195 protein-coding genes, 1 tRNA gene and 11 pseudogenes (2 of these 207 running past the window's edge) are annotated in these 228,758 nt (G+C 70.2%); 99 read left to right on the top strand and 108 right to left on the bottom strand.

What is annotated here, in order from left to right:
* Positions 1 to 181 (bottom strand): annotated as a pseudogene (locus tag OG456_RS36055) (RNA-guided endonuclease TnpB family protein); its annotated part reaches 476 nt to the left of the window's first position; the annotation flags it as partial.
* A 47-nt stretch (positions 182 to 228) separates the two neighbouring features.
* Between OG456_RS36055 and tnpA (OG456_RS36050) the strand changes: the two are divergent.
* Together tnpA (OG456_RS36050) and OG456_RS36045 are read left to right on the top strand one after the other, a co-directional pair.
* Positions 229 to 658 (top strand): annotated as a pseudogene (tnpA, locus tag OG456_RS36050) (IS200/IS605 family transposase).
* Positions 659 to 977: 319 nt separating this feature from the next.
* Positions 978 to 1,856 (top strand): glycoside hydrolase family 16 protein, encoded by an 879-nt coding sequence (locus OG456_RS36045; RefSeq protein ID WP_266568490.1) that lies wholly within the window; start codon positions 978 to 980, stop codon positions 1,854 to 1,856.
* 68 nt (positions 1,857 to 1,924) lie between these two features.
* On the opposite strand, the gene OG456_RS36040 is transcribed toward OG456_RS36045, so the two are convergent.
* The 3 genes from OG456_RS36040 to def all read right to left on the bottom strand — a co-directional run bounded on the left by OG456_RS36040 (position 1,925) and on the right by def (position 4,343).
* Positions 1,925 to 2,755, bottom strand: coding sequence for an SDR family NAD(P)-dependent oxidoreductase (locus tag OG456_RS36040; protein ID WP_266568488.1), 831 nt, complete (start codon positions 2,753 to 2,755; stop codon positions 1,925 to 1,927).
* A gap of 69 nt (positions 2,756 to 2,824) precedes the next feature.
* Entirely contained in the window at positions 2,825 to 3,637 is an 813-nt protein-coding gene (locus tag OG456_RS36035; protein ID WP_266568486.1) for a HEAT repeat domain-containing protein, read from the bottom strand.
* A 43-nt stretch (positions 3,638 to 3,680) separates the two neighbouring features.
* The gene (gene def, locus OG456_RS36030; protein ID WP_266568484.1) at positions 3,681 to 4,343 is read right to left on the bottom strand and encodes a peptide deformylase; all 663 of its coding nucleotides are present in this window, start codon (positions 4,341 to 4,343) and stop codon (positions 3,681 to 3,683) included.
* Between the two features lie 115 nt (positions 4,344 to 4,458).
* Here def and OG456_RS36025 point away from each other — a divergent pair, with 115 nt between their 5' ends.
* Positions 4,459 to 5,100, top strand: a complete 642-nt coding sequence (locus tag OG456_RS36025) for a winged helix-turn-helix domain-containing protein (protein WP_266568482.1) — start codon at positions 4,459 to 4,461, stop codon at positions 5,098 to 5,100.
* On the opposite strand, the gene OG456_RS36020 is transcribed toward OG456_RS36025, so the two are convergent.
* Entirely contained in the window at positions 5,087 to 7,921 is a 2,835-nt protein-coding gene (locus tag OG456_RS36020) for a right-handed parallel beta-helix repeat-containing protein (RefSeq protein WP_266568480.1), read from the bottom strand. The genes OG456_RS36025 and OG456_RS36020 overlap by 14 nt on opposite strands.
* 290 nt (positions 7,922 to 8,211) lie before the next feature.
* Here OG456_RS36020 and OG456_RS36015 point away from each other — a divergent pair, with 290 nt between their 5' ends.
* Complete coding sequence (locus OG456_RS36015) at positions 8,212 to 8,991, top strand: MBL fold metallo-hydrolase (RefSeq protein WP_266568478.1); 780 nt, start codon at positions 8,212 to 8,214, stop codon at positions 8,989 to 8,991.
* A 49-nt stretch (positions 8,992 to 9,040) separates the two neighbouring features.
* Here OG456_RS36015 and OG456_RS36010 read toward each other — a convergent pair whose 3' ends face one another.
* Together OG456_RS36010 and OG456_RS36005 are read right to left on the bottom strand one after the other, a co-directional pair.
* The gene (locus OG456_RS36010) at positions 9,041 to 9,448 is read right to left on the bottom strand and encodes a hypothetical protein (RefSeq protein WP_266568476.1); all 408 of its coding nucleotides are present in this window, start codon (positions 9,446 to 9,448) and stop codon (positions 9,041 to 9,043) included.
* A 744-nt stretch (positions 9,449 to 10,192) separates the two neighbouring features.
* A complete protein-coding gene (locus tag OG456_RS36005) occupies positions 10,193 to 11,467 on the bottom strand; it encodes a D-arabinono-1,4-lactone oxidase (protein ID WP_266568474.1) in 1,275 nt (424 codons plus the stop codon).
* A gap of 231 nt (positions 11,468 to 11,698) precedes the next feature.
* Between OG456_RS36005 and OG456_RS36000 the strand changes: the two genes are divergently transcribed.
* From OG456_RS36000 to OG456_RS35980, 5 genes are all read left to right on the top strand, one after another.
* Positions 11,699 to 12,745, top strand: coding sequence for a LacI family DNA-binding transcriptional regulator (locus tag OG456_RS36000; protein WP_266569539.1), 1,047 nt, complete (start codon positions 11,699 to 11,701; stop codon positions 12,743 to 12,745).
* A gap of 271 nt (positions 12,746 to 13,016) precedes the next feature.
* Positions 13,017 to 14,327 carry an ABC transporter substrate-binding protein gene (locus tag OG456_RS35995; protein WP_266568472.1) on the top strand — a complete coding sequence of 437 codons (1,311 nt, stop codon included), beginning with the start codon at positions 13,017 to 13,019 and terminating at the stop codon, positions 14,325 to 14,327.
* A 14-nt stretch (positions 14,328 to 14,341) separates the two neighbouring features.
* Complete coding sequence (locus OG456_RS35990) at positions 14,342 to 15,277, top strand: carbohydrate ABC transporter permease (RefSeq protein WP_266568470.1); 936 nt, start codon at positions 14,342 to 14,344, stop codon at positions 15,275 to 15,277.
* Positions 15,274 to 16,095: a carbohydrate ABC transporter permease gene (locus OG456_RS35985; protein ID WP_266568468.1), complete on the top strand. Its 822-nt coding sequence runs from the start codon at positions 15,274 to 15,276 to the stop codon at positions 16,093 to 16,095. Before OG456_RS35990 ends, OG456_RS35985 begins: the two co-directional genes overlap by 4 nt.
* A gap of 38 nt (positions 16,096 to 16,133) precedes the next feature.
* Positions 16,134 to 18,464, top strand: coding sequence for a glycoside hydrolase family 3 N-terminal domain-containing protein (locus tag OG456_RS35980; RefSeq protein ID WP_266569538.1), 2,331 nt, complete (start codon positions 16,134 to 16,136; stop codon positions 18,462 to 18,464).
* A gap of 54 nt (positions 18,465 to 18,518) precedes the next feature.
* Here the strand turns inward: OG456_RS35980 and OG456_RS35975 are convergent, their stop codons facing one another.
* Entirely contained in the window at positions 18,519 to 20,483 is a 1,965-nt protein-coding gene (locus OG456_RS35975; RefSeq protein ID WP_266568466.1) for a M13 family metallopeptidase, read from the bottom strand.
* Positions 20,484 to 20,655: 172 nt separating this feature from the next.
* On the opposite strand from OG456_RS35975, the gene OG456_RS35970 reads away from it, so the two are divergent.
* Both OG456_RS35970 and OG456_RS35965 read left to right on the top strand, forming a co-directional pair.
* Positions 20,656 to 21,831, top strand: a complete 1,176-nt coding sequence (locus OG456_RS35970; RefSeq protein WP_266568464.1) for an NAD(P)/FAD-dependent oxidoreductase — start codon at positions 20,656 to 20,658, stop codon at positions 21,829 to 21,831.
* Positions 21,832 to 21,872: 41 nt separating this feature from the next.
* The gene (locus tag OG456_RS35965) at positions 21,873 to 22,577 is read left to right on the top strand and encodes a TetR/AcrR family transcriptional regulator (RefSeq protein ID WP_266568462.1); all 705 of its coding nucleotides are present in this window, start codon (positions 21,873 to 21,875) and stop codon (positions 22,575 to 22,577) included.
* 24 nt (positions 22,578 to 22,601) lie between these two features.
* On the opposite strand, the gene OG456_RS35960 is transcribed toward OG456_RS35965, so the two are convergent.
* Positions 22,602 to 23,111 (bottom strand): YceI family protein, encoded by a 510-nt coding sequence (locus OG456_RS35960; RefSeq protein WP_266568460.1) that lies wholly within the window; start codon positions 23,109 to 23,111, stop codon positions 22,602 to 22,604.
* A gap of 362 nt (positions 23,112 to 23,473) precedes the next feature.
* On the opposite strand from OG456_RS35960, the gene OG456_RS35955 reads away from it, so the two are divergent.
* Both OG456_RS35955 and OG456_RS35950 read left to right on the top strand, forming a co-directional pair.
* On the top strand, positions 23,474 to 24,103 hold the full coding sequence (locus OG456_RS35955) for a hypothetical protein (RefSeq protein WP_266568458.1): 630 nt from the start codon (positions 23,474 to 23,476) through the stop codon (positions 24,101 to 24,103).
* A 46-nt stretch (positions 24,104 to 24,149) separates the two neighbouring features.
* Positions 24,150 to 24,749, top strand: coding sequence for a uridine kinase (locus OG456_RS35950; RefSeq protein WP_266568456.1), 600 nt, complete (start codon positions 24,150 to 24,152; stop codon positions 24,747 to 24,749).
* A 22-nt stretch (positions 24,750 to 24,771) separates the two neighbouring features.
* Here the strand turns inward: OG456_RS35950 and OG456_RS35945 are convergent, their stop codons facing one another.
* Complete coding sequence (locus tag OG456_RS35945; RefSeq protein WP_266568454.1) at positions 24,772 to 25,341, bottom strand: PadR family transcriptional regulator; 570 nt, start codon at positions 25,339 to 25,341, stop codon at positions 24,772 to 24,774.
* Between the two features lie 71 nt (positions 25,342 to 25,412).
* Between OG456_RS35945 and OG456_RS35940 the strand changes: the two genes are divergently transcribed.
* Positions 25,413 to 25,805 carry a nuclear transport factor 2 family protein gene (locus OG456_RS35940; RefSeq protein ID WP_266568452.1) on the top strand — a complete coding sequence of 131 codons (393 nt, stop codon included), beginning with the start codon at positions 25,413 to 25,415 and terminating at the stop codon, positions 25,803 to 25,805.
* Positions 25,806 to 25,835: 30 nt separating this feature from the next.
* Here the strand turns inward: OG456_RS35940 and OG456_RS35935 are convergent, their stop codons facing one another.
* Positions 25,836 to 26,795, bottom strand: a complete 960-nt coding sequence (locus tag OG456_RS35935; RefSeq protein ID WP_266568450.1) for a LysR family transcriptional regulator — start codon at positions 26,793 to 26,795, stop codon at positions 25,836 to 25,838.
* Positions 26,796 to 26,944: 149 nt separating this feature from the next.
* On the opposite strand from OG456_RS35935, the gene OG456_RS35930 reads away from it, so the two are divergent.
* The 7 genes from OG456_RS35930 to OG456_RS35900 all read left to right on the top strand — a co-directional run bounded on the left by OG456_RS35930 (position 26,945) and on the right by OG456_RS35900 (position 34,245).
* Entirely contained in the window at positions 26,945 to 27,640 is a 696-nt protein-coding gene (locus OG456_RS35930) for a type 1 glutamine amidotransferase domain-containing protein (RefSeq protein WP_266568448.1), read from the top strand.
* A gap of 2 nt (positions 27,641 to 27,642) precedes the next feature.
* On the top strand, positions 27,643 to 27,774 hold the full coding sequence (locus OG456_RS35925; RefSeq protein ID WP_266568446.1) for a TetR/AcrR family transcriptional regulator: 132 nt from the start codon (positions 27,643 to 27,645) through the stop codon (positions 27,772 to 27,774).
* A 150-nt stretch (positions 27,775 to 27,924) separates the two neighbouring features.
* Positions 27,925 to 29,244: a transposase gene (locus OG456_RS35920; protein ID WP_266568444.1), complete on the top strand. Its 1,320-nt coding sequence runs from the start codon at positions 27,925 to 27,927 to the stop codon at positions 29,242 to 29,244.
* 173 nt (positions 29,245 to 29,417) lie between these two features.
* Positions 29,418 to 29,807 (top strand): hypothetical protein, encoded by a 390-nt coding sequence (locus OG456_RS35915; RefSeq protein ID WP_266568442.1) that lies wholly within the window; start codon positions 29,418 to 29,420, stop codon positions 29,805 to 29,807.
* A 98-nt stretch (positions 29,808 to 29,905) separates the two neighbouring features.
* Positions 29,906 to 31,219, top strand: coding sequence for an aldehyde dehydrogenase family protein (locus OG456_RS35910; RefSeq protein WP_266568440.1), 1,314 nt, complete (start codon positions 29,906 to 29,908; stop codon positions 31,217 to 31,219).
* Between the two features lie 189 nt (positions 31,220 to 31,408).
* Positions 31,409 to 33,757 carry a molybdopterin cofactor-binding domain-containing protein gene (locus OG456_RS35905; RefSeq protein ID WP_266568438.1) on the top strand — a complete coding sequence of 783 codons (2,349 nt, stop codon included), beginning with the start codon at positions 31,409 to 31,411 and terminating at the stop codon, positions 33,755 to 33,757.
* Positions 33,758 to 33,768: 11 nt separating this feature from the next.
* A complete protein-coding gene (locus OG456_RS35900; protein ID WP_266568436.1) occupies positions 33,769 to 34,245 on the top strand; it encodes a (2Fe-2S)-binding protein in 477 nt (158 codons plus the stop codon).
* Positions 34,246 to 34,268: 23 nt separating this feature from the next.
* On the opposite strand, the gene OG456_RS35895 is transcribed toward OG456_RS35900, so the two are convergent.
* Complete coding sequence (locus OG456_RS35895; RefSeq protein WP_266568434.1) at positions 34,269 to 35,057, bottom strand: hypothetical protein; 789 nt, start codon at positions 35,055 to 35,057, stop codon at positions 34,269 to 34,271.
* 137 nt (positions 35,058 to 35,194) lie between these two features.
* The gene (locus OG456_RS35890; RefSeq protein WP_266568432.1) at positions 35,195 to 36,394 is read right to left on the bottom strand and encodes an MFS transporter; all 1,200 of its coding nucleotides are present in this window, start codon (positions 36,392 to 36,394) and stop codon (positions 35,195 to 35,197) included.
* Between the two features lie 108 nt (positions 36,395 to 36,502).
* Between OG456_RS35890 and OG456_RS35885 the strand changes: the two genes are divergently transcribed.
* On the top strand, positions 36,503 to 37,654 hold the full coding sequence (locus OG456_RS35885; protein ID WP_266568430.1) for a serine hydrolase: 1,152 nt from the start codon (positions 36,503 to 36,505) through the stop codon (positions 37,652 to 37,654).
* A 132-nt stretch (positions 37,655 to 37,786) separates the two neighbouring features.
* Here OG456_RS35885 and hemC read toward each other — a convergent pair whose 3' ends face one another.
* Together hemC and OG456_RS35875 are read right to left on the bottom strand one after the other, a co-directional pair.
* A complete protein-coding gene (gene hemC / locus OG456_RS35880; RefSeq protein WP_266568428.1) occupies positions 37,787 to 38,722 on the bottom strand; it encodes a hydroxymethylbilane synthase in 936 nt (311 codons plus the stop codon).
* 45 nt (positions 38,723 to 38,767) lie between these two features.
* Positions 38,768 to 39,523, bottom strand: a complete 756-nt coding sequence (locus tag OG456_RS35875; protein ID WP_266568426.1) for a hypothetical protein — start codon at positions 39,521 to 39,523, stop codon at positions 38,768 to 38,770.
* A 188-nt stretch (positions 39,524 to 39,711) separates the two neighbouring features.
* On the opposite strand from OG456_RS35875, the gene OG456_RS35870 reads away from it, so the two are divergent.
* On the top strand, positions 39,712 to 40,245 hold the full coding sequence (locus tag OG456_RS35870) for a GNAT family N-acetyltransferase (RefSeq protein WP_266568424.1): 534 nt from the start codon (positions 39,712 to 39,714) through the stop codon (positions 40,243 to 40,245).
* A 4-nt stretch (positions 40,246 to 40,249) separates the two neighbouring features.
* Here the strand turns inward: OG456_RS35870 and OG456_RS35865 are convergent, their stop codons facing one another.
* Positions 40,250 to 40,843, bottom strand: a complete 594-nt coding sequence (locus OG456_RS35865; RefSeq protein WP_266568422.1) for a helix-turn-helix domain-containing protein — start codon at positions 40,841 to 40,843, stop codon at positions 40,250 to 40,252.
* 144 nt (positions 40,844 to 40,987) lie between these two features.
* Between OG456_RS35865 and OG456_RS35860 the strand changes: the two genes are divergently transcribed.
* A complete protein-coding gene (locus OG456_RS35860) occupies positions 40,988 to 42,061 on the top strand; it encodes an NAD(P)/FAD-dependent oxidoreductase (RefSeq protein ID WP_266568420.1) in 1,074 nt (357 codons plus the stop codon).
* A 243-nt stretch (positions 42,062 to 42,304) separates the two neighbouring features.
* Here the strand turns inward: OG456_RS35860 and OG456_RS35855 are convergent, their stop codons facing one another.
* The 5 genes from OG456_RS35855 to OG456_RS35835 all read right to left on the bottom strand — a co-directional run bounded on the left by OG456_RS35855 (position 42,305) and on the right by OG456_RS35835 (position 47,266).
* Positions 42,305 to 42,949, bottom strand: coding sequence for a GPP34 family phosphoprotein (locus tag OG456_RS35855; protein WP_266568418.1), 645 nt, complete (start codon positions 42,947 to 42,949; stop codon positions 42,305 to 42,307).
* A gap of 130 nt (positions 42,950 to 43,079) precedes the next feature.
* Positions 43,080 to 43,769, bottom strand: coding sequence for an alpha/beta fold hydrolase (locus OG456_RS35850; RefSeq protein WP_266568416.1), 690 nt, complete (start codon positions 43,767 to 43,769; stop codon positions 43,080 to 43,082).
* Between the two features lie 89 nt (positions 43,770 to 43,858).
* On the bottom strand, positions 43,859 to 44,761 hold the full coding sequence (locus tag OG456_RS35845; RefSeq protein ID WP_266568414.1) for a polysaccharide deacetylase: 903 nt from the start codon (positions 44,759 to 44,761) through the stop codon (positions 43,859 to 43,861).
* A 16-nt stretch (positions 44,762 to 44,777) separates the two neighbouring features.
* Positions 44,778 to 45,932: a GAF domain-containing protein gene (locus tag OG456_RS35840; protein WP_266568412.1), complete on the bottom strand. Its 1,155-nt coding sequence runs from the start codon at positions 45,930 to 45,932 to the stop codon at positions 44,778 to 44,780.
* On the bottom strand, positions 45,929 to 47,266 hold the full coding sequence (locus OG456_RS35835) for an MFS transporter (RefSeq protein WP_266568410.1): 1,338 nt from the start codon (positions 47,264 to 47,266) through the stop codon (positions 45,929 to 45,931). Before OG456_RS35835 ends, OG456_RS35840 begins: the two co-directional genes overlap by 4 nt.
* A gap of 139 nt (positions 47,267 to 47,405) precedes the next feature.
* Between OG456_RS35835 and OG456_RS35830 the strand changes: the two genes are divergently transcribed.
* Entirely contained in the window at positions 47,406 to 48,086 is a 681-nt protein-coding gene (locus OG456_RS35830; protein WP_266568408.1) for a GntR family transcriptional regulator, read from the top strand.
* 114 nt (positions 48,087 to 48,200) lie between these two features.
* Here the strand turns inward: OG456_RS35830 and OG456_RS35825 are convergent, their stop codons facing one another.
* Entirely contained in the window at positions 48,201 to 48,629 is a 429-nt protein-coding gene (locus OG456_RS35825; protein WP_323136418.1) for a hypothetical protein, read from the bottom strand.
* A 50-nt stretch (positions 48,630 to 48,679) separates the two neighbouring features.
* Complete coding sequence (locus OG456_RS35820; RefSeq protein WP_266568404.1) at positions 48,680 to 49,948, bottom strand: transposase; 1,269 nt, start codon at positions 49,946 to 49,948, stop codon at positions 48,680 to 48,682.
* 73 nt (positions 49,949 to 50,021) lie between these two features.
* Here OG456_RS35820 and tnpA (OG456_RS35815) point away from each other — a divergent pair.
* Positions 50,022 to 50,374: pseudogene (gene tnpA / locus OG456_RS35815) on the top strand (IS200/IS605 family transposase).
* 252 nt (positions 50,375 to 50,626) lie between these two features.
* Here the strand turns inward: tnpA (OG456_RS35815) and OG456_RS35810 are convergent.
* The 10 genes from OG456_RS35810 to OG456_RS35765 all read right to left on the bottom strand — a co-directional run bounded on the left by OG456_RS35810 (position 50,627) and on the right by OG456_RS35765 (position 60,818).
* On the bottom strand, positions 50,627 to 51,415 hold the full coding sequence (locus OG456_RS35810) for an SAM-dependent methyltransferase (protein ID WP_266568402.1): 789 nt from the start codon (positions 51,413 to 51,415) through the stop codon (positions 50,627 to 50,629).
* Positions 51,416 to 51,481: 66 nt separating this feature from the next.
* Entirely contained in the window at positions 51,482 to 52,918 is a 1,437-nt protein-coding gene (locus OG456_RS35805; RefSeq protein ID WP_266568400.1) for a hydrolase, read from the bottom strand.
* A 176-nt stretch (positions 52,919 to 53,094) separates the two neighbouring features.
* Complete coding sequence (locus OG456_RS35800) at positions 53,095 to 53,967, bottom strand: MurR/RpiR family transcriptional regulator (RefSeq protein ID WP_266568398.1); 873 nt, start codon at positions 53,965 to 53,967, stop codon at positions 53,095 to 53,097.
* Positions 53,968 to 54,132: 165 nt separating this feature from the next.
* Entirely contained in the window at positions 54,133 to 55,347 is a 1,215-nt protein-coding gene (locus tag OG456_RS35795) for a M20 family metallopeptidase (protein WP_266568396.1), read from the bottom strand.
* Positions 55,344 to 56,096 carry an amino acid ABC transporter ATP-binding protein gene (locus tag OG456_RS35790; protein WP_266569537.1) on the bottom strand — a complete coding sequence of 251 codons (753 nt, stop codon included), beginning with the start codon at positions 56,094 to 56,096 and terminating at the stop codon, positions 55,344 to 55,346. Before OG456_RS35790 ends, OG456_RS35795 begins: the two co-directional genes overlap by 4 nt.
* A gap of 8 nt (positions 56,097 to 56,104) precedes the next feature.
* Positions 56,105 to 57,070: an amino acid ABC transporter permease gene (locus tag OG456_RS35785; protein WP_266568394.1), complete on the bottom strand. Its 966-nt coding sequence runs from the start codon at positions 57,068 to 57,070 to the stop codon at positions 56,105 to 56,107.
* A gap of 2 nt (positions 57,071 to 57,072) precedes the next feature.
* Positions 57,073 to 58,020 (bottom strand): ABC transporter substrate-binding protein, encoded by a 948-nt coding sequence (locus OG456_RS35780; protein ID WP_266568392.1) that lies wholly within the window; start codon positions 58,018 to 58,020, stop codon positions 57,073 to 57,075.
* Between the two features lie 238 nt (positions 58,021 to 58,258).
* Positions 58,259 to 59,152, bottom strand: coding sequence for a hypothetical protein (locus OG456_RS35775; RefSeq protein ID WP_266568390.1), 894 nt, complete (start codon positions 59,150 to 59,152; stop codon positions 58,259 to 58,261).
* Positions 59,149 to 60,564, bottom strand: a complete 1,416-nt coding sequence (locus OG456_RS35770; protein WP_266568388.1) for a phenylacetate--CoA ligase family protein — start codon at positions 60,562 to 60,564, stop codon at positions 59,149 to 59,151. The genes OG456_RS35775 and OG456_RS35770 overlap by 4 nt, the downstream gene beginning before the upstream one ends.
* A 104-nt stretch (positions 60,565 to 60,668) precedes the next feature.
* The gene (locus OG456_RS35765; RefSeq protein ID WP_165914302.1) at positions 60,669 to 60,818 is read right to left on the bottom strand and encodes a hypothetical protein; all 150 of its coding nucleotides are present in this window, start codon (positions 60,816 to 60,818) and stop codon (positions 60,669 to 60,671) included.
* A gap of 272 nt (positions 60,819 to 61,090) precedes the next feature.
* On the opposite strand from OG456_RS35765, the gene OG456_RS35760 reads away from it, so the two are divergent.
* On the top strand, positions 61,091 to 61,399 hold the full coding sequence (locus OG456_RS35760; RefSeq protein ID WP_266568386.1) for a zinc-ribbon domain-containing protein: 309 nt from the start codon (positions 61,091 to 61,093) through the stop codon (positions 61,397 to 61,399).
* Between the two features lie 4 nt (positions 61,400 to 61,403).
* Here OG456_RS35760 and OG456_RS35755 read toward each other — a convergent pair whose 3' ends face one another.
* The 6 genes from OG456_RS35755 to OG456_RS35730 all read right to left on the bottom strand — a co-directional run bounded on the left by OG456_RS35755 (position 61,404) and on the right by OG456_RS35730 (position 67,311).
* Positions 61,404 to 61,943, bottom strand: coding sequence for a 2'-5' RNA ligase family protein (locus OG456_RS35755; protein ID WP_266568384.1), 540 nt, complete (start codon positions 61,941 to 61,943; stop codon positions 61,404 to 61,406).
* Between the two features lie 71 nt (positions 61,944 to 62,014).
* Positions 62,015 to 62,650, bottom strand: coding sequence for an LAETG motif-containing sortase-dependent surface protein (locus OG456_RS35750; RefSeq protein ID WP_266568382.1), 636 nt, complete (start codon positions 62,648 to 62,650; stop codon positions 62,015 to 62,017).
* A gap of 104 nt (positions 62,651 to 62,754) precedes the next feature.
* Positions 62,755 to 63,960, bottom strand: coding sequence for a Gfo/Idh/MocA family protein (locus OG456_RS35745; protein WP_266568380.1), 1,206 nt, complete (start codon positions 63,958 to 63,960; stop codon positions 62,755 to 62,757).
* A gap of 74 nt (positions 63,961 to 64,034) precedes the next feature.
* The gene (locus OG456_RS35740; protein WP_266568378.1) at positions 64,035 to 65,378 is read right to left on the bottom strand and encodes a sugar ABC transporter substrate-binding protein; all 1,344 of its coding nucleotides are present in this window, start codon (positions 65,376 to 65,378) and stop codon (positions 64,035 to 64,037) included.
* A gap of 15 nt (positions 65,379 to 65,393) precedes the next feature.
* A complete protein-coding gene (locus tag OG456_RS35735; protein WP_266568376.1) occupies positions 65,394 to 66,311 on the bottom strand; it encodes a carbohydrate ABC transporter permease in 918 nt (305 codons plus the stop codon).
* Positions 66,312 to 66,339: 28 nt separating this feature from the next.
* Positions 66,340 to 67,311, bottom strand: coding sequence for a carbohydrate ABC transporter permease (locus OG456_RS35730; protein ID WP_266568374.1), 972 nt, complete (start codon positions 67,309 to 67,311; stop codon positions 66,340 to 66,342).
* Positions 67,312 to 67,522: 211 nt separating this feature from the next.
* Between OG456_RS35730 and OG456_RS35725 the strand changes: the two genes are divergently transcribed.
* The gene (locus OG456_RS35725; RefSeq protein ID WP_266568372.1) at positions 67,523 to 68,689 is read left to right on the top strand and encodes an ROK family transcriptional regulator; all 1,167 of its coding nucleotides are present in this window, start codon (positions 67,523 to 67,525) and stop codon (positions 68,687 to 68,689) included.
* Here the strand turns inward: OG456_RS35725 and OG456_RS35720 are convergent.
* A complete protein-coding gene (locus OG456_RS35720) occupies positions 68,686 to 69,138 on the bottom strand; it encodes an NUDIX hydrolase (protein ID WP_266569536.1) in 453 nt (150 codons plus the stop codon). The two genes, OG456_RS35725 and OG456_RS35720, sit on opposite strands and share 4 nt — an antisense overlap.
* A 254-nt stretch (positions 69,139 to 69,392) precedes the next feature.
* On the opposite strand from OG456_RS35720, the gene htpX reads away from it, so the two are divergent.
* Entirely contained in the window at positions 69,393 to 70,319 is a 927-nt protein-coding gene (gene htpX / locus OG456_RS35715) for a zinc metalloprotease HtpX (RefSeq protein ID WP_266569535.1), read from the top strand.
* An 18-nt stretch (positions 70,320 to 70,337) separates the two neighbouring features.
* Positions 70,338 to 70,925 carry a hypothetical protein gene (locus OG456_RS35710; RefSeq protein WP_266568370.1) on the top strand — a complete coding sequence of 196 codons (588 nt, stop codon included), beginning with the start codon at positions 70,338 to 70,340 and terminating at the stop codon, positions 70,923 to 70,925.
* Positions 70,926 to 70,988: 63 nt separating this feature from the next.
* Here OG456_RS35710 and OG456_RS35705 read toward each other — a convergent pair whose 3' ends face one another.
* From OG456_RS35705 to OG456_RS35690, 4 genes are all read right to left on the bottom strand, one after another.
* Entirely contained in the window at positions 70,989 to 71,786 is a 798-nt protein-coding gene (locus OG456_RS35705) for a family 1 encapsulin nanocompartment shell protein (protein WP_266568368.1), read from the bottom strand.
* Positions 71,783 to 72,823, bottom strand: a complete 1,041-nt coding sequence (locus OG456_RS35700) for a Dyp-type peroxidase (protein WP_266568366.1) — start codon at positions 72,821 to 72,823, stop codon at positions 71,783 to 71,785. The genes OG456_RS35705 and OG456_RS35700 overlap by 4 nt, the downstream gene beginning before the upstream one ends.
* A 74-nt stretch (positions 72,824 to 72,897) precedes the next feature.
* Positions 72,898 to 73,392 carry a DUF5709 domain-containing protein gene (locus OG456_RS35695; RefSeq protein ID WP_266568364.1) on the bottom strand — a complete coding sequence of 165 codons (495 nt, stop codon included), beginning with the start codon at positions 73,390 to 73,392 and terminating at the stop codon, positions 72,898 to 72,900.
* A 672-nt stretch (positions 73,393 to 74,064) separates the two neighbouring features.
* Positions 74,065 to 75,240 carry a hypothetical protein gene (locus OG456_RS35690; RefSeq protein ID WP_266568362.1) on the bottom strand — a complete coding sequence of 392 codons (1,176 nt, stop codon included), beginning with the start codon at positions 75,238 to 75,240 and terminating at the stop codon, positions 74,065 to 74,067.
* Between the two features lie 253 nt (positions 75,241 to 75,493).
* Here OG456_RS35690 and OG456_RS35685 point away from each other — a divergent pair, with 253 nt between their 5' ends.
* Positions 75,494 to 75,712 (top strand): hypothetical protein, encoded by a 219-nt coding sequence (locus tag OG456_RS35685; protein ID WP_266568360.1) that lies wholly within the window; start codon positions 75,494 to 75,496, stop codon positions 75,710 to 75,712.
* 35 nt (positions 75,713 to 75,747) lie between these two features.
* On the opposite strand, the gene OG456_RS35680 is transcribed toward OG456_RS35685, so the two are convergent.
* Positions 75,748 to 76,683: an SDR family oxidoreductase gene (locus OG456_RS35680; RefSeq protein ID WP_266568358.1), complete on the bottom strand. Its 936-nt coding sequence runs from the start codon at positions 76,681 to 76,683 to the stop codon at positions 75,748 to 75,750.
* 188 nt (positions 76,684 to 76,871) lie between these two features.
* On the opposite strand from OG456_RS35680, the gene OG456_RS35675 reads away from it, so the two are divergent.
* On the top strand, positions 76,872 to 77,327 hold the full coding sequence (locus tag OG456_RS35675) for a pyridoxamine 5'-phosphate oxidase family protein (RefSeq protein ID WP_266568356.1): 456 nt from the start codon (positions 76,872 to 76,874) through the stop codon (positions 77,325 to 77,327).
* Positions 77,328 to 77,503: 176 nt separating this feature from the next.
* Here OG456_RS35675 and OG456_RS35670 read toward each other — a convergent pair whose 3' ends face one another.
* Both OG456_RS35670 and OG456_RS35665 read right to left on the bottom strand, forming a co-directional pair.
* Positions 77,504 to 79,114 (bottom strand): MDR family MFS transporter, encoded by a 1,611-nt coding sequence (locus tag OG456_RS35670; protein ID WP_266568354.1) that lies wholly within the window; start codon positions 79,112 to 79,114, stop codon positions 77,504 to 77,506.
* A gap of 174 nt (positions 79,115 to 79,288) precedes the next feature.
* Positions 79,289 to 79,963, bottom strand: coding sequence for a TetR/AcrR family transcriptional regulator (locus OG456_RS35665; protein WP_266568352.1), 675 nt, complete (start codon positions 79,961 to 79,963; stop codon positions 79,289 to 79,291).
* 215 nt (positions 79,964 to 80,178) lie between these two features.
* Between OG456_RS35665 and OG456_RS35660 the strand changes: the two genes are divergently transcribed.
* Positions 80,179 to 80,745: a DUF4232 domain-containing protein gene (locus OG456_RS35660; RefSeq protein WP_266568350.1), complete on the top strand. Its 567-nt coding sequence runs from the start codon at positions 80,179 to 80,181 to the stop codon at positions 80,743 to 80,745.
* An 18-nt stretch (positions 80,746 to 80,763) separates the two neighbouring features.
* Here OG456_RS35660 and OG456_RS35655 read toward each other — a convergent pair whose 3' ends face one another.
* The 4 genes from OG456_RS35655 to OG456_RS35640 all read right to left on the bottom strand — a co-directional run bounded on the left by OG456_RS35655 (position 80,764) and on the right by OG456_RS35640 (position 85,123).
* Positions 80,764 to 81,486: a PP2C family protein-serine/threonine phosphatase gene (locus OG456_RS35655; RefSeq protein ID WP_266568348.1), complete on the bottom strand. Its 723-nt coding sequence runs from the start codon at positions 81,484 to 81,486 to the stop codon at positions 80,764 to 80,766.
* Between the two features lie 181 nt (positions 81,487 to 81,667).
* On the bottom strand, positions 81,668 to 82,063 hold the full coding sequence (locus OG456_RS35650) for a nitroreductase/quinone reductase family protein (RefSeq protein ID WP_266568346.1): 396 nt from the start codon (positions 82,061 to 82,063) through the stop codon (positions 81,668 to 81,670).
* Between the two features lie 132 nt (positions 82,064 to 82,195).
* On the bottom strand, positions 82,196 to 83,416 hold the full coding sequence (locus OG456_RS35645; RefSeq protein WP_266568344.1) for a transposase: 1,221 nt from the start codon (positions 83,414 to 83,416) through the stop codon (positions 82,196 to 82,198).
* A gap of 198 nt (positions 83,417 to 83,614) precedes the next feature.
* On the bottom strand, positions 83,615 to 85,123 hold the full coding sequence (locus OG456_RS35640) for an MFS transporter (protein ID WP_266568342.1): 1,509 nt from the start codon (positions 85,121 to 85,123) through the stop codon (positions 83,615 to 83,617).
* Positions 85,124 to 85,290: 167 nt separating this feature from the next.
* Between OG456_RS35640 and OG456_RS35635 the strand changes: the two genes are divergently transcribed.
* The 8 genes from OG456_RS35635 (at position 85,291) to OG456_RS35600 (ending at position 94,659) form a co-directional block, all read left to right on the top strand.
* Positions 85,291 to 85,620 carry a hypothetical protein gene (locus tag OG456_RS35635; RefSeq protein ID WP_266568340.1) on the top strand — a complete coding sequence of 110 codons (330 nt, stop codon included), beginning with the start codon at positions 85,291 to 85,293 and terminating at the stop codon, positions 85,618 to 85,620.
* A gap of 265 nt (positions 85,621 to 85,885) precedes the next feature.
* Positions 85,886 to 86,794 (top strand): TIGR03619 family F420-dependent LLM class oxidoreductase, encoded by a 909-nt coding sequence (locus OG456_RS35630; RefSeq protein ID WP_266568338.1) that lies wholly within the window; start codon positions 85,886 to 85,888, stop codon positions 86,792 to 86,794.
* Between the two features lie 134 nt (positions 86,795 to 86,928).
* Positions 86,929 to 87,951: a LacI family DNA-binding transcriptional regulator gene (locus tag OG456_RS35625; RefSeq protein ID WP_266568336.1), complete on the top strand. Its 1,023-nt coding sequence runs from the start codon at positions 86,929 to 86,931 to the stop codon at positions 87,949 to 87,951.
* A 150-nt stretch (positions 87,952 to 88,101) separates the two neighbouring features.
* The gene (locus OG456_RS35620) at positions 88,102 to 89,511 is read left to right on the top strand and encodes an extracellular solute-binding protein (protein WP_266568334.1); all 1,410 of its coding nucleotides are present in this window, start codon (positions 88,102 to 88,104) and stop codon (positions 89,509 to 89,511) included.
* A gap of 30 nt (positions 89,512 to 89,541) precedes the next feature.
* Complete coding sequence (locus OG456_RS35615) at positions 89,542 to 90,489, top strand: carbohydrate ABC transporter permease (protein WP_266568332.1); 948 nt, start codon at positions 89,542 to 89,544, stop codon at positions 90,487 to 90,489.
* Between the two features lie 32 nt (positions 90,490 to 90,521).
* Positions 90,522 to 91,397: a carbohydrate ABC transporter permease gene (locus OG456_RS35610; RefSeq protein ID WP_266569534.1), complete on the top strand. Its 876-nt coding sequence runs from the start codon at positions 90,522 to 90,524 to the stop codon at positions 91,395 to 91,397.
* A 79-nt stretch (positions 91,398 to 91,476) separates the two neighbouring features.
* On the top strand, positions 91,477 to 93,078 hold the full coding sequence (locus OG456_RS35605) for a glycoside hydrolase family 13 protein (protein ID WP_266568330.1): 1,602 nt from the start codon (positions 91,477 to 91,479) through the stop codon (positions 93,076 to 93,078).
* Positions 93,079 to 93,228: 150 nt separating this feature from the next.
* Positions 93,229 to 94,659: a PP2C family protein-serine/threonine phosphatase gene (locus tag OG456_RS35600; protein ID WP_266568328.1), complete on the top strand. Its 1,431-nt coding sequence runs from the start codon at positions 93,229 to 93,231 to the stop codon at positions 94,657 to 94,659.
* A 61-nt stretch (positions 94,660 to 94,720) separates the two neighbouring features.
* Here the strand turns inward: OG456_RS35600 and OG456_RS35595 are convergent, their stop codons facing one another.
* Positions 94,721 to 96,220, bottom strand: a complete 1,500-nt coding sequence (locus OG456_RS35595) for a hypothetical protein (protein WP_266568326.1) — start codon at positions 96,218 to 96,220, stop codon at positions 94,721 to 94,723.
* A gap of 232 nt (positions 96,221 to 96,452) precedes the next feature.
* Between OG456_RS35595 and OG456_RS35590 the strand changes: the two genes are divergently transcribed.
* Entirely contained in the window at positions 96,453 to 97,631 is a 1,179-nt protein-coding gene (locus tag OG456_RS35590; RefSeq protein WP_266568324.1) for an aminoglycoside phosphotransferase family protein, read from the top strand.
* A 71-nt stretch (positions 97,632 to 97,702) separates the two neighbouring features.
* On the opposite strand, the gene OG456_RS35585 is transcribed toward OG456_RS35590, so the two are convergent.
* The 6 genes from OG456_RS35585 to OG456_RS35560 all read right to left on the bottom strand — a co-directional run bounded on the left by OG456_RS35585 (position 97,703) and on the right by OG456_RS35560 (position 106,494).
* Positions 97,703 to 100,801, bottom strand: a complete 3,099-nt coding sequence (locus OG456_RS35585; protein ID WP_266568322.1) for a ThuA domain-containing protein — start codon at positions 100,799 to 100,801, stop codon at positions 97,703 to 97,705.
* A gap of 90 nt (positions 100,802 to 100,891) precedes the next feature.
* The gene (locus tag OG456_RS35580; RefSeq protein ID WP_266568320.1) at positions 100,892 to 101,767 is read right to left on the bottom strand and encodes a sugar phosphate isomerase/epimerase; all 876 of its coding nucleotides are present in this window, start codon (positions 101,765 to 101,767) and stop codon (positions 100,892 to 100,894) included.
* A complete protein-coding gene (locus tag OG456_RS35575; RefSeq protein ID WP_266568318.1) occupies positions 101,764 to 102,972 on the bottom strand; it encodes a substrate-binding domain-containing protein in 1,209 nt (402 codons plus the stop codon). The genes OG456_RS35580 and OG456_RS35575 overlap by 4 nt, the downstream gene beginning before the upstream one ends.
* Positions 102,969 to 103,979 carry an ABC transporter permease gene (locus tag OG456_RS35570; protein WP_266568316.1) on the bottom strand — a complete coding sequence of 337 codons (1,011 nt, stop codon included), beginning with the start codon at positions 103,977 to 103,979 and terminating at the stop codon, positions 102,969 to 102,971. Before OG456_RS35570 ends, OG456_RS35575 begins: the two co-directional genes overlap by 4 nt.
* On the bottom strand, positions 103,976 to 104,977 hold the full coding sequence (locus tag OG456_RS35565) for an ABC transporter permease (protein ID WP_266568314.1): 1,002 nt from the start codon (positions 104,975 to 104,977) through the stop codon (positions 103,976 to 103,978). Before OG456_RS35565 ends, OG456_RS35570 begins: the two co-directional genes overlap by 4 nt.
* On the bottom strand, positions 104,974 to 106,494 hold the full coding sequence (locus OG456_RS35560; protein ID WP_266569533.1) for a sugar ABC transporter ATP-binding protein: 1,521 nt from the start codon (positions 106,492 to 106,494) through the stop codon (positions 104,974 to 104,976). The genes OG456_RS35565 and OG456_RS35560 overlap by 4 nt, the downstream gene beginning before the upstream one ends.
* A gap of 202 nt (positions 106,495 to 106,696) precedes the next feature.
* Between OG456_RS35560 and OG456_RS35555 the strand changes: the two genes are divergently transcribed.
* Positions 106,697 to 107,914: an ROK family transcriptional regulator gene (locus OG456_RS35555; protein ID WP_266568312.1), complete on the top strand. Its 1,218-nt coding sequence runs from the start codon at positions 106,697 to 106,699 to the stop codon at positions 107,912 to 107,914.
* Positions 107,915 to 108,323: 409 nt separating this feature from the next.
* Positions 108,324 to 110,219, top strand: a complete 1,896-nt coding sequence (locus tag OG456_RS35550; protein ID WP_266569532.1) for an N-acetylmuramoyl-L-alanine amidase — start codon at positions 108,324 to 108,326, stop codon at positions 110,217 to 110,219.
* 68 nt (positions 110,220 to 110,287) lie between these two features.
* Here the strand turns inward: OG456_RS35550 and OG456_RS35545 are convergent, their stop codons facing one another.
* Together OG456_RS35545 and OG456_RS35540 are read right to left on the bottom strand one after the other, a co-directional pair.
* Entirely contained in the window at positions 110,288 to 110,785 is a 498-nt protein-coding gene (locus OG456_RS35545) for a hypothetical protein (protein WP_266568310.1), read from the bottom strand.
* A gap of 207 nt (positions 110,786 to 110,992) precedes the next feature.
* Entirely contained in the window at positions 110,993 to 111,616 is a 624-nt protein-coding gene (locus tag OG456_RS35540; RefSeq protein ID WP_266568308.1) for a CGNR zinc finger domain-containing protein, read from the bottom strand.
* Positions 111,617 to 111,690: 74 nt separating this feature from the next.
* Here OG456_RS35540 and OG456_RS35535 point away from each other — a divergent pair, with 74 nt between their 5' ends.
* Positions 111,691 to 112,401, top strand: coding sequence for a leucine-rich repeat domain-containing protein (locus OG456_RS35535; RefSeq protein WP_266568306.1), 711 nt, complete (start codon positions 111,691 to 111,693; stop codon positions 112,399 to 112,401).
* A 15-nt stretch (positions 112,402 to 112,416) separates the two neighbouring features.
* On the opposite strand, the gene OG456_RS35530 is transcribed toward OG456_RS35535, so the two are convergent.
* From OG456_RS35530 to OG456_RS35505, 6 genes are all read right to left on the bottom strand, one after another.
* Entirely contained in the window at positions 112,417 to 113,331 is a 915-nt protein-coding gene (locus tag OG456_RS35530; RefSeq protein WP_266568304.1) for a universal stress protein, read from the bottom strand.
* A gap of 237 nt (positions 113,332 to 113,568) precedes the next feature.
* Complete coding sequence (locus OG456_RS35525; protein WP_116500600.1) at positions 113,569 to 113,811, bottom strand: DUF397 domain-containing protein; 243 nt, start codon at positions 113,809 to 113,811, stop codon at positions 113,569 to 113,571.
* 81 nt (positions 113,812 to 113,892) lie between these two features.
* Positions 113,893 to 115,080, bottom strand: coding sequence for a thiolase domain-containing protein (locus OG456_RS35520; RefSeq protein WP_266568301.1), 1,188 nt, complete (start codon positions 115,078 to 115,080; stop codon positions 113,893 to 113,895).
* Complete coding sequence (locus tag OG456_RS35515; RefSeq protein ID WP_266568299.1) at positions 115,077 to 116,123, bottom strand: thiolase domain-containing protein; 1,047 nt, start codon at positions 116,121 to 116,123, stop codon at positions 115,077 to 115,079. The genes OG456_RS35520 and OG456_RS35515 overlap by 4 nt, the downstream gene beginning before the upstream one ends.
* Positions 116,124 to 117,071: a Zn-ribbon domain-containing OB-fold protein gene (locus OG456_RS35510; protein ID WP_266568297.1), complete on the bottom strand. Its 948-nt coding sequence runs from the start codon at positions 117,069 to 117,071 to the stop codon at positions 116,124 to 116,126.
* Between the two features lie 28 nt (positions 117,072 to 117,099).
* Positions 117,100 to 117,936: a crotonase/enoyl-CoA hydratase family protein gene (locus OG456_RS35505; protein WP_266568295.1), complete on the bottom strand. Its 837-nt coding sequence runs from the start codon at positions 117,934 to 117,936 to the stop codon at positions 117,100 to 117,102.
* Positions 117,937 to 118,132: 196 nt separating this feature from the next.
* Here OG456_RS35505 and OG456_RS35500 point away from each other — a divergent pair, with 196 nt between their 5' ends.
* The 3 genes from OG456_RS35500 to paaK all read left to right on the top strand — a co-directional run bounded on the left by OG456_RS35500 (position 118,133) and on the right by paaK (position 122,128).
* On the top strand, positions 118,133 to 119,749 hold the full coding sequence (locus OG456_RS35500; protein WP_266568293.1) for an acyl-CoA synthetase: 1,617 nt from the start codon (positions 118,133 to 118,135) through the stop codon (positions 119,747 to 119,749).
* 128 nt (positions 119,750 to 119,877) lie between these two features.
* Positions 119,878 to 120,669: a GNAT family N-acetyltransferase gene (locus tag OG456_RS35495; protein WP_266568291.1), complete on the top strand. Its 792-nt coding sequence runs from the start codon at positions 119,878 to 119,880 to the stop codon at positions 120,667 to 120,669.
* Between the two features lie 163 nt (positions 120,670 to 120,832).
* On the top strand, positions 120,833 to 122,128 hold the full coding sequence (gene paaK, locus OG456_RS35490) for a phenylacetate--CoA ligase PaaK (RefSeq protein ID WP_266568289.1): 1,296 nt from the start codon (positions 120,833 to 120,835) through the stop codon (positions 122,126 to 122,128).
* A 47-nt stretch (positions 122,129 to 122,175) separates the two neighbouring features.
* Here paaK and thrS read toward each other — a convergent pair whose 3' ends face one another.
* Positions 122,176 to 123,516, bottom strand: coding sequence for a threonine--tRNA ligase (thrS, locus tag OG456_RS35485; RefSeq protein WP_266568287.1), 1,341 nt, complete (start codon positions 123,514 to 123,516; stop codon positions 122,176 to 122,178).
* A gap of 196 nt (positions 123,517 to 123,712) precedes the next feature.
* Positions 123,713 to 125,233, bottom strand: coding sequence for an acyl-CoA synthetase (locus OG456_RS35480; protein ID WP_266568285.1), 1,521 nt, complete (start codon positions 125,231 to 125,233; stop codon positions 123,713 to 123,715).
* A 140-nt stretch (positions 125,234 to 125,373) separates the two neighbouring features.
* On the opposite strand from OG456_RS35480, the gene OG456_RS35475 reads away from it, so the two are divergent.
* Positions 125,374 to 127,791, top strand: coding sequence for a penicillin acylase family protein (locus OG456_RS35475; protein WP_266568283.1), 2,418 nt, complete (start codon positions 125,374 to 125,376; stop codon positions 127,789 to 127,791).
* 61 nt (positions 127,792 to 127,852) lie between these two features.
* On the opposite strand, the gene OG456_RS35470 is transcribed toward OG456_RS35475, so the two are convergent.
* Entirely contained in the window at positions 127,853 to 129,424 is a 1,572-nt protein-coding gene (locus tag OG456_RS35470; protein WP_266568281.1) for an acyl-CoA synthetase, read from the bottom strand.
* Positions 129,421 to 130,548, bottom strand: a complete 1,128-nt coding sequence (locus OG456_RS35465) for a nitronate monooxygenase family protein (protein WP_266568279.1) — start codon at positions 130,546 to 130,548, stop codon at positions 129,421 to 129,423. The genes OG456_RS35470 and OG456_RS35465 overlap by 4 nt, the downstream gene beginning before the upstream one ends.
* A gap of 161 nt (positions 130,549 to 130,709) precedes the next feature.
* Between OG456_RS35465 and OG456_RS35460 the strand changes: the two genes are divergently transcribed.
* Positions 130,710 to 132,530: a serine hydrolase gene (locus OG456_RS35460; protein WP_266568277.1), complete on the top strand. Its 1,821-nt coding sequence runs from the start codon at positions 130,710 to 130,712 to the stop codon at positions 132,528 to 132,530.
* Between the two features lie 143 nt (positions 132,531 to 132,673).
* Here OG456_RS35460 and OG456_RS35455 read toward each other — a convergent pair whose 3' ends face one another.
* The 3 genes from OG456_RS35455 to OG456_RS35445 all read right to left on the bottom strand — a co-directional run bounded on the left by OG456_RS35455 (position 132,674) and on the right by OG456_RS35445 (position 135,481).
* Positions 132,674 to 133,894: a transposase gene (locus tag OG456_RS35455; protein ID WP_266568274.1), complete on the bottom strand. Its 1,221-nt coding sequence runs from the start codon at positions 133,892 to 133,894 to the stop codon at positions 132,674 to 132,676.
* A 59-nt stretch (positions 133,895 to 133,953) separates the two neighbouring features.
* Positions 133,954 to 134,301, bottom strand: a complete 348-nt coding sequence (locus OG456_RS35450; RefSeq protein ID WP_266568268.1) for a TetR/AcrR family transcriptional regulator — start codon at positions 134,299 to 134,301, stop codon at positions 133,954 to 133,956.
* A gap of 115 nt (positions 134,302 to 134,416) precedes the next feature.
* Positions 134,417 to 135,481, bottom strand: a complete 1,065-nt coding sequence (locus tag OG456_RS35445) for a LacI family DNA-binding transcriptional regulator (protein ID WP_266568266.1) — start codon at positions 135,479 to 135,481, stop codon at positions 134,417 to 134,419.
* Positions 135,482 to 135,747: 266 nt separating this feature from the next.
* On the opposite strand from OG456_RS35445, the gene OG456_RS35440 reads away from it, so the two are divergent.
* The 10 genes from OG456_RS35440 (at position 135,748) to OG456_RS35395 (ending at position 148,556) form a co-directional block, all read left to right on the top strand.
* Positions 135,748 to 137,019, top strand: a complete 1,272-nt coding sequence (locus tag OG456_RS35440) for an ABC transporter substrate-binding protein (RefSeq protein WP_266568264.1) — start codon at positions 135,748 to 135,750, stop codon at positions 137,017 to 137,019.
* Positions 137,020 to 137,031: 12 nt separating this feature from the next.
* Positions 137,032 to 138,003 carry a carbohydrate ABC transporter permease gene (locus OG456_RS35435; RefSeq protein ID WP_266568262.1) on the top strand — a complete coding sequence of 324 codons (972 nt, stop codon included), beginning with the start codon at positions 137,032 to 137,034 and terminating at the stop codon, positions 138,001 to 138,003.
* Positions 137,996 to 138,871 carry a carbohydrate ABC transporter permease gene (locus OG456_RS35430; RefSeq protein ID WP_266568260.1) on the top strand — a complete coding sequence of 292 codons (876 nt, stop codon included), beginning with the start codon at positions 137,996 to 137,998 and terminating at the stop codon, positions 138,869 to 138,871. Before OG456_RS35435 ends, OG456_RS35430 begins: the two co-directional genes overlap by 8 nt.
* 90 nt (positions 138,872 to 138,961) lie before the next feature.
* Positions 138,962 to 139,693: an SDR family NAD(P)-dependent oxidoreductase gene (locus tag OG456_RS35425; protein WP_266568258.1), complete on the top strand. Its 732-nt coding sequence runs from the start codon at positions 138,962 to 138,964 to the stop codon at positions 139,691 to 139,693.
* Positions 139,681 to 141,471, top strand: a complete 1,791-nt coding sequence (locus OG456_RS35420; protein WP_266568256.1) for a heparinase II/III family protein — start codon at positions 139,681 to 139,683, stop codon at positions 141,469 to 141,471. The genes OG456_RS35425 and OG456_RS35420 overlap by 13 nt, the downstream gene beginning before the upstream one ends.
* Before the next feature lie 58 nt (positions 141,472 to 141,529).
* Complete coding sequence (locus tag OG456_RS35415; protein WP_266568254.1) at positions 141,530 to 143,458, top strand: DUF4962 domain-containing protein; 1,929 nt, start codon at positions 141,530 to 141,532, stop codon at positions 143,456 to 143,458.
* A gap of 1 nt (position 143,459) precedes the next feature.
* Entirely contained in the window at positions 143,460 to 144,080 is a 621-nt protein-coding gene (locus tag OG456_RS35410) for a DUF624 domain-containing protein (RefSeq protein ID WP_266568252.1), read from the top strand.
* The gene (locus tag OG456_RS35405; protein WP_266568250.1) at positions 144,077 to 145,150 is read left to right on the top strand and encodes a right-handed parallel beta-helix repeat-containing protein; all 1,074 of its coding nucleotides are present in this window, start codon (positions 144,077 to 144,079) and stop codon (positions 145,148 to 145,150) included. The genes OG456_RS35410 and OG456_RS35405 overlap by 4 nt, the downstream gene beginning before the upstream one ends.
* Positions 145,151 to 145,209: 59 nt before the next feature.
* Positions 145,210 to 147,579, top strand: coding sequence for a polysaccharide lyase 8 family protein (locus tag OG456_RS35400; protein ID WP_266568248.1), 2,370 nt, complete (start codon positions 145,210 to 145,212; stop codon positions 147,577 to 147,579).
* 2 nt (positions 147,580 to 147,581) lie between these two features.
* Positions 147,582 to 148,556 (top strand): acetylxylan esterase, encoded by a 975-nt coding sequence (locus OG456_RS35395; protein ID WP_323136379.1) that lies wholly within the window; start codon positions 147,582 to 147,584, stop codon positions 148,554 to 148,556.
* A gap of 5 nt (positions 148,557 to 148,561) precedes the next feature.
* Here the strand turns inward: OG456_RS35395 and OG456_RS35390 are convergent, their stop codons facing one another.
* The 4 genes from OG456_RS35390 to OG456_RS35375 form a co-directional block, all read right to left on the bottom strand.
* Entirely contained in the window at positions 148,562 to 150,112 is a 1,551-nt protein-coding gene (locus OG456_RS35390) for an NAD(P)/FAD-dependent oxidoreductase (protein ID WP_266568246.1), read from the bottom strand.
* Positions 150,113 to 150,231: 119 nt separating this feature from the next.
* Positions 150,232 to 152,490, bottom strand: a complete 2,259-nt coding sequence (locus tag OG456_RS35385; RefSeq protein WP_266568244.1) for a serine/threonine-protein kinase — start codon at positions 152,488 to 152,490, stop codon at positions 150,232 to 150,234.
* Positions 152,463 to 153,440, bottom strand: a complete 978-nt coding sequence (locus tag OG456_RS35380) for an oxygenase MpaB family protein (RefSeq protein ID WP_266568242.1) — start codon at positions 153,438 to 153,440, stop codon at positions 152,463 to 152,465. Before OG456_RS35380 ends, OG456_RS35385 begins: the two co-directional genes overlap by 28 nt.
* Positions 153,441 to 153,523: 83 nt before the next feature.
* Positions 153,524 to 155,008: an MFS transporter gene (locus tag OG456_RS35375; RefSeq protein ID WP_266568240.1), complete on the bottom strand. Its 1,485-nt coding sequence runs from the start codon at positions 155,006 to 155,008 to the stop codon at positions 153,524 to 153,526.
* A gap of 231 nt (positions 155,009 to 155,239) precedes the next feature.
* On the opposite strand from OG456_RS35375, the gene mptB reads away from it, so the two are divergent.
* A complete protein-coding gene (gene mptB, locus OG456_RS35370) occupies positions 155,240 to 156,703 on the top strand; it encodes a polyprenol phosphomannose-dependent alpha 1,6 mannosyltransferase MptB (protein WP_323136378.1) in 1,464 nt (487 codons plus the stop codon).
* Positions 156,704 to 156,769: 66 nt separating this feature from the next.
* A complete protein-coding gene (locus OG456_RS35365) occupies positions 156,770 to 157,468 on the top strand; it encodes an SDR family oxidoreductase (protein WP_266568238.1) in 699 nt (232 codons plus the stop codon).
* Between the two features lie 240 nt (positions 157,469 to 157,708).
* On the opposite strand, the pseudogene OG456_RS35360 reads toward OG456_RS35365, so the two are convergent.
* A pseudogene (locus OG456_RS35360) lies at positions 157,709 to 157,915 on the bottom strand (integrase core domain-containing protein); the annotation flags it as partial.
* A gap of 380 nt (positions 157,916 to 158,295) precedes the next feature.
* Between OG456_RS35360 and OG456_RS35355 the strand changes: the two are divergent.
* The 3 genes and pseudogenes from OG456_RS35355 (at position 158,296) to OG456_RS35345 (ending at position 160,640) form a co-directional block, all read left to right on the top strand.
* On the top strand, positions 158,296 to 158,430 hold the full coding sequence (locus tag OG456_RS35355) for a hypothetical protein (RefSeq protein ID WP_266568236.1): 135 nt from the start codon (positions 158,296 to 158,298) through the stop codon (positions 158,428 to 158,430).
* 58 nt (positions 158,431 to 158,488) lie between these two features.
* Positions 158,489 to 160,312: a glycoside hydrolase family 15 protein gene (locus OG456_RS35350; RefSeq protein ID WP_266568234.1), complete on the top strand. Its 1,824-nt coding sequence runs from the start codon at positions 158,489 to 158,491 to the stop codon at positions 160,310 to 160,312.
* A 122-nt stretch (positions 160,313 to 160,434) separates the two neighbouring features.
* Positions 160,435 to 160,640 (top strand): annotated as a pseudogene (locus OG456_RS35345) (ferredoxin).
* Positions 160,641 to 160,802: 162 nt separating this feature from the next.
* On the opposite strand, the gene OG456_RS35340 reads toward OG456_RS35345, so the two are convergent.
* The 5 genes from OG456_RS35340 to OG456_RS35320 all read right to left on the bottom strand — a co-directional run bounded on the left by OG456_RS35340 (position 160,803) and on the right by OG456_RS35320 (position 168,133).
* Entirely contained in the window at positions 160,803 to 162,053 is a 1,251-nt protein-coding gene (locus OG456_RS35340) for a cytochrome P450 (protein WP_266568232.1), read from the bottom strand.
* Positions 162,054 to 162,111: 58 nt separating this feature from the next.
* Positions 162,112 to 163,512 (bottom strand): NAD(P)/FAD-dependent oxidoreductase, encoded by a 1,401-nt coding sequence (locus tag OG456_RS35335; RefSeq protein ID WP_266568230.1) that lies wholly within the window; start codon positions 163,510 to 163,512, stop codon positions 162,112 to 162,114.
* Entirely contained in the window at positions 163,509 to 163,727 is a 219-nt protein-coding gene (locus tag OG456_RS35330; RefSeq protein WP_266568229.1) for a ferredoxin, read from the bottom strand. The genes OG456_RS35335 and OG456_RS35330 overlap by 4 nt, the downstream gene beginning before the upstream one ends.
* A gap of 1,188 nt (positions 163,728 to 164,915) precedes the next feature.
* Positions 164,916 to 167,069: a SpoIIE family protein phosphatase gene (locus tag OG456_RS35325; protein ID WP_266568227.1), complete on the bottom strand. Its 2,154-nt coding sequence runs from the start codon at positions 167,067 to 167,069 to the stop codon at positions 164,916 to 164,918.
* A 428-nt stretch (positions 167,070 to 167,497) separates the two neighbouring features.
* Complete coding sequence (locus tag OG456_RS35320; RefSeq protein WP_266568225.1) at positions 167,498 to 168,133, bottom strand: TetR/AcrR family transcriptional regulator; 636 nt, start codon at positions 168,131 to 168,133, stop codon at positions 167,498 to 167,500.
* Between the two features lie 450 nt (positions 168,134 to 168,583).
* On the opposite strand from OG456_RS35320, the gene OG456_RS35315 reads away from it, so the two are divergent.
* Positions 168,584 to 171,082, top strand: coding sequence for a SpoIIE family protein phosphatase (locus tag OG456_RS35315; RefSeq protein WP_266568223.1), 2,499 nt, complete (start codon positions 168,584 to 168,586; stop codon positions 171,080 to 171,082).
* A gap of 127 nt (positions 171,083 to 171,209) precedes the next feature.
* A complete protein-coding gene (locus OG456_RS35310; protein ID WP_266568221.1) occupies positions 171,210 to 173,582 on the top strand; it encodes a SpoIIE family protein phosphatase in 2,373 nt (790 codons plus the stop codon).
* A 283-nt stretch (positions 173,583 to 173,865) separates the two neighbouring features.
* Here the strand turns inward: OG456_RS35310 and OG456_RS35305 are convergent, their stop codons facing one another.
* Positions 173,866 to 174,033, bottom strand: a complete 168-nt coding sequence (locus OG456_RS35305; protein WP_266568220.1) for a hypothetical protein — start codon at positions 174,031 to 174,033, stop codon at positions 173,866 to 173,868.
* Between the two features lie 136 nt (positions 174,034 to 174,169).
* Between OG456_RS35305 and OG456_RS35300 the strand changes: the two are divergent.
* The 3 genes and pseudogenes from OG456_RS35300 to OG456_RS35290 all read left to right on the top strand — a co-directional run.
* Positions 174,170 to 175,051 (top strand): annotated as a pseudogene (locus tag OG456_RS35300) (reverse transcriptase N-terminal domain-containing protein); the annotation flags it as partial.
* 600 nt (positions 175,052 to 175,651) lie between these two features.
* Positions 175,652 to 177,070 carry a group II intron reverse transcriptase/maturase gene (ltrA, locus tag OG456_RS35295; protein WP_266568218.1) on the top strand — a complete coding sequence of 473 codons (1,419 nt, stop codon included), beginning with the start codon at positions 175,652 to 175,654 and terminating at the stop codon, positions 177,068 to 177,070.
* A gap of 132 nt (positions 177,071 to 177,202) precedes the next feature.
* Positions 177,203 to 178,078, top strand: a complete 876-nt coding sequence (locus OG456_RS35290) for a group II intron maturase-specific domain-containing protein (protein ID WP_323136377.1) — start codon at positions 177,203 to 177,205, stop codon at positions 178,076 to 178,078.
* Positions 178,079 to 178,198: 120 nt separating this feature from the next.
* Here the strand turns inward: OG456_RS35290 and OG456_RS35285 are convergent, their stop codons facing one another.
* The gene (locus OG456_RS35285) at positions 178,199 to 179,389 is read right to left on the bottom strand and encodes an acyl-CoA dehydrogenase family protein (RefSeq protein ID WP_266568216.1); all 1,191 of its coding nucleotides are present in this window, start codon (positions 179,387 to 179,389) and stop codon (positions 178,199 to 178,201) included.
* Between the two features lie 231 nt (positions 179,390 to 179,620).
* Here OG456_RS35285 and OG456_RS35280 point away from each other — a divergent pair, with 231 nt between their 5' ends.
* From OG456_RS35280 to OG456_RS35270, 3 genes are all read left to right on the top strand, one after another.
* On the top strand, positions 179,621 to 180,511 hold the full coding sequence (locus OG456_RS35280; RefSeq protein WP_266568214.1) for a GNAT family N-acetyltransferase: 891 nt from the start codon (positions 179,621 to 179,623) through the stop codon (positions 180,509 to 180,511).
* Between the two features lie 136 nt (positions 180,512 to 180,647).
* The gene (locus OG456_RS35275; protein ID WP_266568212.1) at positions 180,648 to 181,781 is read left to right on the top strand and encodes a hypothetical protein; all 1,134 of its coding nucleotides are present in this window, start codon (positions 180,648 to 180,650) and stop codon (positions 181,779 to 181,781) included.
* A gap of 266 nt (positions 181,782 to 182,047) precedes the next feature.
* Positions 182,048 to 183,250: a transposase gene (locus OG456_RS35270; protein WP_266568210.1), complete on the top strand. Its 1,203-nt coding sequence runs from the start codon at positions 182,048 to 182,050 to the stop codon at positions 183,248 to 183,250.
* A gap of 54 nt (positions 183,251 to 183,304) precedes the next feature.
* On the opposite strand, the gene OG456_RS35265 is transcribed toward OG456_RS35270, so the two are convergent.
* A complete protein-coding gene (locus OG456_RS35265; protein ID WP_266568208.1) occupies positions 183,305 to 183,937 on the bottom strand; it encodes an HdeD family acid-resistance protein in 633 nt (210 codons plus the stop codon).
* 139 nt (positions 183,938 to 184,076) lie between these two features.
* Here OG456_RS35265 and OG456_RS35260 point away from each other — a divergent pair, with 139 nt between their 5' ends.
* The 5 genes and pseudogenes from OG456_RS35260 (at position 184,077) to OG456_RS35240 (ending at position 189,969) form a co-directional block, all read left to right on the top strand.
* Entirely contained in the window at positions 184,077 to 184,460 is a 384-nt protein-coding gene (locus OG456_RS35260) for a DUF488 domain-containing protein (protein ID WP_266568206.1), read from the top strand.
* Positions 184,461 to 184,653: 193 nt separating this feature from the next.
* Positions 184,654 to 184,920, top strand: a pseudogene (locus tag OG456_RS35255) (amino acid:proton antiporter); the annotation flags it as partial.
* A gap of 453 nt (positions 184,921 to 185,373) precedes the next feature.
* Complete coding sequence (locus tag OG456_RS35250; protein ID WP_266568204.1) at positions 185,374 to 186,738, top strand: dipeptidase; 1,365 nt, start codon at positions 185,374 to 185,376, stop codon at positions 186,736 to 186,738.
* 22 nt (positions 186,739 to 186,760) lie between these two features.
* The gene (locus tag OG456_RS35245; RefSeq protein ID WP_266568202.1) at positions 186,761 to 188,584 is read left to right on the top strand and encodes an alkyl/aryl-sulfatase; all 1,824 of its coding nucleotides are present in this window, start codon (positions 186,761 to 186,763) and stop codon (positions 188,582 to 188,584) included.
* Positions 188,585 to 188,664: 80 nt separating this feature from the next.
* Positions 188,665 to 189,969 carry a hypothetical protein gene (locus OG456_RS35240; protein ID WP_266568200.1) on the top strand — a complete coding sequence of 435 codons (1,305 nt, stop codon included), beginning with the start codon at positions 188,665 to 188,667 and terminating at the stop codon, positions 189,967 to 189,969.
* An 18-nt stretch (positions 189,970 to 189,987) separates the two neighbouring features.
* Here OG456_RS35240 and OG456_RS35235 read toward each other — a convergent pair whose 3' ends face one another.
* Positions 189,988 to 190,599, bottom strand: a complete 612-nt coding sequence (locus OG456_RS35235) for a TetR/AcrR family transcriptional regulator (protein WP_266568198.1) — start codon at positions 190,597 to 190,599, stop codon at positions 189,988 to 189,990.
* 228 nt (positions 190,600 to 190,827) lie between these two features.
* Between OG456_RS35235 and OG456_RS35230 the strand changes: the two genes are divergently transcribed.
* The 6 genes from OG456_RS35230 to OG456_RS35205 all read left to right on the top strand — a co-directional run bounded on the left by OG456_RS35230 (position 190,828) and on the right by OG456_RS35205 (position 196,292).
* A complete protein-coding gene (locus OG456_RS35230) occupies positions 190,828 to 191,754 on the top strand; it encodes an acyl-CoA thioesterase II (protein ID WP_266568196.1) in 927 nt (308 codons plus the stop codon).
* Positions 191,755 to 191,797: 43 nt separating this feature from the next.
* The gene (locus tag OG456_RS35225) at positions 191,798 to 192,286 is read left to right on the top strand and encodes a PaaI family thioesterase (protein WP_266568194.1); all 489 of its coding nucleotides are present in this window, start codon (positions 191,798 to 191,800) and stop codon (positions 192,284 to 192,286) included.
* 51 nt (positions 192,287 to 192,337) lie between these two features.
* On the top strand, positions 192,338 to 194,020 hold the full coding sequence (locus OG456_RS35220) for a class I adenylate-forming enzyme family protein (protein ID WP_266568192.1): 1,683 nt from the start codon (positions 192,338 to 192,340) through the stop codon (positions 194,018 to 194,020).
* A gap of 289 nt (positions 194,021 to 194,309) precedes the next feature.
* A complete protein-coding gene (locus tag OG456_RS35215; RefSeq protein WP_266568190.1) occupies positions 194,310 to 195,011 on the top strand; it encodes an SRPBCC family protein in 702 nt (233 codons plus the stop codon).
* Positions 195,012 to 195,080: 69 nt separating this feature from the next.
* Positions 195,081 to 195,596 carry a DinB family protein gene (locus OG456_RS35210; protein WP_266568188.1) on the top strand — a complete coding sequence of 172 codons (516 nt, stop codon included), beginning with the start codon at positions 195,081 to 195,083 and terminating at the stop codon, positions 195,594 to 195,596.
* 66 nt (positions 195,597 to 195,662) lie between these two features.
* On the top strand, positions 195,663 to 196,292 hold the full coding sequence (locus tag OG456_RS35205) for a TetR family transcriptional regulator (protein ID WP_266568186.1): 630 nt from the start codon (positions 195,663 to 195,665) through the stop codon (positions 196,290 to 196,292).
* Positions 196,293 to 196,307: 15 nt separating this feature from the next.
* Here OG456_RS35205 and OG456_RS35200 read toward each other — a convergent pair whose 3' ends face one another.
* The gene (locus OG456_RS35200; protein WP_266568184.1) at positions 196,308 to 196,604 is read right to left on the bottom strand and encodes a hypothetical protein; all 297 of its coding nucleotides are present in this window, start codon (positions 196,602 to 196,604) and stop codon (positions 196,308 to 196,310) included.
* A gap of 189 nt (positions 196,605 to 196,793) precedes the next feature.
* Here OG456_RS35200 and OG456_RS35195 point away from each other — a divergent pair, with 189 nt between their 5' ends.
* Entirely contained in the window at positions 196,794 to 198,014 is a 1,221-nt protein-coding gene (locus tag OG456_RS35195) for a transposase (protein ID WP_266569529.1), read from the top strand.
* A gap of 198 nt (positions 198,015 to 198,212) precedes the next feature.
* On the opposite strand, the pseudogene OG456_RS35190 reads toward OG456_RS35195, so the two are convergent.
* Both OG456_RS35190 and OG456_RS35185 read right to left on the bottom strand, forming a co-directional pair.
* Positions 198,213 to 199,472, bottom strand: a pseudogene (locus tag OG456_RS35190) (AMP-binding protein); the annotation flags it as partial.
* Positions 199,473 to 199,528: 56 nt separating this feature from the next.
* The gene (locus OG456_RS35185; RefSeq protein WP_266568182.1) at positions 199,529 to 202,759 is read right to left on the bottom strand and encodes a carboxyl transferase domain-containing protein; all 3,231 of its coding nucleotides are present in this window, start codon (positions 202,757 to 202,759) and stop codon (positions 199,529 to 199,531) included.
* A 179-nt stretch (positions 202,760 to 202,938) separates the two neighbouring features.
* Between OG456_RS35185 and OG456_RS35180 the strand changes: the two genes are divergently transcribed.
* Complete coding sequence (locus tag OG456_RS35180) at positions 202,939 to 203,589, top strand: TetR/AcrR family transcriptional regulator (protein WP_266568180.1); 651 nt, start codon at positions 202,939 to 202,941, stop codon at positions 203,587 to 203,589.
* A 309-nt stretch (positions 203,590 to 203,898) separates the two neighbouring features.
* Positions 203,899 to 204,126, top strand: a complete 228-nt coding sequence (locus OG456_RS35175) for a hypothetical protein (RefSeq protein ID WP_266568178.1) — start codon at positions 203,899 to 203,901, stop codon at positions 204,124 to 204,126.
* 12 nt (positions 204,127 to 204,138) lie between these two features.
* Here the strand turns inward: OG456_RS35175 and OG456_RS35170 are convergent.
* Positions 204,139 to 204,348 (bottom strand): annotated as a pseudogene (locus OG456_RS35170) (zinc ribbon domain-containing protein); the annotation flags it as partial.
* Positions 204,349 to 204,933: 585 nt separating this feature from the next.
* Here OG456_RS35170 and OG456_RS35165 point away from each other — a divergent pair.
* The gene (locus OG456_RS35165) at positions 204,934 to 206,160 is read left to right on the top strand and encodes an IS110 family transposase (RefSeq protein ID WP_266568176.1); all 1,227 of its coding nucleotides are present in this window, start codon (positions 204,934 to 204,936) and stop codon (positions 206,158 to 206,160) included.
* A 21-nt stretch (positions 206,161 to 206,181) separates the two neighbouring features.
* On the opposite strand, the pseudogene OG456_RS35160 reads toward OG456_RS35165, so the two are convergent.
* A pseudogene (locus OG456_RS35160) lies at positions 206,182 to 207,186 on the bottom strand (RNA-guided endonuclease InsQ/TnpB family protein); the annotation flags it as partial.
* Between the two features lie 159 nt (positions 207,187 to 207,345).
* On the opposite strand from OG456_RS35160, the gene OG456_RS35155 reads away from it, so the two are divergent.
* The 3 genes from OG456_RS35155 (at position 207,346) to OG456_RS35145 (ending at position 209,231) form a co-directional block, all read left to right on the top strand.
* Positions 207,346 to 207,477, top strand: a complete 132-nt coding sequence (locus tag OG456_RS35155) for a hypothetical protein (protein ID WP_266568174.1) — start codon at positions 207,346 to 207,348, stop codon at positions 207,475 to 207,477.
* A gap of 58 nt (positions 207,478 to 207,535) precedes the next feature.
* A complete protein-coding gene (locus OG456_RS35150; RefSeq protein WP_266568172.1) occupies positions 207,536 to 208,120 on the top strand; it encodes a nucleosidase in 585 nt (194 codons plus the stop codon).
* A 238-nt stretch (positions 208,121 to 208,358) separates the two neighbouring features.
* Entirely contained in the window at positions 208,359 to 209,231 is an 873-nt protein-coding gene (locus OG456_RS35145) for a YihY/virulence factor BrkB family protein (RefSeq protein ID WP_266569528.1), read from the top strand.
* Here the strand turns inward: OG456_RS35145 and OG456_RS35140 are convergent.
* The 5 genes from OG456_RS35140 to OG456_RS35120 form a co-directional block, all read right to left on the bottom strand.
* Positions 209,200 to 210,366: an alpha-hydroxy-acid oxidizing protein gene (locus OG456_RS35140; RefSeq protein ID WP_266568170.1), complete on the bottom strand. Its 1,167-nt coding sequence runs from the start codon at positions 210,364 to 210,366 to the stop codon at positions 209,200 to 209,202. The two genes, OG456_RS35145 and OG456_RS35140, sit on opposite strands and share 32 nt — an antisense overlap.
* Positions 210,367 to 210,533: 167 nt before the next feature.
* Entirely contained in the window at positions 210,534 to 211,076 is a 543-nt protein-coding gene (locus OG456_RS35135) for a TetR/AcrR family transcriptional regulator (protein WP_266568168.1), read from the bottom strand.
* An 11-nt stretch (positions 211,077 to 211,087) separates the two neighbouring features.
* Complete coding sequence (locus OG456_RS35130; RefSeq protein WP_266568166.1) at positions 211,088 to 211,672, bottom strand: sugar O-acetyltransferase; 585 nt, start codon at positions 211,670 to 211,672, stop codon at positions 211,088 to 211,090.
* An 88-nt stretch (positions 211,673 to 211,760) separates the two neighbouring features.
* On the bottom strand, positions 211,761 to 212,687 hold the full coding sequence (locus OG456_RS35125; protein WP_266568164.1) for a hypothetical protein: 927 nt from the start codon (positions 212,685 to 212,687) through the stop codon (positions 211,761 to 211,763).
* Between the two features lie 109 nt (positions 212,688 to 212,796).
* A complete protein-coding gene (locus OG456_RS35120) occupies positions 212,797 to 213,405 on the bottom strand; it encodes a dihydrofolate reductase family protein (RefSeq protein WP_266568162.1) in 609 nt (202 codons plus the stop codon).
* 127 nt (positions 213,406 to 213,532) lie between these two features.
* Between OG456_RS35120 and OG456_RS35115 the strand changes: the two are divergent.
* Positions 213,533 to 213,706: pseudogene (locus tag OG456_RS35115) on the top strand (IS5/IS1182 family transposase); the annotation flags it as partial.
* A gap of 457 nt (positions 213,707 to 214,163) precedes the next feature.
* On the opposite strand, the gene OG456_RS35110 reads toward OG456_RS35115, so the two are convergent.
* The 4 genes from OG456_RS35110 to OG456_RS35095 form a co-directional block, all read right to left on the bottom strand.
* Positions 214,164 to 214,237 (bottom strand) — tRNA-Met (locus OG456_RS35110).
* Positions 214,238 to 214,604: 367 nt separating this feature from the next.
* Positions 214,605 to 214,874, bottom strand: coding sequence for a hypothetical protein (locus OG456_RS35105; RefSeq protein WP_266568160.1), 270 nt, complete (start codon positions 214,872 to 214,874; stop codon positions 214,605 to 214,607).
* 167 nt (positions 214,875 to 215,041) lie between these two features.
* Positions 215,042 to 215,401 carry an ATP-binding protein gene (locus OG456_RS35100; RefSeq protein WP_266568158.1) on the bottom strand — a complete coding sequence of 120 codons (360 nt, stop codon included), beginning with the start codon at positions 215,399 to 215,401 and terminating at the stop codon, positions 215,042 to 215,044.
* Positions 215,402 to 216,337: 936 nt separating this feature from the next.
* Entirely contained in the window at positions 216,338 to 216,601 is a 264-nt protein-coding gene (locus OG456_RS35095) for a hypothetical protein (protein WP_266568156.1), read from the bottom strand.
* A 132-nt stretch (positions 216,602 to 216,733) separates the two neighbouring features.
* Between OG456_RS35095 and OG456_RS35090 the strand changes: the two genes are divergently transcribed.
* Both OG456_RS35090 and OG456_RS35085 read left to right on the top strand, forming a co-directional pair.
* Positions 216,734 to 217,498 carry a GntR family transcriptional regulator gene (locus tag OG456_RS35090; RefSeq protein WP_266568155.1) on the top strand — a complete coding sequence of 255 codons (765 nt, stop codon included), beginning with the start codon at positions 216,734 to 216,736 and terminating at the stop codon, positions 217,496 to 217,498.
* Positions 217,499 to 217,575: 77 nt separating this feature from the next.
* The gene (locus OG456_RS35085; RefSeq protein WP_266568154.1) at positions 217,576 to 217,800 is read left to right on the top strand and encodes a DUF397 domain-containing protein; all 225 of its coding nucleotides are present in this window, start codon (positions 217,576 to 217,578) and stop codon (positions 217,798 to 217,800) included.
* Between the two features lie 254 nt (positions 217,801 to 218,054).
* Here the strand turns inward: OG456_RS35085 and OG456_RS35080 are convergent, their stop codons facing one another.
* The 4 genes from OG456_RS35080 to OG456_RS35065 all read right to left on the bottom strand — a co-directional run bounded on the left by OG456_RS35080 (position 218,055) and on the right by OG456_RS35065 (position 222,714).
* On the bottom strand, positions 218,055 to 218,336 hold the full coding sequence (locus OG456_RS35080) for a hypothetical protein (protein ID WP_266568152.1): 282 nt from the start codon (positions 218,334 to 218,336) through the stop codon (positions 218,055 to 218,057).
* 2,203 nt (positions 218,337 to 220,539) lie between these two features.
* Complete coding sequence (locus OG456_RS35075) at positions 220,540 to 221,853, bottom strand: replication-associated recombination protein A (RefSeq protein ID WP_266568145.1); 1,314 nt, start codon at positions 221,851 to 221,853, stop codon at positions 220,540 to 220,542.
* Between the two features lie 100 nt (positions 221,854 to 221,953).
* Complete coding sequence (locus OG456_RS35070; RefSeq protein ID WP_266568141.1) at positions 221,954 to 222,322, bottom strand: MmcQ/YjbR family DNA-binding protein; 369 nt, start codon at positions 222,320 to 222,322, stop codon at positions 221,954 to 221,956.
* Positions 222,319 to 222,714, bottom strand: a complete 396-nt coding sequence (locus OG456_RS35065; protein ID WP_266568139.1) for an MmcQ/YjbR family DNA-binding protein — start codon at positions 222,712 to 222,714, stop codon at positions 222,319 to 222,321. The genes OG456_RS35070 and OG456_RS35065 overlap by 4 nt, the downstream gene beginning before the upstream one ends.
* A gap of 193 nt (positions 222,715 to 222,907) precedes the next feature.
* Here OG456_RS35065 and OG456_RS35060 point away from each other — a divergent pair, with 193 nt between their 5' ends.
* Entirely contained in the window at positions 222,908 to 223,738 is an 831-nt protein-coding gene (locus tag OG456_RS35060) for an AraC family transcriptional regulator (RefSeq protein ID WP_266568137.1), read from the top strand.
* Between the two features lie 69 nt (positions 223,739 to 223,807).
* Here the strand turns inward: OG456_RS35060 and OG456_RS35055 are convergent, their stop codons facing one another.
* Positions 223,808 to 224,791 carry an aldo/keto reductase gene (locus tag OG456_RS35055; RefSeq protein ID WP_266568135.1) on the bottom strand — a complete coding sequence of 328 codons (984 nt, stop codon included), beginning with the start codon at positions 224,789 to 224,791 and terminating at the stop codon, positions 223,808 to 223,810.
* A 98-nt stretch (positions 224,792 to 224,889) separates the two neighbouring features.
* Here OG456_RS35055 and OG456_RS35050 point away from each other — a divergent pair, with 98 nt between their 5' ends.
* Complete coding sequence (locus OG456_RS35050) at positions 224,890 to 225,480, top strand: TetR family transcriptional regulator (RefSeq protein ID WP_266568133.1); 591 nt, start codon at positions 224,890 to 224,892, stop codon at positions 225,478 to 225,480.
* Between the two features lie 295 nt (positions 225,481 to 225,775).
* On the opposite strand, the gene OG456_RS35045 is transcribed toward OG456_RS35050, so the two are convergent.
* Entirely contained in the window at positions 225,776 to 226,132 is a 357-nt protein-coding gene (locus OG456_RS35045; protein WP_266568131.1) for a hypothetical protein, read from the bottom strand.
* 148 nt (positions 226,133 to 226,280) lie between these two features.
* Positions 226,281 to 226,979 carry a TMEM175 family protein gene (locus tag OG456_RS35040; RefSeq protein WP_266568129.1) on the bottom strand — a complete coding sequence of 233 codons (699 nt, stop codon included), beginning with the start codon at positions 226,977 to 226,979 and terminating at the stop codon, positions 226,281 to 226,283.
* A gap of 580 nt (positions 226,980 to 227,559) precedes the next feature.
* Here OG456_RS35040 and OG456_RS35035 point away from each other — a divergent pair.
* From OG456_RS35035 to OG456_RS35025, 3 genes are all read left to right on the top strand, one after another.
* Positions 227,560 to 227,973, top strand: coding sequence for an alpha/beta fold hydrolase (locus OG456_RS35035; RefSeq protein ID WP_266568127.1), 414 nt, complete (start codon positions 227,560 to 227,562; stop codon positions 227,971 to 227,973).
* A 169-nt stretch (positions 227,974 to 228,142) separates the two neighbouring features.
* Positions 228,143 to 228,277, top strand: a complete 135-nt coding sequence (locus OG456_RS35030; protein WP_266568125.1) for a hypothetical protein — start codon at positions 228,143 to 228,145, stop codon at positions 228,275 to 228,277.
* 290 nt (positions 228,278 to 228,567) lie between these two features.
* Positions 228,568 to 228,758: the 5' end (the start) of a pirin family protein gene (locus tag OG456_RS35025; RefSeq protein WP_266568123.1), read on the top strand. Its footprint extends 784 nt past the window's final position; the window shows 191 of its 975 coding nt (coding positions 1–191); its start codon is at positions 228,568 to 228,570; the stop codon falls past the right edge of the window.

Below are 228,758 nucleotides of genomic sequence, written 5' to 3'. Positions count from 1 at the left end.
TGACGTGCTGCGCGGCCTGCGCCCCCAGCCCACGCGCTTTGAGTTCGGTATAGGTGTGCCTGCGCAGCTCATACTCACGCGGCACGCCGTGCTCGAACGCCACCTTGGACACCCAGTTCGCGGCCTCGTTGACCGTGCGCAGGGTGCGCTCAAGCGCGGATACCTGCACGGCATCCGGCATGAGTTTGACCTGCGTCACGAGCTTCACCCGAGCGATCGTAACGATCTATGCCACCACGCTGGGAGCCAAACCCCAATATTCGTAGGGGTCGCACCGTCGTCCACACCCTCCACGCCCACTTGGTCTTCACACCCAAATATCGGCGCGGACCGTTCACCGACGAGATCCTTCGACGCTGCGAGGACGTCATGCGCGCCGTCTGCGCGGACTTCGAAACAGAGTTGGTCGAGTTCAACGGCGAGATGGATCACGTGCACCTTCTGGTGCACTACCCGGCCGAAGGTCTCCCTGTCCCGGCTGGTCGGCTCCCTCAAGGGCGTCTCCTCCCGCAGGCTCCGTCAGGAGTTTCCCGGACATATCCACAAGTACCTGTGGGGTGACCACTTCTGGTCGCCCTCGTACTTTGCCGCCTCGTGCGGGGGCGCCCCGCTGTCGATCATCAACGAGTACATCGAGAACCAGAGGCGTCCCGGCTGAGGCCAACCCTGCGGACCCCCGTGGGAACCCGCGGGTCAGAACAGTCCAGACAAGCGCTCCCTCCCGAGCGTGAACGCCCGGGGTTCCGCGCTAGATCCTGCTGAACCGGGCCGTCAGCCTGCCCAGTGGCCCCACAGGCCACGGCGCCAGCCGGGTCGCTCCCTGCACTTGGTACACGCCAATGCCTTGACGCCACGAGAGGCACTCCTTTAAATCAAGAAGTGAAGGAAGTGCCTCAAGTGGCCGCCGTCGGCGTTCACTTCCGGATACTTCGTTCACTGCCTTGTCATGCACGCGACCCCCCACGTGAAGCGATGTGATGACCGTGCGCTCATCCTGGCGCCGCCGCGCCTCCCTGTACGCCGCCTCTCTGGCCTGCTGTGCCGCGAGCCTGGCGGCGGTGCCCACCGGCGCGTCCGCCGCCCCGGCACCCATGGACAGTCCCGCGAACGCCGCCGCCGCGGCCACGTTCACCGACGATTTCAACGGCGCCGCGGGCTCGGCCGTCGACGGCGGCAAGTGGCAGATCGAGACCGGCGACAACGTCAACAACCATGAACGGCAGTACTACACCGCGGGCAACAGCAACGCCGCGCTCGACGGCCAGGGCAACCTGGTCATCACGGCCCGCAAGGAGAACCCGAACAACTACCAGTGCTGGTACGGGCGTTGCGAGTACACCTCGGCCCGGCTCAACACCTCGGGCAAGTTCACCCAGGCCTACGGTCATGTCGAGGCCCGGATGAAGGTGCCCCGCGGGCAGGGCATGTGGCCCGCGTTCTGGATGCTCGGGGACGACATCGGCAGCGTCGGCTGGCCGGCGAGCGGCGAGATCGACGTCATGGAGAACGTCGGCTTCGAACCCGGAACGGTCCACGGCACGCTGCACGGCCCCGGATACTCGGGCTCGGGCGGCATCGGGGCGGCCTACACGCTGCCCGGCGGACAGGCCTTCGCGGACGGATTCCACACCTTCGCCGTGGACTGGGCCCCGAACTCCGTCAAGTGGTCGGTCGACGGGAACGTCTACCAGACCCGCACGCCCGCCGACGTCGGCGGCAACCAATGGGCGTTCAACAAGCCCTTCTTCCTGATCCTCAACCTCGCGGTCGGCGGCTACTGGCCGGGCGACCCCGACGGCAGCACGAGCTTCCCCCAGCAGCTCGTCGTCGACTACGTCCACGTCACCACCCAGTAAGCGGGGGGTGATGTCCCGGGGCGGCCGGTGTCCTACGGACCCGCCGCCCCGGGACACCGGCGTCTGGTTCACGGTGCCGCGGGGCCGTACCCCGTCAGCTCGTCCGTCAGGGCCATCAGGCGCCGACGCGCCTCCTTGTCGTAGGCCTGCTCGTGGGCGCGCGCGTCCGTGAAGCGGTCGAAGTACCGGCCTGTGGTGGACCCGAGCTCCGGGTCCGTGATCAGCCGCACCGTCGGCCGTACCCCCTCGTCGATTCCCGTCACCGGGGCGAGGCCGTACGCGCGCACTCCTTCCGTGTCCATGAGATGCGCCGGATGCAGGGCGTTGACCGTGACACCCGTGCCTTCGAGTTCCGCGCCCAGCTCGAACGTCGCCATGATCAGGGCGAGCTTGCTGCGGCAGTACGCCCGGAGACCTTCGTAGTCCCGCTCCAGCATGACCTCGTCGAAGTCGATGCGCTCCTGCCCCATGGATGCGACGTTGACGACGTGCGCGGGGGCGGAGGCCTTGAGCAGGGGCAGGAGGCCGCGGATCAGGGCGTACGGGGCCAAGTGGTTGACGGCGAAACGCAGTTCGTGGCCCTGCGCGCTCACCTCCCGCCGCAGCGGCTCCGCGCCGCCGCCGGCGACCGCGTTGTTGACCAGCGCGTCGAGACGGGGTTCGGCGTCGCGGATCCGGTCCGCCATGGCCCGCACCTGGTCGAGGTCCGAGAGGTCGGCGAGGTACGTGCGGACCGTGGCGTCCGGTGCGGCCGCCCGCACATCGGCGGCGACCGCTTCGAGCCGCCCCGCGTCGCGGCCGTGCAGCAGGAGGGTGTCGCCGCGCGTGGCGAGGTCGAGCGCGATGCCACGGCCCAGGCCCTGGGTCGCTCCGGTGATCAAGGTGATGCGTGGGTTCATGACGCCCATCCTGGACGGCGCGATGCCACAGATGGGAGAGGTTGCCACGTCTGGTGTTCCCACCACCACTCATCGATGCGCAGGTCTCTCCTCCCGCCGTTCGACGACGGCCGCCGCCAGCTCCCGTACGTCGGGGTCCGGGTCGGACACCAGGCGGTCGAGGAGGGCGTCGACCCCGGGCGTCGACCAGCCGGCGACCGCGTCGGCGAGAGCCTCGCGCACCGCCGGCTCCGGGTGGTCGGCGAGCCTGGAGAGCCGTTCCACCGGGCCCCGCCGACGCAGGCCGAACCAGCGCAGCGCCTCGCACAGCGCCGTGGCGTCGCCCGGATCTCCGGCCGCCTCTACGCGTCGCAGCAGGACCGGCGCCGGGGGCGGCGGGCCGTCGTGCGGGTGCGACCTGCGTTCACGCAGCCGCCGGGACCCGTATTCGCCTCGCACCCGGCAGCCCGCGCACGTGCACGGCACGACGCCGTGCGCGTCGGGGAAGTAGCGCCAGCCGGCCACCTGCCGAACGGCGCGGACGCGCTGCACCTCGCGTTTGGCGACCGCCCGGGGGACGAACACCTCCCACCCGCGCGGGTCGTCCATCGCGGCCACGCGGCGCACCGCGTCACTTGCCGTCGTCACCAGCGCGTCGCGGTTGTACCGGCCCACCGTGACCGGCTCTTCGTCGGGCAGCCGCACCTGGACGGCGACCAGCCCGCGCGGCCCGCCGTGCCGTGCCAGCTCCCGCAGCCACTGGTGCGTGAGCGTGTACGACGCGAGCACGGGGAAGCAGAACACCCCGCGCCCGCCGTCGTGGTGCCGACTGGCGGCCCGGATACCTGCCCGCCTGATGCGCGCCGCGTTGGCCTGGGGCGTCAGGTGTACGAACATTGCCATGGCCGCGATCCTAGGCGCCGCCATCCGCGGACCGGCCGGTGTGTCACTTGCCCAGTTCGGCGGCGCGGGCCGCTCGGCGGGCGAACACGCCGGCCTTCGTGTCCTCCATCTCGCGTAGCGCCGCCTTGCGTTCGCGTCGGGCGAGCCGGTCCAGATAGGTGCGGCCGTGGAGGTGGTCCGTCTCATGCTGCAGGCAGCGCGCGAAGTAGCCCCGGCCCTCGATCACCAGCGGATTGCCGTCCTTGTCGCGACCCCGGACGACTGCGTGGTCCGGCCGGGGTACGAGCTTGTAGGGGCCTGGGACCGACAGGCAACCCTCCGACTCCTCGGCCAGGACGCGTTGCGCGGTGGGTAGTTCGTCGAGGACGGGGTTGGCGATGTGCCCGACATGACGCACGCCCCAGTCGTCCGTGATGTCCCACACGAACAGCTGTTGGTCCACATCGACCTGGTTGGCGGCGATGGCCGCGCCGTCCGCGACAGCGTTCGTGGCGAACATGTCGTCGATCAGGCACGACAGTTCGGGGGTTCCGAACTGTGTCACCTCGCGGCAGCGGCGGTGCAGGATCTCCTCCCCCACGACGGTGACGCGGCGCACCGTTCCGCGCGCGACCTCCGGCGGAAGGGCCGGGTAGAAGTCCACCGGAACACCCTGCACCCGCACCCTGAGATCTTGTGACGTTCCGTCACTCGGCCGAAAAGACATGGGTGTTGACGCCTCCTGAGCAGGCCGATGGAGGGCCGGGAGCGCATCCCCCGGCCCGACTCGGCAAACCTGACCGACTTGACCAACTGCTTTGCAAAGTAGCACTCTTTGCAAAATGAGCGACAAGGAACGACCCACAGCGCCTGCCGACTCCGGCCCTGGCTCCGGCCCGTGGATTCCGCCCCATGGAGCGCGCCGCCCCCTGCCCGACCACCCGGTCCGGATCGCGCTCCTCGACCTGCTCGCCGAGGTCGGCACGGTCACGTCCACCGAGGCCGCCGCCCGCCTCGGCCACAGCTCCGGCCTCTGCTCGTTCCATCTGCGCCAGCTCGCGCGCTACGGCCTCATCGAGGAGGCGCCACCCACGGACGGACGGGCCCGTCCGTGGCAGTTGCGCTGGGAGTCCGACCACCTGACGGACCAGGCCGGCGCAGTGGAGTTCACCCCGCTGGCCCACGGCCTGGAGGACGAGAGCTCCTGGCATCACCTCGCCCACCTGGAACAGGTGCCGGCAGCGTGGCGTCACGACGAGTCGTTCAGCGCCGTACTGCGCCTCAGCCCCGGCGAGGTGTCCCAACTGGCTGCGTCCATACGCCAGTTGATGACCGATTTCCAGGTGCGTCACGACGCGGCCGCGACGCGCCCGGCGGACACCGTGGCGGTCGCGGCCGTCGCGCGACTGTTCCCTCTGCTCGACGAGGACGCGGCTCCCGCCCAGCGGCAGACCGAACCCCCGACAGCGTCTAGCGGATCTTGAAGCTGTCCACGATCAGATAGCTGCCCGTCTTCATCACGCCCTTGATCGTGTGTTCGCCCGGCGTCAGGCCCGACTTGCTGAACACGGTCTGCTGATGCTGCCGAGTGGGGCTCGAGTTGTCGATCGTGCCCGCCGGCTGCCCGTCCACGTAGAGGTCGACCTGACCCTCGTCGCTGTTGATCTGGGTGATGACGTCGATCGCCGTGCCGTTGAAGGTGAGCTCGAAGGAGTCGCCCTTGTTCTGTGTGGCGTGCACGTCGTCGGCCCAGCCGCCCGCGCCGCCGCGCGAGGCGTTCTTCCAGTCCCATCCCGAGCCGGCGTACACGACCCCGGACGTGTTGTTGATCTGTTCGCCCGACTCGGTTTTATGGACGGTGAGTTGGGTGGAGGCCTGGTTACGCCAGATCGTCAGCGGGACGTCGGCGCCCGGGGCCGAGCGGTTGTAGACGCTCCAGAAGCTGTCGCGGCCGGTGACCTTCTTGCCGTCGATCTCCCGGATGACGTCGTTCGTGCGCAGGCCCTGCCGGTACGCCTCCGACGTGGTGGGGACGGTGGGCAGATGCAGACCGTCGTAGTCGGTCAGACCCGTCGCCGACTTGACCGCGTCGGAGTAGATGCGTGTCGCCGACGCCCCGAGCAGCGGCTCCTGGAACGCGTCGAGCGTGTCGGTGGGGGTGTCGTCGACCCATTCGAGCGGGGGCGGCGTGGGACTGCCGGCCTTTCCGAAGCCGTCCATCGCGAAGGGACGGAAGCCGAGGGCGCGGGCCGGGGAGTCCGCCTGGAGCGTGTAGTCGAGCTTCTTCGGATCGGTGAAGGGCGAGGCTCCGGTGAACTTGGGATCGGCCGTCACCGAGTGCGTGTCGAGGCCGAGTGCGCGCCACGCGTCGGTGACACCGGTGACCGGCCTGCCGTTGTTCCAGAACAGGTTGTTGTCGACGGTCGGCTCGCTCTTCGCCATGTCGGCCTGGATCAGGCTGTACGGGGTGCCGGTGACGAAGATGTTCTTCTCCACCGTGTCGCCGCTGTCCGCGTACCAGACGTGGAAGTGGGCGCCGCCGTTGACGAAGATGTTGTTGCGCACGGTCCGGTGGAAGCCCTCGCGGAGCTTCACCCCGCCGTTGAGGAGGAGGTTGTCCTCGATGAGGTAGTTCGAGCTGCCGTCGTCGAGGTCGATGTCCCAGTGCGAGGAGTGGCGGATCCGGTTGTGCCGGATGACGGTGGCGTCCATCGCGTCGAGCTTCGCGTACGACTTCTTCGTCGCGTCGTCGGCGGTCAGCGGCCAGAACCGGTCGCGGCCCCAGGAGTTGATCGGCCCGTGGTCGGAGGTCTCCTTGACGCAGTTGAAGATGTCGTTGTTCTCGATGATGTGTCCGCCCCAGGTGCCGTCGTTGATGTCGACGCAGGCGCGGGGTCCGTCGTGGATCGTGTTGCCGTCGACGGTGACGCGCCGGCTCATCGAGATCTGCACGCCGGAGGTCTGCTTCTCGAACTGCCCGTTGTCGTGCATGTAGTTGTCGCTGATGCGGATGTCGCGCGGGTAGTTGTCGGACTTCGGGCCGGGTGTGGTGTCCGTGATGGTCTTGCGCATGCTGTCCCAGGTGGACGGCTCGCGTACCGCGTCGCGGTTGCCCACCACGGCGACGTCGGAGGCGCCGGAGTGGCTGAACTCGTTCTCGGAGACGGTGTCTTCGCGGTTGTAGCCGTCGACGAAGAGGGCGTTGCCGCCGACCTGGTCGAAGAGCGAGTCGCGCACGGCGACGTTCTCGGTGTTCTTGAGGTGGACCGCCGCGGCGCGCGCGATCGCCCAGTCGCCGAGCTGGAGCTTCTCGTACGGCTGGTCGAAGAGAGTGCGGTGGGTGCGGGCGAACGTGAAGCCGGAGAAGCTCAGATCGTGCACGGCGTCGTCCGGTCCGCCGCCCTGCACCCTGATGAGTTCATCGAGTTCGGCGGTCTCGATGTGCGCCGAGGCGAGATCGGCGCCCTTCGGAGGGTAGAAATAGAGCTTGCCGGCCGCTTTGTCGTAGAACCACTCGCCGGGGGCGTCGAGTTCCTCGAAGACGTTCTCCACCATGCGGTACGTGGTGTGCAGGCCGCTGCCGCGGTTGTTGTCACCCACCCAGTCGAGTTGCGGGGTGCCGTCGGCCTTCAGCCCGGTCACTCGGTAGGAGTTGCCGCCCCACTCCCCCTGGTGCAGGCCTCGTACGAGCGCGGTGGTGGGGTTCTTCCAGCGGGTGGCTCGCTGCGCCGAGATGGCGTCGGCCGCGTAGCCGCCCAGGATGGCGGTCTTCGGGTCGTAGTTGGGGTAGCGGGCGAGGACCTGGCGTTCCCCGTCCAGGAAGAGACCGTCGAAGTCGAGACCCGCGCCTATGTCGGCGACCTTGACGGTGTCGTTGTACGAGTTCCACTCGGGCCGCAGCGACCGGCCGCCGCTGATGACGACGCGTTCACCGGGTGCCGCGAGGTAGCGGACCGGGGCGCGGTCCGTGCCGGAGTCTTCCGGGCCGAACGTCAGGGTGTGGTCCAGGCGGTAGGTGCCCGCGTGCACCACGACGTCGACGGGTCGTGGCCGGTGTTTGCGCACCTCTTTGCGGGCGGCTTCCCGGGCGCGCTCCACTGTGCGGAACGGCCTGGCCGCCGAGCCGTTGGCGCGATCGTTGCCGGTGGGCGCCACGTGGAGGGTGACGGTCTTGCCGCCACTCGCGGCCGCCGACGCGGTGGGCGCGGCGGCGGCGCCGAAGCCCAGCGTGACACCCACCGCCGCGGCGAGCAGACCGGGGAGCGGGGATCTTCGGCTCTTGCGGAAACCTGGGACGGTGCGCACGGGGACTCCTGAGGCCGGGCAGGTCGGGATTGACCATCGATCTACGGACCGAACATCCAACGTTTGATGGACAGTTCGCTCAATTGAGGAGCGTCTGGTCACGGAAGCTATAAATTCATCGGATGACTGTCAAGGGATGCTGCACGCATCGGCTGCCCCACGTCACGTCGAGGACATCCGGGCGGGAGAGGTGATCAACTACCCTGCCTGCGACCGCTGCAGCAGACCGGTCACCGCGGTACCCCCAGCTCCCCCATGCTTCCCCGGCCCCCAGTGGCATACCTCAAGAGATGCGGTCCGTCATGCGCGAAGGCACCCTCGTTCACGCCGCCACCGGCGTTCATCTGGTCCATGGCAGCAACACGAACTGGGTCATCCTGAGCGAGGGCGACGCCGTCACGCTCATCGACTGCGGCTACCCCGGCGACCGGCAGCAGGTCCTGGACTCACTGGCCGCGGCGGGCCACTCCCCCGAGGCGCTCACGGCGATCCTGCTCACCCACGCACACAACGACCACCTCGGGTCCGCCGAGTACCTCAGCCGCACCTTCGACGCCCCGGTGTACGCACACGCGGCCGAAGTCCCGCACGCCCGGCGCGAGTTCCTGCACCAGGTATCGCTCGGCCGGGTCCTGCGCAACAGCTGGCGCCCGGGCGTCCTGCCCTGGGCCGTGCACGCCCTGCGTTCCGGCGGGACGACGGACGCCCGCGTCAGTCAACCCCGGCCCTTCCCCGCTGAGGGTGCCCTCGACCTGCCGGGCCGCCCGGTCCCGGTCCACACCCCCGGACACACCGCGGGCCACTGCGCCTACCATCTCCCCGGCGCGGGCATCGTCATCTCCGGCGACGGCCTGGTCACCGGCCACCCGACCTCGCGCACGCCGGGGCCGCAGCTCCTGCCCACCATGTTCGACAGGGACCGCGAGCGCACCCGCGACTCCCTGGACGTGTTCGAGAGGCTCTCGGGCGACATGCTGCTGCCCGGACACGGCTCGTTGCACCACGGTTCGGTGGGCGAGGCCGCCAGGACGGCACGCGAACGTGCGACTCCGGCGCGCCTGAGGTCGTAAGCGGCGCAGCAGTGGCCGTAAGCGGCCCGCCTGGTCCGTACGGCCCGTCTCAGCCCTGCGAGCCGGAGCGGCGCCTGGCGGCGTACACGCCCGCCGCGCCCACGGCGCCCGCCACCAGTGCGGTGCCCGCCAGGAGCTGCGTGGCGTCGAGCTTGGAGAGGCTGCCGCCGTCGCCGGCCTCCACGCCTCCCGGCACGGTCGGCGTGGTGGGACCGGTGGGACGGGCGCCGCCTCCGGAGATCTTCAGTTTGGCGGTGCCCTTCTCCCCTTTGCAGTCGAACGTCACGTCGTACTCGGCGCCCGGCTTCGCGCCGGGGAAGACCTTGGCCTTCGCCGAACGGCCCCCATTGAGCGTGACGCCGTCGAAGACCGGCGCCGTGACGCGCACGACCGGCGTCTGGCACTTGGTGGCATTGATGGTGACCGTCCCGCCGGGGGACACGGTCGTCGGGGACACCGTGTATCCGAACGAGGTGACGTTGGGGCCGCCGCCGGCCGTGCGGCCGTCACCGCCGGAGTCGGTATCGCCAGAGTCGGTACGGCCGGAATCGGTACCACCGGAGTCGGTACGACCGGAATCGGTACCGCTGGCCGTGCGGCCGTCACCACCGGAATTGGTACCGCCGGAGTCGGTACCGCTGGCCGTGCGGCCGTCACCACCGGAGTCGGTAACACCGGCGCCGGTACCACCAGAGTCAGTACCAACGGAGTTAGTGCCACCAGGGTCAGTACCACCGGAGTTAGTGCCACCAGAGTCAGTACCAACAGAGTCAGTACCCCCAGAGTCGGTACCACCGGCGTCGGTACCAACGGAGAGAGTTGCACCGGCGTCGGTACCAACGGAGGGAGTTGCACCGGCGTCGGTACCAACGGAGGGAGTTGCACCGGCGTCGGTACCAACGGAGGGAGTTGCACCGGCGTCGGTACCAACGGAGGAGGTACCGCCGTCGGAGCGGCTGCCACTGCCGGATTCGTAAGCAGTGGCGGCATTACCACCGTCGTCCGCCACGGACGCCGATGCTGTCACTGACAGAAGCGCGGCGGCGCCGAACAGTGCTGCGGAAGCGAAACCCATGGAACGCACAGTGGACCCTCCAGGCAGAAATACCCTGACTGTGGGAACGCTAGGTTCGGCGCAGGACCGCAGCGACCCGGGCGCCGCCGAACGGACCAGCCTGCGGCGCTCGGCATGGGTTCACGTTCAGTGAGCGGCGAAAAGTTCCGTCACGAAGGCGTTGCCGAACTTCCCGGCCGGGTCCAGCTCCTGCCGTAGCCGCCGGAAGTCGGGGGCTCGTTCGTAGAGCGCGGCGACGGTACGGGGAGCCGCCGTCGTCAGCTTCCCCCAGTGGGGGCGCGCCCCGAGTGGCAGCAGCCGCTCCTCGATGGCGCCGATGACCGGGAGTACGTCGTCGGGGCGGCGCACCCACGTGAAGTGGAGGGCGAGGGATGCGCGGCCGTGGCTCGGGCTGAGCCACAGGTCGTCCGCGGCGACCGTCCGGATCTCGGAGACAAGGAGCACCGGGGCGATCCGGTCTCCGAGGTCACGCAGGGCCGCCATCGCGTCGGCCGCGGCCTCGCGCGGCAGGAGCAGCTCGGACTGGAGCTCCTCGCCGTTGCTCGGGGTGAAGTCGGGCCGGAAGTGGGGAAGCCGCTCGTGCCACGGTCCGGGGACGCCCAGCTGCTCGGTGCAGAAGGCCGGTGGCATGCCGGGGACCGGGTGGCGCGGGCCGTCCGCGAGGAGCCCGCCCATCCAGCGGTCTCCCGGAGTGCCGGTCGGCAGCCGGTCGGTGCGGCGCTTCAGCCACACCGTGGCGGTGTCCGCGCGCCAGTCGGTGAACGCGCTGACGCTGTACGCGGCGCCGAACACGGCGTCGAAGTCCTCGGCGATCCCGTCGAGCGGCACTTCGTCGTACACCCACTGGGCGACGTCGAACGCGGGCTCCACGGCGAGGGTCATGGCGACGACGACACCGAGTGCGCCGAGGTTGACGACGGCACCGGGGAAGCGGTCGGGGTCGGAGGCGCGGTTCAGCGTCGTCCGCGTGCCGTCGGGGCCGATCAGCTCGATCCCGGTCACGGCGGCGGCCAGCCCGAGCAGCGCGTCTCCTGAACCGTGCGTGCCGGTGGCGCACGATCCCGCGACCGAGATGTGCGGCAGCGAGGCCAGGTTGGCGAGGGCGAGACCTTGCGCCTGGAGCGCCGAGGCCACCTCCGCGTACCGCATGCCCGCCGAGACGCTCACGGTGGCGCGGTCCTCGGACACCCGCACCCGGCGCGCGAGGCCGTCCAGGAGGATCAGGTCGCCGTCCGTGTCCGCGATGCGGTTGAACGAGTGTCCGCTGCCGAGGACCCGTACCTTCTCGGCGGAGGCGACGGTCCGGCACAGGTCGGCCTCCGACTCCGGACGGTGGACCCGTGCCGGGCCGAAGGTGACGTTTCCCGCCCAGTTCCGCAGCGGTGTACCGGTCGCCGGCATACGCATGTCCGTTCTCAAGAGGTTCGCGTCTCAGGTCCCGAGGGTTTCACGTCCCCAGCCTCAAGGAGTTCGCGTCTCATGGAGTTCGCGTTCAACTATTTCGACGTCGATGACGCATGTTGCGAAAACCTAGAAGGATCTTGCCGGTGCGTCAAGGCGCGGCGGTCCGCGGATCCCCTTGCCCCGTCTCACCGTCTAGTGGTTACGATCCGTACTGTGAACTCCTCAGCGGTGCAGAAGAAGCAGAGGCCGGCGTCCCAGGAGGCCCGCGAGGCCGGCACGGCGACACTTGCCGAGATCGCCCGCGAAGCGGGAGTCTCCGCTCCGACAGTTTCGAAGGTCCTCAACGGCCGGGCCGATGTCGCTCCGGCCACCCGCGAGCGGGTCGAGGAACTGCTCCGCCGCCACGGCTACCAGCGCCGCAGGGCCAACACCACGGCCATCCCTCTCCTCGAACTGGTCTTCCACGAGCTGGAGAGCTCCTGGTCGATGGAGGTGATCCGCGGCGTCGAGAACGTCGCCCGCGAGGAAGGGCTCAGCCTGGTCCTGTCCGAGCACGCCGGGCAGCTCAGCATCGGCCAGTCCTGGGTCGACGGCGTTCTCGCCCGTCGTCCCACCGGTGTGATCCTCGTCCTGTCCGGGCTCGACGCCGCCCAGCGGGCGCAGCTCACCAGCCGCGACATCCCGTTCGTGGTGATGGACCCTGCGGGCGACCCCGGGGAGGACGTGCCCGCGATCGGTGCCACGAACTGGCAGGGCGGGCTCGCCGCCACACGGCACCTGCTTGAGCTGGGCCATCGCCGGATCGGGGTGATCGCGGGACCGACGGGGATGATGTGCAGCCGTGCCCGGATCGACGGCTACCGGGCGGCCCTGGAGACGGCCGGGGTCGCCTTCGACCCGGCGCTGATCCGCGAGGGGACCTTCCATCACGAGTCCGGCCACGCGGCCGGTCTCGAACTGCTCGGCCTGCCGGACCGGCCGACCGCGGTGTTCGCGGGCAACGACCTCCAGGCGCTCGGTCTCTACGAGGCGGCCCGCGAGCTGGGCCTGCGGATCCCGGACGACCTCAGCGTCGTCGGCTTCGACGATCTGCCCCTCGCCCGCTGGGTGGGTCCGCCACTGACCACCGTCCGCCAGCCCCTGGTCGAGATGGCCGAGGCCGCCGCACGGCTGACCCTTGACCTGGCACGGGGCAAGCAGCCTGCGACGCTGCGCATGGACCTGGCGACCCGTCTCGTCGTACGGAGCAGCACGGCGGCGCCCGCCGAGCGGTAGCCCACGCCCCCCACCCTTCCTCGGCCATCTCACCGAGGGGTGATGTTCGAAACTGTCGGCGCGCATGGCCCGCGCTCCCTTCGGCGGCCGGAACCGGTCCGCCTTCTCGTCATGCCCTTTCGCCCCTGGGCCCTGGCCTGCGGATGACGCCCCGTCGATAACGCTTCGGAAACCCGTCCGCCGAGGGTTGACCGCCCGTTCGGCGCGGCTTAGCGTCACACCGCCCAACACATTTCGCTCTCATGGCCGACACTTTCGAGAGGCTTCAAAGATGAAGACACCCGCACGGATCTCCCGCGCCGTCGCCGCAGGTGTGGCGCTCGCCCTGGGTCTGACCCTGTCTGCCTGTGGCGGCGGCTCCTCCGACTCGGCCGGCGGCGGAGGCTCCGACAAGATCCACGTGCTGGTGTACGGGGACGCGGCCAACAAGGTCGAGAAGCAGCTCGTAGCCACCTTCAACAAGACGTCGAAGGTCAAGGCGGTCCTCGACACCATCCCGGGCGCCGACTACCAGCAGAAGCTGCAGACCATCATCAGCACCCCGCAGGCCCCCGACATCTTCTTCAACTGGGGCGGCGGCAGCATCAAGCCCTTCGTCGACGCCGACCTGCTGCTGCCGCTCGACGACTTCATCAAGAAGGACCCGGCCCTCAAGTCCAGCTTCCTGCCGTCGGTCTTCGACAGCGCGACGGTGAACGGGAAGCCGTACGGCGTCCCGATGCGCGGCACGCAGCCGGTGCTGCTCTTCAACAACAAGAAGGTTCTGGCAGACGCCGGTGTCACGCCGCCCAAGACCTGGGACGACCTGCTCGGCGCGGTGAAGGCGCTGAAGGCCAAGGGCGTCACCCCGATCGCGCTCGGCGGCGGCGACCAGTGGCCGACGCTGATGTGGTTCGAGTACCTCTACGACCGTGTCGCCGGCCCGGACGTCTTCCAGAAGGCGCTCGGCGGCGACAAGAGCGCCTGGGAGAGCGCGGGCAGCAAGAAGGCGCTGGGCATGATCAGGAAGCTCGTCGACGCGGGCGCCTTCGGCACCAACTACGACTCGGTCAAGTTCACCGACCAGGGCTCACCCACGCTGCTCGCCACCGGCAAAGCCGGCTTCGAGCTCATGGGTTCGTGGGAGTACTCGACCCAGCAGGACTCCCACCCCGCGTTCGCCAAGAAGGACCTCGGCTACTCCTCGTTCCCGACCGTCGCGGGCGGCACGGGTGACGCCGGCAACCTCGTCGGCAACACCAACAACTTCTACTCCGTGATGAAGAAGACGAAGCATCCCGAGGCCGTCGCCGCGTTCCTGAAGCTCCAGTACTCCGACGAGTTCGTGAAGGCGCAGCTGGGCATCGGCAACCTGCCGACCACGACCAACACGGAGAAGTTCCTCGGCACCTCCGCGAGCCCGGCGTACTCGAAGTACCAGTTCGACCTCGTGAAGAAGGCCCCGTCGTTCCAGCTCTCGTGGGACCAGGCCTACCCCCAGTCCGCCTCGACGCCCATGCACCAGGCGGTCCAGCAGTTCTTCAACGGCGGGCTCGACACCGACGGCTTCATCAAGGCCATGCAGGCCTTGCCCACCGCGTGAGACCTGGTGCCGAGATGACCACTACCGTCACCAAGGCCGCTGTCGTCGCCGAACGGCGGCCCGCGCAGCGGCGCTCAGCCGGCGTGGGGCGCCCGGGCTTCGCCTGGGCGCTGCCCGCCACCGCGTTCTTCGTCCTGTTCGCTGTCGTCCCGCTCGTCCTGGTCGCCGTGCTGTCGTTCACGAGCTGGAACGGCCTGGGCTCGCCCCGGTTCGCCGGGCTCGACAACTGGACCAAGCTCTTCGACGACCCGGTGATGCTCAACAGCCTCTGGCTGAGCGTGCTGATCACCGTCCTCGGCGTGCTCGTCCAGACGCCGCTGAGCATCCTGCTCGGCGTCTGGGCGGCGGGCCGCCAGCGCAACCGCGCGATCCTGTCCGCGATCTACTTCGTCCCGCTGCTGCTGTCCGCCACCGCGGTCTCCGTCCTGTGGCGCACCCTGCTGGACCCCAACTTCGGTGTGCCGTCGCAGGCCAAGTGGCTGTTCGGCGACGGCAATCTGCTCGGTATGCAGAGCGGGGCCATCGGGGTGCTCGTCTTCGTGGGCGCCTGGCAGTTCACCCCGTTCCACACCCTGATCTACCAGGGCGCGGCGCGGGCCATCCCCCAAGTCCTTTATCAGGCGGCGCAGATCGACGGGGCGGGCACGGTGCGCCAGTTCTTCCACATCACGCTGCCGCAACTGCGCAACACCATGATCACGTCGATGATCCTGATGGTCGTCGGCGGGCTCACCACGTTCGACACCGTCCTGATCCTGACCCAGGGCGGCCCCGGGACGGACACCACCATCAGCGCCTACTACATGTACCAAAAGGCCTTCAAGAGCTTCGACTTCGGCGCGGGATCGGCCATCGCGCTGCTCCTGGTGGTGGTCGCGACGGTCATCTCCCTCGTCGTCGTACGGGTCTCGGGCTACGACAAGATGCGCAGCTCGGTGGAGGGCCTGTGAGCAAGCAACGCCCCAACTACCTGGCCGGCCTGGGCTCCGTGGTCTGGCTGCTCGTCGTCGGCGCACCGCTCTACGTCCTGGTCGCGGCGTCCGTGCAATCACGCGCGGACTACGGCGCGAGCGGTCCGCTGAGCCTGCCGCGGCACTTCACGCTGCGGAACTACGTCGACGACTTCTCCACCGGCTTCGGCCGGTACTTCCTCAACACGGTGATCGTGACCGTGTGCGTGGTCGCCATCGTCCTCGTGGTGGTGCCGCCGCTGTCGTACACCATCGTCCGCAGCCGCGGCCGCGTCACGACCGCCGTCTTCCGCCTCTTCCTGCTCGGTCTCGCCATCCCCGCGCAGGCGGTGATCGTGCCGATGTTCTACGTCATCAGCAAGGCGGGGCTCTACGACAACCTCATCGGCGTCATCCTGCCGACCGCCGCCTTCTCGCTCCCCATGTGCGCCCTGGTCCTGACCGGGGTGATGCGCGACATCACCCCGGATCTGTACGAGGCCATGGCCATCGACGGCGCCTCGTCCTGGCGGGTGTTCCGTCAGCTCGTGCTCCCTCTGTCGCGGGGCGGGCTCTCGACGATCGCGGTCTTCTCCGCCCTTCAGGCGTGGAACGGCTTCCTGTTCCCCCTGGTGCTCACCCAGTCCGACTCCACCAAGGTGATCACCCTGGGGCTCTACAACTTCCGCACCCAGTACGGCATCAACATCCCGGGGCTGCTGGCCGCCGTGGTCCTGTCCATGGTGCCCGTCCTGCTCGTCTACCTGTTCGCCCGGCGCACCCTGGTCCAGGGGCTCATGGGCGTGGGAGGAAAGTGACCCACAACGTGGCCGTAACGACAGATTCCACCAAGCCCCTGTGGCGCGACACGACCCTCGACCACGAGACGCGCGCCGACGCCCTCATCGCCGAGATGACCCTCCAGGAGAAGGTCGCCCAGCTGTTCGGCGTGTGGGTCGGGGCGTCCGACGAGGGCGGCGAAGTCGCCCCGTACCAGCACGAGATGGAGGAGGTGGTCGACCTCGAGGCGCTGCTGCCGCACGGGCTCGGGCAGCTCACCAGGCCCTTCGGCACCGCCCCCGTCGACCCCGCCCTCGGCGCGCTGTCCCTGCTGCGCACCCAGCGCCGCATCGCCGCGGGAAACCGCTTCGGCATCCCGGCCGTGGCCCACGAGGAGTGCCTCGCGGGCTTCGCCGCCTGGGGCGCGACCGCCTACCCCGTCCCCCTCTCGTGGGGCGCGACGTTCGATCCGGCGCTGGTACGACGCATGGCCGGGGCCATCGGGCAGGACATGCGCTCGGTGGGTGTGCACCAGGGTCTCGCCCCGGTGCTCGACGTCGTGCGCGACGCCCGGTGGGGCCGCGTCGAGGAGACCATCGGCGAGGACCCGTACCTCGTCGGAACCCTCGGCACCGCCTACGTCCAGGGCCTGGAGTCCGCCGGAATCGTCGCCACCCTGAAGCACTTCGTGGGCTACTCCGCCTCCCGCGCGGGACGGAACCTCGCGCCCGTCGGCATGGGGCCCAGGGAGCGCGCCGATGTGATGCTGCTGCCGTTCGAGATGGCGCTGCGGGAGGGCGGTGCCCGCTCGGTGATGCACGCCTACACCGACACGGACGGCGTCCCGTCGGCAGCCGACGAACAGCTGCTCACCGGGCTGTTGCGGGACACCTGGGGCTTCACGGGGACGGTGGTGGCGGACTACTTCGGTGTCGGGTTCCTCAAGACCCTGCACGGTGTCGCCGCCACGTGGGGCGAGGCCGCCGGAGCCGCGCTGAGCGCCGGGGTGGACGTGGAACTGCCCACCGTCAAGGCGTTCGGGCAGCCGCTCCTCGACGCGGTCGCGGACGGTCGGGTGTCCGAGGCCGTCGTGGACCGCGCGCTGCGCCGCGTGCTCGTACAGAAGGCGCAGCTTGGCCTCCTCGACGCCGGATGGGACGCGGTGCCGCCGGCGCTGACCGGTGCCGATCTCGGGGACCCCGGGGCGCTGCGCGCAACCGTGGCCCTCGACACCGCGGACCGCCGCGCCCTCGCCCGGGAGGTCGCCGAACAGGCCGTCGTACTGCTCCGCAACGACGGCACACTCCCCCTGGCCAGGCCCGCGAGAATCGCGGTGGTCGGCCCGACTGCCGACACCGCGACGGCCGTCCTCGGCTGCTACGCGTTCCCGGTGCACGTGGGCGCCCGGCACCCCGAGGTACCGGCCGGGATCGAACTGCCGACCCTGGTCGAGTCGTTGAGGGCCGAGTTCCCGGACAGCGAGGTCGTCACCGCGCCCGGGTGCGGCATCGACGACACCGGCACCGACGGTTTCGCCGAGGCCGTGGAGCTGGCCCGTGGCGCCGACGTCGTCGTCCTCGCGCTCGGCGACCGCGCCGGCCTCTTCGGCCGGGGCACCAGCGGCGAGGGCTGCGACGCCGAGACGCTCGCGCTGCCGGGCGTGCAGGAGCAACTCCTCGGCTCGCTCCTGGACACCGGCACACCGGTCGTGGTGACGCTCCTGGCGGGGCGCCCGTACGCGCTCGGCCGTGCGGTACGGGAGTCGGCCGCCGTCGTCCAGTCGTTCTTCCCCGGCGAGGAGGGCACGCCCGCCATCGCCGGTGTGCTCAGCGGGCGGGTCGCCCCGTCGGGACGGCTGCCCGTCAGCATCCCGAACGGCCCGGGGGCCCAGCCGTCCACGTATCTGGCGGCGCGGCTCGGGCAGGTCAACGAAGTGTCGAACATCGACCCGACTCCGGCGTTCGGCTTCGGGCACGGACTGACGTACACGTCGTTCGACTGGTCCGATCTCGCCGTGGAGCGCGCGGCGTTCGGGACGGACGGCGAGGCCGAACTCGCCTTCACCGTACGGAACTCGGGTGACCGGGACGGCACCGAGGTCGTGCAGCTCTATCTGCACGACCCGGTCGCCTCGGTCGTGCAGCCCGTCCAGCGGCTGGTGGGGTTCGTGCGCCTGGCACTCGCGCCGGGGCAGGCCGCGCGGGTCGGGGTGACGGTGCCCGCGGACCTCGCGTCGTTCACCGGGCGGGACGGTCGGCGGATCGTCGAACCGGGCGAACTGGAGCTGCGGCTCGGCGCGTCCAGCACCGACCTCCGGCTGACCGCGAGCGTGACGCTCACCGGTCAGGTGCGGGTGGTGGACCACACCCGCAGGCTGCACGCCGGCTTCGGCGTCACCGCGCTCTGAACCGGCCGTGGCCCGTACCTTCCTGGAAGGTACGGGCCACGCGTCACGGGCGCGTCACCAGATGCGCACGCGGTCCGCCGGGTCGAGCCACAGGCCGTCGCTGTCCGACGTGCCGAACGCGTCGTGGAACTCGTCGAGGTTGCGCACGATGTTCGCGCGGAACTCCGGCGGCGAGTGCGGGTCGATCGTCAGGTACTGCTGCTCCTGCTCCTTGCGCCGCTTGGTGCGCCAGCAGTAGGCCCAGTTGAGGAACAGGCGCTGGGAACCGGTGGTGGCCCCGTGCTCCGGCGACGGGGTGTCGCCGAGCGAGATGACGTACGCCTTGTGGCCGATGGTCAGGCCGCCGAGGTCGCCGATGTTCTCGCCGACGGTGAGCGCGCCGTTGACGGTCTCGCCGGGCAGGTTGCGCGGCGAGAAGCCGTCGTACTGCTCGATGAGGGCCTTCGACTTGGCCTCGAAGGCCGTCTTGTCGGAGGCGGTCCACCAGTCGTTGAGGTTGCCGGCGCCGTCGTACTGGGCGCCCTGGTCGTCGAAGCCGTGGCCGATCTCGTGGCCGATCACGGAGCCGATGCCCCCGTAGTTCTCCGCCGCCTCGGCGTCGGGCGCGAAGAACGGCTTCTGCAGGATGCCCGCGGGGAAGCAGATCTCGTTGGTGCCCGGGTTGTAGTACGCGTTCACCGTCTGCGGCAGCATGAACCACTCGTCGCGGTCGACCGGCGAGCCGATCTTGGCGAGCTCGCGGTCCGTCTCGAACGCCGCGGCCGCCTGCGCGTTGGCGAGCAGGTCGTCCACGGTGACCTGGAGCTTGGAGTAGTCGCGGAACTTGTCCGGGTAGCCGATCTTGGGGCGGAACGTGGCGAGCTTCTCGTACGCCCGCTCCTTCGTCTCGTCGGTCATCCAGTCGAGCTGGGCGATCGACTGACGGTAGGCCTCCAGGAGGTTGGCGACGAGCTCGTCCATCATCGCCTTGGACGCCGGCGGGAAGTGCCGGGCCACGTACTCCTTGCCGACGGCCTCGCCCATCGCGCCCTCGACGAGCGCGACGGCGCGCTTCCAGCGGGCGCGCAGCTCAGGGGTGCCGTTGAGCGTGCGTCCGTAGAAGTCGAAGTTGTTCTGGACGAACGCGTCCGAGAGGTACGGCGCCGAGGCGCGCAGCACGCGCACCAGCACCCAGTCGCGCCACTGCTCGATCGGGAACTCGGTCAGGACCTGGGACAGGTGGGCGAAGTACGAGGGCTGGCGGACGCAGGTCTCGGCGATGGTCGCGTCGGTGCCGCCGATCGCGGCGGCGTAGCCGTGCCAGTCGAACTCCGGTGCCAGGGCCTTGAGTTCGTCCAGGGCGGTGAGGTTGTACGTCTTCTGCACGTCACGGGTCTCGGCCCGCTCCCAGTGGCCCGCGGCCAGCTTGGTCTCGATGGCGAGGACCGTCCGCGCGGCGGCCGCGGGATCGGCGTGCTCGGCGAGCGTCAGAAGATCGGTGAGGTAGGTGACGTACTTGTCGCGGATCGCGGCGAACTTGTCGTCCCGGTAGTACGACTCGTCGGGCAGGCCGAGGCCGCCCTGCACGACGTTGACGAGGTACCGGTCGGAGTTGCGGTCGTCGGTGTCGACGTACGACCCGAAGAGGCCGGAGCCGCCGACGCGCTCGAAGCGGCCGAGGAACGTCGCGAGGCCCCGGAGGTCGGCGATGGCCGCGACCTCGTCGAGCAGCGGGCGCGCCGGCGCGAGACCGAGCGCCTCGATGGCCTGCTCGTCCATGAAGGAGGCGTAGAGCGCGGCGATCTTGCGCGCCTCGCCGGAGTCGGCCGAGGTCGACTCGGCCCCGGCCGCGAGTTCCTCGATGATCGCCTTGACCTGCTCCTCGGCGGTGTCGGCGAGCTGCACGAAGGGGCCCCAGCTCGAGCGGTCCTCGGGGATCGGCTCGGTGTCCAGCCAGTGGCCGTTGACGTGGCCGAACAGGTCGTCCTGCGGCCGGATCTCGGGGTTCATACCCGGGCGGGCGTCATCAAGAATGCTCATCGAGGCAGCTTATGCGAGGCGCGGCCGGGACGTTTCGCAATCCCCCGGGCCGCGTCCCTCATGATACGAAGCGAACATGTTCGTTAGAAACTTGTTCGTGACGAACATGTTCGTTACCTTGATGAGGAGGCGCCCGGAACGGCGGGCGCCACCCCAACCGAAGGAGCCCGCCATGACCACCACCCACCACCCCATCGCGATCGTCGGCGCAGGCCTCGGCGGCCTCGTCCTGGCGCGCGTCCTGCACCTCGGCGGCGTCGAAGCGGCCGTCTACGACCTGGAGGTCTCCCCCGCCACCCGCCCCCAGGGCGGCATGCTCGACATGCATGTCGAGTCCGGCCAGGCCGCCCTGCGCGCCGCGGGTCTCCACGAGGAGTTCCTCGCCGCCATCCACGCGGGCGGCGAGGCCATGCGGATCCTGGACAAGCACGGCACCGTGCGCATGGAGGAGAGCGACGACGGCGGCACCGACGGCCGGCCGGAGGTCAGCCGGCACGATCTGCGCGACATGCTGCTCGCCTCGCTGCCGGAGGGCACCATCCGCTGGGGCGCCAAGGTCACCGGCGCCCGCCCGCTGACCGGGGGCCGCCACGAGGTGACCCTCGCGTCCGGCGAGACCTTCACGACCGACCTGCTCGTCGGCGCCGACGGCGCCTGGTCCAAGGTCCGCCCGCTGCTCTCCGACGCCCGCCCCGCCTACTCCGGCGTCTCGTTCGTCGAGGCGCACCTGGAGGACGCGGACACCCTTCACCCGCAGAGCGCCGAAGTCGTCGGCGGCGGATCGCTGTTCGCGCTCGGGGACGAGAAGGGCTTCCTCGCCCACCGCGAGGGCGACGGCCGCCTGCACGTCTACTGCGCGCTGAGGGTTCCCGCCGACTGGTTCACCACCGGCGGCATCGACTTCACCGACACCGCGGCGGCCAAGGCCCGTATCCTCACCTCCTTCGACGGCTGGGACGAGGCGCTGCGCGGACTCGTCGCCGACGCCGACGGCGCGCTCGTCCCGCGACCCATCCACGCCCTGCCCGTCGGACACCGGTGGGACCGGGTCCCTGGTGTGACCCTGCTCGGCGACGCCGCCCACCTGATGTCGCCGTTCGCCGGCGAGGGCGCCAACCTGGCGATGCTCGACGGCGCCGAGCTGGCCGCCGCGATCCTGGCGCACCCCGGCGAGACCGAGAAGGCCCTCACCGTCTACGAGGAGGCGCTCTTCCCCCGCGGCGAGCACGCCGCGGCCGGTTCCGCCGACAACCTCGACGTCATCTTCCACCCCGACGCCCCGCAGGGCCTGCTCGACATGTTCGCGTCCTTCCGCGAGGAGGCGGAAGCCGCGGGAACGGGTTCGTGACGAACTTGTTCGTCACGAACCCCGCTCGTTACGGTGAGCCCGTGTCCCCCCAGCCCGCAGCACCCCGCAGCCGCCGAGAGCGTCCGGCCAAGCCCGCCCTGACCCGGGACGGCATCGTCGCGACCGCGGTCGCGATCATGCGCGACGAAGGCCTCAAGCGCGTCACCATGCGCCGCCTGGCGCAGGAACTCGACACGGGCCCGGCCTCGCTCTACGTGTACGTGCGCAACACCGCCGAGCTGCACGCGGCCATCCTGGACGAGCTGCTCGGCGCGGTCGACCTCTCCCCCGCCACCACTCCGGGTGACTGGCAGGACCGTCTCGTGCGGATCCTGTCCTCGTACACCGCGGTGTTGTTCGAGCATCCGAGCCTCGCCCGGTCGGCGCTGGTGGCGATGCCTTCCGGCGAGCACTACCTCGACCTGCTCGAAGCCCTCCTCGCGCTGCTCTCCGAGGGCGGCATCCCGGACGCGCAGGCCGCGTGGGGCGTGGACGCCCTTCTGCAGTACGCCACTTCGACCGCGGCCGAGCAGTCCACCCGTGACCGGGACGAGGACACCCAGGGCGACTGGGACGCGCTGAACACCGTGCTGCGCGACGTGTCCGCGACGACCCACCCGCGCCTCGCGGCGCTGGGTGACGACCTGCTGTCCGGGCCGGGAGAGGCCCGCCTCGGCTGGGGCCTGCGGGTACTGATCAACGGGATGCCGCACACACCGAGGCCGTCCACCACCGACGCTCCGTGACCCCTCACCAGCTGTCGCGGCAGGTCAACGCGTCGCCCTGATGTCCAGGCGCACGGTCAGCCGACGGCCGGTCATGCCCTTCGCGGCGGTCACACCGAACGCGTAGCGGTCCACGACGGTCGACGCCACGACCGTCAGACCACGGCCCTCGACCGTCACGCTCTCGACGGTGACGTCGACCGGCCGGCTGACACCGAGGACGGTCAACTCCCCCGTCAGGACCGTCCCGTCGGAACCGACCACGACGCCGTCACCACGGAACGCGAACTCGGGATGGGTGGCCACGTCGAGGTAGTCGGCCGACCGGACGTGTTCGTCGCGGCGCGCCACACCCGACTCGAACGTGTCCGCTCCGATCCTCACGTCCACCGTGGACTTCTCGACAGGTCCGGCCACGTCGATCCGTCCCCGCGTGATCCGGAAGCTCCCCCGCACCGGGAACAGCCCGAAGACCGTGCGCATACGGAAGCTCACGCTCGATGCCACCGGATCGATCTCGTACGTGCCGCTCTCCGGCACAGGCTGTTCTCCCACTCGCGATGCCACCATGACCTCCGCCGGTCTCGACGCCGCCTCCGCGGCGGCGGACCTCAGCATGTCAGGTGGCGGATGGGACCCGGCAGAGCGAGATGTCGTCGCCCGGCCGGTACAAATGTCACCGCCGACGTCGTCGACACGGCCGTCACGTCCACCCGACGCACCCAACCGGCACCCCACGTAAGGGTGTTCCACACGCCGTTCCCATGGTGCCCACAGCGCCCCGCACGGCCCTGCATGGTGCCACCCCACCGACACTGCGCAGGGGCAATGCGCCGAAGGACCGTGCACAAGTGTGTGTGGTGTGAGTACCCTTCGGCACCAACACACAGCCCCACAGCCATAGGAAGCGGGCAGTCATGTCGGACAGCAACACGCTCAAGTCCCAGTACTCCGCCCAGGTGGAGGCCGACCTCGAGCGCAACGCCAAGGAACAGGAACGCGTCACCGCCGAGTTGGCCGCACTTCAGGAGCAGCTCCAGACGCTGGACCACGACCGCACCCTCCTGGCGGGGATGCGCGACGCACTCACAGGACCGGGCGCGGCCCCGGTGGCCGAGGAGGCGCCGGTCGCACCGAAGGCGGAGTCTCCCGTCGAACTCCCCAAGGCACGCAAGCCGAAGGGCGAGAGCGCGGCACCCAAGCAGCGCGCGAAGAAGGAGGCCGGCAAGAAGCCCGCCGCGAAGAAGGCACCCACCGCCGCACAGCCCCGCACCCCCGGCTCCCCCACTCTGCGGGAACTGGTCCTGAACCTCATCACCACGAGCACCGAGCCGCGTTCGGCAGCCGAGGTCACGACGACGCTCGCCGAGTCCCACCCGGAGCGCAATGCCGGTGGCACGGTCGTACGCAACACCCTCGAGTCCCTCGTCGCCCGGGGCCAGGCCGAGCGCACCAAGCAGAACAAGTCCGTGTTCTACACCGCTCTTCCGGCCGCGGCGGCCACCACTGAGGGCACCGACAAGAAGGACGCTCCTGCGAACGCCTGAGATATCCGGACCCGGCACCGCACAACCACCGCTATTGTGCGCCCTCATGGAACCCGCCCCTGAGACATACACCGCACTGGCGTCCCGCATCAGGGCGGCGGCGCCGCGGTGCGGACCGGTCAGGCTCGTCGCCGTGGACGGCCCGTCGGGGGCGGGCAAGAGCACGTTCGCCGAGCGCCTGGCCGGGGCACTCGGCAGCGCGCGGATCGTGCACACGGACGACTTCGCCTCGTGGGACGACCCGTTGGGCTGGTGGCCCCGCCTCGAGGAGCAGGTTCTCCAGCCGCTGGGAAGTGGGGTGGCCGGCCGGTTCCAGCGCTACGACTGGGTTCGGCGCGAACTCGCCGAGTGGCATGACGTTCCCGTCGGCCACACCCTCGTCCTCGAAGGTGTGTCGACGGCACGCCGGGCCGTCGCCGACCGTCTCGCCTGCGCCGTGTGGGTCGAGACGGGACGCGCGGTGCGGCTGCGCAGAGGCCTTACCCGCGACGGTGAGGACGCGCTGCCGCTGTGGCGTACGTGGATGGCCGCGGAGGACGAGCACTTCGCCCAGGACGGGACACGGGAGCGGGCCGACGTGGTGGTCGACGGCGACCCGCACACCGCGCCCGACGATCCGGCGCACACCTACATGCGCCTGCGGTAGCCACCTACGTCCGTACGGGAGTTCAGGACCGGCCGGCGTGTGAGGTGCGCCGCGCCAGGATGTCCAGGACGCGCTCGCCCCACCGGATGTTCTCCTCCTCGAAGGAGCGGCCGCGCATCAACGTCAGGTACGGGCCGATGCGTTCGGCGTCGCGCAGGTAAGTGTCCTCGTCGCGCCCGTCGAGGAGCCGCTCCCGAAGGCGTTCGTAGCGGGCCAGTTTGCCGCGCGCCCACCCCATGCGCTCCTCGACCAGCGCGCGCACGGCGTCGGGGTCCGCGCCGTCCGAGGCCTGGATCTTGACCATGAGTTCGTCGCGGATGGCGGTGGGCCTCGGCGGGGCGAGGGCGAAGTCGTCCAGGGCGGCGCGTCCCGCGTCGGTGAGCGTGAACATCCGCTTGTTCGGCCTGCGTTCCTGCGGCACGACCCGCGCCTCGACCAGGCCGTCCCCGGCGAGGCGCTCCAGTTCACGGTAGAGCTGCTGCGGGGTCGCGGACCAGAAGTTGGCCACCGCCACGTCGAACACCTTGGCCAGGTCGTACCCCGACGCCTCGCCCTCCAGGAGAGCCGCGAGGACCGCGTGCTTCAGAGACATCTGGACACGCTAACACCGGCACGATTAATCTCGGCCGCACCTATTCAACAAATTGACTATGGAGCGCGCGCATGCAGGCATTCCGCAAGGCCGTGGGAGCGAACGACCCCGACGCCGTCGAGGCGCTCCTCGCCGAGAACGTCGTGTTCACCAGCCCGGTCGCCTTCCACCCGTACCCGGGCAAGGCGATCACCGCCGCGATCCTGCGGGGCGTCATGCGGGTCTTCGAGGACTTCCGCTACGTACGGGAGATCAACAGCGCCGACGGCCGCGACCACGCCCTGGTCTTCGTCGCCCGCGTCGGCGACCGCGAGGTCAACGGCTGCGACTTCATCCACCTCGACGAGGACGGGCTCATCGACGACTTCACGGTCATGGTCCGCCCGCTGTCCGGCGCCGAGGCACTCTCCGAGGCCATGGGGGCGCAGTTCGAGCGCATCCGGCAGGAGGCCGCGGGCGCGTAGCCGCCGCCACGGCGTGGAGGCCGGCCAGGGCTACCAGCCCCGGCCGGCCTCCAGGAGCTGGTCACGGACGAGGGCGATGTGCGGGTTGTCAGGCGTTCCGGGGCGCTGGACGACGTAACCGGTGTTGATCGGCGGGTCCTCCGGGTCGTGGAGGAGGATGAGCGCACCCGCCGCGAGCAGCTCGCGGCACAGATAGCGGGGCAGCACGCTGAATCCGGCCCCGGCCGCCACGGCGGACACGACACCGCGCAGGTCGGGCACGGTGACGGCGGCCTTGCAGGTCAGGCGCCTGCCGAAGACGTGATGCCAGTACCGGCGGACGATCGGGAGTTCCTCCGCGTACGTGATGAGCGGGACGGTGTGCAGCATCCCCGGTCCGTCGGCGGCGATCCGATTCGGGCCGCCGATACGGTCCGCCCAGGTCGGGGCGGCGACCAGGACGAACTCCTCGTCCGCGAGAGGCACCGACGTCAGGTTGCGGCCGCGGGGCCGGGCGGTGGCGATGACGAGGTCGTGCCGGCCGGTGCGCAGCTCCTCCAGGAGCGGGTCGGTCAGTCCGGTGGTGACGCGCAGCCGCACCCCCTTCTCGATCAGGGGCGCCAGCGCCGGCAGGACGCAGTGGCACAGCATCTCGGCCGGTCCCGCCAGATGGACAGGCTCGGCCGCGGCGTCCGTGCCGGGGCCGCCCTGTCCGGCGACGGCCGAGAGTGCGTCGAGCGGGTCGACCACGCGGGACGCGAGCTCGTCCGCGAAGGGGGCGGGAGCGACGCCGCGCGGCAGCCGCTCGAAGAGTTCGCGGTCCAGCTGCCGCTCCAGCGCGCGGATCTGTGTGGTGACGGTCGGCTGCGACAGGCCGAGCAGTCGCGCGGCCGCGGTGAAGGAACCCGACCGGTACACCGCCAGGAAGGTGCGCAGCAGATTCAGGTCCAGCGGGCCCGGGTGCGCCGTCCGGCCTATTCCCGGAGACCCATTCGAATCCCTATTTCTCATATTGGCCACCCTATTGGATTCCTATGGGAGACCCGCCCTACGGTCGGTGCCATCGCCACACACTGACGATCTGGGCACAGAGCATCAGAGGTTCCGCGATCCGAACCCGTCCTCCGGGCCCGCGGGCCCGCACCCTCGGAGCACTCACCATGTCGAAGATCCTTTTCGTAGTCACCGGCGCCACCCACTGGACGCTGGCCGACGGCACCCTGCACCCCACCGGCTTCTGGGCCGAGGAGGCCGTCGCCCCGTACGAGGCCCTCAAGGCCGCGGGCCACGACATCGTCGTGGCCACGCCCGGCGGCGTCGTCCCGACCGTGGACAAGGGCTCCCTCGCACCCGAGTTCAACGGCGGCCAGGCGGGCGCGGACCAGGTGGCGGCGGCCCTCGCCTCCTTCGCCGAACTCCAGCACCCGGTCAAGCTGGAGGACGTGAACCTCGACGACTACGCGGCGGTCTTCTACCCCGGCGGCCACGGCCCCATGGAGGACCTCTCCGCCGACGCCGACTCGGGCAGGCTCCTCACCCTCGCCCTGGAGACGGGCAAGCCGCTTGGCATCGTCTGCCACGCCCCGGCCGCCATGCTCGCCGCGATCAAGAGTGACGGCACCAACGCCTTCGCCGGGTACAAGGTGACCGGCTTCACCAACACCGAGGAGACCCAGGCCGGCTTCGCCGACAAGGCGAAGTGGCTGCTCCAGGACCGCCTCGTCAACGCGGGCGTGGACTTCCAGGAGGGCGAGCCGTGGGCCCCGAAGACCGTCGTCGACCGCAACCTGGTCACCGGCCAGAACCCGTCCTCCTCCGCCCCGCTGGCGGCCGAGCTCCTCAAGAAGCTGGCCTGACGATGGGCGCCGACCGGCTCGACGAGGTCCTCGACGCCGCCTACGACTGCCTGACCAGGTACGGCGTTCGGCGCACCACGATGGACGACATCGCTTCCACGATGGGCGTGTCCCGGTCCGCGGGCCACCTCTGATCTTGGCCAGTGCTCTGCCCTTCAGGGCGGGGGCGGAGGCCATCTCAGAACTGCGGACGTGCAGGTTGTAAACGACGTGGCACCCGGTGCGCATATCAGGATTAGGGTTCCATCGGGGTGGGATAGGCCAACCGCAGTAGAGTGATCGTGATGAACGAACTTGTCTGGGAGAAGCGGCAGTTCGGGCATCGTGCCCGGCTGGCGCTGACGCCTGCACAGGCCCGGCTCATCGACGACCAGGCGCACGCGGCCCGCACCATGTGGAACTGCCTGCACGACTGGTGGACGATGCTCCCCAAGGACAAGCGTTCCCTGGCCGCCGCCGATGCGGCGATCCGCCAGGCCCGCAGGGAGATCGACTGGCTCGCCGTGCTCCCCGCCCAGGCCGGGCAGGCGGTGCTGAAAACATACGTCCAGGCGTGGAAGAACTGCTGGGACCGGCGGGCGGACGAGCCGAACTTCAAGGCCCGTTTGCGCACCGTCATGTCCGTCGACATCCCGCAGGGCCGCGATCTCCAGATCACCCGTGTGCACCGCCGTTGGGGCATGGTCAACATCCCCAAGGTCGGACGTGTCCGGTTCCGCTGGACCAAGGATCTCCCGGTCGGCAAGCTCGCCAACAGGGAGAACCGGATCACCGGGGCGCGGTTGGTCAAAGATGGACTCGGATGGCATATCGCCTTCCGCGTCCTGACTCTGGAATCTAAGCCTGAGCCGCACACGGGCCCTGAGATCGGCATCGACGCCGGGGTCAACCTTCCCCTTGCCCTGTCCGATGGCAACCATCAGGATCACGGACGGCTCGCCCGGCTCCCGGATGGCACCGCCGACCGGGACAAGTGGCTGAACCCGGATGAAAAGGCCAAGCTGCTCCGCCTCGAACAACGGGCCGCGCACCGCAAGTCCTTCCGCAAGCCGAAGGAGCGCATCTCCAACCGGCTGAACCACACCTACGACCAGATCAAGCAGCTCCGCGCAAAAGCCACGCGCCGAGTCATTGACTGGCAGCACAAGACCACAACGAACCTCGCCCGCACCTACGGCACGGTCGTGGTCGAACAACTCACCATCACGAACATGGTCAAGTCGGCCAAGGGCACTTGCGAGAACCCCGGAGTCAACGTCGCGCAGAAGTCCGGCCTGAACCGGTCCATCAGCCAGGAGGCATGGGGCCGCACCGTGACCATGCTGACGTACAAGACCGGCCGCCACGGCGGCACCCTCGTCAAGGTCCCCGCCCCTGGCACCTCCCTGCGTTGTTCAGCCTGTGGGTTGACCACAGCGGGCAGCCGGGAGGGCCAGGCCACGTTCGTGTGCAAGAACCCAGACTGCGGCTGGTCCGGCAACGCCGACTGGAACGCAGCACGGAACATCTTGCACCTGTACAGGATCGGCCTCGTGGCGATCCCGGCTGCCGGAAGGGCAGTCGTCAGGCGCACCCGTGGCGCCAAGCCCGCCACCGCAAGGTAGGTGGGAATCTCCTTCCTGAGCTTGCGAAGGGAGGAGAGCACTTCAACAGTACGTACGCAACAAGGACGTGGACGTCAAGGACGCAGGACGACGCCTTCCGCCGGCTCGCGGGGCGTCTGCACACGCAGGCGCTGGAGCGGGCCCGGCGGGCGGCCGCCGCCGAGGACACCCCCGTGGCCGAGCGCGTCCGGGGTGTCCTGGCCGCCAAGCTCGACCTGGTGCTTCGCCTCGCTGGGGACTCGCCGCACTCCGCCGAGCTGCTCGATGCCAAGGCCCGGTTGTTCGGCGACACCTTCCACACGTTCACCGCGGATCTGCGCCGGCTGCTGACCGACCTGTTCACGGAGGCGGGCACCCCCGCCGCCGTGGAACCCGCCGAGGCCGCGGACATCTGCATCGCCCTGGTGGTCGGCCTGGAGTCGGTGTCCGACGCGCCGCAGTTGTTCACCCCGGCCACGGACGCGCTGCTCGCAGGGCTCCTCACCAGACCCGTATCTGAGTGCACCTCGCGGGTGACAACGCGCGGCGGGGCGACGTCCGGATCCGCGACGCACCCCGCCTGACTGGCCACACTGTGCCGACCGCAGGCCACCGCCGCGCTCTCCCCGCCCCTGACCTCCCGCTCGACACCCGCCGGGCACCCCCTCGCAGGAGCCCCCTCGTGACCGACATCGAAGACCTCGTCGCCCGCCTCCACGCCACCTTCGCCAGTGGCCGCACCAAGCCGCTCGCCTGGCGCAAGGAGCAGCTCACCCGCCTGCGCGCCATGTTCACCGAGCACCGCGGTGACATCGCGGACGCCCTGTACGCCGATCTGCACAAGCCGCGCGCCGACGCCTTCGCCACCGAAATCGACTTCCCCGTAAGGGAGATCGACCACACCCTGAACCATCTCGACGAGTGGCTTCGCCCCCGGCCCGTGGCGTCCGGCGCCCTCGCGGGACTGCCCGACGGTTCGGCCGCCGGAACGCAGTACGACCCGCTCGGCACCGTCCTCATCATCGCGCCCTGGAACTACCCGGTGCAGTTGCTGCTCGTGCCGCTCGTGGGCGCGCTCGCGGCCGGCAACACCGTCGTCCTCAAGCCGAGCGAGGTCACCCCGGCGACGTCCGCGCTGATCGCCCGACTGGTGCCCGAGTACCTCGACAAGGAGGCCGTCGCCGTCGTCGAGGGCGGCATCCCGGAGACCACCGAGCTGCTCGCCCAGCGCTGGGACCACATCTTCTACACCGGCAACGGCATGGTCGGCCGCATCGTCATGCGGGCCGCCGCCGAGTACCTCACCCCGGTCACCCTCGAACTGGGCGGAAAGTCACCGACGTTCGTGGACCGCGACGTCAATCTGAACCGTGTCGCCGAGCGCCTCGCGGGTGCCAAGTTCCGTAACGCCGGGCAGACATGTGTCGCCCCCGACTATGTGCTGACCGACCCGGAGACCGCCCCCGCGCTCGCCGCCGCGCTCGCCAAGGCGGTCGAGGGGATGTTCGGCACCGACCCGCAGACCTCGGACGCGTACGGCCGCATCGTCAACGAGCGGCACTTCGACCGGGTGTTGGCACTGCTCGACTCCGGGACGACGGCCTTCGGCGGGCAGACCGACCGCGACGACACCTACATCGCGCCGACCGTCCTCACCGGCGTGAAGCCCGACGAGCCGGTCATGCGCGAGGAGATCTTCGGTCCCGTCCTGCCCATCGTCGAGGTCGCCGGGCTCGACGAGGCCATCGAGTTCATCAACGACCGCGACAAGCCGCTCGCCCTCTACGGCTTCACCGAGAGCGAGGACACCCGGCGCCGTCTCGCCGACGAGACGTCCTCCGGCGGCATCGGATTCGGGATGCCGATGGCCCACCTCCGCGTCCCCGAGCTGCCGTTCGGCGGAGTCGGCGAGAGCGGTCTCGGCAACTACCACGGCCCGCACTCCATCGCGACGTTCAGCCACCGCAAGGCCCGGCTCGACGTACCGCTGGGCTGAGTCCTGCCGGGCGGGGGCGGGTCCCGGCGGCCCACCCTCTCGCAGCCGCGAGCCGTGAGTCTCAACTGCCTCGCATACGCCAGTGTGTGGCAGTCATGTGGAGTTTGCCCGCACCGTGTGCCCCGCCCGCCTCCCGCGCCCTAGGCTCCCCGGTTGATCAACTCAATCCGTGCGCCGGGAGGCACCCCCATGGCAGAACAGAGCCGTTCGCCACGCGAGCCCGTAGAAGAAGCCGCACAACCTGGAAGTCCCGGCGGTCCCGGACGGCGCAGGGTCCTCGCGTACCTGCTCGCCGCTCCCACGCTCGCCGTCGGCGCGCGCCTCGGCCTGGACGCCGTGGGCGGCGAGTCCGCCGAGGCCGCGGTGCCTTCGCTGCCGCAGCCGGAGGAGCTCTTCGACCTCGGTGACATGCAGACCCTGGCGGCGGCGCCCACGTCCGGTCTCATCTCCGTCCAGGTGCACGCGGACGGGACGGCGTCGTTCGCGGTCCCGCGCGCCGAGGTGGGCCAGGGCATGACGACGGCGGTCGCCATGATGATCGCCGAGGAGATGGATCTCCCGCTGGCGAAGGTACGGGTGTCCCTGGCCGACGCCCGCCCGGAACTCCTGATGAACCAGCTGACCGGCGGCTCCAACTCGATGCGCAGCATCTACCTCCCGGTGCGCTCGGCCGCGGCCGTCGCCAGACAGCGGCTCGTCGCCACGGCCGCGCAGCAGTGGGGCGTACCGGAGTCCGAACTGACCACGCGGGACGGCGTGATCACGCACGGAGCCGCGAAGAGCGCGACGTACGGCTCGCTCGCCGAGGCCGCCGCCAGCGCGCGGACCGTCACCGCCTCCGCCCACCTCAAGTCCGCGTCCGACTTCACGATCCTGGGCACACCGCAGAACCGTATCGACGCACGGGACATCGTGACCGGACGCAAGAAGTTCGGCATGGACCTTCACGTGTCCGACGCCAAGCCGACGATGGTGCGCAGGCCGCCCACGGTCAACGGCACGGTGGTCTCGGTCGCGAACGCCGACGCCGTCAGGAACATGCCGGGCATCACCGATGTCGCCACCGTCGAGCACGGTGTCGCGGTACGCGGCGAGACGTTCGGCCAGTGCATCGACGCACTGCGCGCGCTCGAAGTGACCTGGGGCCCCGGCACCGTGGACAAGGAGTCGGACGACACCGTCCTCGCCAAGCTCAGAGCCGCGGCGCTGCCCATGGTCGTGCCGCCGCTCCTCACGAAGAAGATCGACGCCGAGTTCAGCTTCGCGTTCGCCAGCAACAGCCCGCTGGAGCCGGACAACGCGATAGCCGACGTGCGCTCGGACCGCGCCGAGATCTGGGCGAGCCTCAAGGTCCCCATCGTGGCGCAGCGCGACATCGCCGACCGGCTCGGGCTGCCGCAGACGGCCGTCACGGTCCATGTGGTGGAGGGCGGCGGCTCGTTCGGGCGGCACCTCTTCCACGACGTGGCCGCCGAGGCCGCCGAGATCTCGCAGAAGATGGGCAAGCCGGTCAAGCTGTCGTGGTCGCGGACCGACAACTTCCGGCAGGGCAGGACCCATCCGATGTGCGTCTCGCGGGTGCGCGCCACCTACGCGCTCGGCAACGTCGTCAGCTACGAGCAGCGCCACACCAGTTCGCAGACCGACTTCGGGCACGGGCTCGGAGAGATGATCACGTCGACGGCGGCGAAGCTGCCCGTGGCCGGCAACCTCACGTTCGCCGAGACCATCTTCCAGCTGACCCAGTCCACGCCGTACAACTTCGGTGTCACCACGCAGCTCCTCAACGAGGTGCCGCTGAAGTTCAACACCGGCAGCATGCGCAACATCTACTCGCCCAATGTGGCGTGTGCGCGCGAACTCGTCGTCGACCAACTGGCCGCGAAGATGCGCAAGGACCCCGTCGCGTTCCGCCGCGAGTTCCTCAAGGAGGAGCGCCTGCGCGCCGTCCTGGACAAGGCGGCTGAGGCCGGGGAGTGGGGCAGGGCGCTGCCCGCCGGTGTCGCGCAGGGGATCGCGCTGCACACGGAGTACCGCGGCGCGGTCGCCTCACTCGTCGAGATCGACTGCCGGCCCGAGACGGTGAACCGCAAGGTCAGGGACGGTGTCACCGGCCCGCGCGTGACCCGCGCCCTGATGGTCGTTGACGCCGGGTTCGCCATCAACCCCCGCGGTCTTGAAGCCCAGATGATGGGCGGGATGAACGACGCGCTCGCCATGGCGCTCACCTCCAGCCTGCACATCAAGGACGGCATCCCGCTGGAGGGCAGCTGGGACGAGTACTTCTACACGCGGCAGTGGAACACTCCGCCCCACCTTCGGGTCATCGTCATGCCGTCCACCGGTGACAAGCCGTCAGGGGCCGGCGAGCTGGGTGTCGCGCCCGCGTTCGCGGCCATCGCCTGCGCCTACGCCCGTGCCACGGGCACGCTGCCGACGAGCTTCCCGATCAACCACGCCACCCTCTCCTTCGACCCGCTGCCGCTCGAACCGTCCACACCCCAGTCCCCCACCGACGGTCTCGACCGCGCTTTCTGAGGAGCCCCGCCATGCCCAGTCACACCTTCAAGCTCAACGGCGAGCAGATTACGGTCGAGGCCGAGGACGACGTACGGCTGCTGTGGGTTCTGCGCGACCTGCTCGGCGTCACGGGACCCAAGTACGGCTGCGGCCTCGGCGTGTGCCAGGCCTGTACGTCGCACATCAACGGCAAGGCGTTCAACCCGTGTTCGGTGCCGGTGTCGAAGATCGCCCCCGACGACGAGGTCACCACCATCGAAGGGCTGCCCGCCACCGTGGGCAAGGACCTCCACCCGATGCAGGAGGCCTGGCTCGACCTCGACGTCGCGCAGTGCGGGTACTGCCAGCCGGGCCAGATCATGACAGCGGTCGCCAAGGTCCGGCGTGCTGCCGAGGACGGCCGCGACATCACCGACGCGGACCTCGACGAGATCCGCAACATCTGCCGCTGCGGCACGTACACCCGCATCCGCGAGGCGATCAGGGCGGGCGCCAAGAACATGTGAGGAACCGCAACGCCGGCGGCCGGCTACTTCAGCGGCCGCGGCGGCGCGGGTCCCCTGCCGACGTCGCGTACGAGGTCCAGGCCGAGTACCCGGTCCACGTACGCGAAGGTCTCGAAGAGCGCTCCGGCCGGGGCGTCCCCCGAGTGCTCCAGGCGGTGCAGCGTGCGCAGCACCCCGGGCAGGTCGAGGTCGTCCTCCAGGCAGTCGCGAATGCTGTCGCGGGCAGGTCCCGGCATGGGCCGCGAAGGGCTGTCCGCCCAGGTGGCCACTGCGTGGCGCCAGCGCAGCAGCGTGTGATGGGCGACGGACACCGACGCGGGATCCAGGCTCAGCGTCTCGGTGCGCGGCTCGGTCATCAGGGTGAGGCGCAGGGCCAGGGGGTCGTCGGCCCTGTCCGCGACACCGTCAGCGGCGTGGGCGTCGGCGACACCGAGCCGGATGACGTCCCCGTCCGCCTCGTCCGGTGCTTCCTCGCTCCGGCTCAGACGGACGGCGAACGGCCCGCCCAGCTCACCCACCACGCCCCGCTCGTCGCCGTGGGCGGCGGCCGGGTGCATGCCGAGTTCGGCGGCCCGCACCTGGAGCGCCGCGCGTCGCTCGTCGGTCCCGTCCGGGCAGATCAGCCCCGTGTACGCGATGGTTCCCGACAGTTCCAGTACGCGGGTCAGGACGTCGGCGACGAGCATCGCCCGCACGTCGGAAAGCCCCTCGCCGCCCTCGGGAAGGGCCACCGGCACGCCGATGCGCACCACGCTCCGGTGCATCACCGGAGCGACGGGAAGGCCCGAACAGGCATCGACGAGGCGCAGCATGGCGCGAAGCCTATGCGCAACTCCCTCCGCCCGCCGAGACGTGCGGCCGAATCGGGACCTCGCGCGTCGCGGATCGGAGGTCCACGACCGGCGTTCAGACTCAACTGACGTACATCACAGGCGTGTTGTCCGGCCTGTCACCTGTGGCGGACCCTGTGACTTCGGAAGCCGGTGACGGCCAGCAGGAGTACGGCCGCGGCCTGGATCGCGGCCACCACCGCGATCAGCACAGGGATCGAGATGTCGTAGAGCACCCCGGTCAGCGCTCCTCCGGCGAACGCGGCCACACCCACGACCGCGGCGAAGACACCGTACGCCGTCGCCCTGCGGCCCGGCGCGACAAGAGCGGCCACGACCGCACGCAGGGTGGACTCCTGCACACCGGTCGCCGCGCCCCACACCAGGGCGCCGAGCACGACCGGCGCGAGGGAGTCGGTGAACGCGAGCGCGGGCACGGCCGCCGAGAGGACCGGCAGGACGATCAGCACGCGTGCCCCGACCCGGTCGTACAGCCACCCGGTCGCCAGTGCCGCCAGCGCGTCGACGGCCATCGCGGCCGCGTAGAGCAGGGGGACGGCGGCGGTCGGGACGAGCCCGCGCGCGACGAGATGGAAGGAGAGCACACCGAACGTCGCGAAGCCGGTCATCGTCGCGGCGGTGAAGGACGCGTACACCCAGAAGTCGCGCGGCAGTCGGGCGCCGGGATGCAACTTCTCGCTCTTGGGTGCGACCGCGCGTTCGTAGGCCGCCGGGTCGGGAACCTGGCGCCGCAGCCATACGAGCAGGGCGAGTACGGCGACGCCGGGCACCGCGAGGACCGCGAGCGTGGGCCCGTAGTCGTCGCCCGTCAGAGCCAGCATCCCCGCCACCGTCAGCGGGCCGAGCAACGCGCCCACCTGGTCCAGTGCCTCGTGCACCGCGAACCCCTTGCCGAGCCCGGTGGCCGCCGCCGCGTGCGAGAGCAGCGTGTCCTTGGCGGGTGAGCGCACCGCCTTGCCGACCCGCTCGGCGATGACGAGCGCGCAGGCCGCCCACAGCACTCCGGTCGAGCCGAGCGGAGGGACGCTGGCGACGGTCAGCGCGTAACCGGCGATCGCCCACCCCCAGAACCGGCCGCTGCGGTCGGCCAGCGGTCCCGAGCCGAGGCGCAGCAGGAGCGCCGCCGCCTCGCCCGCTCCCGTCACCGCGCCGACGACGGCCGCGGATGCGCCGAGCGAGGCGAGGAGCGGGCCGGTCACCGAGCGGGCGCCCTCGTAGACGAAGTCGGCGAGGAGGCTGACCACGCCGAACCAGACCACGAACCGCCAGGGCCTCATCGCTGTCGCCTCTTGGGTCATCCGGCCTCCTCCCCGCCGTCTTTCGGGTGCGTCGGCGGCGCCCCGGCCGATGATTCCGCGCCGCGTGGGGAGTCTCCCCTTCGACACCACACTCAAGAAGGTGGACCGATGACCAGCTTGCAGGACATTTTCGCGCCGCACGTCCGTGACGGCTCGCTGCCGGGGGCGGTGGCGCTGGTGGCCCGTGATGACCGGGTCGAGGTGGAGACCGCCGGCTCGACCGCCCTCGATGGCGGCTCCCCGATGACCCGGGACTCGATCTTCCGGATCGCCTCGATCACCAAGCCCATCACGGCCGCCGCGGTGATGATGCTGGTCGACGAGGGACGGATCGCGCTGGACGACCCGGTCGACCGGTGGCTTCCCGAGATCGCGAAACCGGTCGTGGTCCGCACACCGGACGCTCCCGTCGACGACGTGGTCCCCGCGGCCCGGCCGATCACGGTGGCCGATCTGCTGACGTTCCGCGCGGGATGGGGCTTCCCGTCCGACTTCTCGCTGCCGGCGGTCCAGTCCCTTTTCGGCCTCCAGAAACACGGCCTCTCCCCCCAGCACGTCCCGGCGCCCGACGAGTGGATGGCGCGTCTCGCCCGTATCCCGCTGCTCAACCAGCCGGGTGAGGCGTGGCTGTACAACACGTGTTCCGACATCCAGGGGGTGCTGATCTCCCGTGTGTCGGGGAGCGCGCTGCCGGACTTCCTCGCCGAGCGCGTCTTCGAACCGCTCGGGATGACCGACACCGGATTCGAGGTACCGGCCGGCAAGCTGGACCGGTTCACCACGTCCTACCGCCCGCGCGCGGAGGGCGGCCTCGAACCGGCGGACACGCCGGACGGACAGTGGAGCAGCCTGCCCGAGTTCCCGTCCGCCGCGGGCGGGCTCGTCTCGACCGCCGACGACTGGTACGCCTTCGCCAGGATGCTGCTCGCGGAGGGGGTCGCGGGCGGCCGGCGGCTCCTGTCGTCCGACGCGGTACGGCAGATGACGACGGATCACCTGACGGCCGCCCAGCGCGAAGCCAGCGGCCTGTTCACGGAGGGCCAGGGCTGGGGCTTCGGCGGCTCGGTCGACGTGGCACCCAACGATTCCTGGAACGTCAGGGGCCGCTACGGCTGGGTCGGCGGCACCGGGACCGCGGCGCACCTCGTCCCGTCCACGGGCGCGGTCGGCATCCTGCTCACGCAGGTGGAAATGACCGGTCCGACCCCGCCTGCGCTGATGCGCGACTTCTGGCGGTACACGGCCGCCGAGACCGCCTGACCGTCGGACGCCCGCCTACGAGACGACCTTCGACACGCGCACCCCACACCGCTCGGCGAGACCTTGGACCCTGGATACCGCCCCCTCGCGTGGTACGGCGAGTGGCTCGCCTCGCGGTGACGGGCCGGGTGTTCAATGCCCGATCGAGTCGATCAGCTCACGCGCTCCCTGGCGCAGCAGGGCCACGGCGACCGAGGTGCCGAGGGTGGCGGGGTCGAGAGGGCCGGCCCACTCGTGCGCGTTGAGCACGGTCTTCCCGTCGGGGGTGAACACACAGGCCCGCAGCGACAGATCACCGCTGCGCTCCGCCCTGGCGAACCCTGCGATGGGGCTGTTGCAGTGCCCCTGGAGCACGTGGAGGAACATGCGCTCCGCACTCGCCTCGCGATGGGCGTCGGGGTCACCGAGCCCCGAGATCGTGTCGATCAGATCGGTGTCGCCCTCACGGCACTGCAGAGCCAGGATCCCGGCGCCGATCGGCGGGCACATGACCTCGGCCGACAGGATCTCCGTGATCACATCCGTACGACCGATGCGTTCGAGGCCGGCGGCGGCAAGGAGGAGCGCGTCGGCGTCGCCCGCCGCGAGCTTCTCCAGGCGCCGGTTCGCGTTGCCGCGCATCGGCACGCACTCGAGGTGCGGGTACGCGGCGGCGATCTGGGCGATGCGGCGCACGGAGGAGGTGCCGATCCGTGTGCCGGAGGGGAGTTGATCAAGCGTCAGGCCGTCCGGGTGGATGAGGGCGTCCCTGATGTCGTCCCGCTTGAGGAACGCGGCGAACACCGTTCCCGCGGGCAGGGGCCGGTCGGCGGGCACGTCCTTGACGCAGTGCACCGCGAGGTCGGCCTCACCGGCGAGCAGCGCGGCGTCGACCTCCTTGGTGAACGCCCCCTTCCCCTCGACCAGGGACAGGTCGCCCATCCACTTGTCACCGGTCGTCTTGACGGGGACGACCGTCGTGCGGATCTCCGGGTGCAGGGCGGCCAGTTCGGCGCGTACGCGCTCCACCTGGGCCAGCGCCATGGGCGAGTCGCGGGAGACGATACGGATCAGTTCAGGGGCGGACATGGCCCCAGGATAGGGGGTCATGTCCGCCCCGCCCGCGTGACGTGTTCAGCCGGCGGGCGTGAACTTGTCACCCGTCACCGTGACCTGGCGCCCGGCCGCTGTGTCGGTCGACGTGCTGCTCAGGCAGCTCCCGGACGCGGGGTCGGTGACGGTCGGGAGGCTTCCCGTGTACGTGTTGCCCCCCTCCTTCCCTACGGGCTTGCCGTAGGTGACGGTGACCTGCTGCGAGCAGCCCGCCGTCAGATACGGCTCGATGAACCCCTGGTCGGCGGCCTTGAACCGGCCGGACGCGACCGGGAGCCTGAAGCTGCCGATGTGTGCGACATCGGCGCCGGTCTCGGTGTCGACGACCTCACCGTTCATCAGCTGCGTCGTACCGTCGTCGCTCACCCGCGAGAGCTCGACGGCGTACATCGTGCCCTTCGTGTAGGGGAATTGGACGGCGCAGCTGACGCCGGCTCCTCCGTCGGCGCCATACGTGCAGTGGCTGTCCGTGGTGGTGGCGTTGGCGTTGAAGGAGCTGAAGATGGCCTGGAGAGTGGGCTTTCCGTTGACGGCCGGCTTGGGCTGGAAGCCCGCGTACGGCCGGGTCCCGCTCTCCAGGGTGGTGTAGTACGCGAAGTAGATGCCGGACGCGTCGGGTGCCGACTCGAACGACATCGGCAGGGTCAGTTCGGTGACGGGCGTCGGTGCGCCCGTCGTCCAGCGGACGGTGGGCGTCGAGGCCCAACTCTCGCCCGCCGCACCCAACGTGAGCAGTACGGCGGCTCCGGCGGCTGTGGCCAGACGTTGCGGCTTCATCGTCTCTCCTCGGACTCGGTGGTGTGCGGGCTGCGCGACAGCATGTAAGCGTTTGCTATGCACTCGCAAGAGGGCTCGGAATGTTTCTGCCTTTTACTATGGCGGCGGCGATTTGACGGGTAGTAACCGCTCACATCGAAGGGGCGGGCCCGCACGCCCCGCACCGGCACACGAGAGGCGAGAAGTCCGTGGATACGAGCCAGGCCCGGCACACCGACGGCGACATCACGGTCCGCAAGGCAGGGGCCGAGTTCATCGACCGCCTCGCGCCCCTGTGGCTCGCGCTGCACGCCCATCACCAGTCCGTGCAGCCCGGGTTCACCTATTTCCCCGACGGGAGTTCCTGGGAGCTGCGCCGCGAGTGCTACCGGCGCTGGATCCTCGACGAGGGCTCGTTCGTCCTGCTCGCCGAACGGGACGGGCAGCCTGTCGGCTACGCCTTCGTACAGATCGAGGAGGGTCCCGACGACACCTGGGTGACCGGCGACCGCATCGCCGAGCTCCAGACGCTGTCCGTCCTTCCGGCCGAGCGCGGCCATGGCATCGGCACGCTCCTGCTCGACCTGGTCGACGCCGAACTGGACCGCATGGGCGTCGCCGACCTGATCATCGGCACACTGGCCGCGAACACCGGGGCGCAGCGCCTCTACGAACGCCGCGGTCTGCGCCCCGTGTTGGTGTATTACGCCCGGTTCGGCGCCGACGACGCGAAGCCCGCGTAGGAACTCATCCCTCGCTCGGCCGTGCCCGCACGTGGAGCCGTTCGCCCTGGGGGCCGAACAGGGAGAGGAACTCGACGGGGTACGTACCGGCGTTGGCGAAGCCGTGCGGGGTGCGCGTGTCGAATTCGGCGGCCTCGCCGGCCGTCAGGACGAGGTCGTGCTCGCCGAGGGCCAGATGCAGGCGGCCGGTGAGCACGTAGAGCCACTCGTAGCCCTCGTGCGTCTTCTGTTCGGGCCGCACGCCCTCGCCGAGTTCGCGCACCGGCATGATCTGTTTGTAGGCGTGCAGGCCGCCGAGGTGCCGGGTCAGCGGGATGAAGGTGTGGCCGTGGCGGGTGATGGGGCGCGGGTGGATGCGGGGGTCGCCCGTGTCGGGGGCGCCGACCAGCTCGTCGAGCGCCACGTGGTGGGCCTTGGCCAGCGGCAGCAGCAGTTCCAGCGTGGGCTTGCGCTGCCCGGACTCCAGGCGCGAGAGGGTGCTCAGTGAGATCCCGGTCTCCTCGCTCAGCTGGGCCAGGGTCGTCCCGCGCTCGTGCCGCAGGGCGCGCAGCCGCGGCCCCACGCCGGCCAGGACCGGGGTGAACTCGTCGTCGCTCATGCCTCGATTTTGCTCTTACGGCAAAGAACTTTGTCAATCGGGACGGGGTCGGCGCAGTCTCGGTGGCGAATGGAGGCGATCCCCATGAGTGATCACCTGAGCGAGCAGGTCAGCCGGCAGACGAGGCAACGGATGGAGCCGACGATGAGTGTTCACCCTTCGCAGGACGAGCAGCGCTACGACGTCGTGGTGATCGGCGGTGGAGCCGCCGGGCTGAGCGGGGCGCTGACCCTGGGGCGGGCGCGCCGCTCGGTCCTCGTGATCGACGCGGGTGAGCCGCGCAACGCCCCGGCCGACGGCGTGCACAACTACCTGGGCCGCGAGGGCACACCCCCCGGCGAGCTACTGGCCACCGGCCGCGGGGAGGTGCGCCGGTACGGCGGGGAGATCGTGACGGGCCGCGTCGCCACGGCCGAGCGCGACGGCGACGGATTCCGGGTCGTGCTCGACGACGGCGGCGAGGTGCGGGCCGCCCGCCTCCTGGTCACGACGGGCCTGGTGGACGAGCTGCCGGAGGTGCCCGGCCTTGCCGCACTGTGGGGCTCGGACGTCCTGCACTGCCCGTACTGCCACGGCTGGGAAGTCCGCGACCAGGCGGTCGGCGTCCTCGGGACGGGACCGGCCGCGGTGCACCAGGCCCTGATGTGGCGGCAGTGGACCAAGAGCGTCACCCTCTTCCTGCACACGGCGCCCGAGCCCGGCGACGAGGAGTACGAGCAGCTCGCCGCCCGCGGCATCAGCGTGGTCGACGGCACGGTGAGCGCGCTGGAGAGCGAGAACGGCCGGCTGGCGGGGGCGCGCCTGGAGCGCGGGACGCTCGTGCCGGTCCACGCGCTGGTGGTCGCGCCCCGGTTCACCGCGCGCGCCGGCTTCCTCGGCTCCTTGGGGCTCGAAGCGTCCGCGCAGGAGATGAACGGCATGGTGATCGGCACGCGCGTCCCCGCCGACCCCACCGGTCGCACTGCCGTACCGGGCGTGTGGGCGGCGGGCAACGTCACCGAGCTCACCGAGCAGGTCATCGGCTCGGCCGCCGCGGGACTGCGTGCGGCCGCGGCCATCAACGCGGACCTGATGGCGGAGGAGACCCGGGACGCCGTAGAAGCGCGGCGCGCCGACTTCTCCGATGTGTCAGACGTCTCCGGCTTCTCCGACTTCTCCCCGGAGGCCGAACGCCGGGTGTCCGAGCGGGTTCTCGGCAGCCGGCGTCACGGCCTGTGACGCGGGGAGGCCTCCTCTGGCCGTACGACTTGAGCCGCACGTCGGCGTAGTGCGGCGCGCGTCCCGTCGTCCACTAACCCGGCCTCGGCGGCGGCCCGGTCGGGGGCCTTGAGCGCGAGTGCGCGAAGCCGAGGTCGCGCGCGAGGAGCCGGTACTCATCGCTCAGGAGCGAGCGGGTCTGCAGGGGGTTGTCGTCGCCGAGTACGACGCGCCCCGCTCCGTGGGCCGCCCGGCGTGACCGGGTCAGCCGCCGCCCAGCCCACCCTGCGCCGCCACCATCGTCATGCCGAGGCCGCCGATCGCCTTGCCCAGGCCGGGGGCCACGGCGTCGAGGCGTCCGGTCAGTTTCTCGATGCGTTCCTTGCGGGCGTGGGCGTCCGCGCGGGAGACGACCGACCGGATGCCGCCGGCGGCGGCCAGGGCTACCAGCGCGGCGTCGGCGGGCGCGATCAGCGTGGCGGGCTCGGTGCCGTGCAGGAGCCCGGTCGCCGTTGCCTGGAGCGAGGTGACGGCGGACGCGTCCCGCACCGTCACCTCGCGCCGGGACCGGCCGAAGGACCTCTTCTCCTCGACGGCAAGCACTCCCTGGGCGACGAGCCGGTCCTCGACCGCGAGCAGTGTCTCCTTGCGGTCGTGCCTGATCCAGGACTTCCAGCCGCGCCGGTCGCGCGCGACGTGGTCGAGCGTCAGGTCGAGGACCGGATCGCCGGTCGGTCCCGGCTCCGCGACGGACACATCGCCGTGGGAGGCGACGAGGTTCCCCCGGATCGCCAGCTCGGCCAGGACGGCGGCCCGCAGCAGGAACCCGGTCCTCGTACGGTCGTAGAGGTCGTGGGCGGGGGTGTCGTAGGCCGTGAGGTAGATCCGGCCGTACAGGGTCTGCGTCATGACCTCGACGCTACGACGATGACGACCGGAAGTGATCCCCGGCGGGTGGAACGGCGCCGGGCACGACGGATGAGTGGGCCGGGCGCTCGTCCTGACGGATGAGTCACGCCACCGGGGTCGCCGGCGGACGTCAGGCGCTCTCCTTGACGTAGGCCTCCAGCTGGTCGACTAGCTCCATCGGGTGACTCAGCGCCGCCAGATGCCCGCCCGGTACCTCGTCCGGAATGATGCCGAGCCGGTCCTCCGCCACCCGGCGCTGGAAGTCGGCGGGGAAGAAGCGGTCGTCGCGGCCGGCCACCACCCGGGTTTCCACCGCCGGCCACACGTCGAGGGTGAACGGTGTGGCGAAGGCCGCCTCGGACTCGTCCTGGTTGTGCTCCGCCGACGCGTCGATCTGAGCCTGCGACAGGTCGTGCAGGAAGTACGTCTCCAGGTCGGTCTCCGCGTCGGGGTCGCGGCCCTCGCGCGCGTCGTTCGCGCGGCGGGCCGCCTCCTGGCCGGTGTTGGCCCACCACTCCCCCGGTGTCTCGCCGGGCCGCGGGATCATCCCGTTGACCAGTACGAGGAGCGACACGGGCAGGCGGGGGCAGACCAGCGGCGCGGTGAACCCGCCGAGGGACTGCCCCACGACCACCAGGTCGGTCCGGTCACCGACCGCGTTGACGACCGTGTCCACGTACTCCGGAAGACCCGCCCGGGGATCGTCCCCCGGGAGGTCCACGGAGACGACGTCGCGCCCCCGGCGGCTCAGTTCGTCACTGACTGCGTGCCAGTACCAGGCCGAGCCGCCGGCTCCGGGGATCAACACGTACGTGGTCATGGCGCACCCTCCACGATGGGACCGTCCGTCGTCTGTGGGACCGTCGCCGTAACGACTGTCCTCTCTCTGACTGTCGTTCCCCGCGGAACTCACCGCATGTCGACGGGCCTCTCCTTGGACTCGAACGGGAAGCGGCGGCGGAAGTCGTCGGCCGCGTCCTCCAGGGTGCAGAAGGAGACTCCCTCGTGGGCCGAGACGTAGTCGATGAAGCGTTCCAGCATCAGCAGCACCTGGGGGCGGCCCGAGACGTCCGGGTGCAGGGTCACCGGGACGACCGCGTAGTCGAGCTCGCGGTGGACCCAGTCGAACTGGTCCTTCCAGTCCTGTTCGAGCGCGCGCGGGGACACATAGCCGTGGCTGTTGTGGGAGTGCTTGTTGAACATCATGGGCGGGAGGTCGTCCACGTACCAGTTGCCGCAGAACTCGACGAGGTCGACCTCGTGACCGTGGATGAGGGGCTTCATCCAGTCCTTCGCCTGACCGGAGTAGTCGATCTTCGTCCAGGAGTCGCCCACGCGGGCGTAGAAGGGGGTGAAGTCCCGGTAGTTCTGGGAGTGGTCGTAGGAGAAGCCGTACTTGTGGAGCAGTGCGGCGGTGGACTCGGACATCTCCCACCAGGGGGCGACGTAGCCCTTGGGCCTGCGGCCGGTGAACTGCTCGATCAGTTCGACGGACTTCGCGAGGACGTCCTCCTCCTGCTGGGGGGACATCGCGATGGGGTTCTCGTGGCTGTAGCCGTGCGCCCCGATCTCGTGGCCCGCCTCGACGACCATGCGGGTCTGCTCGGGGAACGTCTCGATCGAGTGGCCGGGGATGAACCACGACGTGCGGATGCCATGGCGCTCGAACAGCTTGAGCAGGCGCGGGGTGCCGATCTCGCCGGCGAAGACGCCGCGCTGGATGTCGTTCGGGGAGTCCTCGCCGCCGTAACTGCCGAGCCAGCCGGCGACGGCGTCGACGTCGACTCCGAGGGCGATCTTGATGTCCTTCATGGGGGCGGCTCCTAGCTCACAGGGCGGTACGGATACGGGCGACGGCGTCGTCGAGCGCGGCGGTGTCGGTGGGCGTCCAGTCGCGTTCGGCCATGCTGTGGACGGAGATCCAGCCGGTCATGGCTCCGCCGGTCTCCACGGGGGCGAGCATCTGGGCCTGCACTCCGTAGACGTCGATGAGGGCCTGCGGTGGGTGGGGGTCCGCCTGGAAGTGGGGCTGAATCAGGGGCCTCCGGTGCTGTTCGAGCCATACGACGGTGTTCAGGTTGCGCTGGTCGAGCGAGGCGTCGCGGCGGATGGGGCGGACGCCGGGGCGCAGCGCCTCTCCGGCGGTGAGGTCGACGTGCAGGCCGAGGTCGGGCAGGTCGACGCGGAACGTGGTGCGGTCGGCGCCGGTCGCGGCGAGGAGGCCGGTGAGCGTGTCCTGGATCAGGGCTCGCAGGCTGCCCGAGCAGAGCAGGTCGCCGTGGCCGGTGAGGCGGGGCGCGGCGCCCGCGAGGTCGAGGGCCTTCCAGAGGGTGACGGTGACCGAGTCCAACACCGGTATGCGCAGGGCCTGTTCGAGGCGTTCGGCCTCCGAGGCGCCGTGCACGTTCGTGCAGAGGACGGCCACCGCGTGCGTGTCGTCCTCGGCGGCCTGCTCGATCTGGCGGGCGACGTGGGCGGCGGGGATCCGGGCGAAGGCCTCGTTGTCGTCCTCGCCGAACGGCTCCGCGAGGGAGCAGGTGATCCCCTCCTTCGCGTACGTGTCGACGATCCGCTCGCACACGTCCTGGGTGTAGGGCAGTGCGAGTCCGAGCCGGGTGACGCCGTACGCGGCGCAGGCGTCGAGGAGGGCGAGCGTGGAGGTGGTGGCGGGGATGCCGGTCTCGGCGGTGATCGCGGCGGCGAGTGCGCGGTCGCGTTCGATGCCGAGCCAGGAACCCGAGGTGCCGTTCCACGCGATGACGTCGACCTTGGCGTCGGCGAGCTGCCGGGCCGCGGCCAGCATCGGGCCGGGGTCGAACTGGGCGTCGCTGTCCCCGTCCAGGGCGATTCGGGTGACGGGGACGCGGGCGAAGTGGGCGGTCGCGGCGTTCGTGCCGTGCAGGAGGGCGTAGGTCTCCGGCTCCAGGGCGGTGTTGGACGAGGGTGTGAGCATCCCGAGGCGGGGAGGTGTGTGACTGGTCATCGGGTGGCGAGCCTCCTGGAGTAGTCGATGACGAGGGACGAGACGGTGAACAGGACGCCGGCGCCGACGAAGTAGAGCAGGGCCCAGGTGTAGGAGCCGGTACCGCCGACGATGAATCCGACGGCGATGGGCGTCACGATTCCGGCGATGTTGCCGGAGAGGTTCATGGCGGCGCCGACGACGCCCGCGTTGGCCCGGCCGCCGAGGATCGAGGGCAGGGACCAGTAGAGGCCGGCCCAGCGCAGGAAGAAGAGCACGACGGAGAGCAGCGCGACCGCGGTCAGGGCGTCGGGGACGAGGACGACGCCGAGGAGCCCGGCGACGACGGCGACGCCCGCGATGCCCATCAGGGTGCGCATCACGCGGTTGGCTCCCGCGCCGGTGGCCTGCCAGCGGTCGGAGATCCAGCCGCCGGTCAGCTCGCCCACGAAGCCCGCGCCGAAGATGGCGAGGGTGGACCAGCCGATGGTCTTGATGTCGAAGCCCTTGGTCTCCGAGAGGTAGAGCGGGCCCCAGGTGAGGATGCCGTAGAAGACGCCGTTGAAGCCCATCCAGCCCAGGCACATGCCCCAGAACGAGCGGTACTTGAGGTAGGCGCCGAGACGGGCGCGGCGGTCGGTGCCGGCGGCGGCGTCCTCGGCGGCGTGGGCGCGGTCGATGTAGTCGGCCTCCGCCGCGTTGACGCGGCGATGGGCGCGCGGGGTGTCGCGCAGGAACCACAGGGCGAAGAAGCCGATGGCCGCGGTGAGGACGCCGGCGACGACGAAGCTGATGCGCCAGCTGCCGGTCCAGGCGATGAGTCCGGAGATGGCGATGCCGCCGAGTGCGGAGCCGAGCGGTGCGCCGCCGTCCATGAGCACGGCGCCGCGGCCGCGTTCCTTCGCGGGCAGCCAGTTGGCGTTGAGTTTGCCGCCGGCGGGCATGACGGGGGCCTCTACCGCGCCCAGGAGCAGGCGGAACCCGAGGAGGGAGCCGACGCCGGTGGCCGCGCCGGTGAGTCCCGTCGCGACGCCCCAGCCGATGCAGGCGCCACCGGCCATGTAGCGGGGCCCGAAGCGGTCGATGAGCCAGCCGCTGGGGATCTGCATCAGGGCGTACGTCCAGAAGAACGCGCTGAGGACGAAGCCGGTGACCTCCTTGGAGAGGTGGAGGTCCTCGGTGATGAGGGGCAGCGCCACGGAGACGGATCCGCGGTCGATGTAGTTGAGGGACACGACGGCCAGGAGAAGGACGAAGACTTTCCAGCGGGTGCGTGTGGGCCGGGCTGCGGGGGCGGGCCCCGCGTCGGCCCCGGTTCTTTCATCTGTGCTGTGTACGGGGTTGACCTGCGACATGGCGGACCCTCGATTCGGCAGACTTCGGGTACGTGCTGACGTGCAACTTCCGCGCTATGGCATACCAAACAATGAAGGGAACCCCAGGGCCTCGTCAAGCGTTTGGTATACCGTAAGTGCAACTTTTCGGGGAGGACACATGACAGAGGGCCAGACCCGGGACACCACGTCCCCGACCGGGACGGGGTGGCTGCGCGACCAGGTCTGCGAGGGGATCCGCGACCAGATCATCGGCGGCAGGCTCAAGCCGGGCGACCGCCTCGTCGAGCGGGACGTGGCCGAGGAGTTCGGCGTCTCCCGCATCCCGGTGCGCGAGGCCATCCGCATCCTGATGAGCGAGGGGTTCCTCCAGGCCCTGTCCCCGCGGCGCATCGTCGTCAAGGAGCTGTCACGCCAGGACGTGGCGAACCTCTTCGACCTGCGCGAGGCACTTGAGGTCCTCGCGGCGCGCCGCGCGGCGGAGAACGCGGACGATGTTCAACTCCGGCAGATGCAGCGCCTGTTGGAGAGCGCCCGCAAGGCAACGCTCGCCGGTCGCCCCGAGCGCGTGTCGCGCGCCAACACGGCGTTCCACCACCACATCGTCGAGATGGCGGGCAACGAACTCCTCGCCGCGACCCTCGAACCCCTGGAGGGCCGGCTGCGCTGGCTGTTCCATCAGATCGACGACCCCACGTCGGTGTGGGAGGAGCACCGACGTCTCTACGAGACGATCGCCGCGGCCGACCCCGAGGCGGCGGCCGCGTGCGCGCTCCGGCATGTGCGCCACTACAGGGAGGTGGCGCTGCGCCTCCTGTTCGACGCGCCCGACACCTACTGAGCCGCGGGGCCGGCCGCCCACCGGTCGGCCCACGGCGCCACCCGCTCGAACGCGGCGGCGGCGCGCATGAGTTGGCCATCGCGCCACTTGGAAGGACTCAGAAGGCGCGGGCGGTCAGTGTCCCGCGAGGAGCTTCACCCCCACCACGCCGACCCCGATCACGGCGTCGACCACGGCCGCCAGGCTCGACGCGAGCAGCCCGCCGCCCATCCGGCGGCCACCCTCGAAGCCCCAGGCAGCGAGGCCGGCGACGCCCACACCGGCCGCGATCCACAGAGCGGTGTCGAGGTCGAGGGCGCCTGTCGCGGACAGCGCGTCCATCACCAGCGGGCCGGCCGCGGACGACAGGAGAGGGCTGCTGACGTACAGCATGTGACGCGCCTCGGCGCGCTCCGGAAACCGCTTGTGCACGACGCGGTGCGACTGCACGTCCGCCACCAGCGTGGCCAGCCACAGGCCGACCGCGGTTCCCGTCACATAGGCGGCAGCGGTCCAGTGCCCGGTGTGCGGGTTCTGCGCGAGTCCCACGACCACCGCGAGCATCGTGATCGCGGCTTGAAGTGCTCTCCCTCGCAAACGAGGGAGATTCCTGCCTACCTTGCGGTGGCGGGCTTGGCGCCACGGGTGCGCCTGACGACTGCCCTCCCGGCAGCCGGGATCGCCACGAGGCCGATCCGGTACAGGTGCAAGATGTTCCGTGCTGCGTTCCAGTCGGCGTTGCCGGACCAGTCGCAGTCTGGGTTCTTGCACACGAACGTGGCCTGGTCCTCCCTGCTGCCCGCTGTGGTCAACCCACAGGCTGAACAGCGCAGGGAGGTGCCAGGGGCGGGGACCTTGACGAGGGTGCCGCCGTGGCGGCCGGTCTTGTACGTCAGCATGGTCACGGTGCGGCCCCATGCCTCCTGGCTGATGGAGCGGTTCAGGCCGGACTTCTGCGCGACGTTCTTCCCGGGTTCCTCGACGGTGCCCCTCGCGGACTTGACCATGCTCGTGATGTTGAGCTGTTCCACCACGACCGTGCCGTACTGCCTGGCGATGCTGGTCGTGGTCTTGTGCTGCCAGTCAACGGCACGGCGCGTGGCTTTTGCGCGGAGCTGCTTGATCTGGTCATAGGTGTGTTGCAAGCGGCGAGAAGTCTTCTCTCCGCGCCCCCAGTGCTGCTTACGCTGGGCAGCGCGTCGTTCCAGGCCAAGCAGCTTGGCCTTCTCCCGCGGGTTCAGCCACTTGTCGCGGTCGGCCTTCCCATCGGGGAGACGGGGCGGTCGTGCGTGGTCCTGGTGATTGCCGTCCGACAGGGCCAGGGGCAGGTTGACTCCGGCGTCGATCCCGATCTCCGGCCCCTGGTGGGGCTCAGGCTTGGCCTCAAGCGTCTGGACGCGGAAGGTGATATGCCAGCCGAGCGCGTCCTTGACCAGCCGCGCCCCGGTGATCCGGTTGTCGTTGTCGGCATGTTTTCCCACGGGCAGGTTCCTGGTCCAGCGGAACCGGACCCGGCCGATCTTGGGGATATTGACCATGCCCCAACGGCGGTGCACACGGCGGATGTTCAAGTCCCGCCCCTGCGGGATATCCACCGACATCACCGTGCGCAAACGGGCCTTGAAGTTCGGCGCCTCCGCACGGCCGTCCCAGCAGTTCTTCCACGCCTGAAAGTACGTCTTCAGCACCGCCTGCCCGGCCTGGGCGGGGAGCACACCGAGCCAGTCGATCTCCTTACGGGCCTGGCGGATCGCCGCATCGGCCGCAGCCAGGGAACGCTGCCCCTTGGGGAGCATCGTCCACCAGTCGTGCAGGCAGTTCCACATGGTGCGGGCCGCGTGCGCCTGGCCGTCCATGAGCCGGATCTGTGCAGGCGTCAGCACAAGCCGAGCACGATGCCCGAACTGCCGCTTCTCTCCTGCGAGTTCACTACACACGTGAACACTCTATCCTTTGGTGTTTGTCACCAAGTCCCGGCACAGGGCACTCACAGACCCCATGTTGACGCGGTGCGAGGAGATCATGCGGGAGGTCTGCGAGGACTTCGAGGCCGAGCTGAAGCAGTTCAACGGCGAGGAAGACCACGTGCACCTGTTGGTGCACTACCCCCTAAGGTTCAGCTCTCCAAGCTGGTCAACTCCCTCAAAGGAGTCTCCTCCAGGTACCTGCGCAAGGAATACGACGCGCACGTCCGCCCGCACCTATGGGGCGGCCACTTCTGGTCCGGCTCATACTTCGCCGGAAGCTGCGGCGGAGCACCGCTGACCGCCGTACGCCAGTACATCGAGAACCAGCAGCGCCCCTCATGACCAGGCCGGCGAACAGCGCAGATCCATGCTCACAGCTAAGGCCAGAACAGCACCGAAATGCCTTCACCTCCCCCGTGAACGGGGGAGCACTGCGCAAGGTCAGATGTAGATCCGCCCCTTCAGCCGCTCGCGCAGGGTGTTGAGCAACTCCCCTTTATTCTCCACATTCACTGCCATGCGCGAACAATAAATGCAGCGCCCGTCGGGAGGTCACTCCCGCCGGGCGCTGCACCGGTGTCCACCGTGACGCGCCTACGGCTTGCGCGCCACCACGGCGTAGATTCCTCCGTCCTCCGCGCGCGGGGCCACCGTTCCCCGGAACCACTCCGTCGCCGTCACCAGGCCCGGCTCCACGACTTCGAGCCCCTCGAAGAAGCGGCCGACCCCGTCGCGCGAACGGAACCCGAGCTCGATCCCGCCCTTCGCGTACTCGGCCGTCACCTGCGCGGAAAGCTCCGGGAAGATGTCGGACGACGCGTGCGACAGCACGAGATAACTGCCGGAGGGCAGCGCTTCCACCAGGGTGGAGACGATGTCGTACGGCTCCTGCTCCCCGGGCAGGAAGTGCATGAGCGCGATGAGCGAGAGCGCGATCGGCCGGTCGAAGTCGAGCAGCTTGCGGGCGTGATCGAGGATCTCCCGGGGCGCGCGCACATCCCCCTGGACGTAGTCGGTCATGCCCTCGGGACTGCTGACGAGCAGGGCCTCGGCATGCCGCAGCACGATGGGGTCGTTGTCCGTGTAGACGACGCGCGACTCGGAACGGATCCCCTGGACGATCTGGTGCAGGTTCGGCGCGGTCGGGATCCCGGTGCCGATGTCGAGGAACTGGTCGACGCCGGTGCCCGCCAGCCACGCGACGGCGCGGTGCATGAACTCACGGTTCTGGCGCGCCGCGTCCCGCGCCTGGGGAGGCAGTTGCTCCCCCACCTCCTCGTCGACGGGGTAGTTGTCCTTGCCGCCGAGGAGATAGTCGTAGACACGGGCCGGGTGGGGCTTGCTGGTGTCTATCCGGGGGGTGAGTGGTGTCTCTGCCGTCATGGCCACGCAGTCTGCCACAGCAACTCGCCTGTCAGTACGGATGGTTGGCGGGCGTCCTGCGGTCGGTCAGCTCACACTGACCGATGTGTCGTCGACGACGAACGACGTCTGGAGGGTGGACCCTTCCGTGCCGGTCAGTTTCACGGTCACCGGCTGCCCCGCGTACGCGCCCAGGTTGAACGTCTTGAGCGCGTAGCCCGAGGCCGCGTCGAGGTTGGAGTACGTGCCGAGCGTCGACAGGACCGTGCCGCCGCTGTTGAGTACCTGCACCTTGAGGGTGTCGTACGCCGTAGTGGTGGTGGTCTCGGCCGTGTCGATGTGGAGGTAGAGGCTGAGGGTGGCCGCGCAGCCGGTCGGGATGTTCACCGTCTGCGACAGGGTGTCGGTGTGGGCGGAGCCGTAACCGTTCATCCAGGCCTTGTAGGTGCCGGTGCGCGCGGGTTCGGCGGTGTCGTTGGTGATGACGCCGCTGGAGGCGGTCCAGGTGGTGCTGCCCGACTCGAAGCCCGGGTTGCCGAGGAGCTGGGCGGCGGTGCAGGTGCCACCGCCTCCCCCGCTGCTGCCGGTGGCTCCGGAGAGCCACTCGGTGGCGTTCAGGGCGAGGGGCGCGTTCGTGCCCGCCGGGTCGTTCCAGCCGTCGTAGAGCGTGTTGCCGGACTGGCCCGTGCCGTCGTCGATCGGGGAGCTGTCGCCCCAGAACGCGACGCGGCCGCTGCCGAACGTGCTGGTGGCGAAGAAGGCGCCCGTGTTGCCGGAGGAGCCGGTGCGGTAGACGAGGCCCTTGACCGAGGAGTTGTCGGCCGGCTTGAGCGTGGCCGTGGTGCCGCTGCGGATGATGCTGCCGCCGACCTTGCCGAACGACCCGTTGATGACGGGGTCGGTGGTGGAGGTGATGGCCTTCGGGTTGTCGGTGCTGATGCTCAGTGTGTCGACGGAGAAGCCGAACGGGTCCGTGGAGTCGACGGAGTTGTTGGTCATGAGGTCGTTGATGACCTCGACCGCGTCGATGCCGTCGTTGTTGCGGTCCGCGCCGGTGTGGTCGGAGATGAGGAAGAGGCCGCCGCCGTTCTGGACGAACTTCATGACGGCGGTCTTCTCCGCCGCGCTGAGCAGCACGTTCGGCTCGGGCAGCACGAACGTGTCGAAGTTCTTGAGGTCCAGGGCCGACGAGGTCCCGTACGTGATGGTGTTGCCGGACGGCAGCGTCTTGAGCGCGTAGTCGCCGGTCTTCTGAAGGCCCACGCCCCATGCGGAGAGCGCGCCCGTCCAGTCGTTCTCGGCCGAGGGGGTCGCGTCCTGGCCGAGCGGGTCGGGCTGGCTGGTGCCGATGATCCAGTCGGCGTTGCCGGCGGTCTCGGCCTTGGTGTTGTCGAAGAGCACGCGGTGGGGCGTCGCGGCGGCGGCCGGGGTGGCGGCCGAACCGGCCGTGACACCGGCGAGAAGCATCCCGAACACGCCCGCCGCACACGCGATGCGGCGGCGGTTCCGTGTGGATCTGAGCATCCGTCATACCTCCGTGAGGGGTGGGGAGAAGGCGGTGCGGGCGCTGAGTCTGCGCGCGTAGAACGTCGCCCGTGAGTGGGGAGGACCACGCGTGATTGAACAGTACATGGCAATACCGTGCCCCGACAGGGCGCCGCGAGCCGACCGTCCGCGTCACCGCGGGCAGGTGCCCCGCATCACTGCAGGCCGATACGCCGCGCGATCTCCTCGGTGTGCCGCAGGCGCGCGGGCGCGTCGTCTCCGAGGGCCGCGACGACTCCGGCGACGACGGTCTCGACCACAGCGAGGGTGGGCACGAAGCTGTCGTACGGCGACGGCGTCGTGACCAGGCTGGACAGCACGACCTCGGCGTGCGTGGAGACCGGGGACAGCCATCTGTCGGTGAACAGGATGACCTTCGCGCCCTGTTCCAGGGCGAGTTGGGCCATGGTGACCTTGTCCTGCTCGTAACGGCGGTAGTCGAAGACGATCAGGACGTCGCGGCGGGTGAGCGCGCCGAGCACCGCGGTCCGCTCGACGTCGCCCGCGGGCAGGAGCCGGATGTCACCGCGCAACTGCATGAGGTGCAGTCCGAGGTACTGGGCGAGGAGATGGGTGAAGCGGCCGCCGGCCAGCGTGATGCGCCGCTTGCCGTCGGCCAGGAGCGAGACGGCGTGTTCCAGATCGTGCGACGGGAGTTCGGTGAGGGTCTGGGCGACGGCGGAGCTGAACAGCCGGCTGCCCTGCCCGAGAAGGGACACGTCGCCGTCCGCCGCCTCGTCGGTGCGGGCGCGGTCGGCGGTTTCGTACAGGGACAGGGGCGACGCGTTGCGTTCGTCGAGTTCCTCGCGCAGGGCGGTCTGGAAGTCGGGGAAGCCGCGGTAGCCGAGCCGGTTGACGAAGCGGATGACGGTCGGAGCGCTGACGCCCGCCCGCTCGGCGAGGACGGCGACGGTCTCGAAGCCGGCGGAGGGGTAATTGGCCAGGAGGACGCGGGCGACCTTGCGCTCGGCAGGGCTGAGGTCGCCCAGCTTGTGCCGGATCACGTCGGCGAGTGCGCCGGAGGCCATCGCGGATTCCTTCCTCGGTCGTCGGCGGGCGTGGGCCCGCGGGCCGAGCCTAATGCCGATCTCCGGAGCTGTGGTCCCGGCCGTCGCCGCGCCCCGGCACCGCGACGGGTGCTCCCGCACCGGGCAACGGCGCGATGAACCGGTGCGGGAGCGTCGGGGGCAGCATCAGTCGCTGCGGCTGTCGCCCAGGTCGGCGAGGAGAGAGGCGAGCAGGGCGACCCGGGCCGGGACCGTACTGACGTCGAGCCACTCCTCGGGGGTGTGGTCGGCGCCGCCGACCGGTCCCAGGCCGTCCAGTGTCGGGACCCCTGTGCTGGCGATGGTGTTGGCGTCCCCCACGCCGCCCGTCGCCGTGGCTCCGAAGGACAGGCCCAGGCGTACGCCGATGGCCTTGGCCCGGTCGAGCATCCGGCGGGAGGCGTCGGTGTCCTCCATCGGGGGGCAGGATTCGAGTCCCTCGACGGTGACGCGGGTGCCGGGGACGACAGGCCGCGCAGCGGCCTCCTCGATGGCGGCGGTGGCCTGGCGCATGCCGCTGTCACTGGCCGAGCGGATCTCGACGAGGAGTTCCGCCTCGGGGCAGACGATGTTGAAGCGGCTGCCCGCGCGGACGACGCCGACATTGAGGGTGACGCCCTCCCACATGCCGTTCAGCGCCTGGATCGCGATGACGAGGTGGGCGGCGGCCAGAGCCGCGTTCGCTCCCCGTTCGGGTTCGATGCCCGCGTGCGCGGCGCGGCCGGTGACGGTGAGACTGAAGTCGGCCACGCCCTTGCGGGCGATGACCAGGTCGCCGTTCTCCCGGGCGCATTCGAGGGCGAGGGCGTAGTGCGCCCCCTCGGCGGCCCGCCGGGTGACCGGTCTGCTGGCGGGTGAGCCGATCTCCTCGTCCGGCGTGGCGAGGAAGACGAGTTCCGCGTAGTCCTCGACGCCGGCCCGGGCGAGGATCTCGAGGGCGGCCAGTCCTGCGACCATGCCTCCCTTGTCGTCGCTGACGCCGGGGCCGTGGGCGAGGGATCCGCTGAGGGAGAAGGGGCGTTCGGCAGCGGTCCCGTCGTCGAAGACGGTGTCCATGTGCGCGGCGAGCAAGAGTCTGCGGCCTCCGTCGGCGACGGCGAGGCGACCTTGTCTGCGCCCGATGAGCACATCTCCGGTGCGGTGTCCGTGGGTCGGCGGCAGCGGGACGCGTTCCACGGAGAAGCCCAGACGATCGAGACGGGCCCGGACCAGGTCGGCGACCCGGTTGACGCCGTCGAAGCTGTACGAGCCGGAGTCGATCGCGACGAGTTCGGCCAGGTCTTCGAGGTACCGCGGCTGGTGTGCGTGGGACAGGGCCAGCAGCGCCTCGTCGAGGGGCTGCTGACGGGGCGGGGCGCTCACAGGACCTTCGACAGGAAGGCGCGGGTGCGCTCCTGCTCCGGTGCGGCCAGGACCCGTCGGGGGTCACCGGATTCGACGACGACACCTTCGTCCATGAAGACGGCCAGGTCACCGACTTCGCGGGCGAAGCCGATCTCGTGCGTGACGACGACCATGGTCATGCCGTCGTCCGCGAGCCGGCGCATGACGTCGAGGACGTCTCCGACGAGTTCGGGATCGAGCGCCGACGTCGGTTCGTCGAACAGCATCAGCTTCGGTTTCATGGCGAGGGCGCGGGCGATGGCGACGCGCTGCTGCTGGCCGCCCGAGAGCTCGGCCGGGTAGTGGCCCTCCCGGTCGGCGAGCCCCACCTGGTCCAGCAGGGCCCTCGCCTCGTCGCGGGCCTGGTCCCTGGCGGCGCCGGCGACCTTGACGGGGGCTTCCATGACGTTCTCCAGGGCCGTCATGTGCGGGAAGAGGTTGAACCGCTGGAACACCATGCCGATGTCACGCCGCCGGGCGGCGACCTCGCGCTCACGCAACTCGTGGAGGCGGGTGCCCTGCGGACGATGGCCGACCGGTTCGCCGTCGACGGAGAGGCGACCGCCGTCGATCTTCTCCAGATGGTTGATGCACCGCAGGAACGTGGACTTGCCGGACCCCGAGGGCCCCAACAGGCAGCACACCTGGCCGCGTTCGACCGTCAGGTCGATGCCCTTGAGCACCTGGAGCTTGCCGAAGTGTTTGCGCACGCCCTCGGCGTGCACCATGGGCGCGTTCAACGGCCCGCCTCCTTCTGTGTGCGGCTGCGCAGGGCGGTGAGGGATCCGGCGCAGAGGCGCCGCAGTGGGGAGACCGCAGCGCCGCGGGCCGTGCCGCGCCCGTAGCGGCGTTCGAGCCACGCCTGCGGGACGCTCAGGACGCTGACCAGGGCCAGGTACCACAGGGACGCCACCACGAGCATGGGGATGACCTGGTAGTTCTGCCCGTACACGTCCTGGATGTTGGACATGAGGTCGTGCGCCGCGATCACCGACACGAGGGCGGTCATCTTGAGCATGTTGATCGTCTCGTTGCCCAGCGGCGGGATGATCACCCGCATCGCCTGGGGCAGCACGATCCGTCGCATGGTGAGCGCCGGGCGCATGCCGAGCGAGTGGGCCGCCTCGGTCTGTCCGGTGTCGACGGACCGGATCCCTGCGCGGACGATCTCGGAGGCATACGCGGCCTCGTTCAGGCCGAGCGCGAGCAGGGCGGCGACGGCAGGGGTGAGCAGGGTGTTGGTGTCGGCCTGGAAGAAGGTGACGCCGGTGAACGGGATGCCGACCATCACGTGCTGGTAGAGGGCTCCGGCGTATCCCCAGAAGATGATCTGTACGAGCAGTGGGGTGCCACGGAAGAGCCAGACGAACAGCGATGAAAGGCCATACAGGACCGGGTCGTCGGAGAGCCGCATGACGGCAACGAGGGTGCCGAGGACGAGGCCGAGGGTCATCGCGGCGACGGTCAGCCACAACGTGGTGGCCAGACCGTCGAAGATCAGCCCGGCGAACAGGTAGTGGCCGACGACGTCCCAGTGCAGGTTGCCGTTCTTCGCGAGCGAGCCGACGAGGCCGGCCAGCGCGGCGACCGCGGCCACCGCGGAGATCCAGCGGCCCCAGTGGCGGACGGGGACGATCTCGAAGGCGTCGGATGCGGGGGTCTCGCCCGTGCGCGGCGTCCCCATGGGGGTGGTGGTTGCCATCTCTAGTCCACCGCCGCGTTCTTGGTGGCTTCCTTCACGGCGATGGAGGCGACGCCGTACTTGTCGCAGATCTTGGTGAGGGTGCCGTCGTCGATCAGGGCCTGGAGCGCCCGCCGGATCGCGTCGGTCAGTTGCGGAAGTTGTCTGGAGACCGCGATGCCGTTGGGTGAGGCGCGGTAGCCTGCCGGCGCCTTGGGGTCCTCGGCCAGGTCGAAGGCCTTGCCGCCGTCGGCGGTCTTGGCCGACCATCCGGCGGCGGGTTTGGTGACGACCTCGGCCGTCACCTTGCCCGAGCGCAGGGCGAGTTGGGCGTCCGAGTCCTTGGGGAAGGTCTGGATGTCGGCCGCCTTCCGGCCGGCCGCCCGGCACGCGGCCTGGTGGGCCTCGAGCAGCTTGTACTGGTTGGTCGCCGCCTGGACGCCGACCTTCCTGCCGCAGAGGTCTTCCAGCGTACTGATCTTCGCCGGGTTGCCCTCGGTCACCAGGATGCCCGAGCCGGAACGCGAGTAGTCGACGAAGTCGACGACCTTCTGCCGCTCCTTGTTGTCGGTCAGGGCCGACATCGCGGCGTCGAACTTGCCGGCCTGGAGGGCGGGCACGATGCCGTCGAACTTCGTCGGGGTGAAGGCGAACCTGACGCCGAGCTTCGCGCCCAGGGCCTGGCCGAGGTCGTAGTCCAGGCCGGTCAGTTCGCTCTTCCCCTCGGTGACGAACATCGCGAACGGCGGGTAGGGGACGTCCGTGGCCACGCGCACGGTGCCCACCTTCTTGATCCGCTCGGGCAGGGCCTCGTGCAGTGCCACGTCTCGCGTGACCGTGACCCCGGCGATCCTGTCACGGGACGCCGGCTCAGCTCCGCCGGAGCCGCTCGCGCCGCAGCCGGAGACCACCACCAGAGCCGTGCAGGCCAGCACGGCAGTAGCCCCGCGGCGGGGCACAGAGATGTACATCAACGTCGTTCCCTCTCGGATGTCCGAAGCGCGCGGAATCACCTCCGCCGACGTCTCAGAAGTTACACATCAATGTTCGCTGTGGCTAGATGTAATAGACGTTACATACTTGGCTCGCGCTCGGGCAGGCGTCTGTTCCGTGTCTCGTCGGCAGATACGAGGCCCGACGCGCCCCTCAGTACCCGGGCGGACCTCGTCGTCGAGGCCGGCATGCCGGGCGTGCAGGTCTGACGGTGCTCTACGCGGCCACGGAGGCCGGCACCGGAGCGGGCGGACGAACGTCCGCCATGCGGCGCTCGGGTCCACGCCGCCGCAGCACCAGATGACCGACGAACGCGGCGGGCCCGAAGAAGATCTGCGCGGGCACGATCTCGGGGAGATGCCCGGTGAGCGCCTCGACCGTGACCGGCGTGAGGGTCGGCAGCAGCGCACCGAACACGGCGACGAGGCCGAGAGCGGTGGCGAGACCGGACCGCCCGTAGGCCTTGTACGCGACGGTGCTGTAGAGGGCGTACACGAGGAGGTCACCCATGCCGAGCACCGCGCCGAGGTCTCCGACGCGCAGGCCCGCGGAGGGCGCGAAGGCGTAGCCCTGCACGGCGTCGAAGAGCCGCTGGGTGATGGGCACGGCGGTGGCGAAGAATAGGTCGTACGCGGCGAGGGCGAGCGCGAACCGGGCGACGTGCCGCAGGCGGAGACCGCCCTGGGCGTTGAGGTTGGCGGCGCCGACCGCCATCAGCATGATGACGGTGCTGTTGATCAGCCAGTACGGCAGCGCATGGGTCGGGTCGTGTTCGGCGGTGCGCGCGGCGAACCAGTCGGCCGCGAGGAGCGCGGCGATGAGGAGCCACCGGAGCCGGGCGCTTCGGACCACGGGTCCGTAGGCGACGGCGAGGCCGCCCGCCAGGGTGAGGCCGAGGACGGGCGGCAGGAGCGCGCCGGGCAGGGCCAGGTAGAGGAACGGCAGGGCGATCACGAAGCCCATCATGATGACCATGTCGTTGCCGTTGAAGGCGCCGACTGCCGGTCTCGGCAGGGTGACGAGCCGGAAGTACGCGACGCCCGCGAGCGAGACGCCCAGGGCGATGCCCAGCGTGACGAGGGTGAAGAACACGGACTGTGCGGCGCTCACGAGGCCCTCCCGGCGAAGCTGTGCTCGACCAAGTCGCAGCGGTACCGCCGCAGTTGGTGTCCCTCGGCGTCGGTGAGGGCGACGGTCGCGTCGATGCCTGCCGCGGCGAGGCGGCCGGCGATGTCGGCCGGACTGTTGTCCGCGGCGCACGCGGCGGCGAGTTCGAGCCGTAGCCGGCCGTCGGTGACGTCGGTCCGGTAGCGCATGGGCCACCGGGCGCCCGGCAGCGCGTCGAGGACCTCGATGATGTCGCGCGGCATCACGGCCCCGGCGTGGGTGCTCAGCACGTGGTCGGCCTTGCCGAGGATGTGCGAGGTGGCCGGGACGTTCGCCATCTCGCAGGTGAGGGGCGCGTCGGGCAGGCGCCGCACAAGATCGCGGGTGTCGTAGCGGAAGAGCGGCATGCACTCCCGGTACGGGTAGAACGGGGTGGCGACGATGGTGCCGAGCGCACCGGGCTCGGCCGGCTCCCCGGTCTCCAGGTCACACACCTCGACGAGGCCGATCCCGGCGTCGATGTGCAGATGCCGCTGCGCGCAGATCGCGCCCGCGACCGGAGTCACCTCGGTCATGCCGTAGCCGTCGTGGACCGGGGCGCCGAAGGTCTCCTCGGCGGCCGAGGCCAGGGCGGGCGACAGGACTTCGCTTCCCACGTTGATGCGCCGCAGCCGGAAGTCGGCGGGGCCGAGGCCGCGTTCACGCGCGAGGATGACCAACTGGCCCAGGTAGCTCGGGTACGTGACCATCAGGGTCGGGGCGGGGGCGTCGGTGCCGACGGTGAGGTCGAGGGTCTCGTCGGGGGGCACCAGGCCGACCATGCGGATCGCTGCCCCGGCCATGCGGGCCACCTGCATCTCCGCGTACGCGGTGCCGGTGGCGCGGGAGCTGATGTTGAACTGGACGAGGTCCGTGGTGCGCACATTGCCGCGCAGGACCTGCGAGAGAGCCACCAGAGCGGGCCACAGCCGCTCCTCGTAGCGGGAGTACCAGACCTCGGCGGGGCGGCCCGTCGTGCCGGTGGTGCGCGAGGCGAGGAACGGCTCACCGCACAGAAAGTCACGGGACCGCTTGACGAGGTCCGTCTTCGTGGTGACGGGGACGCGGCCCATGGTGTCGACGGTCAGCGTGGCGGGGTCCACGCCCGCGGCCTCGAAGTGCTCGGCATAGAAAAGTGACTTGTCGGCCAGTCGCCCGGCCGTGCGGCGCAGGGCCTTGTTCGTCAGGTCGGCGCGCAGTTGCGGATCGGCGGCCGCGCCCCGCAGGAGTTGCTCGACGTCCTCTCCCGGCGAGCCGAACTCGGCGATCGTCGCCAGGGCGTCCTCGACCAGCCGCTCGGCGGACCGTACGTCGATGGGACGGCCGAGCACCATCGCCAGCGCCATTCGGAACTGCCGGATCCCCGCGTCGAACATGGTTCCTCCCCCGCCTCCGACACATCCCACACCGTGAACCGTGCCCCCTGAAACGGGGCAAAGAGACGGGGCGGGCGGCCGTCGCCGCCCGCCCCGTCACCGCGTCAGCTGGGACAGTTGGTGAAGAGCACCGCCGCCAGCGAACCCATGACGTACTTGGTGTGCTTGAGCGTGGAAACGATCGCGGACATTCGTAAACCCCCTCCATCGTTCGGATGGCCTTCACCGGCTGGTGAAAGCACAACGATGCTCATTGCGGCAAACTCTCCTGTCAAGAACGCGTCAGGCGATCCGTTGTCCGCACCGAAACATGCAATCGGACGAGTTCGTCCTGCGTCCGGCGGCTCCCGCATTCACGCGATGCGTTCCGGCGCCGCTCACGGTCATACACGGAGCAGCACGACGAGGCACGGCTACCCGGGCTCCTGAGGGCCACTGCGCCCGACCGGCCTCGGTGTGCTCCCTCTACGATGGCGCCATACCGCCGCTCATGTGCCGGCGGGCCGCCGGTCGGGAGGGGCCACCAATGATCATTTTCGGTACGCGGGGATATCTGTACCAGCTCGCGATGCTCACGTTCGTCTGTGGCAACTGCGGCAATCCCGCGGCGCACGCGCTGCGCAAGTACGTCACGAAGTTCACGCTGTTCTTCGTGCCGCTGTTCCCCATCTCCACCAAGTACCGCTCGCAGTGCACGTTCTGCGGGATCGAGCACCAGCTCGCCAAGGAGCAGGCGGAGGCGCTGCTCGCGCAGGCCGCCGCGCCCGCCGGTTACCCGGCGCAGGGCCAGCAGCAGCCGGGCCAGCCGCTCGGCCAGAACCCGTACCAGCAGTAGTCGTTCAGGGGCTGGCGGCGAACGGCGCCGTGAGGCGCAGCCGCCAGTCCCCGTCGGTGCGGACCACGAGATCGACGCGCCAGGCCGCCACGCGCAGCGGGAGCAGCGGCCGCACCCGGTCCCGCACGAGCTCCGCCTCCTCGTCCGTGGCCCCCGTCGCCAGCGTGACATGCGGCTCGGGACGCTCCCCGAACCGGCCGCCGTACGGGGCGATGTGCGGCCAGCGTGCGCAGAACGCGTCGGCCACGGGCTGCAGCGCGGGTACGGGGACGGCGACGAAGCGCGGAGCCGCCACGAAGTCCTTCAGATCCGTCTGGACCGCGGGCAGTGACGCCGCGAGGTCGCGCACCTCGGCGTCGACGTCCGCCGTCAGCTCTGCCGCGGGCAGGAACGGGTAGAGCAGCGAGACATGGGCCGGCAGGCCCTTTCTCACGAGCGCGGGGTTGATCTCCGCCGCGGCTGCGAGCAGCGGGTTCGCCATGGGCAGGGTGATGACCAGCGCGCTCCGGTCCTCCGGGGCGCTGCCCTCTCCGACGGCCGTCATGGCCACCTCACCTCCGTGCTGGGACATGCGTGCGGGGGCGGACCAGGAACGGCCCGCCCCCGCACATGTTCTCAGCCCTGAGCGGCGCTGCGGCGCTTGCGCGTCGCCCACACGAGGCCGCCACCCGCGAGGATCACCACGGCGGCCGCCCCGCCGATGAGCGGCGTGGCGCTGGACGAGCCCGTCTCGGCGAGGTCGCCCGAGTCGGCGCTCGGCTTGGACGAGGGCACCGCGGCAGCGGAGCTCGTCGCCGTGCTGGGCTTGTCGCTCGGCGTGGGAGACGCCGTGTCGGCCGGCTTGGACGGCGTCGGAGTCGGCTTCGGCGTGTCCGACGGCTTGGGCGTGCTGCCCTCGCACACCGGGGCCGTCTTCGTCTCGTCACGCGAGTACTGGTCGCCGTCGGCCGCCTTCACGACCAGGCGGACCTGGAGTTCCTTGCTGTGCTCGGGCAGGTCCAGCTTCTTGTGGAAATCGTTCTGGAACGTGGTGGTGGGCAGCAGGTCCTTTCCGTCCACCGTGACAGTCACCGTGTTGTCGGCCTTCGACCCGTAGTTGGTCAGGTCGAGGCTGACCTGGGAGCAGGTCAGCTCCCACACGGGGGTGTGCGCCTGCGCGGGGCTCGCGAAGAGCCCCACGCCGAACGCACCCGCAGTGGCGGCCGCTATGAGGGCGCCCGACGTCCGCCACGTCTTCTTGTTCTCAACCACAGAATTGTCCTCCGCGATGTTCGCCCCGTATGACAGTGCGCGCACCCTACCTCTGGCGCGTCCGGGGTTCACAACCGCCTCCCCCTTCCCCACGCGTCCCTGGCTCAGAGGGAGTTGGGAGCGTCCCCGAAGTCCGGGATGTCCAGACGTGCACCCCCGCGCAGGGCCGACTCGTGGGCGACGATGCCGGGCAGGGTGTAGCGGGCGGCCACCCACGCGTTCACCGACGGCAGGGTCCTCGTGGCGACGGCGGTGACGAAGTCGTCGACGAGGAAGTGGTGGCTTCCCTCGTGGCCGTTGGGCATGTGGTCGAACTCGCGGGGCAGCCGGGCGCGGTCGTGGACGGGCGCCGAGCCGGAGGTGAACGCGTCCCTGAGGGCGGGCGCGATGTGCTGGAGCGAGGGGTCGTCGGCCGGCAGCGTCGGCTTGGGCTGGAGGAGTTCCGAGATGTCCTGAACCCCCTTCTTGTCCTGCCAGAAGCTGACCGTGGCCAGCTGCTCCATGCTGGCGTCGGTGCCGAAGAACCGGAACCGTGATTCGCGGATGTGGGACGGATAGCCGACCCTGCGGAACTCGTTCGTACGGAACGAGCCGCCGCCCGCGACCTCGAAGAGCGCCGTCGCGTTCGACAGGTCGTTGCCGAACTGGCTGACCTCCTTGTCGAAGACCCCGTCACCGCGCTCGTCGGGCACACCGATCGCGGAGACGCTCACGGCGTGGGTCTGCCAGGCGCCGAGCACACCGCCGACGGAGTGCGTCGGGTAGAGCAGGGGCGGATAGCTGGCGGTGGCCTTCCAGTTGTCGCCGCCGCTGTACCGGTAGGCGTCGTAGAAGCCGAGGTCCATGTCGTGGACGTAGTCGCCCTCGGCGTAGAAGAGCCGGCCGAAGGCGCCGTCGGCGATCTGGTTGCGGGCGTGCACGGTCGCCGGGTTGTACTGGCTGGTCTCGCCCATCATGTACGTCAGCCCCGTGTCGCGCACGGCGTCGATGATGGCGGCGATCTCGTCCTCGGTGATCGCCATCGGCACCGCCGAGTACACGTGCTTCCCGGCGCGCAACGCCTGCAGGACGAGCGGGCCGTGGGTCCAGCGCTGGGTGAAGACCGCCACGGCGTCGACCGCGTCGGACTCCAGCATGGCGTCGAACGAGGGGAAGGTGCCGGTGAGCCGCTCGGCGGCGACGAGCTGTTCGGCGCGCTCCGGCAGCAGGTCCGTGACGTGGATGTCGCCGACACCGGGGTGGGCGCGGAACAGCTTGGCGAACTGCCCGGAGAACTGCCCGGCGCCGACGATGCCGATGGAGAACGTCATGAGGATCCCTTCACAGACTGAACTTCACTGAACTTCACTGGACTTCGCTGAACTTCGCTGAACTTCGCTTGACTTCATTGGGAGAGCAGGAGGTTGATCTGGCTGTTGGTGCGGTCGAGGCCGCCGACGGGCGCGTCGTTGGCGTAGATGTCCTGCATGGCGGGCCGCATCAACGCATATACGTCCGCCGCGTAGTTGGTGATCGGGAAGGAGAAGGTCGTCTTGTCGGCGACCGGCTTGGTGAACGCCGTGACGTCGATGCCGTCCTTCTTGTACGCGGCGACGGCCGCCGCCGTGCCGTCCTTGGTGGCCGGGAACACGATCCCGTGCTCGCCGACCGTCCGCTGGCAGGCGTGGGAGGCGAGGTAGGCCACCCACTTCTCGGCGCCCGGCTTGTTGCGCGCGTGCTTGGTGATGGAGTCCGCGAGGCCGTTCATCATGGTGGCGCGCTTGCCGCTCGGGCCGACGGGGGTGACGGCCGTGCCGGCCTGGATGCCCTTGAACCCGTAGTACGTCTTGATCATCCAGGAGCCGTTGAGCGAGGTCGCCGCCGTGCCCGAACCGAACTGCACATCGGGGCCGTTGGTCTGGGAGAAGTCCTTCTGGGGCGGGAGGTAGCCCTTCTTGGCGAGGCCGAAGTACCAGTCGATCGCGGCCTTGAACCTCTTGTCGTCGTAGTTGTAGTGGGTGCCCCAGGCCGGCTGGTCGGTGTAGCGCCAGCCCATGGACGCGGCGAACGCGCTCCACTGGGTCTGGCCGTCGCCGTCGCCCGCGTCGTTCGTGGCGAGGCCGTAGACCTTGACGTGGTTCTTGTCGAAGCCCTTCTCGTCGCCGCGCACGCCGTTCCTGTCAAGAGTCAGATGCGCGATGGCCTTCTCGAAGGTGCCGCCGTCCTCGGGGTTCCAGGTGAGGTTGTTCAGCCGGCCGGCGGTCAGTCCGGCCTCGCGCGCCATCTTCTTGTTGTAGAAGAGGGCGACGGTGTCCCAGTCCTTGGGGGCGCCGTAGCGGTGCCCGTCCTGGCCGACCCAGGAGGCGGCGAGCCCGGGCTGGTAGTCCGCGTCCTTGATGGCGCGCGTGTGCGGGAGCCTGTCCAGCGGCGCGAGCACCTCCAGGTCGGCGAACTGGGCGAACTTCTGGATGTGGTCGGTGAACACGTCGGGCTGGGTGCCCGCGATGAAGCTCGCGGTGAGTTTGGTCCAGTAGTCGTTCCACCCCATCTGCGTGATCCGTACGTCGAGGCCCGGGTTCTCCTTCTCGAAGTCCTTGGCGCAGGCCTCGTACGCGGGCAGTTGGTTGGAATCCCACAGCCAGTACGTGACGGTGTGCGCGTCGGAGCCGGAGGAGGATCCCGCCGAACAACCGGACACCAGCGAGAGGGCGAGCGCCCCCGCGAGGGCGGTGAAGGCACGCAGTCGCATCAGGTTCCTGCCTCTCTACTTGATCCCGCTGAAGCCGATGGAGTTGACGATGCGCCGCGCGAAGCAGCCGAAGAGCACGAGCATCGGGAGCGCGGCCACGAGCGTCGCCGCCATCAGGCCCGACCAGTCGGTGCCGGTCTGCGGGGTCTGCGCGCGGAAGATGCTCAGCGCGACGGTGAGCACGCGCGAGCTGTCGCTGTACGACACCATCAGCGGCCAGAAGTAGTCGTTCCAGGCCGTGATGTACGTGAGGACGCCCAGCGTGATGACGGGGGTCGACGCCATCGGCAGCAGCACGCGGAAGAAGATCCGCACCTTGCCGGCGCCGTCGAGCAACGCGGCCTCCTCGACCTCGCGGGGCAGGTTCATGAAGAACTGCCGCAGGAAGAACACCGCGAAGGGCGTCATGAACAGGCTGGGCAGGGCGATCCCGAGCAGGGTGTCGACCAGGCCGAGCTGCTTGATCAGGATGAAGTTCGGCAGGAACGTGAAGATGGTCGGCACCATGAGCCCGGCGAGGAACAGGCCGAACATCCGGTCCCTGCCGCGCCAGCGCAGCCGGGCGAAGGCGTACGCGGCCATGGCGGAGAACAGGATCTGGCAGACGGTGATCAGGGTCGAGACGACCACGGAGTTCAGCAGATAGCGCCAGAAGTCGATCGACCCGCCCGCGCCGCCCTGGGCAAGAGCCTCCTTCGTGCTCTGCTGCCCGAAGACCCGGGCGAAACCGCCGCCCGTGAGGCCGGTGGGCAGCGGGGACGAAGGGTCGGCGGTGAGCCCGGCGTTGGAGGACAGGGCGGTGCGCAGGATCCAGTAGAACGGCACCAGGGTGATGACGACGATCGCGGTCATCACGGCCCAGGCGAGGGCGCGTCCGGGCGAGATCCTGCGCCGGGCGCGAGCGCGGGGCGCTGTGGTGGTCACGGCGGCCATGGCGATGGCTCCTCTCTCTCGCTCGTCGCTAGCCGAGGTCGGTGTGTCCGGCGCGGGTGAGCCGGTACTGGATGACGGTGATCACGCTGAGGACGGCCAGGAGGGCCACGGACATGGCGGAGGCGTAGCCGAACTGGAAGCGGCCGAACGCGGAGCCGTAGATGTACAGCTGGAGGACGTTCGTGGCGTTGGCGGGCCCGCCGCCCGTGGTCACGGCGACGGAGTCGAAGACCTGGAACGAGCCGATGACGGTCATGATCAGGACGACGGCGAGCACCGGCCGCAGGAGCGGCAGTGTGACGCGCCAGAACATCCGCCATTCGCTCGCGCCGTCGACCTTCGCCGCCTCGTACACGTCGGCGGGGATGGCCTGGAGCCCGGCGAACAGGAGCAGCGCGGTGTAGCCGACGTGGCGCCATACGTTGATCAGCGCGATGGTCGGTATCGCCCAGGTCTCGTCGGTCAGGAAGGGGATGTGGTCGAAGCCGAACGCGCCGATGACGCGGTTGCCGATACCGAGCTGGGTGTCGAGCATCCACAGCCAGACGATGCCGGCGACGACGTTCGACACGAGGTAGGGCGTCAGGACGATGCCGCGCAGCAGCGCCGATTTCGTCAGCCGCTGCATCAGGACGGCGATGGCGAGCGCCGCGACCGTCTGGACGCCGATGTTGATGACCACGTACTCGACGGTGACCTTCAACGACCCCCAGAAAATAGGGTCGTTGACCATGCGCACATAGTTGTCGAGGCCGACCCACTCCGCGGGCGTGAGCAGGTTGAAGCGGGTGAAGCTCAGATAGATCCCGCGCAGCGTGGGCCAGAGCAGGAAGACCAGGAAACCCAGCAGCGCCGGGGCGATGAAGACCGCCGCGAGGGCGCCGTCCCCGCCGTTTCCGCCACCGTCCCGCTCCCTGATCCGGTCCTTGGTCTTCTGCCTAGCTGCTTCGGCACCAGGCAACCGCACTCGGGTGGGTGGGCTGCTTGAGGCGACAGTCATCTGAGACTCCCTCGTCCGCGACTCGTCCTCGTGCCGATTACTTTTGACGCGGAACAATCATGGCGTCAAGAGGCGCGGAGAGACCTTCTCAGGAAGGCGTGTCAGCCGGAACTGCTTGACATTGCTTTCGCCACGGAATAATTCTTTGTCACAGGCTGTGACAGACTCAGGCCCGCACGCCACCCCCTTCAACGACCAGCGCGAGGAGCCCATGAGCGCACGTACCGCGAGCTGGCTGCCCCTGAGCCCCGGTGAACGCGCGGTGGCGATCGAGGTGTTGACGCACGGCCCGCTGTCCCGCAGCGAGATCGCCAAGCGGCTCAGCCTGTCCCCCGGCAGCCTCACCCGTCTGACCAAGCCGCTCATCGAGTCCGGTCTGCTGGTCGAGGAGGCCACGACAGCGGCCTCACTGCGCCAGGGACGCCCCTCGCAGCCGCTCGACATCGTGGCCGGGTCACAGAGCTTCGCCGGGTTCAAGATCACGGGTGACGCGGTCTACGGGGTGGTCACCACCCTCAGGAGCGAGATCGTCGCCCGCCGGTCCGAGCTCCTGGACACGCACGACCCGGAGGAGATCGCGGACCTCCTGCACCGGATGACCACCGGTTTCCAGGAGAGCTTCCCCCGCCTCGCCGGAATCGGCATCGGCGTGGGCGGCAACGTCAGGCACCGGGCGACCGTCGTCGCGAACGCGTTCCTCGGCTGGGAGGAAGTACCGCTCGCCGAAATGGTCGAAGGGCGTACGGGGCTGCCCGTCGTCGTCGACAGCGACGTGGCGGGGCTGATCGAGGCCGAGGCCTGGTTCGGCGCCGGCCGCGGCCTCGAACGGTTCGCTGTCCTCACCATCGGGGCGGGCATCGGCTACGGCCTGATGCTCGGCGGACGCCTGGTCCGCACCGGCGAGGACGGCCACGGGGTCGGCAAGCGCTGGATCATCGACGCCAACGGCCCGCTCACCCCGGAGGGCGAACGGGGCAGCGCCATGGCCCTGTTGACCATCCCCAGCATCTGCTACCAGGTTCGCGCGGCCACCGGCCGGGACGTGACGTACGAGGAGATCCTGGCCTCCGCCACGTCCGGTGACCCGCTCTGCTCCCGCGTGATCGGCGAGGCTGCGCGAGCCCTGGGCACGCTGGTCGCACAGATCGCCAACTTCGCGATGCCGGAGAAGATCCTGCTGGCGGGCGAGGGGGTGGGCCTCGCCGACGTCGCGGGCGGCGTGGTCCACGAGGCGATCCTCGCCAACCGCCACCCCATGGCGGACCCCGTCCACCTGGAGACGAAGGTCTCCGACTTCCACGAGTGGGCCCGCGGCGCCGCGGTCCTGGCCATCCAGGTACTGGTGCTGGGGACGAACGAGGGGTGGGGGACGCCCTAGCGGGGGCCGCGGGCCGGGCCGAGCAGGACGCCGGCGATCAGATCGTGGACCAGGAACTCACCCGGCCGGCAGTTCTCCTTGAGCCGGTCCAGGTCGGCGGCACCGAACCAGCCGTACGCGGAGTGCTTGGACCACTCCAGGGCGGGGTGGTCCAGATCCCCGTCGACCTCGACGACCCAGTCGGCCTCGTGCCGTCGGCCGCCACCGTCGTCGCCGGTCCAGGTGGACACACCGAGGAACGCACCCACCCGCCGCAGGCGCCACCCCGTCTCCTCCTCGATCTCGCGGGCCAGCGCGCCGAGAAGACTCTCGCCGGGCTCGACATGGCCGCCGACGATGTCCCACGTGCCGGGGAAAAGGCGCCGGTCGGGGCTCCGCCTCTGCGCGAAAGCCTGCCCCTGCCCATTGAGGATCACGGCACCCACGGTCCACACCTCGCCCTGCTTCATCACGGGAGGTGCGGGCGTCACGGCGATCCGTTCGTACTGCTCGCGCGGCGGCATGGCGCCACTTTAGAGGGACGCCGACGCGACCCGGCAGGACGGCGGGAGCCGGGGCTGACAGGAAACTGACAGCGTCCGTGCACTACTGGTCGGAAGAGCCCCGGTAAGTGGCATCGTGGAAGGTGAGCGCACCGCCGGTCCCGCTCCGCGTGAGCGGCCCCTACGGCGGCGCGCACCGCGGAGCGAAGGCGGTGACGGCTGTGGCAACCACCCTCAAGGCCGGAGGGAGCCGGTTCAAGGCCGATCGGCAGCTGACCGTGCGCATGCTGGTCACCGTGTTCCTGCTGGGGCTGCTGTATGTGGCGTTCATCGGTGCGCTCCTGGTCCTGCTCAAGTCGACGCTCCTGGTCGTCGTGATCGCCGCGGGACTCCTCGGGTCGCAGTACTGGTTCTCCGACCGGATCGCCCTGTACGCCATGCACGGCCGCATCGTGACCCGTGAGGAGCAGCCCCAGCTGCACGGCGTCATCGACCGGCTGTGCGCGACCGCCGACATGCCGAAACCGCAGGTGGCCATCGCCGGCACCGATCTGCCGAACGCCTTCGCCACCGGCCGCAACGCCGATCACGCGGTGCTGTGCGTGACCACGGGCCTGCTGCGCCGTCTGGAGCCCGACGAGCTGGAGGGTGTCCTCGCGCACGAGCTGTCCCATGTGGCGCACCGCGACGTCGCCGTGATCACGGTGGCCTCGTTCCTCGGTGTGGTCGCCGGTATCGTCGTGCGCTTCGCGTTCTACTCGGAGCTGCTCGGCGGGCGCCGCAGGACCGACCAGAACACGCTGGTGGTCCTCGCGGTGGTCATGGGCGTCTCGATCGCCGTATACGCGATCAGCTTCGTCCTCATCCGGGCACTGTCCCGATACCGGGAGCTCGCCGCCGACCGGGCCGCGGCACTGCTCACCGGCCGGCCGTCGGCGCTGGCGTCCGCGCTGACCAAGCTCGACGGGGACATCGCCCGCATCCCGAACAAGGACCTGCGGACGGCCCGCGCGTTCAACGCGTTCTACTTCATCCCCGCGCTGTCGAAAAACGCCCCCCTGCCCCGGCTCTTCTCCACTCACCCCTCGCTCGAACAGCGCCTCGACCAGCTGGCGGCGATCTCCGCCGACCTCGGCCGCCCGGCCTGAGCCCCCGAAGGGATCCACATGGGCTTCCTGGACATCCTGCTCGGGCGCACCAGGCCCGCCCCACCCGACCTCGACCGGCTCTTCGGCCTGCCGTCGGCCGCGATCACCCTGGAGGCGGCCGCCGGGTTCACGCCGACCGGCCTGGGCTCGGTGTGCTTCACGACGGTGGAGGGGACGGCCTTCGACACGATCCGCGAGGACGTAGGGGCGCTGCTGAACGCCGATACGGAGCGTGGCACCGCGGCGGAGTTCAGCCGGGACGAATACGGCTACACATGGCTGCTTTCGCGACGAGCCCCCTCGGACCTCCCGGCGCTGGTCGGGGATCTGCACGCGGTGAACGCCACGCTCGAAGGCAACGGCTTCGGCCCCCAGCTCCTCTGCTCCCTGGCCGGCTTCCGCAACACAGAGGGCCACTCGCTGGCGCTCGTCTACCTGTACAAGCGGGGCACGTTCTACCCCTTCGCCCCGCTCCCCGGAGAAAGGCGCGACAACGCCCTGGAACTGCGCGTACGCGCAGTGATCGGCGACGACCTCCGCATGGAACCGGACCTGGAACGCTGGTTCCCGGTGTGGGGCGCCCCCGGCCTGGGAGACACGACCTGACACGGCCACCGAGGGAAGGACGGGACCGGTCGACAAACCCCGACCATCACGAAACCCCGACCATCACGCCCGCAGAGCGACGACGGCCTCGTCCGTGTACATCAGGAACGTCAGCGTCTCCTGGAAGTACAACTCGACGCCGATCGCGTCGTGCGAGGTGTAACCGATCGAAAGATCCTGACCGATGCGGAGTTCGTAGTCGCCCCCGCGGGTGGACAGAACGAAGGCGCCGTTGATCGCGGGTGCCCAGATCAGGTCGCCGTCCAGGAGCCGGGCGATGTGGCCGGACACGGGGAAACCGTGGTCGGTGGTCTCGCTGACCGCCGTGTACGCCTCAGCGCCGAGCAGCAGCGAGTACGGGCCGTCGACGCCGGCGAGGCGCAGGGCGCTCAAGGCCCTCGAGATGGTGTCGGGGTAGTCGCGGGGTTCGGCCGGCAGACTCAGAACGGGGTTGGACGTGCGCTCGCGGACGCCTTCGATCTGGCCCGCGGCGTAGCCGTCGAAGATGGCCTGGTCCTCGGCGAACGCCATCGTGCGGGCCGCGTCCTTGACCGGCTGCCAGTCGGAGTCGTTGGAGCCACGAGCGACGTCGTCCACGGCCTCGCGGCTGACCGTGAAGGGCACGCGCAGTTCAACCAGCGGCTGGGCCTCGCGCAGCCGCGCCATGACTCCCGGTGCGGGCGGCGTTACGGACCGCAGATGCCCGGTGCCGACGGCGGCGAGTTCGAGCCCGTCGGGGCCGGTGACGTCGAGGACGCGGCGTCCCGCGACATGGCGCTGGAAGGTGCGGCCCGCCTCTTGCTCGATCTCCGCCCAGGCGGCTTCGCTGATGGGGGCGAGTTCGCGGTGCAGGTTGTTCATGACGCGGGGGCTCCTTTGAGGCCGCCGATGCCCAACGAGCCGTCGGGCGGGGCGACGACGGGCTGCGGTGACGCGGCAGGTGCGGGAACTTCGCGTGCGGCGTCCGGCAGAGCGGGCGGGTCCGGCAGGTTGTCGAGGAAGTCTGCGGTGGGAACGAAGAACAGGTTTCCCGTGACGGCGGTGGAGAAGTCGAGGATCCGGTCGGTGTTGCCGGGAGGGCTGCCGATGAACATGTTCTCGAGCATCTGCTCGGTGACCGCGGGAGTCCGCGCGTACCCGATGAAGTACGTCCCGAACTCGCCGCGCTCCAGGGTCCCGAACGGCATGTTCTGGCGGAAGATCTGCCGTTCCTCACCATCCTCGGTAATGGTGTTGAGGGCGACGTGGGAGTTGGCGGGCTTGGTCTCGTCGGACATCTCGATGTTGTCGGCCTTCGAACGGCCGATGACCTTCTCCTGCTCCTCCGTCGACAGGGCATGCCAGGCAGCCATGTCGTGGAGATACTTCTGCACCACGACGTAACTGCCGCCCGCGAACGGGGCGTCCTCATCGCCGATGAACACGGCAGAGCGTGCCGCTTCACCGGTCGGGTTCTCGCTGCCGTCCACGAACCCGAGCAGGTCCCGGTCGTCGAAGTAGTTGAAGCCGTGCACCTCGTCGACAACGGTCGCGGCGTCGCCGAGCTGTCCGACGATGTGGCCGGCCAGCTCGAAACAGAGGTCCATGCGCCGCGCCCGCACATGGAAGAGCAGATCCCCCGGAGTGGCGACGGCCCGGTGCCGATCGCCGTTCAGCTCACGAAAGGGATGCAGCCCGGCGGGCCGCGGCCCGCCGAACAACCGGTCCCAGACAACAGAGCCAATCCCGACGGTGCACGACAGGAACGAGTCGGGAGAGCGGAACGAGACCGACCGCAGCAGCCCGTTCACACCACCGAGCTGGTCGCGTACGCGGGGTTCGGCGCCAGGTGCCGTGGTCACCACGAGAAAGAGGGCCGCTGTCGAGTACGGCGCCATGACGGGCTGCGTTTGCGTCACTGACTCTCCCGCAGGGGTGCGATGCAGTCGGCTGACTTCCGTCACACTAAGCCGGGCTCACCTCTCCCGCACGGTCAGTCGGTGACCCGCCGTGGATCACGCCCTCTGCGGACGTCCTCCACGAGGTGCATCGCGGCCTCCTCGGCGGAGGCGGCCGCACCGTCGATCCCGACGTCCTCGGCGACGAGCTCGCTCTCCTCGTCCTTACGCACTCCTTCATCGGGCGCCACGAGCCGACCGGCGCGCTCGGCCCCCACCTCGTCGTCGAGCGGTTCGCCGTCGGTGTCCCAGGTGTCTCCGATGCCGTCGTCTTCCGGTACGGACAGGTCGGGGACCTCCTCGGACAGACGCTCGTCGAGCGTCTCGCCGAGCCGCTGCTCCGAGCAGGTGACACCGGTGTGCTCGACCCCCCAGGGCCGCTCGGGCGGCGAATAGCCCTGGTCGAGCGGATCGGTGACGGCGCCGCCGAGCAGGGTGTCCTCCTGGTCGAGGAGACCCTCGTCGTCCTGGACCTCGGACCCGTCGGGCTGGTAGACGTCGTCTCCCCGCCCTTGATCGTCGATGTCCACGTCGCCTCCTTCAGCGGTGGCCTCTGCCTCCATTGTGGGCGGCGAGGGGGCGGCACGTCCTGCTGAAGGATCCCGGACGTGAAGGTGCCCCGACCGTGACGGGGGATCACGGCCGGGGCGGTCCGAGTGGCCACGGATGGCGGTCGCCTCGCGGCGGGGGCTCCACAAGGCATCAGCCGAACGATCGTCCTTGCAGGCGAATGAGATGAGGCCCGGGGACACAGCTCCATCCGCGTCCACGCCAAGGTTAACGACGAACCACCCTCGGGAATTCCCCACCCCCCGGCCCGCCCCATGAACTACGTCACGACCCACCCCCGAGGACGAAAGCTGGGAAGGCGGCCCCACCGAGCGATGAGCCGCATACGTGCCGTGGACCGGTCGCCCGGGACGGAGCAGCCCCGCCGAAGGGTCGGCCGCGTACGAGACGCGCGGCAGCAAGTCCCACCGGGCAGCGAGTCCCACCGGCGGTGAGAAGCCGACGAGACGGGAGGGGACGCGGGGGCATGTGCGCGCGGAGCCACCAGCACCACGTACAGGCAATTAACTAGCCAGCGCGCGCCCGTAGAACAGCGAGCACGTACATGCCCCCGCGGCCCCGCACCCGACAACACAACGACCGACGACACCCCGCACCGAAGCAGGCACCGCCACCCCCGCCCCACCCCTCCGTCACGGCGTCGCGGGCACGTCCTCCAGCGCCGAGATCCGCCGCCCGATCGCCTCGAGCGCGCCGGGCCGCCGACCGGGAACCGCACGCCGCAGCCGCGTAAGAGACGCGGCAAGCGCACGGGCCTGCGCCGGATCACCAAGCTGCTCCCACTGATGATGGGCGCGATCCACGGCTGCCTCGACATCCTCCGTGTCCACAGCCTGCCCGCGCGCCAGCCGAGCCGAGGCCGCGGCCATCCACAGCTCGCAACTGCGCCCAGGATCCTGCGCGAGCCGCGCAAGATCCGCACGCACCTCGAGCCAGTGGAGCGCCTCCGGCGACCCCGCGCCATGAGTGCGCAGAGCGGTGCTCTCCCACATGGCCGCGATGGCCGCGGCCTCACCGTGCCGCCCGGACTGCGCGGCGGCGAGGATCGCCGGGTGCGGATCGGCATCGGGGCGAGCCTCGACAACTGGAGCCACCTCTTGCCGAGGGACCGGCACGGGCGACGAGGGAGCCACCGGCACACTCCCCGGCCCACCATCGACCGCGAGGAACACCGCATCGCCGGGACCGGCCTCCCCAGCCGCCTGAGCATGAAGATGCGCAAGCGGCGGTCGGTGCCCGTTGCGCCATATCGAGGCATAGGTCTTGAGGTAGCCGGGCACGGCGTTGGAACGGCGCGGAGGAGGAGGCGAGACCCGCCCGAACAGACGAACCCCGGGCCCCACACCGAACCCCCCGCCCCGCACCTGCCCCCAGGCATCACCGTCGGCCACCAGATCGAGGACCACCGTGGTGGTGTCGGGCCGCCGGAGCGCGAGTTCGCCGGTGAGCCAGTGCCAGGGCAGTGCCGTGTACCGCAGGGTCGACGGAGTCGTACGGGCCAGGGCGAGATGGAGCAGACGCTGGCGGTGATCCAGATGGAGCTGCCCGGTCACGTACAGGACGAGGGGGCCGGGCGCGGCGGCCGCGGTGCGGATGCGGGTGAGGACGGTCTGCGGGTCGACGGGGTCGGCGAGTTCGACGACGGTCGCGGCGGCGGTGCCGGTCAGCGCGCTGGGTGGTACGGCCGCGAGCGCGGGCAGTACGGAAGTCGCGTCGATGAGGCAGCTCTTGTTCGCCGGGGCGGCCGCAAGGAGCAGCGCGGTCCCGGTCACTGTCTGTTCCCCGTTGTCCTGCTGAGTGATCACCACTACAGCACCGTAACTGGTCCTTCTCTGTCACGGGTGACCGGTGGCAGGAGCTCGACTGGGGCCAATACAGGGCGATTTGGACGCAATCGGGAAGTAGCTGCCGCGCGCGCAAGGGTTCCGTCATTGTTGGCGGAACGAGAACGAGCCACCCCGCCCCGTTCTGCCCCGCAGCCGACCGCGATGCACGCCACGCGCCCGGCGCCGGTGCCCCGTCCGGGTGCGGAGCCGATCCCCGTCACGGAAGCTGAGGACCATGGACGAACCTGAAGGATTTCCCCCTGTGGTCGTGCACGCCACCCAGCCCGGCGGCCGCCGGGTGACCATCCGCGGCGAGGACGCCGGACTGGCGACCGGACAGGAGGACGTGCTCGAGTTCCTGCGGCGAGCGGGCCTGGAGGACGCGCGGCTGGACGACCCCGAGCTGGTCGAGTGGCGGGGTGGCGGTACGAAGGTGTGGCCGGCGCAGATCTGAAGAGGCGCCGCCAACCCACACCCCACACCCCAGCGTCAGCGGTAAGAGCTCGCGTCGGCCGGCTTGCCCGGGTCCTGCACCTCGACGAGGTAGCGCCAGGCGTCGGGCCGGCTCCCGTCGACGTCGGTGAAGCCGTACACCTGGGCAAGTGCCCCGCTCGACGTCGACTGCCCGTTCCAGCGGGCCACTTCGGGGTCGGCGGCGAGCGCGGCGACGGCCCGGCCGACGTAGAACGGCGTCTCGGAGATCGCGAAGTGCGGCATCTGTTCCAGGGCGTCGCGCCAGTTCTCCTCGGTGACGCCGAAGTGGCCGAGCATGATCTCCGAGCGGAGCCAGCCCGGGGTGAGGGCGAGGGCTGTCGCGCCGCGTGGGCCCAGTTCCTGCCCGAGGGCGAAGCCCATACGCAGGACGGAACTCTTGGCGAGATCGTAGAAGAACGAGACGCGGTAGTTGTCACGGTTGTACTCGGCCGTGCCGTCGGTCACCTCGACGACGAGACCACCGGGGTTGCGGAGCAGGAGCGGCAGCGCGTGGTGGCTGGTGATGGCGTGCGTCTCGACGGCGAGGCGGAGCAGGCGAAGCCCGTCGTCGAGGTCGTGCTCCCAGACGGGGGTGTCCCAGGCGAAGAGGTTCTCGCCGCCCCAGATGTCGTTGACCAGGACATCGAGCCGCCCCTGTTCGGTGGCGATGCGGTCGACGAGGGCCTTGACCTGGGCGGGGTCGAGGTGGTCGGTGGGCACGGCGATACCGCGCCCGCCGGCCGCGGTCACCAGGTCGGCCGTGTCCTCGATGGTCTCCGGCCGGTCGTACTCGGAGCGCCGGGCCCGCGTCGTGCGGCCGGTCACATACACCGTGGCGCCGGCCGCGCCGAGTTCCACGGCGATGCCCCGTCCCGCGCCGCGGGTCGCGCCCGCCACGAGGGCGACCTTGTCGTCCAGCCGGGCACTTCCGGTCCCGGGTTCCTGTGTCATGGAGCCGTCTCCTCGCTGCTGCGGGACGGGCCGCCGTGGCCAGCCCTCGGTTCGAGCATGACCCGAAATCAGGACACCGAGTGTCGCCATTCCTGAGCGGATGTTCTCCGCCCATCGGTCACATTCCAGGGCCGGCCCGTGTCATAACAGTGACCAGGGAATCCGCCCGATGTGACAGGGAGACGCCGATGCCACCCGCCCGGACCGCGAAGCAGCGCAAGCAGGACACCCTCGACAGGCTCGAACGCGACGAGGACGTATGGGTGGCCACGGCCGACGGGGAGAACGCGACGCCGTATCTCGTACCGCTGTCGTTCCTGTGGGACGGCGCGACGCTGCTGCTCGCCACTCCGGCGGCCAGCTCCACGGGACGCAATCTGCGGGCTACGGGGCGGGTCAGGCTCGGTGTCGGCCCGACGCGTGACGTCGTCATGATCGAGGGCACGGCGCAGACGCTGACGGCCGCCGAACTCCCGCAGAGCGTCGGAGACGCGTTCGCGGAGAAGACAGGGTTCGACCCGCGCACGCTGACCTCGGAGTACCTCTACTTCCGCGTCACACCGCGGCGGGTCCAGGCCTGGCGGGAGGCCAACGAGCTGGCGGGCCGGGACCTGATGCGGGAGGGCGAGTGGGTCGAGCACTGAACCACCCGCACCGAAGCCCGAGTTGAGAACGGACTGCGGAGCCGGCCAAAAGCCGACCCCACCCACCTCAGCCCACCCATGGCAGCCCACCCGCAGCCCGACAACGCGGAACGCGCCCGCCGGAGAGACCTCCGACGGGCGCGCCCGGTGCCACACACTCAGCCGGTCGACCCGGCTCAGCCGGCGGCGGCAGGCTCCAGCTCCTTCTCCTCACCGCCCGGCCGCGCCGTCTCGTTCTCGGCATGCCAGTCCTCGTTGTCGGCGAGCGGCTTCTCCTTCAGTACGAAGGCGAGGACGAGACCGACCGCGAAGACGGGCACCAGGTACAGGAAGATCGGCACGAGTGCCTCCTGGTACGAGGAGACGACCGTGGCGCGCAGATCGGCCGGCAGGGCCCGTACGAGCGCGGGCGTCAGTGAGTCGCTGTCGCCGACCTTCGAGGCGGCGTCCGCGGGCAGGCGCGTGGCGAGCTGGTCGGTGAGGCGGCTGGCGAAGACCGCGCCGACGACGGCGGTGCCCAGGGTCGCGCCGATCTCCCGGAAGAAGTTGTTCGCGGAAGTGGCCGTGCCGACCTCGGCGCCCGGGAAGTCGTTCTGCACGGCGAGTACGAGGGTCTGCATCATCAGGCCGACACCGGCGCCCGCGAGTCCTACGTACAGGCAGACCAGCCAGACCGGGTCGCTCACGTCGAGGCGGGACATCAGGAACGCGACGAGCATGATGATGACCGTGCCGACGATCGGATAGATCTTGTAGCGGCCGGTCTTGCTCATGATCGCGCCGGACGGCAGCGCCGTGGCCATGATGCCGACGACCATCGGGATGAGCAGCAGCCCCGACTCGGTGGCCGTCTTGCCGTAGACCATCTGGAGATACGTGGGCATGTAGCCGACGATCGCGAACATGCCGAGGCCGATCACGATCATGCCGAGGAGCGTGGCGACGTTGAAGATCGGGCTGCGGAAGAGGTGCAGCGGGATGACCGGCTCGGCGGCCCGCTTCTCGGCGACGAAGAACAGCACCCAGGCGAGGACCGCGCCGATGCCGAGCCCGATGACCAGCGGGTCGGACCACTCGTACTGCGTGCCGCCCCAGCTGGCGAACAGCACGGTGCAGGTGACGGCGGCGGCCATCAGTGCGGTGCCGAGGTAGTCGAGGGTGACCTTGACGGCCTTGCGCGGCAGCTTGATCGCGACGGCCGCGACGAAGAAGGCGAGGATACCGAGCGGCAGGTTGACCCAGAACGCCCAGCGCCACGAGTGCTCGTCGGTGAACCAGCCGCCGAGCAGCGGCCCGACGACCGAGGAGAGGCCGAACACGGCGCCCATGGGGGCCATGTACTTGGCGCGTTCCCGGGGCGGCACGAGGTCGGCGATGATCGCCTGCGAGGTGATCATGAGGCCGCCGCCGCCCAGGCCCTGGAGGGCGCGGCCCGCGACGAGGGTGCCCATGTTCTGGGCGAGCCCGCAGACCACGGAGCCGACCAGGAAGAGCGCGATGCCCGCGAGGAATATGTTCTTGCGGCCCATGAGGTCGCCGAGCTTGCCGTAGACCGGCATGCCGATGGTGGCGGCGAGGATGTACGCGGTGGTGATCCACGCCATGTGCTCGATGCCGTTGAGCTCGCCGACGATGGTCGGCAGGGCGGTGCTGACGATGGTCTGGTCGAGCGCGCCGAGCAGCATCGTCAGCATCAGCGCGCCGAAGATCAGCCCGAAGTTGTGCGGCTTGGCCGTTCCGTCCTCAGGGGCGGGATCGGTGCCCGCCGGTGCGGGGGCGTGGGTCATGCTCAGGTCTCCGTACGTGAAGTGATGGGATGCGCGGCGCGCGAGCGGTCGCCGCCCGGGGAGTTCGGGGAGTCTTCGGGGCTGGGGTGGGGAGTCGTGTGGGGGCCTTGCGCGGGGAGCGCTCGCACCGGTGCCGTGGGGGCGGCGGCCGGGTTGCGCTGCGGGAGCCGCGGCTCAGGCCTCCCGTTCGGTGGTGGCGGGTGGGGTGTACGCCGGGGCGAGGAGGCCGCGCAAAGCGGTGAAGGAGTCGCGCACCGAGGCCGCGGGGCCGTCGGGGTGCTGCTTGTCGCGGGCCCATCGCATGAGGCCGTTGCGTACGGCGGTCATGGCGATCCCCGCGAGCAGCGCCACGGTCTGTCCGTCGGGGGCGTCTCCCGTGCGGCGGGCGATGGCGCCGGCGAGGTCCCGTTCGAGCGCGTCGCACTCGGCGAGGAACGCGCCGAGGGCCGAGGGCACCTTCTCGACCAGGGCGAGGACGTCCTCGAACGCTCCGGCGCCGGGCGCCATTTCGTCGACGTGCGTGGCGAACACGTCGCCCAGGTCCCGCAGCACGGCGTCCGGGCCGCGGCCCGGCGCGGAGACGAACTGCTCCGCCTCGGCCTCGGTCAGGCCGCCTGGCCAGGCGAAGAGGGCGGTCTCCTTGGTGCGGAAGTAGTTGAAGAAGGTCCGTGGGGAGACCCCGGCCTCCTTGCTGATCATCTCGACCGTGACGTGTTCGAGGCCGTGTTCACGGGCCAGGCGGACCGTGGCGGCGTGCAGTTCGGCCCGGGTCTGGCGCCGTCGCCGGGCGCGCAGCCCTTCGGCCGGCGCCGGCTCGCGGACCGCCGACGCCGCGGTGCCTGATGTCATCACGCGGAAGATTCTTGCACACACTGCAATCTTTGCGCGCACTGCATCTAGGTGCCCGCAAAACCCTGCTCCAGGCGCCCGCGAGGCCTTCGCCATCAGCGGTCACGCCGGCGGCGCGGGCGCTGACGTGGGCAGTCGTATTCATCCGGGTTACGCTCCATAAGCATTGTTTCGGGTGAAATGCGAAAGCCACTGTTCGCCGGGAGACCAGACTGATGCTCACTCGCACCGTCCTTGCCGCCTCCGCCGCCGCGCTGCTCGCGTCCGCCACCGGCGTGTCCGCCGCCGCGGCGTCGACCGATCTCCACCCCGCGCGCCCCGCCGCCGCACCGGCCGCCCTCAAGCCCTGCGCGGAGAAAACGCTGACGGTGAAGGCGGCCCCGTCGGGCCAGGACCACGTCCTGCGCCTGAGCGTTAAGAACCACTCCTCGCGCGCCTGCCTTGTGGAGCGCGTGCCGCTGGTCACGTACGGCGATCTGGACGGGGCCGCCGTCCCGTTCCCGCTCTCCGGCAGCTCCACGTACAAGCTCGACGCCGGGAAGACGGCCCACGCCGCCGTGCGGTCCCTGTCCGCGAGCGGCGACAGCGACACCCGGTCGGTCGGCTACATCGAGGTGGCGGCGAATCCGGAACACCACGGCAAAAAGTTCACCGCCGCCTCACTCTCCGAGTCGGGCGGACTGCGGGTCTGGTCGCCGGTGACAACTCTGTGGCAGCCGACGCGGGCCCTGGCGGACGAGGCTCTGGCCGAGTCCGACGGCGCGGGGGTCCTGAAAGTCTGACCCCTCGCCCACCTGGCATCAGGCCGCGGCGCGGACCGCGAGAAGCGAGGCGTCGTCCTGGAGCCGGCCCTCCGCGTGGCGGAGCAGATCGGCGGCGAGGGCGTCAGTGAAGTCTTCGAGGGCCGCGTTCCCCAGGGCGGCGGCCCGCTCCGCCAGCGGGTAGAACGCACCGCGCGCGTCCCTGGCCTCGCTCACCCCGTCCGTGTAGAGCAGCATGCACTCCCAGGCAGAGGCCGGCACCGGCTGGGCGGCGCACCATCCGGAATGCAGGTCGAGCAGGCCGAGCGGCGGCGCGGGCGCGGGGACCGCGGCGTGGACGGCGGCGCCGTCGCGCAGCAGGACGGGCGGCGGGTGTCCGCAGCAGACCAGTTGGGCGGATCCGTCGGACTCGACGCTGAGCAGGGTCGCCGTGACGAAGCGGTCGGGTTCGTCCGAGTGCGCGACCAGAGAGTGCAGCCGTACGGCGATGCCCTCCAACCGCGCCTCGCAGGCGGCGAGATCACGCCAGGCGCGTAAGACGCTGTCCGCGGTGCGGGCGAGCGCGCGACCCTTGCCCATGACGTCACCCATCAACAGACGCGTGCCGTAAGGAGATTCAACGGCTCCGTACACGTCGCCGCCCGCCCCCGCGGGGTTTCTCTCCACCGGCGCGGCGGTGGCGTTCGCCAGGTGCCGCGCGCTGACGCGCAGCGCGCCGACCTGCTCGGGGAGAGGAGAGACCGGCTGGGAACGGGCAGTCATGCGGGGACCTTCCGGGGTGCGGCCGGACGTGCTGCCCGACGTGACGCGCCGCGCAAGTCTAGCCAGTCGAGTGCTCCCGGTAACCGATTGTCACCGAATCCGTCCCGCCGGATCCCGGCACCCAGAGGCCGTCAACTTCACACTGGATCAAGCCAGTTCCCGTAACCGTGCGGTGGGCCCCTCAGTCGGTGAGGTCGGCTCGGAGCGTCAGCAGGTTCGTGCCGAGGGCGCGCACGGCGGCGCTGTTGTACCGCGGCAGGTTCTTCAGCCGCGCGCGGGCGTCGTCGTCCGGCAGCAGATGTGCCGTGCCCGTGTGCCAGCGTCCCTTGATCCGGACGCGGATCTTGGGGTCGGCCTGGATGTTGCGTACGTACTGCGACTTGTCGCCGTACTCGGACACCCACCAGAACTCGCGGCCGACCAGGCTACCGCCGACCGGGGTGCGCCGGGGCAGCCCGGACGTGCGGCCGGTGGTCTCCAGCAGGATCTGGCCGGGGAGCCGGGACAGGAGAGGGTTGCCGATACGCCGCTGGAACGACGTCACGGCCCTGAACTTGAACTCGCGATACTGCGACATACACGTCCCTCCGCCGGCACTGTGACGTGACTACCTGGCTTGACATTGACACCCGCCGCACTCTAGTTGAAGGCTCCCCTCCCTGAAGGGAGGAGATTCTCCACCCTCCAGGGCTGAGCGGGGATTTACGGCTCAGGCCGCCACCCGAGCCGGCGGCTCAGGTGGTCTTGCGCCCTCAGCACCGTCCGGGTTCCAACCTGCCCGGACCAGCATCACGCGGGCGGAGTTCTTGTCCCGGGGGGACACGGCTCCGCACACGGTGCAGGCATACGTTCTCATCGAGAGAGGGAGTGCGTGCTTGGTTCTCGCTGCGCACTGCGCACATTGCATCGTGGTGTGCGCCGGGTGCACGAGACGGACGTCCCGTGCGTGTTTGCGGCCCATCTCGACCAGGGCGCGCTTCGTCGCGGCGATGGCGGCGTCGGCCGCTGTGCGGGCCATCGTGGTCTTCGCGAGGAACTTCGGCCGGAAGTCCTCCACCGCAACCCCGTCATGGCCACGCATCACGGACGTGGCCCACTTGCGGCCGGTGTCCTCACGCTGCCTCGCGATCTTCTTGTGCACCTTGGCGGCCTGTGCCTGCGCCTTCCGATAACCCTTGGATGCGGGCTGCCCTTTCGGGCGCCGGCGCCGGGCCATCATCCGCTGGTACTTCGCGAGCCGCTGCGCGGCCCGCCTGCCGTGCCCGGCATGCGGGAGGTCGTAGGCGTCATCCGTGGTGGTGGCCGTCTCCTTCACACCCCAGTCCACCCCGAGAACCCGCCCGGTGGCGGGCAGCGGTTCGCTCTGCGCGGGAGCGACGAAGGACACGTACCAATGCCCAAGCGTGTCCTGGTACACGCGCACGCTCGACGGGTCGGCCGGAAGGTCCCGCGACCACACCACGCTCAGCACGATCCCGCCCGCGAGGTGCACGCGGCCGTCCTTAAGCCGGAAACCGCGCTTCGTGTAGTTGAGGGTGGGCCGCGCCTCCCGTTTCCTCTTCCAGCGGGGCATCCCCGCCCGGCGGTGCTGCGCAAGCCCGTCCTTGATGTCCTTCAGCGCCTTCGCCCTCGACTTGGCGAAGTCGCGGATCACCTGCTGCTGCGGCACGCACGCGCCCTGAGCCAGCCACGGCGTCACTTTGCGGGCCTCGGTCAGCAGCTTGTCGAGCTGGGCCGGACCGCACGTCAGCTTCTCGCCGCCCGCTCTGCTCTGCGCGTGGAGGTGCCTGGACTTGGCCACGCACTCGTTCCACAGCCACCGGCAGCGATCCCACTCGGCGTCGAGCGCGCGCCGGGCCGTGGCCGACAGGCGCACACGGAAGGTGTACCGGGCATGCCCGGTGTCCTTCGTGGTCGCTCCACTCGTCATACACCCGAACCTACCCGGGAGGACTGACAGTCGAGAGTTCTTGACCGCTGTCGGCACGCTCACCCCGACACGCGGTGGACAGTCTTTCGCCCCGGGGGCGAAACCCCTACTTCCCGTCCTGCCCCGCAGGAGTCCGATAACTCCCCGACCTGAAGACCGGAGCATCCTCGGAGGAACCCGGTGACCCGGCGGACCGGGTCAGGCAGGCGCCTTGGCCGGGGCCGCGGCGGCGGGTGCAGGGCGGGGCAGCGCCAGGGCCGCCGCCACCGCGAGCGCCCCGACGACCGCGGCGGTCAGCCAGCCGTGGCGGAACGCGGTGAGGGCCGCTTCCGCCGTGCGGGGCTCGCCGATGAGGCCGACCATCACGGCCACACCGAGGACGGAGCCCGTCTGCCGGGCCATCGTCGTGACCGCGGACCCGGTGGCGAACCGGCCGGGCGGCAGTGCCGTGGCCGCCGCTCCCACGAGGGTCGGCAGGGCGAACCCGACTCCGACGCCGGTGATGAGCATGCCGGGCAGGAACGCGGCGGCGTAGTGCGGTGCCGTGTCCAGGGCGAGGGCCCACCACACGAGACCGCCGGCGAAGAGGAGGCAGCCGGCTGCCGCCGTGCGGCCCGCACCGAGGCGTCGCACGACGGGTCCTGACGCGATGGCGAGCGCGGGGACGACCAGCGGTCCGGGCGCGATGGCCAGGCCCGTGCGGATCGCCGAGTAGCCCCACACCTGCTGGCACCACAGGACGGAGGTGAGCAGCATCGCGGCGAACGCCACCGTGAAGAGGAGTGCGGCGAGCGTGGCGAGCGCGAAGGCGGGGATGCGCAGGAGCGGGAGTTCGACGATGGGGACCGGGTGCCGGGCCGACCGCAGCCAGAACGCCGCGGCGAGGATCACCGCGGCGGCCAGCGAGCCGAGCACGCGGCCCGAACTCCAGCCCCACACCTCGGCCTTGACGAGGCCGAGCGCCAGGGAGCCGATGGCGAGAGTGAGGAGGACGGCGCCCGCCAGGTCGGGCAGCGGGCCGCTGCGGTCGGGGCGGTCGGCGGGCAGCAGCCGGACACCTGCCACGAGGCCGGCTGCGCCGACGGGCACGTTGACGAGGAAGACCCAGCGCCAGTCGGCCTCCACGAGCAGCCCGCCCGCCACAGGGCCGAGGCCGGCGGCGATGCCCCCGATGGCGGCCCAACCGCGAATGGCGCGCGGGCGGCGCTCCGCCGGGGTGGCGACGAGCAGCAGCGCGAGCGACGTCGGCATGAGGGCGGCGGCGCCCGCGGCCTGGAGGGCACGCGCCGCGACGAGCCAGCCGACGCCGGGGGCAACGGCGCACAGCGCGGAGGCGACGGTGAACACTGCGAGCCCCAGGAGGAATCCGCGGCGGTGTCCGTATCGGTCGGCGAGGCGTCCGGCGGTCACGAGCAGGGCCGCGAACACGATCGCGTAGGCGTTCAGGACCCAGGACAGGGAGGCGAGCGAGGCGTCGTCGAAGGAGGTGGCGAGGGCGGGCACGGCGACGTTGACGATGAACAGGTCGAGGTTCACGACGAAGACGCCCGCGGAGACGATCCACGCGGTGGCCGAACCGGTCCTGCCAGAGGCCGGCCAGCCCGACTCCGAGCCCGATCCCGGCCCCGAACCGGAGGCCGAAGCGGCGCCCGAGCTCCCGGCGGATGCGTCCGCCGCACCGGCTGAGTTTGATTTTCCAACCATCATGCACGGCAACCTAGCGTGAGCGAGTTTGATATGACAACCCTGCAGTTGGGCACGGCAGGTGGATGCTCGCCGCCCTCACCCCGACGCGCCGTGTCGTCCCCGCTGCCGACCGCGCACCCCGCCGTAACGTCCCTCGCGCCCACCCCCGAGCGAAGGACCAACCCTCCATGCGCACCCCCATCGTCCGACTCGCGGCGCACGCCGTCGTGGCGCTGAGCGGCCTCGCCGGACCGGCCGCCACCCCGGCGCAGGCCACCGACAACGTGCGGTGCCACAACACCGTCAAGCGGGACCTGGTCGACCCGTCGTCGGGTCGCACCTGGCCCGGGAGCGACGTCATGTACTGCAAGCTCACGCGCGACCACGTCCCGGTCCACGCGAGCCGCTCCCCCAGTTCCCCCGTGGTCGGCTACCTGGAGCAGGGCGGCGCGGCCAACTGGTTCGTCACCGAGTTGAAGGGCGAGACGTACCGGGACGGCGCCGGGGAGAACGACTGATGGGCCGGCACCCAGGCGGACAACGGCCGTTGGGGCTGGACGCCCGAGGTCTACTTCGCGGGCGGCGGCAACTACGAGGACGACGCGGGTCTGTTGGTGCCGGGTTCCTACACCTGCGCAATCACCTGCGCTCCCGTGCCCTTCTGGGCGCGCTGACCCCGCGGCGCACCGGGGGTGGGTTCCGGATTGCCCCACCCCTCTTCGGCACCCCTCTTCGGCACCCCCGGTTCGACAAGCCCGCCCATGATCATCAAGACTGAGGATCATGCGATTCGGCGTGAACCTTCTCAACTTCGGCTCCGGCACGACCCCGCGAACCCTTGAGCGCCAGGCGACGGACGCCCGCGCGCTGGGCTTCACATTCGCGATGATCTCCGACCACATAGCCGTCACCCCCGACGTGCACGAGGTGTACCCCGCCCCGTTCTACGACCAGTTCGTCCTGGCCGCGCATCTCGCGGGGCGGGTCCCGGGGCTTCGGCTCGGCACGACCATCACCGTCATCCCGTACCGGCACCCGCTCCAGACGGCGCGGCTCGCGGCCAACATCGACCAGCTCAACGACGCCGGGTTCATCCTCGGCGCGGGCGTCGGCTGGTCGGCCGCGGAGTACCGCGCGCTGGGCGTCCCGTTCGAGGAGCGCGGCGCCATCACCGACGAGTACCTGGCCGCGATCCGCGCCGCCTGGGCGCAGGACCCGTGCGCCTTCGAGGGGCGCTACGTCTCGTACGAGGGCATCCGTACGGCCCCCGCCCCCGCTGCCGCGCAGCTGCCGGTCTGGGTCGGCGGTGACTCGCCCGCCGCGCTGCGCAGGGCCGCGCGCCTGGGCGAGGGATGGCACCCCTTCATGCCGACCCTTCAGGGCCTGCGCGCGAAGCTGCCGGTCGTGGCCGCCGAGGCCGAGAAGGCCGGCCGGCCCGTACCGGAGCTCGTGCCCCGGCTGCAGATCGCGCTCGGGGAGCGGCCCGACGCCGATGACCGCCCGCTCGGCCACGGCAGCGTCGACCAGGTCCGCGCGGACCTGCACGCGCTGGCCGAACTCGGCGCCACGCACGTGCTGTTCGACACTTACCCGGGCGGCCCGGTCGCGCGCGCCACGGCCGACGAGGACCGCCGCGTCCTGGAACTCCTCGTGGAGAAGGTCGTCGATCCGGCCAGGGGCGACGTGCGCTGACGTCAGGCCCCGTAAGTAGTCCGACCGCCCCTCGACGGTTGCCCCCCGCCCAGGGCGCCTGTCTCCGCGCCCTGGGCATCGATTCACCGAACTTACGCAAGCAGACTGCAAGTCTTGCGCTAATCTTGCGTTTTATGACACGGAGACTTGCTCAGGTGGCACAGAAGGTCGGCGTCAGTGAGGCGACGGTCAGCCGGGTGCTCAACAACAAGCCGGGCGTCTCGGAGGCCACCCGGCAGGCCGTGCTCACGGCCCTGGACGTCCTGGGCTACGAGCGGCCGACCCAACTGCGCGGCGAGCGCGCGCGCCTGGTCGGGCTCGTCCTGCCGGAGCTGCAGAACCCGATCTTTCCCGCGTTCGCGGACGTGATCGGCGGCGCGCTCGCCCAGCAGGGACTCACTCCCGTCCTGTGCACCCAGACCAACGGCGGCGTCTCCGAGGCGGACTACGTGGAACTGCTGCTCCAGCAGCAGGTGTCCGGCGTGGTCTTCGCGGGCGGCCAGTTCGCCCAGGCGGACGCCCGGCACGAGCACTACCGGCTGCTCTCGGAGCGCAAAGTCCCCGTCGTCCTCGTGAACGCGGCGATCGAGGACCTGGGTTTCCCCTGCGTCGCGTGCGACGACGCCGTCGCGGTCGAGCAGGCCTGGCGGCATCTGTCCCTGCTGGGGCACAAACGCATCGGGCTCGTGCTCGGCCCGGACGACCATGTGCCGTCGATGCGCAAACTCGCCGCCGCGCGGGGCGTGGTGCGGGCCGCCGGCGGGACGCTGCTCGAGGACGCGGTCGAGCGGGCCATGTTCTCGCTGGAGGGCGGCCAAGCGGCGGCGGCGCGCCTCATGCGGCGCGGCATCACGGGCATCATCTGCGCGAGCGACCCGCTGGCGCTCGGCGCGGTGCGGGCCGCGCGGCGCGAGGGTCTGCGGGTGCCGGACGATATTTCGGTGGTCGGGTACGACGACTCGGCGTTCATGAATTGCACGGAGCCGCCCCTCACCACCATGCGCCAGCCGATCGAGGCGATGGGCCGGGCCGCCGTCGAACTGCTCGTCACCCAGATCCAGGGCGGCTCGGTGACGCCCGGTGAGCTGCTGTTCGAGCCCGAACTGGTGGTGCGCGGCTCCACGGCGCAGGCTCCGTCCGGCACAACCGAGGCGTAGTCAATTTTTTGCGGTGTCTGCACGACATCTTGCGGGCACCTTCTCGCGGTGGTTGAGTGTGCCGCGCCCCGGCTGCGCGGTAGCCGTAGGCCTTCCTGCGGTTGTCGTCAGCCGTGGGCCCTCCATGCTCATGCCCGAAGGGGACCACCGATGAGAAGCTCCTGGTTCCGCCCTACCTGCCGTAGCTCCGCGGCCGCGGTCGCCGCCGTGCTCGCCCTGACCTCCCTCGCCGCCTGCGGCACCAGCAGCAGCGACGACAGCGGGTCGGGCGGTGGCTCGAAGGCCGACATATCGGCTCCCCTGGATCCGAAGACCAAGGTCACGCTCACCATCGACTGCATGCCGCCGGCGGCGAAGGCGGCCGAGCTCAGGGAGTGGAAGGAGGACGTCAGGGAGTTCAACAAGAAGTACCCGAACGTCACGATCAGCGGGAAGTCGACGCCGGGCCAGTGCGAGGAGCCCGCCCGCTTCACCGCCCAGCTCAAGGCGAAGTCCCAACCGGACGTCTTCTACACGTACTTCACCGATCTCCAGCAGGTGCTCGACAACAACGGCGCCGCGGACATCACCGCCTACGTGACGCCCAGGACCGTGCCGGCGCTGGACTCCATCGACGGGAACGTCCTCGGCGTCCTCAAGAAGGACGGCAAGCTCTACGGCCTGCCCACCAGCAACTACACGATGGGCCTGCTGATCAACCGCAAGCTCTTCGAGCGGGCCGGACTCGACCCGAACAAGCCGCCGACGACCTGGGAAGAGGTCCGGACCGCCGCCAAGAAGATCGCCGGCCTCGGCAACGGCATCTCCGGTTACGGCGAGTACAGCGCGGAGAACACCGGCGGCTGGCACTTCACCGCGGCGATGTACGGCCTCGGCGCCGACGTCGTCTCCGCCGACGGCAAGAAGGCCGCGTTCAACGACGCCACCGGCAAGCAGGTCGCCCAGCAGCTGCACGACATGCGCTGGAAGGACGACAGCATGGGCAAGACGCAGCTGCTGAAGTGGGGCGACCTCCAGAAGCAGATCGCCTCCGACAAGCTCGGCATGTTCCTCGCCGCGCCCGACGACATCACGTACATGGTCCAGCAACTGGGCGCCGAGTACGAGAACTTCGGCATGGGGTCCATCCCCGGCGGCAGGACGACGCTCTTCGGCGGCAACGACTACATGATCAAGAAGGGCTCGTCGCCCGACAAGATCAAGGCCGCGATCGCCTGGCTCAACTTCAAGACCCTCACCCCGGGCAAGGGCCAGTTCCAGTGGGACCGCACCAAGGCGGACAAGCTCCCCGTCGGCCTGCCGCAGCCGAACTTCTTCACCGGTGACACCAAGGCCAAGGACCTCGCGTCCCGTACGAAGAACGCGACGATGCCCGTCGAGAACTTCAAGCCGTTCCTGGCTAACACTGTGCCAGGCAAGGCCGAGCCGCCGAAGGCGCAGGAGATCTACAAGGTCCTCGACAACGTGATGTCGGGCGTCCTCACCAACCGCAACGCCGACATCGACAAGCTGCTCGCCACCGCGGAGCAGCAGGTCAACCAGGTGCTGGCCAACCGGTAACCCACGGCACCGGCATCCCGAGGAGCGACCATGTCGGCCCCCACCGTGTCCAAGAGCTCGCCGGCGCCCGCACGTGCGCCGCACCAACTCCCGGTGCGGCGCGGCTCGCTGGCGCGAGCGGTGCAGCGCAATCTCTCCGCCCACGGCTTCCTGATCGGCGCGGTGCTCTGCTTCTCCTTCTTCTCCTGGTATCCGATGGTCAGGGAGTTCTTCCTGGCCTTCCAGAAGAACAAGGACGGCAGGACCACCTGGGCCGGCTGGTCCAACCTCTCCTACGTCTTCAACGACCCGGCGTTCTGGCAGGCCTGGCGCAACACCCTCCTGTTCACGGGGCTCGCGCTCGTGCTGGGCTTCGCGGTGCCGTTCCTCGTGGCGGTCCTGCTCAATGAATTCCGGCACGGCCAGGGCTACTTGAGGATGCTCGTCTACTTGCCGGTGATGCTTCCGCCGGTCGCCTCGGTCCTGCTGTTCAAGTACTTCTACGACCCCGGCTACGGTCTGTTCAACCGGATCCTCGGCATCTTCGGGATACCCGACCAGCAGTGGCTGCAGTCCACGAGCACGGCGATGATCTCCGTGGTCATCGCGGCGACCTGGATGAACATGGGCGGCGCGACCCTGATCTATCTCGCCGCGCTCCAGGGCATCCCCGGCGAGCTGTACGAGGCCGCGGAGCTGGACGGCGCCGGACTGTGGCGCAAGATCTGGCATGTGACGATCCCTCAGACGAGCCTGATCCTCTCGCTGATGTTCCTCATGCAGATCATCGCCACGATGCAGGTCTTCACCGAGCCGTTCCTGCTCACCAACGGCGCGGGCCCCGAGGGGTCGACCATGACCGTCGTCTACCTCATCTACCAGTACGCCTTCAACTTCAACAACTACGGCGGCGCGGCAGCCCTCGGCCTGGTCCTGCTCGTCCTCCTCGCGGGTTTCTCCGCGGTGTACGTACGCCTCAGCCGCACCCAAGAAGACTGACCGGCACGGGAGTTCAGATGGCTACCGACACGATGCGCCCCCGGACCCTGATCTCACCGGCCCAGCTCGGCAGGCGGCGCGGCAAGGTCGTCTACTGGTGCGTCTTCGCCCTGGTGATGGTCCTCTTCACCCTGGTCTTCCTGGGGCCGATGTACTGGATGGTCAGCGGCGGCCTCAAGACCACGCAGGAGTTCGTCAAGGCCCCGCCGACGCTCGTACCCACCAGCGTGCACCCCGGCAACTACGGGGACGCGTGGCGGGTGATGGACCTGGCGAAGCTGCTCGGCAACACGCTGTACTACGCGTTCGGCGCGCTCGCCTTCCAGCTCGTCCTCGACGTCGCGGCGGCCTACTCACTGTCCAAGCTGCGTCCCCTGTTCGGAAACGTCATCCTCGGGATGATGCTGGCGACGCTCATGATCCCGGCGACGGTCCTGGTCGTGCCGCAGTACCTGACCGTCCTCGACGTGCCGGTCTTCGAGCGCAATCTGCTCAACAGCCCCTGGGTGATCTGGCTGCCGTCCGTCACCAACGCCTTCAACATCTTCCTGCTCAAGCGGTTCTTCGACTCGATCCCGCAGGAGCTGCTGGACGCCGCGTCCATCGACGGGGCGTCCGCGCTGCGGACCCTGCGGTCCGTGGTGCTGCCCATCTCGCGGCCCATCCTGGGCGTCGTCTCCATCTTCGCGGTCGTCGGCGTGTGGAAGGACTTCCTCTGGCCGATGCTGACGCTTCCCGACCCCGGCAAGCAGACCCTGAACGTCGGCATCTACTCGCTGGCGAGCGGCGTCCCGGAGAACTGGCTGATCGCCGCCCTCACCATCGCGTCACTGCCGACCCTGATCCTGTTCCTGCTGTTCCAGCGCAACATCATGAGCGGTCTCACCGCGGGCGGCCTCAAGGGCTGACGGCCGCCGCCCCCTCCCCCGTACGCCGCCTCAGTGACGGCGCGCCCCGGCACGCCCTCCTGCCCGAAAGGACCTCTACGTGGCAGCCCCCCATTCCTCAGGCACCGGCGACTGGTGGCGTTCCGCCGCCATCTACCAGGTGTACGTACGCAGCTTCGCCGACGGCGACGGCGACGGCACGGGCGATCTCGCGGGAGTCAGAGCCCGGCTGCCGCACCTGGCCCGGCTGGGGATCGACGCGATCTGGTTCACCCCCTGGTACCGCTCCCCGATGGCGGACGGCGGTTACGACGTGGCCGACTACCGCGCGATCGACCCGTCGTTCGGCACGCTGGCCGAGGCGGAGAAACTCATCGAGGAAGCTCGCGACCTCGGCATCCGCGTCATCGTCGACGTCGTGCCCAACCATGTCTCCGACCGGCACGCCTGGTTCAGGGCCGCGCTCGCGGCGGGCCCCGGCAGCCCCGAGCGCGAGCTGTTCCATTTCCGGCCCGGCCGGGGCGCGCACGGCGAACAGCCGCCCAACAACTGGCCGTCCCAGTTCGCCGGCGAGACCTGGACCCGCGTCCCCGACGGCGAGTGGTACCTGCATCTCTTCACGCCCGAGCAGCCCGACCTCAACTGGGCGCATCCAGCCGTGCGCCACGAGCACGAGGAGGTACTGCGGTTCTGGTTCCAGCGGGGCGCGTCGGGCGTACGCGTCGACTCGGCGGCGCTGCTCGCCAAGGACCCGGCGCTCGCCGACGCCGCCGCGGACGACACGAGCGGCTATGTCGACCGGGACGAGCTGCACACGATCTACCGCTCCTGGCGGGCCGTCGCCGACGAGTACGACGGCGTGCTCATCGGTGAGCTGTGGGTCCCCGACCCCGAGCGCTTCTCCCGCTATCTGCGCCCCGACGAGCTCCACACGGCCTTCAACTTCGACTTCTTGTCCCGCCCGTGGGACGCGGCGGAGCTGCGTGACTCCATCGACATGACGCTGGCCCACCACGCGCCGGTGGGGGCTCCCGCGACCTGGGTCCTGTGCAACCACGACGTGACGCGGACGGTGACCCGCTACGGCCGGACGGACACGACGTTCGCGTTCGCGTCGAAGCGCTTCGGCACGCCCACGGACCTGGCCCTCGGCACCCGCAGGGCGCGCGCGGCGGCGCTGCTGTCGCTGGCCCTGCCGGGCGCCGTCTACCTCTATCAGGGCGAGGAGCTGGGCCTGCCCGAGGCGGAGGTACCGCCCAGCCGCATCGAGGACCCGATGCACTTCCGCTCCGGCGGCACCGACCCGGGCCGCGACGGCTGCCGGGTGCCCCTGCCCTGGACGCGGGACGGTTCTTCGTACGGCTTCGGGTCGGCCGGGGAGCCCTGGCTGCCGCAGCCGGCGGACTGGGGAACGTACGCCGCCGCACGCCAGGACGCCGATCCCGGCTCGATGCTCTCGCTCTACCGCGAGGCGCTGCGCCTGCGCCGCTCGGAGCCGGGCTTCGGCGACGGGCCGATGCGCTGGCTCCCGAGTCCCCCTGGCGTGCTGGCTCTTGCCCGGGGCGAGGGCCTGGTCTGCGTCGTCAACTTCGCCGATCCGGCCGCTGCGCTCCCGCCCTGTTCGCGTCTCCTGCTGGCCAGTGGCCCCTTGGACGGCGAGGGGCGGCTCCCGCGGGACACGGCGGTGTGGCTGCGCGTTTGAACGGCACGCCCGGGAGGACGTAGGTATATGCCAGAAGCATCACCGCACCGGGTGTTGCCAAACCCCTTACGGGGCCTGTCCGCCTGTGCAAGAGTCATTACCGGTCCTTCCGTCAGTCTTGGTCGTGCCGCGCCTGTATCGGAGTACGCCATGTCACCCCATGTCTTCGCGGACCGCCCCGCCGCCCAGCCGCCGGAGCACGGTTCGGTCGACGCGCTGATCACGCAGACGCGTCGGCTGCTCGGTGACGTCGACGCCGTGCGCCGCGAGGCCGTCTCGGACGACGGTGACCCCGAGCGACGCTGGCAGCGCGCCCTCTACGAGCTGGCCGTGCACCAACTCAGCGACCTCGACAAACACTTGGCGCAGCTGCGCGACGGGCCACCGCGTCCGGCCGTGGACTCCCTGAGTCCCGAAGCGCGCGGCTCCGCGCCGGCCGAGCCGCAGAGCGGTTCTCTGCTCAGCCGCGTGGGCAGCGCCGAATGGAATCTCCTCACCGACGAGGCTAGCTGGTCCGGAGAGCTGTTCCAGATCCTCGGCCGCAGCCCGGGTGCGCCCCCGCTGACCCTCGACGAACTGCCGTCCGTCGTGCACACCGATGACCAGGCCATGCTGACCAGGATGGTGACGGACTGCCTCATCGAGGGGAAGCCGATCGACGGCGAGTTCCGCATCCTGCGCGCCGACGGCACCGCCCGGACGGTGCACATGATGGGCGAGCCCGTGCTCGACGCCGACGGCTCCACCGCGTCGATGTGGGCGGTCCTGCGCGACGTCAGCGAGCTGCGCCGCACCCAGCGGACCGTACGCGAGACCCATGACTCGCTCCAGCGCCGGCGCCACATCGAGCAGACGGAACACCGGCTCGCTGTCGAGCTCCAGGAGGCCGTACTGCCGCCGTGGCGTGGCTCCCTGCGGTTCTCCCAGGGGACGCCGCACGACCTCGACCTCGCGGCCCGCCATCTGCCGTCGTCCACGGGCGAGCTCGTCGGCGGCGACTGGTACGACGCCCTCGAACTGCCCGACGGACAGACCTTGTTGAGCGTGGGCGGCCTGACCGGACACGGCGTGACCGTGACCTCCGGCATGGCGATGCTCCTCGGCGCCCTGCGCGGCATGGCCGTCACGGGGACCCGCCCCGCCGAGCTGATGGGCTGGCTCAACCAGCTGACCGACACCTCGGTGCAGCCGTCCCTGGGCAGCGCGGTCTGCTGCCGTTACGATCCCCGGTCGCGCACCCTGACCTGGGCGCAGGCGGGACACCCCGCCCCGCTGCTGTTCCGCGACGGGGTGGGGCGTGCGCTGACGCCGCCGGAGGGCGTGCTGCTCGGAGCGACACCCGGTGCCACGTACGGGCAGGCCGAGGAGTCGCTCCGCGCCGGCGATCTGCTGCTGCTGCACACCGACGGCCTGGTCCCCCACCGCAGCGGCGCCGCGGCGGCGAACAGGCTCCTCGATCTCGCGCCACGACTCACCGAGGCCGCCACCGCACAGGATTGTGTGCGGACGGTCTTCGAGGAGCTCGCCGCGTACGAGCGCACGGACGAGGCCTGTGTGCTGGTCGCCAGGATCGGCTCCTGACGCGGACAGTCATGTGTTGAAGTCGGTCATGTGTTGACGTCGGAACGCGTGCCCCGGAGGGTCACGCCTGGGCGCGCTTGCCTCCCGTGGACTTTCCGGGGACCTTCGGCAGCGCGAGCTTGATCTCCTCACGAAGGTCCACGATCTTCGGGTAGCTCGCGTACTGCCCGGTGAGCCGGTACATCTCGCGGAGCCGGTCCCAGGTGCGGTGGGAGGAGTTGGCCCCCATCGACACCAGCGCCAGGCGCGCGTACCGGTCGGCCTGCTCCGGGTCGTCGGCGATGAACAGGGCCGACGCGAGCGAGATGTAGTCGAAGATCTGCGACCGCTGCCGTCCGTTCGCCCGCAGTTCGAGGGCTTCCTTGGCGTGGCGCTGTGCGGTGTTCGCCGCGGCGGGCTCGTGGTCGGCGAGGGTGCGGTAGGCCAGGGCCTGCATCCCGTGCAGATCCGCCTCGTCGAACATCTGCATCCAGCTGGGCGGCGGTACGTCGCCCCTGTCGGAGACGAAGAGGTCCTCCGCCTGGCCGAGGGTGCGCCGCATGGCCTGGCCCTTGCCCATCGACGCCTGTGCCCAGGCCTCGATGGTGTAGAGCATGGCGCGGGTACGCGGCAGGGTCGCGTCGCCGGAGCCGGACTTGGCGAGCTTCATGAGATCGAGGGCGTCGTCGGGCCGGCCGAGGTGCACCATCTGACGGGCTGCCCTGGACAGGGCCTCCCCGGCGCGCGGCCGGTCGCCGCCCTCCCGCGCCGCGTGCGCGGCGATGACGAAGTACTTCTGGGCCGTGGGTTCGAGGCCGACGTCGTGGGACATCCAGCCCGCGAGGACGGCCAGGTTGGCGGCGACGCCCCACAGGCGCCGCTGGAGATGGTCGGGGTGCCGGTAGCTGAGCATGCCGCCCACTTCATTGAGCTGGCCCACCACCGCCTTGCGTTGCAGACCGCCACCGCGGGCCGCGTCCCAGGCCCGGAACACCTCGACGGAGCGCTCCAGTTCCTCGATCTCCTGCGACCCGATGGGGGCGGCCTCATAGCGGTCGTACCCAGCGGGGTCGGCGTGCAGGGAGTCTTCGAAACGTGGGGCGTCGGCCGCGAGGGCCGGATCGGTGTGCAGCCAGTCGTGCATGGCGCCGCTGAGTGCAGATCCTGCGGCGAGCGCGGCACCCGCGCCCACCAAGCCGCGTCGGTTGAGCATGAGGTCCATTCCCGTGAATTCGGTGAGGACCGCAGCAGTCCGCTCGGGCGCCCATGGCATTCCGTCGGGGTGTTCCACCGCCCCGGCGTCACGCCGTTTCCCGGTGCGCCCGTGCCGGACCAGACCGAGGTCCTCGATGGTCACGACACGGCCGAGTCGCTCGGTGAACAGCGCCGCCAGCACCCGTGGCACCGGATCGCGCGGGATCTCTCCCATGTCGATCCAACGCCGCACCCGTGAGGTGTCGGTCGCCAGCTGTGGGTGGCCCATGGCCGCCGCCTGCCGGTTGACCAGCCTCGCGAGCTCCCCCTTGGACCAGCCGGCGAGGCCGAACAGGTCGTTCAGGCGGGTGTTGGGTTGTCCGTTCACGTCAAGCCCCCAGGTTCTCGGCTGAGTTGACAGTAACCCTCTGTCAGTTGCTGAGCGACTATTCGCCAGGGTTCGCCAGGGTGCGCCAGATGGTGTGCCAGTGGGCATCGGGTGTCAGGTAGGAATGCGCCACCCCGACCCGGTTGCCGCGGCTCACTCCCCAGGGTGCACCACGGTTCCCGGGGCGGGTGGCGCAGGCAACTCGCAGGCACACGAAGGGATCTGTTCGCCCATGTACGCAGCATCGTCCTCCGTGTCCGCCCCGCCCCGGCCGCTCTACGCCCGGCCCCCGGCTCGCGGCAACGGCCGCGCCGGGGAGGCCCCACCGGCGGGCGGCGGCCCCTACCTCGACCCCGCGAGACCTGCGACCGCAGCGCTCGGCTCCGGTCGGACGAGGCGTCTCCCGGGGCTCGGCACCCAACCGCTCAGCGGGAGACTCGACTTGTCCGGCCCCCAGGGCGCGCAGCTGCGCACGGCGATCGCCTCGGTGCACCGGATCTGCCCGGAGTTCAATCCGGTGCAGGTACTGCGCCGCAGTGGACGGTCCGTGCTGCTCGTCGGCACCACAGGGCGCAGCACCGCCGTCGCCAAGTGTTTAGTGGACCACTCCCCCGTCTGGACCGAGCGGATCCGCCATGAGATAGCGGCATACCGCTCGTTCGTCCGGCACCGGCCACCGGTCCGGATGCCGCGGCTGATCGCCGCGGACCCCGACAACTGCACGCTGGTGATCGAGCGGATGCCCGGCCGGGTCGCCGCCCTGCAGCGGCACCCGGCCGAGGCACCGCCCCGGGCGGACGTGCGGGCCGCGCTCAGCGCGATCTGCCGGCTCAACCTCTGGCGTCCGCCGGCCGGCACGTTCATCGCGCCGCTCGACTACGCGGACCGGATCTCCCGCTACCACGACCTCGGTCTGCTCACCGACCGGGACATGGGCGATCTGCAGAAGCTGCTGCACGGCATCGCGCACTCGTCGGGCCGCCAGGGCATGGGCCAGTTCTGTCACGGGGATGCGCTGCTCTCGAACATCCTGCTGTCCCCCGCGGGCCCCGTACTCGTGGACTGGGAGCACGCGGGCTGGTATCTGCCGGGGTACGACCTGGCGACCCTGTGGTCGGTGCTCGGTGACGCGCCGGTGGCGCGGCGCCAGATCAGTCAGCTCGCGCAGTCCGGCGGGCCCGCGGCACGGGACGCGTTCCTGGTGAACCTGATGCTCGTACTGACGCGGGAGATCCGGACGTACGAGACGGCCGTGCAGCGTTCGATGCACGACACGACCCCGGCGGCATCGGGCACGGCCCCGCACGGTGCTGCGCCGTCCGGCGAGGAACAGCGGCTGCTGCTGAGGCGGCTGCACGACGACTGCCAGCTGGCCCGCCGGGCCGTGCGTGCGGCGGTCGGCACTCGCTGAGGGGACGGGAATCCGCGGTGCGCCAGGACAGCGGCGCACCGCGGATTCTCGTGTGCACTTACCTCCGGGGGCTAGGGATTGCTGAACTGCATGGCGTCCACGTCGAACGAGTTGTCCTGCGGGGACTTGAACACGAGGTACAGCTTGTGCGTGCCGGTCAGCGCGTCGACCGGGACGGCGGGTGTGGCCTGGTAGGCGTCCCAGTCACCGGTGTTCGGGACGGGTGTGGCGGCGAGGAGTTTGCCGTCGGGGGCGTCCGCGCGCAGCTCGATGGAACCGACGCCGTACGGTGACGACAGTTTGTAGCTCACCTGTCCGATGCCCTCGACGCTCATCGGGTCGAACGCGACCCAGTCGCCGTCGCTGACGTCGCCGATGCGCTTGCCGTTCTCGGCACCTTCCTGTGCGACGACGCGCGTGCCGGACTGGCCGTCGTAGTACTCGGCCTGCTTGTGCCTGGGCTGGAGCACGGACCGCCCGTAGCCGGTCAGGGCACTGACGCCGTCGCCTCCCTTGTCGGTGTACTTGGCGTTGAGTACGTAGGTGAGGTCGGCGCCCTCGGGGTGGCCTCCCAGGTCACCGGTGTCCACGGTGCCTTCGCAGCCGGGGATGTCGGTCGTGGGGTGCTCGTGGTCGTCGTGGCCGAGGGCCGGGTTGACCGTGACCTTGGAGCAGTCGACCGTGCCGTCCTCGGGGTCGGTGACGGTCACCTTGTACGGGATCTTGTCGCCGAAGTCGATGAGCTTGCCGTCGACGGGGAACTCGATCTTCACCTTGGGCGCGGTGTTGCCCGCGGTGACGGGAACGTTGGCATAGCCGGACTTGCCGGTGGAGTCGGTGACCTTCAGCTGGGCGTTGAAGTCGCCCTTCGCCGTGTAGGTGTGGCTGGGGCTCGCCTCGGTGGAGTCGTAGGTGCCGTCGCCGTCGAAGTCCCAGGCGTAGGTGAGCGGGTCGCCGTCGGGGTCCTTGCTTCCCTCGCTGGAGAAGGAGACCTCGAGCGGGGTGGGGCCGTTGGTGACGGAGGCCTTCGCCTCGGCGATGGGTACGCGCTGTCCTTGCGCGTAGTCGATCCGGTAGAGCCCGGAGTCGTTGTTGCCGCCGCCGAACTGGCTGCCCCATTCCAGGACGTAGAGCGAGCCGTCGGGGCCGAAGGTCATGTCCATCGGCTTGGCGAACTTCGCGGTCTTCAGGAAGTCGTTGATCTTGAGGAGCTTTCCGTCCTGGTCGAAGCGGATCTCCTTGACCTGGTCGCGGGCCCACTCGTAGAAGAAGCTCGCGCCCTCGAAGTAGGCGGGGAACTTGGTCTTCGACGGGTTCTTCGCGTCGTAGTGGTAGACGGGCCCGCTCATGGGCGCGGAGCCGCCCTCGCCCATCTCCGGGAACTCTTTGGACTTGCCGTAGCCGTACCAGATCACCGGCTGCTGCACGGGCGGCAGGTCCTTGAGGCCCGTGTTGTTCGGCGAGGGGTTGACCGGCTTGTCGCAGTCGAACTTGGCGCCGATCTCCTTGGTGTCCGGGTTGTAGGGGGCGTACGGCTGGTTGTTGCCGTGGCAGAAGGGCCAGCCGTAGTTGCCGGGCTTCTTGATGACGTTGTACTCGACGAGGCCCTCGGGGCCGCGGTCGGTCGTCGGGCCGCCGCGGTCGGGGCCGTAGTCGGAGACGTGGACGGCTCCGTTCTTCGGGTCGACGTTGAAGCGGAACGGGTTGCGGAAGCCCATCGCGTAGATCTCGGGCCGGGTCTTCGCCGTGCCCTTCGCGAAGAGGTTGCCCTTGGGGATGGTGTAGCCGCCCGCGTCGGTGGGCTTGATGCGCAGGATCTTGCCGCGCAGGTCGTTGGTGTTGCCGGCCGTGCGGGCGGCGTCCAGCATCTGCTTGCCGGGGCGCCAGTCGATCGGCGCGTAGCCCTGCCAGTCGGGGTCGAGGTTGGGCGGGGTGTCGTCGCCGACGCCGAGGTAGAGGGTGCGGTTCGGGCCGAACTCGACGGCGCCGCCGGTGTGTCCGGGCTCGGGGAAGCTGCGGTCGCGGTACGCGGGGACGTCGAGGAGCTTCTTCTCGCTCGCCAGGTCAAGGGTGTTGTCCGACTTCACGGTGAAGCGGGAGAGCCGGTTGACGTCGTCCTTGGCGTCCTTCGGCGCGTAGTACAGATAGATCCAGTGGTTGCTCTTGAACGACGGGTCGAGCTCCATGCCGACGAGGCCGTCCTCACCGCCGGTGTAGACGTCGAGCTTGCCCGCGGTCGCGGTGGCGTGGGTGGCGGGGTCGTAGACCTTCACCTCGCCGCTGCGCTGGATGTAGAAGACCTTGCCGTCCTTGGCGACGTCGAGCTCCATCGGGTCGGCGGTGTTGTCGTCGAGTGCGGTCTTCTCGTAGCCGGACCAGACGGTGCCGCCGCAGTCGCCGGGCTTGTTTCCGGCGGCCCACTGGATGCCGCCGAGCACATGGGCGCGGAAGGCGGGTTCGCTGTAGGAGGCGGTGTCGTGGCCCATGGCGGTCGCCCAGACCTTGCCGCCCTCGGCGTTGCGGCACCAGGAGATGGGGTGGTCGGCGCCCATCGCGGAGCCCCCCGGGTTGTACGTGGTCTCGTCTGCGGTGACGAGGACGTGCACGTCGCCGCGCGGGTCCTTGTCGAAGTTGTACCACTCCTCGGGGCGCTCCCAGCGCTCCGGAAGCCCTTTGGTGGAGGGGTGCACGCGGTCGGCGACCTTGGCCGTGCCCTGGAGCACGCCGGGTGAGTGGGCCGGCATGTGGGCGCCGCCGTTGATGGTCTCGTCCCACCAGGGGAACTGTTCCTCGACGCCCATGTCGAGGGTGTTGTGGATGGCGACGACGCCCTTGCCGCCGCGCACGTACTTCTGCAGGGCCTCGCGCTGGCCGTCGGTGTCCCAGACCATGCCGGAGTTCTGCAGCATGATGATGACGTCGAAGTCCTTGAGCTTCGCGTCGTCGAAGACGGTCGAGTCGTCGGTCTGGACGACCTCGAAGTTGTTCGCCGCGGCCTCCTCCTCGACCATCTTGATGCCGTCCGGGATGGAGCCGTGGACGTAGCCGACGGCCTTGGTGAAGAGCAGCGCGCGGAAGGCTGGGGCCTTGCCCGCGGCCGTGGCGCCGGTGGGGAGGAAGCCGACGGCGAGCAGCAGGGCGGTCAGTAACGCGAGGGCAGCTCTTCGCATGCCTCTGATGTCACGAGCATGACATCCCATGAGGTGGTCCTTTCCGTGGAGACAGTGGACGGACTTGCGGGGTGCCGGAATTCGGAGAGCTCAGAGGGTTCGGCCGGTCGCGGCGCACAGGAAGCGCAGGCCGTCCGTGGCCAGGGCGTCCTGGCTGCCGGCGAGCGGGCGCCACACGGAAGCGGCGACGGCGATCGCGTCGTTGTGCGCGGTGAACGACTCGATGCACAAGGGGCCTCGGTAGCCCGACTCGCGCAGCGCGTCCAGGAAGCCGGTCCAGTCGAGGTGGTCGGCCCCGGGTGTGCCGCGGTCGTTCGCGCAGACCTGGACGTGCGCGATACGCTCCCCGGCCGCGCGGACGGCGGCGGGGAGCGAGTGTTCCTCGATGTTCTGGTGGTAGGTGTCGAGCGCGACGCCGATCCCGTCGTGCGGCAGCCCTTCGAGGGCCTCCAGACTCTGGGCCACGGTGTTGAGCAGGCTGGTCTCGTAGCGGTTGAGGGGTTCCACCGCGAGGCGCACCCCGGCCGTGCGGGCGTGCTCGACAAGGGGGGCGAGGTGCGTGCGCAGCTCGTCGTACGCGGCCTCGCGCGCGGCACTGTCCATCCGCCAGGTCCGGCCGACGGACGCGTACAGGGGGCCTGCGACCACCGGCGCCCCGATCGCGTGGGCGGTGTCCACGCAGTGGCGTACATAGTCCTGAGTGGTGCGCACCGTGGCGGCGTCCGCGTCGACCAGGTCGCGGCCGTGCGGCATGACGGCGATCACGGCTGCGGGGCCGAGACCGGTCGCGTCGAGGAGCTTCGCCGCAACGACCGGGTCCCAGTCGCCCGCGCTCTCCAGGGGGAGTTCCACGCAGTCGAACCCCCAGGCGGCGAGGCGGGGCAGCGTGTCGGCGAGGGCTCGTCCAGTGACCGGCGAGTGCCAGATCCAGGGGTTGGCGCCCAACTCCCAGGCGGGCGCGGTCACTTCTTGCCTCCCCAGTCCTTCGGGTAGCCGGGCAGGTCCTGGCAGCCGCACATGGCGTAGTGCAGCGGCGGCATGCCCTCCTGGAGGTACTCGTCGAGGTTGTCCTGGGTGACGGTGGGCTGCGGCAGCTTCCACTCCTTGGGGACCTGCTTGCCGTCGAGCACGCGCAGGGCGGCGATGACCGGCGTACGCCACTGGAAGGTGGGGTACGTGGGCGCGATCGCGGTGAGCTTCTTGTCCTTCCACGCCTGAAGGAAGTCCTGCTGGTCCTCGCCGGTGATGGGCGGGACGTCCACGCCGGCGTCCTCGAACGCCTCGACGGCGGCCACGGACGTGGCGCCCGAGTCCATCCAGACGCCGTCGACCGAGCCGTGCCGGGAGATCGCGTCCGCCACGATCGACTTCGTCTTGGCGGGGTCGCCGTCGGTGAACTTGACGTCCACCACGTCGAGTTGGCTCTTGTCGAAGGCGAGCTTCGCGGCGGACCACCGGGTCTCGAGGACGTCGACGCCGGGTGAGATGCGCAGGGCGAGGATCTTGCCCTTGGGCTTGACCTTGTCGACGAGGAAGTCCGCGGCGACGGCCCCGTAGCCGTAGCCGCCGATGGGGTTGATGAAGGTGACGGCGCAGTCCGTCTCGACGCCCCGGTCGAAGACGATGACGGGCAGCTTGCCGCAGGCCTCCTTCACGGCCGGGGTGAGGGTGGCGGTGGTGTTCGGGGACACGATCAGGGCGTCGCAGCTCTTGTTCCCGGCGAGTTCCTGGATGTCGGAGATCTGCTTGTCGTCCTTGCCCTGGGCGTCCAGGACGGTGAAGTCGGTGATCTCCTTGTGGAGTTTCACCTCGGCCTTCATGTCCTTGAGGCCCACCTGGCGCCACGGGTTGAAGACGCCGGCGTTGGAGAAGCAGAGGTGGGTGCCGCCTGAGCCCTTCTTCCTGTACTGGGCCGTGTCGGTCATCTCGGGTTCGAGCATCTGCTCCCAGGGCTTGTCGGCGGGCCCTTCGGGAGTGGCCTTGGCGAGCGCCAACTGCCGTTCGTACTCGGCCTGTTGGAAGAACTTCGACGGCTTGTCGGCGCTCCCCTTCGCGGCGCTCTCCGACGCCGTGCCCGCCGCGGAGTCCGCCGGCATGTCGCTGGAGCACGAGGTGAGCAGCGCGGCGGCCGCCAGGGCGGCGGCGACGGAGAGTGGACGTCTGCGGGTCATGAGGGGGTCCCTCCCGAGGGGTGAGTACGACGGCGGCGCAGGCGGGAGAAGTCGGCCGCTCCGAGACCTACGGCAGCGATGACGATGACGCCTTGGACCGTGGATTCGAGGGCGCCCGAGACGCCTTGCAGGTTGAGCAGCGTGAACAGGGCCTGGAGCGAGAAGGCCCCGGCCATGGCGGCGACGACGCTGCCGCGGCCTCCGCCGAGCACGACGCCGCCGAGTACGACGGCGGTGATGGCCTCGAACTCGTAGCCGCGGCCCGCCTGTGCGGACACTCCGGAGAATCCGCCGACGAGGACGGCGGCGAGCGCGGCCGCGACGCCCGACAGGACGAACGCGATGACGCGGACCCGGTGGACGCGGACGCCCGCGAGGGCGGCGGTGCGTTCGCTGTCGCCGGTGGCGATCAGGGTGCGGCTGAAGTCCGAGCGCATGAGGAACACGGCGGCGGCGCCCGCGACGAGGCAGGCGAGGACCGCCCAGGGCAGCCAGCCGCCCGCAGTGCCGCGGCCGAGCCGGCGGAACTCCTCCGGGAGCGATCCGTGCGGGGAGCCGCCGGTCCAGAAGAAGACGGCACCTTCGAGGATCAGCATCATGCCGAGCGTCGTGATGAACGACGGCACGCGCAGTTTCGTCGTGATCAGCCCGCTGAGGAGACCGGTCAGCGCTCCGGCGAGCAGCAGCCCGCCCGTCACCACGGCCCAGGAGGCGTCCGGGTACGAGTCGTAGAGTTCCGCCGCGACGACGACACCGGCAGTGACGATCGCCCCGACGGACAGGTCGAACTCCCCGCACACGATGACCAGATACTGGCCCGCCGCCAGGATGACGAGCGGCGCCGCGCGTTTGACGAAGGCGAGGAAGCGGTCGGGTTCGTAGAAGCCGGGGTCGGTGGCGGCGAGGGCCACGAGGAGCACGGCGAGGAGTACGTAGACGGGGGTGCCGGTGCCGAGCGAGCGGGCAACTCGCCTGTAGGGGCGGATAGTTGGGTTCGCCGTGGTCATGCGGGCCTCCCTGTGCCGCGCCGGGCGTAGAGGGCGACGGCGGCGATGATGACGACGCCGCGCACGACGTTCTTGAAGAACGGGTCGACGCCCAGCTGGTTGAAGACGGAGTCGAGCACGGCGAGGACCAGGACGCCGCCGAGCGTGCCCGCCACTCCGCCGCGGCCGCCCGCGAGCGCGGTGCCGCCGAGGACGACGGCGGCGATCGACTCGAGGTCGTAGCGGGCCTCGGTGCCGGCCCAGGGGGCGCCCGCGCCGAGCCTCGCGGCGAGGAAGAGCGCGGCGGCTCCCACGCACAGTGAGCACAGGACGTGCGCGGCGACGACGGTGCGCCGGGTGCGGACACCGGAGAGGCGGGCGGCGTGCTCGTCGCCCCCGGTCGCGTACAGGTGGTGGCCGAAGCGCGTGCGGCGAGTGACGAACCACAGGGCGGCGGCGACCGCGGCGAGCAGGAACAGGGAGACGGGGACAGGCCCCATGCGGTCGTAGCCGAGGTGCTGGAAGGACGCGGGGACCTTGCCGGCGGGGCCCGTGTAGTTGTCCTCGATCCAGCCGCGCAGGATGAACGCGGTGCCGAGCGTCGCGATGAACGCGTTGACCTTCAGCCCGGTGACGACGAGGCCGTTGGCGAGGCCGACGGCCGCGGAGAGCGCGAGCACGGCGAGGACGGCCGTGACGACGCTGCCGTCCTCCATCGTGGTGGCGGCGACGAGCGTGCCGAGGCTGATGAGGTACGCCACGGAGAGGTCGAGGGAGCCGGTGAGGATCACGGCGGTCTGTCCGACGGCGACGAGTCCGAGTGCCACGCAGTTCTGGAGGATGCCGACGACGTTGGCGAGGGTGAGGAAGTCCCCGCCGCGCGCGGCCACCACGATCCAGCCGGCCGCGGTGACGGCCGCGGCGGCCAGCCAGACGCCGACGGCGGGGTCGGCGAGGCGGGTCCTGCGCGGCGGGGCGGACTTCGCGACGGTCGGCGGGGCGACGGCGGTCCCGGTCATGCGCTTCCCTCCGGTGAGGCGGGGACGGGCGGGTGAGCTGCCGGGCCGCCGCGTGTGGCCAGGCGCATGATGTCCTCCTCGCTCGCGCCGGCGGGGAGTTCGCCGGCGAGGCGGCCCTCCGCCATGACGAGGATGCGGTCGCTCATGCCGATGAGTTCGGGCAGTTCGGAGGAGACGATCAGGACGGCCAGTCCCTCGCGGGCGAGGTCGCGGACGAGGGTGTGGATGGCGGCCTTGGCGCCGACGTCGACGCCCCGGGTCGGCTCGTCGAAGAGCAGGATCTGCGGGCGGGCGGCGAGCCACTTGGCGATGACGACCTTCTGCTGGTTGCCGCCGGAGAGGAACTGGGCCTGCTGGTCCTCGCCGCGCGCATGCAGCCGGACCCGCTCCAGAAGGGCGGTGAGGTCACGGGCCGCGGGCGGACGGCCCCGCGCGGGCACGGCCCGGGTGACGAGGAGCGCGTTGTCGCGCACGGACTGGCGCAGGGCGAGCCCTTCGGCCTTGCGGTCCTCGGTGACCAGGGCGATCCCCGCGCGGATGGCCCGGCGCGGGCTCGTGGGGCGCAGGTCGCGGCCGCCCACGGTCATGGCACCCGTGGTGAAGGGTGCGGCGCCGAACAGGGCGCGGGCCAGTGTCGTGCGCCCTGATCCCTGGAGGCCCGCGATGCCGGTGACCTCGCCCGAGCGCAGCGTCAGGTCGATGTCGCGCAGGCGTGCGTTGCCTCCGCCGCGCACGGTCAGCCGGACGTCCCCGGCCTCGCCGGGGCGGGCGCGCGGCGGGTAGTAGGCGCTGAGCTCCCGGCCGACCATGGCGCGGACGACCTGGTCGGTGTCGGTGTCCTCGGTGCGTACGGTCGTGACGTGCCGGCCGTCCTTGAGGACGGTGATGCGCTGCGAGAGGTCGAAGACCTCGCGCAGGCGGTGCGAGATGTAGAGGACGCCGAGGCCGCGGGCGGCCAACCGGCGTACTAGCGCGTGGAGTTGGGCTGCCTCATGGTCGGCGAGCGGGGCGGTCGGCTCGTCCATGACGAGGACGCGGGCCGGCGCGTCGTCGGAGGCGAGCGCCTTGACGATCTCGACGGTCTGCTGGCGCGCGACCGGCAGATCACGGACGTAGGTGCGCGGGGTGATGCCCGACTCGCCGAGCTCGGTCAGGAGTTCGGCGGTACGCGCCTCCATGGCGCGGCGGTCGACGAGTCCGCGCCGGGTCGGTTCGCGGCCGAGGAACACGTTCTCGGCGACGGTGCGGTGGGGCAGGAGCGCGAACTCCTGGTGGATGATGCCGATTCCGGCGGCCTGGGCCTGCGCGGGATGGGTGAAGGACTGCTCGGCGCCGTCCAGGGTGATGGTGCCCTCGTCGGGGACGTGTTCGCCCGCGAGGACCTTCATCAGGGTGGACTTTCCCGCGCCGTTCTCCCCGACGAGCGCGTGCACCTCGCCCGGGGCGAGGTCGAGGGAGACCCCGTGCAGCACCCGTACACCCAGAAAGCTCTTGGACACGCCGTGCATCGCCAACATCGTCTGTGTCGCCTGCATCGTTCAGCCTCTCCGGCCTCTTCGGCAGTCTTCCGCAGCGGTCTGCATTGCAATGTGCTGACCCTTCTTTGACCTGTCAAGGGCCCAAGCTTGGTCCGTACAAAGGAAATTGACGGGCACTTAGGTCGATCGGCGAACAGCATCGGGCTTGTGAGCAGCGGAACTCGTCCCTATCGTGACTGCCATGTCTGGAGCGCCGGATCATCACCTCAGTTCCGCGCCGCCGTCGTCGCCCGGCGAGGTCCTCGCCCTGCTGCGTACGGGGGCCGCCGCGACCCGCGCAGACATCGCGCGGATCACCGGGCTCGCACGGTCGACCGTGTCGCAGCGCGTCGACGCGCTCATCGCGCACGGCTTCCTCATCGAGGCCGGGGCGGAGGCCGGGGACTCGACGGGCGGCAGGCCCCCGCGCCGCCTCCATCTGCGCACCCGCGAGCATGTGGTGGCGGGCGTCGACCTGGGCGCCTCGCACTGCCGGGTCGCGCTCCTCGACATCGCAGGGGATCAACTCGCGCTGCGTGAGGACCAGTTGTCGATCGCCGACGGGCCTTCGTCGATTCTCGGCCACGTCGAGCGGACGCTCCACGCGCTCCTGGACGAGGCGGGTCTCGACCCGGCCTCGCTCCAGTCGATCGGTGTGGGCGTGCCGGGGCCCGTCGAGTTCACCACCGGCCGGCCCGTGGATCCGCCCATCATGCCCGGCTGGCACCAGTATCCGATCCCCGAGTTCTTCGCCGACCGGTTCGGTGTGCGGGCCCTCGTCGACAACGACGTGAACGTGATGGCGCTGGCCGAGCAGCGCCGTGCGTTTCCGGACACCCGCTATCTCCTGTACATCAAGGTCGGTACGGGTATCGGCTGCGGCATCGTCGCGGACGGCCGGCTGCACCGGGGCGCGCAGGGCAGCGCGGGCGACATCGGGCACATCCGGGTCGGCGACAGCCGGCAGGAGGCGGCGCCGTGCCGGTGCGGGAACTCGGGCTGCCTGGAGGCGGTCGCGGGCGGCGCGGCGCTGGCCCGCGAGCTGTCGGACCTGGGACTGGACGCCGCGTCGAGCCGCGACGTCGTGCGCCTGGTGAAGTCCGGCAACCGTGACGCCGTACGGATGGTGCGTGAGGCGGGGCGTGCGGTCGGCGAGGTCCTCGCGGGCCTGGTGAACTTCTTCAACCCGGACACGGTGGTGGTCGGCGGCGCGCTGGCGGCCGTCCACGACCAACTCCTCGCGGGCGTGCGGGAGGCGGTGTACCGCCGCTCCCACCCGCTGGCCACCCATGTTCTGCGCATCGAGCCGAGCCGCACCGGAGCCGACGCCGCCGTGGTCGGCGCGGCGATCCTGGCGATCGAGCACGCCCTCTCGCCGGAGCAGGTGGACCGGGTCCTCGCGGGCGCGTCGCCGCGCTGACCTGGCCGGGCCGGCCGCCGGGGAACACCCGCGCGGTCGATCCTCCGATCAGGTGGAGTACGCGGCTGGGTTCGCGGCGCCCTCCCGTATGCCGAGACGGCGGCCCCACTCTTTGCGCACAGTCATTGGTCCATTCCACTGACGCGCCGCAGGCGGTGAGGCCTCCCCGGAGAAAGCCCGCCGAACGGGCGCTGACATGGGAAATCCCTTGCCCTGAGCATGATTGACGGATCGTCGGCGAGCCGATACCACTGACCCACGATCGCCCCCGCACACCCGTCGAGCTCACATGTCCCAGGACCGTTCCCAGGAGGCCGCTTTGCCCTCGACCACCAGCGACCGCTCGCCGGCCGCCCGCAGACGCACGAACCAGGCGGCCCGGGCGGCGGGGACGCTCGCGACGGCGGCCCTGCTGCTCCCCCTCCTCGGCGCCGCACCTCCGAGCGAGGCCCAGGAGGCGTCGAACGCGGGGCTCCAGCACGCGTTCACGACCGCGGCGGCCGAGTACCGGGTGCCCCAGAGCGTCCTGCTCGGCGTCTCCTACCTCCAGTCCCGGTGGGACACGCACGGTGGTGCGCCCAGCGTCACCGGCGGCTACGGCCCCATGCACCTCACGGACGCCCGCGCCGCGCTCGCCGGTGTGGCCGCGCACAGCGAGGCCGAGGGCGATCCGCGCGGCGACACGTCACGGCCGGCTCTCACCCCGAAGATGAAGGTGCCGCAGAACTCCCAACTCCCGGCCCGTCTCAAGTCGTTGACGCGCGCCGCCGAGCTCAGCGGCATCCCCGCCGAACAGCTGCGCTCCGACCCCGCGGCCAATGTGCGCGGCGGCGCCGCCCTGCTCGCCTCGGCGCAGAAGGCCCTCGGTAAGCCCCTCAGCCCCGACCCGGCCGACTGGTACGGAGCGATCGCAAAGTTCTCCGGCGCCGACGACACCGCCACGGCCGCGACGTACGCGAACGACGTGTTCGCCGTGATCCACGACGGCGAGCGACGCACCACGGACGCCGGGCAGCGCGTGGAGCTCACGGCCGACCGCAGCCTGAAGCCCGACGCGGCGCAGGTGCGGAGCATGGGTCTGCGGAAGTCCGACGAGAGCGGCACCGAGTGCCCGCCGACCGTGTCGTGCGAGTGGATCCCGGCGCCCTACGAGGAGTTCGGGGACGGCGACTACGGCAACCACGACCTCGCCGACCGGCCGAACGACCAGAGCATCGACTACATCGTCATCCACGACACCGAGGCGACCTGGGACACCACGCTTCAGCTGGTCCAGGACAAGACGTATCTGGCCTGGCACTACTCGCTGCGCTCGACGGACGGGCACATTGCCCAGCACGTGAAGGCCAAGGACGTCGGCTGGCACGCGGGCAACTGGTACGTCAACGCCAAGTCCCTGGGCCTGGAGCACGAGGGATTCCTCGCCGAGCCGGACTCCTGGTACACGGAGGAGATGTACCGCGCGTCGTCGCGCCTGGTGAAGTACCTGGCGAAGAAGTACGACATCCCGCTGGACCGGCAGCACATCCTCGGCCATGACAACGTGCCGGGGACGACAACGGCCGGGATCAAGAGCATGCACACGGACCCGGGTCCGTACTGGGACTGGGGGCACTACTTCGCGCTGATGGGCAAGCCGTTCAAGGCGGCCGCGGGCCCGAAGGGCGGCCTCGTGACCGTGGCCCCCGACTTCGCCAAGAACAAGCCTGTGTACACCGGCTGCGTCAAGGCGGGCGAGACCTGTGCCACGCACGGCTCCGGCGCCGTACGGGTGTACACCGCGCCCAGCGAGGACGCGCCGCTGATCAAGGACATCGGGCTGCGGCCCGGCGGCGAGGACTCCACGACCGACGTGAACGACATGGGCGCACGCCTGTCGACCGGCCAGCAGTACGCGGTCGCGGAGCGCAAGGGCGACTGGACCGCGGTCTGGTACCTCGGCCAGAAGGCCTGGTTCAAGAACCCGAAGAAGCAGCCCACGGCCGTGAACGCGGCGGGCCTGGTCGTCGCCCCGAAGGCCGGCCGCACCGACGTCCCGGTGTACGGGCGCGCCTACCCCGAGAAGGAGGCATACCCGGCGGACATCACCCCGCAGACGGTCTCCCCGCTGCCGTACAAGCTGCTCGCAGGGCAGCGGTACGTCGCGGGTGCCAGGACGACCGCTGAGTACTTCTACTCGCCGACGTTCGACACGACGTCGCACCGGGTGGTGCGCGGCAAGGACGTCTACTACGAGATCCAGTTCGGTCACCGGGTGGCGTACGTGCGGGCCGCCGACGTGCAGGTGCTGCCGTCGGGCGCCTGACGGCACATGACTCGGCCGGGCCCGGAACTGCCGTGGCGGCAGGTCCGGACCCGGCCGGTTTTCGTGGCTCAGCCCTGGAACAGCTCCGGGGGCAGCGGCTTCAGAAGCGCGTAGAGATCGTCCGTGATGGGCCGGTCCCAGGCCGCGATGGTCACGAGGACGTTGTCACTGCGGTCGAACTGCACGCAGGAGATACGGCTCTCGGAGAGCTTGAGGCGGCGCACGATGAGGAGGTTGTCGCCCTGCATCACCGGGACGTCCTCGGTGCCGACGACGGTGACCTCCTCGTCGTTCTCCAGCGCGAGGAGGAGCTGGGCGACCTCGAAGGGGATCTCGCCCTCCGCGGTCTCGCGGGCCGAGGAGCCCTCGGGCAGGTTCCCGATGATCATCGCGGGGCCGCGGCCGCCGAACAGGTCGTAGCGCAGGAAGACGCCCTGGCAACTGCCGTCGGGGGCGGGCAGCAGGCCCGCGCCGAGATTGCCCGGCCAGTCGCCCGGGTCCATTGCGAGGACATCGAAGTCAGGACCCGCGGGTGTGGCGGAGCTGCGTCGGCGGAGGAAGGACATGCCGCAATGGTACGTGCATCGGGGCGCTCCGCGGCGCGGGGGCCGCGGCCCCGACAGGGTCCCTGGCGGACCGGCGCGGTCGATTCCCGGGGCACCGGGGTTCCCGCCCGCACGGTCCGGTCTGCTCAGGGGTGTGCAACCGGCCGGGGGCGACGGTCCGGGCGCACCCCGATGACCTCGCTCAACACCCTCTCCCCCGCGGCCAGTTCAGTCTCCTACGGCCTCGGCGCGGTGACGCTCGTGATGCCGGGCGACCCGGGCACGGTTGCCGCAGGACGGCTTACACCACTCCTGACGGGGATGGTCCTTGAGGAAGTAGCGCACACAACGCGGGGCGTGGCAGGCGCGCAGCCGCTCGCGGTCGTCGCTCGCGAGAAAGCCGACCGCGGCGCGGGCCAGGGCCGCCGTGAGCAGGTCGGAAGCGGGCGCCGGGGTGCGTGCCTCCTGGCGCACGAGGGGGGTGGCGCCGTCGTCCCAGGTGAGGACGGGGACGGTCGGGGCGAGCGCCGCCGCCGCGTTGAGCCGCCGCACCGCCTCGCTCAGGGGGAGCAGCCGGTGGGCGTCCGCCGGGCTCGGGTCGGCGGGGCGCACGGCGTGGGCGAACAGTGCGCGGACGGCGGCCCGCACCTCGCGCACCTCGGTGAGCGCCGCCGCGTCCGCTTCGAACCCGGCGGCGTCCGGCAGCGCCTCGGCGTGCTCCCGCACCCAGGCAGTCAGCGCTTCGGGCCGCCCGAGGTCGTCGGCGACACCGCCGTGCCCGTCGTGGCGGATGGTGAGGGCGAGGTCCAGGGCGAGCGGTGTGGCGTGCGGGCCTGTGCTGATGTCGCGCATGGGGCTAATGATAAGGTCCCGCGCATCCATTAGACCTGTGGGTGCAGGTCCAGATCTCCGAGGGGAGGCCGACGGTGCTCTCGTACTGGCGGGCGGGTCTGAGCGACGTGCCGGAGGAGGTGTGGGGCCACCCCCTCCTCGAGGTCCTCCTCCTGCCCGACAACGCGCTCACCCGGATCCCCCACCGCATCGGATCGCTCTCCCATCTGCACACCCTCGATCTCGGGCACAATCGCCTCACCTCGGTCCCGGACACGCTCGGCGACCTGACGGGCCTGACCCGTTTCCTCTACCTGCACGACAACGAGCTCACCGCGCTCCCGGAATCACTCGTCAGGCTCTCGCGGCTGGCCTATCTGAACGTCGGCGAGAACCCGCTCGCCGGTCTCCCCGGATCGATCGGCTCGATGACGGGCCTCGTGGAGCTGCGCGCCCAGCACGCCACCCTCACCCGGCTCCCGGAATCGATCGGCGCCCTGGGGGCGCTGCGCGAGCTGTGGCTGCGCGGCAACCGGCTCACCGCCCTCCCCGATTCCGTACGGCACCTGCGTGAGCTGCGGGAACTCGAACTGCGGGAGAACGCCTTCACCGACGTACCCGGATCCCTGCGCGGCCTTCCGCTGCTGCGCCGGCTCGACCTGCGGTCCAATCGGCTGCGTGAGCTGCCCGGCTGGATCGCCTCGCTGCCCGCACTGGAAAAACTGGACGTCAGATGGAACGACCTGCACGTGCCGCCCGCGCTGCTCGAGACACTCACGGCGCGAGGGTGCGCGGTCCTGTACTGAGCCAGCAAGGATCTTCTAGGGCATGTCCTCCGGCGCCGGCGGCACCACCGCGACCGGGCTCGCCGCGTGCAGCAGTACGGCCATCGTCACCGTGCCGAGCATCGGTGCGGGGCGCGTGAGGCGGCGCCGGTGGCGGCCCACGACCACGAGGCCGGCCTCGCGGGAGTTCTCGACGAGGTGGCCGGCCGCGTCGCCCGGCGCCACGTACAGGTCGACCTCGACGTCGGGGTGCGCCTTGCGGAAGGGCGCCACGGCGGCGTTCACCAGGGTCAGGGTCTCGCTCTCGGCCGCTTCCTGGTCGACGGTCGTGGGCGTGAAGTCGCCGAAGGTCGTCCAGGCGAGCACCGGCCACGGGAACGCCGCGATCACCTGGAGCCGCGCCGCGCGCCGATCGGCCTCCTCGAAGGCGAAGGCGAGGACGGTGTCGTCGGGCTCGTCCACCTCGACGCCGACGACCACGCGCGGTCCGGGCGGTACGTCGCTGTCGCCGTGCACGGTTCGTCCGGGCCTGGGCACTACGACGACGGGGCAGGCGGCGTCCCGCGCCGCGGCCACACCGTTCGAACCGAGCAGCAGACTGGCGAAGCCGCCGCGTCCGCGCGAGCCGAGGACCAACAGCTGTGCCTCGGAGCCGAGTTCGGTCAGGACGGCCGCCGGGGCTCCCTCCAGGGTCTCGTATTCGACCGGTGGCAGATCATCTCGACCGGTCAGGGTGGCGCGCACCTCGTCGAGGACCGCGTCGCCCGCGGGCTCCGGCGGGCCGGACGCCAGTGCGTCGCGCCGAGTCCAGGGGCCGTACTGGCGCACATGAGCGATCCGCACGGGCGCCCCGCGCCTGCCCGCTTCCGTCAGTGCCCACTCCAGGGCACGCAGGCTGTCTTCGGATCCGTCGACGGCGGCCACGACGGGCAGGGGGCGCGGGGTACTCATGTCCAACCTCCGGCACCGGGGCACGGTGTCGACGGGCCCCGGCAAGAGCGACTGTTCCTGCCCCCAGCCTCGCGCACACCGGGGCCAAGGGGCAGGGACGAACGTCACATGTCGCCGGAAAGGCCGGAAACGTCACCTGACCGCGGCTCGGGTCAGGCCCGCTCAGGCCAGGCCCGCTCGGGCCAGGCCCGCTCGGGTCAGGCCTGCTCAGGTCAGACCCGCTCGGGTCAGGTCGGCTCAGGTCAGGTCGAACTCCCCCTCGCGTGCCCCTAGCACGAACGCCCCCCATTCCGCGGGCGTGAAGATCAGGGACGGATTCTGGGGACTGCCGCCGTTGCGCATCGCGATGAAGCCTTCGACGAAGGCGATCTGGACGTCGCCCCGCCCCTTGCTGCTCGAATGCCAGTCCGCGGCACTCAGATCGAGGTCCGGCTTGTCCCAACCCGCGAGCGTGTGCTGCTCGATGGTGCTTTCGGCCACGTCCGTGCTCCTCCCAGTTCGTCGTCCGCCGCCAGCCTAGCGATCGGCCCGCGCGGCGGACAGGCCGCGGCGGCGAGCCGTTCAGGACGTGGGCGGCTGCGCCCCGACGAGCCACATCGAGAAGAACTGCGAGCCGCCGCCGTAGGCGTGCCCGAGGACCTTGCGGGCACCGTCGACCTGGTGTTCCCCGGCCTGCCCGCGGACCTGGAGCGCGGCCTCCGCGAAGCGGATCATGCCGGAGGCGCCGATGGGATTGGTGGACAGGACGCCGCCCGACATGTTGACGGGGAGGTCGCCGTCGAGTTCCGTGACGCCCGATTCCGTGAGCTTCCAGCCCCCGCCCTCGTCGGCGAAGCCGAGGTTCTCCAGCCACATCGGCTCGTACCAGGAGAACGGCACGTACATCTCGACGGCGTCGATCTCGCGGCGCGGGTCGCCGATGCCCGCCTGGCGGTAGACGTCGGCGGCACAGTCCTTCCCGGCCTGCGGCGAGACGAAGTCCTTGCCCGCGAACATGGTCGGCTCGCTTCGCATCGCGCCACCGTGCATCCACGCCGGCGGCTGCGGTGAACGGGCCGCGCCCGCACGGTCGGTGAGGATCATGGCGCACGCGCCGTCGGAGGACGGGCAGGTCTCGGAGTAGCGGACCGGGTCCCACAGCATCGGCGAGGACTGGACCTTCTCCAGGGTGATGCCGTGCTCGTGCAGATGCGCGTAGGGGTTCTTCAGCGCGTTGCGCCGGTCCTTGTACGCGACCAGGGAGCCGACGTGGTCGGGTGCTCCGGTGCGCCGCATGTACGCGCGGACGTGCGGGGCGAAGAAGCCGCCGGCGCCGGCGAGCAGCGGCTGCGTGAAGGGGATCGGCAGGGACAGGCCCCACATCGCGTTGGACTCGGACTGCTTTTCGAAGGCGAGGGTGAGGACGGTCTTGTGGACTCGGGACGCCACGAGGTTGGAGGCGACGAGGGCGGTGGAGCCGCCGACCGAGCCCGCCGTGTGCACCCGGAGCATCGGTTTGCCCACCGCGCCGAGGGCGTCCGCGAGATACAGCTCGGGCATCATGACGCCTTCGAAGAAGTCGGGCGCCTTGCCGATCACCACGGCGTCGATGTCGGCCCACGTCAACTGGGCGTCCTCCAGGGCGCGTTGTGCGGCCTCGCGGACGAGTCCGGCGATCGAGACGTCCTTGCGGGCCGCGACGTGCTTGGTCTGGCCGATGCCGACGACGGCCACGGGTTCCTTGTGCGTGGCGTGCCCCGTACTGCTCATCGGGCGTCTCCTTCCAGGACGGCGACCAGGTTCTGCTGGAGGCAGGGGCCGGAGGTGGCGTGCGCGAGGGCCCGGTCGGACTCGCCGCGGTGGATACGGGCGGCGGCCTCGCCGATCCGCAGCAGACCCGCGGCCATGACCGGGTTGGCGGCGAGCGCGCCACCGGAGGGGTTCACGGCCACGCCGTCGCCCAGCTTCAGCGCCTTGCGCAGGACGACCTCCTGTGAGGTGAACGGGGCGTGCAGCTCAGCGGTGTCCACGGGCCGTTCGAAGGCGCCCGCCCGCTCGGCGGCCAGCCGCGTGGAGGGGGAGTCGGTGAGGTCGCGTACGCCGAGGCTGTGCGCCTCGATGCGGTGGTCCATGCCGCGGATCCAGGCGGGCCGCTCGCACAGTTCGCGGGCCTTGTCACCGGCGGCGAGGATCACGGCGACGGCGCCGTCGCCGACCGGCGGGCAGTCGCCCTTGCGCAGCGGCTGCACCTCGTAGTCGCCCTGTGGCACCGAACCCTTCACCTGTGCGTGGGGGTTGGACGATGCGGACTCCCGGCTCCGTGCGGCGATACCGGCGAGCGCGGGTTCGTCGGTCTCGCCCGCGTCGATCAGGGCTTGTGCCTGGAGTGCGGCGAGCGCGACGGAGTCCGGCCACAGCGGGGCCACGTAGTACGGGTCGAGCTGGCGGGTGAGCACATCGCGCACGGAGCCGGGCGAGGACTTGCCGTACGAGTAGACGAGCGCCGTGTCGACCTCGCCGGTGAGGAGCTTGACCCAGGCCTCGTACATCGCCCAGGCCCCGTCCATCTCCACGTGGGACTCGGAGATCGGCGGCCAGGCGCCCACGCCGTCGAGGGTCATGGTGAAGGAGAACGCGCGGCCCGCGAGATAGTCGGAGGAGCCGGAGCAGGTGAAGCCGATGTCGCTGGTCTTCAGACCGGTCTGCGCCAGCACTTGGTGCAGCACCGGCATCACCATGTCGACCTCGGAGAGTTCGTCGGTGGTGCGCAGATGGTCGCTCTGCGCGAAGGCGACGATCGCTACCTCTCGCATCTAGACCAGCTCCTTGTACGTGTCGTAGTCGGCGTCCGGTTCGCCGGTGGGCCGGTAGTGGTCGGGGTAGCGGCCGCCCTCGGTCCAGACGGGCTCGACCCTGAGGCCCATCCGCACCTGGTCGTAGGGGATGCCGGCGATGCGGCCGTGGAGCGCGAGGTCGGCGCCGTCGAGTGCGATGTGGGCGTAGACGTAGGGCAGTTCGATGTCGAGGTTCTTGGCCTTGACGTTGACGATGCAGAAGGTGGTGACGGTGCCGGCCGGGCCGACTTCGACCCGGTCGGTCGTGGCGACGCCGCAGGTGGGGCAGGCGCCGCGCGGCGGGACGTAGACCTTGCGGCACGACGGGCAGCGTTCGCCGACGGTGCGGCGGTCGGCGAGGGCGTTGATGTAGGCGGTCTGGGCGCGGCCCGGGGAGTACACGTAGTCGAGACGGGCCTCGGCGACGATCCCGCTGACCGCGTCGTCGAACTGCCCGTCGTGCGCGGCGGGTTCGGCCTCGGCCGCCGCCCCCTCGTACGGCTCGAAGCAGGCGATGTCGGTGATGGCGCCGGTGCGTTCGGCGGCCCAGCGGACGCGGACGCGCATGCCGGTGGTCACGGCGTCGGGGCCGGGTGCGTCGAGGGCGTGCAGGAGGCCGGTGTCCGCGCCGTCGAGCTTGACCAGGACCCAGGCGAAGGGGGCGTCGAGGGGCTGGCCGCGGCGGGGTTCGGGGTTCCAGGCCCAGGTGGTGACCGTGCCGGTGGGCTCGACCTCGACGAGGTCGCGGAGCTCGTCGGCGGTGACGGGGTCGTACTCGACGGGCGGGACCATGACCTTGCCGTCGGTGGTCTTCACGCCGAGGACGGTGCGTTCGCGCAGGCCGGTCAGGAACGCGCTCTGGACGGGGCCGAGCGAGCGGGTGAAGGGGAACTCGACGACGAGCGGGGCTTTGAGGACTTCGGGCACTTCATGACTCCTTGACGGTCGGAGGGCTTCACGCGCGCCGGTAGACGGCGGGACGCTTCTCGGCGAAGGCCCTGGGGCCTTCCTTCGCGTCCTCGGTGGCGAAGATCGGCCAGCCGCGCTCCAGTTCGGACTTGAGGCCGTCGGTCTCGGTCATCTCGGCGGTCTCGTACACCGAGGCCTTCACCGCCTCCACCGCGAGCGGGCCGCAGGCGTTGACCTGCTCGGCGATCTCCAGGGCCTTGTCGAGCGCGGTGCCGGCCGGGACGACACTGCCGATGAGCCCGATGGAGAGGGCCTCGGCCGCGCTGTAGTGCCTGCCGGTCAGCAGCATCTCCAGGGCGTGGGTGCGCGGGATCTGCCGCTGAAGCCGCACCGTGGAACCGCCGATCGGGAAGAGGGCGCGCTTGACCTCGGAGAGGCCGAAGGTCGCGGTCTCGGCGGCGACGCGGATGTCGGTGCCCTGGAGGATCTCCGTGCCGCCGGCCACGCAGTAGCCCTCGACAGCGGCGATCACGGGTTTGCGGGGCCGGTGATGGCGCAGCATCGCCTTCCAGTGCAGGTCGGGGTCGGCCTTGAGCCGGTCCCGGTACTGCTCGCCCTCCATCCCTTTGCCGGCGAGGGCCTTGAGGTCCATGCCCGCGCAGAACGTGCCGCCCGCGCCGGTCAGGACGATTGACCGGACCGAGTCGTCCTCGTCGGCGGCGACCCATCCGTCGTAGAGGCCGACCAGCATCGGCAGGGAGAGCGCGTTCTTGGCCTCGGGCCTGTTGAGGGTGAGTACGAGGGTGGCGCCCTCGCGCCGCACCGTGAGGTGTTCCGTCCCGTGACCCGCCCCGTGTCCCGCGTCGTGTTCCGTGCCACCCATGGCCGTGCTCCCGTCTCGGATGCGTCTCGGCTGCCGCGTACGTCTCGGATGCGAGAACAGGTTGCAGTAGGCGGGTGGCCAGTTCAAGAGTTTTCTGACAGTCAGTCAGATTTCTTGTGCGGGAGCCCTTCCCTGTTCCCTGCGCCTCTGCTGAGATGACGGCCACATCGAGATGGCGCCTGGGTCAGGAGGAGCGGTGGAGTACAACCTTGCCGACCTGTTCGAGTCGGTCGTCGACGTGGTCCCGGACCGCGAGGCGCTCGTGCACATCGACCATCCCGGCACGGGCGCGGAGCGCCGGCTCACCTATGCCGGACTCGACGCGGCGGCCAACCGCCTCGCCCACCATCTGATCGACAGCGGGATCCGCCCCGGCGAACACCTGGGCCTGCACCTCTACAACGGCATCGAGTACCTCCAGACGGTGCTGGCCTGCCTCAAGGCACGGATCGTCCCGGTCAATGTCAACTACCGCTACGTGGAAGAGGAGCTGGTCTACCTCTACCGCGACGCCGACCTCGCGGCGCTCGTCTTCGACGCCGAGTTCACCGAGCGCGTCGCGGCCGCTCTGCCGCAGACGGAGAAGCTGCGCCACCTCGTGCGCGTGGGGACCGCGCCGACCGGCGCGCCGCCCGTCAAGGCCGTGGACTTCACGGAGGCGGAGGCCGCGGGCTCGCCGGAGCGCGGCTTCGGGCCGCGCTCGGCCGACGACCTCTTCATCATCTACACGGGCGGCACGACCGGCATGCCCAAGGGCGTGATGTGGCGCCAGGAGGACCTGTTCTTCTCGGGGCTCGGCGGCGGCGCCCCGACGGGCGAGCCGGTGAGCAGGCCGGAGGAGCTGTCCGAGCGCGTCGCGGCCGGCGGCGACGGGATCACCTTCTTCCCCACGCCTCCCCTGATGCACGGCACCTCCACCCTCACCGCCTTCATCGGCTTCAACTTCGGCCAACGCATCGTCATCCACACGAAGTTCGTGCCCGAAGAGGTCCTGCGCACGGTCGAGAAGGAGAAGGTGACGAGCATGTCGCTCGTCGGGGACGCGATGCTGCGGCCCCTGATCGACGCGCTGAACGGGCCCATGAAGGGCACGGACTGCTCGTCGATGTTCAGCGTCTCGTCGTCGGGCGCGATCATGTCGGAGACGGTGCGCGCGCAGTTCCAGGCGCTCGTCCCGAACGTGATGCTCCTGAACAACTTCGGCTCCTCCGAGTCCGGCTTCAACGGCACGGCGACGGACGACTCGGGTCCGGAGAAGGGCTTCCGCCTCCGGGTCAACTCTCGTACCCAGGTGGTAGATCCGGCGACGTACGAGCCGATCGCTCCCGGAGAGCCGGGCCGCATCGCCCAGCGCGGGCACGTCCCGCTCGGCTACTACAACGACCCCGCGAAGACGGCCGAGACGTTCTTCCAGAAGGGCGACGAGCGGTGGGTGCTGCTCGGGGACATGGCCACGGTCGACGAGGAGGGCATCGTCACCGTCCTCGGGCGCGGGTCGCAGTGCATCAACACGGGCGGTGAGAAGGTGTATCCGGAAGAGGTCGAGCAGGCCCTCAAGTCCCATCCGGACGTGTACGACGCGCTGGTCGCCGGAGTGCCCGACGCGAAGTGGGGGAACCATGTCGCCGCCGTGGTCCAGCTGCGCGACGGCGCGGCACCGCCCTCGCTCGACGACATCCAGACCCACTGCCGCACCCGCCTCGCGGGCTACAAGATCCCCCGCCAGCTCGTCCTGACCGACCGGATCCAGCGCTCACCCAGCGGCAAGGCGGACTACCGGTGGGCGCGGGCGGTGGCGGCGGACGGCTCCTAACGGGACACGACGACGGACCCAACGGACACGGCAAGCGCTCGGGGCGCGACGCATCCGCGCACCGGGGCATCCGCGTACCGGGGCACAAACCGTTTGCCGCCCCGGCCTTCCAGTGCTGGAGTGGCCGCATGGATCATCAAGCGGTGTTGTCCCGGTTCGACCGGCAGTTGAGGCGGGACGCCAAGCCCGACGGCCCCGGCGCGCGGGTCGAGCGGGTGGACGGCGTGGTGCGGCAGACCGGCGCCGAGGGCAGCTCCTGGAACGGCGTCGTGTGGTCGGACCTCGACGAGAGCTCGGCGGACGCGGCGATCGCCGCCCAGGTACGACATTTCACCGAGCTCGGACGGGAATTCGAGTGGAAGACGTACGGGCACGACCTGCCGCACGACCTTCCACAGCGACTCACGGCCGCCGGCTTCGTCCCCGAGCCCGTGGAGACCCTGCTGGTCGCCGAGGTCGCGGCCCTGCCGACGGACGTCCCGCCCCCCGAAGGAATCCGGCTGCTCCCCGTCACCGACGAGAGGGGCGTCGACCTCATGTCGCAGGTGCACGACAAGGCCTTCGGCCGGAGTCTCGGCCTCACCCACCACCAGCTCCTCGCCCAGCTCGCCGAGGACCCGGACGCCGTGCCCGCGGTGCTCGCGCTGGCCGGGGACGTGCCGGTGAGCGCGGCCCGTATGGAGACGCACCCGGGGACGGACTTCGCGAGCCTGTGGGGCGGCGGCACGGTCGCCGAGTGGCGCGGGCGCGGGATCTACCGCAGCCTCGTCGCGTTCCGTACCCGCATAGCCACCGAGCGTGGCTACCGCTACCTCCAGGTCGACGCCTCCAGCATGAGCCGCCCGATCCTGGAGCGCCTCGGCTTCACGGCTCTGAGCACCACCACTCCATACCTCCACAGGCCCGACGGGGGCGCCTGAGGCCACCCGGCGGCGATTGATTCCGTCCCGCCTCTTGACGCCTGCCCCCGCCCCTTGAATTACTGACCCTGAACGGATCAACCGAATGATCGGTCGGCCGATTCGCCCATTATGTGAATCCGGGTGGACGGCCGGCCCTCAGGGCTCGGGAGTGCGGTCGACGATGACAGAACTGCTGGACGTGGGGGAACAGCTCGGCCCCGAGGAGCTGCACGCACAGCAGCTGGAGCTGCTGCGGGCGACACTGCGCCGCGTGTACGAGCGGGTGCCGTTCTACCGCGCGTCCTTCGACAAGGCGGGCATGCACCCCGACGACTGCCGCTCGCTCGCCGACCTGGCCCGCTTCCCGTTCACCACGAAGACCGACCTGCGGGACAACTACCCCTTCGGGATGTTCGCCGTGCCCGAGACGGACGTGCGCCGGCTGCACGCGTCCAGCGGGACCACGGGCCTGCCCACCGTCGTCGGCTACACGGAGAACGACCTCTCCATGTGGGCCGACATGGTGGCGCGCTCCCTGCGCGCGGCGGGCGCCCGGCCCGGCCACAAGATCCACGTCGCGTACGGATACGGCCTGTTCACGGGCGGGCTCGGCGCGCACTACGGCGCCGAGCGGCTCGGCTGCACGGTCATTCCCGCGTCCGGCGGCATGACCGCCCGCCAGGTGCGGCTGATCCAGGACTTCCGCCCCGAGGTCATCATGGTCACCCCCTCGTACATGCTGACGATCCTCGACGAGTTCGAGCGCCAGGGCGTCGACCCGCGCAGCACGTCCCTCAAGGTCGGGGTCTTCGGCGCCGAACCGTGGACCGAGGAGATGCGCCGCGAGATCGAGGAGCGCTTCGCCATCGACGCCGTCGACATCTACGGCCTGTCGGAGGTGATGGGACCGGGCGTCGCCCAGGAGTGCGTCGAGACGAAGGACGGGCTGCACATCTGGGAGGACCAGTTCTATCCGGAGGTTGTCGACCCGATCACCGGCGAGGTCCTGCCGGACGGTGAGCAGGGTGAGCTGGTGTTCACCTCGCTCACCAAGGAGGCCATGCCCGTGATCCGCTACCGGACACGCGACCTGACCCGGCTCCTGCCCGGCACGGCCCGCCCCTCCTTCCGCCGCATGGAGAAGGTGACGGGCCGCAGCGACGACATGGTGATCCTGCGCGGCGTGAACCTCTTCCCGACCCAGGTCGAGGAGATCGTCCTGCGAACCCCGGGCGTCGCCCCGCACTTCCAGCTCCGGCTGACCCGCGAGGGGCGCATGGACGCCCTGACGGTACGCGCGGAGGCCCGCGCGGACGCGACCGCTTCCGAGCGCGACGCGGCGGCCCGCGCCATCGCGACGGGCGTGAAGGACGGCATCGGTGTCTCGGTGACCGTGGAGGTCGTGGCCCCGGAGACGCTGGAGCGGTCGGTGGGCAAGATCAAGCGCATTGTGGACCTGCGGGGACGGGAGGCGTAGGTGGTAAGGCGGGGGCCGGCACGCCGGCCCCCGCCGGGCCGCCTTCGTCAGCGCGCGTCGTCCCACAGGTCGTGCGCGTAGCCGTCGACGACCGCCCCGATCCTGGCGAGCGCCTCCTCGGCGGGCAGCGGTGCGGGGCGGCGGCCGTCGCGCAGGCGCAGCGCGACCCGACCGTCCACGGCCTCTCGCGCACCGATGACCGCCTGGTACGGCACGAGCCGGGCCTCCCGGACGCGGGCGCCCAGGGTGCCGTGCTCGGGGCCCGCGACCTCGGCCCGCAGCCCGAGCTCGGCGCACCGGCGCGCGAGAGCGTCGGCGTGCGGCAGCTCTGCGTCCGAGATCGGCAGGATCGCCACCTGGGTGGGGGCGAGCCACGCCGGGAAGGCGCCGCCGTGCTGCTCGATGAGGTGCGCGACGGCCCGTTCCACGCTGCCGATGATGCTGCGGTGGACCATCACCGGACGGTGTTTCGCCCCGTCCGGGCCGATGTAGTGCAGATCGAAACGCTCGGGCTGGTGGAAGTCGACCTGGACGGTGGACAGGGTCGACTCGCGCCCCGCACCGTCGGCGACCTGGACGTCGATCTTGGGCCCGTAGAACGCGGCCTCACCCTCGGCCGCCTCGTACGGAAGACCCGACCGGTCGAGTACCTCGGTGAGCAGCGCGGCGGAGCGCTGCCACATCTCGGGGGCGGCGACGTACTTTCCGCCCGGCCCCGGCAGCGAGAGCCGGTAGCGCGCCGGGGTGATGCCCAGAGCCTCGTAGGCCCTGCGGATCATCTCCAGGGCCGCCAGCGCCTCGCCGGCCACCTGATCGAGGGTGCAGAAGATGTGCGCGTCGTTGAGCTGGATGGCCCGTACGCGAGTCAGACCGCCGAGCACGCCCGACAGCTCGGAGCGGTACATGCCGCCCAACTCCGCCATGCGCAGGGGCAGTTCGCGGTAGCTGTGGGAGCGGGAACGGTAGATCACGGCGTGGTGGGGACAGAGGCTGGGCCGCAGGACGACCTGCTCGCCGCCCAGGTCCATCGGGGGAAACATGTCGTCGCTGTAGTGCGACCAGTGCCCCGAGATCTCATACAGCTCGCGCTTGCCGAGGACCGGCGAGTACACGTGCCGGTAGCCGGCCCGCCGCTCAGCGGCGCGGATGTACTCCTCCAGGGTGTGCCGCACAGCCGCGCCGTCGGGCAGCCAGTACGGCAGGCCCGCGCCGATCAGCGGGTCGGCGTCGAAGAGGCCGAGCTCACGACCGAGCTTGCGGTGGTCGTGCTTCGGCCGCTCGTGCCGCGGGTGTTCCTGATTGCGCTGCTCGTGCTTCTGCGGGTCCTGGTTCTGTTGGTCGTGCTTCTGCGGGCCCTGCATCTGCTGCTCGTGCTTCTGCTGGTTCATTTCGGGATCCCTCGCGGTCGTCGGGCGAGTGGTCCCATGGCGAAGCCCCGGGGCACTCGCCCCGGGGCTTCGGACAAACACAGCTGTCAGCGCGCCGGGACACTCTCCGGCGTCGTCGTCCTGGCAGCAGCGCGTCGCTTCATGCCCGGACCGTAACAGGGCCCCGGCCGGGTCCGCGCGTCATTTTCCGGCGGGCTCAGTCCGCCGTGCTGAACCGGTCCCGCAGCTCCCGCTTGAGGATCTTGCCGCTGGCGTTGCGCGGGAGTTCGTCCACGAAGACGACCCGCTTGGGCGCCTTGAAGTGGGCTAGCTTCTCGCGTGCGTGGTCGATGAGTTCCGTCTCGGTGACCTCGCCGCCACGGACGACGACGGCCGTGACGGCCTCGATCCAGCGCTCGTCGGGCAGTCCGATGACGGCGGTCTCGGCCACCTGCGGATGGGTGTAGAGCGCGTCCTCGACCTGCCGTGAGGCGACGAGCACGCCCCCGGAGTTGATGACGTCCTTCACGCGGTCGACAACGGTGAAGTAGCCCTCGCCGTCGCGCACCGCGAGGTCCCCCGAGCGGAACCAGCCGTCACGGAAGGCCGCCTCGGTCTCCTGCGGCTTGTCCCAGTAGCCGTCGCACAACTGCGGTGAGCGGTAGACCACTTCACCGGCGGTGCCGTCGGGCACCTCTTTGCCGTCCTCGTCGACGACCCGCGCCTCGACGAACAGGACGGGCCGCCCGCAGGAGTCCATGCGGCCCTCGTGCTCGTCGGGCCCGAGGACGGTGGCGAGCGGTCCGATCTCGCTCTGGCCGAAGCAGTTGTAGAAGGCGAGTCCGGGCAGGTGCGCGCGCAGCCGTTCCAGGACCGGTACCGGCATGATCGACGCGCCGTAGAAGGCCTTGCGCAGGCCGCTCAGGTCCCGGGTCGCGAAGTCCGGGTGCTGCGAGAGACCGATCCAGACAGTGGGCGGCGCGAAGAGGCTGTCGGCGTCACCCGCCTCGACGAGGTCGAAGATCTTCGCGGCGTCCGGCGCGTCGAGGATCGTGTTCTGCGCGCCGACGGCGAGGTACGGCAGCAGGAAGACGTGCATCTGCGCCGAGTGGTAGAGCGGAAGGGAGTGGACGGGCCGGTCCGTCTGCGTGAGGCCGAGGGCGTGGATCGCGCTGACGTACTCGTGGACGAGCGCCCGGTGCGACATCATCGCGCCCTTGGGCAGCGCGGTCGTGCCGGAGGTGTACAGGAGTTGCACCAGGTCGTCGGCGTCGGACTGCGGTCCGTCGTACGGCTCGGCGGACGGGATCCGGGCGAGCAGGGAGTCGTGCGCGTCGCGCAGGGCCAGGGTGCGCACGCCCGCGGGGAGCCGGTCCGCCAGGTCGGGGTCGGTCAGTACGAGCGCGCAGTCCGACTGGCCGACGATGTAGGAGAGGTCGTCTCCCGTGAGGTTCTGGTTGACCGGCACGTGCACGAGCCCGGCGCGCGAACAGGCCAGGAAGCCGATCAGGTACGCGTCCGAGTTGTGCCCGTAGGCGCCGACGCGGTCCCCTCGTCCGAGTCCCAGACCCTGCAGCACGCCGGCCGCGCGCGAGACGGCCGCGTCGAGTTCGGCGTACGTCCATGCGCGCGGGCCGTAGCGAACGGCGACGCGCTCGGGGGCGCGTCGTGCGCTGCGGCGCAGCGTCCCGTCGACCGTGCTGGCGCGTACGTCTTGTTCATCCCGGACACCCGTCATGGCGCGATCCTGTGCCCCGGCCGACACGAAATCAAGGCCGGTGACGCGCGTCGCGCGATGGCCGCACCGGACGCCGCCCTTCCGGGCATACCGGTTGGTACGCTCAACCGCCCCTTCCCTCACTCCAGTTGGGAGGCACGATGCGCACCCGCCCGAGACGTCTCGCGGTCATAGGTTTCGCCCTGTTGACCGCGTTGAGCACCACGGCCTCGCTCCCGCCGGCGGCCGCCGGCGGTCACGGCCGGCCCGAGCACCACCCGCACGGCGGCGGCCTGTCCGCCACGATCCGCTACACCGAGTACGGCATTCCGCATATCGTCGCCCAGGACTACGCGGGCCTGGGCTTCGGCACCGGGTGGGCGCAGGCGGCCGACCAGGTGTGCGCGCTCGCCGACGGATTCGCCACCGTGCGCGGCGAGCGCTCCCGTTACTTCGGGCCCGACGCGGCCCCTGACGGCTCCTTGTCGTCCGCCACTAAGAACGTCTCCAGCGATCTCTACTTCCGGGGTGTCCGTGAGGCGGGCACCGTGGAGAAGCTCCTCGCCGAGCCGGCGCCCGCGGGCCCGGGCCGTGAGGTGAAGGAGACGATGCGGGGCTTCGCCGCCGGCTACAACGCGTGGCTGAAGCAGAACCGGATCACCGACCCCGCCTGCAAGGGCGCGGACTGGGTGCACCCGGTGACGACCCTGGACGTAGCTGCGCACGGCTTCGCGCTCGCCGTGCTGGGCGGGCAGGGCCGCGGCGTGGACGGCATCACGGCCGCACAGCCGCCTTCCGCGGGAACCCCTGCCCGTACGCCGGACAAGGCCACGACGGCCGCGGCCGCCAAGGAGCTGTTCTCGAGCGAGGACGCCGACATGGGGTCCAACGCCGTCGCGTTCAGCGGCGCCACCACGGCGAACGGCCGCGGTCTGCTTCTCGGCAACCCGCACTACCCCTGGCAGGGTGGCCGCCGCTTCTGGCAGTCGCAGCAGACGATTCCCGGCGAACTGAACGTCTCCGGCGGCTCGCTCCTCGGCTCGACGACGATCTCGATCGGGCACAACTCCCGTATCGCCTGGAGCCACACCGTCGCGACGGGCGTCACGCTCAATCTCCACCAGTTGACGCTGGACCCGGCCGACCCGACCTCGTATGTCGTGGACGGCAAGCCGGAGCGGATGACGAAGCGGACCGTGAGCGTCGCGGTGAAGGACGGCGCGCCGGTCACCCGCACGCAGTGGTGGACGCGGTACGGGCCGATCGTGAACTCGCTGGGCGCCTCGCTGCCGCTGCCCTGGACGGCCACGACTGCCTACGCGCTCAACGACCCGAACGCCCTGAACCTGCGTTCCTCCGACACGGGGCTCGGGTTCAGCAAGGCACGCTCCACGGACGACGTGCTGCGCTCGCTGAAGCGCACGCAGGGACTTCCCTGGGTGAACACGATCGCCGCCGACGCGTCCGGGCACTCGCTGTTCGCTCAGGCGCAGGTGCTGCCCCGGATCACCGACGACCTGGCCGCGCGCTGCTCGACGCCGCTCGGCAAGGTGACGTATCCGGCGTCCGGCGTCGCCGTCCTGGACGGCTCGCGCGGCGACTGCGCGCTCGGCTCCGACAAGGACGCCGTGCAACCGGGCATCTTCGGACCGTCCAGGATGCCGGTCCTCAAGGACGCGCCCTACGTGGAGAACTCGAACGACAGCGCCTGGCTGGCCAACGCCGACCGCCCGCTGACAGGGTACGAGCGGGTCTTCGGGACGGTCGGCACGCAGCGGTCGATGCGGACGCGCGGCGGCGTCGAGGACGTCTCCGCGATGGCGGGTCGCGGCGCTCTCACCGTCCCCGATCTGCAGCGTCAGCAGTTCGCCGACCGGGTGCCCGCGGCGGATCTGGCGGCGGCGGACACGGCGCGCGCGTGCGCGGCGCTGCCGGCCGGCATGGCGACAGGCAGTGACGGCAAGGCCGTTGACGTGAGCCAGGCATGCGATGTGCTCAACAAGTGGGATCACACGATGCGCACGTCGAGCCGTGGCGCACTGCTCTTCGACCGGTTCTGGCGCAAGCTCACGGCGGCCGTGCCGAACGACAAGCTGTGGAAGGTGCCGTTCTCGGCCGCCGACCCGGTGCGCACGCCGAACACGCTGAACACGCAGGCGCCGGGCTTCGCGACGGCACTCGCCGACGCGGTGGGCGAGCTGCGGTCGGCCGGGATCGCCCTGGACGACCCGCTCGGCGCGCGCCAGTTCGTCGTACGCGGCGGCAAGCGCATCCCCGTCCACGGCGGCACGGAGTCACTCGGTGTGTGGAACAAGGTCGAGACCCTGTGGGACGCGAAGGCGGGCGGCTACACGGAGGTCGTCCACGGGTCGAGCTACATCCAGGCCGTCGGCTGGAACGGCGGCGGCTGCCCGGTGGCCCGCACCCTGCTGACGTACTCCCAGTCCTCGAACCCGAACTCGCCCCACTACAGCGACCAGACGCACCTGTTCTCGGACGGACAGTGGGTGACCTCGCGCTTCTGCGAGAAGGACATCTTGAAGTCACCGGCGTTGAAGGTGGTGCGGGTGCACGACTGAACGACGGGAGCGGCCCGGGGCAATGCCCCGGGCCGCTCCTTCCGTCAGACCTCCGCGCGGGTCACATCGCGCGGGTGCGGCCCTCCCAATAGGGGTCGCGCAGACGGCGCTTGTAGAGCTTGCCGTTCGGGTCGCGCGGCATCGTCTCGATGAAGTCGACGGTCTTGGGCCGCTTGTAGCCCGCGAGTTGACGCTCGCAGTGAGCGAGGATCTCGACGGCGAGCGCGTCCCCGGCGGTGTGCCCCCCCGCGGGTTCGACGACCGCCTTGACCTCCTCGCCCCAGTCGTCGTTCGGGATCCCGAAGGCCGCGGCGTCGGCGACGGCCGGGTGGGTGAGGAGCGCGGACTCGATCTCGGCGGGGTAGATGTTGACGCCACCCGAGATGATCATGTCGATCTTGCGGTCACGGAGGAAGAGATACCCGTCCTCGTCGAGAATGCCGAGGTCGCCGACGGTGAAGAAGTCGCCGATGCGATTCTTCTTCGTCTTGCTCTCGTCCTTGTGGTACGAGAATCCGCCGGTGCTCATCTTCATGTAGACGGTGCCGAGTTCGCCGGGCGGCAGCCGGTTGCCGTCGTCGTCGAACACGGCGAGTTCGCTGATGGGCCAGGCCTTGCCGACCGTGCCCGGCTTCTTCAGCCAGTCCTCGGCGGTCGCGAAGGCGCCGCCGCCCTCACTGGCCGCGTAGTACTCCTCGACGCTGTGGCCCCACCAGTCGATCATCGCGCGTTTGACGTGGTCGGGGCAGGGCGCGGCGCCGTGGATGGCGTGCCGCATCGCCGACACGTCGTACGCGCTCCTGACGCTGTCGGGCAGGGCGAGCAGGCGGTGGAACTGGGTCGGCACCATGTGCGTGTGCGTGCACTTGAAGGTGTCGATGAGGCGCAGCATGTCCTCGGGGGTCCACTTGTCCATCAGCACGAGGGTGTGTCCGATGTGCAGGGACGCGCCCGCGAACTGGAGCACGGCGGTGTGGTAGAGCGGCGAGCAGACGAGGTGCACGTTGTCGTCGAACGGCTTGATGCCGAAGATGCCGAGGAAGCCGCCGAGGTAGGTCTCCTCGGGGAGCTTGCCGGGCAGGGGGCGGCGGATGCCGCGGGGGCGGCCCGTGGTGCCCGAGGTGTAGTTCATGACCCAGCCGAGGGTGCGGTCGTCCGGCACCGACTCGGGCTGTCCGTCGAGGAGTTGGGCGTAGGGGCGGAATCCGTCGACGGTGCCGACGGCGTACCGCTGTCCTGCGGGGAGCCCCGCTTCGTCGGCGGCGGCCACGGCCTGTTCGGTGAACCGCTCGTGTGCGATGAGGACCTTCGCTCCGGAGTCGGCGACGATCCAGGCGATCTCGGGGCCGACCAGATGGTGGTTGACCGGGACGAGGTAGAAGCCGGCCTGGGAGGCGGCGAGGTACGCGGTGAAGAACTCGACTCCGTTGGGCAGGACGACGGCGAACGCGTCACCTCGTTCGAGGCCGGCGGCCCGCAGGCCGTGCACGAGCTTGTTGACGTCGGCGTGCAGCCGGCCCGCGGTCCACTCCTCCCCGTCGGGTGCGACGAGGACGGTACGGCCGGGATCCGCGGTGGCCTGGGCCCAGAATCCGTTGGGGGGCGCGCTGTTGGTGTGGGGGCCTGTGCTCACGACTGGCCGCTCCTTCCTGCGATGCGGTTGATCCGGTCGACGGCGCGCTCGAAGCCGCGTGTGAGGTCGTCGAACACGGCCTGGACGGGGCGTTCGCTCGTCATCCGGCCGACGATCTGCCCGACGGGCGTGCCGAGCAGCGGATCGACCTCGTACTTCTGGATGCGGGAGACCGCCTCGGCGACGAGCAGCCCCTGGAGCGGCATGGGCAGCGTGCCGGGGCCCGACGGGTCGTCCCACGCGTCGGTCCACTCCGTGCGGAGCTGGCGCGCGGGCTTGCCGGTCAGGGCGCGGGAGCGGACGGTGTCGCCGGACCCGGCCGCGAGGAGTTTGCTGGTGAGGGCGCGGGAGTGGAGGTCGGCCTCGGTGGTGGTGAGCCAGAGGGAGCCGAGCCAGACGCCCTGGGCGCCGAGCGCGAGGGCCGCCGCGATCTGCTCCCCGCTGCCGATGCCGCCGGCCGCGAGGACAGGCAGCGGCGACACGGCGTCGACCGCTTCGGGCGTGAGCACCATGGACGCGATCTCGCCGGTGTGTCCGCCCGCCTCGTAGCCCTGCGCGACGACGATGTCGATGCCCGCGTCCGCGTGTTTACGGGCGTGCCGGGCGCTGCCCGCGAGAGCGGCCACGAGTACGTTCTGGTCGTGGGCGCGCTGGACGACGTCGGCGGGCGGTGAACCGAGCGCGTTGGCAAGGAGTTTGATCGGGTAGTCGAAGGCGACGTCCAGCTGGTTGCGGGCGACCTGCTCCATCCAGCCGGTGATGCGCCAGCCCGACACCTCGCCCTCGGCGAGCTCGGGCACGCCGTGCTTGGCGAGGGTGTCTCTGACGAACTGGCGGTGTCCTTCGGGGATCATCGCCTCGACGTCGGCCTCGGTCAGTTTCTGATGGTTCGGGCCCTCGACCTTCTTCGCGGGCATCACGACATCGAGCCCGTAGGGCGCGCCGTCGACGTGTTCCTCCATCCAGTCGAGGTCGCGGGCCAGGTCGTCGGGTGCGGTGTAGCGGACCGCGCCGAGCACACCGAACCCCCCGGCCCTGCTGATGGCGGCGGCCACCGCCGGGAAGGGCGTGAAGCCGAAGATGGCGTGCTCGATCCCCAGTTTCTTGCTCAGCTCCGTCTGCATGGGCGCAGAATGCCGCACTCCTGCGAACGAGGGAAGACACTTTCTGATGCTGCGTCAGATTTTTGCGGCGCAATTCCGAGGCTTGACACGACCGGAACCTGACATGAAAGTTTCATCCGTCGAGCTAGATCCCGAAAGATACTTTCAGAAGGGGTTCGTTCATGACCGACGGCGCGGCGGACAGATTGCAAGACACGGACGACGGGCTCTCCCGTCGCCAACTGGGCGCGAGTGTACTGGCGTTGAGCGGGGCACTGGCCCTCGCCCCGTTCCCGGCGGGGCCCGCCGCCGCCGCGGACACCCACACGGACGGGCACGCCGACGGGCACGCACCCACGCTGCGCCGCGGGTCCCCGGAACAGGCCGGTCTGATCGCCGGGCATCTGCGCCAGCTCGTCGCCGACGCCGAGAAGTTCCTCGCCCCCTCCCCCAAGCACCCCTGGTACGCGGGCGCCGTACTGCTCGCCGGCCGCGGCGGCACGGTCGCTCTCCACCAGCCGATCGGCAAGGCCGTGCGCTACTCGGCCTACGACGACAAGACCGACACCGGTGTGGAGTTCCCCGCCGACCAGCAGATCGCGGCGGCCGAGGACACGGTCTACGACCTGGCCTCCGTGTCGAAGCTGTTCACCTCGCTCATCGCCGTGCAGGAGATCGAGCGCGGCAAGCTGGAGCTGGAGGCCACGGTCGCCTCGTACCTCCCCGACTTCGCGGCCGCCGGCAAGCAGGACATCACGATCCGTCAACTCCTCACGCACACCTCGGGATTCCGCGCCTGGATCCCCCTCTACAAGGAGACGACGCGCGAGGGGCAGCTCCGGCTCATCTGGAACGAGGCGCCCCTCAACCCGCCCGGCACCGTGTACCTCTACTCCGACCTCAATCTGATCTCGCTCCAGCTGGTCCTGGAGAAGCTCACGGGCGAGAGCCTGGACGTACTCCTGCGCGAGCGGATCACCGGCCCCCTCGGCATGCGCCGCACCCGTTACAACCCGCCCGCGTCCTGGAAACCGAAGATCGCCGCGACGGAGGACGCACGCCTGCCCTGGTCCGGCCTCGACCGCGGACTCGTCTGGGGCGAGGTGCACGACGAGAACGCGTTCGGGCTCGGCGGTGTGGCGGGCCACGCCGGTGTCTTCTCCTGCGCGTGGGACCTCGCGATCCTCGGCCGCACCCTCCTCAACGGGGGTTCCTACGGCAAGGCGCGCATCCTGTCCGAGGAGTCCGTACGGCTGCTGTTCACCGACTTCAACCAGGCGTTCCCCGGCGACGAGCACGGCCTCGGCTTCGAGCTCTACCAGCACTGGTACATGGGCGCGATGGCGACGCCACGCACGGCCGGGCACACCGGCTTCACCGGCACGTCCATCGTCCTCGACCCGACGACCGACTCGTTCCTCATCGTGCTCGGCAACTCCGTGCATCCCGTGCGCACTTGGCGATCCGGCTCCGCTCCCCGGGTCGCCGCGGCGAACAACCTCGCCCGCGCCGTCGCCGTACGCCCCGCGCACGGACGCACCGCCTGGTTCTCCGGCATGGCGAGCGCCACGTCGGCGACACTCACGCTGCCCGCACTCGACGTCACCTCCGACACGGCGAGCCTCGGCTGCGACCTGTGGTGGGACACGGAACCGCACTCCGACCTCCTGTATCTGGAGGTGTCGGCCGACACCGGGGCGACCTGGCAGCCCCTGCCGTTCACGACCACCCGTAAGGGAGAGGACGCCGAGGACCACCCCAAGGGCACGGCCGACGGCTGGTCGGGCCGCACCTGGCACCGCCTGACCGCCGCTCTCGGCGCCTTCAAGGGCGGCAACGTCCGCCTGCGCTGGCGCTACGCGACCGACCAGCTGTACGTGGGGCGCGGGGTGTACGTGGACGGGGTGCGCGTCACCGACGGCCGCCGGACGGTGTTCGACGAGACACGCCCGTCCGACGCGGCGAGGATCGAGGCGGTGGGGTGGTCGCCCTCAGAGGACTGAGCGCGGCGCCGACGACGCCGGGGATATCTGGGCGGGCAGGCGGGTCCGGGGACGACGACGTTCGATCGCGTACAGCTTGAAGGCTCCCCTCCCCTGAAGGGAGGAGATTCTCTACCCTCCAGGGCTGTGCGGGGATTTACGGCTCAGGCAGCCTCCTGGTCCAGCGGACCAGGAGGTCTTACGCCCTCGGCACCGTCCGGGTTCCAACCTGCCCGGACCAGCATCACGCGGGCGGAGTTCTTATCCCGGGGGGACACGGCTCCGCACACGGTGCAGGCGTACGTTCTCATCGAGAGAGGGAGTGCGTGCTTGGTTCTCGCTGCGCACTGCGCACATTCCATCGTGGTGTGCGCCGGGTGCACGAGACGGACGTCCCGTGCGTGTTTGCGGCCCATCTCGACCAGGGCGCGCTTCGTCGCGGCGATGGCGGCGTCGGCCGCTGTGCGGGCCATCGTGGTCTTCGCGAGGAACTTCGGCCGGAAGTCCTCCACCGCAACCCCGTCATGGCCACGCATCACGGACGTGGCCCACTTGCGGCCGGTGTCCTCACGCTGCCTCGCGATCTTCTTGGACACCTTGGCGGCCTGTGCCTGCGCCTTCCGATAACCCTTGGATGCGGGCTGCCCTTTCGGGCGCCGGCGCCGGGCCATCATCCGCTGGTACTTCGCGAGCCGCTGCGCGGCCCGCTTGCCGTGCCCGGCATGCGGGAGGTCGTAGGCGTCATCCGTGGTGGTGGCCGTCTCCTTCACACCCCAGTCCACCCCGAGAACCCGCCCGGTGGCGGGCAGCGGTTCGCTCTGCGCGGGAGCGACGAAGGACACGTACCAATGCCCAAGCGTGTCCTGGTACACGCGCACGCTCGACGGGTCGGCCGGAAGGTCCCGCGACCACACGACAGTCAGCACGATCCCGCCCGCGAGGTGCAGGCGGCCGTCCTTGAGGCGGAAACCGCGCTTCGTGTAGTTCATGCCCGGCTTGGCGTCCCGCTTGCGCTTGAAGTGGGGCATCCCCGCCCGGCGGTGCTGCGCAAGCCGGTCCTTGATGTCCTTCAGCGCCTTCGCCCTCGACTTGGTGAAGTCGCGGATCACCTGCTGCTGTGGCACGGACGCGCCCTGAGCCAGCCACGGCGTCACTTTGCGGGCCTCGGTCAGCAGCTTGTCAAGCTGGGCCGGACCGCACGTCAGCTTCTCGCCGCCCGCTCTGCGCTGCGCGTGGACCTGCCTGGACTTGGCCACACACTCGTTCCACAGCCACCGGCAGCGATCCCACTCGGCGTCGAGCGCGCGCCGGGCCGTCGCCGACAGGCGCACACGAAAGGTGTACCGGGCATGCCCGGCCCCCTGCGTGATCGCTCCACTCGTCATACACCCGAACCTACCCGGGAGGACTGACAGTCGAGAGTTCTTGACCGCTGTCGGCTCACTCACCCCGTCACCCGGTGGACGGTCTTTCGCCCCGGGGGCGAAACCCCTACTTCCTGTCCTGCTCCGCAGGAGTCCGATTCCTCCCCGGCCGCGTGTGCCACGCGCTCGGTGACGTACGCCGTGACCGAGTCGAGGACGTGCGTGAGGGTCGCCTGCGTCAGGTTGTCCTTGGACGAGAAGTGGTAAAGGACCGCGGCCTTCGACATCCCGGCCTGCTGGGCGATGGCCGACAGGGATGCCACGGCACAACCCCTCTCGCAGATCAGGTCGATCGTCGCCTCGATGAGCTGACCGCGCCGCACCTGCTCGGTCGGGGTCGGCGTCGCGTCCGCACGGCGAGGAGCCATGACGGCGCCACCTCGTTCCTTCTCGGACCGCCCCCTCAGTCACTCGACCGTACCCCGGGCACACACTCCCGTTGACAGGCCCGACGTCCCCCATGCGCGGGCCTTTGTGCCCTCCTCACCGGGCACCAAGGCCTCCGACGGGGGCCGCCGCGGTCGACTCCCGCACCACGAGCCGCGGCCGGATCAGGAGCGAACGCCCGGCGCCCGACGTGGACTCGATGTGGGCGCGCAACTGCTGGAAGGTCTCCGCCGCCATCTCCGGGAGCGGCTGGCGGACGGTGGTCAGCGGAGGCTCGAAGAGTTCGGCGAGCAGAATGTCGTCGAACCCGACCACCGAGACCTCGCGGCCCGCGCTCAGCCCCGCGTCGCGCGCACCCCGGCACACGCCGATCGCGCACATGTCGTTGATCGCGACGAACCCGGTCGGCGGCTCCGGCGCGGACAGCAACTCGCGCGCGGCCGAGCGGCCTAGCTCGGCGGACTCCTTGTCGCCGAACTCGCTGGTGGCCGCGCCCGGCCAGACCACCCCCTGGGCGGGGTCGATGCCCGCCTCCTCCAGGGCCGACCGGAAGCCGCGCAGCCGCTCCCGCCGGTTGACGCTGTTGACCGAGCCGGAGACGAACGCGAGTCGCCGGTGACCGAGGTCGAGGAGATGGCGGGTGGCCAGTTCGGCGCCCATCGCGTTGTCGACGCTGATGCTGGCCAGGGACGGCGGGTCACCGGCCTGGGCGGCGCGGTCGAAGGCCACCATTTTGAGCCCTCGCTTCAGCAGGGGCGTCACGTGGTCGAGCGAGGGGAGGGAGGAGCACAGCACCACGCCGCTCACCCCGTCCGCGAGGAGCTCCTCTCCGTACTTGAGCTCCCTGGCCGGGTCGCGCTCGCTGTTGCACAGGAGTACGTGGTAGCCCTCGGCGAGCGCGACGGCCTCCAGTTCACGGGCGAGGGCACCCCAGAACGGGTTCGCGACGGAGGGCACGATGAGGCCGATGACCTGGATGCGACCGGTGCGGAGCATGCGGGCCGCGCGGTTGGGCCGGTAGCTCAGCTGCTCTATGGCCTGCTCGACCCGGGCCAGGGTGGCGGGCTGCATCCGGTCGGTGCGGCCGTTGAGAACGTTGGACACCGTGCTCGCGGACACCCCGGCCGCCTCCGCGACCTGATGGATCGTAACCCCGTTCAATGCCGTGCCACCTCCGGCTAGCTGCGACTTCCCGACTGTCCCGTGCAGTGTTCCACTCTAGTGTACCGATTTACTAGATCTGGTGCGCAGGTTCAGGGGATCGGAGCCTCTCCGTGATCGGCCCAAAAGATTGTTGTGCACGTGCTGTTGACGCCTCTCGTGAGCGACTCCTAGCCTCACTGCATCGATTTACCAGCGTTTCCGGCCGCTTACAGGCCACTCTCCGCTGTATCGATTGACCATCTCCGCCTCACAAGGGGTGTCCCATGGAACTCACGAGACGACTGCTGCTGACCGCACTCGGTGCGGGCACGGCGGCCGCGGTCACGGGCTGCGGCACCGGCTCCTCGGCCGGCGGCTCGGCCGGCGGCCCCGCCGAAGGTGAGATATCGCTGCTCACCCCGATCTACGAAGGCTCCGACGGCAAGGAGCTCCTGGAGCAGGAGATCCTCGGCGGCTTCCGCAAGAAGCACCCGCACGTCAAGGTGAACGTCGACTACACGACGTACACACAGCTCAACGAGAAGATCACCACCGCGCTCGCGGGCGGACTGCTGCCCGACGTGCTGATGATGGGCGTCGGCTGGATCCCGCCGTTCGCCGCGAAGAAGGTGCTCGCCCCGCTGCCCGAGTCGCTCGCGACCCGCCACGACTACGAGCCGCGGGTCCTCGAACCGTCCCGCTACGACGGGAGGCTGTACGCGCTCCCGACCGTGATGGCCACCCGGCTCGTCGCCTACCGCAAGGACCACTTCGCCGCCGCCGGCATCAAGAAGCCACCCCGCGACTGGACCGAACTGCGCGCCATGGCGAAGCAGTTGACCAAGGGCGACCGGCTGGGCTTCGACCCGTTCTCGATCGACCTGCGGCAGTGCTGGGAAACCTTCCTGTACGCCAACGGCGGCTCCCTGTTCAGCGCCGACGGCAAGAAGGTCGCCTTCACCGACGGGCGAGGGGTCGAAGCGCTCCAGTTCTTCAAGGATCTGAGCGCGGACGGCTCGGCCGACTACGCGAAGAAGACGGACGCGGACGCCGGGGCTCCCACCAACCTCCAGACGGGCAAGGCCGCCATGATGATGACCGGCAGCGGCCTGTGGAAGCAGCTCCAGGAACAGACGCCCGAGCTCATCGAGAAGGACCTGATCGGGGCGTTCGTGCTCCGCAACCGCAAGCCCGCGATGCTCACGGGCGGGACGCTCGTCACGCAGTCCGCGCGCAGCCGGCACCCGGCGGCGGCCCGCGCCCTCGTCGAGTACCTCGCCGCGCCCGACTCGATCCTCGCCGCCGCCAAGCAGCGCGCCACCGTGCCCGGTCTGCGCGAACTGCGCTCCACCTCGTACGTCAAGAAGAACAAGCTCGTCGACTTCTCCCTGCAGAACCTCGGCAGCGCCTGCGCCGAAGGCGGCACCCCGGCCTGGATGGAGATCCGCGAGAAGATCAAGCCGACCCTCGAACCCGCCGTCGTGGGCGGCCGGTCCGCGAAGAGCGCGATCGCGGAGCTCGGGCGTCTCGCCGAGGCCGCCATCGCGCGGATGTGAGGGGCTGTCACCGTGGGAGCCCTCTCCGTGATGAAGGCCGGCCCCGCGCGGCCGCCCTCGCCTCCCGAGTCACCGAAACCTTCTCGCAGCAACGCTGTTCGCGGCGGCGCCGGTCCCGGCGCACGCCGCCGCAGGGCCGGTCTGCTGATGGTCGCGCCCGCCCTGCTGCACGCGGCGCTGTGGATCGGCCTGCCGGTCGTCGCCGCCGTCTTCCTCGCGTTCACGTCGTACGACGTCCTGTCCGCACCGAAGTTCGTGGGCCTGGACAACTTCCGCGACCTGCTCGGCGACGCCGTGTTCCGCAAGTCGATCCTGAACACCGTCGTGTACACCTTCTTCACCGTGCCGTTCGGCATGGCGCTCGGGCTGCTGCTCGCGCTCGCCCTGAACGCGGGGCTGCGGGCGCGCGGGATCTTCCGGACCGCGATCTTCCTGCCACAGGTCACCGCGACCGTGGCGATCGCCCTCGTCTGGCTGTGGATCTACAACCCGCGCAACGGCCTGTTCACCACGTTGCTGAGCATCTTCGGCGTAGAGAGCCCGGCCTGGCTCGCGTCCACGTCGTGGGCCATGCCGTCGGTGATCCTCGTGGGGATCTGGCAGGGCATCGGCATGAAGATGCTGATCTATCTGGCCGCGCTGCAGAACCTGCCGAAGGAGCTGTACGAGGCCGCCTCCGTGGACGGCGCCTCGAAGGTGCGCCAGTTCTTCTCCCTCACGCTTCCCCTGCTCAAGCCCGCCACGTTCTTCGTCCTGATCACCTCGATGATCACTGCGTTCCAGTCCTTCGACCAGATCTACATCCTCACCGACGGCGGCCCCGCCAACAGCACCACGATGATGACGTACGAGATCTACAAGTCCGCCTTCCGGGAGTTCCGCGTCGGCTACGCCTGCGCCCAGTCCCTCGTGCTGTTCGTCCTGCTGATGGCGTTCACCCTGGTCAACCGGCGGATGATGGGAGGCACCCGTGGCCATGGCTGAGTCCCGTCCCCGAGTGTCGCCCGGCCGCGTCGCCCTGTACGTGACGCTCGCGCTCACCTCGCTCCTGATGGTCGTGCCGTTCGCGTGGATGGTGCTGACCTCGCTCAAGACACCGGCGGAGATCGCCTCCGAGCACGCCGGACTCCTGCCGTCGCACTGGGAGTTCGGGAACTACATCGACGCCTTCAAGGCCGCTCCGTTCGCGACGTACGCACGCAACAGCTTCGTCATCGCGATCAGCCATACGGTCCTCAACGTGCTCTTCGCCTCGATGGCCGGCTACGCACTGGCGCGGATCAGGTTCCGCGGCAGCGACCTCATCTTCTACTGTTTCATCGCCGCCCTGATGATCCCGACGTACACGAAGGTCCTGCCGGAGTTCCTGATCGTGCGGTTCATGCCGCTCGCCGGCGGCAACGATCTCTTCGGCCAGGGCGGCAGCGGCTGGCTCGACTCGTGGTGGGCACTGATCGTGCCCGGGGCCGTGACACCGTTCGCCGTGTTCCTGTTCCGGCAGTTCTACCTGGACCTGCCCGTGGAGCTGGAGGAGGCGGCGCGGCTCGACGGGCTGGGCGAGTTCCGGATCTACGCCCGGATCATGACCCCGCAGGTCAAGCCCGCCCTCACCACGGTGGCCCTGCTCACCTTCGAGTCGTCCTGGAACAACTTCCTGTGGCCACTGCTGGTGACGCGGACCGACAGCCTGCGCGTCATCCAGGTCGGTCTGTCCGTCTTCAAGACGGAGAACGGCACGCAGTGGCACTTCCTGATGGCGGGAACCACGCTCGCCACGCTGCCGATGGTGATCCTCTTCCTCATCGGCCAGCGCTACTTCGTCCAGGGCTTCGCCACCGCCGGCCTCAAGTGACCCTTCGCCCCCCTCTTCGTCTCTTCCCCCACTTGCTCGTGAAAGGGCTCTGTCTCCATGTCTGTTGATCTCCAAGGTTCCCGTGCGCTCGTGACGGGAGCCGGCCACGGCATCGGCCGTGCCATCGCCGTCGGACTCGCCGCGGCCGGCTGTGACGTCGCCGTTCACTTCCACAGCTCGCCCGAGGAGGCCGAACGGACCGTCGCCGCGATCGGGGCGCTCGGCCGCCGCGCCAAGGCGTTTCGCGCGGACGTCACGGTGACCGCCGACGTGGACCGCCTCGTCACGGAGGCCACCGGGTTCCTCGGCGGTCTCGACGTCCTGGTGTGCAACGCCGGGCATCTCATCGGGCGGGCCACCGTCGCCGAGATGAGCGACGAGCACTTCGAGCGGGTCGTCGACACCAATCTGACGTCCACGTTCCGCACCTGCCGCGCCGCGCTCCCCCACCTCACCGGGTCGGCGGCCGGCCGGATCGTCACCATGTCGTCGCTGGCCGCGCACAACGGCGGCGGGCCCGGCTCCGTGCCGTACGCCGCGGCGAAGGCCGGGATCCGCGGCTTCACCAAGGCCCTGGCCAAGGAGGTCGCGGGGGCGGGCATCACGGTGAACGCGGTCGCGCCCGGCTTCATCAAGGGCACCGCGTTCCATGACACGTTCACGGCGCCCGAGGCCCAGCAGGCGATGGAGGCGGGGATCCCCGTCGGCCGCGCGGGTACACCGGAGGACGTGGCCGCCGCCGTGGTCCATCTCGCCTCCCCGGCCTCCGGTTTCCTGACGGGCACGACCCTCGACATCGACGGTGGCGTATGGCCGCGGTGAAGCGGATCCCCCGCGAGCGCGGCGGCTGGTGGCACGCGTACGTGTGCCCGGCGCACGGCGTCGAGCTCGACCACGGCGACGTCCTCGGCGGCGTGTTCCCCAAGGACGGTGCCCGGTGTCCGCACGGCTGCCGAGTGGACACCCCCGCCGTACGCGGCGCCTGGACCGTCCTCTCCCATCAGGCGTGGGCCCGCCGCCTTCGTGTCCTGGCCGAGCGCGGCGAGGACACGGAGGCGGTGTCCGGACTCGTCGAATACGCATCCCTGTACGCGGAGTTGGCGAGCCGGCACCACGGCGACGCGCAGCCGTGGATGCTGCGCGGCCGACTGTTCCACCAGGCGCTCACCGACGCGATCTGGGCCGTGAACATCGGACACGCGACGTGGACGCTCGGCGCACGCGGCACGGCCGGGCTCGCCGCCGTCCTCCCCCTGCTCGACGAGCTGGAGCGGGCGGCCCTCGACGCCCGGGACGTGCTGGTCGGCCGGGGTGACCTGGCGTCCAACTACACGACGTGGCTGACCGCGGCGGGGATCGCCACCGGGCGGGCCGCGGCGACTGTGCGGGGCGTCCCCTGGGACGGGGCGAAGCAGTGGCTGGAGGGCCCGCACGGCCTGTACGCCCATCTGCGGGCCTGCGTCGCGGACGACGGCTGGGAGTGGGAAGGCAGCACGTACTACCACGGGTTCGTGCTGCGCGCGGCGCTCCTCGCGCTGCGCGGCACCGACCCCTCGGCGCTGCCCGGCGACGTGGCCGCCCGCCTCTGCGGCATGGTCGATGTCCTGGCGGCGATCGCCACGGACGGCGGTGTCCTGCCAGCCCTGCACGACGGCCCGTATCTGCGCGACCCGCTTTCCCTGGAGTGGCTCGAACTGTGCGCATTGGCAGGCCAGTTCGCGCCTACGCCACGCATGGACGCGGTGGCGGCGCGGGCCCGCGCGGATCTCGCGGGCGCGGACGACGGCCTGGACCGGCTACTCGACGGCTGGTTCACGGGCTCCCCGCTTCCGGAGCGCTCCGCACCCGCTCCGGTCACCGTGTTCGGCGACGCGGGCTACGCCGTTGTGCGCGCCGCGGGCGTCCACGCCGTCCTCGACTTCGGACCGCACGGCGGCTCGCACGGCCACCGCGACAAGCTCTCCCTGTACCTGTACGGGGTGGCGGCTCCGTGGCAGCCCGATCCCGGACAAGTCCCCTACGCCCACGAAGAGTTCCGCGACCTGTACGCCTCCACGGCCGCCCATCCCTCCTTCCGCGTGGACGGCGCCGAGCAGGCCGAGTGCGCGGGCGCGCTGCTGAACGCGGACGACACGTCCGCCACGGCCGAGGTGACCACGGCCTACGAAGGGGTCCGCGCGGTCCGGCGGGTCGAGGCGGCCACCTGCCACCTGGTCGACGTACTGACGGTGACGGGAGAGCGGGGCGCACTCGGACGGGTGTCGGCGCAGCTTCGGCCCGGCGTCGCCCTCGACCTCCAGGTGCAGGCGTCCGGTCCGGTGCGCACGACCTGGTACGGAGACGAGTTGCTGCACGGCTGGCACACCGCGTCCACACCCGTCCGGCCCTTCTGCCGGCCGGGTCCGGGTCCCGCCGACGATCCCCAGCAGCAGCGCACCCGGGCCGACTTCACCGCCCGGGACACGACGCGGGTCGTCTTCGCGTCGGTGTACCAGTCGGCGTCCGCCGGGCCCGCCGTGACGGACGTCCGGCTGGCCGAGGAGGGCCTGGTCGTCTCCCTGGCCGACGGCTCCCGCCGCGTGCACCGGACGGAGGCCTGAGATGCTCCTGTCCGCGACGCCGCCTCGGGGGCCCCGTCCGTTCCAGGAGCGGCGGCTCATGGACGAGGCCGTCCGCCACCGCACCCTCGCACCGCCCCGCCGGCACCCCGAGGCATCGATCACCTGGCTCGGCCCGGCCGCGTCGAACCCCGCCCTCGCGTACCGCGTGAGCGGCGACCCGGCGCATCTGGCGGAGGCCGAGCGCTGGATCGGGGCGGCGACGGGTTTCGCCCACTGGGGCAGGGCCCACATGCCCGACCACGACCTGGACGCGGGCTGGCTCCTGCACCATCTCGCCCTGGCCCACCACTGGCTGGGCGACGCCCTGTCCGACGAGACGCGCACGCTCCTGCGGTACAAGCTGATGGTGCAGGGCCGACGCCTGTACGACTTCGCGGTGGCCACGGAGGGCCGCTGGTGGTCCTCCTCTTACTGGCAGAACCACAACTGGATCTGTTACGCGGGTCTGGCCACCGCCGGATACGTCCTCGGCCGCGAGGAGTGGACCGAGCGGGCCAAGGACAACCTGGGCCGCGTCCTCGACCTGCTCCCCGAGGACGGCTCGCACGCCGAGGGCGTCGTGTATTGGCGCTACGGCGTGCCCTGGCTGGCGATCCACCTCGATCTACTCCAGGAGTGCGAGGGTCTCGACTGGTGGGGGCGCGGCGGGTTCATGGAGAACACGTTTCGCTTCCGGCTCCACCAGTCGGCGCCCGGGTTCGCCGAACAGACGGGACACGGCGACTGCCACGACCGGCTCAGCGGGCACAGCGCCGCGCTCTACCACCGTCTCGCGGCCGCCTACGGGATCGGCGAGGCCCAGTGGCTCGCCGGTCTCGTGGGGCGCGAGCTGCTGGGACGCGAGGCGGCCGAAAGCGGGGTGCGGCCGGGAATCCTGCCCGAGGCCTACCTGGAGTACCTCTGGTACGACCCCTTTGTCGGGGCCCGCCCTCCGGCCGCGTCGGACACCCACGCCCACTTCCCCGACCTGGGCCTCGTCACGGCCCGCACGAGCTGGGCCGACGACGCGACGTTCGTGTCGTTCAAGGCCTCGCCCGGCGGTGGCCACAAGGCGTGGGAGACGGCGGCGAAACACCGGGATGAGCTCGGCTGGGACACCCTCAACGCCGCCCATCACCACCCGGATTCGGGCTCGTTCGTCCTGCTGTCGCAGGGCGCGTTCCTCGCGGTCGACGAGGGCTACAGCAACCGCAAGCGGGCCGCCCACCACAATCTCCTGCTCGTCGACGGGCAGGGTTTCGCCGACGAGGACCGCTATCACGTCTACGAGGGCATCCCCCATGAGCGCCGGGCCCGCATGCGCGACGTCCTCGCGGGCGGTGGCTGGGCGCATGGCACGGCGGAGATCGGCGCCATGTACGGCCTTCACCTCGCGGTACACCGCCTCGACCGCACCCTGGTGTGCACACCGTCGGGGCGGCTGGTGCTGCTCGACCTGGCGCAGGCCGAGGAGGGCGCCGCCCGCGAGTGGACGTTCCTGCTCCAGACCGACGAGCCCACGGTCCCCGAAGGTGACGGGTGTACGCGGCTGATCCGGGCGGGCGAGGCGCGCGCGACGGTGACCCGGCTCGCGCCCGACGAAGTCCGCACGGAGTCCGGCGTGACCGAGGTGGCGGCCAACCCCACATCCAGCACACCGGAGTTGACGGTCACCAGGACGCTGCACACGCTGCGGGTGACCACGCCTGCCGCTCGCCGCGCCACGTTCCTCACCGTGATCGAGCCGGGCGCACAGGTCACCGCACGCGCGGTGGAGTGCGCGCACGGGCACGGCGTGACGTTCGGGTCCGAGACCGTGCTGCTCTCGCCCGTGGAGCGGCGCGTCGAGGGGGCGGGTGTGCGGGCCGACGCGGCGGCGGTCCTCATGAGCGAGGGCCGGCCACTGCACGTGGTGGCCGCCCGGCGTGTGGAGGTGGACGGCCGCGTCGTCCTCGACGTTCCCGAACCGTTCACCGGAGGTGTGTGACGTGGCGACCGCTCTCTCACCGGGCCGCTTCGCGGACCGGGGGCTGCTGCGGCGGCTCGAGTTCGTGGCGTACCCGGCGGCCGCCGGGGCGGCGTTCGCGGTACTCGCGCTCGGGGTCGTGACCTGGCTGCCCGCCCTCGCCGCCCTCGCCCGGGCCCTCCAGCGCTGGCGCACGGACGGCGACAGCCGCGTGTTCTCGGGCGTGCTCAGGGCCTTTCCGCACTACTGGCGCTCGCTGTGGCGGCACGGCCTGCTCTCCACAGGCGTCGTCGCACTGCTCGCGGTCAACACCCTTTACCTGCTGGGCAGTTCAAGCCCGTACGCCTTCGTTCTCCTGGCCGCGCAGGCGGGGATCGCGGCGGCCGTGGTGGTGCATCACACCGCGCTCGCGGCCTGCGCGGGCATCGCTCCCAAGGCGTCCGTCGGATCGTGGACGCGCGGCGCGCTCGCTCTCTCCTTCGGCTCGCCCGCCCGCGGCACCGCGCTCCTCGGCGCCGCCGTCTCCGCCGTACTGCTCTCGCTCGTCGTCCCGCTCGGCCCGCTGCTCCTGGGGCCGAGCGTGCCCGTTCTGCTCGCCCTGGCCTTCGCCGATCCGTCCCCGACCGGAAGGAACCCCGCATGAGCCGCATCGTCCGTGCCGCGCTCGTCGCCGCCCTCACGGCGGCCGCCCCGCTCGCGATACCCGCGCACCCCGCCGCAGCGGCGAGCGCGTACTACGTCGGCCCTTCGGGCAGCGACGCCAACGCCGGTACGTCCGCTTCCGCTCCCCTCGCCACGATCCAGCACGCCCTCGACCTGGCCCCGTCCGGCGCGGTCGTCCATCTCGCCGCGGGGACGTACCGGCAGGACGCCGTCACCCGCAGGGCGAACGTCACCCTGACCGGGCCGTCGAACGCGGTCGTCAAGGGCGCGGGCAACGCCCGTGTCATCCAGGTTCAGCACGACGGCACCGTCCTCGACGGCTTCACCGTCGACGGCCTGCACGGCTCGTCGACGTCCCTGGACGGCTACCGGCTCAAGCTCGTCTACGTCATGAGCACCACGCCGGGCAACGGCGTCGGTGGGCTGCGCATCACCGGCATGACGCTCAAGAACGCCGCCGACGAATGTCTGCGCCTGCGCTATCTGGTGACGGGCGCCGAGGTGTCGGGGAACACCGTCACCGACTGCGGCGTCGCCGACTTCCGCTTCGGCGCGGGCGGCAAGAACGGCGAGGGAATCTACCTGGGCACCGCCCCCGAGCAGCAGGGCGACAACGCCGCTCCGGACGCTGCGCCCGACGTGAGCCGCAACAACCGCATCGACCACAACACGATCGCCACGCGCGGCAACGAGTGCGTCGACCTCAAGGAGAACTCGACGAACAACTACGTCGAGTACAACGACTGTTCCCAGCAGCGCGACTCCAGTTCGGCCGGCCTCGACGCCCGGGGAAGCGGGAACATCCTCCGCTACAACACCGTGCACGACAACACGGGCGCCGGGATCCGGCTCGGCGGTGACACCGCGACCGACGGCGTCGACACGAGCGTGTACGGCAACACGATCACGAACAACGCGGGCGGCGGCATCAAGTTCATGCGCACGCCCCAAGGCCCCGTCTGCACCAACAAGATGAGCGGCAACACGGGCGGCGACGCCGTGGGCACCTACGGCAGCGCGTACGACCCGACCGGACCCTGCCCCGCCTGAGCACTCACCGCCTCCTTCTTTCTCCCTCACCTTCTCCCACCCCTTCGCGAGGTCCCCTGATGACTCCGCACGCCTCCAGACGCACCGTCCTGATCGGCGGCGCCGCCCTTGCCCTGACCGGGCTCCCCGTCGCCATGCCGTTCGCACGGGCCTCGGAGAGCCCCGGCGCCGCTTCTCTGCTGGCCCGTTGGCAGGGGCTGCTCACCGGTGGCCCCGGTCTCGACCCGGCCGACCCGCAGATCGCCGCCGCCGTCGCCCGGATCGGCCGCGCCGGCACCTCCGCGGCCCAGGGCCTCGACCCCGGCCGCACCGACGGCCTTTGGCCCGACCTGACCAGCACCTCCGTGTCCAACCACGTCACCACCTCCTTCAAACGGCTGGCCACGCTCGCCACCGCCTTCGCCGTCCCCGGCACCCCGCAGCACGCCGACGCCGCCACCGCCGACCTCCTGCTGCGCGGCGTGGACTGGATGCTCGACCACCGCTACGGGCCCGCTTTCGAGCGGTTCGACAACGACTGGGACTGGGAGATCGGCTGCGCGCTCGCCCTCAACGACGCGGCGGTCCTCCTCCATGACGTCCTGGGCGCGGACCGGCTCGCGCGTGTCACGTCCGCGGTGCGCCACTACACGCCCGACCCCAATCTGTGGCGTGCCGACCGGCAGATCGCCACGGGCGCCAACCGCGTGTGGATCTGCACGGTCGTCGCCGTCAACGCCGTGCTCCGCGACGACGCCGACGCGCTCGCCCGCGTCCGAGACGCGCTGTCGGACGTGGAGGGGGCCGGCGCGAACAGCGTGCTGGCCTTCAACGACGACCAGGCGGGTACGGGAGAGGGCTTCTACTCCGACGGCTCCTTCCTCCAGCACTACAAGCACCCCTACAACGGCGGTTACGGCAAGGAACTCCTCGGCAACCTCTCCCGCCTTCTCCATCTCCTGGCCGCCACACCGTGGGATGTCACCGACCCCGACGTGGCCAACGTGCGGCGCTGGGTGACCGCGGGGTTCGATCCGCTGATGGCGCGCGGTGACATGCTCGCGCCGGTCTGCGGCCGGGAGATCGCGCGCTCCAGCAAGCAGGGACACGTCTCCGCGCAGACGGTCATCGAGGCCGTGCTGCGCCTGCTGCCCGGCGTCCCGGCCGCGGAGACCGACCATTTCACCGCGCTACTGAGGCAGTGGATCACCGAAGACACCTACCGCGACTTCCTCTCCGCCACCGATCTCGCCTCGCTCGTGGCCGCCCGCGAGGTGCTCGGCTCCGGCGTCCCGCCCCGCGGACGACTGGTGACGCACCGTCAGTACCCGCGGATGGACAAGGTGGTGCACCACAGGCCCGCCTTTTCGTTCGGTGTCTCCGCCTACTCGACCCGCATCTACAACTACGAGTCCATACAGAACGAGAACCTGCACGGCTGGCACCTGTCCGACGGCATGACGCTGCTGTACGACGACGACCTCGGCCACTACAGCGAGGACTACTGGCCCACCGTCGACCCGAAGCGCCTGCCCGGCACCACCGTTCTCACCGGGCGCCCGGCCGACGCGGAGGGGCAGCGCACCACCAGCACGGCCGACTGGGCGGGCGGCACGGCACTGCCCGGCACGACGCTCGGCTCGTACGGGATGGACCTGCGGGCCTACGGCAGTTCACTGCGCGCCCTGAAGAGCTGGTTCTGCCTGGACGACGTGATCGTGCACATGGGGTCGGGCGTGAGCGCGGACGCGGGCGACGCGGAGACGATCGTCGAGAACCGCAAACTGCGCGACCCTCAGGCGCAGTTGACGGTCGACGGCGACCGCTTCGACGGATCCGGTGAACTCGCCGACGTCCGCTGGCTGCACCTCGCCGGCACCGGCGGCTACGTCTTCCCCCGCCCCACCCGCGTTCAGGCCCTGCGGGAGCAGCGCACCGCGACCTGGCGGGAGATCAACCTCAAGTACGGCACCGACACTCCGCTGACACGGCCGTATCTGACGCTGTGGCAGGAACACGGGACGGCGCCGGCCGACGCCGGGTACTGCTGGCTCCAGGCGCCGGGCGCTTCCGCCGACCGAACCCGGCGGCTCTCCCTGGCGCCGCCCGTGCGCCCCGTGGCCACGACGGCGTCCGTGCACGCCGTGCGGCGCGGCGCGGACGGGCTGCTCGCCGCGAACTTCTGGGCAGAGAGCCGGGCGGGCGAGCTGTCCGCCGACGGTCCCGCCTCCGTCCTCGTACGGCCCGACGGCAAGACCGTGACCGTGGCGGTCAGCGACCCCACGCAGCTGCGCGACCGCGTCACGCTCGACCTCGCGCTGCGCGGTCTGACCCTCGCCCGCGCCGACACCGGCGTACGGGTCGAGCGCACCACCGCCGGGACACGCGTCACCGTCGACACGGCCGGCGCGCACGGCGCCACCTTCGCCCTCACCCTCGCCAGGAGCTGACCTTGCTGTTCGACATGCCCCTCGACCGGCTGCTGGACTACCGTCCCGAGCCCGAGGAACCCGCCGACTTCGACGCGTTCTGGACCAAGACGCTCGACGAGGCTGCCCGGCATCCCCTGGACGCCCGGTTCGCGGCGCACGACGCGGGCCTCGCCACGGTCGACGTGCACGACGTGACGTTCAACGGCTGGGGCGGCCAGCCCGTCAAGGCCTGGCTGCTGCTGCCGCGCGGTCACGCGGAGCCGCTGCCCGCGATCGTGCAGTACATCGGCTACAACGGCGGGCGCGGCATCCCCTACTCGTGGCTGACCTGGAGCTCGCTCGGCTTCGCCCACCTCGTGATGGACAACCGCGGGCAGGGCGGCGGCGGCAAGAACACCGCCGACACCCCCGACATCGCACCCGAGGGCCACGGCTCCTCGTCGCCCGGCTTCCTCACCCGGGGCATCGAGGACCCGCACCGGCACTACTACCGGCGGCTGATCACCGACGCCGTCCGGGCCGTGGACGCCGCGAAGGCTCACCCGCGCGTCGACTCCTCACGGGTCGCCGTCCTCGGCGGCAGCCAGGGCGGCGGGCTCGCCCTGGCCGTCGCGGGACTGCGTGACGACCTGTCCGCGGCCGTCGCGGACGTGCCGTTCCTGTGCCACTTCCGGCGCGCCTCGCAGATCACGGACAACGGGCCCTACGCGGAGATCGCGCGCTGGCTGTCGGGCCACCGCTTCAGCGTCGAGACCGCGATGGAGACACTGTCGTACGTCGACGGCGTCAACTTCGCGGCGCGCGCCACCTGCCCCGCCTGGTTCTCGGTCGGCCTGATGGACAAGATCTGCCCGTCGTCCACCGTGTTCGCCGCCTACCACCGCTACGCGGGGCCCGCCGAGATCGAGGTGTTCCCGTACAACGGTCACGAGGGAGGAGCCGAGTACGACCTGCCGCGCAAGATCGCCGCGCTGCGCGGCGCCCTGCGCGGCTGATCACCTCAGTGGCCGAGGACCGCCATCGCCGCGTTGTGCCCGGGGATCCCGCTGACCCCGCCGCCGCGCACGGCGCCCGCCCCGCACAGCAGGACGTTGGCGTGCGCGGTCTCGACGCCCCATCGGCCCGTCCCCTCCTGGGAGTACGGGAACGACAGGTCGCGGTGGAAGATGTTGCCGCCGGGCAGGCGCAGGTCCCGCTCCAGGTCGAGCGGGGTCTTCGCCTCGATGCACGGCCGGCCGTCGGCGTCCAGGGCGAGGCAGTCCTCGATCGGCTCGGCGAGCTGCGCGTCGAGCTGGGCGAGGGTGGCCTTCAGGAGCTCGGCGCGGGCGGCGTCGTTGTCGCCCGCGAAGAGCCGGGCGGGAGTGTGCAGGCCGAACAGGGTGAGGGTCTGGTAGCCGCGCGCGACGAGGTCCGGGGCGAGGATGGTCGGGTCGGTCAGCGAGTGACAGTAGATCTCCGACGGGGGCGCCGCGGGCAGTGAACCGGCGGCCGCCTGTCCGTACGCGGTCGCCAACTGCTCGTAGCCCTCGGCGACATGGAACGTGCCGGCGAACGCCTCGCGCGGGTCGACGGACGTGTCCCGCAGCTTCGGCAGCCGGGTCAGGAGCATGTTGACCTTGAGCTGCGCGCCCTCGGCCGGAGCCGGCGGCTCGTCGCCGACGAGTGCGGCGAGGGCCTGCGGGGACGCGTTGACCAGCACGTGCCCGGCGCCCACGCGGCCCGTGCCGCTCTGCGACTCGTACGTCACCTCGGCGTGGCGCCCGTCGGTCTCCACGCGGGTCACCTCGTGCCCGGTGACGAGTTCGGCGCCGGCCGCGCGGGCGGCGTCGGCGAGGGCATCGGTGAGGGCGCCCATGCCGCCGACGGGCACGTCCCAGTCCCCGGTTCCGTTGCCGATCACGTGGTAGAGGAAGCAGCGGTTCTGCTGGAGGGACGCGTCGTGGGCGTCGGCGAACGTGCCGATCAGGGCGTCGGTGAGGACGACGCCGCGCACCAGGTCGTCCGTGAAGCGCTCCTCGACGGCCGTGCCGATCGGCTCCTCGAAGAGCATCCGCCAGGCCGCGTCGTCGTCGACCCGCCGGCGCAGCGCGTCCCGGTCCGGGAGCGGCTCGGTGAGGGTGGGGAAGACCCGCTCGGCGACGCGGCGGGTCGTCTCGTAGAAGTCGGTCCACGCGGCGTACTCGCGCCCGCCGCCCGTGAGCCGCTCGAAGGAGGCGCGGGTGCGCTCCTCACCACCGCCGACGAGCAACCCGGTGGCCCGCCCGTCGCGCTCGGTCGGGGTGTACGAGGACACGGTGCGGCCGCGCACGGCGAAGTCGAGCCCGAGATCGTCGACGATCTTGTGGGGCAGCAGGCTGACCAGGTACGAGTACCGCGACAGTCGCGCGTCGACCCCGGCGAAGGGCCGGGTCGAGACGGCGGCACCGCCGGTGGTGCCGAGCCGCTCGAGAACCAGGACGGAACGTCCGGCCCGGGCGAGGTAGGCGGCGGCGACGAGGCCGTTGTGGCCTCCGCCGACGATGACGACGTCGTAGTGCTCGTGTGCTGGCATCCCTCTTGGTAACACGATCCGATCATGCCGGGCCAGACCTCGGTTCGGGATGGCGGGGCGGACGGCGGGGCGACGAGGATCTCGGGCCACGCGCGCGGGCAGCCGCCCCCGCGCAGCCCTCAGTGTCCGCCGGACGCCCGTTGCTGGCGCAGGGCCGCCACCCGCCGGTACAGCTCGACCGCCTCCGTGCCGCGCCCGAGCTGTTCCAGGCAGTGCGCCTCGTCGTTGCGGCTGGCGAGGGTGTCCGGGTGGTCGGGGCCGAGGACCTGTTCGCGGGCCGCGGCGACCCGCCGGTACTCGGCGAGCGCGTCGGCCCACCGGCCGAGCCAGCCGAGACCGACGGCCACCTCGCGGCGGCTGACCAGCGTGTCGGGATGGTCGGGGCCGAGGACCCGGGCGCGGATCGCGCAGACGTCGCGGGCCTCGGCGAGCGCTTCCTCCCAGCGGCTCATCCGCCCCAGGTTGACGCCGAGGCCGTGGCGGGCGCGCAGGGTCTCTGGGTGGGCCGGGCCGCTCACGCGCGTACGGTCGTCGATGAGGTCGCGGTAGAGGGCCAGGGCCTCGGCGCTGCGACCGAGCCGGCCGAGGCTGATGCCCACCTCGTAGCGCGCGGCGAGCGTGTCCGGATGATCGGGGCCGAGCGCCTGTTCGCGGGCCTGCGCCACCTCGTGGTAGGTGCGCAGGGCCTCCGTCCAGCGTCCCAACTGGCCCAGGGCATAGGCGACTTCGCACCGCGTGACGAGCGTGTCCGGATGACTGGCGCCGAGTACGCGGGCTCGCGCCGACGCGACCTCGCACGCCATACGGTACGAGTCCTCCAGGCGCCCGAGCCGACTGAGGTTGTAGGCGAGGTTGTGGCGGCAGCGCAGGGTGTCCGGATGGTCGGGCCCCATGGCCCGTTCACGCGTGGCGAGCACCGACGTGTACACCTGGTGCGCGTCGAAGTGCCGCCCCAACTGGCCGAGGACGTACGCCATTTCCTGCCGGGCGCCGAGAGTTTCGGGGTGCTCGGGGCCGTGGACACGCTCACAGCCCTCGGTGACGCGGCGGTACTCGCGCAGGGCGTCGGCGGGGCGGCCGGTGCGGCTGAGTGTGAAGGCGACCTCGTAGCGGCTGGCGAGTGTGTCGGGGTGGTCCGGGCCGAGCGCGTGCTCGCGCTCGGCCGCGACGGCGCGGTGCACCTCGCCGGCCTCCTCCCAGCGGCCGAGCCGGCCGAGGCTCAGGCCCGCGTGGTGCCGGGCGGCGAGGTGGGCGACCACCTCCGGTGCGGGCGTGGGGCGTTCCGTGCGCACGGGCTGCTCACCGCGCCGCGGCTCGGGGCGCGCGATCCACTCTCCGGCAAGCCCCGCCCCCGCGTCGGGTGGCGTGCCGCGCAGGAAGGGCGGCCCGGCCGCCTTGTGGCCGGTCGTCATGCCGCGCGTCCAGGACGGCAGGCGCGGCTCACGGGACACCGGCTGCTGCGGCTCAACCACAGTGTGGCGTACGGGGGTTGTCGTCCCCGCCGGCACGTATCCGGACGGGAAACGGCCGTCATCGATCCGGCGGGCCAGTTCACGGGCGTCCCGCGGCCGCTCGTCCGGGTCCTTCGCGAGCAGGTCGAGGATGATCCGGTCCAGGAAGCCGGGGAGCTCGGCCCGGTGCGTGCGCGGTGGTTCGGGCACGGTGTCGCGGTGCCCGACGAGGACGGCCCAGGGATCCTCCAGGTCGAACGGTGGCGCTCCGGTCGCGATCTCGTAGAGCACGCAGCCGAACGAGTACAGGTCGCTGCGCCGGTCGACGTGGTCGCCGCCGATCTGCTCGGGGGACATGTAGTGCGGGGTGCCCATCGCGATGCCGGTGCCGGTGAGGCGAGCGGTGAAGCCGATGTCGTGGCCGAGGCGCGCGATGCCGAAGTCGCAGATCTTCACCGTGCCGTCGGTGAGTCGCATGATGTTCGCGGGCTTCAAGTCGCGGTGGACGATGCCCTGTTCATGCGTGTAGGCGAGCGCGGCCGAGACCTGGCCGGCGATCTCGACGATGTCCGCGACGGGTAGCGGGTGCTGCTTGTTGTCCTCCAGGAGCTGGCTGAGGTTCTTGCCCTCCAGGAGCTCCATCACGAGGTACAGCCCGCCGTCGTGCTCACCGAAGTCGTGGACGACGGTCACCCCGCGGTGCTGAAGGCCGGCCGCCACGCGGGCCTCCCTGCGGAAGCGCTCCCGCAGGACACGGGTGAAGGACTGGTCGTGCTGCGGCCCCATCGGTTTGAGGCACTTGACCGCGACTCTGCGTCCGAGCGACTCGTCCCTGGCGCGCCACACTTCGCCCATACCGCCCCGCCCGATGAGATCGAGCAGCCGGTACCGGCCCTGGATCAGCCTGGTCTCCCCCGACTCCGGCATCTCGCGCTGTCGCCCCCGTCGCCTCGCTGCGCCCTCCCCGGCCTGTCCAGTATGGCCGTCCGACTCCCGATTTTGTACGGTGCCGGACGGCTGCCGGGGCCGAGTCGTGACATGGCGCGCAGGATGTGTTTCGGCGGGAGTTGCCAGCGCACACGTGCGGGAACGCAGCGCAGGACGGTGCCGGTGAACCGCAGCCCTCGGGTCACGGCGGCCGGTGTCGGGGCCGGCCTGCCGTACAGCTCGTGGGCGTACGGCGGCAGAGAGGCGTACGCGAGCTGCGACACGCGCATCCAGAGTGTCGCGCGCGCCGGGATCAGCAGCGGGTGGACGGGTGGCCTGCGCAGGAAGTCGTCGACGTCCCTGGCCTCCGGACCGGCGGCGAGCAGGGGCCTCATCCTCTCGAAGTACGCGGCGAGTCGGGCCTGGTCGCCGGGCACGTCGGCGGGGTCGAGGCCGACCAGCCGGGCGCTCGTGCGGTGTTCGGCGATGTACTGGTCGGCCTGCGCGTCCGTGAGCCGGAACCCGGAGCGGCGCGCGACGTGGAGGTAGGAGTCGATCTCGGCGCAGTGCACCCACAGGAGCAGTTCCGGCTCGTCGACCCCGTACCGCTCACCGGTGTCGGGGTCGGTGACCTTGAGATGACGGTGGATCTTCCGCACCCGGGCACCGGCACGCTCGGCGGCCTCAGTGGTCCCGTACGTGGTCGTACCGACGAAACCGGCCGTCCGCATCAGCCTCCCCCAGGCGTCCTTGCGGAAGTCCGAGTTCTGCATGACGCCGCGCACGGCCCGCGGAAGGAGCGCCTGAAAGTAGAGCGCACGCACACCGGCAACCCACATCATGGGATCCGCGTGCACCTGCCAGGTCACCGATCCGGGCCCGAAAAGCCCGGGATCGCCCGGCCACTCTTCCGTCCCTGTGCCCACCACGTCGCCGCCTCTCCCTCGCATCAGCGGTCCCGGCGCGATCAAGGATCTCCACTTGACGCGTCAGCACCACGCTACCGGTGAGTTGACGCGCTCGCCCCGGGGGTTCAGGCCTTGGCTGCCGCCTTCTCGGACCGCGTCCGCTCCTCCGCGTCCGCGTCGAAGCCGATCGGCTCCCAGCGCTTCGAAAGCAGAGCGATCAGACCGAGGACGGGGGCGGCGAGGATGACCCAGTAGACGTGGGTGCCGAGACCGGTGCTGAGGATGGGGAAGAAGAACAGGGTCAGCGTCGAACCGAGGCGCAGCACGGCCTGGTTGAAGCCGATGCTGACGCCGCGCATCGACGTCGGAAAGCCCAGCGAGGCGTAGCTCATGATGTGCGCGCCGGGGCCGAAGCCCTGGGCGAACATGAACGCGCCGAGCATCAGGATGCCCGCCGTCACGACGGCCGTCCCGGACGGATCCCCGATGAGGGCGAGCACCGTGATGGCGACGAGCTGGATCGCGAATCCCAGGGTCATCATCGGCCAGGCGCCTCGGGTCGACGCCCAGCGGATGCCGAGCAGCCCACCGGTCAGGGCGAAGACGAGGTTCAGGGCGAAGGAGGACGCGATCGTGGTGAGCGGGCCCTGCGTCATCAGCGTGGCGATGATGATCGGCAGCCCGAACGCGACCGCGTTGTAGCCGAAGGTCTCCGCCAGACCGACCGCCACCGACTGGATGGTGCGCGTGCGGTACGGAGGGGTGAAGAGCCGTGCGTACGCGCCCAGGCCGGTCCGGGGCGGACGGGACGCCGCCTTGGGCGCGTCGTCGGCGACGCGCGCGTCCACGCCGTACGACTGGCGCAGGATCTTCGCCGCGCCTTCCAGGTCGCCCTGGTCGGCGGCCCACGTCGGGGACTCGTTCATGTACCGCCGGCGCAGCAGCAGTACCAGCAGCGCGGGCACCGCGCCGAAGCCGACGGTGAACCGCCACAGCCAGCCCAACTGGGCGTCCGGCAGGAGGAAGTACAGCAGCATGATCACGAGGTAGCAGCCGCTGGTCGCGGTGTACCAGGCGGGTGACCAGGCGGCCGTGCGGGAGCCCTTGCTGCCCTTGCCGTGCAGCCGGGAGAACTCGGCGAGGAACGCGATCGCGACGGGGATGTCCATGCCGACGCCGATGCCCATCACGAAGCGTGCGGCGATCAGCGTCCACACGTCCTGCGCGAGAGCGCACACCAGCGCGGTGGCGACGAAGAAGAGCATGTTCGCCATGAAGACGCGGTAGCGGCCGATGCGGTCCACCAGCCAGCCGCCGACGAGAGCGCCGAGGAGCGAACCGACGCTGATCGAGGCGGTGACCGTGCCGGCCATAGTGGAGCTGAGGCCGAACTGCTTCGTGATGTCGGGCAGCCCGTAGGCCAGGGAACTCAGGTCGTAGGCGTCGAGGAAGATGCCGCCGAGCGCGATGATCACGATCATCTTGGCGTGGCGGCCGCGCGCCGCACCCGAGTTGACCAGATCGGAGACGTCGGCCGCGGAGCGGATCAGCACCGTGCCCGACGGCGTCACCGGAGATGTGCTGGTGGACAGGGGGGAGGTGGAGCTCACGAGCGCCTTCCGGTGTGGTGCGGGGACGTACCGTCGGATCGTATGCACCGTCCGGAATTCGCCCGTGCGCACGTCCACATCCTGGTCATCCTGGTGGACTCCGTCGCGTCGCATGATCCAAGCTGTGGACGTGGTCCCGACCGGCCGCGGGCGCAGGCGACATCCTGCGTTCGCCGTCCATTGGGGCGGAGCTGGGTGCGGTGATCCGCAAAGCGTTCTACCTTCGACCGAATGAGAGCGGCGGAAATCGATACACGGGTCTGGGCACAACGCGGCATGTGGGGTTCCGTGCTGCTCTCATCAGGCGCCTGGGGCGCCGGCGCTCTGCCGCGGGGCGTACCGGACGGGATCTGGGGAGCCCCGGGGCCCGCGCTCGCGGTGATCGGCGCGACAGCGGCGTATGCGGGACTCGGTCTGCTGCTGTGGTCCTGGTGGAAGTTGGGCACGCTGCTGCGGGCCGGTGCGGTGATGAGCAAACGGTGGCAGTGGCTCACGCTGGGCGGCTGGGCGCTGCCTCTGCTTCCGGCGCCGTCGCTGTTCAGCATGGACATCTACAGCTACGTGGCCCAGGGCGCACTGGCCGGGCGCTCCTGGAACGTCTACGACATGGGCCCCTCCGCACTCGGCGGGCCGCTCGCCGCGAACGTCCCGGAGGTGTGGCAGGACGCCCCGGCTCCGTACGGACCCCTGTCCGTTCTGGTGAGCCGGGCCGTGGTCTTCGTGACCGGCGAACACCATGTGGTCGCCGCCGTCGTACTCCATCGGGTGGCCGCGCTCGCCGGGCTCGCCCTGCTGGCCTGGTCGGTTCAGTGGCTCGCGACGCGGGCGGGCGGCGACGGCTCAGGGGCCTGGTGGGCGGCGCCGCTGAATCCGCTGGTGCTGGCCCATCTGGTGGGCGGGGCGCACAACGAGGCGCTGATGCTCGGCTTGATGATGGCCGGTCTTGTGGCGTGCCGGTCCGGACGATGGGTGCTGGGCGTTGTCGTGCTGACGTGCGCCGCGTTGGTGAAGGCCCCGGCCGCGGTGGCCCTGGGGTGCGCCGCCCTGGTGGCGGTAGCCGGACAGACGGGCTGGTGGCGACGTCTGGGCCGCGCGGCGGGGATCCTCCTCGCGGCCGTCGGGACGCTGGTGCTGACGGTGGCGCTCTGCGGGCTGGGCTGGGGTTGGCTCGACACGATCCGCACACCGACCCACTCGTACACGCCGATGTCGGTGACCACGGACGTCGGCCGGTTGCTGAGGTGGATCGGGACCGAGGCCGGCTGGGTCACCACACCGGACCCGGTGACGGTGATGCGTACGCTCGGGACCTTGGCAGGGCTCTGCGGGGCCTTGTACTTCCTGGCGCGCGCTCCTCGCCTCGGTGCCGAACGCGCTGCGGCCCTGGGACTGTTGGCCTTGGTGGTGTGCGCTCCCGCCGTGCAGGGCTGGTATCTGCTGTGGGGGGCGGTGCCCCTGGCCACGGTCGCTTGGGGCGCGCTGGCGGACACCCGGATCAAGACAGCGGTCGTCGTTCTGGTTCTCATGGTGATGCCGTCGGGCCGGGGGCCCACCGTCACGGATGTGGTCGGTGTTGTCCTAGGGGGCTTGGCGATCCTGCTGTGGGTGGCGTGGACGTCTCAGCGAGCCCGCGACGCAGGGCTTCAGCCTTCCCCTCGGCCCAGTTACGGAGAGGTGCCCTTGCGGTTTCCCTGACGCTCAGTCATGGACTCCGTACCCTGGTGGAGCCCCGATGACCGCACCACTGAGGAGGCCGCCCCCATGGAACCCGTCACGCTGATCACCGGTGGCTCGACCGGAATCGGCGCCGCCACCGCCCGCGCCCTGCTCAAGCAGGGCCACCGCGTGGCCGTCACCGGACGTGACGCGGAGAAGCTGGCCGCCTTCGCCACTACGGCCGGAGCGGGCGAGCGGCTGCTGACGATCACCGGCGACACCAGCGACGAGCACGATGTCGCGTCCGCCGTGCGCCACGTGGTGGACGCGTGGGGCCGGCTGGACAACGTCATCGCCAACGCCGGTTTCTCGCTGCCGGGCAACCTGGAGAGCCACGCCCCCGAGGACATGCGCGCCATGGTCCTCACCAACGTCCTGGGCCCGGCCCTGCTGGTGCGGGAGACGCTGCCGCACCTCAGGGAGTCCAAGGGCCGGATCGTGATCATCGGTTCGGTCGCCGGGGTGCGCAACACGCCCGGAAACCTGTACTCGGTCACCAAGTGGGCCGCGCACGCGCTGGCCGAGAACACCCGACTGCTGGTCGGCAAGGACGGGGTCGGCGTGACCGTCGTCGCCCCCGGGGTGGTGGACACGCCGTTCTGGGACAAGCGCGGCGGTACCCCCGAAGCGGCGCCGGTGATGACCGCCGAGCACATCGCGGACACGATCGTCTTCGTCGTCAACCAGCCCGCGGGCGTGGACATCAACCACATCACGATGCGGCCGGCCGGGCAGGTGGGCTGACGCCGGGCTCCCAACGCCCTTACGGGAAGGCGCCTTGGCCCCCGCCACGTCCCACGCGGTGGGGGCCGGACCCCGTACGTGTCACAGCCGATACCCGGGTCGGTCGAGGGGCATCAGCGGCGGACGCGGCACCTGTGACCAGGATCGGTAGTTGACACTAGGCCACGTTCGCAACCTGCGCTGATGCCAACTGGCTTCAGCAATCGGAGTGAAGATCCCCGTGATCGTGGACACCGGTTGTCATGCGGCGGTGGCCAGCGTAGTTGATCGCTGTTCGTAGGTGATCGGGCTGATCTGGCCGAGGCGGGAGTGCCGTCGGCGGGTGTTGTAGCGGGTCGCCCAGCGGAAGACTGCGAGACGGGCCTCGCTGGCCCGGTTCCACCGCTTGCGGCCCTGGAGCGTCTCGCGCTTCATGGTCGCGTTCAGACTCTCCGCGGCGGCGTTGTCCGGTCGGAATGCCGGCGCTGGCGTCGCCGGACTCGGCGGGGATCCGCCGCTTGTGGACGAGTGAAGCAGCAGCGTTGCGCCGTCATAACGGTCGCCAGGGACGTCGACGTGTTGCGCGGGTGCCCGTCAGTACTTTCGCCGCCTGACGCGCGCCTGCGGAAGCGCGAGCTCCCGGCCGGAAAACAACTCCCTGAAGCCCCCCATCACGCTGAAGCCCCCGACGCGATGCCTGCGCGACTCCCCTATCTGTCCGGTCATCCGAGCGATTGGTCATCAGGCTCTCCGCCGGATCTCCGAGAGCCCCGACACGACGGTCATGCCCTCAGCTCAGGCTTCCTCAGGAGGAAGCCATGGCAGAAACCTGTAAAGCTGGTGCAGCGATGAAAGCCGTCAAAACGGCGGTGTGCGGCGACGCCACGTGCCTGGTCAGTCACCTGCCCAGGCACATCGGCACCTCGTCGGAGGGCAGACCACCGCTTGTCCGGCTGCTCGAGGCCGCCGCCGGGCCGCTCTGATGCCCCTGCGATCGGGAAGGACCACAGTAGAGGCAGGATCAAAAGGGAGGCTGCTGCGATGTCCGGAGCAGAGACACAGCACACGTCAGCCCCGTACCTGCCGATCGCTGAGCACGGCTTGATCGGGGATCTGCGCACAGCGGCCCTGGTGGGTACCAACGGGACCATCGACTGGTACTGCTGCCCCTCCTTCGACTCCCCGAGCGTGTTCGCGGCCATCCTGGACGCCACCCGGGGCGGGGCGTTCGAGTTGTCCCCCGCCGTGCCGGCCGCCACCAAACAGTTCTACTTCCCGGACACCAATGTGCTGATCACCCGGTTCTTCACCGAGGACGGACTGGGAGAGATCCAGGACTTCATGCCTGTGGAGGACGTCGGCGAAGCCGACCGCCACAGGCTGATCCGGCGGGTGGTGTGCGTCCGCGGAACGATCCCGTTCCGGGCCCGGGTGGCCCCCCGGTTCGGCTACGGCGCCCACTCGCACACCGTGCGCATGCTGGATCATGCTGCCCTGTTCGCCTCCGATGCACTGTCACTGACACTGACCGCCACGGTGCCCATGAAGTGCGATGAGAAGGACGTGTGGACGGAGTTCGAACTCTCTCAGGGGCAGATCGCGGTCTTCGCCCTCGACCGGGTCAGCGGCGAGACTCCACCGCGCATCTGCCCGCTCGCTGAGGCCGACCGGGCGTTCACCTCCACGGTCGCCTTCTGGCGGCGCTGGCTGCAGCAGTCCTGCTACCGCGGCCGATGGCGGGAGATGGTGCACCGCTCCGCCCTCACCCTCAAACTGCTCACCTACGTGCCCACGGGCGCGATCGTGGCAGCCCCCACCACCAGCCTGCCCGAGCAGATCGGCGGCGGCCGCAACTGGGACTACCGCTACGCGTGGGTGCGCGACTCCGCATTCGCCCTCTACGCGCTGCTCAGGCTCGGCTTCTACCACGAGGCCGAGGCGTTCATGGACTTCCTCACTGAGCACATCGACCAGCGTGAGAACGGAGCGTCCGGGCCACTGCAGATCATGTACGGCATCGATGGTCGCTCCGAGCTGCCCGAATGCGAGCTGCCCCACCTGGAGGGCTACCGGGGCTCGGCGCCCGTGCGGATCGGCAACGACGCCGCCACCCAACTGCAGCTCGACATCTACGGCGCCCTGATCGACTCCGTGTACCTCTACGACATGTGGTCTCAGCCCCTGACGAGCGGCCACTGGCGCGGGGTGTGCGTCCTGGTGGACTGGGTCTGCGAGCACTGGGACCAGCCGGACGAGGGCGTGTGGGAGACCCGCGGCGGGCGCAAGAAGTTCCTCTACTCCCGGCTCATGTGCTGGGTGGCCATCGACCGCGCCATCCGCATCGCCGTGCACCGCGGCCTTCCCGCCAATCTCGCCCGCTGGGGTCCGGTGCGGGACACGATCTATAGGCGGATCATGGACAAGGGCTGGTCGCCCGCCCGCCAGGCCTTCGTCCAATACGAGGGCGGCGACGTGCTGGACGCGGCGGTGTTGATGATGCCGCTGACCAGGTTCATCGCACCCCGCGACCCGGTGTGGCTGTCGACCCTCGATGCCCTCGGCAACGAACTGGTCTCCGACTCCCTGATCTGGCGCTACGACCCAGCTGCCAGCCCGGACGGCCTCGAAGGCGACGAGGGCACCTTCTCCATCTGCTCCTTCTGGTACGTCGAGGCGCTCACCCGCGCCGGACGCCTGGACGAAGCCCGCCTGGCCTTCGAGAAGATGCTCACCTACGCCAACCACCTCGGCCTCTACGCCGAGGAAATCAGCCACACCGGCGAGCAACTGGGCAATTTTCCGCAGGCATTCACCCACCTCGCCCTCATCAGCGCTGCCTTCAACCTCGACCGCGCCCTGGGCTGACCGCTGCCCTCCCTTGGAGGAAGCCGCACCCGGCCTTCGTCCTTGCAGCCGTGGCCGCGCAGGCGTCCAGGTCTGCCCCCATGCTGGAAATGAGGGGTGAGACAACGGAGGGAGTGGTGGGGATGGGGACCGTTGTGGACCTCACTCGCTGCCAGGGCTACGCCCAGTTCGTGTTCCTCGCGCCGGAGGTGCCATGCACGGGGAGGAGGGGTTACCGTACGCCACGACCGTCGCCGACGACCGGGTGGAGCGCGTGCCCCAGGCCGCGCCGGCGTGCCCCGTGCAGACGGTCCACCTCGGTGAGGAGGTGAGCGGCGGTGCCCGGTGATCTCGAGGACGGCCGTATCGTTGTCGTCGGCGCGTCGCCGGCCGGGTTGAGCGCCGCGGGGCTTCACCGGCTCACTGGCCGAGGTCGAATGTGAGCCCTACCGCCCTATGACCGACCGCCGCTGTCCAAGCAGGTGCATAGCGATCCTTTACGCACGCTCAGTCAGTCGCGGATCCCGTCGATGTCGACCAGGACATGGCGCGGGCCGCGGAAAATCTGGTTGTGGCGATACGGCGGCGGGTCCTCGACGAGCCGCGGGTTCTCCACGCGGCGGACGAACTCGCCAACCGCGACCTGTACCTCGAGCCGCGCGAGCGGAGCGCCGAAGCAGTAGTGGATGCCCTGGCTGAAGCCGACATGCTGGTTGTCGGGGCGTTCCAGGTCGAGCTCATCGGGGTTCGCGAACCGTTCCGGGTCCCGGTTCGCCGAGCCGTACGCCAGGAATATCTGCGCGCCCTTCGGGATGGTGGTGCCCGCGATCTCGATCTCCTCGCGGGCGGAGCGGGTGTGCCAGAGCTGGACCGACGACTCCAAGCGCAGCAGTTCCTCGACCCCGGGCACGATCAGCTCGGGCCGGCGGCGCAGCTTCTCGAGCGCGTCGGGGTGCCTCAGCAGGCTGAGCACGCTGTGGGCGATCAGATTGACCGTGGTTTCATGCCCGGCGAAGATCAGGAGCAGGGCATTGCTGACGAGCACGTTCTTGGACATGCGCCCCTCCTGGCCGTCCTCGTGCACCAGCGCCGAGAGCATGCCGGGGCCGGGCTGCCTGGCGTACCGATCTAGGAGCTCGCCGGTGTACTGCTCGAACTCCTCCACGGCCCGGCGGCCCCCCGCTCGCCGGCTCTGTATCTCCTCGGATGCCGCCTCCGGGCCGAAATCCAGAGCGTCCAGGGCCGCCTCGATCCAGCCGTGGAAGCGCGGTATGTCTTCCAGTGGCACGCCCAGGACCTCGCAGATGATGGTCACGGGCAGGGGGAAGGCGAAGTCGTCGACCACATCGATCCGGGTCTTGCCCTGCATGTTGTCCAGGAGGTCGGCGGTGAGGCGCCGGATCTCGGGCTCCAGGTCAGAGATCATGTGGGGCGCATGGGGCGGCCCGACGAAATGCGGCGTCATCATGCGGCGATCTCGGTCGTGCTCCGGCGGGTCCTGGGTGATGATGTTCGGCTCCAAAGAGATGATGGTCTCCGTGATCGGCTCGCCCTCGGCCGGGGTCGGGGCGGGAAGCAGCGTGGGATCCGAGCTGACCCGGTTGTCGTGGAGCAGCGCGACGATCTCTCGGTAGGTGCTGACGACATACGATCCGTCCGGTTGCCGCGCCACCGGGGTCTTGCGCAGCTCTTCGTAGAAGGGATACGGATTGGCGCGGTTGGCGTAGCGGAGGGACTGCTGCCAGGGCGTTTCCTCGGCCATGAGGCTCCCCACCTTCCTGTCGTGCTGTCCGGTTGGACGCTTGGTCGCGAGGGCCGCCTCAGCGCCGGGGCCGGAACTCCGCCCTGCGCTCGCTCGGGTCGTGGCCGGTCAGGACGACGTCGGGTATCGCCGTCGGGACGCCCGGCGCAGGGAACTCGGCCGGGATCGGCTTCATCTCGGGGGGCTGGTCCCAGCCCGGCGGCGGAGGCGGGAACGGAGCCGAGTGCTCGATCAGCTTCCCGTAGTACTCCAGCCACTTGCCGTGATCGAAGGTGACGGCGGCGACGATGCGGCCGCGGCGACCGTAGGCGGCGGCGAAGTGGCGCTCCTTGACGGACCCCTGTGTGAAGACGATCTCGTCGCCGAAGGGCGGCACGCCGACGGACTTGATGTTGACGCCGAACTGACCGGACCAGAAGCTGGGCAGCAACAGATGCGGGCGATAGTGAGGCTCGAGGTTCACCATGTTGTGGGCCACGACCTGGGCGCCGAGAACGGCATTGTCCCAGTGCTCCATCGCGAGGAACTGGTACTCGTACAGCACGTGGGGCGCTCGCGCCACGTCCCCTGCCACGTAGATGCTGTCGGTCACCACGCCGTTGATGTCGAAGGCGCGACCGCCGCCGTCGCAGCCGACGCCCCAGAAGCCGGACGCCAGCCCGGCGCCCTCCAGCCATTCCACGTTGCGGATCGACCCCAGCGAGGCCACCACCACGTCGGCGTCGATGGTGGTTCCGTCCGAGAGATGAGCACGCCGCACGTGTCCGCCGGAGTCGCCCTCCAGTGACGACACGCCCAGCCCGCAGTGCAGGTCCACGCCGTGGTCGCGCTGCATCTCCGCGGCGATCTCGCCGATCACCCCGCCGAGCGCGCCGACCAGCGGCGCCGAGCCCCGCTCGGCGACGGTCACCGGGATGTCGAGTTCCCGGCAGACCGAGGCCATCTCCGAGCCGATGAACCCGGCACCGATGATCAGGACCCGCGACGGCCGCGCCGCCAGTGCCTGTTGCAGGCGCATCGCGTCATCACGCGAGCGCAGCGTGTACACCCCGTCCAGAGCGGCCTCGGTCGGGTTCGGCCACTGTCGCGCGCGGGTCCCCGTGGCGATCAGCAACCGGTCGTACGGGACCTGCTCGCCGTCGGCCAGACGCACCTGCTTGGCGGCCCGGTCCAACCCGGTGGCGGCCACCCCGAGCCGCCACTGCGCGTTCACTTCTCGCAGGCGGGGCAGCTTGGTGTGGTCGGCCGGCACCCATCCTTTGAGCACCTGCTTGGACAGCGGCGGACGGTCGTAGGGCTCGTACGGTTCGTCCCCGATGATGGTCAGAGACCCGGTGAAGCCCTCCGCACGCAGGGCTTCGGCGGCCCGCAGTCCGGCCAGGGACGCACCGACGATGACGATCCGGCCGTTGGCCCTGAACTCGCGCACCAGCTCCGCGACCGTTGCCGACACGGTCATGACGTCTCGCTTCCCTCCGCGCCGTCCAAGCGGTCGATCACGATCGCCTGCACCGGACACGCCGCAGCGGCTCGCTCCACCTGCAGGCGCCGCTCGTCATCGGGGTTCGGCTCGTAGGTCAGCGCCTCCTGGCCGGTCAATCTGAAGACCTCGTGCGCCAAATACACGCACTGTGCGTATCCCTGGCATCGATTCAGGTCCACGACGATCCGCATGGGCAGACTCCTTCCGTTCTGTCTCCCGCCCCACAGCGGCCATCAACAACCACCGACGCGGTCATTCGGCTACGCGGCGGTTATCAGGGCCTTCCGTCAGACGACCCCGCTGGACTGCGCGCCCGTCGCCCAGCCGAGGCAGCCGACCGGTTGAGCGCCCGCATGGGTCGGTCGTGTTCGCCACGGCGTTTCTTCGCGGTGGTGCTCACTGTCGATGGGCGTCACGGCCCAGGGGTCGCGGTCAACATCCGATGGCGTCGGCATCAAGATCAAGGTGTACCTAGACAATCCCCCATAAGGGGGATTATTCGCTCCATATTTCATGGTCGCAAACCCGCAGCCAGGGAAAATATGCGCCGTGCCGAGTACTCCAGCCCACAACGGGCGGCGTTCGCGGTAACGGTGCAGTGACCATGGCGCAGGCCGACGGCAACGGCGGCCCGCATACCACCGGCGGGCTCTCCGACAGCGGCAGCGGCCTCGCCAACTCACTCTGGCAGCACCCTTCTTGATCTGCCGACGTTCATCCTCGCCGCGCGCGAACAAGCCCACCGCGTTGTCTCTCGATCACCAGATCCTGGCCGAGTTGAGCGAGTTCCTCGGCTGCACCGTCCTGCTCGGGGTGTGCGTCGAGGACGCCTTCGTCTACACCGACCATGCGGCTGCTCTCCAACGTCCCGGACGAGGAGATGCACCGGCTCCTGGAGCTGGCAGTGCGGAGCAGGCGGAAGAGGTCCCGCAATTCTTCGCCGAGCTCCCGAGATCCGCTCCCGCCGACTCGCCTTCAACCGCGGAGTCACGTTCGCGGACGCGTTTGCCGTGGCCACGCCTGTGTTGGCATCCGACGGCAGTCCGATAGCGGCGATCAGTGCAGCCGTCGCCCCCCAGACGGGGATCGTCTCGACGATGTCTGCGAGGAGCTCAGGAAGGCAGTCGCCGTTCTCGCGGCACCGACCGCGCCTGATCCCCTGCAAAGCCAGGGGTCCGGCTGTCGCCCTCCGGCGATGTCCGCCTGCACGTCCGCTGTCCCCGCCCCGCCGATCGGCACTCGGCGCTCAACGCCGTGCGTGTACGCGTCGGGGGCGCGTGGTGGAGACAGGCTCCCGGCTCTCACCGCTGGTGCTTCAGGGAGCACCGGCGCGCGACATAGCGCCCCGTCCGGCCGTCGCGGCAGCGCTGGCGCACGCCTCAATAGACCTTCAGCAGCAGGAGGGCTGTGTCGTCGGCGCGGTCGCCCGATGGCTGGGCGTGGGCAAGCAGTGTGTCGACGATGTCGTCCAGCGGCCCGGTGGCTTTGGAGAGGACGGCCGCGAGGTCGGTAAGGGCGGTTTCGGGATCGGTGCCGGGGGTTTCGATGAGTCCGTCGGTGTAGAGGAGCAGGAGTGTCCCGGGAGACAGCGGGATGTCGGCGGTGGGGTACTCCGCGGCGGGGTCGACGCCCAGCAGAGGGCCTGGCGGCGCCGCCAGGATGTCGGTGTGCAGGTCGGGGTGGCGCAGCAGGGGCGGGCAGTGACCCGCAGTGGCCAGTTGGGCGCTGTGGCGGACGGGATCGATGTGCGCGTACAGGCAGCTGGCGAGCAGACCGGGGTCGAGTTCGTTGAACAAGTGGTTGGTACGGGCGAGGACTTCGCCTGAGGTGGCGCTGGCGACGGCGTAGGCGTGGACCGCGGTACGCAACTCGCCCATCAGGCCGGCGGCGCCGACACCGTGGCCCTGCACGTCTGCGATGACGGCGGCGGCCTCGGTGTCCGACAGGCGGATAAGGTCGTAGAAGTCGCCGCCCACCTCCATGCCGTGGCTGGCGGGAAGATAGCGGGCGGCCACGTCCAGGCCGTGCATCGCGGGCAGCGTACGAGGCAGCAGGCCGGCCTGGAGGCCTTCCGCCAGCTGGCGGTTGGCGTCGTACTGCCGGGCGCGGTCCAGTGCCTGGGAGATCAGGGCACTGACGGCGGTGAGGGTGGCACGCTCCTGCAACGAGAAGGAGCGGGGCTGTTGGTAGCCGACCACGCAGACTCCGAAGTACTGTCCGAAGGCCATCAGGGGCAGCCACGCCCATGCGCTCATGCCGTCGTCGATGGAGGCGCTCTCGGGGTACGCCGCACGCAGCTCGTCCGGGTCGGCGAAGAAGGACGGCACCCCCTGGGTCAGCCCCCAGGACGGTGCGCCGGCGGTCAGCCCGGGGAGCGGGAGGTCGGAGGTGAGGGGGGCGTGGTCGAAAAGGTCGACCAGCTCAGGGCTGACGCCGTGGCGGCCGACGACCCGCACCCGGCCGGCCTCCGCGACCAGCAATACGAAGCCGTGCGCGTGCAGGGCGACCGAAAGGTGACCGGCCACCTGCTCCACGACCTCGTCGACGGATGCCGCCGCGGCCAGGCCGCCGGAGAGCTGCATGATGTGGTGGTGGGAGTCCAGGTCGGCGGGGCCGGGCGCCGCCCCGGTACCGAGGGCCAGTTCGTCCCGGCTGTGGGCAGCGGCGGCAGGAACGGAGATGCGCAGGCTCACACCGGTACGGTCCGGATAGAACTGAAGGAGCAGTTCTCTGCCGGTACGGGGCTGCTTCACCGTGTAGGACGTCGGGAGCTGGCTCGCGAGTGCGACCTGGTACCGCAGTCGGTAAGGCGCGGGAGCCAGCCACGGCACGGCTTCCCACACGCGGGCACCCAGCAGGTGCGGGAGGCTCACGCCCAGCAGGTCGGCCGCGGTGCGGTCGGCGAAGGTGATCCGTCCTCGCACGTCGAGCCGGCACGCCCCTTCGGGAAGAGCGGCTATGAAGTCCGCCGCGGCCTGAGGGTGAGCCGGTGACGAGGGATGCGCGGGCGTCGGCGGCAGCAGACGCGCCGTGAGCCCGGGCTGCACGCAGTGCCCGGCCTCGGCGGCGTCCTGCAGGAGCACGGCGATACAGCGGGCCGCGGTGGTGAACCGGCCCCGTGCGCGCGCATCCAGGGCGGGCGACTTCTGAGAGAACACCAGCAGCATGGCGCCCCACACGCGGGAGCCTGCCACGATCGGGGTCGCCGCGACGGCGCCCAGGAAGGGAAAGGTCAAGGCCAGGTGGGGATATCGGCCGGCGAATTCTTCGCCGCAACCGACCCACACCAGATGCCGCTGGAGTATCGCTTCGGCAAGCGGGCCCTCGGTTACGGCAGACACCCGTATGCGTCGCAGCAGGCTGACGAACCCCGTGGGCATCCCGAGGGTCGCGTCCAGGACCAGGACTTCGCCGCCGGGCTCGAGCAGGAAGAACGCTCCCGCGTGCGCACCCGTAGCGGCCACCGTCCGGGCCACTATCTGATCGAGCAGGTCCTGGACGGCAGCGGGTTGCAGGTCCTCGCCATTGACCATCTGCCGCGCTCGCTTCGCGGAGTCGTGCGCCTTTCTGCACGGTACGCCTCTCTGCATGATAGGCGGGGCCATGCAGGCCCGCTGCGAAGCCGCCGACGATCGGCAGATGCCCGCCTCGGCGTGGGCGACGTTCAGATGGGGCCATGACGCGGCACTGCCGCCTGCCTACCGTGCCTAAGAGCAGGGCGGTGGGCCAGCCGGCGGCGTGGCAGTTCTGGCTCGACGGAGTCCTGAAGAGCAGGGCCGGCCTGAAAGCAGGACGACGAAGCAAAGACGCAGTCCGCGAGCCACGGGCCGCAACGAGCGAAACACGGCCGCTCGGCCGCGCGTCCCAGACCCTCCGCCCCCGCCACCTGCCCGTCCAGCGCATCCGCCAATTGCGCCATCCCATGCAGTCTCGGACTCCGCCCCACGTCGCAGCTGTCTCCTCACGCCGCGATGGGAAGGGAACGCCGGGCGACATCGCGGGCCTCATCTGGGGAGAGGCCGAGCATGTGCAGGAGCATCTCGGCCATTGCGCCTGCGGCTCGGTCGCTGTCGACCTCGGGCTTGTTCGACCACAGCTCCAAGAGCGCCAGCAGGCTGCCGTTCAGCGCGGTCAGGGCGATGACCGGGTCGGCTACGGAGAAGCGGCCCGAGGCGATGCCCTGCTCCACGTCGCGCTTCGCGCGCGGAGCCAGTCCGCGGCTGGCGCATATGCGGCCGAGCTCGCTGTGGCACAGGATCCGCATGATCTCCGGGTGCGACTCGGCTACGCGTGCGCTGAGCCGCACGCCCCCAGCGACGCGCTCCGCGGGATCGTCGAGGCCGCGCAGATGTTTGTCGATGGCTCGTGCGTACTCCTCCATTGCATCGTCCACGGCCGCGTCGAACAGGTCCGGCTTGGACGTGAAGTGGTTGTAGAAGGAGCCGAAGCCCACGTCCGCGCGCTCGGCGATGGCGTGGATGCTGGCGCCGGTGTCGCCGGACTCGGCCAGGATCTGCCGCGCGGCGCGGACGAGTGCCTGCCGGGTCTCGGCACGACGGCGTTCGTATCGATTCCTGAGCGAGACTGACATCGGCATGCACCCTGGATAATCCTAGCAGTTCTGATAAATTAATCATCGCACCAAATGTCGCGATTGTTCACTTCCGTCGGCGCCTGCCGCCATCAGGGCCCCGCAACCAGGGAGGGGTGGGGCTGGATCCAGACCTGCCACCGGACTCGCGTCAATCGCTCTGATCAATCGATCAATATTGGTGAACTTGACTTTTTCGTCCCCTTTAGTGATGCTTTCATCATGTTTGACGAAATAGTCTGAATGTGCCGGGCGCTGCATAGGACACACGGGGCGGCCGACGTCGCAAAGAGCACCCCTCGGGCCCTGGGTCCCCGCGCTCGCCACCACGGCTACCACCAGACCCCGATCGTGTCGGCCGTCGTGGGTCCTGGCTTGGATCTGCCGTCCTGCGGATCGGTGCACCACACAAGGCCAACACCCCGCGCACCTACGCACCGGAAGGGATGAACCGCTATGAATACCGAAGAAACGGCACTCGCTGAGCCGGTGAACCAAAGCGAGACACCCGACGCGGCGATAGCCATGATCGATGCGGAGGGGACGGTGGTCGGGTGGACGCACGCCGCCAAGCAGCTGGTGGGGTACTCGGCCGGCGAGGTGGTAGGCCGGTCCGCCGCACAGGTGTTGCCGCCCTCCGAGGACGTCCTGAGGGCTAGAGCAGTCGCTGAGCAGTGCCGTGCCGAGGGTGGCTGGTCCGGCACCGTGAAGGTGCGCCACCGCGACGGCCACACGCTCACCATGACGCTGCGGGTCTCGTTGCTGTGGGGGCAGGGCGCCGACACCCGGTGGCTGGTGTCTGTGACCGACATCGGAACACTGTCCTCGGGGGCGGTCAACGGACCGGTGCGGGAGTCGCTCCTCGCCCACGCACCGATCGGCATCGCCGTTTATGACCCTCAGCTGCGCTGCACCTGGGTGAATGACGCCAAGGAGCGCCAAGACGGCGTCCCTCGTGGCCGACGCTTCGGACGCGGCCTGAAGGACTGGCTGCCCGCCGTCGAGGCCGAAGCGCTCGAGGTGGTGATGCTGCAAGTGCTGGAGAGCGGCAGCACCATGGTGCATGAGTACCGGGCGTGGCCGCTGTCGGACAGGCGCCGTGAACATGCGTTCTCGTCCTCGTTCTTCTGCCTCCAGGGCGCGGACGGCACACCACTGGGCGTGTGCTCCATGACCGTGGATGTCACCGGCAACCGACGGGCGCGTGAGCGCCTTGCCATCCTCAGCGAAGCCAGCACGCGCATCGGCAGCACCCTCGACGTCATGCGGACCGGGCAGGAACTGGCCGACCTCACCGTGCCCCTGCTCGCCGACCACGCCCTCGTCGACCTGGTGGAGTCGGTTCCGTTCGGCGTGGAACCCTCGGCAGGGACCGGCACGGCAAGCGGCCGCACCCCGCTGCTGCGCCGGGCCGGCCTGGCCTCCCTCGACATGGGCGTCCTGGAGTTGCCGTGGGTGCGCGAGGAGGTGATCCACCTCGTCCCGATCTCGCCATTCGCCACCGCACTGCGCACGGGCAGGTCCTACCTGGAACCCGTGCTGAACACCCATGCCGGCCCCTGGGTCGAGAACGATCCGGTGCGGGCGCAGAAGGTCCGTGACAGCGGCATCCACTCGCTGATGGTCGTACCCATCCGTGCGCGGCGCAGCGTGCTGGGCCTGGCGGTGTTCGGCCGCTCCGAGGAACAGACGCCGTTCCAGGAGGACGACCTGCTCCTCGCCGAGGAACTCGTCACCCGGGCCGCGCTCAGCCTGGACAACGCCCTGCGGTACGCACGCGAACGCACCACCGCCCTCACGCTCCAACGCGACCTGCTCCCCCACCGGGTGCGAGGCGGTGCCGCCGTCGAGGTGGCCTCGCGCTACGTGCCGGCCGACATGGACCACGGCGTGGGGGGTGACTGGTTCGACGTGATCGAGCTGTCCGGTGCCCGGGTGGGCCTCGTCGTCGGCGATGTGGTCGGACACGGCATCAACGCCGCGGCGACCATGGGCAGACTGCGCACCGCCGTGCGCACGCTCGCGGACCTGGAGCTGCCTCCCGACGAACTGCTGGCGCACCTCGACGACACCGTCCGGCGGTTGAACGACGCAGACGCCGACGATTCCGACGAGGACTCCGTAGTGAGCGCCACCTGTCTGTACGCCGTCTACAACCCGATCACCCGGCAGTGCACGATGGCGCGGGCCGGGCACCCCCCGCCCGCGATCATCGACCCGCAGAGCCAGGTCACCTTCCCCGACCTGCCCGCCGGTGCCCCACTCGGCCTCGGCCTCGGCCTGTCCGCCTTCGAGTCCGTGGAACTGGAACTCCCCGAGGGAAGTGTGCTCGCGTTCTACACCGACGGCCTGGTCGAGTCCCGCGACGACGACATCGACGTCGGCCTACACCGCCTGGGCGCCGCCCTTTCACAATCCGACCGGTCCCTGGAAGACCTGTGCTCGGAAGTCATGGAGACCGTGCCGGCCCAGGCACACTCCGACGACGTCACCTTGCTCCTTGCGCGAACCATCGCACTCCAACCGGCCCGGGTCGCGTCCTGGGACCTGCCGAACGAGCGGGCCGCCGTGCGCACAGCCCGGCACCTGGCCGCGCGTCAGCTCAGCGAATGGGGGATGGGGCATCTCATGACCACCGTGGAACTGATCGTCAGTGAACTCGTCACCAACGCCATCCGCCACGGCCGCGGGCCGATCCGCCTACGGCTCATTCAGCACCAGGTTTTGACCTGCGAAGTTTCCGACACCAGCACCAGCCACCCACGCCCGCAGCATCCGCGCACCCTCGACGAGAACGGCCGCGGCCTCTTCCTCATCGCTCGGCTGTCCCGCAGGTGGGGCTCCCGCTGCGCAGGAGACGGCAAGATCGTCTGGGCCGAACAGGACCTACCCCCCGCAGTCGTTGCTCAGGGATGCCCGAGCGCCGGCAGTCCACTGCAGCACGCAGGGCACTGAGCGCAACCAGAGGTGAGCCCGTCGGGACCGGACGCCCGTCCCCCGTCACCCCGCCCTCCTACAAGGAAGTGGGCAAATGAGCATGAACGATCTTAATCACGCAAACTCGGCACGTGATCCACAAGGAATGACGCGCGGGACCGGTTCTCGTCCCAACAGGTGGAACGCCGGCGATGGCGTGGCAGCCGCCGTGGTCGACGATCGAGGCACGGTGCTCCGGTGGACCGGGGCAGCGAAGGACCTGACGGGGTTCACGGCCGAGAATGTCTGCGGCCGCCCCGTACAGGAACTGCTGGCCAACCCCACGGACGAACTGCACAGGTCCACGGAGATGCCGGAATCCGGCCAGGTACGGCTGCGGCATCGATCCGGCGACGCCATCGATGTCGCCTTCCGGACCTCTGCGGTGGAAGGCTCCGCGGAGTTCCTTGTCCTGGCGGCACCCGCACACCACGTCTCCGACCACGAGCAGGGCGCAGCACTCCTGCGCGCACTGTCCTCGCAGGACGGGATCACGATCGCTCTGCACGACACGGATCTCGCCACTGTGCAAACGAACGCCATGCTGGGTACTCTCGACGGCCGTCCAGTACAGCCCGGCACTCGGCTGTGCGACGTTCTGTGTGCCGAAGACGCCGAGAGCCTCGAGGCAGTACTGCGCCAGGTGCTCGAGACGGGCGTCCCGGTGATCAGCAGGAACCAAGAAGTGAGCTGGCGGCACGATCCGGCGCGGCAGCACGCGCTGTCGCTGTCCGCCTTCCGTCTGGAGGACGCGCGAGGACGCCCCACGGGGGTCGTGGCCCTGTACATCGACAACACCGACCATATGCGCGCTCGCCATCATCTGGATCTCGCCGGCAAGGTGGCCGAGCAGGTAGGAGGATCCCTGGATGTCGTCCGCACCGCGCAGGATCTGGCGGACGTACTCGTACCCGCCTTCGGGGATCTCGTCGCAGTCGACCTCTCGCAGTGCGTGTTCGACGGGGACGAACCCCCGAAGCAGCTGGGCGATGGAGGTGTTTGTCTGTGCCACGCGGCCCATGCGCCGGCCACGGCGGTCTGGCCGACCGGCACCCGGCACGGCGACCCCGTCCCCTACGTGGTGGACCACCCCATCAACTTGCAGACCGGCGAGGCAGTCACCCATGACCGTGCCGACGTCGTTGCCCTGATCGGCAACCCGCAGCTGGTCGAGTATCTCGTCCTGGAGGATGCCCATTCGGTGATGGTGGCACCGCTGTACGCCCGCGGCCTCACGCTCGGTGCCATATCGGTCTGGCGTACCGGGCGATCCGACCCGTTCACCAAGGACGAGGCGGATCTCATGACGCAGATCGCCTGGACAGGCGCGCTCGCCATCGACAACGCCCGCCGTTACACCCGCGAGCACCGGGCGGCAGTGGCGCTGCAGCAACGCCTTCTTCCTGCGCCCACGACCGACACCCCGGCAGCCGAGACCGCCGCCGTCTACCTGCCCGCAGGCGGCGGAGCGGAAATCCGCGGCGACTGGTACGACGCCATCCCTCTGCCCTCTCTCCGCCTGGCCCTTGTCTCCGGAGACGTGATCGGCCACGGCATGCCCGCGACCGCCACCATGGGCCGCCTGCGCACCGCCATCCAGACCCTCGCCGACCTCGAACTCGAACCGGACGAAATGCTCACCCGGATCGCGGACCAGGTCCAGCGCCTCATGGCCGAAGCCCCACCCGACGACGTCGTCGGTGCCACATGCCTGTACGCGGTCTACGACCCGGTCACCCGACGCTGCGCCATAGCCAGTGCCGGGCACCCGCCACCCGTCCTGGTCCGGCCCGACGGGACCGCCGAGGCCGTCGGGATCTGCCCAGGGCCACCACTTTCCATCGGCGACATGCCGTATGAGACCACCACGATCGACATCGAGCCGGGCAGCGTCCTCGCACTCTGCACCGACGGCGTGGTCGAACGGCGCGACCACGACATCGACCAAGGGCTCCGGTACCTGACGGATGCGCTCGCCGCGTCCTGCCGTCCGGATCGCGCTCTGGACGAAACCGGCCGGGCCGTCCTCGCCGACCTGGCAGAACAGGCACCGCGCGACGACGCGACCCTGCTGCTGGCCCGCACCCGCGCCGTCCCGGCGAAGGACACCGCTCGCTGGGAGATCCCGGCCGATCCTGCCGCCGTCTCCGAGGCCCGGGAATGGACAACCCGCCAACTCACCAAGTGGGGGCTGGACGACCTCCTCTTCGCCACCGAACTCATCGTCAGCGAACTGGTGACGAACGCCATGCGCTACGGTCGTGCGCCGGCGGAGCTGCGCCTGATTCGCCACGACGTTCTGGTCTGCGAGGTCACCGACTCAAGCAGCAGCCAGCCCCGCCTGAGGCGTGCCCGCACTACCGACGAGGGAGGTCGCGGCCTCTTCCTCGTCGCTCAACTCGGCGCGCGCTGGGGCTGCCGTCATGGACAGAACCGCAAAACGATCTGGTCCGAGCAGCTCATCGAGTGTCCCCCGTGACCGGTGGCCTTCTCGTTCCGGGTGTGTCATGCCGTAGCCGACGACGAGGTGGGCGCATCAGAAGCCCGGCACCTGCAGCAGACGCTCGCCACCTGGACCGTCTGGGCCGGCCCAAGCCCCGACCCCCCACTTGGACCCTCACCACGTCCCCGCACACCCCGAGTTCGCTGCCGGCCGCCCTCTCCGAGAACCTCGCCCACGGAACCGGCACCCGCCAGGCGTAGACCGCGGACCGCGAACGCAAGAAGAATCTCGGCGCCACGCTGCCGGCCATCGCGGCGGGTCACAGCGGTACCGTCTCCCGCTCATCCTGGGCAACGACCTCGCCGGGGTGGTGGTGAAGGTCGGCGAACGTGCCGGGGCGGTCCTTGTCGGGCCGCGCGTAGATGATCCAAGAAGCGAAGGCCGGCTGGCCGAAAGGCCAGAGGAAACCGGGAGTTGGGGCCTTCACCCGCTCTCGGATAACTCGCCGGATACGGGTCCTTGGCCCGGCCCGAAAAGGGCGCCCACGTGGATCAGGTGAGCCTTTGAAGTCACCACTGCAAGGAAGCCGGAACCGAGGGACAAGTTAGATACCGGAGGCGAACATGGAGATCACGGCACCTGTCGCGACGCTCGCGCCTGCGATGAACGGACCCGAGGACGACTTACTCGACTGGCATAGCATCGACTGGGCCACCTGCGAGGAAAACGTACGGCGGCTGAGGCAGAGGATCTTCAAGGCAACGCAGGACGGGGACCTCAAGAAGGTCTGCAACTTGCAGAAGCTCATGCTGAGAAGCCGCAGCAACACGCTGATCAGCGTGAAGCGGGTGACGCAGCAGAGCAGTGGTCGCGAGACCGCTGGCATCGACGGGGAACGGGCCCTCACGCCGAAGGCGAGAGGCACGCTGGCGGCCGAGATCCATCGGTCGTCGAAGCCCTGGAAGGCCAGGCCGGTCAAGCGAGTGTTCATCCCCAAGAGCAACGGGAAACAGCGACCACTCGGCATCCCGGTCATCCGTGACCGGGTCCTCCAGGCCCGCGTGAAGAACGCGCTGGAACCCGAGTGGGAAGCGCGGTTCGAGCCGAGGTCCTTCGGCTTCCGGCCCGGTCGCAGCTGCCAGGACGCGATATCCGCGATCTTCTGGACGGTCAAGGGCAAGAACCCGAAACGTCTGTGGGTCCTGGACGCGGACCTGTCGGCGGCATTCGACCGAATCGACCACACCCACCTCATGACCATGCTCGGCCAGTTCCCCGCACGGGACCTGATCCGAGGATGGCTGAAGGCGGGCGTGATCGACCGCGGCCGGTTCGCACCGACCGAGGAGGGAACTCCTCAAGGCGGTGTGATCAGCCCGCTGTTGCTGAACGTTGCTCTGCACGGACTGGAACAGGCCGCTGGGTGTCAATACACGGTGCGGGCCGGGCGCGAGCCCGGCGCGATGCCGGGCACCCCCGTGCTGGTGAGGTATGCCGATGACTTCGCGCGCCACGAGGCGCCGCACAACCGGGTGGGGGTGGAAGGACTCCACCGCCTGGCCGTCGCAGCGGCTGGGTGAAGCTGAGGGCAGCCTGATCCGGGAGACGCCGGGGAGGGTGGGAAGCAGCCCTGACAACGCCGAGACGCGTCGGCACTGCCAGACGGCGTGGGTTCGGCAAGCGAGACGAGAAGGTGTACGAGAGGAACCAGTGCCAAAGTTCCGTAAACGGCGTGCCAGCTCAAATCTGGTGGATATGGGTTGGTCAGCAGTGCGTGGGCGTCTTTCGGGTCGTCCAACTCCGAAGCCGGGGGAAGTCGCCGGTGGGGAGGCCATGGTGAATGACTGCGGCGTAGTCATGGCGATGCTGCCGGGGCAACAGCTGGGCACCTCCCTCGTCGATCGGTTGAGTGGTGAACGTGGGAACCGTCCCCGGTCGCCCTTCCTGCTGGCCATCCAGGACAGCAGTGGGCAGGTCCGTCGTCGGCTGACGGCTGTGGGGCGGGGCGGAGGCCCCGTAGTAGTCCGAGCGCGCGAGAGGCGCGTACATGGCGAAGGGGGCCAGCAAGTCAGCAGGGAGGCTGCTGGAATGCCGGGAGGTCGTTGGTGAATACCGACGAACTGGAGTGGGCCTTGATGAAGGCCGAACGCCGGGTACTGGAGATCCAGACCAAACTGCACCGTTGGGCGAACGCCGAACCTCATCGCAGGTTCGACGACCTGTTCAATCTCGTCACCGACCCAGCGTTCTTGCTGATCGCGTGGGATCGGGTGCGGGGCAACAAGGGAGCACGCACGGCCGGAGTGGACGGTCAGACCGCCTACTACGTGGAGTCCGTGCGGGGCGTCGAGGAGTTCCTCGGGGAAGTGCGGTCCGACTTGAAGAACCGCAGCTTCCGCCCGCTGCCCGTGCGGGAGCGGATGATCCCGAAACCGGGAACGGCCAAGCGCCGCCGGCTGGGCATCCCGACCGTTCGGGACCGGGTGGTCCAAGCGTCCCTGAAGCTGGTGCTGGAACCGATCTACGAAGCGGAGTTCCATCCGTGTTCGTACGGCTTCCGGCCAGAAAGGCGAACACACGACGCAGTCGCGGAGATGAGGCTGCTGGCGTCCAACTCCTATGAGTGGGTGCTGGAGGCCGACATCGCCGCGTGCTTCGACGAGATCTCGCACCCGGACCTGATGGACCGGCTGCGGCATCGGATCGGGGACAAACGGGTGCTCGCCGTGGTGAAGGCGTTCCTGAAGGCCGGGATCCTGTCGGAGACCGGGAACATCAGGGACACCGACACCGGAACCCCGCAAGGGGGCATCCTTTCTCCTCTGCTGGCCAATGTGGCCCTGTCCGCTCTCGACGAGCACTTCGCGGCGAAGTGGACAGACCGCGTGGAGCGGGCCAAGCGTCGCCGTCACGGACTCGCCAACTACCGGCTTGTCCGGTACGCAGACGATTTCGCGATCATGGTGTCTGGCACCAGGGCGCATGCCGAAGCCCTCCTCGACGAGGTGGCCGAGGTGCTGTCCAGGCTCGGGCTGAGGCTCGCGATGGACAAGACGAGGGTGGTCCATATCGACGAAGGTCTCGACTTTCTCGGCTGGCGCATCCAGCGTCACCGCAAGCGAGGCACCAGCAAGTACTACGTCTACACCTACCCCGCGCAGAAGGCCGTAAGGTCGTGCGCCGGGAAGATCAAGGCGATTTGCTGGCAGGACGTGAACCTGCCGCTCGAAGCTCTGATCAAGCAGCTCAATTCGCTGCTGCGGGGTTGGACTGCCTACTTCCGGCCGGGGGTGTCCCACCGGGCCTTCGAGTTCCTGCGTGCTGTCGTCTGGCGGCAGGTCTTCGGATGGCTCCGGCGAAAGCACCGGAAGACCAGTTGGAAGGAACTCCGCCGCCGATACTGCCGGGGCGGCTGGTGGCCCGTCGACGGAGAGAAGAAGCTGTTCAACCCGGCCGCGGTGCGGACAACCCGCTACCGCTACCGAGGAGCGGCCATTCCCTCTCCGTGGCCGAGTACGGCATGAGGAAAACCCGTGTGTCCGAAGGGATTTGTGGAGAGCCCGGTGCCTAGCAATAGGCACGCCGGGTTCGGAGGGCGGCCCGAGGAAACGGGCTGGTTGAAAGGCCAGTACCGCGCCTCGGGTCGACCCTACGTCGTGCTCTGTCACGATGAGGAACAGGCGCACCAGGTCAGGGCCCGGTTGGAGGACTGGCTGGCGCCGAGGGGTCTTCGCTTCAACGAGGAGAAGACCCAGGTCGTCCACCTCGATGAGGGGTTCGACTTCCTCGGTTTCACCGTCCGCCGAACGGGCGGCAAGCTGATCATCAAGCCGAGCACAGCGGCTTGCGCGAGGCTCCGGGCGCGGCTGCGGACCGAGGTGAAGGCCCTGCACGGGTCCAATGCCGAGGCCGTGTTGCGCAGGTTGATCCCGATCGTTCGCGGTTGGGCCGCCTACTACCGGGCGGTGGCGTCCACGACGACGTTCACGTCGCTGGATCGCTACATGTGGCGGCTGACCTTCAAATGGGCCAGGCGCCGTCACCGCAACAAGTCGAGGTACTGGATCGTGGACCGGTACTTCGGCCAGTTCCACCCGTCCCGGCGTGACCGGTGGGTGTTCGGCGACCGCGACAGGGGTGCCTTCCTCATCAAATTCGCCTGGACCGGCATCGTCCGCCACCAGCTCGTCAAGGGCGGAGCGTCCCCGGACGACCCCGCGCTGACCGAGTACTGGCGGGACCGCCGCCGGAAGAAGGCGCCGCCGCCGATGGACAAGACGAGTCTTCTCCTGGCGGTCCGGCAGCAGGGGCTCTGCCCTCTCTGCAAGCAGGCGCTGATCGTCGGAGCCGAGTACGAACCGGACAGCCCACGCGAGTGGATCAACTGGTTCGCGGCCTCGAAGAAGATGCTCCACAAGCATCACTTCACCTACCGGCGAGACGGCGGCACGGACGAGCGGAACAACCTTCGCCTCGTGCACTCCGAATGCCACCGCCAGCATCACGCGGGCGACAGCAAACGGGCCACATGACTCTGCTGACCTGCGAAGCCCATTGGGGCTTGCTTGAGCCGGATGCGGGGAAAGCTCGCACGTCCGGTTCTGAGGGGGCCGGGGATCAGCAATGGTCTCCGGCTACCCGACCACGGCGCCTCAGCGTCGGACGCGGGGCATCCCCAGGCCTATCCAGGAGATGATCTCGCGCTGGATCTCGTTGTTGCCGCCGCCGAACGTGAAGATCACGGCTGATCGGTAGCCACGTTCGAGTTCGCCGTGCAGGACGGCGCCCGCCGAGCCCTCCTTGAGCGCTCCCGCCGCGGCGACGACCTCCATCAGCCAGGCGTACGCCTCGCGGCGCGCCTCGGATCCGTACACCTTCACGGCGGAGGCGTCCTGCGGGGTGAGGCTGCCTTCCTGGACGGCGTTCACCATCTGCCAGTTGAGGAGTTTCATCGCGTCGAGCCGGGTGTGGGTCTGGGCGAGGCGCTTGCGCACCCAGCCGAGGTCGATGACGCGGCGCCCGTCGGCCAGTTTGGTGTCCATGGCCCAGCGCTGCACGTCGCGCAGCGCGCGGATCGCCATGGTGCCGTGGGCGGCGAGTGTGACCCGCTCGTGGTTGAGCTGGTTCGTGATGAGCCGCCAGCCCTTGTTCTCCTCACCGACGCGACGGCTGACGGGAACGCGGATGTTCTCGTAGTAGCTGGCCGTGGTGTCGTGCGAGGCAAGGGTGTTGATGATCGTGCAGGAGTAGCCGGGGTCCGATGTCGGCACGAGGAGCATAGTGATGCCCTTGTGCGGCGGGGCGACCGGGTCGGTGCGCACGGCGAGCCACACCCAGTCGGCCGTGTCGCCGTTGGTTGTCCAGATCTTCTGCCCGTTCACCGTGTAGTGGCCGGTGGCCTCGTCCCCGTCGCGCACCGCCCGCGTCTTGAGCGCGGCGAGGTCGGTGCCCGCGTCGGGCTCGCTGTAGCCGATGGCGAAGTCGAGCTCCCCGGAGAGGATCCTCGGCAGGAAGTACGCCTTCTGCTCGTCGCTGCCGTACTGCATGATCGTGGGGCCGACGGTGTTGAGCGCCATGAGCGGCAGGGGAACGCCCGCCTGCGCGGCCTCGTCGAAGAAGATGAACTGTTCCATGGGCGTGAGGCCCCGCCCGCCGTACTCCTTCGGCCACCCGACGCCGAGCCACCCGTCGGTGCCGAGCCGGCGCACCGTCTCGCGGTAGAACCGCTTCTGCGCCGCCGGGTCCTCGTAGCGGGCGTACGCGTTGTCGGGCACCAGCTCCGCGAAGTAGGCGCGCAGTTCCGTGCGCAACTGCTGTTGCTCGGGCGTGTATTCGAGGTGCACGGCCCCTCCTGACGGTCGCTGGTACACCGGGTCCCGGTCCTGACGGCGCACACAGTAGAACTCGTTCCAGAAATAGGGAATGGGCGCGGGCGGACGGTTCCGGGCCTGAACGCGCCGGGCCGTGCGCTCGGCCCGTGCACGCTCGGCCCGTGCGGGCTCAATTGCTTTGCGGGCGTCGCGCCGGCCCGGTTAGGTTCTGCCAGTCCGCAACTCCCCGTACAAGGAGCCCTCTTGTCGCTGCACCTCACACCGCTGACCGATCCGGCCGGCGGTCCGGACGCGCGCCGCCTCGCCTGGCTGGCGTCCGACACCGACGGGAACCCGGTCGGCTCCGCGTTCCTGCGGCTCATCGACCGGGACGGGCAGCGGCATCTCGCCCAGCTGGCCCTCCAGGTCCATCCCGCGGAACGCCGTCGCGGCGCCGGCACCCGGCTCCTCGACGCGGCGGTGACGGCCGCGAAGGACGACGGGCGGCGCTCGCTCACCGCCCCGGCCGACGACGGCTCACCCGCGGACCTGTTCCTGGCCGCGCGAGGGTTCCGCCGGGTGCTGAACCTGACGTACGCGCGGCTCCCGCTCGCCGACGCGGACATCCCTGCCCTCACGCGGACGGCGCGCGCGGAGCACCCCGGATACCGGCTCGTCTCCTGGGAAGGCACGGTTCCGGACCACCTGGCCGCGACGTTCGCCGCCTCGCGTCGCGCCATGGACGACATGCCCATGGACGACACCGACTACGGGACGGTCGCGTGGGACGTGGACCGCGTCCGCGCGGTGGCCAAGGCGGTCGAGGAACGCGGCGAACACCTCGACACGGTCGTGGCGGTCGACGCCTCCGACGGCACCGTCGTGGGGTTCACCGAGCTCGTCGTCCCCGGCGACGGCACGGGCGACGGACAGCACTACGGCACGGGCGTACTGCCCGAGCACCGCGGCCACGGCCTCGCGCGCTGGATGAAGGCCGAGGCCGTTCTCCGCGCCCGCGGCCGCCACCCGAAGCTCGGGGGCCTGCTCACGGACACCGCCGACAGCAACACGCACATGCGCGCCGTGAACGACGGACTCGGCTACGTGCCGACGCATCGGACGTACGAGTACCAGCTCGAGCTCCAGCAGGGCTGAAGGCACGTGCGGTGGCCGCCGCGGGGCCGCGGTGGCCATCGTCACACCCTCCCCCGTACCCCATTCCGCCGAGATAGTTGTAGAGTACAACGTGAAAGGTTGTAAACACCAACCCAACCAGCTGGAGGTCCTGCCCATGCCCGCCGATCACAAGGCACACCGCTCCGAGTCCGCGGGCGCCGTGCACGGCGTGCGGAATCCGGCGCTGCGCCATGTGCTGACCCACCTCATCACCCCGCTGCTGATGTGCCTGGGCATGGGGCTCGCGTACATGGGGGCCTTCGTGGCGCCCGAGCCGCACCATCTGCCGGTGGCGGTCGTCGGGGCGGGGCCCGAGGCGAAGGTCTTCGCCCAGACGGTGAAGGACAAGGCCGGCGACGCGCTCGACGTGCGTACGCTCGACAGCCGCCCGGCGGCCGTGGAGCAACTTCAGTCCCGTGACATCGACGGCGCGTACGTCCTGAGCGCGAAGTCCCCCGAGCTGATCGTCGCCACCGCCGGGTCCGACATGAGCGCGATCACCGCCGAGAAGATCTTCACCCCCGTCGCCACGCAGCAGGGCGTGCCGCTCAAGGTGACGGACGTGACCCCGACCGTCTCGGACGACCCGACGGGCCAGGGCCTGTTCTTCCTGCTGGTGGCACTGAGCATCGGCTCGTACGCGTCGGTGGCCGTGATCGGCGCGGCGGGTTCCGCCCTGTCGATGCGGACGCGGGCCACGCTCGTGGTCGGTGTGTCCGGCGTGGTCGGCCTCGTCGGCGCGGCTCTCGCGGGACCGGTGTTCCACCTGGCCCACCACGGCCTATGGGGCATGTGGGCCATGTCCTGGCTCTACTCGGCGGGCATTCTGTTCATCGGCGTGGGTCTGCACACGTTCCTGAAGCGGTGGACGACGCTCGCGCTCATGGTGTTGTTCGTGATGCTGAACTTCACCAGCTCCGGCGGCCTCTACCGGCCCGAGCTGCAGAACGGCTTCTTCGGCACCCTGCACGCCTTCTGGAACGGCGCCGGCTTGGTCGAGGGCTCGCGCAGCCTGCTCTACTTCGGCAGCCACGACCTGGCCAGGAACGTGTGGACACTGGCCGTCTGGCTCGTCGTCGGCCTGGCCTTGACGGGGCTTGCCGCGCTCACGGAGCGGCGGCGCGGTGCCGTCGCGGTCGACCCCCGGCAGCATGCCGCGCACAGCGTGACTCAGGCGCCTGCCCGCTCCACTGAGGCAGCAGAGGAAGAGGCGGCAGAGGAAGAGATGGAGGAGACGGTCGCGGTCTGACCGTCACCGACAGACCGGAGCCGTCGCGCCGGGCGTCCCGATGTGGGCGCCCGGCGCGCGCGTACCGGCCTTCAGGACCCCCGTCACCGGATTCCTCCGAGGATGCCCCGGCCTTTAGGCCGGGGAGGAATCGGACTCCTGCGGAGCAGGGCAGAGAAAGCCGGATCGCCGTCAGGGCGATCCGGCGTCCACCCCGCGTGATGATGAGGACCCCCCCCGAGACCGGTTGTGCTCAACTGTCAGTCCTCCCAGATAGGTTGTGTTTCATGACGACCGGAGCGTTGACGGCAGGTGGCGGGCATGCCCGCTACACTTTCCGGCTGCGTCTGTCGTCCACGGCCATCCGCGCGCTGGAAGCGGAATGGGCGCGCTGCCGCTGGGTGTGGAACGAGTCGGTGGCCAAGTCGAAGGCCGTGCATCTGCACAACAAGGCCACCGGCGAGAAGACAACGTGTGGCCCGGCGCAGCTCGACAAGATGCTGACCGCGGCCCGTACCGCGAACGCGTGGCTGCGTGAGGGCTCCAGCGTGGTGCAGCAGCAGTTGATACGGGACTTCGCGAAGTCCCGCGCGAAGGCACTGAAAGACATCAAGGCCCAGTTGCCGATGCGGCAGCGGGCCGGTATGCCGAAGTACAAGAAGAAGCATCAGGCCGGCCCGAGCCTGAACTACACCCAGCGCGGTTTCCGGGTGAAAGACGGCCGTCTGCATCTGGCCGGCGGCATCGCGGCGACGGTCGTGTGGTCGCGTGAGCTGCCCAAGCCGCCGTCCAGCGTGCGCGTCTACCGCGACAGTCTCGGCCACTGGTACGCCTCGTTCGTTGTCGCCACCAGCACCCAGACGCTTGTCGAAACCGGCTGCGTGATCGGCATCGACTGGGGTGTGAAGGAGACCGCGACCACCACATCCGACGACTACGACCTTCCCCATCCCGAGCATGGCCATAAGGCCGCGCAGCGCCTCGCCCGCTACCAGCGGATGATGGCCCGCAGGAAGCCGAAGAAGGGCCGGCCCGGTTCGAACGGCTACAAGGGCGCCAAGAAGCAGGCGGCGAAGCTGCACAAGAAGGTGGCCCGGCAGCGTCAGGACACCGCCCGCAAGTGGGCCAAGCGTGTGGTCCGCGACCATGATGCCTTGGCGGTAGAGGACTTCCGCCCGACGTTCCTGGCGAAGTCGACGATGGCCCGCAAGGCCGCTGACGCTGCGATCAGCGCGACCAAGAGCGCCCTGGTCGAGATGGCCCGTAAACACGGCCGCGCCGTGCACCTCGTCAACCCCGCGTACACCACCATGGACTGTGCGCACTGCGATGCGAGAGCCAAGCATCGCCTACCTCTCTCCGAGAGAACGTATACGTGCACCGCGTGCGGAACCGTGTCCCCCAGGGACAAGAACTCCGCCCGCGTGATGCTCGTCCGGGCTGGTCTCAACCCGGCTAGTGCTGATCTTGTAAGCCCTGCCACCTGCTAGGTGCCAGGCAAAGTGAGCTAGAAATCCCCCTGCGGTTCAGGCGGGGGGAGGACGTCAAACCCCGTGCGGAATCCGCTTCGCCTTGCTCCGCAGCTGGAACGCCGTGACGATCTCCACGACGCCGACCGCGAGCAGCCAGCAGCCGCCGACCAGGGTGAGTACGGCGACGGACTCGAACGGCGAGACGATCAGGACCACACCGGCCAGCGCGCTCACGACGCCGAGGAAGATCTGCCAGCCGCGCGCCGGCATCGCCTCGTCGGAGACGGCCGCGACGGTCTGGGTGATGCCGCGGAACAGCCAGCCGATACCGATCCACAGCGCGAGCAGGAGGATCGACTGCGTCGCCCCGCGGAAGCAGAACAGGCCGAGCAGGATCGACACCGCGCCGCTGATGAAGGCCATCACGCGCAGCCCGGTGGTGACATGCGTGCCGAACGCTGCCACCAGCTGGAAGACGCCGGTGACCAGGAGATACACGCCGAAGAGCACTCCGGCGGCGAGCAGGGACGCCCCTGGCCAGACCAGGACCAGTACGCCCAGGATCAGGGCGGCTATGCCGGCCAGCAGCACTACCTGCCACGCGGATTGAGCCAGGCGTCCGAGCGGCCCCTGGGGTGCGGCGGGGCGCTCTTCGTGGGTGTCTTCGGCCGTCGGGATTCGGGGTTCGTGCGGTGCGTGCGTCATGTCCGACTGTTCACACGGCGTCGGCACGACCGCCACTCGGGTAAGGCGAACGACGTACGCCCCCGGCAGCCGGGGTGCCTTCACCGCAGCGGCGGACGACCGTGCACGCGAGGCGGGGAAAACTCCGCACAATTGGGCCATGACAGAACGCTCCAAGAGCTCCCAACCGCAATTCCGCGTCCGCCGGGTCTACGATCCGCCGTCGTCGGACGACGGAATCCGGGTCCTGGTGGACCGCCTGTGGCCGCGCGGCGTCTCCAAGGAGCGGGCCGATGTCCAGGAGTGGATGAAGGACCTGACGCCGTCCTCCGCGCTGCGCTCCTGGTACCACGAGGACCGCGCATCCCGCTTCCCGGAGTTCGAGCGCCGCTACCGCGACGAGCTCGCCGAGCCGGCCCGTGTGGAGCTGACGGACAAGCTGCGCGCGCTGGCCCGTACGAGCACGGTCACGCTGGTCACCTCGGTCAAGGACATCGAGCACAGCCATGTGCCGGTTCTGGTGCGGCATCTGACCGAGAGCTGACCGGCCCGGGGACGGTGCGGATTCCCTCCCGCCGCGCCCCGCGGGCGTACGGGCCCGGCCCGACAGCAGGTGCGAACCGGCACAAGCTATGTCAATTTTGTGCAACGACGCACCACTTGGACGCATGGCGTCGTCCGAGCGACGCGGGCACCGGTGGCGCCGGGGCCCGCCGACGCGCCCCGGGAGGGCCCGCATGACCACCATGGATGTCCCGTCCGACGAACCCATACCGCGGGCGAAGACGGCGCCACCGGTGGTGGCGCCCACCCTGAAGTGGGTGACGCTGGCGCTGATGACGACCTCGTCGGTGGCGAGTCTGCGGGCCGCTCCGACCATGGCCGTGTACGGCCTGGCCTGCGTATTTCTCTACATCGTCCCGGCGATCGTGTTCCTGCTGCCGACCGCCCTGGTCTCGGCGGAGCTGGCGTCGGGGTGGAACGGCGGTGTCTACCGGTGGGTCATTGAACCCTCCCCCTGCTCAAGCAGGGGGATTCCTAGCTCACGTCGCCTGATCCCCGGCAGGGATTCCGACTCCTCCCCGGCCTCAAGGCCGGGGCATCCTCAGAGGAATCCGGTGAAGACGACGAACGACGCCCACAAGAAGGCCAACCAGCTCGCGGACGAGCTGGTGGCGGCCGGGTACTCCAGACCCGACACCGGTGGCGTCGTCCGCACGCTCGGCACCGACGGCGGCAACGTCTGCCACGATCCCGGGTCCGCCCTCAAGTCGGGCCTGTGGAAGATCAACCTGTCCAACGGCGCGGGCGGCCCCGGGCAGCGGCCCGTGATCTCCGATCGACGGGTCGTGGAGGCCGAGGCGATCATCCTGGGCGTCTACTGCCCCGACAAGCTCGAGAAGATCCAGCACAAGATCGACGACCTCAAGACCGACGACACGGTGAGGCGATGAAGCATGCCCTCGCCCGACAGTGAACTGGCCGCCCGCATCGCAGCGTTGATGCCCCGGGCGAAGGCCGACCTGAGCGAGCTCGTCGCGGTCCCGTCCGTCGCCGACCCGCGCCAGTACCCGCCCGAGGAGTGCCGCAAGGCCGCGCAGTGGGTCGCGGACGCGTTCGGCGAGGCGGGTCTGCGCGACGTCCATCTCGCCGAGACCCCGGACGGCAGCCACGCAGTCTTGGGGCACCGGCCGGCACCGCCCGGCGCGCCGACCGTGCTCCTGTACTGCCACTACGACGTGCAGCCCCCGCTGGACGACGCGGCCTGGACGACCCCGCCGTTCACCCTCACCGAGCGCGAAGGACGCTGGTACGGGCGGGGCGCCGCCGACTGCAAGGGCAACATCGTCATGCACCTCACGGCGCTGCGGGCCCTCGGGGACGACATCCCCGTCGGCATCAAGTTCGTCGCCGCGGGCTCGGAGGAGCAGGGCACGGGCGGCCTGGAGGCCTACGTCACCCAGCACCCCGAACTGTTCCTGGCGGACGCCCTGTTGATCTGCGACACCGGGAACGCCGCGGTCGGCACGGGCACGGCGACGACGTCCCTGCGTGGCCTCACCGACGTGGTGGTGAGCGTCGACACGCTGGCCGGCGAGGTGCACTCGGGCATGTTCGGCGGCCCCGCGCCCGACGCACTCGCCGCGCTCGTCCAGATGCTTTCGACACTGCGCGACCGGGAGACGGGCGCCACGCGCGTCGACGGACTCGACGGCGCAGGGACGTGGGAGGGCGCAGGCTACGACGAGGAGCAGTTCCGCAAGGACGCGGGCGTACTCGACGGGGTGCGGCTGACCGGGACCGACTCCGTCGCGGACCGGCTCTGGGCGCGTCCGGCGGTCACGGTTCTCGGCATCGACTGTCCGCCCGTGGTCGGTTCGTCCGCCTCGATCCCGGCGAGCGCCCGCGCGCGGGTGAGCCTGCGCGTACCGCCCGGCACGAACGCCGACGCAGCGCGCGCGGCACTCACCGCGCATCTCGTGGCGGCGGCGCCGTGGGGTGCGCGGGTCAGCGTGGAGGCCGAGTCCACCGGCTCCCCGTTCCGGGCCGCCACGGACGGTCCCGCGTACGCCGCGCTGGGCCGGGCCATGGCCGACGTGTACGGAAAGCCCATGGAGTTCCTCGGCCAGGGCGGCTCCATCCCGCTGTGCAACGTCCTCGCCCAGGCGTATCCCCGTGCGGAGATCGTCCTGATGGGGGTGGAGGAACCGCAGTGCCTGATCCACGCCCCGAACGAGAGCGTGGACCCCTCCGAGATCGAACACATGGCGCACGTGGAGGCGCTGTTCCTGCGCACGTACGGCACCGAAGCGCGGCGCTGACACACATCCCTGGGAGACCGACGTGACCACCTCAGACACCCCCGCCTCTTCCCCCGACTTCGCCGACCGTTCCGACTTCGAGGAGGCGGACCGGGGTCTCGTCTCCCCGCCGCTCTCCTCGACGGTCACGGCCGAGGACGGGCGCGTCGTGTGGAACTTCGACGACACGGCGTTCCTCGACGAGGACTGTCCCGACACCGTGCACCCGAACCTGTGGCGGCAGTCCCAACTCTGCGCGCGGGCAGGCCTGTTCGAGGTGACCGAGGGTGTCTTCCAGGCACGTGGGTTCGACCTCTCCAACATGACGCTGATCGAGGGCGACCACGGTGTCGTGGTCGTCGACCCGCTCGCCTCCGCCGAGACGGCGGCCGCCGCCCTGGACCTGTACCGGTCGCAGCGCGGTGAACGGCCGGTCGCCGCCGTCGTGTTCACCCACTCCCACCTCGACCACTTCGGCGGTGTGCTCGGCGTCATCGGACCCGACGACGGCGTGCCCGTGGTCGCTCCGCAGGGCTTCATGGAGCACTCCGTCGCGGAGAACGTGTACGCGGGTACGGCGATGCTGCGCCGCGGCACCTACTACTCGGGGGCCCACCTGGAGCGGGGGCCCGAGGGTCTCGTCGGCATGGGCCTCGGCTTCACCGCGTCCACCGGCACCGCGGGGCTCGTGGCGCCCACCGTCGAGGTCCGGCACACGGGACAGGAACTCACCCTCGACGGCGTCGTGTTCCGCTTCCAGATGACGCCGGGCACCGAGGCGCCGGCGGAGATGAACTTCCTGCTGCCCCAGCGGCGCGCCCTGTGCATGGCCGAGAACGCCACGCACAACCTGCACAACATCCAGACCCTACGGGGCGCCGTGGTCCGCGACGCCCGGATCTGGGCCCGCCACCTCAACGAGGCCATCGAACTCTTCGGCCACGACGCGGACGTCCTGTTCGCCTCGCACCACTGGCCGACCTGGGGCTCGGACCGGATCAGGTCCTTCCTCGCCGAGCAGCGCGACCTGTACGCGTATCTGCACGACCAGACACTGCGGCTGCTCAACCAGGGCTGCACGGGGGCGGAGATCGCCGAGCTGATCGAGCTGCCGCCCCCGCTCTCCGCGGCCTGGCACGCGCGCGGCTACTACGGCTCCGTCAGCCACAACGTGAAGGCCATCTACCAGCGTTACATGGGCTGGTACGACGGCAACCCCGCCTCCCTGTGGGAGCACCCGCCCACCGAGACCGCCGAGCGCTACGTCGACTGCATGGGCGGGCTCGACGCGCTGCTCGGCAAGGCGCGTACGTACCTGGAGGAAGGCGATCTGCGGTTCGCCGCCCAGCTCCTGAGGCACGCCGTGTTCGCCGCGCCGGACAACGCCGACGCCAAGGAGCTGCTCGCGCAGACCTTCGAGCGGCTGGCGCACGGCGCGGAGAACGCGACCTGGCGCAACTGCTACCTCACCGGCGCCCAGGAGCTGCGCGGCACCATCGGGAGGACCAGCATCGGAGGCGGCGACATGTCCGCCGCGCTGAACGTCGAGCAACTCTTCGACTCACTCGCGGTCCGGGTCGACGGGCCCCGGGCATGGGAGCACTCGCTCACCCTGCACTGGCATCTGTCGGACCTGGGCGAGATGTACCGCATGACGCTGCACAACGGTGTCCTGGTCCACACCCGCACGACCCGGCCCGCCGACAACGCGGATCTCTCCCTCACGCTCACGAAGCCCCAACTCCTGGCCCTGCTGGCCGGAAAGGGCCTCCACGGCGTCTATCACTCGGGCGATCTGGGCGTCCTCGACACCCTGCTCTCGCTCCTCGACGACAACGATCCGGACTTCGCGATCGTCACCCCGTGACGGTGGTGACGGGGTGCGACGGCCGCCCGTACGCACTAACACAGCGCGCCGTCCACCACCGCATGGCATCCTATGAGTGCATGACACCGGACCGTGAGGACCGCTCCCCGTCGGACGCGAGCGACGACATAGCCGAGCTGCGCGCCCGGGTCGCCCAGCTGGAGTCCGCGGGGCCGGCGCGGCCCAGGCCCCGGCACCATCTGCGCTCGTTCTTCGCGGGCCTCCTGATCGTCCTCGTGGCGATCCTGACGCCTCTCAGCGCCGTCGCGACATGGGCCAGCGACATCGTCGGCGACACCGATCGCTATGTGGCGACGATGGAGCCGCTCGCTTCCGACCCCGACGTCCAGGCGGCCGTCACGAACCGCGTCACGAACGTCATCATGGAGAACATCGACCTCAAGACGCTCCTCAGCGACGTGGCACCCGCCGACCGGCCGAGGCTCGAAAAGGCCCTGGGGAAGCTGAGCGGCCCGCTCACCAGCGGACTCAGCGGCTTTGTGCACAACACCGTCCAGAAGTTCGTCTCCAGCGACGCGTTCGAGAAGCTGTGGACCGGCCTCAACCGGCGTGTGCACACGGCGGTCGACAAGGCGCTGACCGGGCGCGGCGGCGGCGCCGTCAAGCTCACGAACGACACGGTGACGATCGACCTGGCTCCCGTCATCGCGGAGGTGAAGCAGCGGCTCGTCGACCGCGGCCTCGGGGTCGCCTCGAAGATCCCCGACGTGCACACCGACTTCACGGTCCTGACGTCCGACTCCATCGGAAAGATCAAGAAGGGCTTCCGGCTGCTCCAGCTCATGGGCGTCTGGCTGCCGATCCTCACCCTGGTCCTCGCGGCCGTGGCCGTCCTCCTGGCCGTCCGCAAGCGGCGCGCCCTGGTGGCGGCGGGGATCGCCATCGCCGTGGGCGCCGCGATTCTCGGCATCGGCCTGTGGGCCTTCCGCGCGATCTATCTCGACGGGCTGCCCGCCGGGGTGTCGCAGCCGGCCGCCCGCGCCGTCTACGACGCGCTCGTACGGTTCCTGCGGACGACGGTACGCATGGTGATCACCGTCGGAGTCGTGGTGGCGCTCGCCGCGTGGCTGACCGGCGAGGGCCGGGCGGCGACCCGGGTCACGGCCATGTGGCGCGGCGGCATCGGCGCGGTGCGCGACGCGGCGGGCCTCACGGGCGGCCCGGTGGGCGCGTGGGTGCACCGGGCGAAGACGTGGCTGAACTGGACGGTCGTCGCGGTGTCGGCCGTGATCATGCTGGTGTGGGACCGTCCGACGGGCGTCGTCATCGTGTGGATCGCCCTGTGCGCGCTCATCGCTCTCGCGGTGATCGAGTTCCTTGACGACGACGGATCGCCGCACATGACGGCCACCCCCGCCGGGTGACCCTGTTGCGGTTCGGTGTCAGGCGCGCGCGGGGCGCCGCACCGCACGGGGGCGGTACTCGACCACGGTCAGCGCGAGGGCCACGTACCGCTCCACCAACTCGTCCACGGACACCGGGCCCTCCGCCTGGTACCACTGCGCGATGGCGTTGCACATCGCGATGACCGCGCGTCGGGCGTCGTCCGGATACGGGGTGAGGAAGATGCCCTGCGCCACGCCCCGCTCGACGACCTCGCGGAACTGCTGGGTGCCGCGCGCCTCGTTCTTCCGGTAGCGGGCCAGGTGCTCGGGCTCCAGGCTGCGCCCCTCGGTCAGCACGATGCTGCTCTTCACGGGGTGGTCAGTACGGAACCGGACGGTCGCCGCGACGAGCGCCTCCAGCTGCTCGGCGGGGTCGTCGCCCGCGGCCTCCAACGCCTCGTCGCACGCGCCGAAGTAGGCGTCGAGACCGTCGTCGAGGATGGCGACCAGCAGGTCCTGCTTGCCCTTGTAGTAGTAGTACAGGGCGGACAGGCTCACCCCGGCGCGCTGGGCGATGTCGCGGATCGAGGTCGCGCCGTAGCCCCGCTCGGAGAACTCCTGCCGGGCAGCCTCGACGATGGCCTTGTGGCCTGCGGGTCGCGTGGACACAGCTCTCCGATCTCCTGCTTCCGCCCCGGCACCGTGCGCACTGAACGAACGGTCGAACAGTCATAGCGGGACATCGCCGAGTGTACTGGCACACGCCGCGAACCGGCCGGTCACAGGGTAAATGACCAGCACAGACACCTCGGCCGTCCGATCCGGGGCGGCACAGCTGCGGGCCGCGTGATCACCGTCACAGCCACGGAGGCGCGCCGGGCTGGCAGCATGCCGACCATGGGTGCTCAATACAACCAACTCGCCGTGGCACAGCCGGAAGCCACGCCCGACCGCGCGGACCTGCTTCCCCTCGGCGAGCTACTGGGTCTCGAGGCGTCGGGCGACAGCGCCTTCACCGGCATGCCCCACATGGGCCGGCCGCCACGGGCCTTCGGCGGGGTCACACTCGCGCAGGCCCTGCTCGCGGCGGGGCGCACCGTCGACGGCGGGCGGCAACCGCACTCCCTGCACGCCTACTTCCTGCGTTCGGTCGCCCCGGAAGCCTCCGTCGCCTACGAGGTGGAGCGGCTGCGGGACGGGGCTTCCTACGCGGCTCGGCAGGTGGCCGCGCGCCAGGACGGCATGACGGTGCTCAGCCTGTCCGCTTCGTTCAAGAAGCCCGAGAACGCGCTCGACCACCAGTCGGAAATGCCCGGCGCACCGGCGCCGGACGACTGCGAGGCCCCGTACGAGGCGATGGCGCGGGAGCACCCGGAGCGCTACGCCGAATCCGTCATCCCGCGCGCAGTCGACCTGCGGCTCGTGGCGGCGGACGCCGATGAGCTGGCGGCGCGGGCCGACGGCATGTCCCGGCGGCGCTGCTGGCTGCGGGCGGCGCGGCCACTGCCCGACGAGCCGCTGCTGCACGCCGCCGCGCTCGCGTACCTCTCAGACCTGACGATCTCCCCCACGGCCGCACTGCCCTGGGAACCGCACGGTGCGCGCAGCGCCCGCCGGTCGAGGGTCATGCTGGCGTCACTGGACCACGCCATGTGGTTCCACCGCCCCGCGCGCGCCGACGCCTGGCTGCTGTACGCCCAGCACACCACGAACCTGTCCGACGGCCGCGCCATGTCACGCGGTGAACTCTGGTCGCAGGACGGCCAGTTGGTCGCCTCGGTGCTCCAGGAGGCGCTGATCCGCCACCGGCCCGCAGCCACCTGACCCCACCCGCACCCGCAGCACACCCGGAAGGAATCCACTCCACATGCCCGACTTCACCTGGGGCGCCGGCACCGGCCTGGACCGCATCCGCACGCTCGCCGAGGAGCTGGCACACACGCCGCACGTCCCCTACACACAGTTCGGCCTGAGCATCACTCAGGTCGACAAAGGACGGGTGGAGATGACCTGGACCCCCGGGGAGTCCCTCCTCAACCGGGGCCGTGTCGTGCACGGCGGCTTCATCGCGACCACGCTCGACGAGGCGTGCGGCGTCACCGTGATGACCGGGAGCGAACCGCTGACGCCGTTCCTGACGATGAGCCTCAACATCGAGTACCTGCGCCCGCTCCGGGCGGGCGCCACGTACAAGGTGGTCGGGACGGTGCTGAAGCAGGGCCGCCTGCGGACGCTGGTGCGGGCAGTCGTCGAGGACGCGGCGGGCAGGCTGTGCGCGGAGGGCACCGCTTCGATGACGCCCAACCGGGCCCTGCTGCAGACGTCTGGACACGCGCCGACGGGGACCGTAGCTTAACGAATGTTCTGACTGCACGCCCGTCGCACCCGCCGACAAGGGAGTTGCCGCGTGATCCGTCGCCATCCGAGGGGTATGCCGGCCCGCCTCTCCTACCCGGAGGCGTCCGTCGGGGACATCCTCGCCGGCTCGGCCAGGAGATACCCCGACCGGGTCGCCCTGCGCGACGGCGACGACACCCTGACCTACGCGGGACTCCACGAACAGGCGCTCCGCCTCGCACGGGGGCTGCGCGAGCGCGGCATCACCGAGGGCGACGCGGTGGCACTGCACCAGCCCAACTCCCTCTGGTTCCCGGTCACTTACTACGGAATTCTGCTGGCCGGGGCCATCGTGGCACCCCTCAACCCCACCCTTCCCCCGGCGGCCCTGCGCGCCCAGCTGGACGAGGCGGGGGCCCGGGCGGCCGTGACGCACCCGGCCACGGCCCCGGCGCTCCTCGCCGCCGGCACCGACGGACTCCAACTGGTCACCGCCGTGCCGCCATCGGCCGTCGCGCCCGGCGATCCGGCGCACCTGGACGGCACGGTGCCGCTCGCCGAGCTGCTCGCGGGCGACCCGGAGCCCGGCCCGCACGTCCCGCCCGACGCGATCGCCCACCTGTCCTTCACGGGCGGCACGACAGGGCGCTCGAAGGCGGTCCAGGTGCTGCACCGTCATGTCGTGGCGAACTGCCTCCAGTTCACCTGCTGGCGCGCGGCCGCCGTGCCCGCGGTGGACCCCGACGGAGGCATCTTCCTCGACCCGGTGGCCGAGGCCGCCACCGAGTACACGAACCAGCCCGGACAGGGCGTCTCGATCGCCGTCGCGCCGTTCTTCCACGCGATGGGCCTGGTCGGCCAGTCGATCGGCGTACTCGCCGGACTGACGAGCGTCCTCGCCGGCCGTTTCGACCCCGAGCGGTTCCTGGAGCTGGCCGAGAAGTTCGAGGCCACCCAGATCGCCGGGTCCCCCGCGCTCTTCCACGCCCTGCTCGCCTCCCCCGCCGGACAGGGCCGCGCGCTCCCCGCGGTCCGCGTGGTCAACTCGGGCGCCGCACCCATCGACACGACGACACTGCGGGCCCTTGGGGCGCTGTTCCCCCGCGCGTGCGTCGTGGAGGGCTACGGACTGACCGAGGCCACCATGGGGGTCACCTCGGGGATCGTCGACCCCGACGACCCGGTCCCGATCGGGTCGGTCGGCCTGCCCGTCTTCGACACCGAGGTCGAGATCCGCGACCTCGTGCAGACCGGGACTCGCGTGCCCGACGGCGAGACCGGGGAGCTGTGGGCCCGCGGCCCGCAGATCACCGCGGGCTACCACGGCCACCCGGAGCTGACGGCCGAGCAGTTCGTCGACGGCTGGCTGCGCACCGGCGACCTGGCGCGGTGCGACGAGCGCGGCCACGTCTACATCGTGGGCCGCGCCAAGGACATGCTCATCTACAAGGGTTACAACGTCTATCCGGGCCAGCTGGAGGAGATCCTCAGCGGCCATCCCGCGGTCGCGCAGGTCTCGGTGATCGGGGTTCCCGCGGCCGAGGCGGGCGAGATACCGGTGGCGTACGTCGTGGCCCGTCCGGATGCCTCGCCGGCCCCCGGCCCGGCTCTCGCACAGGAGCTGATGGCGCATGTGTCCGCCCGCGTCGCGCCGTACCAGCGGGTGCGCGAGGTGCGGTTCCTGGAGGCGCTGCCCACGTCGGCCGCGGGGAAGGTCCTGAAGGCGGAACTGCGGCGGGCACACAAGGCATAGCTTTAACGAACGTTCAACACGTCCGGCGCCGGGCCCCCGATCGGTGACGGTCCGGCCCCGCCCCCCTCACACCTCCCCCGCACCTTCCTCACACCCCCGGCCGCCCCGTGCCGCATGGCAGGCGGTGTTCCGGGCAGGCGAACACCGTACGTGCCTGCCCCATCACCCGTTCGGGCTAACCCGAGATGTCGTGGAGCCGATCCGCACGCACGTTTGGAAGGTAGAGCCCGTGGGGTGCGTACCCGTCGGCACCGCGCCGACGACCGGACGGGCGCCGGGGAGGTGCGTGATGCCAGAGATATCCGTGGACGTCCACATCAACCGATCCGTCACCGAGGTGTACGACTTCCTTTCCGACGCACGCAATCTCGAACTCTGGTTCTCGGGAGTCCACAGCGTCGCAGAGAGCGCAGAGCCCGCAGGTCCCGGCGTGGCCCACGTGTACCGCTTTCCCGGGCGCCACCGGGACCAGCTCCTCCAGTGCGTGGCGTACGTCCCGGGCGAGCACCTCGTCTTCCGCGGCGACCGGATGTGGAACCCCCTCGGCGCCCAGACGCCGATGTACTCGTTCACGCTCTCCCCGCGCCCCCGCGGCACCCTTCTGCGCCTCACGGTGCAGTGCCGCCTGGCAGGCGCGCTGACCCTGCTCGCGCCCGTGGTCGCCATGGCCTGGCGACGCGACCTGCCCAGGGACGTGCGCCGGCTGGGCGAGCGCCTCGGCGCCCCGCACTGCCACGTCATATCCGCCCCGCGGCGTGTACGCCTGCCCATATCCGCGTTCACCCCGGCCTCCGCCGCCCCCACGACCGTCCGACCGGCCCTCGCACCGCCGGCCCCACCACGGCCGCAGCTCCGCCCCGAGCCCCGCTCCGAGCCCCTCTCCGAGGCCCGCCCCGACGCCCGCCTCGAGCCCCGCCCCGAGCCCCACCCAGGGCCGCGTCCCGCCTCGGTCCCGGCCGCCAAGGAACGCACGCCGCGCCCCGCGGCGTAAGCCGCCCCGAAGCCACCCACAGAAAAATGCCGTGCGGCGAAGGCGACCCGGCCACTAGCGTCCCCACCCATGACTCCTCCTCCTCGCATACGCCCGCCCTACGACGCCGACGAGCGAACGCAGTTGGTCGCCTGGCTGGACATGCAGCGCACCGTCGTCCAGTGGAAGTGCGAGGGCGTTTCCGAGAAGGACGCCCATCGCTCCGTTCTCCCCGCGTCCCCCGCCATGACCGTGGCGGGCGTCGTGTCGCATCTGCGGTGGGTCGAGCACTGCTGGTTCGAGGTCATGCTGTTGGGCGGCGCGGCCGAGGGACCCCAGTTCGACGACGGGCCCGAGGACGCCGACATGCTCGTCGACGACATCCCCCTCGACCAGCTGCTCGGCGAGTACGCGCGCCAGTACGCCCGGTCGAACGAGATCACCGCCGCGCACTCCCTCGACCAGGCGGGCCGGCACCCCGACTTCCGTGCCGGGTCGGCGAATCTGCGGTGGATCCTCCTGCACATGATCGAGGAGACCGCCCGGCACGCCGGTCACCTCGACGCGATCCGTGAGCTCCTCGACGGCGAGAAGGGCTACTACTGACCCGGGGCGTTCCATGACCTGCGGGGCCCTGCGTGGGCGCGTCGCGCGACCTGCGAGACTGTCGCCATGCCCAGTCCGGTCCGTACGTCCGCAGCAGGCGAGGGCCTTCGCGCGAGGCGCCGCCGCGAGACCGAGCACGCCATCCACGCCGCCGCGGTACGGCTCGTCGAAGAACACGGCCTGGCCGGGGTGACGGTCGACATGATCAGTGCCGCCGCCGGGATCTCGCAGCGCACGTTCTTCAACTACTTCCCGAACAAGGAGTCGGCGCTCACCATCGGCCCGCCCCCGCTGCCGGACACGCTCCACCGACGCCTCGCCCACGGCGACCCGGCACCCCGGAAGACGCTCACCGAACTCCTCGACGTCCTGTCCGCGCACATCACCGACGATGTCGTGCCCGACCGCGAACTCGTCCAGGCCACCTTCCGGATCGCCGACCGGCATCCCGAACTCCGGGCGGCGCTCCACGCACGGTTCGACGCCTTCGAGGAACAGGTGAGGCAGGCGGTGGCCGAACGGATGGCCGCCCCTCCGGCCGACCCCCGGCCCCGCCTGCTCACCGGCATCGCGCTCGCCGTGACCCGCACCGCGCTAGAGCAGTGGTCACTGGGCACCACCGGCGACCACCCCTCGCCCGAGCCGGACCTCCAGCAATGCGTCGACCTGCTGCACACACTCATGCCGACGACCTGAGACACGCCGACAGGGTCAGCGGTCGTCGGCGAGCTGCTGCGCGCGGGCCGTCAGGTCCACTTTGCGGATCTTCATGGTCGTCGTCATCGGCATCTCGTCGACTATCTCGACGAGGGGAACCTTGAAGGCAGCCATGCTCTCGCGCGCCCAGTCACGCAGCACCGCGGCCTCCACAGCGTCCTTTTGACGGAGCGTCACGAAGGCGACGGGGACCTGGCCCTTCGACGGATCGGCGGCCGGGACGACGGCGGCCGTGTGCACGTCGGGGTGACGGCACAGCAGCATCTCGACCTCCGCAGGGAAGACGCTCATGCCTTTCACCGGGTTCCTCCGAGGATGCTCCGGCCTTCAGGCCGGGCAGTTATCGGACTCCTGCGGGGCAGGACAGGAGATAGGGGTTTCGCCCCCGGGGCGAAAGACCGTCCACCGGGTGACGGGGTGAGTGAGCCGACAGCGGTCAAGAACTCTCGACTGTCAGTCCTCCCGGGTAGGTTCGGGTGTATGACGAGTGGAGCGATCACGCAGGGGGCCGGGCATGCCCGGTACACCTTTCGTGTGCGCCTGTCGGCGACGGCCCGGCGCGCGCTCGACGCCGAGTGGGATCGCTGCCGGTGGCTGTGGAACGAGTGTGTGGCCAAGTCCAGGCAGGTCCACGCGCAGCGCAGAGCGGGCGGCGAGAAGCTGACGTGCGGTCCGGCGCAGCTTGACAAGCTGCTGACCGAGGCCCGCAGGGTGACGCCGTGGCTGGCTCAGGGCGCGTGCGTGCCGCAGCAGCAGGTGATCCGCGACTTCGCCAAGTCGAGGGCGAAGGCGCTGAAGGACATCAAGGACCGGCTTGCGCAGCACCGCCGGGCGGGGATGCCCCACTTCAAGCGCAAGCGGGACGCCAGGCCGAGCATGAACTACACGAAGCGCGGTTTCCGCCTCAAGGACGGTCGTCTGCACCTCGCGGGCGGGATCGTGCTGAGCGTGGTGTGGTCGCGGGACCTTCCGGCCGACCCGTCGAGCGTGCGCGTGTACCAGGACACGCTTGGGCATTGGTACGTGTCCTTCGTCGCTCCCGCGCAGAGCGAACCGCTGCCCGCCACCGGGCGGGTTCTCGGGGTGGACTGGGGTGTGAAGGAGACGGCCACCACCACGGATGACGCCTACGACCTCCCGCATGCCGGGCACGGCAGGCGGGCCGCGCAGCGGCTCGCGAAGTACCAGCGGATGATGGCCCGGCGCCGGCGCCCGAAAGGGCAGCCCGCATCCAAGGGTTATCGGAAGGCGCAGGCACAGGCGGCGAAGGTGCACAAGAAGATCGCGAGGCAGCGTGAGGACACCGGCCGCAAGTGGGCCACGTCCGTGATGCGTGGCCATGACGGGGTTGCGGTGGAGGACTTCCGGCCGAAGTTCCTCGCGAAGACCACGATGGCCCGCACAGCGGCCGACGCCGCCATCGCCGCGACGAAGCGCGCCCTGGTCGAGATGGGCCGCAAACACGCACGGGACGTCCGTCTCGTGCACCCGGCGCACACCACGATGGAATGTGCGCAGTGCGCAGCGAGAACCAAGCACGCACTCCCTCTCTCGATGAGAACGTACGCCTGCACCGTGTGCGGAGCCGTGTCCCCCCGGGATAAGAACTCCGCCCGCGTGATGCTGGTCCGGGCAGGTTGGAACCCGGACGGTGCCGAGGGCGTAAGACCTCCTGGTCCGCTGGACCAGGAGGCTGCCTGAGCCGTAAATCCCCGCACAGCCCTGGAGGGTAGAGAATCTCCTCCCTCCAGGGAGGGGAGCCTTCAATTTTATGAGGTCCTTGTCGCGGCCGAGGTAGTGCAGGCAGCCGTCGTCGTTGATCCGCCCGTTGTCCCCGGTGTGCAGCCAGCCGTCACGCAGTTGCCGCGCCGTGGCGTCGGGCTTGTTCCAGTAGCCGGTCGTCACCGAGGGGCTGCGCACGACGATCTCGCCCGCCTCGCCGAGCGGCAGCGGTTCACCGGTGACGGGCGACACCACGGCGATGTCCGTGCCGGGCATGGGCAGTCCGCAAAAGACGGGTTCGGCATGCAGATCCTGGTCACCGTCCTGGAACCCGTAGGGCGTCACGTCGATGGTGTGCGTCTCGGTCATGCCGTACGCGGCCTCGCGCAGGACGGAGTGGGTGCCCGCGGCGGCCGCCCAGCGTCGCCGGACGCCGACGTCGAGTTTGCGGATGAACGAGGTGCAGAGCGGGTCGACGAGGGAACTCAGGTCGTACGAGGCGAAGTCGGGCCGGTCGAGTAGTTCGAGGTAGTTCTCCACGGTGCCGACCATGGTGGTGACCTTGTGCGTGTCGATCGCCCGCAGGACGCGGGCCGGGTCCCAGCGGGGCATGAGGACCGAAGTGCCGCCCAGCATCAGGGGGTTGAGGATGCCCAGATCCTCGCCCGCGATCCAGAACACGGGGATGTAGCACAGGACCACGACCTCGCCGTCGGCCGTCTGGCGGGTGGCCGCGGCGCTGGTGGCGATGGTGTAGATCATGTGCCGCTGGGTGTGCATGCAGCCCTTGGGGAGGCCTGACGTGCCGCCGGTGTAGTTCAGCGCGGCCAGGGTGTCGAGGTCGGCCGGGGCGCCGTCGGCCGGCTCGTGCGCCACGGCCTGCGCCCATGTGTGGACCGCGAGCCCCTCGATCGCCAGGGCGTCCGGTGCGGTAGCGGCCAAGGCCATCTCGGTGAGCGAGGTGACGAACACCCGCCGCACCGCCGTCTGTTGGCGTACGGAAGCGAGCAGCGGGAGCGAGGTGTCGAGGGTGATGACGGTCTCGGCGCCGCAGTCATCGAGTTCGTAGGCGAGCTCGGCGCCCTGGAACATCGGGTTGACCGGCACGTGCACCGCGCCGAGGCGCAGCACGGCCAGGAAGGCGATCAGGAACTGGGGGCAGTTGGGCAGGTGGACGGCGACCCGGTCACCCGCGCCGACCCCCTCGAAGGCGAGGCGTCCCGCCACGCGGCGGCTCAGCTCGTCCAGTTCGCGGTAGGTGACGGTGCGGCCCTCGAAGACGACCGCGGCCCGGTCGGGGCGCAGCCGCGCCCAGTGCGCGACATGGTCCGGCACGGGGATCTCGCCCAGCGGGTACACGACGTCGGACGGTGTGCCGTGCGGGCGGACCCGGGCCTGACGGGCGCGCAGATCCTCCAGGTACTCCTCGATCTTCATGCGGCTGCTCGGTTGTTGTCCCGACCTGACCTACCTGGACCTTCACCGCACCGGCGTCACCACGTGTCGACGAAGCGACGGCGGGTGTGCCCCTCGGGCGGGCGCGGGTGCGGATGTGTGGGGTGCTGGGCGAACGTCGTGGTGATCCAGCGGCGGGTGTCGGCCGGGTCGATCACGTCGTCGACCTCGAAGGTCGTCCCGGCGTTGAGCGCCTTGCCCTGCTCGTACTGCTCCGCGAGGAGCGCCTCGTACGTGGCCTGGCGCTCCTGCGGGTCGGCGATGGCTTCGAGTTCGCGGCGGTAGCCGAGCCGGACGGCGCCTTCGAGGCCCATCGGGCCGATCTCGCCGGTGGGCCAGGAGACCATCGCCGTGGGGGCCCGGAAGCCGCCGCCGGTCATGGCCATCGCGCCGAGGCCGTAGCCCTTGCGCAGGACGGCGGAGAAGAGGGGCACGCTGAGGTGGGCTCCCGCGACGAAGAGCCGGCTGAAGTGCCGTACGGTCGCGGTCTTCTCGGCGTCCGGGCCGACCATGAACCCCGGGGTGTCGCACAGGGTGATCACGGGCAGGCCGTGTGCGTCGCAGAGTTGCAGGAAGCGGGCCATCTTGTCAGCGGCGTCGCTGTCGATGGCGCCGCCGAGATGCTGCGGGTTGTTGGCGACCAGGCCCATCGGCCGCCCCTCGACGCGCACGAGTGCGGTGATGACGCCGACGCCGAACTCGCGGCGCAGTTCCAGGACCGAGCCGGTGTCGGCGAGGAGGGTGACCGCCTCCCGGACGTCGTACGCGCGCAGCCGGTTCTCCGGGACGACGTGCCGCAGAAGGCGCTGGTCCGCGCAGTCCCAGTCGCTCAAGTCGCCCTGGAAGTACGAGAGGTACTGCTTGGCGACCGCCACGGCCTCAGCCTCGTCGTCCACCAGGATGTCGACGACGCCGTTCGGGACCTGGACCGGCATCGGTCCGACCTCCTCGGGCAGGAACTGCCCGAGGCCGCCCGCCTCGATCATCGCGGGCCCGCTCATACCGACGGTGGCATCGGCGGTCGCGATGACGACGTCGCAGCAGCCGAGGAGCGCGGCGTTGCCCGCGAAGCAGCGCCCGGCGACGATGCCGACCGTCGGCACCTGCCCGCTGAGGCGGGCGAGGGTGGCAAAGGTGGGGACGTCGAGTCCGGCGACGGCCATCATGTCGGTGTCGCCGGGGCGTCCGCCGCCGCCCTCGGCGAAGAGCACGACCGGGATCTGCTGCCGCTCGGCGAGTTCGAGCATGCGGTCGGTCTTCTTGTGGTTGAGCATCCCCTGTGTGCCGGCGAGGACCGTGTAGTCGTAGGCGAGGACGGCGCACTGGCTGCGCCGGTCGCCGAACCGGGTGCCGTTGATCTGGGCGACGCCGGTGACGATGCCGTCGGCCGGTGTGCTCGCGATCAGTTCGTCGAGGGTGCGGCGGCGGCGCTGCGCGGCGATCGCCAGGGCGCCGTATTCGGTGAAGGTGCCCGGGTCGCAGAGGTCGGCCAGGTTCTCGCGTGCGGTGCGGTGGCCAGTGCGCCTGCGACGCTCGACGGCCTGCGGCCTCGCCTCGTCGAGAGTGACGCGATGGCGCTCGACGACCTCGGCGAGGTCGGGCCTGACATCGAGATCGACGTCGGCCGCCGCCTCATCGACACTCTCCTCGCCCTCCGACGGTGCGAAGACGACGAGTTCGGCGCCGGCCGGGACGACGTCCCCGACGCTCGCGCGGACCTCGCGCACCACTCCCCCGCGCGGCGCCGTCAGGACGTGTTCCATCTTCATCGCCTCGAGTACGACGAGTGGCGCCCCGGCCGCCACCTCGGCGCCCGGCTCCACACAGACATCGACGACACTGCCCGCGGAGAGCGCGGTGAGGACCGAGCCGTGCCCCTCCTGGGAAGGGGCGGCTCCCGGTACGAGTTTGTCGAGGTGTTCGTTGACGAAGGCAGTCGTCACCGTGCCGTCCCGGAAGGCCTCATGGCGCAGGACCGCGCGAAGGAGCGGCAGGTTCGACGGGACTCCGCAGAGCGTGAACTCGCCGAGCGCTCCGGCCGCCTTCCCGGCCGCGTCGGCAAAGTCGCCCCGGACCGTACGCGTGATCACCTTGGCGACGAGGGAGTCGTAGGAGCCCCTGATCTCCAGGCCCGCGCGGCCGTGGGTGTCCACGCGCACGCCGGGGCCGCCGGGTGCCTCGAAGACCGTCAGCGTGCCCTGCGAGGCGCGGGCCGTGCCGTCCGCGGACAGCTCTTCGAGGTTGACGCGGGTCTGGATCGCGAAGCCGCGCGGCCGCGGGATGTCCTCCTGAAGGAGGCCGAGTTCGGCCAGCGACCTGCCCTGGGCGAGGCGCAGTTGGGTGGCCACCAGGTCCACGCCGGTGAGTTCCTCGGTGATGGTGTGCTCGACCTGGAGGCGCGGGTTGGTCTCGATGAAGTAGGAGGCGTCCGGGTCGTCCGCGTCGACGAGGAACTCGAAGGTCCCGAGGCCGAGATACCGGGTCGCCGAAGCCATCGTGACCGCGGACTCGATCAGCAGGTCACGCGTGCGCGCGGGGAGCCACGGGCTGGGCGCGACCTCGATCAGCTTCTGGTTGCGGCGCTGGACCGAGCACTCCCGGTCCCACAGGTGGGTGACCTGGCCGGTGCCGTCCCCGACGACCTGGATCTCGATGTGCTTGGCGCGGGGCAGCAGTTGCTCGACGTAGACGTCGCCGTTGCCGAAGGCGCGCTCGGCCTCGGAGCGGCAGCGCTCGTAGGCCCAGGCGAGGTCCGCCGCGTCGTGCACGGCGCGCATGCCGCGGCCCCCTCCCCCGGCGACCGCCTTCACCATGACGCCGTCGCGCACGCCGGCGAGGAACTCCGTGGCCTGCGGGAGCGAGGTCGGGGCGCCGGTCGCCGCGAGGACGGGGACGCCGTGCCGGACGGCGAGCGCCCGTGAGCTCGCCTTGTCGCCGAAGAGGGCGAGGAGTTCCGGGGTGGGCCCCACGAAGGTCAGCCCCGCCTCGGCACACGCCTTCGCGAAATCGGCGTTCTCGCTGAGGAACCCGTAGCCGGGATGGACCAGATCGCACCCCGCGCGCCCGGCGATCCCGACGATCTGGCGCGCGTCGAGATAGGCGGCCACGCCGTCGCCCTTGAGCAGGTGGGCCTCGTCGGCGAGCCGCACATGGGCCGCCGAGCGGTCGTCCGCGGAGTGCACGGCCACGGTCCGCAGGCCGAGCGCCGACGCCGCGCGGTGGATCCGGACCGCGATCTCGCCACGGTTGGCGATCAGCACACCTGTCATCGGACGTCTCCTCCGCGGGCCCATGACGCGGGCCTTCTGTACGTGACGGCTTCGGGCTGTACATGACGGCTCCGGGCGTGCCGGATATGCCGACGCGCCGGTGCGTTGACGCTGGCGTCAACGTCAATGGCGGGCCCAGTCTGCGTTGACGCCGTCGTCAACGTCAATAAGCTGGGGCCATGCCGATCGCGAGAAACTCCTGGACCGTGCGCGACAAACTGGACCGCCAGGACAGCGCCACCCGTGCCCGGCTGCTCACCGCGGCCCGCACGGTCTTCGAGCAGCGGGGCTACGCGCGCACGACGATCGCCGACATCACGGCGCAGGCCGACGTCGGCCGCGCCACGTTCTACGTCTACTTCGCCTCCAAGCAGGACGTCTTCGCCGTGCTCGCCGCCGATCTGCGCGACCGGTTCCTCGCGGCGCAGGAAGCGGCGGACCCCGAGGCCGAGGACCCCTACCTGCTCGCCGAGCGGACCAACGCGGCCTTCCTGGACGCCTACGTGGACAACCTCGCCTTCATGACCGTGCTCGAACACCAGTCGCTCACGGATCCGGCGATGCGCGTGCTCCGCGACGAGATCAGCGACCGCCCCCGCGGGCGCACCGCGCGCTACATCGCCCGTCTGGTGCGCCAGGGCCTGGCCGAGCCCGCAGGTTCGCCGGAGTCCGTGGCCACCGCCGCGGCCGGTATGGTCGCGGGCTTCGCCCGGGCTGTGGCCGCCGACCCGGCCTGCCGGGACCGGGCGGTCGCCGACCTGACGGCGATGTACCTGCGACTGCTCGGCCTCACACCACGCGCAGGCACCCCGGCCGTCGGCCGCGACTGACCCCACGCCCCCTCCGGCCCGCGGCCCATGCCCGCTCGCGCCACGCCGCCGCCCCTGTGTTGGCTTGAGCCAAGCATCCGGACGGAGGGGAAAACCTCATGGAGACACCGCATACGCCCTATGGCCAGGAACCCAGCCACGGGCAAGATCCGCACCAGCTCTACGGGACCGACCCGGCGCACCCCTTCTACCCCGCGTACGGGACGTACGTCGACAGCCCACCGCCCCCGCAGTCGCGCGTCGACGCCCGCAAGATCTGGTCCGGCGGCCTGATGACAGCGCTCGTCGCCGCACTGACCGCCGTGGCCGGTGTTCCTCGTCCGCGGTGTCCTCGGCGTCGCCGCGTTCGCGCCGGAGCGCGACGGCGCGATGGGGGACGCGTCCACCGGACTGCTCGCGGGCGGCGCCGCCGTCGCGGCCCTCGTCGCGACGCTGCTTCTGCATCTCCTGTGCCTGGGCACACCGCAGCCCGGGCGGTTCTTCGCCTGGATCGTCACGCTGGCGACGCTCGTCGTGACTCCTCCCCCTCATAGATGAGGGGGCTTCTCGCTACGCCGGTGCGGCTTCGCGACGGACCAGCCCGGCCCGTAGAACGTTGGTGGCGCCCACGGTGTCCGCGTGCGCTGTGTGGCCGCACGAGACGCAGTGGAACTTTGCCTGTGTGGGCCGGTTCTCCGCGCCGGTGTACCCGCATTCGGGGCACTGGCGGGACGTGTTGCGGGGGTTCACGGCGATCACTTCCCGTCCGGCGCTTTCAGCCTAATTCCCGTGTAACGAGCTCACCGGCCCTCGCCGGTCGGTGAGGTGGTTCGAACGGGTTGTGACGCCTGCACTCCGCCGGGCCGAAGGTCTGCGACGAGCACGGCTGCGCAACCCAGCTGGCGGGTGGTGGTCTCGAGAGTGCCGGTGGATACCTCTCAACGTCACGGCCAAGATGCCTTCCCAGAGAGCGGCGCCATTCGGTGCTCTCGTGGCCGCCACCCACCCAGCACTGACGCTGCTGGCGGTTGTGTGGGCTCCGGACACACGCCTTCTTTCAGCCCGGCCATGATGTCTCCGCCAAGATCGGCGGTGTTCGGCGCCTTCACTGCCGCCAGCGGCGTCAACACCGTTTGCTTGATCACTCGTTGGAGTTGGTGGTGCGAGCCCGTCGCACGGTGATCTCTTGCATTCCCCGAGCCGTCTGAGCTCTGGGAACAGACCGGGGCCTGTGCGGTGAGCTGGTGCCACGAACGGCTTGTGAGGTGTCGGCCCGTTCCTTGATCGAGGCCTGGAATTAGGTCGCTGCGTGGCCCCGCATGCGCTCGTGACCAGCGCAAACACCCACACTTCGAGGAGGGAAAGTTGATCTACTGCGGCATCGACTGGGCCGAGAAGACACACGACGTCGCCCTGGTCGACGACGACGGCACGCTCCTGGCCAAGCGCCACATCACCGACGACGCGACCGGCTACAAGATCCTGCTGGATCTGCTCGCCGAGCACGGCGACACCGAGGACAACCCGATCCCGGTCGCCATCGAGACCTCCCGCGGCCTGCTCGTCGCGGTCCTGCGCACCGGGAAGCGCCAGGTCTACGCCATCAACCCGATGGCCGCCGCACGCTACCGCGACCGCCACGCGGTCACACGGAAGAAGTCCGACCCCGGCGACGCCCTCGTCCTGGCGAACATCCTCCGCACCGATATGCACGCCCACCGGCCGTTGCCCCAGGACAGCGATCTCGCCCGCGCCATCGCCGTCCTCGCCCGCGCCCAGCAGGATGCCGTTTGGAACCGGCAGCAGCTCGCCAACCAGCTCCGCTCGCTCCTGCGCGAGTACTTCCCCGCCGCCCTCGACGCCTACCTGCACTGGCAGAACGGTCTCTGCCGCCCCGAGACCCGCGTCCTGCTGGAGCTCGCCCCCACGCCCTCGCGGGCGGCCCGGCTGTCGCTCGCGCAACTGCGCTCGGCGCTCAAGCGCGCCGGCCGCCAGCGCCGGATCGATGCCGACGCCGAGCGCATCCGCGAGGTCCTGCGGGCCGAATACGCGCACCAGCCGCCACTGGTCGAGGACGCGCTCGGCAAGCAGATGCTCGCTCTGCTGCGGCAGCTCGAAGCCGCCTGCACGGCCGCCGACCAGCTCGCCGAGGCGGTTGAAGAGGTTTTCCCTCAGCATCCGGACGCCGAGATCATCCTGAGCCTCCCCGGGCTCGGCACCCAGCTCGGCGCCCGGATCCTCGCTGAGATCGGGGACGACCACGCCCGCTTCGCCACTGCCCGCGGTATGAAGGCCTACGCCGGTGCGTCCCCCATCACCAGGGCGTCCGGCAAGAAGTCCAGCATCACCAGACGCTGGGTGAAGAACGACCGGCTCAACCACGCCGGCTACCTGTGGGCCTTCGCCTCACTGACCCACTCACCGGGCGCAAAGGCCCACTACGACCGCCGCCGCGAGGCCGGGGACTGGCACGCCGCCGCTCAGAGAAACCTCTTCAACAAGATGATCGGCCAGCTCTACCACTGCCTCCAGAAGCACATCCTGTTCGACGAGAACCTCGCCTTCCCCACACAACTTCTCGAAGCTGCTTGACGACCTAGCTCCGTGAGGTGTCTTGGCGGCCAGGATCGTCAAGAACACCCCCCATCCGGCATCGGCGATCGAGCGGTTGAGTCCGGTCTTCGCGCCGGCCCCGTTGGGCAGGAAGCCGCCCGGCATCCCGGGGTCGGGCTTCGGCGCGGCACGCCGGACCATGTTGCGGATCTTGAGATCTTCGTGCGCGATGAAATCGTGTTCGCGCACGAGATCAAGCGCGGTTTTGTGTGCGTGGTCCAGGCGCTGGCGGCGCACCTTGCGGTGCAGCTTCGCGACCTTCTCAACCGCTCGCCTGTGATTGGCTGACCGCCTGTCACGGCGCACACGCGGAAACCTCGAGAGGGCCTGCTGTGCGGCTTCGAGCTTCGCGGCGTTGCTGCGCCCGTGGCGCGGGTTGGGCACGAACTCGCCGTCAGAGGTGGCGAGGAAGTTGGCTATGCCCAGGTCAATCCCGATGACGGAACCCGTCGCGGGCAGCGGTTCAGTCTGGACCTGCTCGACGGTCAGCACCACGAACCACTGACCGCCCTCACGCTTCACGCTGACCGTTTTCACCCTGCCGGCCACGGGCCGGTGCTGGTGCACCTTGACGTGCCCGACACCTTGCAGCCGGACGCGCGTCACCGGATCGTGCGGCGTGGAGTCCCACCGGCAGCCGTCCCCGTCCTTCGGGAACTCCACCGTGTCGAACCAGTTCACCCCACGAAAACGCGGATAGCCCGGCTTCTCACCGGACTTGACCCGGCGAAAGAACGCTGCGAACGCCTTGTCCAACCGCCGGAGCGTGGCCTGCTGACTGGAGAACGACCAACGGCCCTGACGCTCCGGGTCGAAGGACCGGATGTCCTTGAGCTGTGCGGACTGCTGCCCGTACCGGACCGTCGTCTTGCTGACGTGCCGGTAGGCGTCACGGCGCTCCTGCAACGCTCCGTTGTACAGCGAACAGTGATCACGCAGCATCTCGCCCAGCGCCTGAGCCTGCCGCACCGTGGGCCGCATGAGGAACTTGTACGCACGCATCACCCGACCCACCCCCCTCAGCTCTTGTGAGCAACCTAGCCGAGGCCACTGACAAACCCTCCGCAGACAGAACACCCATGCACACATGACCCGTCAGAGCAGCCCCGAGATGCGTCTCCCGCCCCGGCCGAAGCTAGGGATACCCACGCAAGAGAAGGGACGGTGCTGCTGCCCTTCACCACGTCGGTGCCCATCGTGACGAAGGTCGGCACGGCCGCCGTCTATCTCGCCGTCGGACTCACCATCGGGATGCTGTTGACCTCTGTGGCGCGCGGCGCGGTGCGCAGCCGCTGACCGGACGTTCCATGCCCCGGCTGCGAGTGGGCGACCACCCCGCGGCTACCGTTGCGCCATGGAACTTATAGGTGAGATCGCCGCCGGCCGTCCCCTGCTCGTGCTGGCCGTGAAGGAAGAGGCGCAGTTCCTCGACACGGACCTCCCTGTCCTGCTCACCGGCATGGGCAAGGTCAACGCGGCGACCGCGCTGGCCACCGTCCTGGCCCGCGGCCCGCACCCCTCTGGCGTCGTGAACCTGGGCACGGCGGGTGCGCTGCGCCCCGGCTGGGCGGGCACCCACGTCATCGGATCCGTGATCCAGCACGACCTGGACAACGCTGTGCTCGCCTCCCTGACGGGCGAGATCTACGGTGCGCCGATCGGCCTGCCCGAGGACGGTGGGCCTGTCCTCGCGACCGGCGATTCCTTCATCTCCGACGAGGCGGCCCGCGCCCGCCTGGCCGCGCTCGCTCCGCTCGTCGACATGGAGGGCTACGCTCTCGCGTCCGCCGCCCAGCAGGCCGGTGTTCCGCTGCGCATCGTCAAGCACGTCAGCGACGAGGCGGGCGACGGCGCGGCCAGGACTTGGCGCGAAACGGTCGCCGGCTGCGCACGCGTCCTCGCCGACTGGACCGCGCGAAACGTACCCGTACTCCCCTGATCCACGACTCCCCCGGCAGGCTGCGGGGTCGGCGATGAGATGATCGCGGGCCATGTCCCGCGCGCCCCGGCACTCCCGCCGAGGCCGTCGGGCGCCCTCCGACCGAGACGAGCACGCCTTGGGAACCCGGCCGACGGACCAGGTCACCCGAACCGTCCCCTCCCCCGCCACGTCCGCCTCCTCCGCCGACGAAGGCGACAACGACCCCGGCGACAGCCCCGTGCCGGGCGAGACGTCGATGTCCTGGCCCCGGCTGTGGGCGGCGCTGCGTCGCACGCCGGTGTCAATGTGGAACGACGACGTGTCGGACTGGGCCGCGGCGTTGACGTACTACGCGATCCTCGCCCTGCTGCCCGCCATGCTCGTGACCGTCTCGCTCATCGGTCTGGTCAGCCCGGCGACGACGGACGCCCTGATCGCGCATGTGACGGCCTGGGCGCCGGCCGAGTCGGGCGCCGCCCTGCACGGAGTGCTGCGCCACATGGCACACGAGCGTTCCGCCGCCCTCACCATGACGATCGCGGGCGCCGTCAGCGCCCTGTGGTCGGCATCGAGCTACTCGGCGGTGTTCCGCCGGGCCCTGCACACGCTGCACGGGGTCCGCGACACCAGGCCCGTGTGGCGCAAGGCCCACCGCATCCTGCTGACCGCCTGCACCCTGCTCGCGCTCCTCGTGGCCAGCGCGCTCGTCCTCGTGCTCAGCGGATCCCTCGCCCAGTCCCTCGGGCGCTGGCTCGGGCTCGGCGACACGGTCGCCGCGGCCTGGAACTTCCTCAAGTGGCCTGCCCTGCTGTGCCTGGTGGCGCTGCTCGTCCTGGTCCTGTTCCGGTCGGGGCCGCCCGCCGCCCGAGGGTGGCGGCACGGCCTGCCGGGTGGTCTGCTGGCCGCGCTGATCTGGCTCGTCGCGTCGGCCGGTTTCACGTTCTACGCCTCGCAGTTCGGCACCTACAGCAAGCTTTACGGCTCCCTGGCGGGGGGCGTCGTGTTCCTCGTCTGGCTGTGGGTGTCGAACCTGGCGCTGCTGGCCGGGGCCCAGTTCGGCGTCGAGCTGGACCGGGCCGCGCCCGACGCGCCCGAGGTCAGTGGCGGCGACGCAGCGCCTGCGGAGTGAGATCGGCGAGCGTCGGGTAACCGTCCACAGCCATGATCAGGTCGGTCTCCGCGAGCAGGGACCGCAGTACGTGGACGATGCCGTCGACGCCGCCGAGGGCGAGGCCGTAGGCGTAGGGGCGGCCGATGCCGACCGCCGTCGCGCCGAGGGCGAGCGCCTTGACCGCATCGGATCCGGAGCGCACGCCCGAGTCGAACAGGACGGGCAGACCGTCGGCGGCCTCCACCACGTCGGGCAGGGCGTCGATGGCGGCGAGTCCTCCGTTGGCCTGCCGTCCGCCGTGGTTCGAGCAGTAGATGCCGTCGACGCCGCCGTCCTTGGCGCGTCGTACGTCCTCGGGGTGGCACAGGCCCTTGACGATCAGCGGAAGGTTGGTGAGCGAGCGCAGCCAGGGGAGGTCGTCCCACGTCAGGGGGTTGCCGAAGACGCTCGCGAACTGCATGACGACGGCCTGTGTGTCATCGGCGCGGCCCTGCGGGAGCCGGGAGCGGAAGACCGGGTCGGAGGTGTAGTTGCTGAGGCAGTGGCCGCGCAGCTGGGGGAAGTTGCCGGTGGACAGGTCGCGGGGCCGCCAGCCGGTGACCCAGGTGTCCATGGTGACGACGATGCCCTTGAAGCCGGCCGCCTCCGCGCGGCTGACGAGGCTCTCGGCGAGGTCGCGGTCGGTCGGCGTGTAGAGCTGGAAGAAGCCGGGGGTGTCGCCGAACTCCTTGGCCACGTCCTCCATGGGGTCCGCGGACAGGGTGGAGGCCACCATCGGAACTCCCGTGCGCGCGGCGGCCCGTGCCGTCGCGAGGTCCCCGTGCCCGTCCTGTCCGCAGAGCCCGATCACGCCGATGGGGCACATGAACAGGGGGCTGTCGAGCTTCAGTCCGAAGAGGTCGACGCTCAGGTCCCGCTTGCTCGCCCCGACGAACATGCGCGGCACGAGCCCCCACTGTTCGAACGCGGTGACGTTCTGGCGCTGGGTGAACTCGTCGCCCGCGCCTCCCGCGACGTATGACCACACGGACGGGGCGAGCGCCTGGCTGGCCCGCTGCTCCAGTTCCGCGAAGGCCATGGGCAGCTCGGGGACGACGCCCCCGAGCGCGTTGAAGTAGATCTCGTGCTGGTAGTCACCGAACTGCTGCGTCATCGCGGCCACCCTCCTCGTCGAACGCCACCGTGTCCTGGCGGTGGCGATCAGACACTAGTGCGCGGGCCGGCGGATGGGAGCCCGTGGGGTTGCGGGGTCAGGTCCGCACCCCACGGGCGGCTCGAGGCCGGCTACGCACTGGGGGTTGGCCGGAGATCAGGCCGGGATCAGCCGGAGGTCATGTGCCGCACGGCCGCCCGAGTGAGTTCGCGGCTCTGCGGGGCAGTATCGAGGGAGCGGTGCAGGACCAACCCCTCGATCAGCGCGTCCAGTTGGCGGGCGGTGTCCGCGTCGAAGTGCCGCTCCAGGAGGTCGCGGCTGCGGGCCATCCAGGCGTGGGTGAGTTCGCGGTACTCGTCGCGGCGGGCGGCGAGGGCGTAGAGCTCGTGGGTGAGTACGAGATCGCGCCGTGAACCTGCGGACAGCGCGTGGATGAGGTCGGTGACGGCTTCGCGGGCCCGCTCGGAGGTCTCGACGTCGGCCAGGTGCCGCTCGAACACGGCCACGATCTCGTCGGCGAACCGGGTGAAGGCCTCGCGCAACAGGTCGTCGATGCCGGCGAAGTGGTAGGTCATCGAGCCGAGCGGCACGTCGGCGCGTACGGCGATCTTGCGGTGGGAGACCCCGGCGACGCCCTCTTCGGCGATGTGGTCGAGGGTGGCGGCGAGGATGCGCTCGCGGCGGTGCGGGTCCGTGCGTCCGGTGGCCATGGGGACGCCGGTCAGAGGGTGCGGACGGGGCGGGCGGGGTTGCCGACGGCCACGACGTTCGCCGGAATGTCCTTGGTGACGACAGCCCCGGCGCCGATGACGGAGTTGTCCCCGATGGTCACTCCGGGGCACACGATGACGCCGCCGCCGAGCCAGACGTTGTCGCCGATGGTGATGGGCAGCGCGGCTTCCAGCTTGTCGCGGCGGGGCTGCGGCTCCACCGGGTGGGTGGGGGTGAGGAGTTGGACGTTGGGGCCGATCTGGCAGTCCTCGCCGATGGTGATCCGGGCGACGTCGAGCGCGGTGAGGTGGTAGTTGACGAAGGTGCGGGCACCGATGGTGATGTTGCTGCCGTAGTCGACGTACAGCGGCGGCCGCACCTCGACGCCCTCCCCCACGGACTCGAGCAGGTCGGCCAGGATCGGCCGGGCCTTGTCGGCGTCCTCGATGAAGGCGTCCTGGTAGCGGGCGGCCAACTGCATCGCCCGCCGCTGACGCCGGCCGATCTCCGGATCGTCGGCGATGTAGAGGTCACCCGCGAGCATGCGCTCCAGGTTCGTCCGCGGGTCGTCCGCGAAGTAGTCCGTCGTCGTCATGCGTACGATCGTACACTCTGGAATGTACGAACGTACGCTCGCGATCGGCGAGTCACTAAACGCAGGGTGCTCGCCCCGGCTGACCTGGCTAACTCGGCTGCCGCATCAGCATGTCGCGGACCGCGATGCCGTAGTACGCGCGCAGCCGGTGCAGTTCCCACAGGCCGACCGCGGTCACCGAGACCGGGGCGCCGAGCATGAACAGCACCCGGAGCGGGCCCGGCACGCCCGCGTAGGCACCGGTGAACAGGTCGACGAGCGTCATCTCCCAGACCAGCGTCATCGCCAGCAGCGGCGGCACGGTCTCGTGGATGTCCGCGGTGCGGAAGACGTGTACGAGTGCCAGGCCGATGCCCCAGAACATGAAGGGCACCACCCACAGGAACGTCAGGATCGTCGTGCCGTAGGTGACGACGGCCATCGCCGGGCTGGTGGCGAACCGGCCGTCGACGAAGCCGGAGAGCACGGCGGCCGGGAACACGCCGACCGCGGCCACTATGGCCACGATCGCGCCGAAACACCTGGCGGCCCGGCGCAGCAGTTCACGGCGGGCGGAGGGCGCGGCGAGGGCGAGCAGGACGCCCACGGCGACGGGGAAGGTCACCGACAGCATCAGGACGCTGTTCCAGGACTGGCTCAGCCGGTCGTCGGCGATGTCACCCACCGACTGGGCGACCTTGTAGGCCACTGACATCCACACCACAGCGCCCAGACCGACCAGCGTGCGGATCTTCTGGACGCGGGCGACGAAGGCGTCGTCGACTATGCCGGGGCGGGACGGCTTGAACACCCTGCGGGCGGCGTGGATGGGGCCGATCCTCAGCCACAGCCGGCGCAAGGGGCCGGGCGATACCGGCGGGCCGGGGTGCGGCGGGTACGGCTGGGGCCCGTAGGGGTGCGGGATCCGCGGCGGGTACGGGCCCTGGGGCGGCGGTGGCGGGTACGGGCCGGGCTGGGGCGGGTGCCCTGCCCGCGGGTCATAGGGCGGCTGCCCGCCCGGGTTCCAGGCGTTCACGTGTTTCCCCCGAGGTGTAACTGATAGGACACGAGCGGCAACAGAATAGAGGCGCCGCCCCCTGAGAACCCCTGCCGGGCGACGAGGCGGCGGTATCGATGCCGACGGTTCAACCGGCGGCGGCCAGGCGGTAGCGCACGTTCACCACGAGCGACGGATCGCTGCCGTTGACAAGGCCGAGCCGGACCGGCGAGCCGCCCGGGTTGTCGAACAGGCGGATCCCGTCGCCGAGCAGGACCGGCGCGATGTGCAGGTCGATCTCGTCAATGAGCCCACGCTCCAGGAGCTGACGGCCGATCGAGGGTGACAGGACCTCAAGATTCTTGCCCCCGGCGGCGTCCAGAGCGATCCGGACCGCCTCGGCCACATCGCAGTTGAGGAACGTCACGCCGTCGACGGGCTTCAGCTCCTCGGGACGGTGGGTGAGGACGAACACGGGCCCCTGCCACTGGCCGCCGTAGGTCGCGCTCGCGTCGGGGTAGGCGTCCCAGCCGTCCCGGCCTCCCAGCACGGCGCCGGTCGACTGCGTGTACTCCTCGACCAGGCCGGGCCGCGACGCGACGCCTGTCATCCAGTCCAGGCAATGGGCTGGCCCCGCCACGAAGCCGTCCAGCGACATCGTGAAGTGCCAGAGCACCTTGCCCGACGCGGTCTGCCGTTCAGTGTCCGTGATCGGCGGGACGGCGTCGGGGTTCCGCGCGGTCTCGGCGGTGGGCATGATCGGTCCTCTCGTCGGCGGTCGCTGTCCCGTAGACCCGGTACGACCCTGGAACTCATCGCCGACGCCCGGCCCCTGCAACTCCCGCAGTCCGTGACCGGGATGGGAATTGCGCCGAAGCCGCGAGGGAGGTCGCCCACCAGCTTTCGACAGTGAGGCATACGCGCAGTGCAATACGGTCGAGCGGTGTATCGCACGCCTCAGGCAGTGGCGCGGCCTTGCCCTGCGAACCGACAAGCCGGCCAACGCCTACGAGCCCGCTCTTCAACTCGCCGCCATCCTGATCTGGGCCCGGCGCTGAGCACTGCTCTGGGGCGTGGCGGGCCGGCTGCAGTCGCTCAAAGCGAGCCGCACGCCGAAGGCGGTGATGACGGTGCGTGTGATCCGGTCGAGGAGGCGACGCGCCTGGGTCTCGCGTAGCCAGTGGTGTGGCCGAAGGCTGCCTGCATAACGCTTCGAAAGGGCCAGCGTGCCAGCGCTACCGGTCCGCGTCCCCACATCCAGCACCCGTCTACCCGGCCCGCGCGCGGCGTCAACTTGACCAGGACGATGCCTTCGCCGACGTCGACATGATCGCCCCGTGTCCGCTGCCGATGACCGTCGGCACCGAGGCCGCAACCGACGCTGACCTTCAGCGAGGGCGTCATAGCCCCAGCCGGCGAGAGCATCGAGCTCTTCCTCATCGAGGGCGCGACCCACGGGGGCCTCTACACCGCAGGGCCCGGATCCGTGGGGATCCGGGCCCTGCGGTAATGCAGTAGCGGGGACAGGATTTGAACCTGCGACCTCTGGGTTATGAGCCCAGCGAGCTACCGAGCTGCTCCACCCCGCGTCGGTAAACACGACTCTACGCCATGGTGGCGGGTACGTTGACCAGCTCTTGCTCTTGTCGCGGGCCAACACCGCGGGCCCCATCGAGTTCCCGCACCGCAGGCCGGGCCTGCTCGACACCTGAGACGCGTACCCGAATCCACCCGTCAGTTCCGTGCGGGGCTGCGGGGCTGCGGGGGGACGGTGGGCAACCCGAGGTTGGTCATGGTTCCTCCCTGATCCGTTGCGGCAGTTGTGGAACGGCCCGGCACAGGGGGTTCTCGCGCGCCGGGGTTGGGCCCTGCCCAATGGCCGGGGCAGAGGTCATCCGGGCCACCGGGCAGAGATCTATGGAGTGCCGCCGCGAGGAAGGTGCGGCAGGGCATGCCTCATGGCGCACTCTCACCGTCGAGGTCGAAAACGCCGGGCGTGGCTGCCAGGACGAACTGGACGCTGCCGTCGCAGACGACAAGCGAGTAGGTGATCCCCCTAGCAAGCTGTCCGCTCGCCCGTTGATGCTCGGCATGGTCTTGGGTCCATGCGCGCACCGGCCGGGCCAGTTGGTCATCGAACTTGTCGGCAACGTGTCCGGCTCGCCATCCGATCCAGGCCGGCGCCTGCCCAGGTGTCCAGCAGGCCTGTCCGCCCAGCCAGATCATGCGGCCGCCGCAGAGGTGAGGGGCAGCATCGCACCAGAAGGAACCGGGGACCGGCGCTTGAGGCGGTTGCCGGGCGTGGATTCTCTGCGGCGGGGCCTGGTCCACGGCCAAGGCCGAGTCTGCCCGCGGCGCATGGAGGGCGGGTGTGTGAGGAGCCTCTTGCCCTGTCACAGCGCGTCTGTCGCCTGTTCAGGGAGAGTGACCGCGGCCTCAACTTGGGTCCCGTCGGCGAGTGGTGTGGACTCCCATCGGGTGGCCAGGGCCTCGACGAGGGCCAGGCCTCGTCCGTGTTCTTCCTCGGGGCGCGCCTCCCTTGCGACGGGTGTTCCGAACAGTCCCTGGTCGGTGACGGTCACGACGGCCTCAGTGGCGGTGACGGACACAGTGATCTCGATGGTCCGACTCGCTGTGTGGACCACGGCGTTGGTGACGAGTTCACTGACGATGAGCCGCAGAGCCTCGACGATGTCGTCGTCGATCTGCCACTGGCGCAGAGCATCTGCCGCGTGCGCGCGGGCATGGGCCACGCTGGAACGCGAAGCTCCAGGCAAGGCCACCCTGCACTGGCGCGGAGGACAAGTGCCGGCTTTGGGGCGAGCAGTGGGCAGGCCTTGCGCAGGGACCGGTTCGAGGTCACGGCCCGGGACTGGCGCGCTGGAGTCATAGCGCGCAAGAGGAGTCGGTTTCATGAGAGGCGCGTCCCTCCCCAGCGTGCCGGTCGCGCGAGGTCGAGCCCGGGCGCCGCCAGCTCGACCAGTGCGGTAGTGAGCGCCTCGCACAACACGTCGCCGTCGGTGGTAGCCGGCCTCCCGGGAGCGGGGGCACAGATCCACGTGCGACCGCCCGTATGGCGGCGACCGGCGGCCGTGAACTCCGGTGCAGGACACCACATCACGGCATCCTCAACACAGGTGGTGCCTGGCAACGGAGGCCAGGTAGCTCTCGTGCCCGCGGCGACGACGATCTCAGCCGTAAAGCGGGCGCGGTTGGCCAGGATTGGCCCCAGCGGTGTTCCACTCGCCTCAAGAAGAGCCAGAGCCGCAACGGCCACGGTGCCGCTGACGCGTAACACCTCCGCGCCGGTGATCCGTACTGTGCCACAACGGCCCAGCAGCCAGGCCCGTTGGAGCCCCTCCCCCGGTTCAGCACCGGGCGTCCAGCTCTCAGCCCTCCCGTCGGCGGGCATCACCGCACACCCCCAACAGATCGAGGGCAGTCGGGGCAGACCCGCACCGCGAAGCCAAGTAATCCGCGCAACCTGACGTAGGCGAATCCACCGGGTTGCAAGTTCTTCGTACTCCCGCAGCCCGCACAGGCATTACCTCGAATCCTTTCCCAGACCTCGGCCGGCGTGCTCAGGCCGTCATGCTCGCGGGCGCGAACATCGCCTGACGTACCTGGCTCGTCGGGCTTGGGCGGGACGGGAACGAGACATGACGCGGGGGCGGGGTGGGCTTGGATGCTCATGAGTGGCCCTTCCTTGTCACCGGTGCGCGGTCGACTTCGGCCCACAGGGTGGAGCCATCCGGCGCGACGATATGGCCGAACCGGTCTGCCGTGGCCTGCAGTGCCGCGAGCAGCGCGCGGCGTACGTCTTCGTCGAGCTCGTCCGGGACTGGTGCGGTGACGCGTATGAGGGTTGCAAAGGTCTCGGTGTGGGGTGGAGCGGCGAAGGCGTGCTGGATCAGTGCCTCCAACTGGCTGGTGCGGTTCTTCGGTGAATCCACAGCTCTCCCCCACACAGGTCTGATCACGCAACGTAGATCTGATGCATTAGCTTCCTGCTGATGCATTAGCTTGTCAATCGGGATGCAGTAATTCCCGCCGCCTTCGTCCACGCCGACGTACGGAGACACCACATGGGGCACGAGCCGCCGCCGTACCAGCGCGTCGCCGCCGACCTGCGCCGCCGGATCTCAGCCGGAGAGTGGGGAGTCGGTGACCGTCTGCCCAGCCGCGCCCAGCTCGCCGCGCACTACTCCGTCGGCCCCAACGTGCTCCAAAAGGCCACGGAACGCTTGATCATCGAAGGCATCCTGGAAGGCCGCTCCGGGTCAGGCACTTACGTATGTCGCCCACGTGAGCGTCGCCGCATGGTGCGTTCGCGTCACCGCGAACGACGCGGCGGCTCTCCCTTCCGCGCCGACATGAGCGAACTCGGACAGGCCGGCGCCTGGGAGTCCAACTCCCAGGCCCGAACTCCCGCCCCGGACCACATCGCCCAGCGTCTCGGTATCTCACCAGGTGACCTCTGCGTGCGAACGGACTATGAATTCCTCGCGGATGGCCGACCCGTACAGACCTCGGCGAGCTGGGAGCCCATGGCCATCACCGGCCAGAGCCCCATCGTGCTGCCCGAGATGGGCCCGCTCGCCGGCCGCGGCGTCGTGGAGCGGATGCGGTCCATCGGCATCATCATCGACAACGCCGTCGAGATCCCGCGGCCGGGGCGTGCCACACAGGCCCAGGCGAACCTGCTGGGCATCAGCGTCGGCGACCTGGTACTGCTGATCGAGCGGACCTACTACGACACCGACGGCCGCCCCGTCGAAACGGCGGACATCGTCGTCCCCGACGTGCGCTGGGAAGTCGCCTACGAATACGGCATAGAACGGTCGGATTAGTAACTCACATTCGGATTGCACGGCTTGGCACGCCTGTCTCGCTGTCAGGAAGTCCCCTTCGGCGTGCCGTGCCGCTCTTGAACAACAGCTCCGAACCCGACTACCTGCAGGGCCTCGACTGGTTCAAGGCCTCGGCGTCCTCCGGAAACAGCGGCTGCAGAGAGGTTGCCCTCACCGGCGACGGCAGGGTTGCCCTCCGAGACAACGCGGACCTGGACAACCCCCTGTTCGTCGTCAGTGAGCATGTATGGCGGTGCTTCCTCGACGGCGCGGGCACGGGCGAGTTCGACATCAAGTCCTGAGCGTGGCGCCTGCGCAGGGGTGGGGTACCACGCTCCCGTTCCCTTCCTGTCCTCGGATCGAAGGATGGCAGTTTCCCGTTCGAGCATGCAGCTACACGGGCATGCAGCGGTAGTCTCGGCTCAGGAGCCGAGGTCCGGGGTGATCAAGGTGCTCGGATCATTGCCAGCAGGCACGGCCGACGGCAGTCCCGTCGACACACCGGGCGCCAGGGCGGTGCGCTGCCACATATGCAGCGGATGAGTCCGGGCACTGATTACTGGCTGTTGACGGTCACGGTGGTCCAGCTCGGGTAGATGTGCCCCAGCCACGCGTCTTGATCGTCGGCCAGTGGTTGCTTCATAGGAAGCCTTATCGCGGCGTGGCCAGCGTCGGCGTACTTGTCGAGGGCCTTGGCCATGTCGCGTGAGCCGTCGATCACGTCCTGGAGCCAACCGCACTTCTGGTAGTAGTAGCGGCGCCAGTACGGGTCGTCGAAAGCGGATATCGCCTCGCCCTTGTTGTGTTCGATGGTCGTGCGGGCGGACCTGTTCGCCACGCCTTGGCCGCATCCCGCAGGCCGTCCTCGTCGGCGTCCGGCCACCACATGCCGGTGACGATGCCCCCCGCCTCCGTGCCTCTTCCCGCCGCGGCCCGTCTCATCGGGCCGCGAGCGCGGAGGCCCCCGGCCGACACGCAACAAAACAGAACGCGGCTCCGAACCCCGAGCGCGCACGCGCCGGCCTGGTCCTGCCGTCTGCTCTTTCTCTTCTTCTTCCTTCCCTACCTGCTGCCAGCCGGAGTGCGCGTGAGAGGGGTTGTCGGCAGGGCTGGTACGCCCGTACCAGTGGGCCTGACCTGTGGTTTTCCTGTTTCAAGCAGTGGAGGGTGCACTAGGGGCTTTGATGCCTGTTTTAGGGGTGACTTTGGTAGTTGGTTTGAGGGTCAGTTTGTCGGCAGTGCAGGTCCGAGCGGTTGTGGTGCCCGGACGGGTCGTCACGGGCGTCGGGCCCCTCGCCCAGGCACTAGCCACCTGGCCGGCTCCGGCCCTCTCACGAACTCCGCTTGGGCTTCCGGGGTGTTGTCTTCTTCGCCGTAGTGGTCTTCTTCGCCGACCGCACGCCGGGCGTCGTCCACCACCTCCGGGCGGTCGACCCGTGCCAGTCTGACGACGGGTTCTCCTCGTGACGGACAGCATGACCACGTGACCGCGGGGCGGCACCGGCCCGTCAGGAACCGGTGCCGCCCGCGGCGTGTGCTCTTCTCCCAGCGGGGTGGTCGCGACCGTCAACGTGTCCTTCCCCTCCGGACCTTTCCTGAGAAGCATCGTGAGCGAGACTCCGAACGCCTCACGGTGTCTGAGCAACTCCACCAAGAGCCCCGCGCGCGACGGGACAGACGCCGGTCGCGCACGGCCAGGTTGAAGACCGTGGCGCAGTGCGCACCGATCACGTCGATGGCCATCGGGCCGCGCTGGATCATTCCTCCGAAACTACGCCGCGCTCCGCTCACTGCTCACTCCGTCCGTCCAAGGACCCACGCTCTCGGACGGGCTGCGGATCTTTGGTCCATGTCGGAGTTGCCCCGGCACGGCGCACCGAAAGGCGTACCGAAAGGGGGGTCCCGCGATCACGACTGAGTCACAGTCCGTCACAGCCAGCCGGTACGCAGATCGGTACGCGTTTCGTTGCACCGCGCCGCCGGACCTCACTGCGCACCGGTTGCGCACCCGCCTGTCGGCGCCTGCGCACCGGCTCGCGGGTGGTTGCGCAGCGTCCCCGACCGCCGCTGCGCAGCGGCGGTCGGGGACGCTGCGCAGCGGGGATCCAGGATGCGCAGTCAGGGTGCGCAGCGGAGGTTGCGCAGCACGCCGGTGCTCTTTCGCGGCAACTGCGCACTCCCCGCACCGGTACGCGTTTGGTTTCCCAACGCGTACCGGACGCCTCGGCCGATTCGGCGTCACCCGGCTTTGAGGGCGCCGCGGCGACTGCCGCGCCCGCTGCAATCCGGCGACCGGTACGCATTTGCGGGCGGAGAAGCGCGTACCGAAACGCGTACCGGTCTACAGAGCGCCCAGGTCACAGCCTGTCAGACGTACCCATGGCCAGCAGGACGCAACGGGGCGCTCAGGTACTGGTACACCGTTTTGGTACGCGGGGCCGCAAGGGCGTTCGGGCCTCTCGCAGTCGACAGGTACGGGTTGCGCAGTGCCCAGTGCAACGCGCCTCAATTGGCAGTGCGCAGCCGGGGCCGGGGCGGGCGTGCTGCGCAACCCCTGGAACCGCGGTGCGCAGCGAGCCCGAGCACCTGCGCACTGCACCACGAGTACGGGTTCCGTGGGGCGCTGCGCAGTCGTGGGCCGTACCCCGGGCACCGGCGCCAGCACCGGTCACTGCGCACCGGGTCGTGAGGAGGCTGCGCACCACATTGCGCAGCCTCATAAAACGAAGGTGCGCCCTCGGCCCTCGCCCGCTGCGCAGTCCCAGAGTTGGACACGTTGGGTGAAGGCTCCCGGGCCTATCGAGAACCGGTTCGCGTTGGGGCGGGCGTCACAGAAGGGGCGTGGGGAAACGCGTACCGGTTTGCGTACCGGGTCCAACGTGACCAACTCGCAACCGCAGACCCCAAAAACCGGTACGCAAACCGGTACGCCCTGCTGGGGTGGCTCATGGCATCAACCCGCCCGTACTGCGTCCATCGACCGGCGGAGCTCTGGTCCCCAGAGCAGTCCGGCTGGGGAATCCGCCCTGGGCGTTGGCGGGTCAGCCACTTTGGCGGCGGGCACGCAGGGCGGCCCAGTGGCGCAGTCGTTCGCTGATCTGGGACTCGTAGCCGTTGCGGGTGGGCCGGTAGTACGTCTCGCGGTCCATGTCCTCGGGGAAGTAGTCGGCGCCGGAGAAGCCGTCGGTGGTGTCGGGGTCGTACTGGTAGTCCTTGCCGTAGCCGATGTCCTTCATCAGCCGGGTGGGGGCGTTGAGGATATGGGCGGGCGGCATGAGCGAGCCGGTGCGGCGGGCGGCACGGTGCGCGGCGTTGAGACCGCGGTAGACGGCGATGGACTTGGGTGCGGTGGCGAGGTAGACGACGGCCTGGGCGATCGCCAACTCGCCCTCGGGGGAGCCGAGTCGCTCGTACACGTCCCAGGCGGCGAGGGCCTGCTGGATGGCGTGCGGGTCGGCGATGCCGATGTCCTCGCTCGCGAAGCGGACGAGTCGGCGGGCCACGAACAGGGGGTCCTCGCCGCCGTCGAGCATGCGGGCGAGCCAGTACAGGGCCGCGTCCGGGTCGGAGCCGCGCATCGACTTGTGGAGCGCCGAGATCAGGTTGTAGTGGCCCTCCTGCGCCTTGTCGTACAGCGGGGCGCGCTGCTGGATGTGGTGGGCGAGCGCGGCGGTGTCCAGGGGCGCGCCGGTGTCCGGGAGGGCCTGGAGCTGTTCGGCCATGTTGAGGAGGTAGCGACCGTCGCCGTCAGCCATGGCGATCAGGGCGCGGCGAGCGTCGTCGTCGAGAGGCAGGAGGTGGCCGGTGAGCTGCTCGGCGCGGTCGAGGAGTGTGGCCAGGGCGGCTTCGTCGAGGCGTTTGAGGACGAGGACCTGGGTGCGGGAGAGGAGGGCGCCGTTGAGTTCGAAGCTCGGGTTCTCCGTGGTGGCGCCGATCAGGGTGATCGTGCCGTCCTCGACGTAGGGAAGGAAGCTGTCCTGCTGGGCGCGGTTGAAGCGGTGGATCTCGTCGACGAACAGCAGGGTGCCCTGGCCGATGGTGCGCCGGCTGCGGGCGGCGGCGAAGACCTTGCGCAGGTCGGCCACGCCGGAGAAGGTGGCCGACACCGGTTCGAAGGCCAGGTTGCTGCCGTCCGCGAGGAGCCGGGCGATGGTCGTTTTCCCGACGCCGGGAGGGCCCCACAGGATGGCGGAGCCGAGGCGTTGCTGGGCGACCATGCGGCCCAGCGGGGCGTCGGGGGCCAGGAGGTGGTCCTGCCCGACGACCTCTTCCAGCCTGGCGGGGCGCAGGCGGTCGGCGAGAGGCCGGGCGGGCTCCTCGTCGAAGAGCGGCAGGGTGGCGTCGGTCGGTTCCATCGGTCTCTCGCATCGCAGGCGGATGTGTGCGGACATGACGAGCCTTGCACGGGACACTGACAGGCAGGAGCTCAGCCGCTCGTGGGCGCGCTTGCGGTGCTCATCGGGCACGGGGGCGGTCGCGCCGGGGCAGCCGCTCGACGGCCAGGTCGTAGGAATCCTCGACAGCGTCGGTGATCAGCCGCTTGGTGATGCCGGGTCCCGGCCCGAGCGAGATCCAGTGCCGTTTGTCGAGGTAGCGGCCCGGTGTGATCGAGGCGTAGCTGTGCACGCGCCCGCGGGCGTGTTCGGGTTCGCACTTGACCGTGACGATCTGCTCGTCCGGGTCGTCGGTGACGATCAGGAACACCTTGCCCACGACCTTGTACACGTCGAGTCCGGGGGTGAAGGGGCGTCCGTGGCTGACGCCGGGCAGGGCCAGGGCCGCCTGGCGGGCGGTGTCCTGGAGCCGGTCACCGGCCGCGCTCACCGGGCCGCCCGCGTGCCGCTGCCGTAGGTGTGCGGGTCGACGGGCCGCTCGGCCTTGGGCAGGTGAGCGAGCACGAGCCGGTAGGAGTCGGTGACGAGTTCCCTGACGAGCTCCTTGTCGACGCCTTCCCCGCCCTCCAGCGTGATCCAGTGTCTCTTGTTCATGTGGTAGCCGGGGGTGATGTGGCTGTACTGCTCCCGCAGAGCGAGCGCTTCAGCGGGGTCGGCCTTGAGGATCACGACGGGACGCCCAGGGACCTCGGTCATCAGCATGAACACCTTGCCGCGTACCTTGAAGACTTCCCAGTCGTCGCCGAAGGGGTGCTCCAGCTGGGCCCCGGGGAGTTCCTCTGTGCAGTCAGCGGCGGTCTTGTGCAGGGTCGTTCCGTTCATGGGGCGTTGCCTTCCTCAGGCGTTGGTCGCGGCGGCACGTCCCATCCTTCCCTCGGAGCCGGCAAAAAGGGCAGTAGGCTGCGGACACGTGATGGTCGACAAGCGACAGCCCACTCCGAGCGGACAGCCCGGACCCGCTGCCTTTCCCTTGTACGGTTTCCAGCCCCCGGTCGGTACCCCGTACGGGCTCGAAGTGAGTACCGTCGAGGACTTCTTCGCCGAGCACGACGACTGGCCGTGGAACCCGCCCCGCCCTGGCCGCGCCACCTTCCACTACCTCATCGCGGTCACCGAGGGTGAGCTGCGGCACGACGTCGACCACGTCACGCGGACCGTCGCCGCCGGCCAGTGGCTGTGGGTGCGTCCCGGGCACACGCTGTGCTGGCATCCGCCCGGCTCCGCCCGCGGCCCGTTCATCCTGTTCGAACCGGACGTGCTCAGGCCCGACATCGCCCGCCTCCTGGCCCCGCTCACCGCGCACGAGGCCCCTGCCGTGCTGAGCCCGCAGCCCGACGACGTGGCCTGGCTCCGGCAGACGGCGCTCCAGCTCCTGGACGAACACCGCGCACTCGGACGCCGCCCCCTCGATGTCCACCACGCCCTGCGGCGCAGCCTGCTCGAATCGCTGCTGCTGCGCCTGGCCAGCTCCCCGGGCGTCGCACCCACCGGCGCGGCGATGGTCCGCGCGGGCCGTGGTGACACGTATGGACGGTTCGTGGACGCCCTGGAGCTGCACTTCCGCGAACTGCACCGGGCCGCGGACTACGCCGAGCTGCTCGGCTGTTCGGTCCGCACCCTCAGCCGCGCCGCCCGGGACGCCACCGGCAAGGGGGTGCGCGAACTCATCGACGAGCGGCGCCTCCTCGAAGCCCGGCGCCTGCTGGGAGCTGCCCAGTGGGACGCCAGGTCCGTCGCCGCCCACCTCGGCTTTACCGACCCCGCGAACTTCGGCCGCTTCTTCCGCGACCGCACCGGTCTCACCCCGACCGCCTTCGCGACCCGCGGCGCCACGACCCACCCGTGACGGCGCCCGGGCTCCGGATGTTCATGCGGCGTGACCGGTGGTTGATTCGGAGGTCCGCTCGGGGTGAGGTCAGACCCAGGTGGGGGCATGCTCTTCGGCGTAGCGGGCGCCGAATCCGCCGTTCGGGAGTATCTCGTGGATCGCGGCGAGATCGGCCTCGGTGAGGGCGACGTCGGCCGCGTGGGCGTTCTCCTCCATGCGGGCTGCGCTCCGGGTGCCCGGGATCGGGACGATGTGCTCGCCCTGGGCGAGCAGCCAGGCCAGGGCGAGCTGGGAGACGGTGATGCCCTTGGTCGCGGCCAGGTCGCCGAGTCGGTCCACGGCTTCGACGTTCTTCTCGAAGTTGCCGGGCTGCCAGCGCGGGTCGGTGTTGCGCAGGTCGGTGGCGTCGTACTGTCCCGCGGGCTTCGCGGTACCGGTGATGAAGCCGCGGCCGAGGGGCGAATAGGGGACGAAGCCGATGCCGAGCTCCTTCAGGAGCGGGAAGAGCTGCTCGACGTCGCGTTCGAAGAGCGAGTACTCGGTCTGCAGGACCGAGACCGGCTGGACGGCGTGTGCCTTGCGGATCGTCTCCGGGCCCGCCTCGCTCAGGCCGAAGTACTTCACCTTGCCCGCGTCGATCAGCTCCTTCACCGTCCCCGCGACGTCCTCGATCGGCACGTCCGGGTCGACCCGGTGCTGGTAGAAGACGTCGATCTGGTCGACGCCCAAGTAGCGCAGGCTGTTGTCGGCGACCTTGCGGATGTTGTCCGGGCGGCTGTTGAGGCCGAACCCCTGGGACAGGTCGGACAGGTCGAAGCCGAACTTGGTGGCCAGGACCACCTCGTCGCGGAAGTCCTTGACCGCCTTGCCGACCAGGATCTCGTTGGAGCCGGTGCCGAAGCCGTAGAGCTCGGCGGTGTCGAAGAAGGTGACGCCCAGGTCGTGGGCGCGACGGATGGCGGCGATGCCCGCCTCCTCGTCACCGGGGCCGTAGGCCATGGTCAGGCCCATCGAGCCGTAGCCGATCGCCGAGACGGTCAGGCCCTGGGTGCCGAGTGCCCTGCGCTGCATGCGAATCTCCTCATATCAAACCAAACAGTTCGGTTTGAATCCTACGCCGACCATCACCCAACGGCAAACCAAACGGTTTGGTCGGGTAGCGTGGCAGCATGAGCGCCTCAACCCACGCAGACTCGGTCCGCGACCGCATCGTGAGTGCCGCCAAGGCCGAGTTCTCCCAGCACGGGATCGCCGGGGCGCGGATCGACCGCATCGCCAAGGCTGCCAAGACCAGCAAGGAACGCGTCTACGCCTACTTCTCCAGCAAGGTGGCCCTCTACCGGTTCGTCTCCGCGCAGGAGCTGGCGGCCGTGACCGAAGCGACCCGCATGGACCCCACCGACCTGCCCGGTTACGCCGGCCGCCTCCATGACTACTTCACCGACCACCCCGACCGCTTCCGGCTCATGAGCTGGGGGCAGCTGGAACTCGACGCCGGCGACTCCCTCCCTCACGACACCTTCCGGGAATCAGTGGCTCACAAGATCGAGCAACTCCGCGAGGCCCAGGCAGCCGGCCGGCTGGACGCCCACTGGGACCCGGTCGACATCCTGATCTTCGTCCACCAGATCGCCACCGCCTGGGCTGCGCAGCCTGACCTGCTGCCCCCGGACGACGAGGGTCGCGCCACGTTCCTGGCGGCGCGCCGAGTTGCCATCGTCGCGGCCGTCGAACGCCTGTTTCCCGCGACCGCGAACTGACAGGTACCCCGAGCCCTCGAAGTGGCGCCTCGCTTCATGGGCGCCCGGGAGGGGTGGGGCGAGTGACCGAGCACCCGCCCCAGCGGAGCACTTCGCCGATGCCCGCGTCCGCACAGCAGGCAGACAGACAGGCATGGGGCAGGACCTGCGGCCTCGCAGGTCCTGTGTGTTGCCCTCAGAGGCTGGAGGGGGCGCCTCAGCGACGACGGGCTTGCAAGGGTTGCGCTGTATGGCCCGGAGACGCACAGCACTGCACCGGGCCATCGTGGATCTGGTGCACCACTTCCGCCGGGCTCTACCTGGGCGCCGAAACCTGATCCCTGGGCGAGCGGACAGCTGCGGAAGGAGGCTCGGATGCGGCCTGTCCCGAGCTGAGCCCGTCCAGCAGGAGGTCCCCGAGCTCGGAGAAGGCGTCGCCGGCGGTCAGGCCGGTGCTCTCCAGGAGGACTCCCGACTGGACCGCGTCGATGGTGACTGCCACGACCTGGGCGGCGAAATGCCCGTTGAGCGCACGGAAGACGCCGCTCTCCACGCCCTCCTCGATCAGTTCATAGACCCGGTGAGCCGCGGCGGCGGAGTTCTTGCGGTAGATCTGCGCCGTCGGTTCGTAGCCGACCATGTCGTCGTAGAAGGCGTGGGAATGACGGCGCATGGCCGTGCCGACGCCGGTGAGGTAGACGCGGATGCGCTGCCGGGGGTCGGGCTCGGCCTGGACAGCCTGTTCACGAGGCCACCGCCAGACGCTCCGCGGTGGGCGGCGCCGCGCAAGCCCACCACACCCCACGACGTCACAGCGCCCGTCAGACCGCACCGTCACGACCTGTCTCGTCGGCCCGATGTCCGGCATCAGGCGGAACCGTCCCCCCGGGCAGACCCTCGCTGGTGATGAAGTAGAAGACGGGAAGCAGGACGAACACGGCGATCGCCAGCAACGGTGCGACGAGCGCCCCAAGAAGCCCGGCCATGGTGTAGGCGAGGGCACCGGCCCAGGAACGAAGCCGACCGTGCCGTACGTACGTGTCCTCCACGTCAGGGTCCAGCAGCTCGGGCCGGCGGGAGATCTGTTGGTAGAAGGCCACCCAGCTCAGGCACATCGCTGCGGCGATGCCGGCATACAGAGCGACCGCCACCCGCGCATCCGCACCCATGGGATCTGCCTGCAGCGCGTCCGCCACCACCGCGGTCGGAAAGGACAACAACCCCGTGGTGAGCAGCAGAAACAGGTTGGCGGCATGCAGCCCGCGATCCATGGTCCTGATGCGGACGAAGGCCTGGTGATGGTTGAGCCAGATCACCGCAACGTAGCCGAAAGACGCCAGGTAGCCGAGGTAGGCAGGCCACTGAGCCAACAGAGCCTGGCCAAGGCCGTCCGGTTTGTGCGGAGGGTCAGCGAGATTAAGGACAAGAAGCGTGACGGCGATGGCGAACACACCGTCGCTGAAGGCCTCGGCCCGTGTGGTCTCCGAACGGGAGAACTTGCGGGGACTGGTACGGGACAAGCCGGCTCCTGACGTACTGACTCATGTCGTTCACAAGTATCCGTGCGCTGTCTCCTTCACCACGTCCAATGAGGAAGACGCTGTCGGACGGCGCCCCTTTGGCGGCCAACGTCTGGGCATTCGCGGCATGCGCAGCCCGGGATGTCCTCACGCTAGAGCGAAGGTCCCGCCGCCAGTTGTCCTCGAGCGCACCGATTCTTGCCTGGAAGTGCCAGGACGGGGACGTGTCCCAGCACGCTGCTGCGCAGGCCTCCACGTCCCCCGCCCGCGCCCCTCAAGGCGCGGATGGACCACAGGCGGTGCACCGACAGGCAAGGCACCTTCACCGGCCGCCCATAGTGTGCTCAAGCCGGCGGGGCTTATCGCCCGGCCCGGACACCGTATGCACCGCTCCGGCCCGGCGAGGAGCCTCCGCCCGAGGCAGCCGCCGTCCGGACGGAGCGTGCCCACGCAAGCTGTGCCCTGAAGGCCACCCGTCCGTGTCTCCTGGGGGCTACTTGCCCCAGCACGGCAGCGAATCCGACCCCCACCTCCCGCCGCGCAAGAGCCGAGCACCACGGCATCAGCAGGAAGTTGTACCTTGTCCCGTTCCGACAAACCGACCGTCGACTTGGTCCACGGAGCCTTCGCCGACGCGTCCAGCTTCGCCCGCATCATCCTCGAACTGATCGCCCGCGGCCTGAACGTGGTGGTCCCAGCGGTACCCAACCGCAGCCTGCTCGGCGACTCCGCCTACGTCGCCTCGATCGTCCGTCCGATACCCGGCCCGGTCGTCCTGGTCGGACACTCCTACGGCGGTGCCGTCATCACCGTCGCCGGCGTGGAGGACAACGTCACAGCGCTGGTCTACCTGGCGGCTACGCCTTGGAGGAGGGCGAAAGCCTGGTCGAGCTCCAGGGAGGCCTCTCCGACTCCGACCCCGCCGGCGCGCTCGCCTATACCCCCTTCCCGATCGAGGGCTCCCCCCTCTCCCGGCACCGACATGACAGTCTAGATCGACAAGTTCCCGTCCGTCTTCGCCGCCGACGTCGATCCCCGCCTCGCTTCCGTACTTGCCGTCTCCCAGCGTCCGCTGGCCGCGCAGGCCTTCAGCGAGAAGGCGGCGTGGAGCACCCAGCCCTCCTGAGGTCTGGTCGCCACGGCCGATCACACCATCAACACGGATGTGGAGCGTTTTCGGCTACCAGCGGGCCGGCATGACCACCGGAGAGGTCGACTCCTCGCACCTGGTGATGCTGGCCCACCCCGCACGCGTCATCGGCCAGATCGAGGAGGCCGTCCGGGCCACCGCCCACTGACCCGGCCTGCCCCTCGGCCGGCTGCCGTCAGGCCTCGGCCGCAGTCCGGCAGCAGTTCCTCCGCGGCCATGACCCTCATGGACCCTCCCCGTGTGGCGGCTTTGGGTGGCGGCCCCTCGCCGCTCGACCGCGTGATCGTCTGCGGAGGCAGCCGATCCGGGCTGCCGCGGAACTTTGAGAGGCACTGATCGTCCGCGCTTGCCGGTGGGCTCCGCGCACCTGGTGAGGCAGGGGCTTACCATCAGACACGATTGTTTAATCTGCAATTATCATCGAGAGAGGGGTGTGGGATGAGCAACGTCGAAGTAGATCCCGCCGAACTGCGCTGCGCAATTGCGGACCATGACCTGCCGCAAGTCAACGTGCTGTCCGCGCGCGACGTCCCGTTGGGCGGGCCGAGAGCGATGACAGTGCGGCGTACACTTCCGCAGCGGGCCCGGACGCTAATCGGGGCCTGGTGCTTCGTCGACCACTACGGCCC

The sequence above is a fragment of the Streptomyces sp. NBC_01446 genome (genome assembly GCF_026340095.1).
Classification (GTDB): Bacteria; Actinomycetota; Actinomycetes; order Streptomycetales; family Streptomycetaceae; genus Streptomyces; species Streptomyces aureus.
The sequence above is the reverse complement of the archived record's forward strand: the minus strand, read 5'-3'. Positions and strand labels throughout refer to the sequence as shown.

Bases quoted from the DNA above. Each gene is read 5' to 3' on its own strand.
- OG456_RS35790 (WP_266569537.1), bottom strand. From the start codon at position 56,096: ATGGTGCACGCCGAGGGCGTGCGCAAACACTTCGGCAAGCTCCAGGTG.
- OG456_RS35380 (WP_266568242.1), bottom strand. From the start codon at position 153,440: ATGCGAGGGAGAGGCGGCGACGTGGTGGGCACAGGGACGGAAGAGTGG.
- OG456_RS35455 (WP_266568274.1), bottom strand. From the start codon at position 133,894: ATGACGAGTGGAGCGATCACGCAGGGGGCCGGGCATGCCCGGTACACC.
- OG456_RS35970 (WP_266568464.1), top strand. From the start codon at position 20,656: ATGACCACCACCCACCACCCCATCGCGATCGTCGGCGCAGGCCTCGGC.
- OG456_RS35495 (WP_266568291.1), top strand. From the start codon at position 119,878: ATGGATCATCAAGCGGTGTTGTCCCGGTTCGACCGGCAGTTGAGGCGG.
- OG456_RS35665 (WP_266568352.1), bottom strand. From the start codon at position 79,963: ATGACATCAGGCACCGCGGCGTCGGCGGTCCGCGAGCCGGCGCCGGCC.
- OG456_RS35640 (WP_266568342.1), bottom strand. From the start codon at position 85,123: ATGATGGTTGGAAAATCAAACTCAGCCGGTGCGGCGGACGCATCCGCC.
- OG456_RS35320 (WP_266568225.1), bottom strand. From the start codon at position 168,133: ATGCCGATGTCAGTCTCGCTCAGGAATCGATACGAACGCCGTCGTGCC.
- OG456_RS35560 (WP_266569533.1), bottom strand. From the start codon at position 106,494: ATGTTGGCGATGCACGGCGTGTCCAAGAGCTTTCTGGGTGTACGGGTG.
- OG456_RS36045 (WP_266568490.1), top strand. From the start codon at position 978: ATGACCGTGCGCTCATCCTGGCGCCGCCGCGCCTCCCTGTACGCCGCC.
- OG456_RS35840 (WP_266568412.1), bottom strand. From the start codon at position 45,932: ATGACCAGTCACACACCTCCCCGCCTCGGGATGCTCACACCCTCGTCC.
- OG456_RS35830 (WP_266568408.1), top strand. From the start codon at position 47,406: ATGACAGAGGGCCAGACCCGGGACACCACGTCCCCGACCGGGACGGGG.
- OG456_RS35710 (WP_266568370.1), top strand. From the start codon at position 70,338: ATGGGCTTCCTGGACATCCTGCTCGGGCGCACCAGGCCCGCCCCACCC.
- OG456_RS35705 (WP_266568368.1), bottom strand. From the start codon at position 71,786: ATGAACAACCTGCACCGCGAACTCGCCCCCATCAGCGAAGCCGCCTGG.
- OG456_RS35865 (WP_266568422.1), bottom strand. From the start codon at position 40,843: ATGAGCGACGACGAGTTCACCCCGGTCCTGGCCGGCGTGGGGCCGCGG.
- OG456_RS35335 (WP_266568230.1), bottom strand. From the start codon at position 163,512: ATGACCGTGTCGGCAACGGTCGCGGAGCTGGTGCGCGAGTTCAGGGCC.
- OG456_RS35275 (WP_266568212.1), top strand. From the start codon at position 180,648: ATGCCCGCCGATCACAAGGCACACCGCTCCGAGTCCGCGGGCGCCGTG.
- OG456_RS35810 (WP_266568402.1), bottom strand. From the start codon at position 51,415: ATGACGGCAGAGACACCACTCACCCCCCGGATAGACACCAGCAAGCCC.
- OG456_RS35030 (WP_266568125.1), top strand. From the start codon at position 228,143: ATGTGGAGCGTTTTCGGCTACCAGCGGGCCGGCATGACCACCGGAGAG.
- OG456_RS35215 (WP_266568190.1), top strand. From the start codon at position 194,310: ATGCCAGAGATATCCGTGGACGTCCACATCAACCGATCCGTCACCGAG.
- OG456_RS35540 (WP_266568308.1), bottom strand. From the start codon at position 111,616: ATGCGCGACATCAGCACAGGCCCGCACGCCACACCGCTCGCCCTGGAC.
- OG456_RS35405 (WP_266568250.1), top strand. From the start codon at position 144,077: ATGAGCCGCATCGTCCGTGCCGCGCTCGTCGCCGCCCTCACGGCGGCC.
- OG456_RS35835 (WP_266568410.1), bottom strand. From the start codon at position 47,266: ATGTCGCAGGTCAACCCCGTACACAGCACAGATGAAAGAACCGGGGCC.
- OG456_RS35050 (WP_266568133.1), top strand. From the start codon at position 224,890: ATGAGCGCCTCAACCCACGCAGACTCGGTCCGCGACCGCATCGTGAGT.
- OG456_RS35845 (WP_266568414.1), bottom strand. From the start codon at position 44,761: ATGAAGGACATCAAGATCGCCCTCGGAGTCGACGTCGACGCCGTCGCC.
- OG456_RS35350 (WP_266568234.1), top strand. From the start codon at position 158,489: ATGTCCGGAGCAGAGACACAGCACACGTCAGCCCCGTACCTGCCGATC.
- OG456_RS35720 (WP_266569536.1), bottom strand. From the start codon at position 69,138: ATGAAGCAGGGCGAGGTGTGGACCGTGGGTGCCGTGATCCTCAATGGG.
- OG456_RS35265 (WP_266568208.1), bottom strand. From the start codon at position 183,937: ATGACGCACGCACCGCACGAACCCCGAATCCCGACGGCCGAAGACACC.
- OG456_RS35055 (WP_266568135.1), bottom strand. From the start codon at position 224,791: ATGCAGCGCAGGGCACTCGGCACCCAGGGCCTGACCGTCTCGGCGATC.
- OG456_RS35045 (WP_266568131.1), bottom strand. From the start codon at position 226,132: ATGCGCCGTCATTCCCACGCCTTCTACGACGACATGGTCGGCTACGAA.
- OG456_RS35240 (WP_266568200.1), top strand. From the start codon at position 188,665: ATGACACCGGACCGTGAGGACCGCTCCCCGTCGGACGCGAGCGACGAC.
- OG456_RS35260 (WP_266568206.1), top strand. From the start codon at position 184,077: ATGACAGAACGCTCCAAGAGCTCCCAACCGCAATTCCGCGTCCGCCGG.
- OG456_RS35875 (WP_266568426.1), bottom strand. From the start codon at position 39,523: ATGAAGCCGCAACGTCTGGCCACAGCCGCCGGAGCCGCCGTACTGCTC.
- OG456_RS35315 (WP_266568223.1), top strand. From the start codon at position 168,584: ATGAATACCGAAGAAACGGCACTCGCTGAGCCGGTGAACCAAAGCGAG.
- OG456_RS35365 (WP_266568238.1), top strand. From the start codon at position 156,770: ATGGAACCCGTCACGCTGATCACCGGTGGCTCGACCGGAATCGGCGCC.
- OG456_RS35575 (WP_266568318.1), bottom strand. From the start codon at position 102,972: ATGACCCGCAGACGTCCACTCTCCGTCGCCGCCGCCCTGGCGGCCGCC.
- OG456_RS35745 (WP_266568380.1), bottom strand. From the start codon at position 63,960: ATGACGTTCTCCATCGGCATCGTCGGCGCCGGGCAGTTCTCCGGGCAG.
- OG456_RS35135 (WP_266568168.1), bottom strand. From the start codon at position 211,076: ATGGCCACCGGACGCACGGACCCGCACCGCCGCGAGCGCATCCTCGCC.
- OG456_RS35660 (WP_266568350.1), top strand. From the start codon at position 80,179: ATGCTCACTCGCACCGTCCTTGCCGCCTCCGCCGCCGCGCTGCTCGCG.
- OG456_RS35650 (WP_266568346.1), bottom strand. From the start codon at position 82,063: ATGTCGCAGTATCGCGAGTTCAAGTTCAGGGCCGTGACGTCGTTCCAG.
- OG456_RS35385 (WP_266568244.1), bottom strand. From the start codon at position 152,490: ATGCCGGAGTCGGGGGAGACCAGGCTGATCCAGGGCCGGTACCGGCTG.
- OG456_RS35355 (WP_266568236.1), top strand. From the start codon at position 158,296: ATGAAAGCCGTCAAAACGGCGGTGTGCGGCGACGCCACGTGCCTGGTC.
- OG456_RS35585 (WP_266568322.1), bottom strand. From the start codon at position 100,801: ATGCGAAGAGCTGCCCTCGCGTTACTGACCGCCCTGCTGCTCGCCGTC.
- OG456_RS36025 (WP_266568482.1), top strand. From the start codon at position 4,459: ATGAGCGACAAGGAACGACCCACAGCGCCTGCCGACTCCGGCCCTGGC.
- OG456_RS36015 (WP_266568478.1), top strand. From the start codon at position 8,212: ATGCGGTCCGTCATGCGCGAAGGCACCCTCGTTCACGCCGCCACCGGC.
- OG456_RS35555 (WP_266568312.1), top strand. From the start codon at position 106,697: ATGTCTGGAGCGCCGGATCATCACCTCAGTTCCGCGCCGCCGTCGTCG.
- OG456_RS35590 (WP_266568324.1), top strand. From the start codon at position 96,453: ATGTACGCAGCATCGTCCTCCGTGTCCGCCCCGCCCCGGCCGCTCTAC.
- OG456_RS35465 (WP_266568279.1), bottom strand. From the start codon at position 130,548: ATGCAGACGGAGCTGAGCAAGAAACTGGGGATCGAGCACGCCATCTTC.
- OG456_RS35950 (WP_266568456.1), top strand. From the start codon at position 24,150: ATGGAACCCGCCCCTGAGACATACACCGCACTGGCGTCCCGCATCAGG.
- OG456_RS35785 (WP_266568394.1), bottom strand. From the start codon at position 57,070: ATGGCAACCACCACCCCCATGGGGACGCCGCGCACGGGCGAGACCCCC.
- OG456_RS35600 (WP_266568328.1), top strand. From the start codon at position 93,229: ATGTCACCCCATGTCTTCGCGGACCGCCCCGCCGCCCAGCCGCCGGAG.
- OG456_RS35895 (WP_266568434.1), bottom strand. From the start codon at position 35,057: ATGCTGCGCCTCGTCGATGCCTGTTCGGGCCTTCCCGTCGCTCCGGTG.
- OG456_RS35570 (WP_266568316.1), bottom strand. From the start codon at position 103,979: ATGACCACGGCGAACCCAACTATCCGCCCCTACAGGCGAGTTGCCCGC.
- OG456_RS35885 (WP_266568430.1), top strand. From the start codon at position 36,503: ATGACCAGCTTGCAGGACATTTTCGCGCCGCACGTCCGTGACGGCTCG.
- OG456_RS35480 (WP_266568285.1), bottom strand. From the start codon at position 125,233: ATGACGGGTGTCCGGGATGAACAAGACGTACGCGCCAGCACGGTCGAC.
- OG456_RS35120 (WP_266568162.1), bottom strand. From the start codon at position 213,405: ATGCCCACCGCCGAGACCGCGCGGAACCCCGACGCCGTCCCGCCGATC.
- OG456_RS35645 (WP_266568344.1), bottom strand. From the start codon at position 83,416: ATGACGAGTGGAGCGACCACGAAGGACACCGGGCATGCCCGGTACACC.
- OG456_RS35450 (WP_266568268.1), bottom strand. From the start codon at position 134,301: ATGGCTCCTCGCCGTGCGGACGCGACGCCGACCCCGACCGAGCAGGTG.
- OG456_RS35740 (WP_266568378.1), bottom strand. From the start codon at position 65,378: ATGCGACTGCGTGCCTTCACCGCCCTCGCGGGGGCGCTCGCCCTCTCG.
- OG456_RS35730 (WP_266568374.1), bottom strand. From the start codon at position 67,311: ATGACTGTCGCCTCAAGCAGCCCACCCACCCGAGTGCGGTTGCCTGGT.
- OG456_RS35460 (WP_266568277.1), top strand. From the start codon at position 130,710: ATGACCGACGGCGCGGCGGACAGATTGCAAGACACGGACGACGGGCTC.
- OG456_RS35075 (WP_266568145.1), bottom strand. From the start codon at position 221,853: ATGGAACCGACCGACGCCACCCTGCCGCTCTTCGACGAGGAGCCCGCC.
- OG456_RS35505 (WP_266568295.1), bottom strand. From the start codon at position 117,936: ATGGGTGGCACGGAACACGACGCGGGACACGGGGCGGGTCACGGGACG.
- OG456_RS35415 (WP_266568254.1), top strand. From the start codon at position 141,530: ATGGACGAGGCCGTCCGCCACCGCACCCTCGCACCGCCCCGCCGGCAC.
- OG456_RS35955 (WP_266568458.1), top strand. From the start codon at position 23,474: ATGTCGGACAGCAACACGCTCAAGTCCCAGTACTCCGCCCAGGTGGAG.
- OG456_RS35940 (WP_266568452.1), top strand. From the start codon at position 25,413: ATGCAGGCATTCCGCAAGGCCGTGGGAGCGAACGACCCCGACGCCGTC.
- OG456_RS35805 (WP_266568400.1), bottom strand. From the start codon at position 52,918: ATGCTCAGATCCACACGGAACCGCCGCCGCATCGCGTGTGCGGCGGGC.
- OG456_RS35420 (WP_266568256.1), top strand. From the start codon at position 139,681: ATGGCCGCGGTGAAGCGGATCCCCCGCGAGCGCGGCGGCTGGTGGCAC.
- OG456_RS35105 (WP_266568160.1), bottom strand. From the start codon at position 214,874: ATGATCTGGCTGGGCGGACAGGCCTGCTGGACACCTGGGCAGGCGCCG.
- OG456_RS36005 (WP_266568474.1), bottom strand. From the start codon at position 11,467: ATGCCGGCGACCGGTACACCGCTGCGGAACTGGGCGGGAAACGTCACC.
- OG456_RS35205 (WP_266568186.1), top strand. From the start codon at position 195,663: ATGCCCAGTCCGGTCCGTACGTCCGCAGCAGGCGAGGGCCTTCGCGCG.
- mptB (WP_323136378.1), top strand. From the start codon at position 155,240: ATGAGAGCGGCGGAAATCGATACACGGGTCTGGGCACAACGCGGCATG.
- OG456_RS35195 (WP_266569529.1), top strand. From the start codon at position 196,794: ATGACGAGTGGAGCGATCACGCAGGGGGCCGGGCATGCCCGGTACACC.
- OG456_RS35325 (WP_266568227.1), bottom strand. From the start codon at position 167,069: ATGGTCAATGGCGAGGACCTGCAACCCGCTGCCGTCCAGGACCTGCTC.
- OG456_RS35735 (WP_266568376.1), bottom strand. From the start codon at position 66,311: ATGGCCGCCGTGACCACCACAGCGCCCCGCGCTCGCGCCCGGCGCAGG.
- OG456_RS35675 (WP_266568356.1), top strand. From the start codon at position 76,872: ATGCCACCCGCCCGGACCGCGAAGCAGCGCAAGCAGGACACCCTCGAC.
- OG456_RS35780 (WP_266568392.1), bottom strand. From the start codon at position 58,020: ATGTACATCTCTGTGCCCCGCCGCGGGGCTACTGCCGTGCTGGCCTGC.
- OG456_RS35995 (WP_266568472.1), top strand. From the start codon at position 13,017: ATGAAGACACCCGCACGGATCTCCCGCGCCGTCGCCGCAGGTGTGGCG.
- OG456_RS35850 (WP_266568416.1), bottom strand. From the start codon at position 43,769: ATGACCACGTACGTGTTGATCCCCGGAGCCGGCGGCTCGGCCTGGTAC.
- OG456_RS35685 (WP_266568360.1), top strand. From the start codon at position 75,494: ATGGACGAACCTGAAGGATTTCCCCCTGTGGTCGTGCACGCCACCCAG.
- OG456_RS35545 (WP_266568310.1), bottom strand. From the start codon at position 110,785: ATGTCCTTCCTCCGCCGACGCAGCTCCGCCACACCCGCGGGTCCTGAC.
- OG456_RS35130 (WP_266568166.1), bottom strand. From the start codon at position 211,672: ATGACGACGACGGACTACTTCGCGGACGACCCGCGGACGAACCTGGAG.
- OG456_RS35090 (WP_266568155.1), top strand. From the start codon at position 216,734: ATGGGGCACGAGCCGCCGCCGTACCAGCGCGTCGCCGCCGACCTGCGC.
- OG456_RS35530 (WP_266568304.1), bottom strand. From the start codon at position 113,331: ATGAGTACCCCGCGCCCCCTGCCCGTCGTGGCCGCCGTCGACGGATCC.
- OG456_RS36035 (WP_266568486.1), bottom strand. From the start codon at position 3,637: ATGGCAATGTTCGTACACCTGACGCCCCAGGCCAACGCGGCGCGCATC.
- OG456_RS35390 (WP_266568246.1), bottom strand. From the start codon at position 150,112: ATGCCAGCACACGAGCACTACGACGTCGTCATCGTCGGCGGAGGCCAC.
- OG456_RS35905 (WP_266568438.1), top strand. From the start codon at position 31,409: ATGGCAGAACAGAGCCGTTCGCCACGCGAGCCCGTAGAAGAAGCCGCA.
- OG456_RS35860 (WP_266568420.1), top strand. From the start codon at position 40,988: ATGAGTGTTCACCCTTCGCAGGACGAGCAGCGCTACGACGTCGTGGTG.
- OG456_RS35920 (WP_266568444.1), top strand. From the start codon at position 27,925: ATGAACGAACTTGTCTGGGAGAAGCGGCAGTTCGGGCATCGTGCCCGG.
- OG456_RS35225 (WP_266568194.1), top strand. From the start codon at position 191,798: ATGCCCGACTTCACCTGGGGCGCCGGCACCGGCCTGGACCGCATCCGC.
- OG456_RS35635 (WP_266568340.1), top strand. From the start codon at position 85,291: ATGCGCACCCCCATCGTCCGACTCGCGGCGCACGCCGTCGTGGCGCTG.
- OG456_RS35200 (WP_266568184.1), bottom strand. From the start codon at position 196,604: ATGAGCGTCTTCCCTGCGGAGGTCGAGATGCTGCTGTGCCGTCACCCC.
- OG456_RS36040 (WP_266568488.1), bottom strand. From the start codon at position 2,755: ATGAACCCACGCATCACCTTGATCACCGGAGCGACCCAGGGCCTGGGC.
- OG456_RS35680 (WP_266568358.1), bottom strand. From the start codon at position 76,683: ATGACACAGGAACCCGGGACCGGAAGTGCCCGGCTGGACGACAAGGTC.
- OG456_RS35925 (WP_266568446.1), top strand. From the start codon at position 27,643: ATGGGCGCCGACCGGCTCGACGAGGTCCTCGACGCCGCCTACGACTGC.
- thrS (WP_266568287.1), bottom strand. From the start codon at position 123,516: ATGAACCAGCAGAAGCACGAGCAGCAGATGCAGGGCCCGCAGAAGCAC.
- OG456_RS35310 (WP_266568221.1), top strand. From the start codon at position 171,210: ATGACGCGCGGGACCGGTTCTCGTCCCAACAGGTGGAACGCCGGCGAT.
- OG456_RS35760 (WP_266568386.1), top strand. From the start codon at position 61,091: ATGATCATTTTCGGTACGCGGGGATATCTGTACCAGCTCGCGATGCTC.
- OG456_RS35945 (WP_266568454.1), bottom strand. From the start codon at position 25,341: ATGTCTCTGAAGCACGCGGTCCTCGCGGCTCTCCTGGAGGGCGAGGCG.
- OG456_RS35630 (WP_266568338.1), top strand. From the start codon at position 85,886: ATGCGATTCGGCGTGAACCTTCTCAACTTCGGCTCCGGCACGACCCCG.
- OG456_RS35250 (WP_266568204.1), top strand. From the start codon at position 185,374: ATGCCCTCGCCCGACAGTGAACTGGCCGCCCGCATCGCAGCGTTGATG.
- OG456_RS35670 (WP_266568354.1), bottom strand. From the start codon at position 79,114: ATGACCCACGCCCCCGCACCGGCGGGCACCGATCCCGCCCCTGAGGAC.
- OG456_RS35655 (WP_266568348.1), bottom strand. From the start codon at position 81,486: ATGACTGCCCGTTCCCAGCCGGTCTCTCCTCTCCCCGAGCAGGTCGGC.
- OG456_RS35855 (WP_266568418.1), bottom strand. From the start codon at position 42,949: ATGACGCAGACCCTGTACGGCCGGATCTACCTCACGGCCTACGACACC.
- OG456_RS35930 (WP_266568448.1), top strand. From the start codon at position 26,945: ATGTCGAAGATCCTTTTCGTAGTCACCGGCGCCACCCACTGGACGCTG.
- OG456_RS35150 (WP_266568172.1), top strand. From the start codon at position 207,536: ATGGAACTTATAGGTGAGATCGCCGCCGGCCGTCCCCTGCTCGTGCTG.
- OG456_RS35975 (WP_266568466.1), bottom strand. From the start codon at position 20,483: ATGAGCATTCTTGATGACGCCCGCCCGGGTATGAACCCCGAGATCCGG.
- OG456_RS35620 (WP_266568334.1), top strand. From the start codon at position 88,102: ATGAGAAGCTCCTGGTTCCGCCCTACCTGCCGTAGCTCCGCGGCCGCG.
- OG456_RS35145 (WP_266569528.1), top strand. From the start codon at position 208,359: ATGTCCTGGCCCCGGCTGTGGGCGGCGCTGCGTCGCACGCCGGTGTCA.
- OG456_RS35270 (WP_266568210.1), top strand. From the start codon at position 182,048: ATGACGACCGGAGCGTTGACGGCAGGTGGCGGGCATGCCCGCTACACT.
- OG456_RS35340 (WP_266568232.1), bottom strand. From the start codon at position 162,053: ATGGCCGAGGAAACGCCCTGGCAGCAGTCCCTCCGCTACGCCAACCGC.
- OG456_RS35230 (WP_266568196.1), top strand. From the start codon at position 190,828: ATGGGTGCTCAATACAACCAACTCGCCGTGGCACAGCCGGAAGCCACG.
- paaK (WP_266568289.1), top strand. From the start codon at position 120,833: ATGACAGAACTGCTGGACGTGGGGGAACAGCTCGGCCCCGAGGAGCTG.
- OG456_RS35770 (WP_266568388.1), bottom strand. From the start codon at position 60,564: ATGTTCGACGCGGGGATCCGGCAGTTCCGAATGGCGCTGGCGATGGTG.
- OG456_RS35615 (WP_266568332.1), top strand. From the start codon at position 89,542: ATGTCGGCCCCCACCGTGTCCAAGAGCTCGCCGGCGCCCGCACGTGCG.
- OG456_RS35440 (WP_266568264.1), top strand. From the start codon at position 135,748: ATGGAACTCACGAGACGACTGCTGCTGACCGCACTCGGTGCGGGCACG.
- OG456_RS35475 (WP_266568283.1), top strand. From the start codon at position 125,374: ATGCGCACCCGCCCGAGACGTCTCGCGGTCATAGGTTTCGCCCTGTTG.
- OG456_RS35330 (WP_266568229.1), bottom strand. From the start codon at position 163,727: ATGCGGATCGTCGTGGACCTGAATCGATGCCAGGGATACGCACAGTGC.
- OG456_RS35515 (WP_266568299.1), bottom strand. From the start codon at position 116,123: ATGCGAGAGGTAGCGATCGTCGCCTTCGCGCAGAGCGACCATCTGCGC.
- hemC (WP_266568428.1), bottom strand. From the start codon at position 38,722: ATGTCCGCCCCTGAACTGATCCGTATCGTCTCCCGCGACTCGCCCATG.
- OG456_RS35565 (WP_266568314.1), bottom strand. From the start codon at position 104,977: ATGACCGGGACCGCCGTCGCCCCGCCGACCGTCGCGAAGTCCGCCCCG.
- def (WP_266568484.1), bottom strand. From the start codon at position 4,343: ATGTCTTTTCGGCCGAGTGACGGAACGTCACAAGATCTCAGGGTGCGG.
- OG456_RS35400 (WP_266568248.1), top strand. From the start codon at position 145,210: ATGACTCCGCACGCCTCCAGACGCACCGTCCTGATCGGCGGCGCCGCC.
- OG456_RS35180 (WP_266568180.1), top strand. From the start codon at position 202,939: ATGCCGATCGCGAGAAACTCCTGGACCGTGCGCGACAAACTGGACCGC.
- OG456_RS35800 (WP_266568398.1), bottom strand. From the start codon at position 53,967: ATGGCCTCCGGCGCACTCGCCGACGTGATCCGGCACAAGCTGGGCGAC.
- OG456_RS35725 (WP_266568372.1), top strand. From the start codon at position 67,523: ATGAGCGCACGTACCGCGAGCTGGCTGCCCCTGAGCCCCGGTGAACGC.
- OG456_RS35065 (WP_266568139.1), bottom strand. From the start codon at position 222,714: ATGAACGGAACGACCCTGCACAAGACCGCCGCTGACTGCACAGAGGAA.
- OG456_RS35210 (WP_266568188.1), top strand. From the start codon at position 195,081: ATGACTCCTCCTCCTCGCATACGCCCGCCCTACGACGCCGACGAGCGA.
- OG456_RS35520 (WP_266568301.1), bottom strand. From the start codon at position 115,080: ATGAGCAGTACGGGGCACGCCACGCACAAGGAACCCGTGGCCGTCGTC.
- OG456_RS35755 (WP_266568384.1), bottom strand. From the start codon at position 61,943: ATGACGGCCGTCGGAGAGGGCAGCGCCCCGGAGGACCGGAGCGCGCTG.
- OG456_RS35765 (WP_165914302.1), bottom strand. From the start codon at position 60,818: ATGAGCATCGTTGTGCTTTCACCAGCCGGTGAAGGCCATCCGAACGAT.
- OG456_RS35990 (WP_266568470.1), top strand. From the start codon at position 14,342: ATGACCACTACCGTCACCAAGGCCGCTGTCGTCGCCGAACGGCGGCCC.
- OG456_RS35140 (WP_266568170.1), bottom strand. From the start codon at position 210,366: ATGACGCAGCAGTTCGGTGACTACCAGCACGAGATCTACTTCAACGCG.
- OG456_RS35610 (WP_266569534.1), top strand. From the start codon at position 90,522: ATGCGCCCCCGGACCCTGATCTCACCGGCCCAGCTCGGCAGGCGGCGC.
- OG456_RS35430 (WP_266568260.1), top strand. From the start codon at position 137,996: ATGGCTGAGTCCCGTCCCCGAGTGTCGCCCGGCCGCGTCGCCCTGTAC.
- OG456_RS35825 (WP_323136418.1), bottom strand. From the start codon at position 48,629: ATGCTCGCGGTGGTCGTGGGACTCGCGCAGAACCCGCACACCGGGCAC.
- OG456_RS35900 (WP_266568436.1), top strand. From the start codon at position 33,769: ATGCCCAGTCACACCTTCAAGCTCAACGGCGAGCAGATTACGGTCGAG.
- OG456_RS35890 (WP_266568432.1), bottom strand. From the start codon at position 36,394: ATGACCCAAGAGGCGACAGCGATGAGGCCCTGGCGGTTCGTGGTCTGG.
- OG456_RS35625 (WP_266568336.1), top strand. From the start codon at position 86,929: ATGACACGGAGACTTGCTCAGGTGGCACAGAAGGTCGGCGTCAGTGAG.
- OG456_RS35935 (WP_266568450.1), bottom strand. From the start codon at position 26,795: ATGAGAAATAGGGATTCGAATGGGTCTCCGGGAATAGGCCGGACGGCG.
- OG456_RS35185 (WP_266568182.1), bottom strand. From the start codon at position 202,759: ATGACAGGTGTGCTGATCGCCAACCGTGGCGAGATCGCGGTCCGGATC.